Source organism: Kocuria sp. BT304 (assembly GCF_003290245.1).
Classification (GTDB): Bacteria; Actinomycetota; Actinomycetes; order Actinomycetales; family Micrococcaceae; genus Kocuria; species Kocuria rhizophila_A.
This window is the reverse complement of record NZ_CP030039.1, coordinates 914,513-1,144,362: the sequence shown is the minus strand read 5'-3', so window position 1 is coordinate 1,144,362 and position 229,850 is coordinate 914,513. Positions and strand designations below refer to the sequence as shown.

Annotated in this window: 205 protein-coding genes, 2 tRNA genes, 1 other RNA gene and 1 pseudogene (2 of these 209 running past the window's edge); 81 read left to right on the top strand and 128 right to left on the bottom strand. The window is 71.9% G+C overall.

Annotated elements, in window-relative coordinates; translation table 11 throughout:
• On the top strand, positions 1–1,188 hold the 3' portion of the coding sequence (gene hrpA, locus DNL27_RS05215; protein WP_239494463.1) for an ATP-dependent RNA helicase HrpA. Its footprint begins 2,943 nt before the window's first position; only the last 1,188 of its 4,131 coding nucleotides appear in the window; its start codon lies beyond the left edge, outside the window; the stop codon is at positions 1,186–1,188.
• 96 nt (positions 1,189–1,284) lie between these two features.
• Here hrpA and DNL27_RS05210 read toward each other — a convergent pair whose 3' ends face one another.
• Complete coding sequence (locus DNL27_RS05210; RefSeq protein ID WP_112234904.1) at positions 1,285–1,716, bottom strand: HIT family protein; 432 nt, start codon at positions 1,714–1,716, stop codon at positions 1,285–1,287.
• A 46-nt stretch (positions 1,717–1,762) separates the two neighbouring features.
• Entirely contained in the window at positions 1,763–2,425 is a 663-nt protein-coding gene (locus DNL27_RS05205; protein ID WP_112234903.1) for an MBL fold metallo-hydrolase, read from the bottom strand.
• A 208-nt stretch (positions 2,426–2,633) separates the two neighbouring features.
• Between DNL27_RS05205 and DNL27_RS05200 the strand changes: the two genes are divergently transcribed.
• Both DNL27_RS05200 and DNL27_RS05195 read left to right on the top strand, forming a co-directional pair.
• Positions 2,634–3,080: a Fur family transcriptional regulator gene (locus DNL27_RS05200; protein ID WP_112234902.1), complete on the top strand. Its 447-nt coding sequence runs from the start codon at positions 2,634–2,636 to the stop codon at positions 3,078–3,080.
• The gene (locus DNL27_RS05195; RefSeq protein WP_112235763.1) at positions 3,077–4,036 is read left to right on the top strand and encodes a diacylglycerol kinase family protein; all 960 of its coding nucleotides are present in this window, start codon (positions 3,077–3,079) and stop codon (positions 4,034–4,036) included. Before DNL27_RS05200 ends, DNL27_RS05195 begins: the two co-directional genes overlap by 4 nt.
• A gap of 64 nt (positions 4,037–4,100) precedes the next feature.
• Here DNL27_RS05195 and DNL27_RS05190 read toward each other — a convergent pair whose 3' ends face one another.
• From DNL27_RS05190 to DNL27_RS05175, 4 genes are all read right to left on the bottom strand, one after another.
• Complete coding sequence (locus tag DNL27_RS05190; protein ID WP_012398018.1) at positions 4,101–5,018, bottom strand: metal ABC transporter permease; 918 nt, start codon at positions 5,016–5,018, stop codon at positions 4,101–4,103.
• Positions 5,015–5,899, bottom strand: a complete 885-nt coding sequence (locus DNL27_RS05185; RefSeq protein ID WP_012398017.1) for a metal ABC transporter ATP-binding protein — start codon at positions 5,897–5,899, stop codon at positions 5,015–5,017. The genes DNL27_RS05190 and DNL27_RS05185 overlap by 4 nt, the downstream gene beginning before the upstream one ends.
• Before the next feature lie 13 nt (positions 5,900–5,912).
• On the bottom strand, positions 5,913–6,890 hold the full coding sequence (locus DNL27_RS05180; RefSeq protein WP_112234901.1) for a metal ABC transporter solute-binding protein, Zn/Mn family: 978 nt from the start codon (positions 6,888–6,890) through the stop codon (positions 5,913–5,915).
• 126 nt (positions 6,891–7,016) lie between these two features.
• Positions 7,017–8,474: a GuaB1 family IMP dehydrogenase-related protein gene (locus DNL27_RS05175; RefSeq protein ID WP_112234900.1), complete on the bottom strand. Its 1,458-nt coding sequence runs from the start codon at positions 8,472–8,474 to the stop codon at positions 7,017–7,019.
• A 523-nt stretch (positions 8,475–8,997) separates the two neighbouring features.
• Here DNL27_RS05175 and DNL27_RS05170 point away from each other — a divergent pair.
• The 3 genes from DNL27_RS05170 to DNL27_RS12620 all read left to right on the top strand — a co-directional run bounded on the left by DNL27_RS05170 (position 8,998) and on the right by DNL27_RS12620 (position 13,717).
• Positions 8,998–12,822 (top strand): multifunctional oxoglutarate decarboxylase/oxoglutarate dehydrogenase thiamine pyrophosphate-binding subunit/dihydrolipoyllysine-residue succinyltransferase subunit, encoded by a 3,825-nt coding sequence (locus DNL27_RS05170; RefSeq protein ID WP_012398013.1) that lies wholly within the window; start codon positions 8,998–9,000, stop codon positions 12,820–12,822.
• A 129-nt stretch (positions 12,823–12,951) separates the two neighbouring features.
• Positions 12,952–13,551, top strand: a complete 600-nt coding sequence (locus tag DNL27_RS05165) for a GDSL-type esterase/lipase family protein (protein WP_058956268.1) — start codon at positions 12,952–12,954, stop codon at positions 13,549–13,551.
• 91 nt (positions 13,552–13,642) lie between these two features.
• Positions 13,643–13,717, top strand: a complete 75-nt coding sequence (locus tag DNL27_RS12620) for a 50S ribosomal protein bL37 (protein ID WP_098054049.1) — start codon at positions 13,643–13,645, stop codon at positions 13,715–13,717.
• A 153-nt stretch (positions 13,718–13,870) separates the two neighbouring features.
• On the opposite strand, the gene rsrA is transcribed toward DNL27_RS12620, so the two are convergent.
• Both rsrA and DNL27_RS05155 read right to left on the bottom strand, forming a co-directional pair.
• Entirely contained in the window at positions 13,871–14,137 is a 267-nt protein-coding gene (gene rsrA / locus DNL27_RS05160) for a mycothiol system anti-sigma-R factor (protein ID WP_012398011.1), read from the bottom strand.
• Between the two features lie 3 nt (positions 14,138–14,140).
• The gene (locus tag DNL27_RS05155) at positions 14,141–14,821 is read right to left on the bottom strand and encodes a sigma-70 family RNA polymerase sigma factor (RefSeq protein ID WP_012398010.1); all 681 of its coding nucleotides are present in this window, start codon (positions 14,819–14,821) and stop codon (positions 14,141–14,143) included.
• A gap of 209 nt (positions 14,822–15,030) precedes the next feature.
• Here DNL27_RS05155 and DNL27_RS05150 point away from each other — a divergent pair, with 209 nt between their 5' ends.
• The 4 genes from DNL27_RS05150 to hisN are packed head-to-tail and all read left to right on the top strand — an operon-like array spanning position 15,031 to position 18,844.
• On the top strand, positions 15,031–15,567 hold the full coding sequence (locus tag DNL27_RS05150; RefSeq protein ID WP_012398009.1) for a DoxX family membrane protein: 537 nt from the start codon (positions 15,031–15,033) through the stop codon (positions 15,565–15,567).
• A gap of 14 nt (positions 15,568–15,581) precedes the next feature.
• On the top strand, positions 15,582–16,919 hold the full coding sequence (aroA, locus tag DNL27_RS05145) for a 3-phosphoshikimate 1-carboxyvinyltransferase (RefSeq protein WP_112234899.1): 1,338 nt from the start codon (positions 15,582–15,584) through the stop codon (positions 16,917–16,919).
• Between the two features lie 4 nt (positions 16,920–16,923).
• On the top strand, positions 16,924–18,039 hold the full coding sequence (gene rsgA, locus DNL27_RS05140; protein ID WP_058956266.1) for a ribosome small subunit-dependent GTPase A: 1,116 nt from the start codon (positions 16,924–16,926) through the stop codon (positions 18,037–18,039).
• Positions 18,040–18,043: 4 nt separating this feature from the next.
• A complete protein-coding gene (hisN, locus tag DNL27_RS05135; RefSeq protein WP_012398006.1) occupies positions 18,044–18,844 on the top strand; it encodes a histidinol-phosphatase in 801 nt (266 codons plus the stop codon).
• A gap of 124 nt (positions 18,845–18,968) precedes the next feature.
• On the opposite strand, the gene DNL27_RS05130 is transcribed toward hisN, so the two are convergent.
• Both DNL27_RS05130 and ssrA read right to left on the bottom strand, forming a co-directional pair.
• Positions 18,969–19,844, bottom strand: coding sequence for a hypothetical protein (locus tag DNL27_RS05130; protein ID WP_012398005.1), 876 nt, complete (start codon positions 19,842–19,844; stop codon positions 18,969–18,971).
• A gap of 166 nt (positions 19,845–20,010) precedes the next feature.
• Positions 20,011–20,378: a transfer-messenger RNA gene (ssrA, locus tag DNL27_RS05125) on the bottom strand.
• Positions 20,379–20,696: 318 nt separating this feature from the next.
• Between ssrA and DNL27_RS05120 the strand changes: the two genes are divergently transcribed.
• Positions 20,697–22,469, top strand: a complete 1,773-nt coding sequence (locus tag DNL27_RS05120; protein ID WP_204360334.1) for an ABC-F family ATP-binding cassette domain-containing protein — start codon at positions 20,697–20,699, stop codon at positions 22,467–22,469.
• A gap of 12 nt (positions 22,470–22,481) precedes the next feature.
• Here the strand turns inward: DNL27_RS05120 and smpB are convergent, their stop codons facing one another.
• A complete protein-coding gene (gene smpB / locus DNL27_RS05115; RefSeq protein WP_012398003.1) occupies positions 22,482–22,970 on the bottom strand; it encodes an SsrA-binding protein SmpB in 489 nt (162 codons plus the stop codon).
• 74 nt (positions 22,971–23,044) lie between these two features.
• On the bottom strand, positions 23,045–24,163 hold the full coding sequence (gene prfB, locus DNL27_RS05110) for a peptide chain release factor 2 (protein ID WP_012398002.1): 1,119 nt from the start codon (positions 24,161–24,163) through the stop codon (positions 23,045–23,047).
• 82 nt (positions 24,164–24,245) lie between these two features.
• Here prfB and DNL27_RS05105 point away from each other — a divergent pair, with 82 nt between their 5' ends.
• Positions 24,246–25,418 (top strand): glucose-1-phosphate adenylyltransferase family protein, encoded by a 1,173-nt coding sequence (locus DNL27_RS05105; protein ID WP_112234898.1) that lies wholly within the window; start codon positions 24,246–24,248, stop codon positions 25,416–25,418.
• Positions 25,419–25,445: 27 nt separating this feature from the next.
• Complete coding sequence (locus DNL27_RS12250; RefSeq protein WP_204360333.1) at positions 25,446–25,610, top strand: hypothetical protein; 165 nt, start codon at positions 25,446–25,448, stop codon at positions 25,608–25,610.
• A gap of 194 nt (positions 25,611–25,804) precedes the next feature.
• Here the strand turns inward: DNL27_RS12250 and DNL27_RS05100 are convergent, their stop codons facing one another.
• The 10 genes from DNL27_RS05100 to DNL27_RS05055 all read right to left on the bottom strand — a co-directional run bounded on the left by DNL27_RS05100 (position 25,805) and on the right by DNL27_RS05055 (position 32,756).
• A complete protein-coding gene (locus tag DNL27_RS05100) occupies positions 25,805–26,164 on the bottom strand; it encodes a DoxX family protein (RefSeq protein WP_370447108.1) in 360 nt (119 codons plus the stop codon).
• Between the two features lie 239 nt (positions 26,165–26,403).
• The gene (locus DNL27_RS05095) at positions 26,404–26,880 is read right to left on the bottom strand and encodes a pilus assembly protein TadG-related protein (RefSeq protein WP_112234897.1); all 477 of its coding nucleotides are present in this window, start codon (positions 26,878–26,880) and stop codon (positions 26,404–26,406) included.
• An 89-nt stretch (positions 26,881–26,969) separates the two neighbouring features.
• Complete coding sequence (locus DNL27_RS05090; RefSeq protein ID WP_239494462.1) at positions 26,970–27,524, bottom strand: hypothetical protein; 555 nt, start codon at positions 27,522–27,524, stop codon at positions 26,970–26,972.
• On the bottom strand, positions 27,502–27,912 hold the full coding sequence (locus tag DNL27_RS05085) for a TadE/TadG family type IV pilus assembly protein (protein ID WP_239494461.1): 411 nt from the start codon (positions 27,910–27,912) through the stop codon (positions 27,502–27,504). Before DNL27_RS05085 ends, DNL27_RS05090 begins: the two co-directional genes overlap by 23 nt.
• Positions 27,884–28,108, bottom strand: a complete 225-nt coding sequence (locus DNL27_RS05080; protein WP_012397995.1) for a hypothetical protein — start codon at positions 28,106–28,108, stop codon at positions 27,884–27,886. Before DNL27_RS05080 ends, DNL27_RS05085 begins: the two co-directional genes overlap by 29 nt.
• A gap of 41 nt (positions 28,109–28,149) precedes the next feature.
• Positions 28,150–29,094: a type II secretion system F family protein gene (locus DNL27_RS05075; protein ID WP_112234895.1), complete on the bottom strand. Its 945-nt coding sequence runs from the start codon at positions 29,092–29,094 to the stop codon at positions 28,150–28,152.
• Positions 29,091–29,948 (bottom strand): type II secretion system F family protein, encoded by an 858-nt coding sequence (locus tag DNL27_RS05070; RefSeq protein WP_112234894.1) that lies wholly within the window; start codon positions 29,946–29,948, stop codon positions 29,091–29,093. The genes DNL27_RS05075 and DNL27_RS05070 overlap by 4 nt, the downstream gene beginning before the upstream one ends.
• The gene (locus DNL27_RS05065) at positions 29,945–31,387 is read right to left on the bottom strand and encodes a CpaF family protein (RefSeq protein WP_239494460.1); all 1,443 of its coding nucleotides are present in this window, start codon (positions 31,385–31,387) and stop codon (positions 29,945–29,947) included. Before DNL27_RS05065 ends, DNL27_RS05070 begins: the two co-directional genes overlap by 4 nt.
• 208 nt (positions 31,388–31,595) lie before the next feature.
• A complete protein-coding gene (locus tag DNL27_RS05060) occupies positions 31,596–32,075 on the bottom strand; it encodes a DUF2304 domain-containing protein (RefSeq protein ID WP_112234893.1) in 480 nt (159 codons plus the stop codon).
• A 15-nt stretch (positions 32,076–32,090) separates the two neighbouring features.
• The gene (locus tag DNL27_RS05055) at positions 32,091–32,756 is read right to left on the bottom strand and encodes a glycosyltransferase family 2 protein (protein WP_012397970.1); all 666 of its coding nucleotides are present in this window, start codon (positions 32,754–32,756) and stop codon (positions 32,091–32,093) included.
• Between the two features lie 151 nt (positions 32,757–32,907).
• Here DNL27_RS05055 and DNL27_RS05050 point away from each other — a divergent pair, with 151 nt between their 5' ends.
• Complete coding sequence (locus DNL27_RS05050; RefSeq protein WP_162627098.1) at positions 32,908–34,965, top strand: DUF6541 family protein; 2,058 nt, start codon at positions 32,908–32,910, stop codon at positions 34,963–34,965.
• Positions 34,966–35,055: 90 nt separating this feature from the next.
• On the opposite strand, the gene DNL27_RS05045 is transcribed toward DNL27_RS05050, so the two are convergent.
• The 5 genes from DNL27_RS05045 to DNL27_RS05025 all read right to left on the bottom strand — a co-directional run bounded on the left by DNL27_RS05045 (position 35,056) and on the right by DNL27_RS05025 (position 41,578).
• Positions 35,056–35,982, bottom strand: coding sequence for an ABC transporter ATP-binding protein (locus DNL27_RS05045; RefSeq protein ID WP_112234891.1), 927 nt, complete (start codon positions 35,980–35,982; stop codon positions 35,056–35,058).
• Between the two features lie 3 nt (positions 35,983–35,985).
• A complete protein-coding gene (locus tag DNL27_RS05040) occupies positions 35,986–36,858 on the bottom strand; it encodes an ABC transporter permease (protein WP_112234890.1) in 873 nt (290 codons plus the stop codon).
• 101 nt (positions 36,859–36,959) lie between these two features.
• Complete coding sequence (locus tag DNL27_RS05035) at positions 36,960–38,990, bottom strand: glycosyltransferase (RefSeq protein ID WP_112234889.1); 2,031 nt, start codon at positions 38,988–38,990, stop codon at positions 36,960–36,962.
• Positions 38,987–40,174: a UDP-galactopyranose mutase gene (gene glf, locus DNL27_RS05030; protein WP_112234888.1), complete on the bottom strand. Its 1,188-nt coding sequence runs from the start codon at positions 40,172–40,174 to the stop codon at positions 38,987–38,989. The genes DNL27_RS05035 and glf overlap by 4 nt, the downstream gene beginning before the upstream one ends.
• Positions 40,175–40,396: 222 nt before the next feature.
• A complete protein-coding gene (locus DNL27_RS05025) occupies positions 40,397–41,578 on the bottom strand; it encodes a glycosyltransferase family 4 protein (protein WP_112234887.1) in 1,182 nt (393 codons plus the stop codon).
• Positions 41,579–41,756: 178 nt separating this feature from the next.
• Between DNL27_RS05025 and DNL27_RS05020 the strand changes: the two genes are divergently transcribed.
• Complete coding sequence (locus tag DNL27_RS05020) at positions 41,757–46,232, top strand: FtsK/SpoIIIE domain-containing protein (protein ID WP_112234886.1); 4,476 nt, start codon at positions 41,757–41,759, stop codon at positions 46,230–46,232.
• Positions 46,233–46,255: 23 nt separating this feature from the next.
• On the opposite strand, the gene DNL27_RS05015 is transcribed toward DNL27_RS05020, so the two are convergent.
• Positions 46,256–46,687: a hypothetical protein gene (locus DNL27_RS05015; RefSeq protein ID WP_112234885.1), complete on the bottom strand. Its 432-nt coding sequence runs from the start codon at positions 46,685–46,687 to the stop codon at positions 46,256–46,258.
• A gap of 301 nt (positions 46,688–46,988) precedes the next feature.
• Here DNL27_RS05015 and DNL27_RS05010 point away from each other — a divergent pair, with 301 nt between their 5' ends.
• Positions 46,989–47,237, top strand: a complete 249-nt coding sequence (locus DNL27_RS05010) for a WhiB family transcriptional regulator (RefSeq protein ID WP_019309413.1) — start codon at positions 46,989–46,991, stop codon at positions 47,235–47,237.
• 159 nt (positions 47,238–47,396) lie between these two features.
• On the opposite strand, the gene DNL27_RS05005 is transcribed toward DNL27_RS05010, so the two are convergent.
• Genes DNL27_RS05005 through DNL27_RS04995 form a run of 3 tightly spaced genes read right to left on the bottom strand, consistent with a single transcriptional unit; the run spans position 47,397 to position 51,316 of the window.
• Entirely contained in the window at positions 47,397–48,980 is a 1,584-nt protein-coding gene (locus DNL27_RS05005) for a sensor histidine kinase (protein ID WP_112234884.1), read from the bottom strand.
• Positions 48,981–49,001: 21 nt separating this feature from the next.
• The gene (locus tag DNL27_RS05000) at positions 49,002–50,645 is read right to left on the bottom strand and encodes a hypothetical protein (RefSeq protein ID WP_112234883.1); all 1,644 of its coding nucleotides are present in this window, start codon (positions 50,643–50,645) and stop codon (positions 49,002–49,004) included.
• Positions 50,642–51,316: an SAF domain-containing protein gene (locus DNL27_RS04995; RefSeq protein WP_112234882.1), complete on the bottom strand. Its 675-nt coding sequence runs from the start codon at positions 51,314–51,316 to the stop codon at positions 50,642–50,644. The genes DNL27_RS05000 and DNL27_RS04995 overlap by 4 nt, the downstream gene beginning before the upstream one ends.
• A gap of 229 nt (positions 51,317–51,545) precedes the next feature.
• Between DNL27_RS04995 and DNL27_RS04990 the strand changes: the two genes are divergently transcribed.
• Positions 51,546–51,761: a helix-turn-helix domain-containing protein gene (locus DNL27_RS04990; RefSeq protein WP_012397957.1), complete on the top strand. Its 216-nt coding sequence runs from the start codon at positions 51,546–51,548 to the stop codon at positions 51,759–51,761.
• A 1-nt stretch (position 51,762) separates the two neighbouring features.
• Here DNL27_RS04990 and DNL27_RS04985 read toward each other — a convergent pair whose 3' ends face one another.
• Positions 51,763–52,329 (bottom strand): hypothetical protein, encoded by a 567-nt coding sequence (locus DNL27_RS04985; protein ID WP_112234881.1) that lies wholly within the window; start codon positions 52,327–52,329, stop codon positions 51,763–51,765.
• A gap of 332 nt (positions 52,330–52,661) precedes the next feature.
• On the opposite strand from DNL27_RS04985, the gene DNL27_RS04980 reads away from it, so the two are divergent.
• Together DNL27_RS04980 and DNL27_RS04975 are read left to right on the top strand one after the other, a co-directional pair.
• Positions 52,662–53,516 carry a hypothetical protein gene (locus DNL27_RS04980; protein WP_162627097.1) on the top strand — a complete coding sequence of 285 codons (855 nt, stop codon included), beginning with the start codon at positions 52,662–52,664 and terminating at the stop codon, positions 53,514–53,516.
• A gap of 145 nt (positions 53,517–53,661) precedes the next feature.
• The gene (locus DNL27_RS04975; RefSeq protein ID WP_112234879.1) at positions 53,662–54,111 is read left to right on the top strand and encodes an Rv3235 family protein; all 450 of its coding nucleotides are present in this window, start codon (positions 53,662–53,664) and stop codon (positions 54,109–54,111) included.
• Positions 54,112–54,123: 12 nt separating this feature from the next.
• Here DNL27_RS04975 and secA read toward each other — a convergent pair whose 3' ends face one another.
• The 10 genes from secA to DNL27_RS04925 all read right to left on the bottom strand — a co-directional run bounded on the left by secA (position 54,124) and on the right by DNL27_RS04925 (position 67,514).
• Positions 54,124–56,907 (bottom strand): preprotein translocase subunit SecA, encoded by a 2,784-nt coding sequence (gene secA, locus DNL27_RS04970; protein WP_112234878.1) that lies wholly within the window; start codon positions 56,905–56,907, stop codon positions 54,124–54,126.
• 151 nt (positions 56,908–57,058) lie between these two features.
• Positions 57,059–57,754 (bottom strand): ribosome hibernation-promoting factor, HPF/YfiA family, encoded by a 696-nt coding sequence (gene hpf / locus DNL27_RS04965; RefSeq protein ID WP_012397952.1) that lies wholly within the window; start codon positions 57,752–57,754, stop codon positions 57,059–57,061.
• A gap of 127 nt (positions 57,755–57,881) precedes the next feature.
• Positions 57,882–58,493, bottom strand: coding sequence for a ComF family protein (locus tag DNL27_RS04960; protein ID WP_226905908.1), 612 nt, complete (start codon positions 58,491–58,493; stop codon positions 57,882–57,884).
• 628 nt (positions 58,494–59,121) lie between these two features.
• Positions 59,122–60,921: an LpqB family beta-propeller domain-containing protein gene (locus tag DNL27_RS04955; protein ID WP_112234877.1), complete on the bottom strand. Its 1,800-nt coding sequence runs from the start codon at positions 60,919–60,921 to the stop codon at positions 59,122–59,124.
• Positions 60,918–62,780, bottom strand: coding sequence for an MtrAB system histidine kinase MtrB (mtrB, locus tag DNL27_RS04950; RefSeq protein WP_112234876.1), 1,863 nt, complete (start codon positions 62,778–62,780; stop codon positions 60,918–60,920). Before mtrB ends, DNL27_RS04955 begins: the two co-directional genes overlap by 4 nt.
• Positions 62,777–63,463, bottom strand: a complete 687-nt coding sequence (gene mtrA / locus DNL27_RS04945) for an MtrAB system response regulator MtrA (RefSeq protein WP_112234875.1) — start codon at positions 63,461–63,463, stop codon at positions 62,777–62,779. The genes mtrB and mtrA overlap by 4 nt, the downstream gene beginning before the upstream one ends.
• Before the next feature lie 88 nt (positions 63,464–63,551).
• Positions 63,552–64,574: a hypothetical protein gene (locus DNL27_RS04940; protein WP_112234874.1), complete on the bottom strand. Its 1,023-nt coding sequence runs from the start codon at positions 64,572–64,574 to the stop codon at positions 63,552–63,554.
• Entirely contained in the window at positions 64,571–64,951 is a 381-nt protein-coding gene (locus DNL27_RS04935) for a chorismate mutase (protein ID WP_112234873.1), read from the bottom strand. The genes DNL27_RS04940 and DNL27_RS04935 overlap by 4 nt, the downstream gene beginning before the upstream one ends.
• A 95-nt stretch (positions 64,952–65,046) precedes the next feature.
• A complete protein-coding gene (gene mnmA, locus DNL27_RS04930; RefSeq protein WP_112234872.1) occupies positions 65,047–66,198 on the bottom strand; it encodes a tRNA 2-thiouridine(34) synthase MnmA in 1,152 nt (383 codons plus the stop codon).
• An 83-nt stretch (positions 66,199–66,281) separates the two neighbouring features.
• Positions 66,282–67,514, bottom strand: coding sequence for a cysteine desulfurase family protein (locus tag DNL27_RS04925; RefSeq protein ID WP_112234871.1), 1,233 nt, complete (start codon positions 67,512–67,514; stop codon positions 66,282–66,284).
• Between the two features lie 117 nt (positions 67,515–67,631).
• Between DNL27_RS04925 and DNL27_RS04920 the strand changes: the two genes are divergently transcribed.
• Positions 67,632–68,096, top strand: a complete 465-nt coding sequence (locus DNL27_RS04920) for a tRNA (cytidine(34)-2'-O)-methyltransferase (protein WP_112234870.1) — start codon at positions 67,632–67,634, stop codon at positions 68,094–68,096.
• Between the two features lie 112 nt (positions 68,097–68,208).
• Here the strand turns inward: DNL27_RS04920 and DNL27_RS04915 are convergent, their stop codons facing one another.
• Positions 68,209–69,837, bottom strand: coding sequence for a S1C family serine protease (locus DNL27_RS04915; protein ID WP_112234869.1), 1,629 nt, complete (start codon positions 69,835–69,837; stop codon positions 68,209–68,211).
• Between the two features lie 247 nt (positions 69,838–70,084).
• Between DNL27_RS04915 and DNL27_RS04910 the strand changes: the two genes are divergently transcribed.
• The 3 genes from DNL27_RS04910 to DNL27_RS04900 all read left to right on the top strand — a co-directional run bounded on the left by DNL27_RS04910 (position 70,085) and on the right by DNL27_RS04900 (position 74,529).
• Positions 70,085–72,103, top strand: a complete 2,019-nt coding sequence (locus DNL27_RS04910) for a TPM domain-containing protein (RefSeq protein WP_112234868.1) — start codon at positions 70,085–70,087, stop codon at positions 72,101–72,103.
• Positions 72,104–72,172: 69 nt separating this feature from the next.
• Entirely contained in the window at positions 72,173–72,928 is a 756-nt protein-coding gene (locus DNL27_RS04905; protein ID WP_012397940.1) for a PspA/IM30 family protein, read from the top strand.
• Between the two features lie 2 nt (positions 72,929–72,930).
• On the top strand, positions 72,931–74,529 hold the full coding sequence (locus DNL27_RS04900) for a helicase HerA-like domain-containing protein (protein ID WP_012397939.1): 1,599 nt from the start codon (positions 72,931–72,933) through the stop codon (positions 74,527–74,529).
• A 299-nt stretch (positions 74,530–74,828) separates the two neighbouring features.
• On the opposite strand, the gene DNL27_RS04895 is transcribed toward DNL27_RS04900, so the two are convergent.
• The 3 genes from DNL27_RS04895 to DNL27_RS04885 form a co-directional block, all read right to left on the bottom strand.
• Positions 74,829–74,905 (bottom strand) — tRNA-Met (locus tag DNL27_RS04895).
• A 175-nt stretch (positions 74,906–75,080) separates the two neighbouring features.
• A complete protein-coding gene (locus tag DNL27_RS04890) occupies positions 75,081–78,032 on the bottom strand; it encodes a UPF0182 family protein (protein WP_012397938.1) in 2,952 nt (983 codons plus the stop codon).
• Positions 78,033–78,136: 104 nt separating this feature from the next.
• A complete protein-coding gene (locus DNL27_RS04885; protein WP_112235759.1) occupies positions 78,137–79,258 on the bottom strand; it encodes a PDZ domain-containing protein in 1,122 nt (373 codons plus the stop codon).
• Positions 79,259–79,770: 512 nt separating this feature from the next.
• Between DNL27_RS04885 and DNL27_RS04880 the strand changes: the two genes are divergently transcribed.
• On the top strand, positions 79,771–81,264 hold the full coding sequence (locus DNL27_RS04880) for a zinc-dependent metalloprotease (protein ID WP_112234867.1): 1,494 nt from the start codon (positions 79,771–79,773) through the stop codon (positions 81,262–81,264).
• 343 nt (positions 81,265–81,607) lie between these two features.
• Here DNL27_RS04880 and DNL27_RS04875 read toward each other — a convergent pair whose 3' ends face one another.
• Positions 81,608–82,186 carry a M48 family metallopeptidase gene (locus tag DNL27_RS04875; protein ID WP_239494459.1) on the bottom strand — a complete coding sequence of 193 codons (579 nt, stop codon included), beginning with the start codon at positions 82,184–82,186 and terminating at the stop codon, positions 81,608–81,610.
• A gap of 134 nt (positions 82,187–82,320) precedes the next feature.
• Here DNL27_RS04875 and DNL27_RS04870 point away from each other — a divergent pair, with 134 nt between their 5' ends.
• A complete protein-coding gene (locus DNL27_RS04870) occupies positions 82,321–83,199 on the top strand; it encodes a hypothetical protein (protein ID WP_239494458.1) in 879 nt (292 codons plus the stop codon).
• Between the two features lie 105 nt (positions 83,200–83,304).
• On the opposite strand, the gene DNL27_RS04865 is transcribed toward DNL27_RS04870, so the two are convergent.
• Positions 83,305–84,312, bottom strand: a complete 1,008-nt coding sequence (locus tag DNL27_RS04865) for a LacI family DNA-binding transcriptional regulator (protein WP_012397933.1) — start codon at positions 84,310–84,312, stop codon at positions 83,305–83,307.
• 310 nt (positions 84,313–84,622) lie between these two features.
• Between DNL27_RS04865 and DNL27_RS04860 the strand changes: the two genes are divergently transcribed.
• Both DNL27_RS04860 and DNL27_RS04855 read left to right on the top strand, forming a co-directional pair.
• Complete coding sequence (locus tag DNL27_RS04860) at positions 84,623–86,101, top strand: NAD(P)/FAD-dependent oxidoreductase (RefSeq protein WP_112234864.1); 1,479 nt, start codon at positions 84,623–84,625, stop codon at positions 86,099–86,101.
• Positions 86,098–86,919, top strand: coding sequence for an alpha/beta fold hydrolase (locus DNL27_RS04855; RefSeq protein WP_204360332.1), 822 nt, complete (start codon positions 86,098–86,100; stop codon positions 86,917–86,919). Before DNL27_RS04860 ends, DNL27_RS04855 begins: the two co-directional genes overlap by 4 nt.
• Positions 86,920–87,037: 118 nt before the next feature.
• Here DNL27_RS04855 and DNL27_RS04850 read toward each other — a convergent pair whose 3' ends face one another.
• Entirely contained in the window at positions 87,038–88,831 is a 1,794-nt protein-coding gene (locus tag DNL27_RS04850; protein WP_112234863.1) for an ATP-dependent helicase, read from the bottom strand.
• Positions 88,825–89,799, bottom strand: coding sequence for an NAD(+) diphosphatase (nudC, locus tag DNL27_RS04845; protein WP_012397929.1), 975 nt, complete (start codon positions 89,797–89,799; stop codon positions 88,825–88,827). Before nudC ends, DNL27_RS04850 begins: the two co-directional genes overlap by 7 nt.
• An 85-nt stretch (positions 89,800–89,884) precedes the next feature.
• Here nudC and DNL27_RS12580 point away from each other — a divergent pair, with 85 nt between their 5' ends.
• Entirely contained in the window at positions 89,885–91,234 is a 1,350-nt protein-coding gene (locus DNL27_RS12580) for a macrolide 2'-phosphotransferase (RefSeq protein WP_305037661.1), read from the top strand.
• Here DNL27_RS12580 and DNL27_RS04835 read toward each other — a convergent pair.
• Entirely contained in the window at positions 91,183–94,620 is a 3,438-nt protein-coding gene (locus tag DNL27_RS04835) for an ATP-dependent DNA helicase (RefSeq protein ID WP_112234861.1), read from the bottom strand. The genes DNL27_RS12580 and DNL27_RS04835 overlap by 52 nt on opposite strands.
• Positions 94,617–98,342: a UrvD/REP family ATP-dependent DNA helicase gene (locus DNL27_RS04830; protein ID WP_112234860.1), complete on the bottom strand. Its 3,726-nt coding sequence runs from the start codon at positions 98,340–98,342 to the stop codon at positions 94,617–94,619. Before DNL27_RS04830 ends, DNL27_RS04835 begins: the two co-directional genes overlap by 4 nt.
• 447 nt (positions 98,343–98,789) lie before the next feature.
• On the opposite strand from DNL27_RS04830, the gene DNL27_RS04825 reads away from it, so the two are divergent.
• Positions 98,790–99,488, top strand: a complete 699-nt coding sequence (locus tag DNL27_RS04825; protein ID WP_112235757.1) for a 3'-5' exonuclease — start codon at positions 98,790–98,792, stop codon at positions 99,486–99,488.
• Between the two features lie 118 nt (positions 99,489–99,606).
• Here DNL27_RS04825 and hemL read toward each other — a convergent pair whose 3' ends face one another.
• From hemL to hemE, 8 genes are all read right to left on the bottom strand, one after another.
• Complete coding sequence (hemL, locus tag DNL27_RS04820; RefSeq protein ID WP_112234859.1) at positions 99,607–100,926, bottom strand: glutamate-1-semialdehyde 2,1-aminomutase; 1,320 nt, start codon at positions 100,924–100,926, stop codon at positions 99,607–99,609.
• Positions 100,927–100,997: 71 nt separating this feature from the next.
• On the bottom strand, positions 100,998–102,002 hold the full coding sequence (hemB, locus tag DNL27_RS04815) for a porphobilinogen synthase (RefSeq protein WP_012397923.1): 1,005 nt from the start codon (positions 102,000–102,002) through the stop codon (positions 100,998–101,000).
• Between the two features lie 32 nt (positions 102,003–102,034).
• Positions 102,035–103,180, bottom strand: a complete 1,146-nt coding sequence (locus tag DNL27_RS04810; RefSeq protein WP_112234858.1) for a uroporphyrinogen-III synthase — start codon at positions 103,178–103,180, stop codon at positions 102,035–102,037.
• Entirely contained in the window at positions 103,177–104,121 is a 945-nt protein-coding gene (gene hemC / locus DNL27_RS04805) for a hydroxymethylbilane synthase (protein ID WP_112234857.1), read from the bottom strand. The genes DNL27_RS04810 and hemC overlap by 4 nt, the downstream gene beginning before the upstream one ends.
• Positions 104,118–105,323 (bottom strand): ferrochelatase, encoded by a 1,206-nt coding sequence (locus DNL27_RS04800; RefSeq protein WP_112234856.1) that lies wholly within the window; start codon positions 105,321–105,323, stop codon positions 104,118–104,120. The genes hemC and DNL27_RS04800 overlap by 4 nt, the downstream gene beginning before the upstream one ends.
• A 1-nt stretch (position 105,324) precedes the next feature.
• Positions 105,325–106,041: a hydrogen peroxide-dependent heme synthase gene (gene hemQ / locus DNL27_RS04795; protein WP_112234855.1), complete on the bottom strand. Its 717-nt coding sequence runs from the start codon at positions 106,039–106,041 to the stop codon at positions 105,325–105,327.
• Between the two features lie 99 nt (positions 106,042–106,140).
• On the bottom strand, positions 106,141–107,628 hold the full coding sequence (gene hemG, locus DNL27_RS04790) for a protoporphyrinogen oxidase (protein WP_112234854.1): 1,488 nt from the start codon (positions 107,626–107,628) through the stop codon (positions 106,141–106,143).
• Positions 107,625–108,848 (bottom strand): uroporphyrinogen decarboxylase, encoded by a 1,224-nt coding sequence (gene hemE / locus DNL27_RS04785; RefSeq protein ID WP_112234853.1) that lies wholly within the window; start codon positions 108,846–108,848, stop codon positions 107,625–107,627. Before hemE ends, hemG begins: the two co-directional genes overlap by 4 nt.
• A 128-nt stretch (positions 108,849–108,976) precedes the next feature.
• On the opposite strand from hemE, the gene DNL27_RS04780 reads away from it, so the two are divergent.
• The 5 genes from DNL27_RS04780 to DNL27_RS04760 all read left to right on the top strand — a co-directional run bounded on the left by DNL27_RS04780 (position 108,977) and on the right by DNL27_RS04760 (position 114,184).
• Entirely contained in the window at positions 108,977–110,290 is a 1,314-nt protein-coding gene (locus DNL27_RS04780) for a glutamyl-tRNA reductase (RefSeq protein WP_012397916.1), read from the top strand.
• 32 nt (positions 110,291–110,322) lie between these two features.
• Positions 110,323–111,000, top strand: a complete 678-nt coding sequence (locus DNL27_RS04775) for a TetR/AcrR family transcriptional regulator (protein ID WP_112234852.1) — start codon at positions 110,323–110,325, stop codon at positions 110,998–111,000.
• Between the two features lie 89 nt (positions 111,001–111,089).
• On the top strand, positions 111,090–111,323 hold the full coding sequence (locus DNL27_RS04770) for a DUF3107 domain-containing protein (protein ID WP_041297317.1): 234 nt from the start codon (positions 111,090–111,092) through the stop codon (positions 111,321–111,323).
• 318 nt (positions 111,324–111,641) lie between these two features.
• The gene (locus tag DNL27_RS04765) at positions 111,642–113,309 is read left to right on the top strand and encodes a DEAD/DEAH box helicase (protein WP_012397913.1); all 1,668 of its coding nucleotides are present in this window, start codon (positions 111,642–111,644) and stop codon (positions 113,307–113,309) included.
• A 5-nt stretch (positions 113,310–113,314) separates the two neighbouring features.
• A complete protein-coding gene (locus DNL27_RS04760; protein ID WP_012397912.1) occupies positions 113,315–114,184 on the top strand; it encodes a site-specific DNA-methyltransferase in 870 nt (289 codons plus the stop codon).
• A 9-nt stretch (positions 114,185–114,193) separates the two neighbouring features.
• Here DNL27_RS04760 and DNL27_RS04755 read toward each other — a convergent pair whose 3' ends face one another.
• Complete coding sequence (locus DNL27_RS04755; RefSeq protein ID WP_112235756.1) at positions 114,194–115,045, bottom strand: PHP domain-containing protein; 852 nt, start codon at positions 115,043–115,045, stop codon at positions 114,194–114,196.
• Between the two features lie 116 nt (positions 115,046–115,161).
• Between DNL27_RS04755 and DNL27_RS04750 the strand changes: the two genes are divergently transcribed.
• Entirely contained in the window at positions 115,162–116,769 is a 1,608-nt protein-coding gene (locus DNL27_RS04750) for an aminopeptidase P family protein (RefSeq protein ID WP_112234851.1), read from the top strand.
• 97 nt (positions 116,770–116,866) lie between these two features.
• Here DNL27_RS04750 and DNL27_RS04745 read toward each other — a convergent pair whose 3' ends face one another.
• Complete coding sequence (locus DNL27_RS04745) at positions 116,867–117,868, bottom strand: general stress protein (RefSeq protein WP_012397909.1); 1,002 nt, start codon at positions 117,866–117,868, stop codon at positions 116,867–116,869.
• Positions 117,869–118,026: 158 nt separating this feature from the next.
• Here DNL27_RS04745 and DNL27_RS04740 point away from each other — a divergent pair, with 158 nt between their 5' ends.
• The 3 genes from DNL27_RS04740 to DNL27_RS04730 are packed head-to-tail and all read left to right on the top strand — an operon-like array spanning position 118,027 to position 121,341.
• Positions 118,027–119,325 (top strand): magnesium transporter MgtE N-terminal domain-containing protein, encoded by a 1,299-nt coding sequence (locus tag DNL27_RS04740; RefSeq protein WP_112234850.1) that lies wholly within the window; start codon positions 118,027–118,029, stop codon positions 119,323–119,325.
• The gene (locus DNL27_RS04735; RefSeq protein ID WP_112234849.1) at positions 119,318–120,148 is read left to right on the top strand and encodes a DUF1003 domain-containing protein; all 831 of its coding nucleotides are present in this window, start codon (positions 119,318–119,320) and stop codon (positions 120,146–120,148) included. Before DNL27_RS04740 ends, DNL27_RS04735 begins: the two co-directional genes overlap by 8 nt.
• A complete protein-coding gene (locus DNL27_RS04730) occupies positions 120,145–121,341 on the top strand; it encodes an Mrp/NBP35 family ATP-binding protein (protein ID WP_012397906.1) in 1,197 nt (398 codons plus the stop codon). The genes DNL27_RS04735 and DNL27_RS04730 overlap by 4 nt, the downstream gene beginning before the upstream one ends.
• A gap of 19 nt (positions 121,342–121,360) precedes the next feature.
• On the opposite strand, the gene DNL27_RS04725 is transcribed toward DNL27_RS04730, so the two are convergent.
• Positions 121,361–121,714 carry a twin-arginine translocase TatA/TatE family subunit gene (locus DNL27_RS04725; RefSeq protein WP_058956200.1) on the bottom strand — a complete coding sequence of 118 codons (354 nt, stop codon included), beginning with the start codon at positions 121,712–121,714 and terminating at the stop codon, positions 121,361–121,363.
• A 38-nt stretch (positions 121,715–121,752) separates the two neighbouring features.
• Positions 121,753–122,427: a hypothetical protein gene (locus DNL27_RS04720; RefSeq protein WP_239494457.1), complete on the bottom strand. Its 675-nt coding sequence runs from the start codon at positions 122,425–122,427 to the stop codon at positions 121,753–121,755.
• Positions 122,428–122,692: 265 nt separating this feature from the next.
• On the opposite strand from DNL27_RS04720, the gene DNL27_RS04715 reads away from it, so the two are divergent.
• From DNL27_RS04715 to DNL27_RS04705, 3 genes are read left to right on the top strand one after another with little or no spacing between them, the layout of a single operon-like run.
• The gene (locus DNL27_RS04715; RefSeq protein ID WP_058956199.1) at positions 122,693–123,325 is read left to right on the top strand and encodes an O-methyltransferase; all 633 of its coding nucleotides are present in this window, start codon (positions 122,693–122,695) and stop codon (positions 123,323–123,325) included.
• Positions 123,322–123,759: a CrcB family protein gene (locus DNL27_RS04710; protein ID WP_112234848.1), complete on the top strand. Its 438-nt coding sequence runs from the start codon at positions 123,322–123,324 to the stop codon at positions 123,757–123,759. Before DNL27_RS04715 ends, DNL27_RS04710 begins: the two co-directional genes overlap by 4 nt.
• On the top strand, positions 123,756–124,127 hold the full coding sequence (locus tag DNL27_RS04705; RefSeq protein WP_112234847.1) for a CrcB family protein: 372 nt from the start codon (positions 123,756–123,758) through the stop codon (positions 124,125–124,127). Before DNL27_RS04710 ends, DNL27_RS04705 begins: the two co-directional genes overlap by 4 nt.
• A 221-nt stretch (positions 124,128–124,348) precedes the next feature.
• Here DNL27_RS04705 and DNL27_RS04700 read toward each other — a convergent pair whose 3' ends face one another.
• The 4 genes from DNL27_RS04700 to dapE form a co-directional block, all read right to left on the bottom strand.
• Complete coding sequence (locus DNL27_RS04700; protein WP_012397900.1) at positions 124,349–124,516, bottom strand: DUF3117 domain-containing protein; 168 nt, start codon at positions 124,514–124,516, stop codon at positions 124,349–124,351.
• A 165-nt stretch (positions 124,517–124,681) separates the two neighbouring features.
• A complete protein-coding gene (locus DNL27_RS04695) occupies positions 124,682–125,947 on the bottom strand; it encodes a mannosyltransferase family protein (RefSeq protein WP_239494456.1) in 1,266 nt (421 codons plus the stop codon).
• Between the two features lie 203 nt (positions 125,948–126,150).
• Entirely contained in the window at positions 126,151–127,029 is an 879-nt protein-coding gene (locus DNL27_RS04690) for a TIGR00730 family Rossman fold protein (RefSeq protein WP_112234845.1), read from the bottom strand.
• A 21-nt stretch (positions 127,030–127,050) separates the two neighbouring features.
• The gene (gene dapE / locus DNL27_RS04685) at positions 127,051–128,157 is read right to left on the bottom strand and encodes a succinyl-diaminopimelate desuccinylase (RefSeq protein ID WP_112235754.1); all 1,107 of its coding nucleotides are present in this window, start codon (positions 128,155–128,157) and stop codon (positions 127,051–127,053) included.
• Positions 128,158–128,281: 124 nt separating this feature from the next.
• On the opposite strand from dapE, the gene dapD reads away from it, so the two are divergent.
• A complete protein-coding gene (dapD, locus tag DNL27_RS04680; protein WP_112234844.1) occupies positions 128,282–129,253 on the top strand; it encodes a 2,3,4,5-tetrahydropyridine-2,6-dicarboxylate N-succinyltransferase in 972 nt (323 codons plus the stop codon).
• A 262-nt stretch (positions 129,254–129,515) separates the two neighbouring features.
• A complete protein-coding gene (gene galE, locus DNL27_RS04675; protein WP_112235753.1) occupies positions 129,516–130,532 on the top strand; it encodes a UDP-glucose 4-epimerase GalE in 1,017 nt (338 codons plus the stop codon).
• A gap of 178 nt (positions 130,533–130,710) precedes the next feature.
• Here galE and DNL27_RS04670 read toward each other — a convergent pair whose 3' ends face one another.
• The 7 genes from DNL27_RS04670 to DNL27_RS04640 all read right to left on the bottom strand — a co-directional run bounded on the left by DNL27_RS04670 (position 130,711) and on the right by DNL27_RS04640 (position 139,400).
• Positions 130,711–132,012, bottom strand: a complete 1,302-nt coding sequence (locus tag DNL27_RS04670; RefSeq protein WP_081431585.1) for a citrate synthase — start codon at positions 132,010–132,012, stop codon at positions 130,711–130,713.
• Between the two features lie 174 nt (positions 132,013–132,186).
• Positions 132,187–133,332 carry a succinyldiaminopimelate transaminase gene (gene dapC / locus DNL27_RS04665; protein WP_112234843.1) on the bottom strand — a complete coding sequence of 382 codons (1,146 nt, stop codon included), beginning with the start codon at positions 133,330–133,332 and terminating at the stop codon, positions 132,187–132,189.
• 4 nt (positions 133,333–133,336) lie between these two features.
• Positions 133,337–133,660: a ferredoxin gene (fdxA, locus tag DNL27_RS04660; RefSeq protein WP_012397892.1), complete on the bottom strand. Its 324-nt coding sequence runs from the start codon at positions 133,658–133,660 to the stop codon at positions 133,337–133,339.
• Between the two features lie 62 nt (positions 133,661–133,722).
• Positions 133,723–134,346: a hypothetical protein gene (locus tag DNL27_RS04655; protein ID WP_112234842.1), complete on the bottom strand. Its 624-nt coding sequence runs from the start codon at positions 134,344–134,346 to the stop codon at positions 133,723–133,725.
• Entirely contained in the window at positions 134,343–135,248 is a 906-nt protein-coding gene (locus DNL27_RS04650; RefSeq protein ID WP_239494455.1) for a PIG-L family deacetylase, read from the bottom strand. Before DNL27_RS04650 ends, DNL27_RS04655 begins: the two co-directional genes overlap by 4 nt.
• A gap of 2 nt (positions 135,249–135,250) precedes the next feature.
• On the bottom strand, positions 135,251–137,158 hold the full coding sequence (typA, locus tag DNL27_RS04645) for a translational GTPase TypA (RefSeq protein WP_112234841.1): 1,908 nt from the start codon (positions 137,156–137,158) through the stop codon (positions 135,251–135,253).
• 226 nt (positions 137,159–137,384) lie between these two features.
• Positions 137,385–139,400, bottom strand: a complete 2,016-nt coding sequence (locus tag DNL27_RS04640; protein WP_112234840.1) for a S9 family peptidase — start codon at positions 139,398–139,400, stop codon at positions 137,385–137,387.
• 107 nt (positions 139,401–139,507) lie between these two features.
• Here DNL27_RS04640 and DNL27_RS04635 point away from each other — a divergent pair, with 107 nt between their 5' ends.
• From DNL27_RS04635 to DNL27_RS04625, 3 genes are all read left to right on the top strand, one after another.
• Entirely contained in the window at positions 139,508–140,218 is a 711-nt protein-coding gene (locus tag DNL27_RS04635) for an AzlC family ABC transporter permease (RefSeq protein WP_112234839.1), read from the top strand.
• A 1-nt stretch (position 140,219) separates the two neighbouring features.
• The gene (locus tag DNL27_RS04630; RefSeq protein WP_058956187.1) at positions 140,220–140,522 is read left to right on the top strand and encodes an AzlD domain-containing protein; all 303 of its coding nucleotides are present in this window, start codon (positions 140,220–140,222) and stop codon (positions 140,520–140,522) included.
• A gap of 187 nt (positions 140,523–140,709) precedes the next feature.
• Positions 140,710–140,988, top strand: coding sequence for a DUF1540 domain-containing protein (locus DNL27_RS04625; protein ID WP_058956186.1), 279 nt, complete (start codon positions 140,710–140,712; stop codon positions 140,986–140,988).
• A 122-nt stretch (positions 140,989–141,110) separates the two neighbouring features.
• Here DNL27_RS04625 and DNL27_RS04620 read toward each other — a convergent pair whose 3' ends face one another.
• On the bottom strand, positions 141,111–141,920 hold the full coding sequence (locus DNL27_RS04620; RefSeq protein ID WP_239494454.1) for a hypothetical protein: 810 nt from the start codon (positions 141,918–141,920) through the stop codon (positions 141,111–141,113).
• A gap of 180 nt (positions 141,921–142,100) precedes the next feature.
• On the opposite strand from DNL27_RS04620, the gene DNL27_RS04615 reads away from it, so the two are divergent.
• A complete protein-coding gene (locus tag DNL27_RS04615; protein ID WP_112234837.1) occupies positions 142,101–143,405 on the top strand; it encodes a CapA family protein in 1,305 nt (434 codons plus the stop codon).
• 306 nt (positions 143,406–143,711) lie between these two features.
• Here the strand turns inward: DNL27_RS04615 and gatB are convergent, their stop codons facing one another.
• The 3 genes from gatB to gatC are packed head-to-tail and all read right to left on the bottom strand — an operon-like array spanning position 143,712 to position 147,117.
• A complete protein-coding gene (gatB, locus tag DNL27_RS04610) occupies positions 143,712–145,217 on the bottom strand; it encodes an Asp-tRNA(Asn)/Glu-tRNA(Gln) amidotransferase subunit GatB (protein WP_012397882.1) in 1,506 nt (501 codons plus the stop codon).
• Complete coding sequence (gatA, locus tag DNL27_RS04605) at positions 145,217–146,818, bottom strand: Asp-tRNA(Asn)/Glu-tRNA(Gln) amidotransferase subunit GatA (RefSeq protein ID WP_226905914.1); 1,602 nt, start codon at positions 146,816–146,818, stop codon at positions 145,217–145,219. The genes gatB and gatA overlap by 1 nt, the downstream gene beginning before the upstream one ends.
• A gap of 2 nt (positions 146,819–146,820) precedes the next feature.
• Positions 146,821–147,117 (bottom strand): Asp-tRNA(Asn)/Glu-tRNA(Gln) amidotransferase subunit GatC, encoded by a 297-nt coding sequence (gene gatC / locus DNL27_RS04600; RefSeq protein ID WP_012397880.1) that lies wholly within the window; start codon positions 147,115–147,117, stop codon positions 146,821–146,823.
• Between the two features lie 98 nt (positions 147,118–147,215).
• Here gatC and DNL27_RS04595 point away from each other — a divergent pair, with 98 nt between their 5' ends.
• A complete protein-coding gene (locus tag DNL27_RS04595; RefSeq protein ID WP_229578060.1) occupies positions 147,216–147,764 on the top strand; it encodes a hypothetical protein in 549 nt (182 codons plus the stop codon).
• Between the two features lie 18 nt (positions 147,765–147,782).
• Here the strand turns inward: DNL27_RS04595 and DNL27_RS04590 are convergent, their stop codons facing one another.
• Together DNL27_RS04590 and DNL27_RS04585 are read right to left on the bottom strand one after the other, a co-directional pair.
• Entirely contained in the window at positions 147,783–148,481 is a 699-nt protein-coding gene (locus DNL27_RS04590) for a maleylpyruvate isomerase family mycothiol-dependent enzyme (RefSeq protein WP_112234836.1), read from the bottom strand.
• 88 nt (positions 148,482–148,569) lie between these two features.
• Positions 148,570–150,714, bottom strand: a complete 2,145-nt coding sequence (locus DNL27_RS04585) for an ABC transporter ATP-binding protein (RefSeq protein WP_112234835.1) — start codon at positions 150,712–150,714, stop codon at positions 148,570–148,572.
• Between the two features lie 71 nt (positions 150,715–150,785).
• Here DNL27_RS04585 and DNL27_RS04580 point away from each other — a divergent pair, with 71 nt between their 5' ends.
• A complete protein-coding gene (locus tag DNL27_RS04580) occupies positions 150,786–151,418 on the top strand; it encodes a PH domain-containing protein (RefSeq protein WP_239494453.1) in 633 nt (210 codons plus the stop codon).
• 11 nt (positions 151,419–151,429) lie between these two features.
• On the opposite strand, the gene DNL27_RS04575 is transcribed toward DNL27_RS04580, so the two are convergent.
• The 3 genes from DNL27_RS04575 to DNL27_RS04565 form a co-directional block, all read right to left on the bottom strand.
• Complete coding sequence (locus tag DNL27_RS04575; protein ID WP_239494452.1) at positions 151,430–152,536, bottom strand: ABC transporter permease; 1,107 nt, start codon at positions 152,534–152,536, stop codon at positions 151,430–151,432.
• On the bottom strand, positions 152,533–154,068 hold the full coding sequence (locus DNL27_RS04570; RefSeq protein WP_110919615.1) for an ABC transporter permease: 1,536 nt from the start codon (positions 154,066–154,068) through the stop codon (positions 152,533–152,535). The genes DNL27_RS04575 and DNL27_RS04570 overlap by 4 nt, the downstream gene beginning before the upstream one ends.
• A 108-nt stretch (positions 154,069–154,176) precedes the next feature.
• On the bottom strand, positions 154,177–155,964 hold the full coding sequence (locus tag DNL27_RS04565) for an ABC transporter family substrate-binding protein (protein ID WP_112234833.1): 1,788 nt from the start codon (positions 155,962–155,964) through the stop codon (positions 154,177–154,179).
• A gap of 390 nt (positions 155,965–156,354) precedes the next feature.
• Here DNL27_RS04565 and DNL27_RS04560 point away from each other — a divergent pair, with 390 nt between their 5' ends.
• Positions 156,355–156,807 carry a lipopolysaccharide assembly LapA domain-containing protein gene (locus DNL27_RS04560; protein WP_369061093.1) on the top strand — a complete coding sequence of 151 codons (453 nt, stop codon included), beginning with the start codon at positions 156,355–156,357 and terminating at the stop codon, positions 156,805–156,807.
• Between the two features lie 219 nt (positions 156,808–157,026).
• Positions 157,027–159,240, top strand: coding sequence for an NADP-dependent isocitrate dehydrogenase (locus DNL27_RS04555; protein WP_112234832.1), 2,214 nt, complete (start codon positions 157,027–157,029; stop codon positions 159,238–159,240).
• Between the two features lie 230 nt (positions 159,241–159,470).
• Here the strand turns inward: DNL27_RS04555 and tpx are convergent, their stop codons facing one another.
• On the bottom strand, positions 159,471–159,968 hold the full coding sequence (gene tpx, locus DNL27_RS04550) for a thiol peroxidase (RefSeq protein ID WP_112234831.1): 498 nt from the start codon (positions 159,966–159,968) through the stop codon (positions 159,471–159,473).
• A 138-nt stretch (positions 159,969–160,106) separates the two neighbouring features.
• On the opposite strand from tpx, the gene DNL27_RS04545 reads away from it, so the two are divergent.
• Both DNL27_RS04545 and DNL27_RS04540 read left to right on the top strand, forming a co-directional pair.
• A complete protein-coding gene (locus DNL27_RS04545) occupies positions 160,107–161,093 on the top strand; it encodes a malate dehydrogenase (protein WP_112234830.1) in 987 nt (328 codons plus the stop codon).
• A 318-nt stretch (positions 161,094–161,411) separates the two neighbouring features.
• Entirely contained in the window at positions 161,412–161,963 is a 552-nt protein-coding gene (locus DNL27_RS04540) for a GNAT family N-acetyltransferase (RefSeq protein WP_162627096.1), read from the top strand.
• A 364-nt stretch (positions 161,964–162,327) separates the two neighbouring features.
• Here the strand turns inward: DNL27_RS04540 and DNL27_RS04535 are convergent, their stop codons facing one another.
• The 6 genes from DNL27_RS04535 to DNL27_RS04510 all read right to left on the bottom strand — a co-directional run bounded on the left by DNL27_RS04535 (position 162,328) and on the right by DNL27_RS04510 (position 167,465).
• Positions 162,328–162,846 (bottom strand): O-acetyl-ADP-ribose deacetylase, encoded by a 519-nt coding sequence (locus DNL27_RS04535; RefSeq protein WP_112234828.1) that lies wholly within the window; start codon positions 162,844–162,846, stop codon positions 162,328–162,330.
• Positions 162,847–163,005: 159 nt separating this feature from the next.
• Positions 163,006–163,392 (bottom strand): YchJ family protein, encoded by a 387-nt coding sequence (locus tag DNL27_RS04530; RefSeq protein WP_112234827.1) that lies wholly within the window; start codon positions 163,390–163,392, stop codon positions 163,006–163,008.
• Between the two features lie 348 nt (positions 163,393–163,740).
• Entirely contained in the window at positions 163,741–164,589 is an 849-nt protein-coding gene (locus tag DNL27_RS04525; RefSeq protein ID WP_112234826.1) for a uracil-DNA glycosylase, read from the bottom strand.
• A gap of 259 nt (positions 164,590–164,848) precedes the next feature.
• A complete protein-coding gene (locus DNL27_RS04520; RefSeq protein ID WP_112234825.1) occupies positions 164,849–165,523 on the bottom strand; it encodes an MOSC domain-containing protein in 675 nt (224 codons plus the stop codon).
• A gap of 65 nt (positions 165,524–165,588) precedes the next feature.
• Positions 165,589–166,479, bottom strand: a complete 891-nt coding sequence (locus DNL27_RS04515; protein WP_112234824.1) for a rhodanese-related sulfurtransferase — start codon at positions 166,477–166,479, stop codon at positions 165,589–165,591.
• A gap of 299 nt (positions 166,480–166,778) precedes the next feature.
• Positions 166,779–167,465 (bottom strand): trimeric intracellular cation channel family protein, encoded by a 687-nt coding sequence (locus DNL27_RS04510; RefSeq protein ID WP_012397861.1) that lies wholly within the window; start codon positions 167,463–167,465, stop codon positions 166,779–166,781.
• Positions 167,466–167,575: 110 nt separating this feature from the next.
• Between DNL27_RS04510 and DNL27_RS04505 the strand changes: the two genes are divergently transcribed.
• Together DNL27_RS04505 and DNL27_RS04500 are read left to right on the top strand one after the other, a co-directional pair.
• Positions 167,576–168,016: a GNAT family N-acetyltransferase gene (locus tag DNL27_RS04505; RefSeq protein ID WP_112234823.1), complete on the top strand. Its 441-nt coding sequence runs from the start codon at positions 167,576–167,578 to the stop codon at positions 168,014–168,016.
• A complete protein-coding gene (locus DNL27_RS04500; RefSeq protein ID WP_112234822.1) occupies positions 168,009–169,367 on the top strand; it encodes a carboxylesterase family protein in 1,359 nt (452 codons plus the stop codon). Before DNL27_RS04505 ends, DNL27_RS04500 begins: the two co-directional genes overlap by 8 nt.
• A gap of 139 nt (positions 169,368–169,506) precedes the next feature.
• On the opposite strand, the gene DNL27_RS04495 is transcribed toward DNL27_RS04500, so the two are convergent.
• From DNL27_RS04495 to DNL27_RS04455, 9 genes are all read right to left on the bottom strand, one after another.
• Complete coding sequence (locus DNL27_RS04495) at positions 169,507–170,388, bottom strand: hypothetical protein (protein ID WP_112234821.1); 882 nt, start codon at positions 170,386–170,388, stop codon at positions 169,507–169,509.
• Between the two features lie 78 nt (positions 170,389–170,466).
• Positions 170,467–171,039 carry a mismatch-specific DNA-glycosylase gene (locus DNL27_RS04490; protein WP_055085894.1) on the bottom strand — a complete coding sequence of 191 codons (573 nt, stop codon included), beginning with the start codon at positions 171,037–171,039 and terminating at the stop codon, positions 170,467–170,469.
• A gap of 298 nt (positions 171,040–171,337) precedes the next feature.
• Positions 171,338–172,255 (bottom strand): DMT family transporter, encoded by a 918-nt coding sequence (locus tag DNL27_RS04485; RefSeq protein ID WP_112234820.1) that lies wholly within the window; start codon positions 172,253–172,255, stop codon positions 171,338–171,340.
• On the bottom strand, positions 172,252–173,085 hold the full coding sequence (locus DNL27_RS04480; RefSeq protein ID WP_112234819.1) for an alpha/beta fold hydrolase: 834 nt from the start codon (positions 173,083–173,085) through the stop codon (positions 172,252–172,254). Before DNL27_RS04480 ends, DNL27_RS04485 begins: the two co-directional genes overlap by 4 nt.
• A gap of 231 nt (positions 173,086–173,316) precedes the next feature.
• On the bottom strand, positions 173,317–173,586 hold the full coding sequence (locus DNL27_RS12405) for a hypothetical protein (RefSeq protein ID WP_239494450.1): 270 nt from the start codon (positions 173,584–173,586) through the stop codon (positions 173,317–173,319).
• 384 nt (positions 173,587–173,970) lie between these two features.
• Positions 173,971–174,297 (bottom strand): DUF3072 domain-containing protein, encoded by a 327-nt coding sequence (locus tag DNL27_RS12615; RefSeq protein ID WP_012397853.1) that lies wholly within the window; start codon positions 174,295–174,297, stop codon positions 173,971–173,973.
• Between the two features lie 203 nt (positions 174,298–174,500).
• A complete protein-coding gene (selB, locus tag DNL27_RS04465; RefSeq protein WP_112234818.1) occupies positions 174,501–176,288 on the bottom strand; it encodes a selenocysteine-specific translation elongation factor in 1,788 nt (595 codons plus the stop codon).
• Positions 176,288–177,595: an L-seryl-tRNA(Sec) selenium transferase gene (gene selA, locus DNL27_RS04460; protein WP_112234817.1), complete on the bottom strand. Its 1,308-nt coding sequence runs from the start codon at positions 177,593–177,595 to the stop codon at positions 176,288–176,290. Before selA ends, selB begins: the two co-directional genes overlap by 1 nt.
• Before the next feature lie 238 nt (positions 177,596–177,833).
• A tRNA-Sec gene (locus DNL27_RS04455) sits at positions 177,834–177,928 on the bottom strand.
• A 73-nt stretch (positions 177,929–178,001) separates the two neighbouring features.
• Between DNL27_RS04455 and selD the strand changes: the two genes are divergently transcribed.
• A complete protein-coding gene (gene selD, locus DNL27_RS04450) occupies positions 178,002–179,039 on the top strand; it encodes a selenide, water dikinase SelD (RefSeq protein ID WP_112234816.1) in 1,038 nt (345 codons plus the stop codon).
• A gap of 15 nt (positions 179,040–179,054) precedes the next feature.
• On the opposite strand, the gene DNL27_RS12120 is transcribed toward selD, so the two are convergent.
• The 6 genes from DNL27_RS12120 to DNL27_RS04420 all read right to left on the bottom strand — a co-directional run bounded on the left by DNL27_RS12120 (position 179,055) and on the right by DNL27_RS04420 (position 186,989).
• Positions 179,055–179,255: a hypothetical protein gene (locus DNL27_RS12120; protein ID WP_012397849.1), complete on the bottom strand. Its 201-nt coding sequence runs from the start codon at positions 179,253–179,255 to the stop codon at positions 179,055–179,057.
• Positions 179,239–180,375: an NrfD/PsrC family molybdoenzyme membrane anchor subunit gene (gene nrfD / locus DNL27_RS04445; protein ID WP_112234815.1), complete on the bottom strand. Its 1,137-nt coding sequence runs from the start codon at positions 180,373–180,375 to the stop codon at positions 179,239–179,241. The genes DNL27_RS12120 and nrfD overlap by 17 nt, the downstream gene beginning before the upstream one ends.
• Entirely contained in the window at positions 180,372–181,586 is a 1,215-nt protein-coding gene (locus tag DNL27_RS04440) for a 4Fe-4S dicluster domain-containing protein (RefSeq protein WP_112234814.1), read from the bottom strand. Before DNL27_RS04440 ends, nrfD begins: the two co-directional genes overlap by 4 nt.
• Positions 181,583–184,966 carry a formate dehydrogenase gene (gene fdh / locus DNL27_RS04435; protein WP_239494449.1) on the bottom strand — a complete coding sequence of 1,128 codons (3,384 nt, stop codon included), beginning with the start codon at positions 184,964–184,966 and terminating at the stop codon, positions 181,583–181,585. The genes DNL27_RS04440 and fdh overlap by 4 nt, the downstream gene beginning before the upstream one ends.
• 158 nt (positions 184,967–185,124) lie before the next feature.
• Positions 185,125–185,460 (bottom strand): hypothetical protein, encoded by a 336-nt coding sequence (locus DNL27_RS04425; RefSeq protein ID WP_112234811.1) that lies wholly within the window; start codon positions 185,458–185,460, stop codon positions 185,125–185,127.
• A 53-nt stretch (positions 185,461–185,513) separates the two neighbouring features.
• Positions 185,514–186,989 carry a Mur ligase family protein gene (locus DNL27_RS04420; RefSeq protein WP_239494448.1) on the bottom strand — a complete coding sequence of 492 codons (1,476 nt, stop codon included), beginning with the start codon at positions 186,987–186,989 and terminating at the stop codon, positions 185,514–185,516.
• A 703-nt stretch (positions 186,990–187,692) separates the two neighbouring features.
• Between DNL27_RS04420 and DNL27_RS12115 the strand changes: the two genes are divergently transcribed.
• From DNL27_RS12115 to DNL27_RS04400, 4 genes are all read left to right on the top strand, one after another.
• Entirely contained in the window at positions 187,693–188,064 is a 372-nt protein-coding gene (locus tag DNL27_RS12115) for an LppP/LprE family lipoprotein (protein ID WP_162627094.1), read from the top strand.
• A 215-nt stretch (positions 188,065–188,279) separates the two neighbouring features.
• The gene (locus DNL27_RS04410; RefSeq protein ID WP_112234808.1) at positions 188,280–188,834 is read left to right on the top strand and encodes an LppP/LprE family lipoprotein; all 555 of its coding nucleotides are present in this window, start codon (positions 188,280–188,282) and stop codon (positions 188,832–188,834) included.
• A gap of 436 nt (positions 188,835–189,270) precedes the next feature.
• Entirely contained in the window at positions 189,271–189,600 is a 330-nt protein-coding gene (locus DNL27_RS04405; protein ID WP_012397840.1) for a hypothetical protein, read from the top strand.
• Between the two features lie 3 nt (positions 189,601–189,603).
• A complete protein-coding gene (locus DNL27_RS04400; RefSeq protein WP_112234807.1) occupies positions 189,604–190,416 on the top strand; it encodes a nitroreductase family protein in 813 nt (270 codons plus the stop codon).
• Between the two features lie 20 nt (positions 190,417–190,436).
• Here the strand turns inward: DNL27_RS04400 and DNL27_RS04395 are convergent, their stop codons facing one another.
• Together DNL27_RS04395 and DNL27_RS04390 are read right to left on the bottom strand one after the other, a co-directional pair.
• Entirely contained in the window at positions 190,437–191,183 is a 747-nt protein-coding gene (locus DNL27_RS04395) for a class I SAM-dependent methyltransferase (protein ID WP_112234806.1), read from the bottom strand.
• Positions 191,183–192,382 (bottom strand): type III polyketide synthase, encoded by a 1,200-nt coding sequence (locus DNL27_RS04390; protein ID WP_112234805.1) that lies wholly within the window; start codon positions 192,380–192,382, stop codon positions 191,183–191,185. The genes DNL27_RS04395 and DNL27_RS04390 overlap by 1 nt, the downstream gene beginning before the upstream one ends.
• A gap of 176 nt (positions 192,383–192,558) precedes the next feature.
• On the opposite strand from DNL27_RS04390, the gene DNL27_RS04385 reads away from it, so the two are divergent.
• The gene (locus DNL27_RS04385) at positions 192,559–193,242 is read left to right on the top strand and encodes a DUF429 domain-containing protein (protein WP_239494447.1); all 684 of its coding nucleotides are present in this window, start codon (positions 192,559–192,561) and stop codon (positions 193,240–193,242) included.
• Between the two features lie 119 nt (positions 193,243–193,361).
• Here DNL27_RS04385 and DNL27_RS04380 read toward each other — a convergent pair whose 3' ends face one another.
• Both DNL27_RS04380 and DNL27_RS04375 read right to left on the bottom strand, forming a co-directional pair.
• Positions 193,362–193,727 (bottom strand): PH domain-containing protein, encoded by a 366-nt coding sequence (locus tag DNL27_RS04380; protein ID WP_112234803.1) that lies wholly within the window; start codon positions 193,725–193,727, stop codon positions 193,362–193,364.
• A 189-nt stretch (positions 193,728–193,916) separates the two neighbouring features.
• The gene (locus tag DNL27_RS04375; protein ID WP_012397834.1) at positions 193,917–194,402 is read right to left on the bottom strand and encodes a pyridoxamine 5'-phosphate oxidase family protein; all 486 of its coding nucleotides are present in this window, start codon (positions 194,400–194,402) and stop codon (positions 193,917–193,919) included.
• A gap of 395 nt (positions 194,403–194,797) precedes the next feature.
• Here DNL27_RS04375 and DNL27_RS04370 point away from each other — a divergent pair, with 395 nt between their 5' ends.
• Both DNL27_RS04370 and DNL27_RS04365 read left to right on the top strand, forming a co-directional pair.
• Positions 194,798–195,433 (top strand): endonuclease, encoded by a 636-nt coding sequence (locus DNL27_RS04370; protein ID WP_112234802.1) that lies wholly within the window; start codon positions 194,798–194,800, stop codon positions 195,431–195,433.
• Positions 195,434–195,697: 264 nt separating this feature from the next.
• A complete protein-coding gene (locus DNL27_RS04365; RefSeq protein WP_112234801.1) occupies positions 195,698–196,942 on the top strand; it encodes a glycerophosphodiester phosphodiesterase family protein in 1,245 nt (414 codons plus the stop codon).
• 122 nt (positions 196,943–197,064) lie between these two features.
• Here DNL27_RS04365 and DNL27_RS04360 read toward each other — a convergent pair whose 3' ends face one another.
• Positions 197,065–197,664 (bottom strand): TetR/AcrR family transcriptional regulator, encoded by a 600-nt coding sequence (locus tag DNL27_RS04360; RefSeq protein ID WP_112234800.1) that lies wholly within the window; start codon positions 197,662–197,664, stop codon positions 197,065–197,067.
• A gap of 67 nt (positions 197,665–197,731) precedes the next feature.
• Here DNL27_RS04360 and DNL27_RS04355 point away from each other — a divergent pair, with 67 nt between their 5' ends.
• Positions 197,732–198,400, top strand: coding sequence for a GAP family protein (locus DNL27_RS04355; RefSeq protein ID WP_112234799.1), 669 nt, complete (start codon positions 197,732–197,734; stop codon positions 198,398–198,400).
• A 99-nt stretch (positions 198,401–198,499) separates the two neighbouring features.
• Here DNL27_RS04355 and adhP read toward each other — a convergent pair whose 3' ends face one another.
• Positions 198,500–199,519 (bottom strand): alcohol dehydrogenase AdhP, encoded by a 1,020-nt coding sequence (adhP, locus tag DNL27_RS04350; RefSeq protein ID WP_039101693.1) that lies wholly within the window; start codon positions 199,517–199,519, stop codon positions 198,500–198,502.
• A gap of 315 nt (positions 199,520–199,834) precedes the next feature.
• On the opposite strand from adhP, the gene DNL27_RS04345 reads away from it, so the two are divergent.
• From DNL27_RS04345 to DNL27_RS04335, 3 genes are all read left to right on the top strand, one after another.
• Positions 199,835–200,131, top strand: a complete 297-nt coding sequence (locus tag DNL27_RS04345; RefSeq protein ID WP_239494446.1) for a DUF2087 domain-containing protein — start codon at positions 199,835–199,837, stop codon at positions 200,129–200,131.
• A 208-nt stretch (positions 200,132–200,339) separates the two neighbouring features.
• Positions 200,340–201,122: an amidohydrolase gene (locus DNL27_RS04340; protein WP_112234798.1), complete on the top strand. Its 783-nt coding sequence runs from the start codon at positions 200,340–200,342 to the stop codon at positions 201,120–201,122.
• A gap of 93 nt (positions 201,123–201,215) precedes the next feature.
• A complete protein-coding gene (locus DNL27_RS04335) occupies positions 201,216–202,097 on the top strand; it encodes an alpha/beta fold hydrolase (RefSeq protein ID WP_112234797.1) in 882 nt (293 codons plus the stop codon).
• A 116-nt stretch (positions 202,098–202,213) separates the two neighbouring features.
• Here the strand turns inward: DNL27_RS04335 and DNL27_RS04330 are convergent, their stop codons facing one another.
• Both DNL27_RS04330 and DNL27_RS04325 read right to left on the bottom strand, forming a co-directional pair.
• Positions 202,214–202,432, bottom strand: a complete 219-nt coding sequence (locus tag DNL27_RS04330; protein ID WP_112234796.1) for a hypothetical protein — start codon at positions 202,430–202,432, stop codon at positions 202,214–202,216.
• A gap of 114 nt (positions 202,433–202,546) precedes the next feature.
• The gene (locus DNL27_RS04325) at positions 202,547–204,145 is read right to left on the bottom strand and encodes an L-lactate permease (RefSeq protein ID WP_112234795.1); all 1,599 of its coding nucleotides are present in this window, start codon (positions 204,143–204,145) and stop codon (positions 202,547–202,549) included.
• A gap of 354 nt (positions 204,146–204,499) precedes the next feature.
• Between DNL27_RS04325 and DNL27_RS04320 the strand changes: the two genes are divergently transcribed.
• The 4 genes from DNL27_RS04320 (at position 204,500) to DNL27_RS04305 (ending at position 208,753) form a co-directional block, all read left to right on the top strand.
• A complete protein-coding gene (locus DNL27_RS04320; protein ID WP_112234794.1) occupies positions 204,500–205,105 on the top strand; it encodes a hypothetical protein in 606 nt (201 codons plus the stop codon).
• Between the two features lie 234 nt (positions 205,106–205,339).
• A complete protein-coding gene (locus DNL27_RS04315; protein ID WP_229568932.1) occupies positions 205,340–206,002 on the top strand; it encodes a succinate dehydrogenase cytochrome b subunit in 663 nt (220 codons plus the stop codon).
• The gene (locus tag DNL27_RS04310; RefSeq protein WP_112234792.1) at positions 206,002–207,990 is read left to right on the top strand and encodes a fumarate reductase/succinate dehydrogenase flavoprotein subunit; all 1,989 of its coding nucleotides are present in this window, start codon (positions 206,002–206,004) and stop codon (positions 207,988–207,990) included. Before DNL27_RS04315 ends, DNL27_RS04310 begins: the two co-directional genes overlap by 1 nt.
• A gap of 13 nt (positions 207,991–208,003) precedes the next feature.
• The gene (locus DNL27_RS04305) at positions 208,004–208,753 is read left to right on the top strand and encodes a succinate dehydrogenase/fumarate reductase iron-sulfur subunit (protein ID WP_112234791.1); all 750 of its coding nucleotides are present in this window, start codon (positions 208,004–208,006) and stop codon (positions 208,751–208,753) included.
• Between the two features lie 88 nt (positions 208,754–208,841).
• Here DNL27_RS04305 and DNL27_RS04300 read toward each other — a convergent pair whose 3' ends face one another.
• The 4 genes from DNL27_RS04300 to DNL27_RS04280 all read right to left on the bottom strand — a co-directional run bounded on the left by DNL27_RS04300 (position 208,842) and on the right by DNL27_RS04280 (position 211,687).
• The gene (locus tag DNL27_RS04300; RefSeq protein ID WP_112234790.1) at positions 208,842–210,272 is read right to left on the bottom strand and encodes an anion permease; all 1,431 of its coding nucleotides are present in this window, start codon (positions 210,270–210,272) and stop codon (positions 208,842–208,844) included.
• A gap of 408 nt (positions 210,273–210,680) precedes the next feature.
• Entirely contained in the window at positions 210,681–210,935 is a 255-nt protein-coding gene (locus tag DNL27_RS04290; RefSeq protein WP_112234789.1) for a Txe/YoeB family addiction module toxin, read from the bottom strand.
• A complete protein-coding gene (locus DNL27_RS04285; RefSeq protein ID WP_039101685.1) occupies positions 210,936–211,214 on the bottom strand; it encodes a type II toxin-antitoxin system Phd/YefM family antitoxin in 279 nt (92 codons plus the stop codon).
• Between the two features lie 164 nt (positions 211,215–211,378).
• The gene (locus tag DNL27_RS04280) at positions 211,379–211,687 is read right to left on the bottom strand and encodes a HigA family addiction module antitoxin (RefSeq protein WP_039101684.1); all 309 of its coding nucleotides are present in this window, start codon (positions 211,685–211,687) and stop codon (positions 211,379–211,381) included.
• A gap of 37 nt (positions 211,688–211,724) precedes the next feature.
• On the opposite strand from DNL27_RS04280, the pseudogene DNL27_RS04275 reads away from it, so the two are divergent.
• A pseudogene (locus DNL27_RS04275) lies at positions 211,725–212,021 on the top strand (IS3 family transposase); the annotation flags it as partial.
• A gap of 98 nt (positions 212,022–212,119) precedes the next feature.
• The gene (locus DNL27_RS04270; RefSeq protein ID WP_239494445.1) at positions 212,120–212,827 is read left to right on the top strand and encodes a hypothetical protein; all 708 of its coding nucleotides are present in this window, start codon (positions 212,120–212,122) and stop codon (positions 212,825–212,827) included.
• 21 nt (positions 212,828–212,848) lie between these two features.
• On the opposite strand, the gene DNL27_RS04265 is transcribed toward DNL27_RS04270, so the two are convergent.
• From DNL27_RS04265 to ychF, 5 genes are all read right to left on the bottom strand, one after another.
• Positions 212,849–213,400: a hypothetical protein gene (locus DNL27_RS04265; RefSeq protein ID WP_012397802.1), complete on the bottom strand. Its 552-nt coding sequence runs from the start codon at positions 213,398–213,400 to the stop codon at positions 212,849–212,851.
• 224 nt (positions 213,401–213,624) lie between these two features.
• The gene (locus DNL27_RS04260) at positions 213,625–213,933 is read right to left on the bottom strand and encodes a hypothetical protein (protein ID WP_012397801.1); all 309 of its coding nucleotides are present in this window, start codon (positions 213,931–213,933) and stop codon (positions 213,625–213,627) included.
• Entirely contained in the window at positions 213,930–215,843 is a 1,914-nt protein-coding gene (locus DNL27_RS04255; protein ID WP_204360330.1) for a cation-translocating P-type ATPase, read from the bottom strand. Before DNL27_RS04255 ends, DNL27_RS04260 begins: the two co-directional genes overlap by 4 nt.
• Positions 215,840–216,199 carry a helix-turn-helix transcriptional regulator gene (locus DNL27_RS04250; protein WP_112234787.1) on the bottom strand — a complete coding sequence of 120 codons (360 nt, stop codon included), beginning with the start codon at positions 216,197–216,199 and terminating at the stop codon, positions 215,840–215,842. The genes DNL27_RS04255 and DNL27_RS04250 overlap by 4 nt, the downstream gene beginning before the upstream one ends.
• Before the next feature lie 78 nt (positions 216,200–216,277).
• Positions 216,278–217,363 (bottom strand): redox-regulated ATPase YchF, encoded by a 1,086-nt coding sequence (gene ychF, locus DNL27_RS04245; RefSeq protein ID WP_112234786.1) that lies wholly within the window; start codon positions 217,361–217,363, stop codon positions 216,278–216,280.
• A gap of 264 nt (positions 217,364–217,627) precedes the next feature.
• Between ychF and DNL27_RS04240 the strand changes: the two genes are divergently transcribed.
• The 5 genes from DNL27_RS04240 to rmuC all read left to right on the top strand — a co-directional run bounded on the left by DNL27_RS04240 (position 217,628) and on the right by rmuC (position 222,767).
• The gene (locus tag DNL27_RS04240; protein ID WP_112234785.1) at positions 217,628–218,554 is read left to right on the top strand and encodes an ABC transporter ATP-binding protein; all 927 of its coding nucleotides are present in this window, start codon (positions 217,628–217,630) and stop codon (positions 218,552–218,554) included.
• Between the two features lie 233 nt (positions 218,555–218,787).
• Positions 218,788–219,549 carry an ABC transporter permease gene (locus DNL27_RS04235; RefSeq protein ID WP_112234784.1) on the top strand — a complete coding sequence of 254 codons (762 nt, stop codon included), beginning with the start codon at positions 218,788–218,790 and terminating at the stop codon, positions 219,547–219,549.
• Positions 219,546–220,886 carry a sensor histidine kinase gene (locus tag DNL27_RS04230; protein ID WP_112234783.1) on the top strand — a complete coding sequence of 447 codons (1,341 nt, stop codon included), beginning with the start codon at positions 219,546–219,548 and terminating at the stop codon, positions 220,884–220,886. The genes DNL27_RS04235 and DNL27_RS04230 overlap by 4 nt, the downstream gene beginning before the upstream one ends.
• Entirely contained in the window at positions 220,883–221,494 is a 612-nt protein-coding gene (locus DNL27_RS04225) for a response regulator transcription factor (protein WP_112234782.1), read from the top strand. The genes DNL27_RS04230 and DNL27_RS04225 overlap by 4 nt, the downstream gene beginning before the upstream one ends.
• A gap of 70 nt (positions 221,495–221,564) precedes the next feature.
• Positions 221,565–222,767: a DNA recombination protein RmuC gene (gene rmuC, locus DNL27_RS04220; protein ID WP_239494444.1), complete on the top strand. Its 1,203-nt coding sequence runs from the start codon at positions 221,565–221,567 to the stop codon at positions 222,765–222,767.
• Positions 222,768–222,955: 188 nt separating this feature from the next.
• Here the strand turns inward: rmuC and DNL27_RS04215 are convergent, their stop codons facing one another.
• Together DNL27_RS04215 and DNL27_RS04210 are read right to left on the bottom strand one after the other, a co-directional pair.
• Positions 222,956–224,035 carry a 4-hydroxy-3-methylbut-2-enyl diphosphate reductase gene (locus tag DNL27_RS04215; RefSeq protein WP_112234780.1) on the bottom strand — a complete coding sequence of 360 codons (1,080 nt, stop codon included), beginning with the start codon at positions 224,033–224,035 and terminating at the stop codon, positions 222,956–222,958.
• The gene (locus DNL27_RS04210; RefSeq protein ID WP_112234779.1) at positions 224,019–224,945 is read right to left on the bottom strand and encodes a hypothetical protein; all 927 of its coding nucleotides are present in this window, start codon (positions 224,943–224,945) and stop codon (positions 224,019–224,021) included. Before DNL27_RS04210 ends, DNL27_RS04215 begins: the two co-directional genes overlap by 17 nt.
• A gap of 58 nt (positions 224,946–225,003) precedes the next feature.
• Here DNL27_RS04210 and xseA point away from each other — a divergent pair, with 58 nt between their 5' ends.
• Positions 225,004–226,317: an exodeoxyribonuclease VII large subunit gene (gene xseA / locus DNL27_RS04205; protein ID WP_112234778.1), complete on the top strand. Its 1,314-nt coding sequence runs from the start codon at positions 225,004–225,006 to the stop codon at positions 226,315–226,317.
• A 108-nt stretch (positions 226,318–226,425) separates the two neighbouring features.
• Positions 226,426–226,716, top strand: coding sequence for an exodeoxyribonuclease VII small subunit (locus DNL27_RS04200; RefSeq protein ID WP_112234777.1), 291 nt, complete (start codon positions 226,426–226,428; stop codon positions 226,714–226,716).
• 13 nt (positions 226,717–226,729) lie between these two features.
• Here DNL27_RS04200 and DNL27_RS04195 read toward each other — a convergent pair whose 3' ends face one another.
• The 3 genes from DNL27_RS04195 to DNL27_RS04185 form a co-directional block, all read right to left on the bottom strand.
• A complete protein-coding gene (locus DNL27_RS04195) occupies positions 226,730–227,947 on the bottom strand; it encodes a pyridoxal phosphate-dependent aminotransferase (RefSeq protein ID WP_012397780.1) in 1,218 nt (405 codons plus the stop codon).
• 64 nt (positions 227,948–228,011) lie between these two features.
• Positions 228,012–229,061 (bottom strand): glycine betaine ABC transporter substrate-binding protein, encoded by a 1,050-nt coding sequence (locus DNL27_RS04190; RefSeq protein ID WP_112234776.1) that lies wholly within the window; start codon positions 229,059–229,061, stop codon positions 228,012–228,014.
• Entirely contained in the window at positions 229,058–229,576 is a 519-nt protein-coding gene (locus tag DNL27_RS04185; RefSeq protein WP_112234775.1) for an NUDIX hydrolase, read from the bottom strand. Before DNL27_RS04185 ends, DNL27_RS04190 begins: the two co-directional genes overlap by 4 nt.
• Positions 229,577–229,817: 241 nt before the next feature.
• On the opposite strand from DNL27_RS04185, the gene corA reads away from it, so the two are divergent.
• Positions 229,818–229,850 carry the start of a magnesium/cobalt transporter CorA gene (gene corA, locus DNL27_RS04180; protein ID WP_112234774.1) on the top strand. The gene runs 999 nt beyond the window's last position, so 33 of the gene's 1,032 nt are visible here — the first part of the coding sequence; the start codon lies at positions 229,818–229,820; its stop codon lies beyond the right edge, outside the window.

Below are 229,850 nucleotides of genomic sequence, written 5' to 3'. Positions count from 1 at the left end.
CCGCACCTGCGGATGCGCTTCGAGGTCCGGGACGCCCGCAGCGCGGTGCTCGGCCGCGGGGACGACCTCACCGAGCTCAAGCAGCGGTTGCGTCCGCGCGTGCGCGAGGCCCTCGCGCAGTCGCTGGGGCAGGCCGCCGCCCAGCTCTACGACGCCGCGGGCACCTCCGCGAGCGCGGCCTCCGGCGGGGACGACGACGCCGCCGCGCCCGGTTCGCGGCGCGGCCGGCGCTCCGGTCGCGACGACCGCAAGGGCCGGGGAAGTGCGCGCCCGGACGAGCGGGCGGCGTCGAGCGCGTCCCTGGAACGCACCGACCTGGGCGCGTGGCCCGAGCCGGATCCGCCCCGCAGCGTGGAGACCACCGTGGCCGGCCAGACGGTCACCGGCTACCCCACGCTCGTGGCCGCGGCGCCGGAGAAACCGGGGAGCACGGAGCTCCCGCGCGTGGACCTGCGGATCCTGAGCGACCCCGAGGAGCAGCGCGCGGCCCAGCGCGACGGCGTGATCGCGCTGCTGCAGCGCGTGCTGCCCTCCGTGCACCGCTACGTGGTGGACCACCTCAGCCAGCGCGAGCGGCTGATCTTCACCCAGAACCCCCACGGCTCCGTGGAGGCCCTGATCCACGACTGCACCGGTGCGGCGATCGACAGGCTGGTGCCCCACGACCCCCCGTTCACCCGGGCGGAGTTCGACCGGCTGGCCGAGCACGTGCGGGCGGAGCTCATCGACACGGTCTTCGACGTCACGGCGCTCGTGACCACCGCGCTCACGGAGGCGACCACGGTGCGCAAGCGGCTGAAGAAACCCGGATCCCTGGGCGCGGTGCCCGCGTTCACGGACATGGCGGAGCAGGTGGACCGGCTCATCCACCCCGGTTTCGTGGCACGCACCGGGTGGCAGGCTCTTCAGCACCTGCCCCGCTACCTGGCCGGGGTCAACGCCCGGTTGGACAAGCTCTCCGGTCACCTGCAGCGCGACGCGGTGGCCATGCAGACGGTTCACGAACTCGAGGCCGCGTACCGTGCCGCCCTGGACGCCGTGCCGCCCACGGTGCCCACCCCCGCGGCGCTCCGGGAGATCCGCTGGGACCTGGAGGAGCTGCGGGTCTCGTTCTTCGCGCAGGAACTGGGCACCGCGCACACCGTCTCGGAGAAGCGGCTGCGGAAGAAGCTGCGCGAGCTGGGCTGAGACCCGGCGCGGGACCGGGCCCCGCCGCCCCGCGGCTGCGATGCGGAGCCCGCTCGGGACGCGGGGCGGCGTCCCCGCGTCCCGGGTCGGTGGGCGTCAGCCCTGCGACGGCACCGTGTCCTCGTGACCCTGGTCCACGAGTGCCTCGCGGATCCGGCGGGCGGACTCGTCCATGAGCGCGGCGTCCGGGTCCCGGTCCACGTTCGCGAAGTCGAACTCCTCGATCGAGTTGGTGGGCCACACGTGCAGGTGGGTGTGGGGCACCTCGAAGCCCTGGATCATGAGGCCCACGCGCTTCGGGGAGAAGGCGGCGTCCACGGCCCGGCCGATGGCCCGGGACACCGTCATGAGATGGGTGGCCAACTCCTCGGGGAGGTCGATCCACGCGTCCACCTCCCGGCGCGGGACCACGAGCACGTGGCCCTGGGCGAGCGGCTGGATGGACAGGAACGCGACGCACTGTTCGTCGGCCCAGACGAAGCGGCCGGGCAGCTCGCCCTCGATGATCTTGGTGAACACTGAGCTCACGGTGGAGTCCTCTCCTCGGTGGGTGGCCGACGGTCCGCCGGCCGGGTCAGCTGGTGGTGATCTCCACGCTCTCGCGCGGGGACAGGTGGCGGTAGCTGGTTCCGTAGAGTCCAGCGAAGTGGGCGACCTGCGCCTCGACCACGCCGAAGCCGTTCTCCGAGAGCAGGGCGTCGTGGATCTGGAACGCGGTGGTGGCCCGGGTGGCGATCACGAAGTCGATGACCTCGGACATCTTGGACCACGGCGCGTGCAGGGGCACCAGGACGGTGGGAACCGTGACCCCGCGCGGAACCGTGAACGAGTCACCGGGGTGGAACACGGCGTCGTCAACCACGTAGCCCACGTTGGCCACGGTGGGGATCAGGGGGTGGATCAGCGCGTGCTGACCGCCGTGGGTGGTCACCGAGAACGGGCCGGCCTCGAACGCGGTGTCCGCGGTGACGGCGTGCAGGCGCGAGGTGTCCCTGACGTGCCGGGAGAGCTCCTCGACCACGGCGGCCGGGGCGTGGAGCGAGAGACCGGGTGTCGACTCCAGCACGGCGGCGACACGGGGCACGTCGCAGTGGTCCGGGTGCACGTGCGTGACGAGCACGGTGTCCGCTCCGTCGAGTGCCTCCTCGACCTCCGAGAACGTTCCGGGGTCGATCACCAGCACCGCGCCGTCCTTCTCGAGCCGCACGCACGAGTGGGAGAACTTGGTCAGCAGCATGGTGCCACCCTAGCGGCCCGCCGGGGCTCCGTGGAGGTCTCCGCGACCCACGGGCGGCCCCGGCGCACCCGACCCGTGCAGGTGATCCCCCGGGCCGGACCCCGTGGTCGGGCACCGAGGACCACCCGCACGGGGACCGTCTCGCCGCGCATGTCCGTGCCGCGCGTTAAGATGACCCGGACGACCGCTCGCGGAAAGGACGCCAGGGTTGAGCACCAAGACCACCGAACCCGCGGAGGTTCGCAACACGAAGCAGCGCCGTGCGGTGACCGGTGCACTGCAGCGCCTGGAGGACTTCATCTCCACCCAGGACCTGCACCGGCTGCTGAAGGACCAGGGCGAGTCCGTGTCCCTGGCCACCACGTACCGGATCCTGCAGTCCATGGCCGAGCTGGGGCAGGTGGACGTGCTGCGCTCCGCGGACGGGGAGGCCATCTACCGCCGGTGCGAGGCGCAGCACCACCACCACCACCTCGTGTGCCGCTCGTGCGGTGCCGCCGTGGAGATCGAGGCCCCTGACGTGGAGACGTGGGCCGAGGCCACCGCCCGGCGCTACGGCTACGCGGACGTGGACCACACCGTGGAGATCTCGGGGATCTGCGAGCAGTGCCGCGCCGCCGAGCGCACGGCCGGGTCCGCGGACCCCGCCCGGTGAGCGGGCCCCGGGAGATCCTGCTGGTCCACAACGGGTCCTCGCGGGCCGCCCGTGACGCCTGCGAGCGCACGTCCGGCATCCTGCGCGCCGGGGGCTACCGGCCGCGCGCCCTGGCGGCAGCCACCGCCCAGGAGCTCTCCCACGACCTCACGGCCGCCCTGCGCGCCGGGTCCCAGACGGTGGCCGCCGTGGTGGCCGTGGGCGGTGACGGCATGGTCCACCTCGTCCTGCAGAGCCTGCACACCCTCCGGGACCAGGGGATCGCCGTCCCGCTCGGGCTCGTCCCCGCGGGCTCCGGCAACGATCTCGCGCGCTTCCACGGGGTGGCGTCCCGGGACGTCGAGCGCGCCGCCGGCCGGGTGCTGCGCGGGCTGGAGTCACCGCCGCGCGCCATGGACCTCGTGCACGTCACGTGCGCGGACGGCACCCGGCACGTGTGCGCCACCGCGGTGTGCCTCGGGCTCGACGCTCGCGTGAACGCCCGCGCCAACCGCTGGCACCGGATCAGGGCCTCCGCCAAGTACATGGCCGCGCTGGCCGTGGACCTCGTGCGGCTGCGCGCACGGTGCTACGACCTCTCGTGGATGTCCCCGGACGGGCGGCCGCACACCGCGCGGCGGAACCTCACACTGCTCACGTTCGCCAACACGTCCTCGATCGGGGGCGGGCTGAGGATCGTGCCCCGCGCGGACGCCCGGGACGGCGCGGCGGAGCTGTTCATGGTCTCCGACGTGGGCCCCGTGACGTTCGTGACCTCGCTGCCCCGCCTGCGGCTGGGCACCCACGAGCTGCTGCCCGAGGTGGCGGTGGAACCCGCCGTGGCGGCCTCGGTGGCTGTCGCGGGCACGGGTGGCCGGGAGTCCCGCGGGGACACCGCGTACGGCGACGGCGAACGGCTGGGTCCGCTGCCCGTGTCGCTGCGGGTGCTTCCCGCCTCCCTCGACGTCCTGTTCTGAGCCGTCGCGTCTGCGGTGCCGTGTCGGGGTCGCCGCGGTGGTCGCCCTGCTGGGAGCCCCGCGCTCAGGCGACGGTGCGCTGCGCGCCGGAGCCCTGCGGCGTCGTCGTGCGGCGGTAGGAGGACGAGCGCTCCCGCACCGCGCGCACCACCCGGGACAGCAGCCACAGCACGAACGAAATGGTGGTGACGTACGGGCTGATGGGGAGGTTCCCGCCGAGCGCGAGCAGGATGCCGCCCACCATGGCAAGCTCCGCGAAGACCACCGAGAGCACCACGGTGCGCACGGGACTCGCCGTGAGGTTCATGGCCGCCGCGGCCGGCGTGATCAGCAGCGCGAGCACGAGCAGCGAGCCCACGATCTGCACCGACAGCGCCACCGAGATTCCCAGCAGCACCATGAACGCGATGGCCAGCCCCCGCACCGGCAGTCCCTTGGCCTGCGCCACCATCGGGTCCGTGCTCGCGAACGTCAGCGGGCGCCACAGCGCCACGAGTGCCACGACCACCACCGCGGACAGGGCGAGCATCGAGGTCAGCTGCAGGGACGAGACCGAGACGATCTGGCCCGTGAGCAGCGAGAACTTGTTGGAGGAGCGCCCCTCGTAGAGGGACAGGAACAGGATCCCCAGGCCCAGCCCGAACGGCATCAGCACCCCCACGAAGGAGTTGCCCTCGCGCGCCCGCAGCCCCGTGAAGCCCATGATCAGCGCCGCAAGCACCGAGCCCACGAGCGAACCCGTGACCACGTCCCCGCCCACCAGCAGGGCAGCGGCCGCGCCCGCGAAGGAGAGCTCCGCGATCCCGTGCACGGAGAAGGCCAGGTCCCGCATCATCACGAACGTGCCCACGAGCCCGCCCACGAGCCCGAGCACCGCCCCCGCCCAGATCGAGTTGCGCAGCAGGGACAGCAGCTCGCCGTAGTTGTCGAAGACGAACACGGAGCCCAGCAGCGAGCTCCAGTCGATGGCGGCCGTGGTCACGGGAGGATCTCCTCGGGGGCGTCGGTGTGGTGCGTGCTGTCGGGGCTTCCGGTCACCAGGATCCGGCCGTTGCTGCGCAGCACCTCGATCCGTGTGCCGTACAGCTGCGAGAGCACGTCCGAACGGAGCACCTCGTCCGGGGTGCCGATGCGGAAGGAGCCGTTGGCCAGGTACAGGATGCGGTCCACGTGCTCGATGATCGGGTTCACGTCGTGCGTCACGAACACCACGGCGCAGCCGGTGCGCTGGCGCTGCTCGTGCACCAGCTCGCTGACCACGTGCTGGTGGTGCAGGTCCAGGGACAGCAGGGCCTCGTCGCACAGCATCACGGTGGGGTCCGCCGCGAGCGCCTGGGCCACGCGCAGCCGCTGCTGCTCACCGCCGGAGAGCAACCCCACGGGGGCGTTCGCGTACTCGGTGGCGCCCACGCGCTCGAGCAGCTCGTCCACGCGGCGGTGCACCCGGGCCGGGTGCAGCCGGATGCCCCAGCGGTGCCCGTCCACGCCCTGGGCCACGAGGTCCCGGGCCCGCAGGGGCGTGCGCTCGGGGAAGCCGCGCTGCTGGGGCACGTAGCCCACGCGGGAGGACGCGGCGCGGGGGCGGGTGCCGTTGACGCTCACGGTCCCGCCGGTCAGGGGCAGCAGCCCCAGCAGCACCTTGAGGAAACTGGTCTTGCCCGTGCCGTTGGAGCCGAGCACCGCGAGGTACTCCCCCGGTGCCACGCTCAGGTCGAGCCCGGACCACAGGGTGCGGTCCCCGAACGAGAGCCGGGCGTCCTCGAGCGTGATCACCGGCTCGGGGTGCGCGGCGGCGCCCACCGCGCGTCCCTGTCCCGCCGCGGGGTCCGCCGCCGGGGAGCCGGCAGTCGTGCGTGCTGTCACCGGGTCCACGCCCCTACTTCTTCAGGGCCTGGGCCACGTGGTCCACGTTCTCGCCCATCCACTGCTGGTACGTCATGCCGTCCGGGATGGTCTCGGTGAACTCCACCACGGGCTTGCCGGAGTCCTGGGCGGTGGTGCGCAGCCGCTCGGTCTGGCCCGTGGACGTCTGCTTGTTGAACGCCAGCATGGCCACGTGGTCCCCGCGCACCAGCTCGAGCGTCTCGTTGAGCACGGCCGCCGGGGCGTCCGAGCCGGCGTCCACGGCCTCGGTGAACGCGGCCGGGGTGTCGTCGTGCAGACCGGCGTCCTCCAGCAGGTAGCCGGGCACGGGTTCGGTGGCCACGTACCCGCCGCTGCCCCCGATGTCCTTGACGCGCCGCTCCACCCCCGCGAGGTCCGTGCGCAGGGTCGCGGCGTTGTCCGCGTAGTACTGCCGGTTCTGCTGGTCCACCTCCCCCAGCTGCTGCGCGATGCGCTCCACCACGGTGGACATGGACTCCACGTCGTACCACACGTGCTCGTTGAACCCTCCGTGGTGGTGGTGCGCGTCCCCCGCGGCGTGGTCGTGCTCCTCGGTCTGCTTCTTCTGGTCCTCGGACTGCAGCCCGGAGGCCGCCACGGCGTCCACCACGTGCTGGCCCTGCGGCGAGAGGTCGCTCATGAACTCGTCGTAGCCACCGCCGTTGCGGACCACGAGGTCGGCCTTCTCCACGGCCAGCCGGTCCTGGGGGGTGGCCTCGTAGGAGTGCGGGTCCTGGGCCGTGGAGTCGATCACCGGCGTGGCCTCCACCTTGTCCCCGCCCACCTGGGCCGCGAGGTCCGCGTAGACGTTCGTGGAGGTGACCACCCGGATCCTCTGCTCGCCACCCGCAGACTGCCCGGTCTCCGGTGTGCCGCCGGCCGAGCAGCCGGTCAGGGTCAGGGCGCCCAGGGCGGCGAGGGCCGCGGCGGTCCTGGCCACGGGGCGGGTGGTGCGATCGGTCACGGGCATCAGCTCCCAGCTCGGATCCCCGCCGCGCTCCGCTCCCGGGCGCGATGAGAATCAGTGTCATCAAAACTGACGGCGATCATATCACTAACCATTCTCATCTAGACCGGGGATGAGAACGTCGCCAGGTCAGGACCAGGACTCCGAGCGCGGGCGCCCCTCGTCGTAGCCGGACTGGGACTGGATGCCCACCACGGCCCGGGAGGAGAACTGCGGCAGCGAGGCCGCCCCGGCGTACGTCATGGAGCTGCGCACCCCGGAGGTGATGTGGTCCAGAAGGTCCTCCACGCCGGGCCGCTGGGGGTCCAGGTACATGGTGGAGTTGGAGATCCCCTCCTCGAACAGCGCCTTGCGCGCCCGGGAGAACCGGTCCTCGCCGATGGTGCGGTGCCTCACGGCCCGCGCGGACGCCATGCCGAAGGACTCCTTGTAGGCCCGCCCGGCGGCGTCCACGGTGATCTCGCCCGGGCCCTCGTGCGTGCCCGCGAACCACGAGCCCACCATCACCTGGCTCGCCCCGGCGGCGAGGGCCAGGGCGACGTCGCGGGGGTGCTTCACGCCGCCGTCGGCCCACACGTGGGCGCCGAGGTCAGCCGCGGCCTCCGCGCACTCCACCACCGCAGAGAACTGCGGGCGCCCCACCGCGGTCATCATGCGCGTGGTGCACATGGCCCCCGGGCCCACGCCGACCTTGACGATGTCCGCGCCCGCCGAGACGAGGTCCCGGACGCCGTCGCCGGTGACCACGTTGCCCGCGACCACCGGGACCTGCGGGTTCAGCGCCCGGACGGCCGCCACCGCCTCCATGGCCTTGACCTGGTGCCCGTGGGCGGTGTCCACCACGAGGACGTCCACACCAGCCTCGAGCAGCCGGGCGGCCTTTTCCCCCACGTCGCCGTTGATCCCCACGGCCGCGCCCACGCGCAGCCGCCCCCGGGCATCCACGGAGGGGGTGTAGATGGTGGAGCGCACCAGCCCCTGCCGGGTCACGAGACCGGCCACGATGCGGCCCCGCAGCACGGGTGCCGCGCTCACGCGGGCCTGCGCCATGGTCTCGTACACGCTGCGCAGGGCGGCCGTGTCCCCGTCCGCCGGGACGTCCTCCTCCTGGAACTGCGGCCCGTCCCCGCGCGCCAGGTCCCCCAGCTGCGTGAAGCGGTCGACGTCGTGGCAGTCCGCCTCCAGCACGAGCCCCTCGTAGCCACCGTGCTCGTCCACGACGACCACCAGCCCGTGCGGGCGCTTGTGCATGATCCCGAGGGCGTCGTGCACCGTGCTGGTGCGCCCGAGCACCACAGGGGTCTCCCAGCGCGGCGAGCGCTGCTTGACCCACGCGGTGACCTCCGCGATCACGTCCAGGGGGATGTCCTGCGGCAGGATGCCCAGCCCGCCGCGGCGTGCCATGGTCTCGGTCATCCGCCGCCCGGTCACCGCGGTCATGTTCGCGGCCACGACCGGGATGGTGGAGCCGGTGCCGTCAGCGGGCGAGAGGTCCACGTCGAAGCGGGACGTGACCCTGGACATCGAGGGCACCAGGAAGACGTCGTTGTAGGTGAGGTCCGTGGTGGGAGTTGTGAGGAAGCGCACGGAAGCAGAGTCTACGGACCCGTGGGTCGCCCGGGCGGGAGCGCACCGGACGTGACGCGCGTCCGGGACCTCCGGCGGGGCCGCCCTGCCGCCCCCGTCACGCGGGCACCGTGGACGGCGTGCCGCGGCCACCACCGGGTGCGGCCACGGGAGTCACGAGGTCCGGGCGGCGGGTCCTCGGGCACGTCCCGTGGTCGTGGCGGGCCCCGCGCGTGCGGCGCGCGGGCGCCGTCGTGAGCCGTGCTAGGGCCCCGCGCGAAAGGCGACGCCGCCCGCGCACCGGATCGTGCGACGTCGCCCCCGCCGCCCCGCGCCCCACGGCCGCCGAAGCGCGCCGCCGCGCACCGCAACAGGTGGCACGCGTCCGGCCGCCTCACTAGACTTGATACCGGATATGGCTTTGCATGCGCGAAGCCCGTCGGGCTTGCCCACGCGCAGTACACTCCGTGGGAGCCACACAGGGGCCGCGAGGACCAGCTCGCCACCCGGGACACCCAGCACAGATGGAAGAGGCGTATCACTCGTGCCAGACCAGCCGCATCACCTGATCCCCGAAGAGTTTGCCGGCAACGAGTGGCTCGTGGACGAGCTGTTCGAGAAGTACCAGGCGGACAAGAACTCCGTGGACAAGAAGTGGTGGCCCATCTTCGAGCAGATGGCGGCCGAGGACGGCACCCCGGCACCCGAGACGGCCCGCGAGCGCCCGGCCGCGAGCACCACGCCCGCGCCCGCCGCACGCAAATCGTCGGCCCCCGCGGCCGCCAAGACCCCCCAGAAGGCCGATCGCGCGCAGTCCCCTGCTCCCGCAGCGACCGGCGCCAAGGCGAAAGGACGGCCCGAGGGCGTGGACACCGAAGCTGACAGCCCCGAGGGATCCGCCACCAAGCGTCCCATCCGCGCCCAGCCGGAGGACCGCAAGGAGGACACCCCGGCCAAGGCCCCCGAGAAGCCCGCCGAGGACAAGGTGGTCAAGCTGCGCGGACCCGCCAAGGCCGTGGCCGCCAACATGGACGCCTCCCTGAGCGTGCCCACCGCCACCACCGTGCGCGCCGTGCCCGCCAAGCTGCTGATCGACAACCGCATGGTGATCAACTCGCACCTGGCCCGCAACCGCGGCGGCAAGGTCTCCTTCACCCACCTGGTGGGCTACGCCGTGATCCGTGCGCTGTCCAGCTTCCCGTCCATGAACGTGGTCTACGACGAGTCCGACGGCAAGCCCGCCGCGATCCACCCGGCGCACGTGAACTTCGGGATCGCCATCGACATCCCCAACAAGGACGGCTCCCGCAACCTGGTGGTGCCCAACATCAAGGGCGCCGAGACCATGTCCTTCCAGGAGTTCTGGACCTCCTACGAGGACATCGTCAAGCGCGGTCGCAACGGCGCGCTGACCATGGAGGACTACTCCGGCACCACCGTCTCGCTGACCAACCCGGGCGGGATCGGCACCGTGCACTCCGTGCCGCGGCTGTCCAAGGGCCAGGCCTGCATCATCGGCGTGGGCGCGCTGGACTACCCCGCCGAGTACAAGGGCGCCTCCCCCCGCACGATTGCCCGCAACGCCGTCTCCAAGGTCATCACCCTGACCTCCACCTACGACCACCGCGTGATCCAGGGCGCCGGCTCCGGCGAGTTCCTCAAGCTCGTGGAGCACTACCTGCTGGGCGGGGACGACTTCTACGACCACATCTTCGAGGCCCTGCGGATCCCCTACGAGCCCGTGCGCTGGGCCGTGGACAACCAGGTCAACCCCGAGATCCAGATCAACAAAGTCGCCCGGATCCAGCAGCTGATCCACTCCTACCGCGTGCGCGGGCACCTCATGGCGGACACCAACCCGCTCGAGTACGTGATGCGCAAGCACCCGGACCTCGACATCCGCACCTACGGGCTGACCCTGTGGGACCTCGAGCGCGAGTGGCCCACCGGTGGCTTCGGCGGGCAGAACCTGCTCACCCTGCGCGTGATCCTGGGCCGGCTGCGGGACGCCTACTGCCGCACCGTGGGCGTGGAGTACATGCACATCCAGGAGCCCGAGCAGCGCGAGTGGTTCCAGTCCAAGCTCGAGCGCGACTACCAGAAGCCCTCTCGCGAGGAGCAGTTCCACATCCTGGAGCGGCTCAACGCCGCGGAGGCCTTCGAGACCTTCCTGCAGACCAAGTACGTGGGCCAGAAGCGCTTCTCCCTGGAGGGCGGCGAGTCCCTGATCCCGCTGCTCGACGCCATCATGTCCGAGGCAGCGGACGCCTCCCTCGCGGGCGTGGGCATCGCCATGGCCCACCGCGGGCGCCTGAACGTGCTCACCAACATCGCGGGCAAGTCCTACGCCCAGGTGTTCCGCGAGTTCGAGGGCAGCCAGGACCCCCGTGCCGCCGAGGGCTCGGGCGACGTGAAGTACCACCTGGGCACGGAGGGCGTGTTCACGTCCGACAACGGCAACGAGACCCAGGTGTACCTGGCCGCGAACCCCTCACACCTGGAGGCCGCGGACCCCGTGATCGAGGGCATCGCGCGCGCCAAGACGGACGTGCTGGGTGCCGGGCCAGAGGGCGACGGCGAGTTCCCCGTGCTGCCGATCCAGGTCCACGGGGACGCCGCCATGGCCGGGCAGGGCATCGTCTACGAGGTCATGCAGATGTCCGGGCTCGAGGGCTACACCGTGGGCGGCACCATCCACGTGGTGGTCAACAACCAGGTGGGCTTCACCACGGCACCGTCCGCGGGACGCACCTCCACCTACTCCACGGACGTGGCCCGCACCGTGCAGGCCCCCATCTTCCACGTCAACGCGGACGACCCCGAGGCCGTGACCCGTGTGGCGCAGCTGGCCTTCGAGTACCGCCAGCGCTTCCACCACGACGTCGTGATCGACCTCGTGTGCTACCGCCGCCGCGGCCACAACGAGGGCGACGACCCCTCGATGACCCAACCGCTGATGTACTCCCTGATCGACGGCAAGCGCTCGACCCGCAAGGTCTACACCGAGAACCTCGTGGGCCGCGGGGACATCACCCAGGAGGAGGCGGACCGCGCGCTGAAGGACTACCAGGAGCGCCTGGAGCGGGTCTTCGCCGAGACCCATGAGGCCCAGACCTCCACGGTCCCGCTCGTCACCGGGGACGCCGCCGCGATCGCCAACATCGAGCGCCCCTCCGCCCAGCAGGCGGACTCGGGGGTCTCGGTGCCCAAGTCCACGGCCATCTCCCCGGAGACCGCCCAGCGCATCGGCGACGCCTACGTGCAGATGCCCGAGGGCTTCACCATGCACCGCAAGCTCAAGAAGCTCGCGGAGAAGCGCCGGGACATGACCCGCGAGGGCGGCATCGACTGGGGCATGGGCGAGCTGATGGCCTTCGGCTCCGTGCTCATGGACGGCGTGCCCGTGCGGATGTCCGGGCAGGACGTGCGCCGCGGCACCTTCACCCAGCGCCAGGCCGTGTTCTTCGACGCCGAGAACGGTGCGGAGTGGACGCCACTGAACAACCTCTCCGCGGACCAGGCGCACTTCTCGATCTACAACTCCCTGCTCTCCGAGTACGGGGTGCTGGGCTTCGAGTACGGCTACTCCGTGGAGCGGCCCGAGGCGCTGACCGTGTGGGAGGCGCAGTTCGGTGACTTCACCAACGGCGCACAGACCATCGTGGACGAGTTCATCTCCTCCGCGGAGCAGAAGTGGGGCCAGCGCTCCAACCTGGTGCTGCTGCTGCCCCACGGCTTCGAGGGCCAGGGCCCGGACCACTCCTCTGCGCGCATCGAGCGCTTCCTGACGCTGTGCGCCGAGAAGAACATGATCGTGGCCCAGCCCTCCACCCCGGCCAACCACTTCCACCTGCTGCGCCGCCAGGCCTACTCCCGGCCGCGCCGCCCGCTGATCGTGGCCACGCCCAAGCAGCTGCTGCGCCTGAAGGCCGCGGCGTCCCCGGTGGAGGAGTTCACGCAGGGCGGCTTCCAGACGGTCATCCCCGACACCGCCGGGCTCGACGACGCCAAGGTCACCGACGTCATCCTGGTCTCCGGTCGGTTGTACTACGACCTCGTGACCCAGCGGAAGAACTCGGACGACCACTCCACCGCGATCGTGCGCGTGGAGCAGCTCTACCCGCTGCCCGTGGACGAGATCAAGGAACAGCTGGCGCGCTACCCGGAGGCCCGGATCCTGTGGGCTCAGGACGAACCCGCCAACCAGGGTGCGTGGCCGTTCATGGCCGTGAACCTCGTGCCGCAGCTGGACCGCCCGGTCACGCTCGCGTCCCGCCCCGCCTCGGCCTCCCCCGCCAACGGCTCGGCCAAGCGCCACGCGGCGGAGCTGGAGACCCTGGTGCAGCAGGCGTTCGACCGCGGCGAGTGAGTGCCGCCCGGCGCACGGGACCGCGAGCTGCGCGGCGTCGTACGTCCCCGCCCGATCACAGGGCATGACCCGCCCGGGGGCCGTCGCGAGACGGCCCCCGGGTCCCAGCTAGCGAAGGATGTAAGAAGAGTGGACCAACGCAGGATCCGCATTGTGGCCGTGGGCGACGAGCTGCTGGCCGGGGTGGACGACCCTCGTGCCCTGGGCTGGTTCGGTCGTGTCATGGCACGCACCCCCCGTGACGTGGTCCCCGTGGACGCCTACAACCTCGCGGCACCCGGGGAGGGCAGCGAAACCCTCAACGAGCGCTGGTTCGACGAGGCCGTGCGTCGCTTCGACCCCGCGTGCGACAACCGCCTGGTGATCGCCCCGTCCGCCCTGGACATCGACCTCGGAATCACCTCGGCCCGCTCCCGGCTGAACATGGCCAACATTGTGGACCAGGCCACCCAGAACAACGTGAAGGTGCTCGTGGTGGGCCCTCCCCCCACGCTGGACCCGCAGCGCAACCGGAAGATCGCGGACCTCTCCGCCGCGTACGGGGACGTCACCACGCGGCGCAACCACGTGTACGTGGACACGTTCAACCCCCTGCAGCACCACGAGCAGTGGCGCAAGGACCTCGCCGCCAACCACGGCAACCCCGGTCAGGCCGGCTACGGGCTCATCGCGTGGCTCGTGCTGCACCGCGGCTGGTACAACTGGCTGCAGCTGCCCGAGCCCCGCTGAGCGGTGCCCGCCCGGGCCGGGGCGAGATCGGGGGCCCGGATGTGAGATACTGTCGGACGATGTTCCAGCCAATCACCACAGGAGGCACATCATGAGCAAGCGTGGACGTAAGCGCAAGGATCGTCGCAAGAACTCGGCCAACCGCGGCAAGCGGCCCAACTCCTGAAGTTCTGCGCACGAACCGCCGAACGCCCGCAACCACCACGGTTGCGGGCGTTCTTCATGTTCGGGGTCGGTGCCGGGCAGGCGGCCCGGGCTCACGCGGCGGGGCCGGCCTCCGGCGCCGGGGCCCGGAGGCGCGCATCGCGGCTGACCGGGTTCAGGCGGCAGGGTGCTCCCCGCACTGGGCGTCGATGCGGGCCAGGATGGAGCGCTTGAGCTGCTCGGGAGCGCTCTCGCAGCACGAGCGCTTCATGACCGAGCGGATCACGCACTCGAGGTTGTACTCGCGCTCGCACTCGGAGCAGCCCGTGAGGTGCGCGTGGATCTCCTCGAGGTCCTCGGTGGTCAGGGCGCCGTCCAGGTACTCGTAGATGCGCTGGATGCGCTCGTCGGTGCAGCCGTTGGGGCACGGTTTCTCAGTCATGACTCAGTCTCGATCCTTCGCCGGTGCTCTGCCCTTGGCCGACCTGCCGGCCTTGGACGTGTCGAATCCTCGTTCCTGGGCGTAGTCGCCCAGTTTCTCGCGCAGGAGCTTGCGGCCGCGGTGCAGCCGGGACATCACGGTGCCGATGGGCGTGTCCATGATCTCGGAGATCTCCTTGTACGCGAACCCCTCCACGTCCGAGAAGTAGACCGCCAGGCGGAACTCCTCGGGAAGCTCCTGCAGGGCCCGCTTGACGTCGGAGTCCGGCAGGTGGTCCAGGGCCTCGACCTCTGCGGAGCGCAGGCCGGTGGAGGTGTGGGACTCCGCCCGGTGCAGCTGCCAGTCCTCCACGGTGTCCGTGTTGGCCTGGCGCGGTTCGCGCTGCCGCTTGCGGTACAGGTTGATGTAGGTGTTCGTGAGGATCCGGTACAGCCAGGCCTTCAGGTTGGTGCCCGGCTTGTACTGGTGGAACGCGGAGAACGCCTTGGTGTACGCCTCCTGCACCAGGTCCTCGGCGTCGGAGGGGTTGCGCGCCATGCGCAGGGCCGCGGCGTAGAGCTGGTCCACGTACTGCATGGCGTCGCGCTCGAAGCGCTCCCGCCGCTGCTGCGTGGACTCCTCGCCGACCGGCACCTCCTCGGGGTGCTCCACCGCGTGGGAATCGTGAGTTCGCTGATCGTTCATCGTGTCCCAGTCTAGGGCGGGGGCCGTCATCGCGAGCCGTCACCTGCTTCCCATCCCCGTCGAGGCGCCGCCGCGGGGGTGCGGCGCGCGCGTACACCGAGGTAACACGCCGTCCTCGCACGGGTATTCCCGTGGGTGCCGCGACCCCCGGGCCGATAGGATGGCAGGCGTGCCTTCCCGGAGATGCCGGGACCGTAAGGAGGAGAACCATGAGCATTGTTCGTCGTCTCGCCCGCCCGCTGCTCGCCACCGGCTTCATCGCCGGAGGTGTGGACGCGTTCCGCAACTCGTCCGAGACCGCCCGGCAGCTGGATCCCGTGCTGAAGGCCGTCGAGAGCGCCGCCCCGCAGCTGCGCCCGCTGACCTCCAACCGCGCGGTCGTCGCGCAGGGTGTGGCCGCTGCCCAGGTGGCCGCCGCGTCCCTGCTGGCCGTGAGCAAGCTGCCCCGCCTGTCTTCGACCGTCCTGCTGGGCACCACCGCGCTCAACGGCTACGCCCAGTACCGCGCCGCGGACTCCAGCACCTCCGAGGGCAAGGCCACCCGCCGTGCCGGGCTGCTGAAGAACGTCTCCCTGCTGGGTGGCGTGATGATCGCGGCCGTGGACACGTCCGGCAACCCGTCTCTCGCGTGGCGCGCGAGCCACCTCGCGGACGACGTCCGCAAGAACGCCGCGAAGGTCGGCAAGGACACCCGCAAGAAGCTGTCCGAGGCCGAGAAGGCCGTGCAGAACGCCGTGTCCTTCTGAGCAGCGGCCACCTCGTGACGCGCAACGGCCTGTCGCACGCGCAGGACGACCTCTGGCCCGCCCCGTTCCGCCACGGCTCGCCCGTGAGCGGGACGGTGGCGGTGCCGGGGTCCAAGTCCCTGACCAACCGGTACCTGGTGCTCGCGGCGCTGGCATCCGAACCGTCCCTCGTGCGCAGGCCGTTGCACTCGCGTGACAGCGCACTCATGGTCGCAGCGCTGCAGACCCTCGGCGCTGCGGTCACATCGCTTCCGGACCCGGGCCCCTTCGGCCCGGACCTGCGCATCGACCCCGTCCGCCGCTCAGCCCCCGCCGCGGACCCGGTCCGCATCGACTGCGGGCTGGCGGGCACCGTCATGCGTTTCGTGCCCCCGCTCGCCGCCCTGCACACCGGGCAGGTTGACTTCGACGGCGACGACGCCGCCCGCGTGCGTCCCATGGGTCCCGTGCTCGACGGGCTGCGCCAGCTCGGCGTGCACGTGGTGGACCAGGGCCGTGCCGCGCTCCCGTTCCGCGTCCTGGGAACCGGGTCCGTGCCCGGCGGGACCGTGACGATCGACGCGAGCGGCTCCTCCCAGTTCGTCTCCGCACTGCTGCTGGCGGCGGTGCGCTTCGACTCCCCCCTCGTGCTGCGCCACGACGCCCCCGGCGGGGTGCCGTCCCTGCCGCACGTCGAGATGACCCTGCAGGTGCTGCGGGACGCCGGTGTGGACGCCCGGCGCGTGGACGAGCGTTCGTGGCGCGTGGTGCCCGGCGACGTGGCGGGGCTGGACGTCACCGTGGAACCCGATCTCTCCAACGCCGGGCCGTTCCTCGCCGCGGCCGTCGCGACCGGCGGCACCGTGAGCATTCCCGACTGGCCGCAGCCCACCACCCAGGGCGGGGACCACTGGCGGCACATCCTGCCGCGTTTCGACGCGGACGTGACGCTGCGCGAGGGCGTTTTCACCGTGACCGGGCCCCGCGAGCTGCGCGGCGTGGACCTCGACCTCTCCGAGGCGGGTGAGCTGGCCCCCACGGTGGCGGCGCTGTGCGCCCTGGCCAGCGGCCCCTCGCGGCTGCGCGGCATCGCCCACCTGCGCGGGCACGAGACGGACCGGCTCGCCGCGCTGAGCACCGAGCTCAACGGGCTCGGGGGCGCGGTCACGGAGACCCCGGACGGGCTGGCGATCGAGCCCACGGCCCTGCACGGCGGGGTGTTCCACACCTACCAGGACCACCGGATGGCCACCGCCGGTGCCATCCTGGGTCTGCGGGTGCGGGGCGTCCAGGTGGCGGACATCGCCACCACCGCCAAGACCCTGCCGGAGTTCCCACGCATGTGGACCGAGCTCGTGGGCTCGGAGGGCTGAGAGGATGGCCCGCAGGTCCTGGGACGAGTCCGACGTCCGTGTGCGCGCCAACAAGCGCGGTTCCCGCCCCCGCACCAAGCAGCGCCCCGCCCACGAGGACGCCGTGGTGGCGCGCGTAGTGGCTGTGGACCGCGGCCGGTACACGTGCGTGGTGGACGAGGACAGTTCCCACGCGGTGACCGTCTCGTGCGTGCGCGCGAAGGAGCTGCGGCGCAGGCCGATCGTCCCGGGTGACCTGGTGAGCGTGGTCGGGGACGTCTCCGGCGCCCCGGACACCCTGGCCCGCATCGTGCGCATCGAACCCCGCACCACCGTGCTGCGGCGCAGCGCCGACGACACCGATCCCGTGGAGCGCGTGATCGTGGCGAACGCAGACCGGCTCGTGCTGGTCCTGGCCGCCGCCTCCCCCACGCCGCGCACGGGCTTCGTGGACCGCGGGCTCGCGGCCGCGTGGGACGCCGGCATCACCCCGGTGGTGTGCATGACCAAGGCAGACCTCGCGGACCCCGCCGGGTTCCTGGAGTACCTCCACGACCTCGACGTGACCACCGTGACCACCGAACGCGCCACGGACCGGGGCCAGCGCCCCGGGGCCGGGCTGCACGAGGAGTCGCTGGCCGTCTCGGAGGAGTCGCTCACCCGGCTGCGGGAGCTGCTGGACGGGCACGTCAGCGTGTTCCTGGGGCCCTCGGGCGTGGGCAAGTCCACCCTGGTCAACGCCCTGACCGGGGCGCAGCGGGCCACGGGCGGCGTCAACGACGTCACCGGGCGGGGCCGCCACACGTCCTCCTCCGCACGGGCCTTGACCGTCCCCGGCACGAGCCCGGGCACGTGGGTGGTGGACACGCCCGGGATCCGCTCGCTCGGACTGGCCCACGTGTCCGAGGAGAACCTGCTCGACGCGTTCACGGACCTGGTGCCCGCCACCGCGGACTGCCCGCGCGGGTGCCGCCACACCGCGGACTCCCCCGGCTGCGCCCTGGACGCCTGGGTGCACCGCCCCGGTGCGTCCCCGGCCGCCCCGGAACGGCTCGACTCGCTGCGCAGGCTGCTGGCGGCGTCGCGCGGGGAGACCCAGCAGGGTGACCGCGAGAAGCAGCTCGGACAGGCGATACCGTAGAGCCATGCGCGCACCCAGCAACCACACGGACGACCTCCGCCTGGCCCACATCCTCGCGGACTCCGTGGACGGCCTGACCATGAAGCGGTTCAAGTCCCAGGACCTCACGGTGGAGACCAAGCCGGACCTCACCCCCGTCACGGACGCGGACCGCGAGGCCGAGCAGGTGATCCGCTCCCAGCTCGGGCGGGTGCGCAACCGGGACGCCGTGATCGGCGAGGAGTTCGGCACCACGGGATCGGGCGGCCGCCAGTGGGTGGTTGACCCCATCGACGGCACCAAGAACTACGTGCGCGGTGTCCCCGTGTGGGCCACGCTGATCGGCCTGGTGGAGGACGGCGAGGTAGTGCTGGGCGTGGTGTCCGCACCGGCCCTGAACCGCCGCTGGTGGGCCGCCACGGGCTCGGGGGCCTTCACCGGCCGCTCGCTGTCCCAGGCGCAGCGGATCTCGGTGTCCTCGGTGAGCACGCTCGAGGACGCCTCCCTCTCCTACTCGTCCCTGTCCGGGTGGCGCGAGCTGGGCATCCGGGACCGCTTCGTGGACCTCACAGACCGCGTGTGGCGCACACGCGCGTACGGGGACTTCTGGTCCTACTGCCTCGTGGCCGAGGGCGCGGTGGACCTCGCGTGCGAACCCGAGCTCAACCTCTACGACATGGCGGCCCTGGTGCCCATCGTCACCGAGGCAGGGGGGCGGTTCACGTCCCTGGCGGGCCAGGACGGCCCGTTCGGCGGCAACGCCCTGGCCAGCAACGGGGCCCTGCACGACGCCGCCCTGGACGCCCTGGGCACGCGCGAGGCGTAGACCCCCCAACGGCACGAGGCCCGGTTCCCCTGGCGGGAACCGGGCCTCGTGCCGCGGTGACGCCGCCGGTGGTGCGCAACGGCCCGTGCGGGCCGTCCGGGAGCCCGCGGGGCGGGCTCGCGCGTCACGGCGCGGTGGTGGACAGGCCCATCTTCTCGTTGAGGCACTGCTCCATGGCGGTCTGGTCCGACTGGTCCGCGTACTGCGCGCAGTCCCCGGCCGTGGAGAACAGCCACACCGTAGCGACGGCCACGACGGCCCCGCCAATCAGCGCGAGGGCCGAGAGCACGAGCCCCACGACGCCCAGCGTCATGGACCCGCGGCCGGCCTTGCGCACCTTGACCACGGCCACGATGCCGAGGATCAGCCCCACGAGCCCGAGCAACCCGCCGAGGCCCAGGAACCAGAAGGTCAGGATGCCTACGGCACCGAGCACGAGCGAGGCGATGCCCAACCCCTTGCCCGGCTCGGGCCCCATGTTCTGCCCGTACGGGGACGGGGAGTTGTAGGCCTGGTGGCCGGAGCCGTCCTGGTAGTAGGTGGGGTACCCGGCGGCGTCACGCCCGCTGGTCCCGTACTGGCCGGCGCCGTTCTGAGCACCGTGACCCTGGGTGCCGTAGCCCTGCTGGTCGCCGTAGCCCTGTGAGCCGTAGCCCGGGGCGTTGTGGCCCTGCACGCCGTAGCCCTGGGTTCCGCCGTCCTGAGCGCCGTAGCCCTGGTTGCCGTACCCCTGGGTTCCGTGGCCCTGCGTGCCGTAGCCCTGACCGGAGCGGTCGTGGCCGCCCTGGGCACCGGAGTCGTGGCGGGCGGAGGCGTCGCTGTACCGGGCGTCGCCGCCCGCGTGCGGAGCGGACGCGGCCGACTCGCCCTGCGAGTACTGGCCGTACTCGGGCTGCTGCCCACCGGTGGGCTGCTGGTTCTCGGCGTACTGGCCGTACTGCGGCTGCTCGTGGCGGGAGGCCGACGAGGAGCCCGAGTTCTCGTGAGGACGTTCGCTCATGGGGGCGCCTTCCTTTCGGTCGTGGTGCAGGCGTTTCGGACTCAGTCTTCCACACGTGCCCGGGCGGTCCCGGGGAACCGGACCCGGCGGCGTTCGTGAGCCGCAACGAGAAAACGCCCCGGACCGCTGGGGTCCGAGGCGTTTCATGGATGTCGTTGGACATCCAGGGTGGAGATGGGGGGAATTGAACCCCCGTCCGATGCAGCTTTGTCAGGGCTTCTCCGGGTGCAGTGTGCTGTCAGGTTTCTCAGTCCCGGCCATCTCGCACACGAGTGGCCGCCGGACTCAGTCACGTGAAAGTCCCCTGGACGTCCGTGACGTACGTCCAGAGCAGTGACCTTCTAGCTGATGTCAGATCCCAGGTCGAAGGTGAACCTGGGCTGACAGACTGCTCAGGCTACTTACGCAGCGAGAGCGAAGTCAGTGCGCTTGGATTTGGCACTTGTATTTTTACAGAGAGCGTTTACGAGATAACTCTGCATCCTCGACCCGCTTCCCCTGTCTCAACTCACATCGTCGAAACCGATCATCCCCGTATTCATTTTTCAATGAGCACCACGCCACCGGGCGGGAAACCGCACCGTGTCGTGGATATACAAGAATACGTCCGCTCGTGCGCGCGCGTCAACAGCCCGCGGCGGCCACAACGACGCTGCGCCGGCCGGGCCCCGACGCTGGTCCAGGTGCGGTGTGGCCCGGTCCACGGGTCAAAGCGCAGCGAGCACCCGTGGACCGTCCCTTGCCCTCCTACTCCCGGTCCCCTACGGTGGGGCCATGTCCCGATGAGTCCCGCCCGAATCCCCGCACCCGAGGCCGCTGCCCGGCGGGGACCGCGACCATCCCAGGACTCTCGTGACCTCACACCACACCCCCGCGTCCGCCTCCGCGCGCGGAGCCGCATCCCCGGGCACGCCCGGTGCCACGGGCACCCACGTGAGTGTGGACGGCGTCTCCGCCTCCTTCGGCACGCGTCGCGTGCTCACGGACATCACGTTCACCGTGACTGCGGGCCGTCCCACCGGTCTGATCGGCGAGAACGGCTCCGGCAAGAGCACCCTGTTGCGCATCATGGCGGGTCTGCACCCGCCCGACGCGGGCACGGTGCGGTCCCTGGCCGCCCATGGGGCACCCGCCCGCGTGGCCCTGCTGCACCAGCAACCCCCGTTCGCGCCCGGGGACACCGTGGCCGAGGCCGTGGACGCTGCGGTGCGGCACGTGCGCGAGGCGTCCAGCGCCGTCGACGACGCCGCCCGCGCCCTGGCCGCCGCCCCGCACGACGAACGCGTGAGCGAGCGCTACGCCGCGGCACTTGAGACCGCGGAGCGCACCGGTGCGTGGGACGTTGACTCCACGATCGGTGCCACGCTGGACGGACTCGGCCTGGGCGGCGTCGACCGCGACCGGCGCGCCGGGGAGCTGTCCGGCGGGCAGCGCGCCCGGCTGTCCCTCGCGTGGACCCTGCTCCGCGCCCCGGACGTGCTGCTGCTGGACGAGCCCACCAACCACCTGGACGACTCCGCCATCGACTTCCTCTCCGCCACGCTGCGCTCCTGGCCCGGCCCGGTGCTGCTCGCGAGCCACGACCGCGCGTTCCTGGACGCCACGGTCGGCTCGCTCGTGGACCTGGATCCGGCCCCGCGCGCGCACGCGGCCACCGCGGACCTCGTGGGTGATGGGACGGGTACGGGAATCGGCGTGACCCGCTTCAGCGGGACCTACTCGCAGTACGTCCTGGCGCGGCTGGAGGAGCGCGAGCGGTGGGAGCGCACCTACCGGGACGAGCAGGCGCAGCTGAAGAAGCTGCGGGCCGCGGTCAGGGAGCAGCAGAGCGTGGGCCACGCGAACTGGAGCCCGCGCTCCGAGACACGGATGGCCAAGAAGTTCTACGCGGACCGCAATGCCACCGCGGTCTCGCGCCGGGTCAACGACGCCCGCACGCGCCTGGCCACGCTCAAGGAGGAGCAGGTGCGCAGACCCCCGCAGGAGCTGTTCTTCCGGGGTCTCACCGCCGCCGCACGGGGCTCGGGGCGGGAGCTCGCGCGCACCGGGCCGGTGCTGAGCGCGTCGCACGCCGCGGTGGCGGGGCGGCTGGCCCCGGTGGACCTGACGATCGGGGCGGGCGAGAAGTGGCTGCTCACCGGGGCGAACGGCGCGGGCAAGTCCACGCTGCTGGGGCTGCTCGCGGGGGTCTGCGAGCCGACCGACGGCGCCGTGCACCGCGCGCCCGGGGTGCACGTGAGGCTGCTCGGTCAGGAGGACTCCGTGGCCCATGCGGCCCCGGAGCGCACCGCATCCCGTGTCTACCGGGACCTCGTGGGCGCGGAGCTCGCCGAGACCGTCCCGCTGGCCACGTTCGGGCTGCTCGCGGGGCGGGACGAGAACCGGCCGGTGGGCGAGCTCAGCGTGGGGCAGCGGCGTCGGCTGGCCCTGGCGGCCCTGCTCGCGGACCCGCCGCACGTGCTGCTGCTGGACGAGCCCACCAACCACGTGTCCCTCGTGCTGGCCACGCAACTGGAGGCGGCCGTGCCCGAGTACCCGGGGACCGTCGTCGTCGCCTCGCACGACCGCTGGCTGCGCCGGACCTGGAACGGCCGACACCTCCGCCTGGAGGCGCCCGCCGCGTGAGACGCTCGGGGCTCAGCCGCGCATGTTGCGGTAGCGCATGGCGCGCTGGGCCTCGCGGTTGTCCTGCTTCTCGCGCAGGGTCTGGCGCTTGTCGTACTCGCGCTTGCCGCGCGCCACGGCGATCTCCACCTTCACGCGCTTGCCGTCCACGAAGTACAGGGACAGCGGGATGATGGTGTAGCCGGCCTCGCGCGTCTTGCCCGCGATCTTGTCCAGCTCCGCGCGGTGCAGCAGCAGCTTGCGGCGGCGCCGGGCCGAGTGGTTCGTCCACGAGCCCTGCAGGTACTCCGGGATGTGCGCGTGCTCGAGCCACAGCTCACCGCGGTTGTCGAACTGGCAGAACGCATCCACCAGGGACGCCCTGCCCATGCGCAGCGACTTCACCTCGGTGCCCATGAGCGCCAGCCCGGCCTCGTAGGTGTCGAGGATGGCGTAGTCGTGCCGCGCCTTCTTGTTGTTGGCCACGATCTGGCGGCCGTCGTCAGCGTTCTTCTTGGCCATCGGCCCGTTCTTCCCTCACTGCTGCCCCGCTCTCCCGGCGCCCCCGTGGGTGGGCCGGGCGGTGCGGTGCAGACTCAGTTCTCGTTGTCGCGGCGCGCCCCGGCGCGCCAGCGGATGCCCTCGTCGATGAAGGAGTCGATCCCGCCGTCGAACACGGAGCTGGGATTGCCCTCCTCGTAGTTGGTGCGCAGGTCCTTGACCATCTGGTACGGGTTCAGCACGTAGGAGCGCATCTGGTCCCCCCACGAGGCCTTGACGTCCCCCGCCATCTCCTTCTTCTTGGCGTCCGCCTCCTCCTGGCGGAGCAGCAGCAGCCGGGACTGCAGCACGCGCAGCGCGGCCGCGCGGTTCTGGATCTGGGACTTCTCGTTCTGCATGGACACCACGATGCCCGTGGGGATGTGGGTCATGCGCACGGCGGAGTCCGTGGTGTTCACGGACTGCCCACCGGGACCGGACGAGCGGAACACGTCCACCTTCAGCTCGGTCTCGGGGATCTCCACGGTGTCGTCCGACTCGATGAGCGGGATGACCTCCACTGCGGCGAACGAGGTCTGGCGGCGGCCCTGGTTGTCGAACGGGGAGATCCGCACGAGGCGGTGGGTGCCCGCCTCCACGGACAGCGTGCCGAACGCGTACGGGGCCTTGACCTCGAACGTGGCGGACTTCAGCCCGGCCTCCTCCGCGTAGGAGGTGTCCAGCACCTTGGTGGGGTAACCGTGGCGCTCGGCCCAGCGCAGGTACATGCGCATGAGGATCTCCGCGAAGTCCGCCGCGTCCACACCGCCGGCACCGGAGCGGATGGTCACCACGGCCTCGCGCTCGTCGTACTCGCCCGCCAGCAGGGTCTGGATCTCCAGCTCGGACAGCGCCTTCTGGATGGAGGTGAGCTCGGTGGCCGAGGCGTCCCGGGTCTCCTGGTCGTCCTCGTCCTCGGCGAGCTCCACCATGACCTCGAGGTCGTCGATGCGGCTCTCGATCTTGCGCAGCCGGTCCACCTTGGACTGCTTGTGGGACAGCTGCGAGGTGACCTTCTGGGCCTCGTCCGGGTTGTCCCACAGGTCCGGCGCGGCCGCCTGCTGCTCGAGCTCCGTGATCTCCTTCAGCAGCATCTCGGCGTCGCTGACCGCGGCCACCGAGTCGTAGGTGGCACGGAGGGCACGGATTTCTGCAGCGTAGTCAATGGTGGCCATAGCAGACCACTTTACGTCATGGCCCGCGCGCCCCGTGAGTCGGTAGGCTCGGGAGCGATCCCGCCTGGTAAGGAGACTGAGGATGCAACGACCCACCGTGCTCGCACTGGTTCTCGCGGGAGGGAAGGGATCACGCCTGGGCGCCCTGACCGACCACACCGCCAAGCCTGCCCTGCCCGTGGGCGGCACCTACCGGCTGATCGACATCTCGCTGTCCAACCTGGTGCACTCGCACATCACGGACGTGTGGCTGGTGCAGCAGTACCTGCCCCACGACCTCAACTTCTACATGGCCGGAGGCCGCCCCTGGGACCTGGACCGCTCCCACGGCGGACTGCACGTGCTGCCGCCCTACCAGGGCGCGGACGGCGAGGGCTTCGCCTCCGGCAACTCGGACTCGATCTTCCGCCAGGCCGGACTGATCCGGGAGGCGGACCCGGACCTGGTGCTCGTGCTCTCGGCGGACCACCTCTACACGGTGGACTTCCGGGACGTGGTGGACACCCACCTCTCCCAGCACGCGAACCTGACCATGGTGACCACCCGGGTCCACGAAGACGCCTCCCGCTACAGCGTGGTGCAGGTCGACAGTTCCGGGCACGTCACCGACTTCAGCTACAAGCCGGAGGAGCCGTCCGGTGACCTGGTGGCCGGGGAGATGTTCCTCTTCACCACGGACGTGCTGCTCGGCGCCCTGGAAACCCTCCAAGAGCAGCTCGGCCAGCTGGGCGACTACGGCGAGGACCTCATCCCCCACGTCCTGGAGCACCACACGGTGGTCGAGCACCGCCACCCCGGGTACTGGATGGACCTGGGCACGGTGCAGTCCTACTGGACCGCGCAGCTGCAGCTGCTCGACGGGGACGGCGCCACCCTGGACGATCCCGCGTGGCCCATCTGGAGCGGCCAGGTTCCCCTGCCGCCCGCGTTCATCGCGGACGACGCCGCCGTCACCCGCTCGCTCGTGGCCCCGGGCTCGCACGTGGCCGGGACCGTGGAGCACTGCGTGGTCGGCGAGAACGTGACCATCGAGGCCGGCGCGGTGGTGCGCAACTGCGTGCTGCTCGACGGCGTGCACGTGGGCCCCGGGGTGGAGCTGCTCAACGTGGTCGCGGACTCCGGTGCCCACATCACGGGTGGTTCGCGCCGCGGCAGCTCCGGGCACGTGACCGTGGTCGACCGCTCCGGAACCGTGGCGGACCGCGAACCGTTCGACACCTCCGCGACCCTCCCCCGGGACGCGGACACGTACTGACCGCCGCACTGAGAGGACCCATCCCCGATGCTCCGTTCCCGCCAGACCCTGGGACCCGCACTGCGCCGCGAGCTGTGGCGCACCGTCCGACACCAGGGCGCCCGCCGCGCGCTGCGCATCCTGCCGCTCCTGCCGCCCCTGCGGTGGGCCGACCGGACGCTGCGCGCGCTGCGGCTCGTGCGTCGGCACTGATCCCACCCTGCCCCCTCCCCCGGGGTCGTCCCGGCCTAACCTCGGGACGTCGCCGCAACGACAACGGCCGGAGCGACGTCGTCAGGGACGACGTCGCTCCGGCCGTGAGCTGCGGTCAGCAGGGGATCAGGCGAGGTAGCGCCCTGCCCCCTGGGTGGGGACCAGACCCGCCAGCGCGTAGCGGCCGGGGCCGGTCAGCGCCAGGGCCAGCGCCGCGGCGGCAAGCACCAGGACGTACTCGACACCCCGTCCGCCGCGAAGAACCCGGCGGAGGCGTGCACGAGCACCAGCGCACCGACCATGTCCAGCGCCAGCAGCACGCCCGCGATCCGGATGAGAACCCCCAGGACGAGCGCGAGCCCGCCCAGCGGCTCCACCGCCGCGGCGAGCACGGCCGAGACCGCGGGCGCGGGCACACCCATGCCCTCGAAGCCCTCGGCGGTGCCGGCCATGCCCCACTCGGCGACCTTCTGCCAGCCGTGCAGCACGAAGGTGACGCCCAGCACCACCCGCAGGAGCAGCAGACCCCACGAGGCGGCGGGGGTGGGGCGCACGTGCCGGGACGCGCGCCAGCGGCGGGCTGCGCCGGCGCATCGACGCCCGGGGCGGCAGAGCGGTCGAGGACGGGGCGGTCAGTGGTCATGGCAGTTTTACTTGTCGTGGAAACTCAATTACCGATGACACGTCAACTTCTGAATGCGCCGCCCCGGACTGTGGGGCATCTCTCCCCCGCAGCTGCGGGCCGTCAGCGCTCCGGGCGGACTTCCAGGGCCGGCCCGGGTCCCCGGCGCGCTCAGCGCCGCATGACGGCGCGCGCATCCCCCGTGGCCGAGATGGGGACCCCGGCCGGGACGATCACGTTGACCACCGGCGGGTGGACCATGGCGGTGAGGGTGACCCGCGCGGTGGTGCCGTCCGTGGAGCCCGTGGGCGCACCGACCGCCAGGCTGCTGACGTCCTGGAACGCCCCCACGGTGCCGAGGTAGCTGGCCGCGGCCCCGGCCACGGCGTCGTTCGTGAGCACGGGCGTGGGCGGCCCGCCGCCCGAGCGGTCCACGTTGGTGAAGGTGTCCGCCGCCGCACCCGCGGCGCGGTCCGCCAACGACTGCAGCTGGCGTTCGCCCACGTACACGCTCGTGATCGCCAGGACCGTGACCACCAGCAGCAGGCTCACGAGCGCAAAACCGATCAGCACCACGGTGGTCTGCCCCGCGTCCGGGTCCTCGGGGTCCGCACTCCGGGCCCGGGTGCCCGGAGCGACCGCCCGCACACGGACCAGTGGGAGGGCCGGGCAGCGATCTCCCGCACGACGACGCCCTCGCCCCGTCCGCGCGGCCCGCACCGGTCCGGGTCCCGCGCTCACGAGTACCGCCCCGAGACCACGGTGACGTCGGCGGTCAGCGTGGTCACCCGGGCCGTCACGAACCCGGGCATGCCGGGCAGGGTCACGCCCAGACTCGCGTGCACGGTGGCCACCGCCCCCGCGGACTCGCACGACCCGTCGGAGCACGAGACGCTGAGGGTGAGGTCCTGCGGCGCGAAGCCGTGGTCCTGGGCCGCCACGGCGGCGACGTCGTGGACACCGGTGCGGTCGAGCTCCCGGCTTTCGAGCACCGAGACCGCCTGCCCGGCCTGCTCGGCGGCGGCCACCACGGCGAACGACCCCGCCTGGACCCTCGCCACCGTCAGCACCAGGTAGATCACCGGAACCAGCAGCAGCAGGCCCAGGCCGATGAACTCCACCACGGCGCTGCCCCGGTCCCGGTCATCGGGAGCGGCGGCGGCGCTGCCCCGGTCCCGGTCATCGGGAGCGGCGGCGGCGCTGCCCCGGTCCCGGTCATCGGGAGCGGCGGCGCGGCCCGAGCACCCGACCCCGGCAATGCCCGGCTGCTCACGCGTCCATGTCCACTGCATGCCCGCTCACCTCCAGGGAGGCGGGCGGCCCCAGCGTGGCCACCACCGGCAACGGCGCCACCACACGAACCTCCACGGCGGGCAGCCTCCCCACACTCGTGCGGGTCACCGAGACGTCCTGCGCATAGGCGGCGCCCACGGTGTCCGTGATGATCCCCCGCGTGCGCTGTGCGCCGTCCTCGTCGGTGCGGTCCGCGAGGCTCGCGTACCGGGCCCCGGCCGCCGCGGCGTCGATCAGTGTGTTGCGCACGTGCAGGGTGAAGCCGAGCTGGAGGATCATCCCGAACAGCACGAGCGCGAGCGCCAGAACCATGACGTACTCCGCCACCGCGCTGCCGGCATCCGGGCCCCGGGTGTCCTCACAGGCCGGAGACGCGGTTGATCGCATCTTGGAAGAGCCCTTCCAGAGCGGGGCGGGCGATCAGCAGCAGCCCCGCGACGAGCACGGCGGACATCAGGGTAAGCATGACCCAGCCGGGGACGTCCCCGCGGTCGGGGTCCTCCTGCCGGGCGCCCAGCCGCGCGGGCAGGGCGACGGCGAGCAGCCACCACACGGTCGATCGGCAGCGCACCAGGTATTTCATGATCGTCTCCTTCTGGCTCTTGGTCGGTACGGAAGATCCACTCAGAATCCGAGGTCCAGCACGGCCAGCCCCGGGAACACCGCGAACGCCACGCTCAGCGGGAGGATGAAGAACACCACGGGCACGAGCATCGCGATCTCCTTCTTGCCCGCCACCTCCATGAGCACACGCTTGTCGTGGTCCCGGACGTCCTGGGCCTGCGCGCGCAGCACCTCGGCGAGCGGCGTGCCGCGCTCGATGGCCACCACGATGCCGTCCACGAAACGCCCCAGCGCAACCACGTCGGTGCGTGCGGAGAAGTCCTGCAAGGCGGTGGTGAGACCGGAGCCCGCGCGCGTCTGGGCGAGCACGGCGCGGAACTCCCCGGCCAGCTCCCCCTCGGCCACGCGGCACACGCGCTCCAGCGCCCCCACGGTGCTCTCCCCCGCTCCCACCGCGAGGGCCATGAGCTCGGCGACCGCGGGGAACTCCTCGACCATGAGCTTCTCGCGCCGGCGGATGCTGCGGCTGAGCAGGTTGTTGCGCAGCCACACGCCGCAGCCCGCGCCCAGGACGACGCCCACGGCCACGATCGCCACGCTGACCTCGGCCCGCAGCACGAGGGCGATGCCCCCGACGCCGCCGAGCACACCACCCGCGACCGCGCACAGCACCTGCTCCGCCCGGTAGTCCATGACGTCCTTGCGCGAGCCGTCCCGCACGAGCCTGCGGGCAAGCACCTCCGTGTTGGAGAACAGCGGCGCCGCCCGCTGCAGGATCCAGGACATCGCGGCGCTGCCGGCGGCACCGGTCAGGGAGCGTCCGCGGGCGCGCCTCGCGTGCCACCCGCCGCCGTCGTACCCCCCGGCCAGCTCCGCGGCGCGCAGCTGGGGTGCGATCCGGTCCGCAAAGCTGGGTGCGCCCACGGCCTTCACGGCGCCCAGCAGCAGCCTCAGGCCGAGGGCCAGCACGAGTCCGAGCAGCGCCGAGGTCAGCGGGACGTTCATCGCAGCACCCGCCGTTCGGTGGGCAGCGCGCCGAGGCGGAGCATGAGCTGGTAGGCCGCCACGGACACCGCCAGTCCGCCGAGCAGCACCACCGCGCCCGCCGGGGTGTTGTAGGCCTGGACGGCCGCGGGCTGGGTGGCCATGAGGCCGAGGATCAGCCACGGGGCGGCCACGGAGAGCCGCGCGGCGTTGACCGTCCACGACTGGCGGGCCTCGAGCTCGCTGCGGGTCCGCTCGTTCTCGCGCAGGAACTCGGAGAGGGTGCCCAGCAGCTTGCCCAGGTCCGTTCCCCCGACCTCACGGGTGACCCGCAGGGCCTCCACGATGTTGTCCGCCACGGGATCCGCGAGGCGCTGCTTGAGCATGGTGAGCGAGCCGTGGAGCTGACCGCTGGCCCGGTAGTCGGCGGCGAACCGGGCGAAGGCCGGGCGCAGCGGTTCCGGGCCGCGGTACTGCAGCTGCATCAGGGCCTCCGGCAGCCCCATGCCCGCGCGGATGGCCGAGCGCAGGTGGTCCACCACGTCCGGCCACACCTCGCGCAGCACCGCGGTGCGGCGGCGGGCCCGGCGCCGCACGAACCACAGGGGGACCCAGAGGGTCACCAGGAAGACGCACAGGCCGAAGACCGCAGCCGAGGTCAGGGCGAGCACCAGCACCCCGGCCACCCCCGCGAGCAGCAGGCTCAGTCCGATGAAGGCGCCGAGCGAGATCCCCGGCAGGTCCGCCTGCAGCAGCAGGGTGCGGAACCGGCCGGTCCTGGCGTGCCGGGTCCGCTGCACGGGTGGCCGCGTCCAGCACGACCACCAGACGAGGAACACCCCGGCCCCCAGCACCGCGCCCACGAACGCGCTCACGGTGCCACCCGCCCGGTGCCGCGGCCGGCCCGGGAGCCACGGCCGGCCCGGGAGCCACGGCCGTTCTGCCGTCGACCGCCACCTGCGGCGCGGCCGTCACGGGAGCGCGAACGGTCGGATCCGCTGCCGCCCGGACCCCTGTGGTGAGCCGCGGCCGGTCGAGAGGCCGGGGACTCGGGGGCATCTGGGGCGCCGACGGCGTCGTCGTGCAGCAGCTGCGCGGGGACGTGGCCCGCGCGCTCGAACCGCTCCGGTGACGGCACCTCGGAGGCCACCGCCCGCAGCACGCCGTTCTGGCGCCGGAAGATCGGGTACGTCTCGATCACGCCGTTCTCCACCCGGTTGCCGATGCCCAGGATCTCCGCGACGTGACGGTGTCCCGTGGGGTCGCGGTGGCAGTGCACCACCAGGTCGAAGCACGACGCCACGGTGGGGACCACGAACGCGGAACTGATGTTCTCGCCGGCCAGCAGGGGCAGGGTGCAGATCTTGGTCACGGCGTCCCGCGCGGAGTTGGCGTGCAGCGAGCACATCCCCGGCAGCCCCGCGTTCAGGGCGATCAGCATGTCCAGGCTCTCGGCCTCCCGCACCTCCCCGACCACGAGCCGGTCCGGGCGCATCCGCAGCGCCTCCTTGACCAGTCGGCGCAGCGGGATCTCGCCCGTCCCCTCCAGGTTCGCCTGGCGGCACTGCATGCCAACGACGTCGCGCAGCGCCACCTTGAGCTCGAAGACCTCCTCGACCGTGACCACCCGCTCCCGCGGCCCGATGGCGGCGCACAGGCAGTTGAGCATGGTGGTCTTGCCCGCCTGCGTGGCGCCGGAGACCAGGATGTTCAGCCCGGACTCCACGGCGGCCCGCAGGAACTCGGCGGCCTGGACCGTGAGCGAGTCCAGCGCCACGAGGTCGCTCAGCCGCCGCGCACGGGCCACGAACTTGCGGATGTTAACGGCCCAGTGCGCCCGGGTCACGTCCGGGATGACCACGTGCAGCCGGGAACCGTCCGGCAGGGAGGCGTCCACGAACGGGGAGCTCAGGTCCAGCCTGCGCCCCGAGGACTTGAGCATGCGCTCCACCAGGGTGCGCACGTGCGACTCGCTGAGCACCAGGCTGGTCAGCTCGGACTCGCCGCCGCGGGCCACGTAGATCTCGGCGGGCCCGTTGATCCAGATCTCCTCGACCTCGGGGTCGTCCAGATAGGGCTGCAGGGGCCCGTAGCCGGCCACGAGGTCCAGCACGGTCTTCCGTGCGGCCTCGAGATCCTGGAGCCGGGGCAGCCCGGCACGCGCCGAGCGGACGTCGTAATCGGAGACCACCGAGGCCACGATCTGGCGGGTGGGCTCCACCTCGTGCAGCGGATCGAGCCCCGCGCGGCGGATCTGCTCGCGCACGTCCGCCTCGATCAGTCCGATCGCGTCCTCGGCAACACCCGTGGCCATGGCTCCCCCTGGGGTTCCCCCGAACCCGTTACTGACTGGTCATCTCTGGGGGAACGCTAGGGGAAATCGGGGGCCGTGGACACGACCGCGGCGCTGATCTGTGGATAACCGCCCTGACCTGCGCCGATGAACGGGTGCGCCACGTCATGCTCGGACGCAGAATGCATCCTCATGAAAAGTGACACGGGTCACCGTGGTGCCCGCGTGGTCAGATGGCCGTGGAGCCGCCCCGTGCGGCGTCGTCCGTCGAGTCGGCTGGGCCCTCGTTCTGGACGTCGGCGGGACGCGCGGTGGGCGACGCCGCGGCGAAGGTGAGCACCGAGGGCCGCTGGGCGTGGGCGGCGTCGTGCTCCCACGGCTTCTCCGTCTCCGCGATGGCGATGTGACGGGCCAGGCGCGTCACATTGTTCTCCTCCACGCGGCGGCGCTGGGCCGAGGTGTACTGGGTGACCATGAACAGCACCACGAGCGCGTAGAGCACCAGGTCGGTGCCGCGGCCGATGCCCAGTGCGCGGGCCACCTGCGTGACGAGGTCCGGCACCAGGATGGACACGGCCGCGAACAGGAAGAACGCCACGGCGGCCAGCCGGCGGATGGCCTGGTGCTTGGCGTTGGCCCCGCCACGAACGAGCGTGAGGGCGCCGTAGGCCACGGCGAGGATCAGGACGATCTGTACCACGATGGTCATGGGGGTGCGCCTCCGCTACTTCACGAACAGTTCGGCCAGGATGTTCACGCCGTTGAGCAGGGACTGGCCCTTGCCGCGCGAGTAGTCCGTGTAGATGATCTCCACGGGATGCTCCACCCAGCGGGGCTGCAGCTCCGCGAAGCGGTTGACGATCTCCGAGGCGTGGGCCATGCGGTTCTGCTTGAGGTGCAGTTCGGCCACGGTGGCCCGGTCGATCGCGCGCAGCCCGTTGTGGGCGTCCGAGAGGTCCATGCCGCTCGTGAACTTGGACACGAACGCGGCCGTGCGCAGCACGAGGCGCTTGAGCGTGGACACCTGGGTGCGGTCGTCGAGGAAGCGCGAGCCGAGCACCACCTCTGCCTCCCCGCTGCGGATGCGCTGGACCATGTCGTACGCATCGACCACGCGGTGCTGGCCGTCCGAGTCGAACGTGACCACGCAGTCCATCTCCGGATCCTGCAGGGCGTACTCGAAGCCCGTCTGCAGCGCGGCACCCTGCCCCAGGTTGATCGGGTGCTGGACCACCACAGCCCCGGCGTCCCGGCAGATCTGAGCGGAGTCGTCCCGGGAACCGTCGTCCACGCACACCACGTGGGGGAAGGTCTTCCGGAGACTCTCCAGGACCTCGCCCACCACCTCGGCCTCGTTGTACACGGGCATCACAATCCACGCTCGACTCACCCGCCCATTGTTCCACAGCGTGCGGCACCCCCAGGGCACCCGGCACCACGCAAAACGCAGGGAACGGGGGCGTCCCGCCTGGTCACTCGGAGGAACCCCGGCGATATACTTCCTCAGACCCCCTACGCCCCCCCTGTCGAAGGAACCCCGCTTGCTTCCCAACATCGGCCTGCTCTCCCTCGTGTGGGTCACAGCCGCTCTCTTCGTTCCCGGGTACGGGCTGTGGCGGGCTCTCTCGGCGTCCCGAGCACGAGCACTGCTGTTCGCGCCACTTGGATCCGCAGCCGTCCTGGGTGCTCTCGCCATGGTCCTGGGGCTCCTGCACGTGCCCTGGCACTGGGCCTCGGTACTCGTGGGGTGCCTCGTGGTCTGGGTCCTCGCCGCTGTTCTCACGGTCCTGGTGCGCCCCCGCCCCCAGGCGGGCCCGGCCACCGCCCGGTGGCACCGCCTCACGATGGTCTACACCCACCCCGTGGATGAGAAACACCGTGTGCCCTGGCACGGGCTGCTCTCGGCCCTCGTCTCGGCGGGTCTGGGCGGTTACTTGATCAGTTCCCGCCTGCGTGATGCAATGCCCAGCGCGGAGTCGTTCCCCCAGCGCTTCGACGTCCTGTTCCACCTCAATGCCGTGCGGTACATCTCGGAAACGGGCAACGCCTCCGCCCTCAGTCTCGGAACCATGATCTCGCCCGAGAAAGCGTTCGCGTTCTACCCCTCCCTGTGGCACAGCCTGGGGGCCCTCGCCATGACCGGCACGAGCGACGACGTCTTCGTGACCACCAATGCGGTCATCCTGGTGGTGTGCTCGGTGGTGTGGCCCCTCGCCCTGGTCACCCTCGTGGGGACGGTCACGGGTTTCCGCCCCCTCCCCCTCGTGGCCGCCGGCGTCGGCTCTTCCGCGCTGAGCGCGTTCCCGTTCGCGCTCCTGAACTACGGCCCCCTGCTGCCGAACATCCTGTCCCTGGCGCTGCTGCCGCTGGCCGTGGCCGTCACGGCGTCCCTGACCGGGGTCACCCGGGGTCTCCCCACCGGGATCGGCCTCAAGGTGATCGTGCTGCTCGCGACCATCGGGGCCCTGGGCGTGGCTCAGCCCAATACCCTCGCCACGCTGCTCGTGGCGACCTCCCTGATGGTGCTGACCCGCAGCGGCTGGCGGATCCGTCGTTCGCTGGAGGGATTCACCCAGCCGTCGCTCGTGCGCGTGAGCAGCCCCTCGCGCTACTACCGGAAGCTGGCCCTGTGGGGAACCGTGATCGTGGCGACGACCGCGGTCTTCGCCCTCATCTGGTCCTCGCTCCAGACCCACTACGACCGTCCATCGGACACCGCACTCACCACGGCCCTGGGACAGGCGCTCCTGCTGGCCCCCAACGGTCGGGACGAGGTCCCCTGGGCATTCGCCATCGGGTCCATGCTGGGCCTGATCGTGAGCATCTGGCGGCGCAGGTACCTGTGGGTTGCCCTCACCCACGTGAGCACGCTGGTGCTGTACACCTATGCGGCCGGAGCGCCGAGCGTGCCGATGCGCTCCTGGCTCGTCGGGCCCTGGTACGAGGACTCCGCCCGGCTCGCCGCCCTCCTGCCGCTGACGGGGGTGCTGCTGACCGCCGTGTTCGTCTCGTCGGTCGTGGACGTCTTCTTCCCGCCCCACCTGGCCGCCCCCCGCATCGTGCGGTGGCGTGTTCCGTGCGAAGTGGTCGTCTCCGTGATCCTGTGCGTCCTCATGCTCCCGGCCACGCAGGAGGAGCCCTTCCGTCACATGGACCCCTACCTCCGCAATGCCTTCCGGATCGACGCTGCCTCTTTCGGCATCACTCCCGACGAGTACGAGCTGCTGAAGCGGCTCGACGAGGAGGTGCCCGAGGACGCGCTCATCGGGGTCAATCCGTGGACCGGCGCGAGCCTCGCCTACAGCGTGGCCGACCGCCACGTGACCTCCCCCCACATCTTCACCGATCTCTCCCCCGCCGAATCCACCGTGCGGTGGGACCTGGGAGACCCCTCGAAGTCGGTCGAGGCGTGCGAGGCGGTGCGGGAGTCGGGCATCGACTACGTCCTCGACTTCGGCAGCCGGGCCATGATCCCGGACACGCCGGACTGGGACGACTTCCCCGCCTACACGGACGTCCACGACGTTCCCGGAGACCACTACGAGGAAGTCGACCGCCAGGGCGGCAGCGTCCTCTACAAGGTCGTGGGCTGCGACTGAGCCCTCCAGGGCCACGGAGAACGACGGCGCCGCGAGAGCAGGACTCTCGCGGCGCCGTCGTTCTCCGGTCCGGGTGCGGACCGGGCCCGGTCAGCCCGCCAGGGGGCCGTCCAGGTCGGGATCGTACTGGGGCACGAACTCCTCGCCGCGCTCGGCAGCCTCGCGCGCCTGCCACTCCCGCTTGTGGCGCTTGTCCTCCAGTGCCCGGGCGACGCCCTCCTCGTGCTCCCTGCGGACGTCCTCCTCCGGCTGGTTGCGCATGTGGGCGACCGCGCCGTACACGCTGCCGTCGAAGACCTTGGTGCCGTGGTCCATCACGATGCCGCGCTCGCAGATGTCCATCACCAGGTTGAGATCGTGGGAGACCACCACCAGGGTCTTGCCGCGTCGCACCAGGTCCTTGATGCGGCCGATGCACTTCTTCTGGAAGGGCTCGTCACCCACCGAGAGGATCTCGTCCACCAGGAACACCTCGGGATCCGTGTGGATGGCCACGGAGAACGCGAGCCGCAGGTACATGCCCGAGCTGTAGAACTTGACCTCGGTGTCGATGAAATCGGCGATCTCGGAGAAGGCCACGATGTCGTCGAACTTCTCGTCGATCTCCTCCTTGGTCATCCCCAGGATGGCGCCGTTGAGGTAGACGTTGTCCCGGCCCGTGAGGTCCGGGTGGAAGCCTGCACCCACCTCAATCAGGCCGGCCACCTTCTCGCGCGTGAGGATCTCACCCGAATCCGGGTTCATCACACCGGAGATCATCTTCAGCGTGGTGGACTTGCCCGAGCCGTTGAAGCCCAGCAGCGCGACCGTCTCGCCGTCGTGGATGTCGAAGGAGACGTCGTTGAGCGCCGTGAACTTGGCGGTCAGGTCCCCCTTGCGGCCCTTCACGAGCCAGACGAAGGCCTCTTTCATGGAGCGCGTGTGGCGCAGCACGAACTCCTTGGTCATGTGGCTGACCCGGATGGCCAGGTCCGCGTCGGTGCGCCCCGGAGTGGGCTGGGTGGTTGAACTAGACATTTTTCACAGCTCCTGCGCGAAGTTGCCCTCTTGAGAACGGAACAGCTTGTCCGCGAGGAAGTAGAGGATCAGGCTGGTGACGAGGGCCAGGGGGGTCCACCCCGTGAGCAGGTGCGGCGGGAGGTGCCAGATCTGCGGGGTGTCCGTGGTGGGGAACCAGAAGCCGTAGTGGAACAGCTCCACGGCCACGGTCAGCGGGTTGAGCATGTACACGTAGTACACCCAGTCCCACAGCTTCTCGTGCACCATGGTCCACATGTAGAGCACGGGTGAGGCCCACGTGGACACCATGATCAACAGGTCCACGATGTTCTCGGCGTCCCGGAAGAACACGTTGAACGTGGTGAACAGCATCCCGAGTGCGAGCGAGAACAGGGCGATGATCCCGGTGCCCACCACCACGGCCCCGAGTTGTTTGAGCCCCGGGTGCCAGCCCGTGAGGAAGCAGGCCACCAGCAGGATGGCCAGCTGCGGGACGAAGTGGATCATGGCCACCAGCAGGTTTGACACCGGGAACAGCTGGCGCGGCAGGTAGATCTTCTTGAGCAGACCACCGTTGGCCACCACGGACCTGGAGGCGTTGCCGAAGACCTCGGAGAACAGGTTCATCACCACGATGCCCGAGAACAGGTACACCGCGAAGTTCTCGATCCCGCGGTTCAGGTCCAGGAACACACCCATGGCGATGTAGAACACCAGGAACTGCACGCCCGGCTTGAGGTAGGACCACAGCAGGCCCAGGACGGTGCCCCGGTACCTGATCTGGATCTCCTTGTCCACGATCAGCCTGAGCAGGAACCTGTTCGCGAACACGTCCCGCAGACCCCGGTCCTGCCCCGGAGGCCGCAAGTGCGTTGCGGGGGCTTGGCTGTCCATCTGCCGTCCTTTCCTGGCGCGGCGCGGCGGTGGCGCCGCTGGCCGAATGCACGCCGACGCCGCACGCCCGGGTGAGCGTGCGGCGTCGAGCAGGGGTCAAACTACTGCGCGGTGCCGTTCTCCGCAAAAGTCCGCGCCCAGGCCTGCACCGAGGTGATCTCCGGGAGCGCCGCACGGTACTGCTCGCTCAGCTCGTCCCACCGGGACAGCAGCTCGGCGTGCAGCCTGGTGCTCTCCGTCATCAGCTCGCGCACCTGTGCGGGGTCCCGGCGGTACCAGGAGGCACCCGTGCCGTCCGCGTTGGAGACGATCGCGGAGTCGAGGGTGGCCAGGTAGGACCAGTGCCCGTCCATGTGCGCGACCGTGGCCTCCGGGTACTCCTTGGCCATGTCCCGCACCGGGCGCAGCGTCTGCTTGAGAACGGTGCGCAGGGCCCACGGGATGAGCTGGGCCTTGGTGGGCGACTTGGGAGCCTCCATGCGCTTGGGCGGCTTGGCACGCCGCACCGGGGGCAGCTGGGAGAGGTCCTTGACCACGCGCCCGTCCGAGTACTCTTCCTTCATGGCGCGGATCTGCGGCATGCGGGTGGGCAGCATCTCGTGCAGCCGGTCCGGGCCCGCGAGCACGTCCTGGATGGCCAGCAGCACTGACCTGGCGGGGTAGTACTGCATGGACACCACGTGCTTGGTCTCCGTAGTCATGGACTCGCGCAGCATGCGCCCGCCCTTGGAGAAGGGAGAGTGCAGCAGGGCTGCGATGAGACGGTTGCGCTCGTGGAAGTACGCCTGCCAGTCCACGGCGTCGTCCTTGTCCGCCCAGGACACGTGCCACACGGCCGCACCCGGCAGGGAGATGGTCGGGTAGCCCGCGGCCTTGGCGCGCAGCGAGTACTCGGAGTCGTCCCACTTGATGAACACCGGCAACGACAGCCCGATCTCCTCCAGGATCACCCGCGGGATCAGGCACATCCACCAGCCGTTGTAGTCCGCGTCCCAGCGCCGGTGCAGCCTGGGCCGGGAGCGCAGGCCGCGCTCCGCGAAGTCCACGGCACCGAGGCCGTCGATGGGACCCCACAGAAAGCGGTAGGAGTTCACGACCTCCGCGTACGCGTTGAGCAGCGGCTTGTTGTACATGTCGAACATGTGCCCGCCCACGATCGACGGGGTGTGGCACATGTCCGCGAACGCGGTGGCGCGCAGTACGCCCTCGGACTCCAGCAGGATGTCGTCGTCGAGGATCAGCACGTAGTCGGACTTCTCGACCCCGTCCGGGGTCCGGCGCCCCTCCACGACCTCGTACATGTTGCGCGCGAAGCCACCCGAACCGCCCATGTTGCCCTGGCGGATGATGCGCAGCTTCCCACCCATGGCCTGCTCCGCCTCGGCGAAGTCCGGCTCGTCCTGGACCAGCTTGTTGCCCTGGTCCACGATGATGAGCTCGTCCAGGATCTCGTCCAGACCGTCCGCCTGGGCGATGGTCTTGATGGTGTTCACGCAGTAGTCGGGACGGTTGAACGTGGTCACCCCCAGGCTCACGCGGCCCACGGGGCGGTCCTGGGACGCCACGAGCCAGGACGCGGCGTCGAGCACCATGCCCTCCTCGTCCGAGATCAGGTCGAACCAGTACCAGCCGCCGTCCCCGAACGGGGCGAGCGTGAGCTCGAATTCGCACGTAGTGTCCCCGCTGACCCGGCGGTCCTCCACGCGCTGGGACACGCCGCGGGCATTGGAGCGGTAGACGATCAGGGAACCCGCTCCAGAGGTGCGCACGCGCAGCACCACGGACTCGGCCACGGTCCAGCGCCGCCAGTACGAGGCCGGGAACGCGTTGAAGTACGAGCCGAAGGACACGCGGCGCCCGGGGCGGATCCGCACCGAGCGGCGCGAGATGATGTCGTCCGGGTGCTGGTTGGCGGTGTCCGACCCGGCGGAGGAGGGGCCCTCCACGTTGATGGGCCCGTCGATGTACAGCGGCAGGGCGTCGAGGTCCTTGTTCGCGGGGAACACCACGCGCGCCACCTCCCGCAGATCCGCCGCGGTGCTGGGCCGGGTGCTGATCTTCGCGAGGTACTGCTGGTTCTCGGTGGTCTTCGGCTCGGGCTGACCGGCCTGCGTCACGTGCTGCTCGCTCACTCGTCCACTCCTCCGCTGGTCAGGGGCGCACCCGAGGTGAAGTGCGGTGCGATCTTGTTGTCCACCATGGACAGCGCCGAGCCGATGGCCATGTGCATGTCCAGGTACTTGTAGGTGCCCAGGCGGCCGCCGAACAGCACCGAGGACTCGCCGTTGGCGAGGTCCCGGTAGGCCAGCAGCTTCTCGCGGTCCTGGGAAGTGTTCACGGGGTAGTAGGGCTCGTCGCCCTTCTCCGCGAAGCGGGAGAACTCCCGCATGATCACGGTGGCGTCCTTGGTGTAGTCCCGCTCGGGGTGGAAGTGGCGGAACTCGTGGATGCGGGTGTAGGGCACGTCCGCGTCCGGGTAGTTCATCACCGAGGTGCCCTGGAAGTCCTCCATGCCCAGGACCTCCTCCTCGAGATCAATGGTGCGCCAGGAGAGGTCGCCCTCGGCGTAGTCGAAGTACCGGTCCACAGGACCCGTGTAGATCACGGGGACCTGGCCCACCACGTTGGACTTGGAGAACTCCTGGGAGTCGTCGAAGAAGTCCGTGTCCAGGCGCACGTCGATGTTCGGGTGGTCCGCCATGCGCTCGAGCCACGCGGTGTACCCGTCCACGGGCAGGCCCTCGTGGGTGTCGTTGAAGTACCGGTTGTCGTACGTGTAGCGCACGGGCAGCCGGGAGATGATCGAGGCGGGCAGGTCCTTGGGGTCCGTCTGCCACTGCTTGCCGGTGTAGTGCTTGATGAACGCCTCGTACAGGGGACGTCCGATCAGCTGGATGCCCTTGTCGTTGAGGTTCTGCGGGTCGGTGCCCGCGAGCTCCCCCGCCTGCTCGCGGATCAGCTCACGGGCCTCGCCGGGCGAGTACGCCGCACGGAAGAACTGGTTGATCGTGCCCAGGTTGATGGGCATGGGGTACACCTCGCCCTGGTGGCGGGTGTACACGCGGTGGACGTAGTTGGTGAACTGGGTGAAGCGGTTCACGTACTCCCACACGCGCTCGTTGGAGGTGTGGAACAAGTGGGCCCCGTAGCGGTGCACCTCGATCCCGGTGCGCTCCTCGTTCTCGCTGTAGGCGTTGCCGCCCAGGTGGTGCCGACGGTCGATCATCGTGACCTTCACACCCAATTCGCGTGCCGCTCGTTCTGCCACGGTCAAACCGAACAGTCCCGAGCCCACGACCACCAGATCAGTGTTCATGTGTCCCTCCTAGGGGGTCTTCCGTGATCCATGCACGGACATCGTCCTGGCTAAAAATACCGGACGCGGCCGGTCAGACCCCGTGTGACTCGCACACACGGGACGGCGTGGGCGGCGTCACGCCCACGCGCACCGGCACGCCCGACGGGGCCCGCGGCGTCGTCGTGACCGGTTCCACCCGGCCACCGCACCGCCGACGACGACCCGCCGAGCGCGGCGTCATCACTGCGACGCGCGGTGGAAACCACTGAGCACCCAGGCCGCCGCGGCCCGTCCGGAGGCCGCGAGCGAGGCGTGGTCGCGCGCCCATGCGGCACGGCGGGCGCGCTGTTCCTCCCGGGCGCCGTCGCGGGCGTCGGCGAGCGCGAGCTCCATGGCCCGCGCCACTGCGTCCGGGGTGAACTCCACCGGTGTGCCCAGGTGGTTCTCGGACACGAGCGTGACACCCGCGCCCACGCCCGCGTAGATGGAGGGAGCACCGCACGCGGCCGCGGCGTAGAGCTTGGTGGGCTTCGCGAAGTCGTAGCCCGTGTGGGGCACCACCGAGGCGAGGGCCGCCACCGCGCCCCGCAGGAACGAGGCCGTGCGCGCTGGGCTCTGCACACCGTGGAAGACTACGTTGTCGGGGGCCACGCGCGCGGCGACCTCCTGCACCCGGTACAGGTCCGAGCCGCGCCCCAGCACGTGCAGGGTGGCGTCCGGGTGGCGGGGGAGGATCCGCGCGAGACCCTCGACGAACACGTCCATGCCCTGCCACTCGGAGATCGAGCCCGCATACACGAAGTACGGCGCGGGCACGTCCGCCACGGGACCCTCCGGCGTGAACGTGTCCGTGTCGATCCCGTTCTCCGCCACGAACATCCGGTCCCACGGGGTGCCGGTGACACGGTGCAGCTCCTCGCCCATCGACTCGGACACCGTGATGACTCCCCCGGCGCCACGCGCCGCGACGGTCTCCGCGGCGCGCATCAGCTGGGTGACCACGCCGGGTACGTCCATGTTCAGGGTCGCCGAGGTCCACACGTCCGGGTTGTACCAGATGTACGGACGACGCCGCAGGGCGCTGGAGAGCCACACCGCGAGCCCCGTGGTGGGCGGCGGCTCGCTCACGACGATGTCCGCGTCCATGACCAGCAGCCGCGCGAACGCCTGCACGTCGAAGCTCAGGTACTGCGCCACGCCGCGCACGTAGTCCTCGCTGTCACGCAGCACGGGCACGCGCACGATGTCGTAGGGCTCCGAGACGGAGGCGGGGTCCATGCCCTTCGGCGGGCGGGTGGTCAGGACGGTGACCTGAGCGCCCTCGGCGGCGAAGCCCCGGGCGAGCGCCGCGAGGCGGAAGGACGCGGCGGCCGGTTCGGGGAGAAAGATGCGGCTGACGATGACGACCTTGCGGGGTTTCATGGCCCTCACTGTCTCACGGTTGTCCCGGGGTCGTCGCACTTCCGGAGCTGGTGTGCCGGCCTTCGGCCGCGGCAACGGCCCTGCACAGGACGCGCCCGGCCACCGGGTCCGTGGGTGGGTCTGCACACTGCGTGGACGTGCGCGCGCCCGTCGCACCGGGGACGCGTGCACTACCAACATGCACCTGCTCCTGCACCTCGTCCGCCACGGGTCCGACACCTCCCACCCCGTGCGCGTCACCGCGCCGCCCGGGGTGAGCGGAGCCGAGCTCGCCGCTGAGCTCGAGCGGCGGACCGGCGCCGCGGGGCTGGCCACGGTCGACGGGACGCCGCTGTCCCTGACCCGCCTGGGAACCGCTCCCCTGTGCGACGGCGCCACCGTCCAGCTCGACGGCGGCGCCACGGCCCCGCGTGCCACGACCGGACCCAACCGGGTCGTGGGCACGGGTCCCGGTCAGCCCGACCGGAGCGCGACCGGCACCGGGCCCCACTCCACCGGGCCCCGCACCGGTGCCACCCTGACCGTGACGGAGGGGACCGGCGCGGGGACCCGGCTGGTGCTGCCCCGCGGTCACCACGCCGTGGAGCTGACGTCCGAGGGCCCCGCGCTCGTTCCGCACGGGGCGGCCACGGACCGGCGGACGGCCGTGTCCCTGCAGGTGGATGCCACCGCGGTGCGTGTGCTGCCCGCCGGGACCTCCCTGGCACCCGGGGACAGCATCCGCCTGCGGTGGGGCCGGTGCGCCTGCCGGCTCCGGCTGGACCCTCCCCATGACACCGCTGAGAGTCCCGGCTTGACGTCGCCGAACAGCACGCCGGCCGGCTTCACCGCCCGTGACGCGGATCCCGCGCAGCTGCTGAGCGTGGACGTCCCCTCCCGGCGCCGCGCGGCCGCCACCATGGTCACGGGCGCCCTGCCGCTGCTCGCGGGCATCGGCATCGCACTGGTGACGCGCTGGTGGTTCTTCCTGGTGTTCAGCGCCCTGGGGGCGCTCACCTCGGCCGCGGGCTGGTGGGTGGACCGCGGGGTGCGGGCCGAGCAGCGACGTCGTGTCGCGGCCGCTCTGCAGCGCGACCTGCGCCGCTGCGAGCACGCCGCCCCCTCGGCGGCCGAGGTGGTGCGGGCATGCCTCACACCGGGCCCGGGGGCCCACCCCGGCACCGCCGGACCCCGCGTCGGGACACCCCCACACGGCAGGAGGTTCCAGCCCGTCCCGGCGCGTGTTCCCCCGGACAGTTCCCCCAGCGCGGACGACGACGCCGCGCGCTGGGTGCGCCTCGGTCACGGCACCCGGGCGGGCGGGCTGGAACGCGGTCGTTCGGCGACGCTGCAGGACGTCACCCACCGGCACGCACCCGTGCTCGTCGACCTCGCAGCACTGCCCCCGCTGACCCTGGCCCTGGACCGCGAGCGCACCGAGGGTCTGCTCACCTCGCTGGTCCTCCAGCTGTTCACGGGGCCTCGGGCCCTGGCGCGGCTGGTCGTCTCCCGCGACCTCTCGTGGGCCCCTCCCGTGGCCGCCGAGGCACCCGGGGACCGAGCGGGTCGTCCGGACGACACGGCCTCCCGGCTCACCGCGATGGAGGTCCTGACCCCGGAGGACGCGCGCCGCCACCCCGTGCGTGCCGGGGTGGTTCGGGTGGTCGTGTCCACCGCCCAGGACCCGGCCGCCGGCAGCGCGACCATCACCGCGCTCGGGGCCCTGGTACGCCTGTCCACTCCGGAGTGCGCGGCGGTGCCGGGGCTCTCGGCGGACGAGCAGCGCACCACCGTGGACTTCCTCGCCGACACCGTCACGCGGCGCACCGCCCGCGATGCGATCGGGGCGTGGCTCCGGAGAGCGGCATCAGCCGGTGTGCCGGGACAGGGTGAGGTGCCCCGCGTCGTGGCATCCCACGAGCTGCTGGGCCCGCGGGGCGCGTCGCGTCCCGAGCCGACCCCGGGAACGTCGCCCACCCAGCCCGGCCGGAGCAGTAAGGTGTCGCGGATGGCTCCCGCCCCGGCGGCGGCGCGCGGAGAAGGCGCGGACCGCGCGGCGGGCCCCTCCTCGGATTCCCCGCGGCCCCTCGGGACCGCCATCGGCGTCTCCGCCCGGGGCGTGGAACGCGTGGAGCTGGACGACGAGAACCCGCACCTGCTCGTCGCGGGGACCACAGGGTGCGGGAAGTCCGAGGTGCTGCGGACCCTGGTGGCGGGACTCGCGCTGGAGTGCTCGCCGCGGCGGCTCGAGTTCGTGCTCGTCGACTTCAAGGGCGGCGCCGCTCTCGCCCCGCTGACCGGGCTGCCGCACGTGACCACCCTGCTCACGGACCTGGGGCCGGACGAGGTCCGCCGCGCCCTCGTGTTCCTGCGCTCCGAGCTGCAGCGCCGCGAGCGCGTGCTGGCCGCCCACGGCGCCCACAACCTGCGGGGTGCACTGGACGCCGCGGGGAACCCGGTCATCCGTGAGCTCGTGGTCGTCGTGGACGAGGCCAAGATGCTCACGGACGCGTTCCCCGACGCCGCCCACGAACTCGCCGTGGTCGCCGCGGTGGGCCGCTCCCTGGGCGTCCACCTCGTGCTCGCCACCCAGCGGCCCCAGGGTGCCCTGCCCGCGGACGTGCGGACGAACATCTCCCAGGCCCTGTGCCTGCGGGTGCGCACGGAGCAGGAGTCCATGGACGTGATCGGTGAAGGGCGTGCCTGCCGGATTCCGCCGTCCCTGCCGGGGCGCGGTTTCCTGGACCGCGGGGACGGCCCCGTGGAGGTGCAGGCCGCCGTGCTGACCCGGTTGCGGGCCCCGGCGCCGGAACCGCTCACGGTGGAGTTCCTCGGTCCCTCGGACGGGCACCGCGACCGCCGACTGTCCGGGCCCTCCGTCCCCGCCGGGACGTCCCCGGTCCAGACGACGGGCACCGCCGGGGCGGGCATCCAGGCGTGCGTGCGGGACGTCGCGCAGGCCTGGGACACGAAGGCCGTGCGCGGGCCCTGCGTGCCCGTCGAGGCGGACGCCTCGGAGCGGGCGGTCCCCACGTCCCTGCCCCACTCCTTCTCCCCCGGGCCCGCGACGGAGGACGGCGTCGACCTCGGGCCCGCGGAGAATCCCGCCGGGCACTGGTGCGGCCGGGCCGTGTGGCGCCCCTGGACGGACGGGTCCATGGCGCTCGTCGGGCGGCCCTCGGCCGTGCGCGAGAGCTTTCTGGCGCTGCTGCACGCCTGCACGGCGATCTCCTGCGAGCGGCACGCGACCGCCCGGCACGCATCCGGCGCCCGGAACGCCCCCGGGCCCGGCGGCGTCGTGGCGCCCGGGCGCGGCAGCGAACCGGTGGCTCTGTACCTGATCACGGCCTCGGGGCGTGGGGTGCCCGGTCTGCTCACGGGGGACGGCGAGGTGCTGCACCCTGCCGTGCGCGGCTGGGCCCGGGCGGAGCACCCAGCGGACGTTGCCCACGTGCTGCGAGCGCTGCGTGCGGCCACGGAACGGGGCGCGAACGGCACCGGGGACGTCGAGCGGCACGGCGGCCCGGAGCCCCGCGCGGTCCTCGCGGTCGACGACTGGGACCGCTGCTGCCAGCACTTGCGCGCCGGCGCCTGGGCCCACCTCGAGGACGATCTGATGGCCCTCGTGGACGCCGGCACCACGGCCGGGCTCTCCGCGCTCGTGGCCGGGGACCGGATGCTCGTGACCGGACGCGCGTCCCACCTGTGCCCCAACCGTCTCCACCTCCCGGCCGGCCAGCCCGCGGACGGCCTCATGCACTGGCCCAGACTTCCCCCGTTCACCGTGCGCCTGCACCGCGCGGCCCTGGGCGGGCCGGCCGCAGGGCGCTGCTCCCCCTCGGGTGCCGCTCCGGTACCCGAGGGCATGGCCGTGGTCCAGCTCCCCGGCACCCCCGCCGAGACGCCGCCGCGGCAGGGTGCCGGGCGGTTCACCGCAGGGTCGACGACGCACGGCCGGCACCGGTGGCCACCGGCCCTTCCGCTGCCCGCGGCGTGGGAAGCCCCCGCCACCCGGGTGGACGGACTGCTCCTGGGCATGGCGCGGGACGGGATCACTGCCGTGCACCCGTGGGGCCCAGGGGCCACGCTCGTGGTGGCCGGCCCCGCCCGGTCCGGGCGCAGCACGTTCCTGGACTCGGTCCACGGGAGCCTCACCGGTCCGGTCGCTCCCGGGGGATCCGGCACCGGCGCACCCCACGACGGCCCGCCACGCGTGCTGCGGCCGGTGCTGGCCACGGTCGCGGAGGTGCACGCCCTGATGGGTGAGCTGCAGCGGGTCACGCGCCCCACCACGGTGCTGCTCGACGACGCGGACCGGCTGCCGTCCGAGGTGCTGCGGGCGCTGTCCACCGCCTGGGTCCCGGCCAGGTCACACGCGGAGCACGGAGACCGGGCGTGGGCGGAACCGGGGGCCCGGCTGATCGTGGGGATCCAGCTCACCGACGCCCCGGCCGTCACGTTCCCGCCCCTGCTGGCGTGGCGCCACACCGTCGACACCCTGCTGCTGAGACCCCGCAGGGCGTTCGACGCGGACGCCTTTGGCGCCTCCCTCACCGGCCACGGCACCGGGGGGCCTCCGGGACGCGGATTCTGGCTGCGGGGCGGGGCCGTGGAGCCCGTGCAGTGCCCGTCGCCCGGCAAGCACGCGCCGCAGACGAGCTCGCAGGAGGACTGAGCCGTGCCCGGCGGGGAGGATGGTCAGCGAGCGGCGTCGTCCCGTGTGCGGTGCATCCACGCGACGGTGGGCGGGGCGAACAGGCACAGGATGGTGACCACGGCCACGGCCGCCACACCCAGACCCCAGCCCCCCGGAACGGACTGCAGGAACGAGAGCCCCACGATCAGCAGGAACGCCTGGGACACGAGGACCGCCGCCCGCGGCCAGCGCAGTCCGTTCCAGGCCCCGCGCGCCGCCGCGCCCAGCCACACGGCGCCGCCCGTGAGCACCACGGCCGCGAAGAGGATTCCCGTCACGGGGAGCACGTGTCCCGTGACGAGCGAGACCAGTTGGGCGACGGCCACCACGAGCAGGGCCACGGCCTCGATGGCCACGAGCACCGAGACCACGGCCGCGGTCCACGGACGCGGTCCGGTGGCGTGGGACGTGGAGCGGGCAGCCGGGACGTTCATGGGGTGGCCTTTCGAGGAGATCGGGGACGCCACCACTCTAGTGAGCCGCGGTGGGGCCGCCCCGGCACCCGGTCACTTAGCACAGCCCGCGGGCTGCAGCGAATCCGCGATGTGATGTACCGCTCACACCCTTGTTTACGCTGTGTTTACGTGGGAAACTACTGACAGATCCCCAAAGGCCCGATCCCCCGGGCCTTTTCTGTGTCCCACCCAGGTTTTCCTCCACACGGCCGCTCGCCGCGTCGTCAGGGTGCCCGCGGGCGGGCGCACCACGACATGTGAAAGGAGCGGTGTCATCGTCATGGACTGGCGTAGTCGCGCAGCTTGCCTGGAGAAAGATCCCGAACTGTTCTTCCCCGTGGGGAACACCGGCCCCGCCCTGCTGCAGATCGAGGAAGCCAAGGCCGTGTGCCGCACGTGCGAGGTCATGGACACGTGCCTGCAGTGGGCCCTCGAGTCCGGCCAGGACGCCGGCGTCTGGGGCGGCATGAGCGAGGACGAGCGCCGCGCCCTCAAGCGCCGCGCCGCCCGCGCCCGCCGCGCCTCCTGAGACCCCGGGGCCGCGGCTGCGTGCCGCCCACCGCTCCCCCGCGCGGTTCCCACCGGTCCCCGCAGCACCCTGGTCACCAGGCGGCTGCGGGGACCGCGTCGTTCGCGGCACCGGTCCCCGCGCGGACAGGACCCGGTCGACCCGCGGGATGCGCTGCGCTCAGCCCCGTCCCAAGGCCTTCTGCGGGAACCGGGCAGTGATCACCACGCTCGTGCCGCCCTCGGGTGCGGTCTGCCAGCGGATGCTGCCCTGCAGCTCACTGGCCACCAGCGTGCGCACGATCTGCATCCCGAGCCCCTCACCCTCCGAGGGCGGGCGGTAGGCGCTGACACCGGACTCCTCGATCACGGTGGGGCCCATCCCGCAGCCGTCGTCGTTGATCGCGATCTCCAGCACCCGCCGGGTGTCCCCCGCGTCGGTCGCCTCGTCCTCCAGGTGGCGCACCGACAGCACCACGGTGCCGTCCCTGTCCCTGAGCCCGTGCTCCACGGCGTTCGCCACGAGCTCGTTGACCACGAGCGCCACGGAGGTGGCACTCTTGGAGGGCAGCCGCCCGAACGTGCCCTCGAAACGCGTGCGCACGTGCTGGCCGGCCGACGCCGTCTCCACGGCGAGCTTGACCTGGTGGCGGATGAGGTCGTCGAAGTCCACGTCCTCGGAGATCTCCTGTGACAGGGACTCGTGCACCCGTGCGATCGAGCTCACCCGCCGCATGGCCTGCTGCAGCCCGTTCCTGCCCTCATCCGAGTGCATCCGGCGCGACTGCAGCCGCAGCAGCGCCGAGACCGTCTGCAGGTTGTTCTTCACGCGGTGGTGGATCTCGCGGATGGTGGCGTCCTTGGACACCAGCTGCAGGTCCCGCCGGCGCAGCTCGGTGACGTCGCGGCACAGCAGCAGCGCGCCCGTGCGCTCGGAGCCCTGCCGCAGCGGGATGGCCCGCAGGGTCGCGGAGGCCTTCACCGTGGACAGCTCCGCGCGCCACGGCATGGTGCCCGCCAGCACCGGGGCCAGCGTCTCGTCCACGCCCGGTGCCGTGAGCGGGAGACGACGGGCCACCCCCAACAGGTTCTGGCCCGTGAGGTCCCCCTGCAGCCCGAGCCGGCGGAACGTGGAGAGTCCGTTGGGGGAGCAGAACTGCACCACGCCGGACGCGTCCAGGCGCAGCATCCCGTCCCCCACGCGCGGCGCACCGCGGCGGGAGTCGCTGCGCACCGCGAAGTCCGGCCACGTGCCCTGGTTGGCCATGCGCAGCAGGTCCGCGGCCGACTCCCGGTAGACCAGCTCCATGCGCGAGGGCAGCCTGTCCCGCTGCGGGTCGGTGGTCAGGCTGACGACGGCGATCGTGCGCCGGTTGCGCACGAGGGGCACCAGGGTCACGGAGCGCGAGGCGAGACTCGACCACTCCGAGGGCCCAGCACGCTCGATGCTGTGGTCGATCCAGGCGCGGCGCAGCGTGCGCGCGGCGGCGTCCGTGACCACCTCCCCCACCATGTCCTTCTGGTAGGCCGTGGGCCCCGTGGTGGGCCGGGCGTGGGCCAGCACCAGGAACTCGCTGCCCTCGGCGGGGGCCGGCTGGCCCGTGGGGCTCTCGTGGGCGGGAACCACCGAGCGCGGGAAGCACAGCAGGAGGTCCCCGAACCCGAGGTCCGCCAGCAGCTGCCAGTCCCCCACCAGCAGGTGGAGCCACTCGGCGTCACCGGCGTCGAAGTCCGCCGTACTGCGCAGCGGATCTGTGAATGCCATGCCGGGACCGCCTTTCCACGTTCACCCGCGGCGCAGCCACGCGCCCATCCGACGCCCCAGCCTAGTACCCGCCGCGAGCCGCACCGTGGGCTCCGGCTGCGGGACCCGCCCACCGCCGAGCACCGTGCGCGCCAGCTCGGTGAACTGTCGGCGCAGCTCGCTGCGGGGTGCGGTCTCCGCGAGCACGGCCCCGGCCAGCAGCGCGTCGTCGCACGCCGACGGGTCCCACGCGAGCGTGTGCGCGATCCGGTGCCCGGGCGAGAACCTCTCCCACGCCTCGGCCACCGACGCCGCCGCGGAGTGCCCGGCGGCCGCGGCCCGCAGCTTGTTCGCGACCACCACCACGCGGGCGTCCGGGGCGGCCTCCTCCAGATCCGGCAGCGCCTTGACCATACGAGGCACGCCGAGCGCGTCCGCGGCGGCCACCGCCACGACCGTGTCCGCCGCGGCCACGGCACTGAGCGTTCCCGCGTTGCGCCGCGGGGCGAGGAAGTCCGTGGTGATCTCCTCGTCCGCCTCGAGACCGAAGGCCGTGTCCACCACCACGAGCCCGTACCCCTCACGGGCCCGGTCGAAGACGATGTCGAGAGCCGATCCCCGCAGCTCCGGCCACCGGTCGTGGCGCGTGATCCCCGTGAGCACGTCCACGGACGCGCCGGCCACGGAGACGGCCGTGGCACACCGGCGCAGACCGGCCACGTCCAGCCGCCCCTGGTCCGCGAGCCGGCACGCCTGGGCGATCCCGGCTGCCTCGTCGAGCATCCCCAGGCTCGCGGCCACGGAGGCCCCGTACGTGTCCGCGTCGACCAGCAGCACACGCCGGCCCGCGAGCGCCGCCTCGGCCGCGAGGTTCAGCGCGGTGGCCGTCCGGCCGGGGGCGCCCGTCGGACCCCAGACCGCGACCACGCGCACGGTCGCGTCCTCGGGATCCGTGAGGGCGGCGTCGTCGTGGGCGTCCGGTGCCCACGTCCCCTCCGTGCCGGAACCGCTCCCATTCCCCGCGGCGTTCCGTCCCGTGTCCCGGTCCGGCGGCTCGGCCGCGCCCCGGGCGTCACCGTCCGGGACGACGTCGGTCGTGGAGTCCGCGCCACCGTCGCCGAACGCCGCACCCGCCGTCCCTCCGGCGGCGTCCTCGGGCACGGGGATCCCGCCGGCGGAGGACGCGGCACCCTCGAACGGCCCGGTGCGTCCTAAGGCGGCAGGGCCCTGCGGGGCCGCACCAGCGGATGGTGTGGCGCCCCGCGCAGCAGTGCGGTCGTCGGAGTCCCCCGTGCTCGTGCCGGTTCCCGTGCCGCGGCGCGAGCCGGGGGCCGCGCGATGGCCCGGTTCCGGGGACCGCAGCGTCTCGCGGATCAGCTCGGCCACCTCCGCACCGGTGGCCGCGGCCGGCACCCGGGCAACCCCGAGCGCGGGCCGGGCGGCGTCGTGCCCCTCGACCACCAGCACGCGCAGCCCCGCGTCCGCGAGCTGCCCGAGCAGACTCGCCGTGAGGTCCTCAGCACCTTCCGCCACGAGGGCGGCGTGCGCCATGCCGGTGTGCGCGCACGCGATCAGCTCGGAGAGGTCCAGGCACCGCCGGACCACGGTCACGTCCCCGTGCAGCCGTTCGAGACGGTCCACGAGGTCCCACGTGCCGGGCCCGAGCGTGACCACCGAGATGCTCACGAGCGGCTCCCCGCGGTGTCGAGCACCAGGGTGACCTTGGCGTCGTTGCCCAGCGCGTCCACGAGCGGACCCACCTGGGACGGAGTCACGAGCACGTGCACGGTGACCCCGCCGCTGCCGCCCAGCGCGGTGTCCTTGGTGTCCACCCGCGCGATCTCCGCGCCCGGGACGAGCTTCTTGGGCTCCATGAAGCCGCGCCCGGAGGTCTTGGGGCGGGCGACCCACACGTCCACGTGCGCTCCCGGATCCGCCTGGGCTGGCAGGGGCGTCTGCAGGGCGATGCCCACGGGCGTGCGGTCCAGGGCGTCCGCGGTGCCGATCGACGCCGCCGGGACCAGCTGGCCACGGGCCACCCGCTGGGTCACCACGGCGTTCTCCTGCAGGGGCTGACCGCCTGGCACGTAGCCGCCGGCCACCTGGGCGAGGTGCGCGTCCACGGTGGTGAGGTCCTCCGGGGTGATCCGCTGCCCCACGGCGAGGTCCTCGGCCGCGGCGTAGTAGGGCTCGCTGCGGTTGGTCGTGGCCACCAGCAGCACCACTCCGAGCACCGAGAGCAGCACGAGCAGCAGCCCCACGAGCAGACGGGGATCCCGCCAGGTGGGCTTGCGGAAACGGGCCGCCGCGGTGGGTGCCTGCCCGGCACGCTCCCGCGCTGCGGTGCTACTGGCCATGTCGTGCGTCCTTCCCCGAGAACCCCGGTCCCCCGCCGGGCACTCCCGAGTGTGCACGGCCGGGCACGGGCGGCGGAACCGTGACGAACATCATGTGGACAGAGGTGACCACGGTTCCATGCCCGATCCCGCCTGTTGACAGTGACCGGTCCGCGGACTCCCGTGGGACAATGGCGGTCAAGGCCGATGAATGAGCATCGAAACGCACCAAAGGAAGTGATGCACGGGCATGTCGCAGCAACGATTCCTGACCCTCGCCGACGTCGCCGAGATCCTCTCCATCTCCGTCCCCCAGGCGCGGGCCATGGTGCGCTCCGGTGAGCTGCCCGCCATCCAGGTGGGCGGGCGCGGGCAGTGGCGCGTGGAGAAGGCCAAGCTGGAGGAGTACATCCAGCGGGGCTACGAGCGCACCCAGCACGCCGTGCGGGAGGGCACCCTGCAGTAGCTCACCCGGCGTCGAGCGAGGACACCACGGCCACGGACGCGAACGGCACCGTGCGCACCGCAGTGACCGCGCGCCGTCGGCGGAACTCGTCCTGCGGGTGCACCGCCACGTCGAAGAAGTCCTGGCCCACCGCGTCCACGGTGCCCTCCAGCTCCTCGTGGGCGGCTCCGTCGCGGAGCACCACGCGTACGTGCACCCGCGCGGTGCTCAGGGCCCGCAACACGTGACCCATTCCGAGCCGGCGGATGGTCGAGGACTCCGGGAGCAGCTTGAAGCGCCGCGGCAGGCCCTCCCACCACACCACGCCCACCAGTGGCACGAGGTGCTGCAGGTGCCGCTCACGCACCACGGCCCACCCCGAGCCCACATCCGCCAGGACACCCTCGAGGGTGTCCCCGCGGCTCGGGCGCAGGCGCACCGGCATGCCCCGGTGCGCCGCGAGCCGCTCCAGGAGGCTGAGCCGCGCGAACTCGGCGCGCGCGGTCTCCACGGCCTCGGTCTCGACCATCCGCACCCGCGCGTGGTCGAGCTGCGCCTCCATGTCCTCGAACAGTTCATCCCACCGCACGCCTGGTCCTCCCCGCTGCCTCGACCGGATCCTCCTCGACCGGACCCTCCCGCTGTGACGACCGCCGGCGGCCCCCGCGGTCCGGCTCTGTGCCGCGGCCCGCGCATCGAGGGTGAGCGGGGCCCGCGACCGTGGCCGCCGTGGCCGCACCGCACCGGCCTACCGCTGCGCGGACCGACGGACCCACCTCAGCACACGCTACGGATGCCCGAGGTCAGCCCCCAGACGCACTACGGGCGGTGGTACATCCGTTTGCATGAGTGATTGACTTCACAGCATGGCCCCAGGATGATCTAAAAATGTCAAACGACATCAAACGACATCATCCGGAGATGAACATGCATCGCGACACCACGCTCGAGGCCCCGCGCGCACCCCGTTCTGCGGCACTGTGGCTGCTGGTCCCGGCAGCTGCCGCCGTGGTCGGCACCGTGGGCCTGCAGCTCGTCGACACGCTGCGGGATGCGCACCCCGCGGCGGCCCCGGAGCTCGTGGTCGCCACGCTCGCCTCCTCGGCGTGCCTGGCCGTGGCCGGCTGGTGGCTCGGGGGCCTGCTGCTCGCCGCTCTCGCGGGTCTCGCGCACCGTATGCACTGGCGGACGCTCGAGCGCTGGGCGCGGCGTCTCACCCCCGGCCTCGTGGCACGGACCGCGGGTGCACTGGTGGGTGCCCAGCTCATCGCACTGGCCCCCGCGCACGCGGAGCAGACGCCGATCGACCCGTTCTGGGGAACTGCGGCCACCGGGACGGAGCAGCTCGCTCCCCCGGAGGCCGACCCCGCGGCACCGTCCGCGCCGGCACAGGCCCCGGACACGACGCCGCCCGGGTCAGCCGGTGCCGACGCGGCCGCGCCCGTCGCGCCACCGGCGCAGCACGGTCCCGCGGGCACCACGCTGCTCGCGCCCGGGGCCCTCGACGGACAGGCCGTCTCGGCGGGGCCAGGAAAATCCGCCGTGCCCGCCCCGCAGCGGCTGACCGACGGCAGCATCACCGTGGTCTCCGGGGACACCCTGTGGGATCTCACGGAGCAGCTGCTGGGCCCGGGCGCCACCGACGAGGACATCTGCCGCGACCTGGGGTCCTGGGCGGACCACAACGTTCTGTCCCAGCACGGCAACCTCATCCACCCCGGGGACCGGCTGCAGGTCCCCGCCCATCTGCTGGACGCCGCGGGGCGGGCCCGGTGAGGCGCCCAGACCGCCCGCGCTGCACCGGTCACCGCGCCTGCCGCACCCGGCACCGCGGACCGTGCACCGCACGGCACATCCGCGGGGCCCTCAGCTCACCGTCCCGTCCACGAACTGTCAGCACACCCTCAGCAAGGAGCACGTCATGAGCATCGCGATCCCCGCCCCAGCACCCCGCACGCCCGCCGGCGGCTACGCGTGGCGGCAGGACCGTTCCGCTGCCGCGCTCACGGGCCGGAACGAGTCCGAGCGCGTGGGAGCGATTGCGCGCAGCATCGGTCAGGCCGCCGTGGAGATCCTGGCCGGGACGCGCCCGGCCTCCCAGCTGGCCCGCTGGACCGACCCCGAGGTGGTGGAGCGCTTCACCCAGCGTGCCGCCATGCTCAAGCTCGTGCAGGAGCAGTGCCCCGAGCGCCGGAACCTGTTCGAGGTGCACCGGGCCGCGCGGATCCGCAGGGTCAGGGTGTGCAGCCCGGCCCCGGGGTGCTACGAGGCCTCCCTCGTGGTGGAGGAGTCCTCGCGGGCACGTGCGGTGGCACTGCGCATCGAGCGGGTGTCGCGGCAGTGGCGGGTCACCCACCTCGAGGTGGGCTGAGCCGCGCGGCGCTCAGCGGCGCTTGCCCCGCTTGGCCTTGGAACCGCTGCGCGCGGAGGCACCGCGGCGCTTCGCCCGATTGCCTCCGGTCTCGCCCTCGGGCCGGTCGGACGACGCCGCCGGGTCGGTGCCCGCGGACGCGTCCGTCGGTGTGCCGTCCTCGGAGGTCCGCTCCCGGGCCCCGGGATCCACGGCCTCCACCTCGGCGTGCGGTGTGCCGTCCTCGTCGGGGGCCGTGTACCGCAGGAACGCCGGGCGCTGGGGAGCCGAGAGCTCCACCGCACCGCCGGCCGCCCCCGTGCGCTGCTTGCGCACCTCGAGGTTGAAGAGGGTCACCACGGTCTGCTCACGGATGGCCGCCATCATGTCCTGGAACATGGCGTGGCCCTCCCGCTGGTACTCCACCAGGGGGTCGCGCTGGGCCATGGCCCGCAGCCCGATGCCCTCCTTGAGGTAGTCCATCTCGTACAGGTGCTCGGGCCAGCGCTGACCGATCACCGACAGCAGCACCCGCCGCTCCAGGTTGCGCATGGCCTCGGAGCCGAGCTCCTCCTCGCGCTCCAGGTACATCACGGTGGCGTCCGAGAGGATCTGCTCCTGCAGGAAGTCGGACGTGAGCCGGGGGCGGCCACCGGCCTCCTCCACGACCTCGTCCGGGGTGAGGGACACCGGGTAGACGGCCCGCAGGGCCTCCCACAGCCCGTCCAGGTCCCAGTCCTCGGGGTGGCCCTTGCCCGTGCGCTCGGCGATCGTCGAGGAGAGCACCTCCTCGGTGAACTGCCGGATCTGGTCCTCGATGTCGTCACCCATGAGGATCCGCTTGCGGTCCTTGTAGATGACCTCGCGCTGGCGGTTGAGGACGTCGTCGTACTTCAGCACGTTCTTGCGCTGCTCGGCGTTGCGGCCCTCCACCTGGTTCTGCGCGTTGGCGATGCCGGAGGTGATGAGCCGTCCGGTCACCGGGACGTCGTCGGGGGCGATGGCCATGAGCCGCTGTGCGGCGCCCGGGTTGAACAGACGCATGAGGTCGTCGGACAGGGACAGGTAGAACCGCGACTCACCGGGATCACCCTGACGGCCCGACCGGCCCCGGAGCTGGTTGTCGATGCGCCGGGACTCGTGGCGCTCGGTGCCCAGCACGTAGAGCCCGCCGGCCTCCAGGACCTCCTCGTGCTCGGACCTGGTGGCCTCCTCGCAGGCCTTGAGCACCTCGGGCCAGCGGGCCTCGTACTCCTCGGCGTCCCGCTCGGGGTCGAGACCGAGCTCTGCCATCCGGTCCACGGCGTTGAACTCGGCGTTGCCGCCGAGCATGATGTCGGTACCTCGCCCCGCCATGTTGGTGGCCACGGTGACGGCGCCCTTGCGCCCGGCCTGGGCCACGATCGCGGCCTCCCGGGCGTGGTTCTTGGCGTTGAGCACCTCGTGGCGCACTCCCCGCTTGGCGAGCAGGCGGGAGAGGTACTCGGACTTCTCCACGGACGCCGTGCCCACCAGCACGGGCTGGCCCTTCTCGTGGCGCTCCTCGATGTCCCGCACCACGGCCGCGTACTTGGTGGCCTCGTTCTTGTACACCACGTCCCGCTTGTCTTCGCGGGCGATGCCGCGGTGCGGCGGGATGGCCACCACGCCGATCTCGTAGGTGTTCATGAACTCCGCGGCCTCGGTCTGGGCCGTGCCCGTCATGCCGGAGAGCTTGTCGTAGAGGCGGAAGTAGTTCTGCAGGGTGATCGTGGCCATCGTCTGGTTCTCGGGCTTGATCTCCACGCCCTCCTTGGCCTCGATGGCCTGGTGGACGCCCTCGTTGTAGCGCCGCCCGGCGAGCACACGCCCGGTGTGCTCGTCCACGATCTTCACCTCACCGCCGGCCACGATGTAGTCCTTGTTGTTGCGGAACAGCTCCTTGGCCTTGATCGCGTTGTTCAGGAAGCCGATCAGCGGGGTGTTGCGGGACTCGTAGAGGTTGTCGATGCCCAGCCAGTCCTCGACCTTCTCGATGCCGGGCTCGAGCACGCCCACGGTGCGCTTCTTCTCGTCCACCTCGTAGTCGGTCTCGGGCGAGAGCTTCTGCACCACGGTGGCGAACTCACGGTACCAGCGGTTGGCCTCCCCCGAGGCGGGACCGGAGATGATCAGCGGGGTGCGGGCCTCGTCGATGAGGATGGAGTCCACCTCGTCCACGATGGCGAAGTTGTGCCCGCGCTGCACCAGCTCGTCCTCGGTCCATGCCATGTTGTCGCGCAGGTAGTCGAAGCCGAACTCGTTGTTGGTGCCGTAGGTGATGTCCGCGGCGTACTGCTCGCGGCGCACCGCGGGCTCCTGACCACCGAGGATCACCCCGGTCTCGAGCCCCAGGAAGCGGTAGACACGACCCATGAGGTTGGCCTGGTACTCGGCCAGGTAGTCGTTGACGGTGACCACGTGCACCCCCTTGCCGGCGAGCGCGTTGAGGTACGCCGGGGCCGTGGCCACCAGGGTCTTGCCCTCGCCGGTCTTCATCTCGGCGATGTAGCCGAGGTGCAGGGCCGCCCCACCCATGATCTGGACGTCGAAGTGGCGCTGGCCGAGGGTGCGGGAGGCGGCCTCGCGCACCACGGCGAACGCCTCGGGGAGCAGCCGGTCCAGCGACTCGCCGTCCGCGATGCGCTCCCGGAAGGCGTCGGTCTCCGCACGCAGCTCGGCGTCCGAGAGTTCCTTGAAGCTGTCCTCGAGGCTGTTGACGGCGTCAGCGTAAGTCCTCAGCCGCTTCAGGACGCGCTTGTCCCCAGTGCGAAGAACCTTTTCCAGGAATGACGCCACGTGTGTTCGCTCCTCCGAGATCAATGGTGGGCACCCGGACACGGCGGAGGGTGCACCGCCGAACAGTGTACGTGAGGGAGCCTGACCGATTCCCACGCATGAACACGGGCCCTTCGACACCGTCGAGGGGCCCGTGGGGCGCGAGTGCGCGTCAGGAGGCGGCGTCGGCCTGGTAGGCCCGGGCGCTCTCCTCCTCGGCGCGGCCGTCCTGGCTGAGGCTGATCACGCCGTACTGCCAGCCCTTGCGGCGGTACACGGCGGAGGGCTCCTGGGTCTCCTTGTCCACGAAGATGAAGAAGTCGTGGCCCACCAGTTCCATCTGGTCCACGGCCTCGTCCACCGTGATCTGGTGCGCGGGGAAGCGCTTGCGGCGGATCTCCACGGGGGTGGGGGCGTCGCTGAGCGGGTACTCGGTGTCGAAGGCGGCGTCCTCCGCCTCGGACAGGGCCTGCGGGGAGTCGAAGCCCGTGAAGGAGCCGGAGGAGGGAACCACGGGCAGGGAACCGGTGGCCTCGTGCACGGCGATGGGCCTCTGGTGCCCGGCGCGGTGGATCTTGCGACGGTCGCGGGCGCGCCGCAGCTGCTCCACGAGCTTGCCGTAGGCCTCGTCGAAGGCGGCGAACTTGTCGTCGCTGCGGGCCTCGGCGCGGATCACCGGTCCGCGGCCGACCACGGTGATCTCCACCCGCATGCCCTGGTGGCCGGACGCGCCGTTGTCCTTGGTGACCTTGACCTCGATGGATTGGACCTTGTCACCGAGCTGCTGGAAACGCTCGCTCTTCTCCTCGACGTATTCCTTGAATCGGTCCGGCAAAGTGACGTTGCGGCCTTGGATGTTCAGTTCCATGAGACCCTCCACATCTTGAGGATGGCGCGGGATGTTCTGCTCTCCCACACGGGACACCTTCATTGCTTCCCGTGGTCCAACGCTAGATGAAACCGCGGGGAAATTCACGGAAAACGGCGCGCGACATTCAGCCGTTCTCCGGGGGTGAACGGCGCGGCCGCACCCCCGCCAGGGTCACGACCGCGGGCACGTGGGCCCCGGCTGCGGTGAGGCAGCGCACGGCCTCCGCAGCGGTGGCCCCCGTGGTGAGGACGTCGTCCACCACCACGCACGTGCGGCCCGCGACGTCCTCCGCACGCATGACTCCGCGGATGGCGCGGGCCCTCTGGTCCCGGCCCCGGGTCTTCTGCGCGCCGCCCGGGGCCCCGAACCGGGCGGCGCGGTGCCGCAGCGCGTGACGCACGCCGGTGCCGGAGGGCAGTGCCGCGGCGTCGAGCACCGTGGCGACCGGGTCGAACCAGCGACGACGCCGCGCCCGCCCGCTCGTGGGCACCGGAACCCACCACAGGTGCGCACCACCGGGCCTGGCGAGGTCGCGGGCGGCCGCGCTCAACGCGCCGGAGAGCACGGTGGCGAGCACGCCCGTGAGGTCGGTGCGACCGCCGTTCTTGAACGCGAGCAGGCACGCGGCGAGCTCGTGCTCGTACTCCCCCGCCGTGTACACCCGCACCCCGGAGGCCAGCAGCGGAGCCGGGGTGGGCACCCTGCCGGGCCGTGCGGTGCCGCGCCGCAGCACCACGCGGCACTCTCGGCACAGGGAGGCCCCGGGTACTCCGCACACCGCACAGCTGACCGGCACGAGCAGTTCCAGCGCGTCCCCACACCAGCCACTCGCGCGAGCCGCCCGGCGGTCCCACGCGGCCGCGCGCGACGCACCGCCCGCTCGGGGCCCGGCACCCGCCCGAGGGGCGGGCACCCCGTGGCGCCCGGACCCAGCACGCACGGCTCCGACACCGTCGGGCACCGCCCCCGCCCGCGGCACGGGCCCCTTCTCCGGCTGGACCACCGTCCGCGGCACGGCCGCAGGTCCCGGCACCGGTGAGCGGCGCTCCACGCCGGGAGGGAGCCGGGCGGCGTGGTACGGGGCGCGGGTGCCGACCAGCGCGGCACCGTGAGGAGAGGATGGAGCGGGCGGAGAGGGGTCTGGGAAGAACGACATGGCTCCAGTCCACCGCGCAGGACGCGCCCGCAACACGGCCGTCACCGCATGGGGAGTACGCACCGCACGGCACCGTTCCCGCCGCCCGGTCGCGGCTTGGGGGCCGGTCGCGGGTGGGGACGCTGTCGCGGACTGGGGCCCCGCAACCACCTGCAGGCCGCGCGGGCAGCGTGACCCGCCGCCGTCGTGAAACCCCGGGGCGGCCCGCTCAGCCAGCGAAAGAGGTGTCCGTGACGTCCTCGCTCTGCAGGGCCCACGAGCTTCCGGTCAGCATGTAGAGCTTGCCGTCGGAGGCGCCGTAGACCGCAGTGGAGCCGTTGCCGCCGGTGATGGAGGTGACGCCGGTCAGTGACGGCAGCTCGTCGTAGTGCCCGGCCACGGTGTAACGCCGCGGCTGGGCGTTGCTGTCCTGGTCCAGGGCCGTGGTCACGAACTCGTCCGAGCCGATCCACTGGGCGGTGTTGACGTCCACGTCCGCGGCCACGGCGTTGCCCTTCTCGAGCTCGATGGGCCGGCCTGACTCGTCCCGCACAACGCCGGCGATCCAGATGCTGGACTTGGTGCCGGCGTCGTTGGTGGTGACCACGAGCGCACGGCTGCCCTCGCGGGAGATCCGCAGGGAGACCACCTGCCTGCCGCGCAACCAGTCGGCCGTGACGGTGTCCCCCTCCCCTGTGGCGGTGGCCTGTGCCGCGTGGATCCGCCCCGAGCGGTCCGATCCCCAGACCCAGCCCTGGGGGTCGAAGCTCGGCCGGGTGGGCCTGCTCCCGGACCACCGCCGTTGCGCCGCCTTCCCCGGGGACACCGTGTAGACCGCGGAGTCGGCGGTGTTCACGAGGCCGAACGTGGTGGCCTCGAGGTTCATGCCCGGCTTGGCCACCGTGGCACCCTCGGGGAGGGTGAGATCGGGCACGGGCTCGGTCTGTCCCCCCTGGTAGAAGGCGAGGCGTCCGTCGGACACCCCCACCTGGCGGTTCGGCACGGTCACGGAGCGCACGGGGTCGGGACCCGAGCGGGCGGAGGTGTCCACCGGGGCGTCGTTCACGATGAGTTCCGCGTTCTCCACCGAGGGGACGGCGCGCAGCGTGGCCCGCAGCTGCTGCTCCATCCGCTGGGCCTTGGCCACGTCAGCGGGGTCGAAGCTGGGCAGACTCAGGTCCACGGTGGCGGTGCCGCCGGAGACCGGGACGGACGAGCGCGAGAGGGTTGCCGCCTGCGGGATCGCGCTCGTGACGGAGCCCCCCAGGTACGGCGCGGGTCCGTTCATCAGGGCGCGCACCGCAGCGGTGGAGGCGGTGGAGCGCTTGGGGAACCAGCGGGGGTCCGGGACAAGGTTCTTGTCGTTGGACGCGGCGTAGAAGAAGAGGTCCACGGGCTGGAAAACCTGCTTGAAGTCCGAGTCCGGGATGATCACCCCGTCCGGGGCCTTGGAGATCCGCCACTGCCCGTCCACGGACGTCAGTGCGAAGTCCAGCACACGCGTGCTGCCCTGCGGTTGTGCCGTGAGCACGCCCGTGGGGCCGAGCTCGGCGCCGACCTCGGTGGACGTGCGGTACTCCCCCTCGTTCAACCGCGGCACCGTGGTGGGGTTGCCGGAGTGGATGAGCACACGCGCATCCGGTTGCCACGTGGTGGCCAGCTGCGGGGTGAGGTACTGGCGTGCCACCGAGTAGTCGTCCTGGGCGCCCACACCGGCGGCGAGAAACCCCTCGACGACTTCCTGGGCGGACGCGCCCGGGCGCGGAGCCGCGGGATTGAATGGCATGTCGCTCTGCTGGGACTGCCCGGTGGGTTCGATGACCTTGTGCACGGGTCCGGAGCGCGGCATGGCCCCGCACGCGCTGAGGGTGACGCCCAGGAGCACCGCGAGCACAGCACTCGCGCAGCGCGTGCGCCGTGCCGCCCCCAGCGGGGCCCCGCCCACCGTCGTGCCGCGGCGCGGACGCAGCGGTCCGTGCTGCGCCGCGGGTCCGTTGTCCGTGGTCTCCGCTGCTCGCCGGGCGCTCATCGCTCCTCCGTCCCGCCGCCACGCTGCACGGCGCTCGAGCCTGTCTGGTTGCTCCAGGACCCCTGTGCACCGCCCGTCACCGCAGATTCGTCGGGCCAGTCAGGGGCGGGGAAGGCAATGAGCAGCTGGCCGGTGTCCGGTTCCTCGGCAGGGCCGGTGGCCGGCGCGGTGAGCTGCAGGGAGCCCGTGTCCGTGACCCGGGCGGTGGACTCGGTGAGCCGGTCCGCCGGGGGCAGGGGCAGCGGGTTGGGCAGTTCAGGGTCCAGGGGCTGCGTGCGCAGCAGCGGGAGGGTGAGGCGGAAGCACGCGCCGTTGTCCGGCTCCGCCCACACCTCGAGCCGCCCGCCGTGCAGCCGGGTGTCCTCCGTGGCGATCGCGAGTCCCAGCCCGGTGCCGCCCACGGTGCGTGCGCGGGCGGGGTCCCCGCGCCAGAACCGGTTGAACACCTTGGCGGTCTGCTCCTCGGTCATCCCGATCCCGTAGTCCCGCACGGCCACCGCGACGCAGTTCTCGTTGGCCGCCACGTAGATGTCCACGGGCTTGCTCTCCCCGTGCTCGAGCGCGTTGGTCACCAGGTTGCGCAGGATCCTGTCGATGCGCCGCTGGTCCATCTGCACCACGCACCGGGTGAGGGTGGAGCGCACGGTGAGCTCGGAACCGGAGGTGAGCACGATGGGGGCGGCGGCCTCCACGACGTCGTAGATCACGGAGAAGATGTCCGTGGACGCCATGTCCAGGCGCGCGGCACCGGCATCGAAGCGGGAAATCTCCAGCAGGTCCGAGAGCATCGAGTCGAAGCGGTCCACCTGGTGGTGCAGCAGCTCGGCGGAGCGGCGGTTCACGGGGTCGAAGTCCTCGCGCGCGTTGTACAGCACCTCCGCGGCCATCTTGACCGTGGTCAGCGGGGTGCGCAGCTCGTGGGAGACGTCCGAGACGAACGTCTGCTGCATCGAGGACAGCTGCTCCAGCTGGGTGATCTGGGTCTGGATCGAGTCCGCCATGCGGTTGAAGGAGCGGGAGAGCCGCGCCACCTCGTTGGTGCCGCGCACCTGCATGCGCACGTCCAGGTCCCCCTCGGACAGCCGCTGGGACACCCGCGCGGTGTTGGAGACCGGGCGGACCACCTCCCGGGTGACATACCAGACGATGGTCCCCACGAGCAGCAGCAGCGCCACCATGGACAGCAACAGCACGGCGTGGATCGAGTCCAGGGTGGCCTGGGGGTCCGAGAAGTCGTACACGAAGTAGAGCCCGTAGCGGGAGTTCTGGTTCAGCTGCACCACGTCCCCGACCACGATCACCGGCTGCTCCGCGCCGTTCTCGCTCATTCGCGCCGAGGCCGGCTGCCAGTACGTGCCGTCCGCCCCGGCCACGCGCTGCTGCAGCTTCTGCGGCACGGTCGCCGAGGTCATCCAGGCGCTCTCGGTCTGCACGCCCACGAAGGACTGGCCGGTGCCCTGGTCCAGCGGGATCAGGATCCAACGGTGGTCGCCGGACGAGCTGCCCTGGCTCAGGCTGCCCAGGGTGGAGTTGATCAGCGCCTGGACCTCGGTGCGGTCGGACGCGTCAGAGGCGTCGAAGCTCGCCTGGGCGGTGCGGATGTCGTTGCGGGACTCCTCCAGCACCTGGTTGAGCCGGTCCGTGAACAGCCGGTCCGCAATCTGGTGGGACAGGAAGCTGCCCGTGGCCAGGAACGCCACGGACGTCAGGGTCAAGGCGACCGCGATGGCCCGGAACTGCAGGGACTGCCGCCAGCGCCGGAACAGCAGGCGACGCCGCAGCCGGAGTCTGCGGAACCGCCGGGGACGACGCCGCGGCGCCGGGCCCGCGGCCGTGGGCTGCGCTGCGCTCAGCGTCATTTATGGGGGTGCCCGCCCGCTTTGTACCCGATGCCGCGCACGGTGAGCACCACCTCGGGGTTCTCGGGATCGCGCTCCACCTTGGAGCGCAGCCGCTGCACGTGCACGTTGACCAGCCGGTTGTCCGCGGCGTGGGGGTAGCCCCACACGTCGCGCAGCAGCTCGTCACGGCTGAACACCTGGTGCGGGGAGCGCGCCAGGGTGGCCAGCAGGTCGAACTCGAGCGGCGTCAGGAAGATCTCCTCCCCGCCCCGGGTCACGGTGTGGCCGGTGACGTCGATGACGATGTCCCCGAGGGTGATCTCCTGGGTGGCCCCGCGGTCCATGGGACGCAGCCGCGCCTTGACCCGGGCCACGAGCTCGGCGGGCTTGAAGGGCTTGGGGACGTAGTCGTCTGCGCCGGCTTCCAGCCCGCGCACCACGTCCGCGGTGTCGGACTTGGCGGTGAGCATCACCACGGGGACGTCGGACTCCGCGCGGATCTGCTGGCACACCTGGATGCCGTCCATCCCGGGCAGCATGAGGTCCAGCAGGATCAGGTCCGGATCGGACGCGCGGAAGACCTCGCGTGCACTGGAGCCGTCGTAGCAGTACACCGGCTCGAAGTCCTCCGAGGCCAGGATGATGCCGATCATCTCGGACAGCGCGGCGTCGTCGTCAACTACCAGAATTCTCGCCTTCATGGCCCGCCTTCGCCCTCGTTCCTGCTCCGGGAGTCGGCCGCGGCCGACGTCCCGCGTCCTGCTTGCCGATTCTACGGCCTGAGCGGCCTCAACCCTCGTTGGCGGCCTCCGTGAGCGCGCCGCACGCCCCGGTCACCCGTCGCAGCGCCGCCGGCAGCTGCGGTGGAGCCAGGTCACTGACCCCGGACGACGGCGCGAGCACGGTTCCCAGCAGCGCGGCCGGGTCCATGCCCAGCTCCCGCCAGGGCCGCAGCAGCCGGTCCACGACGTCCCGCGCGGGGGTGTGCGCCGAGACCGGGGCGGTGTCGACGCACAGGCGCACACCGCTCTCGTGCAGGGCCGCCAGCGGCTCCCAGGCACGTGTGCCCCCGGTGGGCGGTGCCACGACCGCGACGTCGGCCCCGCAGCGGGGCGCCCACTCGGCGGACGCGGCACCGGCGTCGAGCACGACCGCGGACGCACCGGCCCCACGGCACGCGTCGACCGCGGCGGTGAGCCCCGCCCGCACCTCGGCCCGGGGCAGGCTGCGCAGCGTGCGGTAGCCGCTGGCCGTGGGGATCGTCCCGCCCAGCACGCGCTCGAGCTCGGGCTCCTGGAGCACGAGCACCGCGCCCCGGCCGTCCGTGTTGCGACGGATCGCCGCCATGAGCTCGGGGATTCCCGCGCACCAGGACTGCGTAAGCTCACGGCGCGCCCCGTGATCCGACTGCAGCTTCTCTCCGTTGCGCACGTGCACGGTGGCCGCGAGCGACACGGGGCCCAGCAGGGAGAACACCACGGGGGCGGTGTCGGCCCCGGACTCCGCACCGAGGACGTCCGCCACGGCGTGCAGATCGCTCGCGAGCAGCGCACGGGCGCGCCGGGAGTCCTCCCCGGCCACACCGGTGACCCGCCAGCCGTGCGGCTGACGGTCGGCGTGCAGGGAGTCGAGCACCGCGCACGTGCGTGCCGCGAGCTCCGCGTGCGGGCCGCGCTCCGGCAGGACCGGCACGGCCGCGCGGTGCGGATCTCCCAGCTCGCCCCGCAGCACGGTGAAGGTCTCCACGACGTCCGTCCCCCGCAGGGGCCGGGTGAGCGTGGCGGTGACGGCGTCCGGCGCGAACCCGCTCATGCGTCCGTGGCCCGCTGGTGGCCCTCGGAGATCGCCTCGTGGTGGCGGATCACCTCGCTGATGATGAAGTTCAGGAACTTCTCCGCGAACTCCGGGTCCAGGTGGGCGGCTTCCGCGAGGCTGCGCAGCCGCTCGATCTGGGCCCGCTCCCGCTCGGGGTCCGACGGCGGCAGGTCGTTCGCGGCCTTGAGCCGACCCACGCGCTGGGTGGCCTTGAAGCGCTCCGCGAGCAGGTGGACCAGGGCGGCGTCGATGTTGTCGATCGTGCCGCGGATCTCGTGGAGCCGTTCCAGCGCGCTCTCCGACGTGCTGGACGCGGCGGAGCTCGCGGCGGGGTCGACGGGTGCGTGGTCTGCGGGGTCGGTGGCGGAACTCATGCCCACCACTCTAAACGGCGGCGGACGCGGCACCCGTGCCCGCGGGTCCGTCCCCCGACCGGAGCCGCCACTGCGGTGGCACCGGCGGGAACAGGTCAGACGGCGGCGTGCGGGCGGTCCGCGAAGGCGGCGTCGATCGTGGCCTGCCCGAGCACGCGGGTGCCCTGGTAGAGCACCATGGTCTGGCCCGGGGCCACGCCGCGCTGGGCCGTGTCCAGGCGGACGTGCAGCCGCGGGGTGCCCTCCGAGCGGGTGAGCCACGCGCGGGCCGGCGCGGGGTCCCCGTGGGCGCGGACCTGCACGGTCACCTCGAACTCCTCGGAACGGGCCTCGGGATCGGCCCCGAGTGCCGCGACCTCCCGCGGGGGCAGCCCCGCCCAGGAGGGGCGGATGCCCTCCATGACGTCGATCGCGAGCAGCTGCTCGGGACCCACCACCACCTCGTTGGTCTTGGGGCGGACCTCCAGCACGAAGCGCGGCTTGCCGTCAGGGGCCGGGCGGCCGATGTGCAGGCCGCGGCGCTGGCCCACGGTGTAGGCCTGCGCGCCGCGGTGCTCCCCGAGCTCGTTGCCCTCGGTGTCCACGATCCGCCCGGGGTCCAGGTCCATGTGGTCCGCGAGCCAGCCACGGGTGTCCCCGTCCGGGATGAAGCAGATGTCGTGGGAGTCGGGCTTCGTGGCCACGGACAGCCCCCGCTCCTCGGCCTCCGCGCGCACCTGCGCCTTGGAGGGCGTCTCCGCGAGCGGGAAGATGGCGTGCTCGAGCTGCTCGGCGGTGAGCACGCCCAGCACGTAGGACTGGTCCTTGGCCCAGTCCGCGGCGCGGTGCAGCTCTTTGTGGCCGTCCGGGCCCTCCACGACCTTGGCGTAGTGGCCCGTGCACACGGCGTCGAAGCCGAGCGCCAGGGCCTTCTCCAGCAGAGCGGCGAACTTGATCTTCTCGTTGCAGCGCATGCAGGGGTTGGGGGTGCGCCCAGCGGCGTACTCGGCCACGAAGTCGTCCACCACGTCTGCCTGGAAGCGTTCCGAGAAGTCCCACACGTAGTACGGGATCCCGAGCTTCTCCGCGGCGCGCCACGCGTCCCGGGAGTCCTCGATGGTGCAGCAGCCGCGGGCCCCGGTGCGCAGCGTCCCCGGGGTGCGGGACAGTGCGAGGTGCACGCCGGTGACCTCGTGCCCGGCGTCGACGGCACGGGCCGCGGCCACGGCGGAGTCCACTCCGCCACTCATTGCTGCCAGAACGTGCACGGGATCCCCTTCGGAAGGTGTCGTTGGACGGGACGCCTTAACAACCCGTGCTCAGCAGCGGCTATTCCCCGCCACGAGCCGGATCACGAGGTGAAGGCCCCCGGGACGTGACCCGACAGGCCCGCCACTCGGGCCCGGGCGTGGACGTCCACCACGGCGTCGAGCACGGTGTCGACGTCCTCCCGCGTGCTGGAGTGGCCCAGGGAGAAGCGCTGGGCGCCGCGAGCGGTCTCCTCGTCCACGCCCATGGCGAGCAGCACGTGGGAGGCACGGGGCACGCCCGCGCTGCACGCCGAGCCCGTGGACAGGGCCACCCCGGCGGCGTCGAATAGGAAGAGCATGGAGTCGCCCTCGCACCCGGGGAAGGTGAAGTGCGCGTTGCCGGGCAGACGCGTGGGGTGCTCCCACTCCTCGGTGGGACTGCCGGGCTCGGGTCCGCGCAGCACCGCCTCGGGGACACGGTCCCGGATGCCCGCCACGAGTGCGTCGCGCAGCGCGGCGCGGCGCAGGAACTCGTCCCGGAATGCTCGCTGCGCCGCCTCCACGGCGGCGCCGAAGGCCGCGGCGCCCGCGGCGTTGACGGTGCCCGAGCGGACGCTGCGCTCCTGGCCGCCGCCGAAACTCGTGGCGGCGAGACGCACGGTGCGCGGCGCGTAGAGGGCACCCACACCCATGGGTCCGCCGAGCTTGTGCGCGGAGACCGCCAGCGTGCTGATCCCGGGCAGGTGGGCGTCCACGGGCACGGCGCAGAACGCCTGGACCGCGTCCACGTGGAAGGACACCCCGGCGGCGTCGCACAGGGCGGCCAGCTCGGCCACCGGCTGCACGGTCCCCACCTCGTTGTTGGCCCACATCACGGTGACCAGGGCGACCTCCGCCGCGCGCTCGGCCAGGAGCCGTTCGAGCTGGTGGGGATCCACACGCCCCGCGGCGTCGACGTCCAGCCACACGAGCTCCGCGCCCTCGTGCGCCGCGAGCCACTCGGCGGCCTCGGACACGGCGTGGTGCTCCACGGCGGACAGCGCGATCACCGTGCGGCGCGGGTCCGCCTCGTGGGCGGCACGGAACAGGCCGAGCACCGCCATGTTGTCCGCCTCGGTGCCCCCGGAGGTGAGGATGATCTCCACCGGTTCCGCGTTCAGGGCACCGGCCACGGCGTCCCGCCCCGTCTCCAGCGCCATGCGCGCGGACCGCCCGCCGGAGTGCAGGGACGCGGGGTTGCCGCCCCGCCTGGCCTGCTCCAGGTAGGCGTCGACGGCCTCCGGGAGCATGTCCGTGGTGGCGGCGTGGTCCATGTAGATGCGGGGTGTGGGCATGGGCCCATCCTACGACCGGCCCGGTGCACGGCCCGGCCCGAAGCCCGGTCCGCAGGATGCCCACACGGGGCTCGGACCGCCGCGTGCGGCGCGCCGGCGGGGCCTAGACTCGCAGCTATGCTCCACTTCGTCTTCCACACCCCCGAGATCCCCGGCAACACCGGCAACGCCATCCGGCTCGCCGCGTGCACGGGGGCCCGCCTGCACCTTGTGGAGCCGCTCGGCTTCAACTTCGACCACGCGAACCTGCGCCGCGCGGGCCTGGACTACCACGACCTCGCGGTGATGGACGTCCACCCCACGGTGGACGCGCTGTGGGACGCTCTCGGGGACGCGCGGGTCTTCGCGTTCACGTCCCACTCGAGCACGAGGCACACCGACGTGGCGTACCGGGACGGGGACGTGCTGCTGTTCGGGCGGGAGTCCACGGGGCTGCCGGAGGAGGTGCTCACGGACGAGCACGTCCACGACCGGGTGCGGATCCCCATGCTCCCAGGCAGGCGCTCGCTCAACCTCGCCAACTCGGCGTCCATCGCGCTCTACGAGGCCTGGCGCCAGCTCGGCTTCCCGGACGGCGTCTGAGCGCCCACCTCATGCGGTGCGCCGGGCAGGACCACGACGCCGCCCGGGCCACCGCGGCGGGCCACCCGCCACCCACCGCGGCGGACCACCCTGGCCCGCCGCGGTGCGTCGCCTATTTGCCCTTCTGGTCCGCGGCGTTGGCCACCGTGACCGAAGCGGTGCGCTCGTCGTTGCCGCGGCGGTAGACCACCTCGGCCTTCGAGCCGGCGGAGAGCTCGCGGACGCTCGCGGTGAGGGCGTCGGCGTCCTTGATCTGCTTGCCGTTGAACGAGGTGATCACGTCATTGGCCTTGAGCCCGGCGTCGTCCGCGGGTGACCCGGAGGCCACCGAGCGCACGAGGGCACCCGAGGTGAACTGGTCCGAGGAGCTGCCGGAGGGCGAGTACGGGGACACCGTGGCCCCGAGGTAGCCGTGCGTGGCCTTGCCGTCCTTGATGATCTCGTCCGCCACCCGCTTGGCCGTGTTGGACGGGATCGAGAAGCCCACGCCGATGTTGCCCGACGCGCTCGAGTCACCGGAGGAGGAGCCGCCCGCCGAGGCGATGGCCACGTTGATCCCGATCACCTGCCCCTGGGCGTTCACGAGGGCACCGCCGGAGTTGCCGGGGTTGATCGCGGCGTCCGTCTGCAGCACGTTGAGGTACACGCTGGACTTCGCGGACTGGGAGCCGGACTGGCCGTTGTCCGGGAAGTTGAAGAAGAAGTCCTGCGGACCACCGGGGCTCTTCTGCGATTCGTCCGGTGTGTCCTGGGCCGCGGAGGAGGCCACCGTGATGGTGCGGTTGAGCGTGGAGACGATGCCGTCCGTCACGGTGCCGCTGAGCCCGAGGGGCGCACCGATCGCAATGGCGGCGTCCCCCACGTTGAGCTTGTCCGAGTCCCCGAACTCCGCGGGGGTCAGCCCGCTGGGGTCCACCTTGATCACGGCGAGGTCGGACTCGGGGTCCGTGCCCACCACGGTGGCCTTGCGCACGGAGCCGTCCGCGGCCTGCACCTCGAGCTTGGCGTCGGAGGCGGCGCCGTCCAGGGTGACCACGTGGGTGTTGGTCAGCACGTGGCCCTGGTCGTCCAGCAGCACGCCGGAACCCGTGCCCGCTTGGTTGCCCGCGGTGGCGGAGATGGTCACCACGGACGGCGAGGCTTTCTTGGTGGCGGCTGTGATCTCGTTGACGGAGTCCGTGTTGTTCACGATCACGGGCGCGCTGCTGGTGCCGCCCGCTGCCGAGGAGCCTCCCACGGCTCCCGTTCCCACGGCCACGCCCGCACCGAGCAGGCCCGCGAGGGCCATTCCGGCCACCATGGTGCCCGCCGAGAACCTGCGCCGCGGGGCGGCTGCGGTGCCGCCCCCGGCCGGGTACCCGGTGCCGTCGACGCCGCCCTGGCCCGGCCCCTGGGGCGGGTAGCCTCCTCCGCCCTGACCGGAGTCGTAGCCGTCGCGGCCGACCGCGCCGTACCCCGCGCCCTCGTACCCGGCCCCGGCGGGAGCCTGGTTGGCGTAGTCGTGGGAGTCGCCCCCGGGCTGCCCGACGCCGCGAGCGGCGTCGTAGGGGTCGGCCCCGTGGCCGTCACCGGCGCGCGGCTCGTGGCCGGTGGGCGGGATGGGCCGGGTGTCGTGACCGTTCCAAGGGGAGCCGTCCTGCCCGGCCGGGGGGACGTCCCCGCCGCCGGGGCCGTACTGCCCGTAGCGGGGGACGGGACCTGCGGGGTCTCCCCCGGTGCGAGGATCGCGGGAATCAGCCATGTTCTCTCCTTGGGGACCTGGTGCACCGGTGACCGGTTCGGTGGACTGCTGAGATCACAGTATGCCCACTCCGACTGGACCGGCGCTGGGAGAACTGGCGGTTTTCTGGAGATTTCCCGGATGTTCTGCTCATGCTTCCTGAAGCGGTGACCACGCCGAGCCCTCAGCGTAGTCTGGGACACGCACCGCCGGGTCTCGCCTGCCCCGCCGGATGCTCACAGGGCTGTCATCCGAGGGAACGAGGGTCATGAGTTCACGCACCGCCTGGCGCCGCACGCTGTCCGTCTCCGTGCTCACGGGAGCGTGCCTGCTGGCCACCACTCCCGCCTGGGCCGAGCCGCCCACCGCCGTGGATGCGGGGGTGCGCGTGGTGGACCAGGCCCACGTGCTGGGAGACACCTCCGCGCTGCAGAAGGACATCTCCGCGCTCGCGGACAAGCGCGGCATCACCCTGTACGTGGTCTACGTGGACCGGTTCACGGATCCCACCAACCCGGACGAGTGGGCCCAGCAGTTCGCCCGCACCAACGGGCTGGGCACCAACGACGCCGTCCTGGCGGTGGCCACCTCCTCCCGGCAGGTCCGCTTCCTGGCGAACTCCGCGGGACCCCTCTCCTCCTCCGAGCGTCAGGACATCTACACCAAGGACATCCTCCCTCCGTTGCGCACCGACGACTGGAACGCGGCCGCCCAGGGCGCCGTGGACGGCATCAACCGTGAGCTCGGCGGGGGGCTTGCTGGCGGGGCCGTGACCGGGCTCGTGGTCGCGGGCGGTGTGGGCGCGGCCGCGGTGGGGGCCGCCGCCGTGATGCGCTCGCGGCGTCGTCGTGAACGGGGAGCGCAGACCGGAACGGGGGCGCCCCCCGGGACCGCCGACCAGCAGCCCCTCGCACCGCTGCCCGAGCTGCACCGGCAGGCGGGCTCGGCGCTCGTGGAGGCGGACAACGCGATCCAGCACTCCGAGCAGGAGCTCGCGTTCGCGCAGCTGCAGTACGGCACGGAGCAGACCCGCCCGTTCGAGGAGGCGATTGAGCGCGCCAAGGAGCACATGCGGGCCTCCTTCGAGCTGCAGCAGAAGCTCGAGGACGACATCCCGGACACCGAGGCCGAGCAGCGCGCGTGGCTCGGGGAGATCATCGAGCGCAGCCGCCAGGCCCGCGCGCCGCTCGCCGAGCAGGAGCAGAACTTCTCGCAGCTGCGTCAGCTCGAGGGCCGTGCCCCGGAGGCGCTCGAGCACGTGCGCGGCGCGGTCGCCGCCACGAGGCCCCGGCTGCAGGACGCCGAGACTCTGCTCGTGCAGCTGCACTCCGGCTACGACGACGCCGCCCTGGCCCCCGTGCGCGACAACGGCCAGCAGGCCCGCGAGCGCCTGGACTTCGCCGACGACGCCGTGACCGCCGCGCAGGAGGACCTCGCGGCGGGCCGGGTCTCCGAGGCGGTGCTGCAGATCCGCGCCGCCGAGGAGGCCCAGGGCCAGGCCGAGCGGCTGGTCGGCTCCGTGGAGAACGCCCGCCGTGAGCTCTCCCGCGCCGAGGAGTCCCTCAAGGACGCCGTGAGCATCGCCCAGCGGGACGTCGCGGAGGCCGAGGGGCTCGTGCAGCAGGGCTCGCGACCCGAGCTCGCGGGCGCGGCCGCCGGGGTGCGCTCCGTGCTGGAGACGGTCAGGCAGCAGATGTCCTCAGGGCACTACGACCCCATCGGCGCCACACGGCGTCTCGCCCAGGCCAAGGCCGAGCTGGACAAAGGGCTGCAGGACGTCCGCGACTCCCACGACCGCGCCCGCGCCGCCCGGGAGACCCTCGGCCACGCCCTCGTGAGCGCGCAGGCGAGCCTGACCACCGCGTCGGACTACGTGTGGGCCCGCCGCGGTGGCGTGGGAGCCCAGGCACGCACCCAGCTCGCGGAGGCCGAGCGCCACCTCGGGATCGCCCAGCAGCTGCAGAACTCCGACCCCGAGCGCGCCCTGACCGAGGCCAACGAGTCCATCCGGCTCGCCGACGCCGCCCAGCGCAGCGCCCAGGACGACGTGGACCAGTTCTACGACTCCCCCGTGGGCTACGGCCCCGGCTACGGCGGACGCCGCAGCAACGGCATGGGCGGCGCGATGCTCGGAGGCATCCTGCTGGGCGGGATCCTCAACGGCGGCGGCTTCGGCGGGGGCCACGGCGGGGGCGGCTTCGGCGGAGGCGACTTCGGCGGCGGCTTCGGCGGAGGGGACTTCGGCGGAGGCGGCGGCTTCGACGGCGGCGTGGGCGGCAACTTCTGACCCGCCCCGGGCCCCGGGAGGGGCCCACAGATCTCAGGTCCATCTGCACCACCAGAACAGGAGAACACCATGACCAAGCAGTCCATCTTCGGCCGGATCGCCCAGCTGGCGAAGGCCAACATCAACGCCATGATCGATTCCGCGGAGGACCCGCAGAAGATGCTCGACCAGATGGTGCGGGACTACATGGAGAACATTCGTGAGGCCGAGTCCGCCGTGGCCCAGACCATCGGCAACCTCCGCCTGCTCGAGAAGGACCACGCCGAGGACCTGCAGGAGGCCCAGCAGTGGGGCTCCAAGGCGCTCGCCGCGTCCAACAAGGCGGACGAGTTCCGCGCCGCGGGCAAGGACGGTGAGGCCCAGAAGTTCGACGACCTCGCCAAGGTGGCCATCCAGCGCCAGATCCAGTCCGAGAACGAGGCCCGCGGCGCGGAGCCCCAGATCGCCGCGCAGACCGAGATCGTGGCGAAGCTCAAGGACGGGCTGAACACCATGCGGGGCAAGCTCCAGGAGCTCTCCGCCAAGCGGGACGAGCTCGCCGCCCGGCAGAAGACCGTGCAGGCCCAGTCGCAGGTGCAGGACGCCCTGAAGTCCTTCGACGTGATGGACCCCACGAGCGAGGTCTCGCGCTTCGAGGACAAGATCCGCCGCGAGGAGGCCCGCGTGGCCGGGCAGCAGGAGCTCGCGGACTCCTCCCTGGACCGCCAGTTCGAGGCCCTCGAGTCCATGGGGCAGCAGACCGAGATCGAGGCCCGGCTCGCCGCTCTGAAGAACGGCGGCTCCACCAAGAACGGGGAGAACATCGTCTCCGCGGAGGAGATCTGAGGATGACGCAGGACCACCCCGGCGCACAGCAGCAGCTCGACGCCATCCGCTCCGGCTACGCCACGGAGGCCGCGTGCCTGGACCTCGGCGCCGCCCTCGACGACGTCGGCGCGCACCCGGACGCCCCCGTGCGCGTGCCGCTGTCCTCCCTCAACCGCCACGGCCTGGTGGCCGGGGCCACCGGCACCGGCAAGACCAAGACCCTGCAGGCGCTCGCCGAGCAGCTCAGTGCCCAGGGCGTGCCCGTGTTCCTCACGGACGTCAAGGGCGATCTCAGCGGGATCTCCCAGCCCGGCGAGGACAGCCCCAAGGTGGCGGAGCGGGCGCAGTCCGTGGGCCAGCAGTGGAGCCCCACCGCGAGCCCCACGGAGTTCTACAGTCTGGGCGGCCAGGGACCCGGTGTGCCGGTGCGCGCCACGGTCACGTCCTTCGGGCCCACGCTGCTCGCCAAGGTGCTGGGGCTCAACGCCACCCAGGAGTCCTCGCTGGGGCTCGTGTTCCACTACGCGGACTCCCACGGGCTCGCCCTGCTGGACCTCAAGGACCTGCGCGAGGTGATCGTGCACCTGACCTCCCCGGAGGGCAAGGAGGAGCTCGCGAGCATCGGGGGCCTGTCCAAGCAGACCGCCGGGGTGATCCTGCGCGAGCTCACCACGTTCGCCAACCAGGGCGCCGAGGTGTTCTTCGGGGAGCCCGAGTTCGACACCGCGCAGCTGCTGCGCACGGCGGAGGACGGCCGCGGGATCATCTCGTGTCTCGAGCTGGCCGCGGTGCAGCAGCAGCCCCGGCTGTTCTCCACGTTCCTCATGTGGCTGCTCGCGGACCTCTTCCAGGACCTGCCAGAGGTCGGGGACGCGGAGAAGCCCAAGCTCGTATTCTTCTTCGACGAGGCGCACCTGCTGTTCGAGGGCGCCTCCCGGGAGTTCCTGGAGTCCATCGAACAGACCGTGCGGCTCATCCGCTCCAAGGGGGTGGGCATCTTCTTCGTGACCCAGTCCCCCAAGGACATCCCCACGGACGTGCTCGCGCAGCTGGGCAACCGGGTGCAGCACGCGCTGCGGGCCTTCACGCCCGACGACGCCAAGGCCCTCAAGGCCGCCGCCCGCACCTACCCCCGCAGCGAGTACGACCTCGAGCAGCTGCTCACCCAGCTCGCCACGGGCGAGGCCGTGGTCACGGTGCTCTCCGAGACCGGCGCGCCCACCCCTGTGGCCTGGACCCGGATGCGGGCCCCGCAGTCCCTCATGAAGCCCGCCCCGCAGGCGGAGATCGAGGCCGCGGTGGCCGCGTCCCCGCTGATGGCCACCTACGGGGAGCCCGTGGACCGGGAGTCCGCCTACGAGCTGCTGCGCGGGCGGCTGGAGAAGGCGCAGGAGCCGGCCACCGGGCGGGACGCTCCCGAGGCGCCGCGGGACGAGGAGCCCGCCGAGCGGCGTCGTCCCCGGGAGGACGCCCCCCGCCAGGAGCAGCGCGACGAGGGCGGTTTCCTGGGCTCGGTCATGGACAACCCCGCGGTGCGCTCGATGATGCGCTCGGCGGGCACGGCCCTGGGCCGGGAGATCACCCGCTCGATCTTCGGCACCTCCCGACGGCGCCGCTGACGCACCACCCCGCACGACGCCGCGCTGCCCCGCCGGGGCCCGGCGGCGTCGTGCTGTGAGGGGTGCCGTGCGGTGGGCGGTGCCGCGCGGGGCTGCGTAGTGCTGTCGGAGACGGGGCACGCGGGTTCTCGGCGTCAATCCACGACGACCCGGCGCCTACGGCCCGACGGGGCCCCGAGGGAGACGGGGGCCGACCTGCGACCCCCGCCGTCCGAGGGCGCGGAGCGCGCGTCGGGAGGGGGTGGGTTGCTGCGGACATGAAAGAAGCCCGGTTCCTGATCAGGAACCGGGCTTCTCCGTGGTTGCGGGGGCAAGATTTGAACTTGCGACCTCTGGGTTATGAGCCCAGCGAGCTACCGAACTGCTCCACCCCGCGGCGACATCGACAACTATACGCACGCCCCCCGGAGCGTGCAAATCGGGGATCGAACCCTGCCCGGGGACGGACGAACGCGCCGCGGCACCGGCACGGTCCCCAACCGACCGCGCCACGGCAACGGGCGGCCGCCGGGACGCATCCCGACGGCCGCCCGGTGGCGGAGACCGCGTGACTACTTCGTGGCGCCGTCCTGGGCCATGGCGTCGTCGATCGCGCGCTTGAGCCGGTCCTGGGCCTCCCCGTACTTGGTCCAGTCACCGTCCTTCATGGCCTTGTCCGAGTCCTGCATGGCCTTGTTGGCCGTGTCCAGGGCCTCCTGCAGTGATGAGGAGCGCGGCACGGGGGTGCCCGAGGGACTCGGGGACGGCGTCGAGTCCTTGCCCTTGCCGCCCTGGGCCGCCTCGGCCGCCTTCTCGCTCACCCCGGCGCCCGTGTCCGTCTTGGCGCCGGAGTTGCCGCCGAAGACCTCGTCGAGAGCGCCGTCGAGCGTGGGGGCGAAGCCCACCTTCTCGCCGAAGCCCACGAGCACGCGCCGCAGCGTGGGATACGCGGCGTCACCCGAGGACTGCACGTAGACCGGTTGGACGTAGAGCATGCCGCCGCCGGCCGGCAGGGTCAGCAGGTTGCCGTTGATGACCTCGGAGGCACCCTGGCGCAGCAGGTTGAGCTCCTGGGAGACGTCCGTGTCCGAGTTGAACAGGTTCTGCGCCTGCCCGGGCCCGGGCACCACCGACGAGCGCGGCAGCTCGAGCAGCCGCAGCTTGCCGTAGTTCTCGCTCTTGACGCCGTCCTTGCCGGTACCCGCGTCCGCGTTCGCGGAGAGGTAGCCGTACATCACGTTGCGGGTGTTGCCGGACTCGTTCTGCTGCGGGATGAACGAGGACGTGAGCGAGAAGTTCGCCTCCTTCTCCCCCGGCATCCGCATGGAGAGGTAGTACGGGGGCTGGGAGACGTTCCGGTTCTGCTGGGTGGGGTCGTTGGGAACCGACCACACGTCGTCGTTCGCGTAGAAGCTGTTGGCGTCCGTCACGTGGTAGCGGTTGAGCAGCTCGCGCTGGACCTTGAACATGTCCTCCGGGTAGCGCACGTGCGCCATCAGGTCCGCGGACATCTCCGAGTACGGCTTGACCGTGCTGGGGAAGACGTTCTGCCAGGACTTCAGCACCGGGTCCTGGTCGTCCCACGCGTAAAGCTCCACCGAGCCGTCGTAGGCGTTGACCGTGGCCTTGACCGAGTTGCGGATGTAGTTGACCCGCTCGTTCGGCAGCGCGGCCGTGGTGCCCTGCGCGGTCTGGGTGTCCTTGGTGGCGTCCTGCAGCACGGACGGGGACGAGTACGGGTAGGAGGCCGCCGTGGTGTAGGCGTCCACGATCCACACCACCTTGTTGTCCACGATCGCCGGGTAGGGCTTGCCGTCCACGGTCAGGTACGGGGCCACCTTCTCCACGCGCTCACGCGGGTTGCGGTCGTAGAGGATCTGGGACTCCGGGCGCACGGCGTCCGAGAGCAGCATGTCCGTGGACTGGAACTTGATGGAGTACGCGAGCTTGTTGAACCAGTTCCCCACGTTGGGTCCGCCGTTGCCGGTGAACGTGGTCTTGGCGTCCTCGGCGTCGCCCTCGTTGGTCTGCGGCCGGTCCAGCTCGAGGGGTGCGTCCTCGGCTGCGCCGCCCACGATCGAGTAGTTGGGGGACTTCTCACCGAAGTAGATCCGCGGCTCGTAGTCGTCCGAGATCTCGCCCTTGGACGGGATGCCGGCCTGCATGAACTGCGGCTTGCCGTCCGACTGCACGCGGGAGCCGTACGCGGCCACCACGCCGTAGCCGTGGGTGTAGACCACGGACTGGTTGTACCAGCCCTGGATCTGGTCCGGGTTCAGCTCGCGCGTGGCGATCACCGTGTCCTGGCTCTGCCCGTCGATGTCGTAGCGGTCCACGTTGAGCATCTCCGGGAACTGGTAGTACGGCCGGAACTGCTGCAACTGCGCGAACGCGGAGGACACCACGTTGGGGTCCAGCAGACGGATGTTGGAGGTGGTCTCGGTGTCCTGGCGCAGGGCGCCCTTCTCCGTCTCCGTGGTGGCGTCGTAGGGGGTCACCTGGGTGTCGTCCAGCCCGTACGCCTGGCGGGTCATGGTGATGTTGCGCTGGATGAACTCCTTCTCCAGGGCCTGCTCGGTGGGCGTCACCTGGAAGCGCTGGATGGCCCACGGGTACAGCCCGCCGGCCACCACGGCCACCACCACGAGCATGGCGGCGCCGATCAGCGGCAGCTTCCACCGCCCGATGAACCCCGCCACCACGAACAGCACGGCCACCAGCAGCGCGGCGACCGCCAGGATGCCCTTGGTGGGGATCACGGCGTTGACGTCCGTGTACATGGCGCCCGTCCACTTGCCCGAGCTGGAGATCAGGGTGGAGTAGCGGTCCAGCCAGAAGTTCACGGCCTGCAGGGCCAGGAACGCCGCCACGATCGAGCCCAGGTGCACGCGCGCCGCCCGCGTGGTGGTGATGCCGCGCTCGTGGATGCGGATCCCGCCGTAGACGTAGTGCATGAGCAGCCCCGCCACGCCGGCCAGCAGCAGTGCCGTGACCAGGAATCCGATGAGAAGCCGCAGGAACGGCAGCGTGAACACGTAGAAGCCGAGGTCCATGCTGAACTGCGGGTCGGTCTGGCCGAACGGCTCCTGGTTGAAGAACAGCATCACGGTCTGCCACTGGGTGGCCACCGTGGAGGCCGCGAAGAGGCCGAAGATCAGCGGCACCGCGACCATCACGACCTTGCGCACGGGGTCCAGCGCCTGCTGGTACTTGCGCATGGTGTCCGTGACCTCACCGCCGCGGGGGCGGTGCCGGTGGGCGAGCCACAGGCTCAAGAACATGAGCGCCGCCACGATCAGGGCGGCGGCGACGAAGAGCCCGATCACGGCCAGGTTGCGGGTGATGAACACCCGCAGGTAGCCGAGCTGCTCGAACCACAGGATGTTGGTGTACACCTGCGTGAAGCCGACGAACAGCGCGATGAGGACCACCACCGCGATCACGGTGGGCAGCAGCGCCCCGCGTTTCGGGCGGCCCGATGCGGACCTGGCGGACGGACGGGGTGACGTGGAACCGGCGGTCACTGCTTACCTCTGAACTTCCTGGGCACGGGCGGCCACCTGTGGGTGGCCAGAGTCAACTTTATGGTGTCGCGGAGCCCGCGCCCAGACATTGCGGCCCCGGGGTGTCACCGTGTGCCGCAGCTGGGCAGGTCCGAGACGCTGCCCGCCGCCGCGTGCTCCACGGCCCCCACGGCCTCCGTGAGGGTCCCCACCTCCACCACGGTGAGCCCGTCCGGGACGTGGCCCGTTACCTCGGAGCAGTTCTCGCTCGGTGCCAGGAAGTACGTGGCGCCGGAGTCTGCGGCTCCCTGCAGCTTCTGCCGGATCCCGCCGATCGGGCCCACCGTGCCGTCCGCGGTGATGGTCCCGGTGCCCGCGATGTGCTGGTCCCCCGCCATGGAGCCGGGGGTGAGCTCCTCGATGATCCCGAGCGCGAGCATCATCCCCGCGCTCGGTCCGCCCACCTGCTCCAGCTGGAAGTCCACGGACACGGGGAAGTCGTAGCGCGGCACGAGGTACACGCCGAGCTGCCACGAGGACGAGCCCTCCTGCTGCGTGAGGTCCACGTGCCGGGTGAGGGTCTCCCCGCCGCGACGGACGGTCACGTCCGCACCGTGGGAGCCGGCGGCGTCGAGCCGGGAGCGCAGCTGCTGGAGGGACGTGACCTTCGTGCCCTCCACAGCCACGAGCTCGTCCCCGGCCTCGAGCACGCCGTCGGAGGCGCCGCCCCCGACCACGCCGTGCACCGTGAGCGTGGTGGTGTAGGGCCGGTGGAGGTAGCTCAGGGCCGCGGCCACGGAGTCGTCCTGCGAGGTGGCCATCGCGGCGGCGTTGGAGTCGTTCACCTCCTGCCGCGTGGTCTGCGGGGGGTAGAGGGTGTCCTCGGGGATCACGGCGTCCGCGGGGTCGAGCCACCCGAGCAGGGCGTTGACCGCGTTGAGCCGTCCGGAGGGTCCGCCCGTGACGTACACGGTGGTGAGGTCCAGCTGCCCGTCGCTCGGGTACGTGGGCGCGCCGCCGATCTTCACGAGCTGCTTGTCGTCGTGGGTTCCCACGGTGTTGAAGGTGGGTCCCGCGGATTCCACCACGTACGGCGCGGGGATCACCACCGCGGCCACCAGCAGCACGGACGTGGCCAGCAGCGCCACGGACGGCAGCGGCCGCCGGCGGGTCAGCCTCCGCCAGATACCGGTGCGCTCGGCCGCAGTGGCCCCGGGGCCCTGCTCGGTGCTCTGCTCGCTCTCCACGAGGGCCCAGCGTACCCGCCCCCGCCGGTCCTGCATCCGGGAGCGTCTCCCGCGGTGCCAGGTGGGACGCCGCCACCGCCCACCACGACGCCTCCGCCCGACGACGCCGCGGGGCCGCCGTCCGCGGCGCACGGCCCCGTGCGCTGCTCGCACCCCGGGTCGGGCTGCGAGCGCCGCGGAGCGGGCTGCGTTCTCAGCACGACGGCCCGCCGACCGGGCGCCGAGCGCGGACCCGGCGGGGCGCCGTCGTGCTCGGCGGGTGACCCGCACCCGCACGGGGGCCGTGCGGCGTCGTTCCCGCCGGGTACCCGGTTGCGCACGGGGAGCGTGCGGCGTCGTGCGCGGCAGGGCCACGGGACGGACCCGAGCGTGCCCCGACCAGCGGCGTGGGGCCGGCGGGGCGGCCGGGACCCTGAGCCATCAGCGAACTGCGGGCCGGGACGATGGTGGCTCCCGGGAGCGCCCGATACGCTGGAGCCAGTCCCAGACCTCTCGCGAAGATTGGCGGTCCCATGCCTTCGAACCCTCCGAACGACGAGCACGGCGAGAACCCCAAGGACCCGTTCCAGGAGATGTTCGAACGTCTGCTGGGGTCCGGGGCCATGAAGCCCGGCGACATGCCCGCGGGGATGCCCATGGACCCGCAGTCGATGTCCATGGTGTTCCAGCAGATCCAGTCCATGATGAGCTCCTCGTCCTCCGACGAGCCCGTGAACTGGGACCTCGCCAACCAGCACGCACGGCAGGTGGCCGCCCAGAAGGGCGATCCGTCCGTGACTGAGAAGCAGAAGGGCGCTGTGAGCGACGCCATGAAGCTCGCGGACCTGTGGCTCAAGGACAACACCGCGTTCGACGAGGCCCCCGTGATGCCCGCCGCGTGGGCCCGCGCCGAGTGGATCGAGGCCACGTGGGAGACCTGGAAGGAGATGTCCGCCCCCGTGGCGGCCTCCGTGTCCCAGGCCATGTCCGAGGCCCTGACCCAGCAGCTGCCGCCCGAACTGTCCCAGGCCATGGGCGGCGCGGACCTCTCCGGGATGCTCTCCGGGGCGGGGTCCATGATGTTCGGCATGCAGCTGGGCCAGGCCGTGGGCGGGCTGTCCTGCGAGGTGCTGTCCTCCTCGGACGTCGGTATCCCGCTCGCCGCCGAGCGCACCGCGCTGGTGCCCTCCAACATCGCGGAGTTCAGCGAGGGGCTGGACCTGCCCGCCTCCGACGTGCTGCTCTACCTGGCCATCCGCGAGGCCGCCCACGCGCGGCTGTTCCACGGGGTGCCGTGGCTGCGCCAGCACGTGCTGGACCTCATCACGGCGTTCGCCTCCGAGATCCACATCGACATGGAGCGCATCGAGTCGATCGCCCGGGACCTCGACCCCACGGACCCCTCGGGTGTCCAGGACGCCCTGGCCTCGGGCGTGTTCAGCCCCGAGATGACCCCCCAGCAGGAGGTCACGCTCTCGAGGCTCGAGACCGTCCTGGCCCTCGTGGAGGGCTGGGTCAACCGCGTCACCGTGGCCTCCACCGTGAACATCCCGTCCGCACCGGCACTCACCGAGATGATGGCCCGACGCCGCGCCGAGGGCGGGCCCGCGGAGCGCACCTTCGGCTCCCTCGTGGGTCTGGAGCTGCGCCCCCGCCGCCTGCGCGAGGCCGCCACCTTCTGGGACTACGTAGCCGAGCAGCGCGGAATCACCGAGCGGGACAGCCTGTGGGAGTCCCCCGAGCTGCTGCCCACCAACGAGGACCTCGACGACCCCCAGGGCTTCGAGGAGCGCCGCGGCCTGCTCACGGCCAGCGACGAGGAGATGGACGCCGCTCTGGAGAAGCTGCTGGCCGGCGGGTACGAGGCCGGCGCCCAGGGCCCCGGTCAGGCGGACTCCACGGGCCAGCCCTCCGTGGACGGCACGCAGGGTGAGTCCGGGGACACCTCACCGGGACGCGAGCCGGACGAGGGCGCGGCTGGCGACGACGACCAGGACGACCCCGACACCACGCCCGACAAGGACTGACCGCGGTCTGCTGATCCTCGGTGCTGCGGGCTCGTGGCACCGAGCTCGGCGTCCGCCCCATGGTCGAGCTCCTGTGGCCGGGCAAGCGCTACGGGGCGGGGTGCCCTCGTTCTCGTGGCCGGCCCGCGGCCGCTCCGTCGTGTCGACCGCCTGATCGAGGTCCGTAGTTGGGGCACCGTGGTTGAGAGGTCCCGTGCTTGAGGCACCGCGGTGGTAACTCCGCGGTGCGGCCCCCGCCGCACGTGTTCCGGACGCGGCCCCGCCGTGCCCGTTCCGGACGCCACCCACGGTGCCGGTTCCGGGCGCGCGGCACTCACCGGCCTGGCCCCCTGGGGCGCCTGCCTCATTCCCGGTCCGCGCCCTCCGCGGGGTTCCTCTCGGCCCACGCGACGCCGTCGAGGAACTGGGCGGCGTCGTGGGCCCTGGGGTGGCGCCGCGCCATCTCCCAGAACCGCTCGTTGTGGTGCGCCTCGAGCAGGTGCACGAGCTCGTGGAGCACCACGGTCTCCAGGACCCACGTGGGTGCGTCCGCGAGCCGTTGCGAGATCCGGATGGCACCCGTGGCGGGGGTCGCCGAGCCCCAGCGGGTGTGCTGACGCGAGGACCACGTGATGCTCGTGGGCCGGGCGCGACCCCCGAGGTACGTGCGGGACAGCCGCTGCGCCGTCTCCTCGAGCACCGTGTTGGTGTGCCGCGCGCGCGAGGCCGCCTCCGCCGCGCGCCGCTTCGCGACGACCCTGGGCACGAGGGTCGCGCTCCAGTGCGCGATCTGGGCACGCGTGGCCCGCTGCGGCACCGAGAGCACCACGGCGTCCCCGCTGAAGTGGGCGTTGACGGTCTTGGTGCGGCGGGCGCTGCGCCTGACGACGATCTCCGGCACATCCTCCGGTGGCTCGTCGGCTCTGGCTCGGGGTCGGGGCATGCCCCCAGTTCACCACCCCTCCCGCTCTCGGCACGAACCGGCACCCGGATGGGGAGCACGGTGACCGCGGCACCCGTGCTGTGGATTGCTCCACCACGGCGGCGGGAGTGACCCGGCCCGGGGACCCTGGTCCCATGGCCCACCGCTGCCCCACCCTCCCCGACGAGTCCTGCGCTCCCCCGGCGCCCGACGAGCTGCGCGTGCTCGCCCTCGGGCTCGACCCCCTCGCGGCCGCCGTGTGCCTCGCGCTCGTGGAGGCCGGGGTCTGTCTGCTCAACGTGCAGGATCCCGCACCCGTCGGGACCACGGACGTCCGCCGCGGCCCGTACCCCGCCGAGTTCCAGGGACAGCCTCGTGACCTGGTGCTGCGGACCCTGCTGCGCCGGAGGTCTCCGCGCTGCGTCCCCCTCAGCGCCCCCGAGCTCTTCCCGTCCGCCGCGCTGCCCACGGCCGTGGTGCTCCGCACGTGGTCCGTGCCTGGCGACCTCGTGGCGGACCTCACCACGGTTCCCGCCCCGGAGCTGGACCCGGCGCTGCCCACCCTGAGCGTGGTCCGCGACGGCGGGTCCGTGGTCGTCTGGCCCGTCACCGACTGGGCGCACCGCCCGTGCCGGGCGTGTGTGGCGAGCGCGGTCCGTGAGGCTCGTCGGATCTTCCGCGCGCCACGGCCCCGGCCCGGGGAACCCCTGCTGCCGCCTCACGAGGGCCCCGTGGGGGCGCTGACCCGCACGGTGGCCACCGGGGAGATCGCGGGACGGCTGCTCTCCCACGCGCTGCGGGACCACGCCGCCCCGCGGGCGGCGCCCCACGGCCCGCCGCACGACGCTCTCCCCGGCTTACCGGCCCTCGGCACCGGAGTGGCACCGTCCGGTTCCTCGACGGCCCTGTCCTCGCCCGGGCCGGAGCCACCCGAGGGCTCCGCGGCGCACCTCGTGCTGCGCCGGGGTCTCACGGTCCTGCCCCTGGCCCCGGATCAGGGGTGCCTGTGCTCCCTCGCGTTCACCGGGCCGTGAGAAGTGCCGGCGGTGCTCACCCGCGTGCGTCGGGCCGCGAACGGTGCGCGCGGTGCCCGGCGTGCCGCCCGTGCCGGGGGTGCCGGGTGGGCCGCCCGTGCCCGCTCAGACGGAGTCCCGGTCCACCGTGAAAGCCCCCGCCGTGTCCGGGGGTGAGGGGGCGGGCTCGTCCCGCACCAGGGCGGTGATCACGGCCACGATGTGGCGGGCGGTGACCTCGGGGTCCAGCGCCACCATGGTCAGCGGAGGGTCGGCCAGCGCCGCCGCCGGGGAGTCGTTGACCCCCACGATCGCGAGATCGGCGGGCGCCCGCCAGCCGAGTCGGCGCATCCCGGAGAGCACCGCGAGCGCGGCGGTGGTGTCGTGGGCGCACACCCCGGAGGCCCCCGGGTGCTGCTCGCGCCACCGCAGCAGCACCTCGGCCGCCCCGCGGGGATCCGCGGGAAGGGGAAGGGCGCTCGGGCGGGACAGGCCGCGAGCGGCGCACTCACGCTGCAGCACCTCGAAGCGCCACTGCGAGACCCCGTGCATGTGGTCCCCTCCCGTGACCGCGTACCCCAGGTGCGTATGGCCCGCGGCCACGAGCCGCTGCACCTGCATCCGGGCGATGTCATGCTCGCGGGGACCCGTGATCCACCGCCCCATCTCGTCCGAACCGGTCCAGGAGACGACGCCGCGCACGCCGCTGCGGCGCATGCGCTCGGCGTCGTCGTCCGCGAGGTCCCACGCGAGCACGGCGGCCGGCGTCACGGAGGACCAGACCTGGGCGGCGGGGCGGCGGGTCCACGCGTGGATCACCATGGACAGTCCCGCCTCGGAGAACAGCACCGAGAGCCGCTCCACGATCACCCCGATGTCCTCGGTCAGGGACCCCGCCGGGGGGAGGTACAAAAGCACCGAGGTGGAGCGGCCCCGGCCGAGCGCCCGTGCCTCCGCGGAGGGCGCGTAGGAGAGCTCCTGGGCGGCGTCGAGCACCCGTCGCCGGGTGTCCGCGGAGATGGACTGCGAGGGGGTGTCGTTGAGCACGAAGCTCACGGTGGTCCGGGAGACCCCGGCCAGCCGCGCGACGTCGGCGCTCGTGGCCCGCCGTGCGGGGGTGCGGTGCCGGTGCATGCTCGTGAGTTCTCCCTGGAGGGCGCTGGATGCATGGTAGCGAGTCGTCCACGGCCACCGGGCCCTGGTGCGCCGCAAATGTGAGCTGTTACACTCGACAACCATCAAGCTAACACGTGTTAGTACACACCGGGGCCGAGCACTGACGGCCTGGAACGGGCCCGGCACCCGGACCGTGTGCCGGGCCCGGACACGGCCACCGAGCCGCTCGGCCCTGGAGCCGGTCCGCCCCGCGGGAACGCCGCAGGGCACCGGAGGCGCCGCCCGGATCCGACCGGGGCGCGACACCGCAAGGAAGTTGGAGAACCACATGGACACTCAGGACGTCGACGTGATCATCATCGGTGCCGGGATCTCCGGCATCGGTGCCGCCCGGGAGCTCGCGGGCACGGGCCGCACCGTCCGCATCCTCGAGGCGCGCGAGGACATCGGCGGCACGTGGGACCTCTTCCGGTACCCGGGCATCCGCTCGGACTCGGACATGGCCACGTTCGGCTACCGCAGCCGTCCGTGGACCGGAGAGCGCAGCCTGGCCACCGGCGAGACCATCCTCGACTACGTCCGCTCGGCGGCCGAGGAGGCCGGCGTCACGAAGGACATCCGGTTCGGGCGGCGCGCGCAGCAGGCACGGTGGTCCTCCGAGACCCACACGTGGACCGTCACCCACCGTGACGTCCACACGGGTGAGACCGAGCAGCTCACCGGCCGGTGGCTGTTCATGGCCACGGGCTACTACCGCTACGACGAGGGCTTCACCCCCGACTGGCCCACGCTGAAGGATTTCGAGGGCGCCGTGGTCCACCCGCAGCACTGGCCCGAGGACCTGGACGTGGCGGGCCGCCGCGTGGTCGTGATCGGCAGCGGCGCCACCGCCGTGACCCTCGTGCCCGCGCTCACGGACCGCGGCGCCCACGTGAGCATGCTGCAGCGCTCCCCGTCCTACGTGGCCTCCGTGCCGGGCAGGGACGAGACCGGCATCAAGCTGCGCAGGTGGCTGCCGCCGCGCGTGGCCGGGGAGGCCAACCGCTGGCGCAACATCGTGCGCTCCATGGCCATCTACGAGTTCAGCCGCCGCCGCCCGCAGGCCATGCGTGACCTGCTGCACCGCGGGGCCGTGAAGCACCTGGGCCCCACCTTCCCGGTGGACGAGCACTTCACCCCCGAGTACGACCCCTGGGACCAGCGGCTGTGCGCCGCACCGGACGGGGACTTCTTCACGGCCGTGCGCGGGGAGCACGCGGAGGTGGTCACGGACACCATCGAGCGCTTCACCGCGGACGGGATCCAGCTGCGCTCGGGCCGTCACCTGCCGGCGGACGTGATCGTGACCGCCACCGGGCTCAACGTGCAGTTCCTGGGGAGCATGGACCTCGTGGTGGACGGTGAGACCGTGGATCCGGCCGCGCACGTGAGCTACCGCGGCATGATGCTCGACGGCGTGCCCAACATGGCCTTCGCCATCGGCTACACCAACTCCTCGTGGACGCTGCGCGTGGACCTGGTCACCGAGTACTTCCGGCGGCTGCTGGAGCGCATGGACCGCGAGAGTGCGGTGGCCGTCACGCCCCGGTACTCCGGCCCCCGCACCGGGCTGCGCCCGCTCATCGACCTGGCCTCGGGCTACATCCAGCGCGGCGCGCACCTGCTGCCCCGCCAGGGCCGCGACGGGGCATGGAACGTGCGGCAGAACTACCTGCGGGACCGGGTGCTGTTCCGTCCGGGTGCCGAGAAGGACGAGCAGCTCGAGTTCACGGTGCCCGCCCGCACCACCTCGGGGGTGGCCGCGTGAGCACGCAGATGTGGAACGGGCTGAGCTGGCGCGAGACCGGTGAGGGCACCCCCGTGCTGCTGATCCACGGGATCGGACGCAGCCTGGCCGACTGGGACGAGCAGCACGAACGTCTCGCCGCGCAGCACCGGGTGATCAGCGTGGACCTCCCCGGTTTCGGCGGCTCCGAGGTCCCCGCCGAGGGCATGAGCCTCCCGAACCTCGCCTCCCGCGTGGCCGAGTTCGTGCGGGCCCAGGGCATCGCGTCGGCCCACGTGGCCGGCAACTCGCTGGGCGGGGCCGTGGCCATGCAGCTCACCGCCGACCACCCGGAGCTCGTGCGCAGCCTGCTGCTCGTGGACTCCGCAGGCTTCGGGCGGGGTGTGAGCCCGGCCCTGCGGCTCGCGGCGCTGCCCGGGGTGGGCGAGCGCGCCCTGACTCCGAGCCGCAAGGGCGCACTGCGTTCCGAGCGGGCCATGTACCACGACCCCGCCCTGGCCACGCCCGAGCGCGTGGAACGCGGCTACGAGCTCGCGCAGCGCCCCGGCGGCTCCGCGGCCATGCTGCAGATGCTGCGCTCGATCGGCTCGCTCGCGGGTGTGAAGCGGTCCTGGCGGCGTCGGCTGCTCCCCCGCGTGCGGGCCACCGGTGTTCCCGTGTTCATCGTGTGGGGTGACAAGGACACCGTGCTGCCCTTCCGCCACCTCGCCCGCGGGGCCAAGGCCCTCGACGCGCGCACGCACCGCTTCCCCGACACCGGCCACGGGCCCATGATCGAGCGTCCCGACGAGTTCGCGCGCCTGGCCACCGAGTTCTGGGCGGACGTGGACCGCGCCTGACGACGCTGCCCGGGCCGGTCCCGGCCCACGGTCGCCGGGCGCGCCGCGACCGCAGGACGCGTCGGGAGGCGCAACGGGGCCGGACGAGCCAGCGACACCGGGAGGCGGCCGGGCCCGCTCAGCGGCCGCCGCGGCGTCGTGCCGGGGTGCGCGGTGCGGGAGTCAGCACGGCGTCCAGGAAGCGTGACCGCGCCCGGTTGGGCCGCCCGCCCGGGGTCCGGGACAGCGACCACGAGAACACGAGGTGCTCCCGCGCGCGGGTGATCCCCACGTAGAGCAGGCGGCGCTCCTCGTCCATGGCGTCCGGGGTGTCCGCGAAGCTGATGGGCATGAGCCCCTCGGAGAGCCCCACGAGGAAGACGGCATCCCACTCCAGGCCCTTGGCCGAGTGCAGGGACGCGAGCGTGACCCCGTCCACCACCGGGGCCTCCTGCGTGGCGGCGCGGCGTTCGATCTCCTGCGCGAACCCGGCGAGGGCGAGCGTCTCGCCGTCGGCCGCGGCGCGGCGGGCCATGGTGTCCGCGAGCGAGACGAGCGCACGCAGTGACTCCCACTTGGCGCGCGTGGCGCTGTCGGAGCGCGGGGCCCGCTCCGTGTAGCCGAGCGAGCCGAGCATGTCCCGCACCTGCTGGGGGACGTCCGCGCGGTCCGCGCCCGCCGTGCGTGCGGCGGAGCGGATCTGCACGATGGCCTGCCGGATCTCGGGCCGGTTGAAGAACCGTTCGGAGCCGCGCAGCTGGAAGCCGATGTTCGCGTCCGCGAGCGCGGCCTCGAAGGCCTGCGACTGGCCGTTGGTGCGGAACAGGACGGCGATCTCGTGCGGGGCCACGCCGTCGTCGATCAGGTCCTGGATCCGCACGGCCACGCCCGCGGCCTCGGCCTCGTCGTCCGGGTACTCGTTCCACGCGGGCTCGGGGCCCGCGGGGCGCTGGGAGACCAGGCGCAGCGGGGTGGCCCACGTGTCCGGGGTGGACGTGAGGGACGGGCGGCGCGCGGCCAGCAGCCGGTTGGCGGTGTTGACCACCTGAGGGGTGGAGCGGTAGTCGCGGATCAGCTCCACCACGGACGCCCCGGGATACCGGGACGGGAACTCCAGCAGGTGCCGGGACGTGGCACCCGTGAAGGAATAGATGGTCTGGGAGGCGTCCCCCACCACGCAGAGGTCGTCCCGTGAGCCGAGCCACGCGTCCAGCAGCCGCTGCTGCAGGGGCGAGACGTCCTGGTACTCGTCCACCACGAACTGGCGGTACTGCGCGTGCACCGCCGCGGCGATCCGCTCGTCCTCCTCCAGGATCCCCACCGTGATCAGCAGGACGTCCTCGAAGTCGATCAGGTGCCGGTCCGCCTTGAGGTCCTCGTAGGACTGGTACAGCCGCTGCATGGTGCGGACGTCGTAGCCCGCGGGCATGTCCCGCCGGCCCGCCGCCTGCGGGTAGGTGTCCGGGGTGTGCATGGAGACCTTGGCCCACTCGATCTCGGCCGCGACGTCCCGGACCGTGGCCCGGTCCGTGGTCAGGCGCATGGCCTGGCCGGCCTCGGTGATCAGCCTCGCCTTGTGGTTCACGAGCCCCGGCGGGGGCCCGCCCACGGCCTGCGGCCAGAAGTACTGCAGCTGGCGCAGTGCCGCGGAGTGGAAGGTCCGGGCCTGCACGCCGGGTGCGCCGAGCGCCCGCAGCCGCTGGCGCATCTCGTTGGCGGCGCGCGCGGTGAACGTCAGGGCGAGGGTCTTCTGCGGGGTGTAGACCCCCGAAGCGATGCCCCACGCGATGCGGTGGGTGATGGCGCGTGTCTTGCCGGTGCCCGCTCCCGCGCGCACGCACACCGGACCGTTCAGTGTGGTCGCGACCACGCGCTGCTCCGGGTCCAGGCCGCCGAGGATCCGCTCCTCGGCGCTCTGCTCCAAGCTCACCATTCGGCCCCCGGGAGGTCCTCGCCCAGCCAGCTGACGATCAGTGCGTGCGCGATCGACACCCGCCCCGGCAGCGTGACCTCACCGGTGCGGACGCACGTGAGCAGCTGCTCGCGCGTGAACCACCGGACGTCCAGGATCTCCTCGCCGTCCGCCTCGGCCACCGACGTGTGGGCCGCGGCGCGGAAGCCCAGCATCAGGGAGCGGGGGAACGGCCACGGCTGAGAGCCCTGGTACTGCACGGTGTCCACCGTGATCCCGGCCTCCTCCCCGATCTCGCGCACCACCGCCTGCTCCGCAGACTCCCCCGGCTCGACGAAGCCGGCGAACGTGGAGTATCGGTTGCCGGACCACAGCGCCGAGCGGCCCAGCAGGATCCGCTGCCGGGCCGGGTCCGGCTCGTCATCCACCACGGCCACGATGATCGCCGGGTCCGTGCGCGGGAAGTGCAGGGAGCCGTCCCGGGGGCACGTGCGCGCCCATCCGGAGCGCACGACCTCCGTGAGGGCACCGCAGCGGGGGCACCGGGGGTGGTCGCGGTGCCAGAGGGCGATCGCCTGACCCGTGACCAGCAGAGCGGTCAGCTCGGGCTCCACCGCGGTGGCCAGGGTGAGCAGACCTTCCCAGGCGACGTCCTCGAAGCCGGGCAGCTGGGCGTCCTCCGGGAACGTGCGCAGCACCACTCGGGTGCCGTCCGCGGTGCGCCCCAGGTACACGTCCGGGCGCCCCGGATCCCCCGTGGCGGCGGGCACCTCGGCGAGCAGCGGCAGCAACGGCCCGTGCGGCGTCGTGGGCACCTGGGACCCGCGGAGCACGAGCGCCCGCGCCGTGCCGGAGTCCTCGGCCGCGGCCACGAGGTCCCGGTGCTCGCGCTCCACGGCCTGCCGGTCGAAGGCGCGGCCCGCGAAGGGCAGCTCGGCCGGGCCGAGCAGCGGCGCCGGTGCGATGGATCGGTCTGGGGATGAGTTCACCGGACCACTGTAGACCCGGGCGCGGACACCCACACGGGCCGTGTGGACAGCTCGGACCCAGCAACCGGCCGGTAGGGTGGGTGGGGTGAGAACGACCCCCGAACTGCTAGCCGCCGTCGCGGCCGCGGCCGTGCCCGGAGTGGCCCCCGTGGCCACCGGTCCTTCTCCCGACGACGCCGCGGACTTCCGCTCGTGCGTGGTCCAGGACGCCGCCGGGAAGCGCTGGCGCGTCCGCAGCCCCCTGACCACCGAGGCCAGCATGCGTCTGGAGACCGAGCACCTCGTGCTGCAGGCGTTCACGCCCTCCATCCGCTCCCACCTGCCGTTCCACCTGCCCACCGTGGCCGGCTCTGTGGCGCAGGGCGAGCTGCGCACGTTCGTGTACTCCCACCTGCCCGGCAGCACGCTCAGCCTGCGCGAGCTGCAGCGGCAGAACACGGACCCCGAACCGCCCGTGCACGCACCCTCCCCGAGTGCGGCGCCGCGCGCGCCGCTGGCCGTGCAGATCGGCCGCGCACTCGGCGCGCTGCACAGCCTGCCCCGCGCCCTCGTGATGGACGCGGACCTGCCCGCCTACAGCGCCGAGCAGTGCCGCAAGCGCATGCTCCACGACCTCGACCGCGCCGCGACCACCGGGCTGATCCCCGGCGCCCTGCTGCGCCGCTGGGAGGAGGCCCTCGAGGACACCACCCTGTGGCAGTTCTCCACGCGCGTGGTCCACGGGGACCTGCACGAGGACAACATCACGGTGGACCACGGCGCGCTCGCCTCGTTCACCGGCTGGAGCGACCTGCACGTGGGGGATCCCGCCGAGGACTTCTCGTGGCTCGTGGGCATGGGCGACCCCGCGTTCGCGGACACCGTCCTGGAGGCGTACTCCGTGGCCGCCGTGCAGCCGCCCGACCGCCACCTGCTGCGCCGCGCGCACCTGAAGGCCGAGTTCGCGCTCGCGGAGTGGCTCGTGCGGGGCGTGGACCGGAACATCCCGTCCATGGTGGACAACGCCCAGCGCATGCTCGACACCCTGGCCCGTGACGTGCGGGCCAGTGCCTCCCCGTCCCCGGGCGTGCCCGGACCGGTCGAGGAGGCCCCCTCCGCCGGGGTCCCGCACAGCGGTCCCCCCGAGTCGGCGGCCAACACACACCGCAGCGCGGCCGCCGGGAGTCCCGCCACCGCAGGGCACCGGGCACCGGCGGACGACGCCGCCGCGTCGCACTCCGGAGCGGCGCACCCCACGCGGGGTCCCCGGGTCGAGGGCACCGCGTCGGGTGCGACCGCTGCCTCCCGGGCCCCGGCCGAACCCCCCACGCTCTCCGACGCGGCCGCACCCGCCGAGGGGGCAGCCGACCGGGAGCGGACCGACGGGTTCGACCCCACGCCCGGTCACTTGGGCGAGGACGACCCGTCCGCAGAGGACACCCCGCCCCGCGCGTAGAGGGAGGACACGATCCCCTCGAGCTGCTGCTCGTCGGCGAGGTCGAGGGGTCGCACCACACGGTCGGAGGCCACGTAGTAGAACGCCGCGGACACGCTCTCCAGCGGAATGCCGTGCAGCCGGGCGAACGCGAGCCGGTACAGGGCCAGCTGCCCCGACTTCCTGCGCAAATCCTCCCCGTGGGGCACCCGCCCGGTCTTCCAGTCCACGAGCTCCCAGCCGTCCGCGGTGCGGAACACCGCGTCGATGCGCCCGCGCACCGTGAGGGAACCGACCGGCGTCTCCACGGGCAGCTCCACCGCGTAGGGCTGGCGCTCGGCCCACGGGCTCGCCCGGAACGTCTCGGCGAGCCGGGGCAGGTCGAGGTCCTCGTCCACGTGGTCGTCGGCCCCGGGCAGCTCGTCGGGGTCGAGCAGCGCGGAGTCCCCGTAGAAGTTCTCGACCCACGTGTGGAACGCCGTGCCCGCCCGCGCCGCCGAACCGGGCCTGCGGGGCATGGGGCGGCGCAGGGTGCTCACGAAACCCTCGGGGTCGCTGTCCATGGCCACCAGGGCGGACGCCGAGACGTGCGAGGGCATGTGCACCGTGCGCGGGCGCTCGGGGTCCGAGCGGCGCGCGAGCAGCAGCTCCGCCTCGTGACGCCAGCGCCGCACCCGGGCACCCGCCTCACCCGCGGCGAGCTCCTCGTCCGGGACGTCGGCCAGGTGCGGGAAGCCACCGTTCCGCACGGCCTGCGCCGCGGCCTCCGCGCGGGCGCGCCGTCCCTCGTGGGCCGGGGGCAGCACGGTCTCGCTGAGCGTACCGTCCGCGTCCCGCGAGGTGCGGGTGATCACGGGGCCCTCCAGGGGGTCGTAGGGCCACAGGGCAATGACCCGGGTGTCCAGCTGGGGATTGCCCTCCAGCTCTCCCGGGTCCGCCCACGGCCCCGCCTCGAACCCGGGGGTGGCGGACTCGGCCATGTCGCGCGCCTCCCGCAGGAAGGGCGAGACCTCCTTGGGCTTCTTGCCCGTGCCGCGGTACACCGAGCCGGAGAGCTCCAGCAGGGTCTTGGCGCGGGTGAAGGCCACGTAGGCCAGCCGACGCTCCTCGCCGAGGTCGTGCTCGGCGACGTCCTCGGCGAACTCCCCGAAGGACGCCTCGAGCTCCCGGACGTCGTCCACGCGCGGTGACCACTCGGGCAGCTGGGAGGCGTCACCCCGCAGCGGCCACGGGAGCTTGGCCGCCTCAGCCGTCCAGGCCGAGGAGTTCGTGGACGGGAAGTCGCCCTGGTTGAGGCCCGGGACGTGGACGTGGTCCCACTCCAGGCCTTTGGACGCGTGGACCGTGAGCAGCTGCACGGCGTCGTGGCGAGTGTGGGCGGGCGGCAGCTCCAGACCGTTCTCCTCACGGGACGCCGTCTCCAGCCACGCGAGGAACGCCGCGACGTCGTGGGTGCGGGTGGTCGCGGAGAACTGCACCGCCTGGTCCGTGAAGGCGTCCAGGTTCCGGCGCGCGGTGGCGGGGTCCTCCCCCGGCAGCGCGGCCAGTTCGATGTCCAGGCCCAGCACGGTCTCCACCTCGTGGATCACCGTGGTCAGCTCGTCGCCGAGCACCTCCCGCAGCGCCACGACGTCCTCGCGCAGCGCCCGGAGCCTGCGCATGCCCTCGGGGCTGATGCTCCTGCCCCGCGAGGAGACCCAGCCGTCCCGGGGAAGCGTCTCGAGCGCCTCGACGAGGCTGGAACCGTCCACGGCGTCGGCCCTCACGACGTCGTCGGGGCGGGTGTCCTGCTCACCCCGTGCCGCGCTCTCGTGCCGTCGTTCGAGCTCCGCCGCCCAGTCCCCCAGCGCGGCGAGGTCCCGGGCTCCGAGACGCCAGCGGGCCCCCGCGAGCAGCCGGGCCAGGGCGTCCGAGCGGCCGGGGTCCGTGAGCACGTGCAGCATGGCCACCACGTCGCTGACCTCCGGCGTGTGCAGCAGCCCGCCCAGACCGATGACCTCGTAGGGGATGTCGAGTGCCTCGAGCTCGAGCCGGAGGGGCTCGAACTGCGCCCTCCGCCGGCACAGCACCGCCATGGTGGGCATCTCCGCGAGCGGCTGACCCTCGTGGGCGGCCCGCTGCTCGTGGATGAGCTGGGCGGTGGCCCGGGCCTCCTCCGTGTCCGTGGCGTAGCGGCTCACGCGCACCCGCCCGCGGACCGCGCCGGGAGCGGGGTCCAGCGGCGGCACCTGCACCGTGGCCGCAGAACGGCTCCAGGCGGGCGCGGTGCGCAGCGGGGCGGCCACGGCGTTGGCGACGTCCAGGACGGACAGGCTGTTGCGCCACGCCGTGGTCAGGAAGCTCGTGGCGGCGTACTCGGACCCACCGTCCGCCGTGCGGCGCGGGAAGTTCTCCACGAAGCTGAACAGCTGCCCCGAGGAGGCGCCGCGGAACCCGTAGATGGACTGCTGCGGATCACCCACGGCCATCACGCAGTGCCCGTCCCCGTAGAGGCCGGAGAACAGTGCCAGCTGGGCGTGGGAGGTGTCCTGGAACTCGTCCAGCAGCACCACCTTGAAGCGGTCCCGCTCCACGGTGCGCGCATGCGGGTCCACGCGCACTATGCGCGCCGCGAGGGAGAGCAGGTCGCCGTAGTCCAGTGCGGACTCCTGCCGCTTGACCGCGTGGAAGCGCTCCACCAGCTGGGCGAGCACGTCCGTCTGCTCCATGCGGGACAGGGCGCTCACCACGTCCTTGCCCGGCGTCCGCTTGCGCCCGTCCGGAGGCACGTCCTGGCACGCGAGGCGGAAGCGCTGCACGAACTCGCGGATCCGGTGGGCCTCCACCAGGTGCTCGGACGCCTCGGAGGACAGCTTGATGACGCCGCCCGTGAGCGTGTTCACGGCGGGAACCGCCTCGGGCAGCGGGCCGTCCCAGCCCCGCACGAGCTCGCTCGCCAGCTGCCACGCCTGGGCCTGGCCGAGCAGCACGGTGTCCGACTCGATGCCCAGGCGCAGCCCGTAGCTGCGCACCAGGGAGTTGGCGTAGGAGTGGTAGGTGCTCACGGTGGGTTCCTGGACGGCCGCGGGGGCGTCGTCGTCCCCCTCCGGCTCCTCGATGAGACCCGCGTGGCGCAGCATGCGCAGCTTCGTGGCGATGCGCTGCGAGAGCTCCCCGGCGGCCTTGCGGGTGAACGTGACACCCAGGATCTCCTCGGGGCGTGCCAGTCCGTTGGCCACGAGCCACGTGACGCGGTCGGACATGGTGGTGGTCTTGCCGGATCCGGCGCCGGCCACCACGAGCCGCGGCGTCAGCGGCGAGGCGATGACCTCGGCCTGCTGCTCCGTGGGCGGGAAGTCGCCGAGGGCCTCGGCGATGTCCTGCGGGGAGAACCTGATGTCCTCCGGGGTGAAGTCCTTCATGGTCATTTCTCCGTCACCTGTCTCCCCTGGGCGCACAGCGGGCACACCCACGGCACCGCGCACGACCTGCCGTGGCTCCCGTTCTCCTGCTCCGCCGTGTGGCGGGCCTCGAACCGGGTGCCGGCCATCAGCAGGGCGGCCTGCGTGATGAGCTCCCGGGCCCACTGCTGGTCCTCGTCCAGCGGGTCCTGCTGCTGCACGCCGGGCTTGGCCGTGGCGTCGCCCAGCTGCACGAGCAGTGCCCCGCCCGGCTGGGTGAGCACGGTGCCCTCGGGTAGCTCGATGCGCTCGGGGCGGTCCGTGCCGTGCAGGCCCTCGCCCTGGACGCTGTCCTGCATGGCCTGCCCGGCGCCGGCCTGCAGCGCCACCTGGTACGCGGCGAGCTGGGGGTGCTCGGGGATGTCGGCCCCCGTGGGCTTGTGCCTGCCGGTCTTGAGGTCCACCACCACGTGGCGCCCGTGGGCGTCCACCTCCAGCCGGTCCACCCGGCCCGTGAGCAGGGCGTCCCGCGCGGAGTCCCGCACGAGCACCTGGAAACCGCCCTCCACGGCGACCAGTTCCCGCTCGTGCCGGGTGCGCATCTCCCGGGCGTACTGCGCGAACTTCCGCAGCATGGTCTCGGCGCGTTCGAGCTCCTGCGCACCCGTCCACCCCTCGGGCATGCCGAGGGAGGGCCAGCGCCGCCGCAGCTCCGCGATCAGTTCCACGGCGTCCGCGTCCGGCATGTGCTCGGCGATGTCGTGCACGAGCGTGCCCAGCCCACGTTTGAGGTCCGTGGTCTCCGTGGCGCGGGCCTCCCCCACAAACCAGTCGAGCGGTGAGCGGTGCACAGTCTCGATCTTGGAGGGCGAGACCCGCACCGGCTCCTCGGCGTCGAACAGCGCCTCCTCCGTGGTGAGGGGGTTCACGCCCCACCACTGCTCCGGTGCCGCACCCGCCACGGGGTCCTGCGCCGTGGCGAACTCGTGGAGCAGTCGGGCGGCCGCCTCGCGCTCGGTCTCCGGGGTGTCCACCGCGTTCAGGGCCCGCCGCAGGGTTCCGGTGAGCTGGCGCAGGGTGAGCGGTTCCGGCGCGTCGAGCTCCTCCACGGTGATGCCGGTCTCCTCGCCACGGCCCAGCGCCACGAGGTCCACGAACTCCGACGGCTGCTCGTCCTGGGTGGCCACCGCCGTGACGGTGAGCCCCGAGCGTGCCCGGGACACAGCGGTGGCGAACTGGCGCAGCTCGTCGAAGCGCACCTGCCGGAGGCGGTCCACCGCTCCGAGCCGGACGGCCTGCTCCGGGCCGTGGTCCAGGGCGTCCGTGAGGACGTCGGTGCCGAGCAGCTGACCGCGCAGCGCCGTGTTGGGCCACACCCCCTGCTGCACGCCCGCGACGACCACGTGGGACCACTCCCGACCCGCCGCCCCTGCGGGGGTCGTGACGGAGACGTTGTCCTCGGCGGGCGCCCGGGCGGCCAGCGTGTCCATGGGCAGCTCCTGGTGGTCCATGTACTCCATGAACGCGCTCGCCGTGGCTCCGGGCACCTGGTCCACGAACCGCTCGGCCGCCTCGAACAGCCCCACGACGGCGTCGAGGTCACGGTCTGCGCGCACGGCCTCCGCCCCTCCCGCCAGGGCACGACGCCGCCAGCGCGGCCCCACGCCGGAGGCCTCCCACAGCGCCCACAGCACGGACTCGGCGGTGGCCCCCGGGGTGTCCAGGGCGTCCTGGCCGGCCTGGAGCATGTCGGCGACGCGGGCCGCGGCATCTGAGCGGACCTCCGCGAGCTCCAGCAGCAGCCCGTCCCCGAGAGCCTGGACGAGGAGGTCGTCGCTCGTGCGGCCCCCGCCCGTGCGCAGCTCGTAGCCGCGCAGGCGCTGCCGGATGCGCCGCACCTCCATGGGCGAGGCGCCGCCGATCCGCGAGGTCAGCAGGGAGACCGCCGTGGCGGCGGTGAGAACGGTGCGGGCGCTGCGCGGGTCGCCGGAGGCCGCGGAGTCCTCGCTCACGAGGTCCTCGTTCCTCCCCGCGGTGGAGGGGGCGCCGTCGACCGGGCCCTGGACGACCGGGCGCACCTCGGACAGCATCTGGCCGGCTCGGCTCCGGTCGAGCGCTGCCACCCCTGGCGTGTCGTCCCCCGCTGGCCCGGTCTCCCCCTCTGAAGAAGCGTCCCCGTCGAGCGGCCCTTCACCGTCGTACGGCGCCTCCCCGTCCTGGGCCGCGCCCACCGGCTGCGCGTCGGGGGACGCGTGCTGCCCGGAGGGCGTCTGCCGATCGGCATTCTGCTGCTCCTGCCCGGGTGTCGCCTCCTGGGCCGCGAGCAGCAGCCGGAGGGCGTCCAGCAGCGGGATCACCGCGGGCTCGTCCCGCAGGGGGGTCTCCGCGGCCGACGTGGTGGTGGGCACTCCCAGAGAGGCGAGCTGCCGGGTGAGCGCGGAGAGCTGCGGGCCGCTGCGCACGATCACCGCCATCTCCCGGTAGGGGATCCCCCGCAGCACGTGCAGTCGCAGGAAGTGATCCGCGCACCAGCGCGCCTGGGCGGTGGGCGAGGCGAACGTGGCCACGCGCACGCCGTCCGGCGTGACCAGCCGCCCTGCCGTGCCGGGACCGGTGCCCGGCGCGTTCACCCCGTCCGCAGGGTCCCCGCCGGGTTCCGGGTCGGTGTCGGCCGGCTGCTCCGGCGCCCGCTCCGTGCGCGCCCCGGCGATCACGGGAACGGCCCGTGCCACCCGCTGCCACGCCTCGTTGACGGGCAGGGACATGCGGTGGCTCGTGTGCAGGTGCAGCCGCTGGACCGGGTGCGACGGTGTCCCGACGCGGTCCTCCAGCGTGCGCAGCAGATCGGGGCGGGCCCCGCGGAAGCCCTGCACCGTGGTGTCCGGGTTCGCGGTGAACACGGCGTCCCGGCCACGGCACAGCACGCCGATCAGCCGGTGCACGGACGGTGTGGCCTCCTGGAGGTCGTCCACCATGACCACGTCCAGGCGCTGCTGCTCCCGGGAGAGGAAATCCGGGTGCTCCTCCAGCACCCGGGCGGCCCGGTCCACCAGCTCGGAGGGGTCGAAGACGTTGGGCATGCGCAGCGCACGGACCTGCTGGTACTCGGTGCGGAACGCGGCCGCCGCGCGCCACTCGGGATGCCCGAGGGGCCCGGCCCACGCCGCGAGCTGCTCCGGCTCCACCCGGTACTCGTTCATGCGGTCGAACAGCTCCCGCAGCTGCCCCCGGAACCCCCGCGTGCCGAGCGCGTCCTGCAGGTCAGCGGGCCACACCACCGCACCCCCGAGGCCCGTGGCGTGGCCGCGCATCATCTCCGCGAGGAAGGCATCCTGCTCGGGGCCGGACAGCAGCACGGGCGGCAGGTCGATGCCGGTCAGGAGCTCCTCCGCCTGCGCGCGCCGCAGGACGTCGAAGGCGTAGGCCTGCCACGCCCGCACGAGCGGCGTGCTGATGGTGGCCGCGGCCCGGCGGCTCACGAGGTCCCGCAGCGTGGCCGCGGACTCGCGCGAGGGTGCGAGCACGAGCATCCGCTGGGGGTCGGTGCCGTCCGCGATCCGCCGCACCACACCCTCGACGACCACGGTGCTGCGCCCCGTGCCGGGCGCACCGAGCACGAGCACGGGCCCGTGGCCGGCGGGCAGGTCCACCACGGTCTGCTGCGCCGGGTCCAGGGTGGTCCCCGCCTGCCCGGTGCCGGTGCCGCGTGGCGGGAGGACCCGCCAGGACGCTTCTCGCTGCGTTCGCATGCGCTCATCCCACCACGGGCCTCCGACACTCATAAGGGCATGGGTCACACCCGGTACCGTGGTGCCATGCCTTCCCCACGCCAGCCCGACGACGCCGCCCAGTACGCGCTCTTCGACGCCCCGCAGCCCCCTGCCGGACCGGGTGCCGCCGCTCGGCCCACACCGGAGCCCGAGCAGCCCTCGCTCTTCGATCCGACCCCCGGACCCGCGGAGGCACCCGATGACAGCTCGACCGGGCCAGCGCCACAGCGGCCGGGATCGACCGGACCGGGGTCAACGGGACCGGGTGTGGCGCCCGCATCCTCCGAGACGCCCACGTCCTCCAGGACCATGGCGAGTGCGGCACAGGCTCCGCGCGGGTCCGTCGCCGGCCCCTCCACCACCGGGCCCCGGGCACCGGGCTCCGCGAACGGTGCGCTCACGAACGGCACGGTCGCGAGCGGCGTCGTGGCGGCGGATGCCCCGTGGCACCAGGGCCCCCGCGCGTGCTTCGACCTGGAGACCACCGGGCGCGACCCCCAGCAGGCGCGCATCGTGACCGCCTCGGTGGTGCTCGTCTCCCCTGCGGGGGACGTGCTGCAAGAGTGGGAGTGGCTGGCCGACCCCGGCGTGGAGATCCCCGAGGAGGCCGCCGCGGTGCACGGGGTCTCCACGGACCGCGCCCGCGCCGAGGGACGCCCCGCGGCCGAGGTGGCCGCCGAGCTGAGCGAGGTCCTGGCGGGGTTCTGGCGCGAGGGCGTCCCGGTGCTGGCGTTCAACGCCGCCTACGACCTCACGGTGCTCACGCGCGAGACCGAGCGTCACGGTCTGCCCGCCCCGGAGCCTTTCCCCGTGCTGGACCCGTTCGTGCTCAACAAGCAGGTGCACCGCTACCGCCGGGGCAAGCGCACGCTGGGTGCGCTGTGCGAGGAGTACGGTGTGGTGCTCGACGCCGCCCACACCTCCGCCGAGGACGCCCTGGCCACCGAGCGGCTCGCCGCTGCCCTCGCCGATCGTTTCGCAGAGCTCCGCCAGCCCGCCGCCGCGCTGCACGAGGCGCAGATCGGGTGGGCCGCCGAGCAGGCCGCCTCCCTGCAGGAGTACTTCCGCCGCAAGGACCCCACCGCGGTCGTGGACGGCACGTGGCCCGTCCACCCGCGGCCGTAGACCTCGCTGCCCCAGCACGACGGCGCGGCACCCCTGTCAGGGTGCCGCGCCGTCGTCGTCGTGCCAGTGCGCGCCCCGCCCCCGCGACCGGGGCCAGGACGCGCAGCGCAGGGCCGGGTCAGGCCTGCGGGGGCTGCGCCTCCGCGGCGGCCCGCGCCGCGGCCGGCAGCGCGGAGAGGATCCGGTCCATGGCGGAGTCGTCGTGCGCCGCGGAGAGGAACCACGCCTCGAACACCGAGGGCGGCAGGTAGACCCCGGCGTCCAGCATCGCGTGGAAGAACGGCGTGTACCGGAAGGCCTCCTGGCCCTTGGCATCGGCGTAGTCGTGCACGCCCGTGGACCGGGTGCCGAACGCGAGCGAGAACAGGCTGCCCACCTCCTGGATGGAGTAGTCCACCCCGGCGGCGTCGAGGGCCTCGCGCAGACCGGCGCGCAGCTGCTCGGAACGGCGGTCGATGGTCTGGTAGGCCACCGCGTCCGCGCACTTGAGCGTGGCGAGACCCGCGGCCATCGCCACCGGGTTCCCGGACAGCGTGCCCGCCTGGTACACGGGACCGGTGGGGGCCAGGTACTCCATGACCTCGCGGCGGCCACCGAGGGCCGCGGTGGGCAGCCCGCCGCCGATGACCTTGCCGAACGTGAACAGGTCCGGGGCCCAGCTCTCGCCCGCGGCGTTGCTGAGACCCCAGTACCCGGCCTCGTGCACGCGGAAGCCCGTGAGCACCTCGTCCAGGATCATGAGCGCGCCGTCCGCCTGCGTGATGCGGCGCATCGCGGCGTTGAAGCCGTCCTGCGGGGTGACCACGCCCATGTTGCACGGGGCGGCCTCGGTGATCACCGCAGCGATCCGACCGGGGTGCTCGGCGAACGCGGCCTCGAGCGCGGCGACGTCGTTGTACGGCAGCACGAGGGTCTGCGCGGCGGTCGCCTCGGTGACACCTGCGGAGCCCGGCAGTGCGAGCGTCGCGAGCCCCGAACCGGCCTCGGAGAGCAACGAGTCCACGTGGCCGTGGTAGCAGCCGGCGAACTTCACCACGAGGTCACGGCCCGTGTACCCGCGGGCCAGGCGCAGCGCCGTCATGGTGGCCTCGGTGCCCGTGGAGACCATGCGGATTTCCTCGAGCGGTGCCACGCGGTCCACCACGAGCTCGGCGAGCTCGGTCTCACCGCGCGTGGTCGCGCCGAAGCCCAGACCGCGCTCGACGGCCTCGTGCACGGCCTCGGTCACCACGGGGTGCGCGTGCCCGATCAGGGCGGGGCCCCACGAGCACACGAGGTCCACGTACTCGCGGCCGTCCACGTCCGTGAGGTACGGGCCCTTGGCTGCGGCGATGAACGGCGGGGTGCCGCCCACGGAGTTGAACGCGCGCACGGGCGAGTTCACGCCACCGGGCATCACACGGCGGGCACGGTCGAAAAGTTCTTGCGAAACACTCATGAGATCACTTCATTCCTTTCGCCGGGAACGGGTCCCGGCCACCGTACCGGTGGGGTGCGGCGGTTGGGCTGTCACCGGCCGTTCTCGCGGCGGAGCCACCCGGCGAGCTCTGTGGCGTAGTAGGTCAGGATCGAGTCGGCGCCGGCGCGCTTGATGGAGAGCACGGACTCGCGGATCGCGGCCTCGCGGTCGATCCACCCGTTGGCGGACGCGGCCTCGATCATCGCGTACTCCCCCGAGATCTGGTACGCGGACACCGGCACCGGTGAGGCGTCCGCGATCTCGCGCAGGATGTCCAGGTAGCTCATTGCGGGCTTGACCATGACCATGTCCGCACCCTCGGCGAGGTCCGTCTGCAGCTCCAGCAGGGCCTCACGCCGGTTGGCGGGGTCCATCTGGTAGGTCTTGCGGTCCCCGGTGAGCGTGGAGTCCACGGCCTCGCGGAACGGGCCGTAGAACGCCGAGGAGTACTTGGCGGTGTACGCGAGGATCGAGACGTCCTCGTGGCCCGCCGCGTCCAGGGCCGCGCGGATCACGCCCACCTGCCCGTCCATCATCCCGGACGGGCCCAGCATGTGCGCCCCGGCCTCCGCCTGGGCCACGGCCATCCGGCCGTAGATCTCCAGCGTGCGGTCGTTGTCCACGCGGCCCCGGGCATCCAGCACGCCGCAGTGGCCGTGGTCCGTGAACTCGTCCAGGCACAGGTCCGCCATCACGACGACTCCGTCCCCCACCTCCTCGCGCACCGCACGGATGCCGCGGTTCAGGATCCCGTCCGGGTCCAGTGCGGCGGAGCCCTCGGCGTCCCGGGTCTCGGGCACGCCGAAGATCATGAAGCCGCCCAGGCCGAGTTCCACAGCCTCCGCGGCGGCGCGCCGGAGGGAGTCCATGCTGTGCTGCACCACACCGGGCATCGAGGACAGGGGCTGCGGTTCACTGAGCCCCTCCCTGACGAACACCGGCAGGATCAGGTCGGAGGGGTCCACCCGGGTCTCGGCCACGAACCGGCGCATGGCCGGGGTGCTGCGCAGCCGCCGGGGGCGGGACACGAGGTCGTACGAGACGTCGTCGTTCATCTGCAGGTCTCCTGGTTCATCGAATCGTTGCATTATGAGAATTTGTTGAGCCCGGCCGTGCCGGGGGTTCCGAGCGCGTGCACCACCGCATCGGCGAGCGCCTCGGGAGTCGGTTGTGCCGCGGTCACCGGGGTGAGTCCCTGCTCACGCAGGGCGCGGGCGGTGGGCTCCCCGATCGCGATCCACGCGGTACCCTCTGCCGGACGGTTGCCGTCCAGCAGCTGCCCGGCCCGCGACGGCGCCGTGACCACCACCGCCGCCAGCTCACCGGAGGCGCACGCGGCCCGGGCGGCCGCGCGGTCGAGTTCCGGAGCGTCGTCCGGCTCGGACGCGATCGTGCTCAGCGGCCGCGGGGCGGGGGCGGGCTCCATGTCGTAGGCGCGGACCCGGCAGACACGGTACCCCCTGGCCCGCAGGCCGTCCTCGAGGGTGTCCGAGGCCAGCGCGGACACGGGCAGCAGGGCTCGGGGGACGTCGCCCGGCGACCCGGCACCCGCGGTCCCCGTTGCGGAACCGGCGTGTCCGGTGGCGCCGGTGCCCGCGCGCGTGCCGAGACCGGAGGATGAGGTGTCGGCACCCGCCACACCGCGAACGCCAGAGCGGCGCGCGACGGATGCCTTCCACCGCATGTCGAGACCCTCCGGCCACTCCGCGAGCATGCCCGCGGCGCTGGAGGTCCCGGCGGGCACGAAGTCCACCCCCACGCCGTGATCGGCGAGGGCCCGGGCGGTCGCGGCACCCACGGCGGCGATCCGCAGCGGGGCGGGCCGGGCGGCGTCGTCCGTGGCCACCACCGGGGCGCTGGCCCCGGGCGCGGGGGACGACGCGACGACGCCCGTTGCCACTGCCTCGATCCGGGCGGGACCGGTGGCGGAGTCCCCGGCAGTTCCGGGGGCGGCACCGGGCGAACGGGCGGCGTCGAGCCGGGCGCCCCAGTCGGCGGTGTCCGCGACCGCCGCAAGGGCGTGGACCGCGGTGGCGGAGGTCACGCACAGCCACGTGGGAACGGTGGGGCGGACAGCCTCGCACAGCAGGGCACGCAGGGGCTCGGGGTCGGGGGGCAGGGAGGCCTCCAGCAGCCGGGCCGCGCACGGCTCGTACCCGCGCTCCCGCAGCAGTGCGGCCAGGGGTCGCGCGGCGGCGGGATCGCGGGTGACGAGCACGCGACGAGCGGTCACAGGCTCAGCCGGGCCAACCGGTCGGCACCCTGGGCGAGCAGGTCGTCCGCGATCCGGCGCCCGAAGGCCTCGGCCTCCTCGACGGAGGGCGCGGGCACGGACTCGCTGCGGCGCATCACCTCGGACCCGTCCGGGTTGGCGACGACCACGTCGAGCTCCAGGACGTCCCCGGCCACGCGGGCGAACGTGCCCACGGGCGCGGCGCAGCCGGCCTCGAGCTGGGCGAGCACGGCCCGCTCGGCGGTGACCGCGAGCCGCGTGGGCAGGTGGTCCACGGCCTCGAGGCCACGCATCAGGGCACCGGAGGGATCCAGCCTCGCACTGACCTCGAGCGCGAGCGCCCCCTGCCCCGGGGCGGGCAGCATCACGTGCGGATCGAGGTACTCGGTGATCCGGCCCTCCAGGCCCAGCCGTTTGAGCCCCGATGCGGCGAGCACCACGGCGTCCAGGTCCCCCGGGTCCGCCGGGGCCACCCGGTTCAGGCGGGTGCCCACGTTGCCGCGGATGTCCACGATGCGCAGGTCCGGGCGCAGGGCGCGCAGCTGGGCCACGCGGCGGGGTGAGCCCGTGCCCACGGCGGCACACTCGGGCAGCTCGGCCAGTGTGAGGCCGTCCCGGGCGCACAGGGCGTCCCGCGGGTCCTCGCGCTCGGGCAGGGCCACGATCCGCAGCCCCTCCACCGGGGCGGTGGGCAGGTCCTTGAGCGAGTGCACCGCGAGGTCCACGCGGCCGTCCAGCACCTGCGACCGCAGGGCGGTGGCGAACACCCCGGTCCCGCCCATCTGGGACAGCGGTCCCGTGAGGACGTCCCCCTCGGTGCGCACCGTGACGAGCTCGTGGTCGATGGCCCCGGCACGGGAGACGGCCTCGGCCGCCCACCGGCTCTGGGTCATGGCCAGCTGCGAACCGCGGGTGCCCACCGTGAACACGGCTCCGCTCACCGGTGGATCACCTCGCCGTTCTCGTCGAGACCTACGGGAATGGGCTCCCCGACGGGGCGCTGGGCGATCGTGGGGCGGGGCTCGCTCTGCCCGTGCAGCACCTTGACGCAGCAGTCCGGGGCGCACGTGTCGAACCACGTGCCCTGCGCGCACGCAGAGACCCGCGGGGGTGCGGAGGGTGTGCCCAGGCGCTGCTCCACGAGGTCCGCGAGCGCCGCCACGAACTCCGGGTCCGTACCGGCGGTGGGGATCCGCTCGAACTCCAGCTGCGCCTCGGCGGCGGCGTCACGGGCCTCGGTGTCCAGGTCCCACAGCACCTCCATGTGGTCCGAGACGAAGCCCAGGGGCACCACGGCCACACCGGTGACGCCCTGGGCGGGCAGCCCCTCGATGACGTCGCAGATGTCCGGCTCGAGCCACGGCACCTGCGGGGGCCCGGAGCGGGATTGGTACACGAGCTCCCACTCGACCCCGGCCATGGGCTCGCCCACCTGCTCCACGATCCAGCGCGCGGCCGCGAGGTGCTGCGCCACGTAGGCGGAGTCCCCCTCGAAGTCCATGCGCTCGGGGCCCGCGGCGTTCGCGTCCGTCATGGGCACGGAGTGCGTGGTGAACAGCACGCGCAGCGGACCGTCGGTGCGCTCGCGCAGGGCGAGCAGCGAGTCCCGCAGCTTGGTGGCGTAGGGGCGCAGGAAGCCCTCGGAGTCGTAGTACTGCCGGATCTTCTCCACGTGCAGCTCGTCCTGCAGCCCGGTCTCCTCCAGGCCCACGCCGTAGTCCTCGCGGTACTGGCGGCAGCTGGAGTACCCGGAGTACGCGCTCGTGGCGAGCACCAGCAGGTTCCGGTAGCCGCGCTCGTGGCTCTCGCGCAGCACGTCCGCCACGTACGGGTCCCAGTTGCGGTTGGCCAGCAGCACGGGCAGCTCCACACCACGGCGCCGCAGCTCGGCCTCGAGCGCGTCCCGCAGTGCACGGTTCTGGGCGTTGATGGGGCTCACCCCGCCGTTGGCACGGTAGTGGGTGGCCACCTCCTCGAGCCGCTCGTCCGGGATGCCGCGCCCGCGCGTGACGTTGCGCAGGAACGGGATCACGTCCTCCTGGCCCTCCGGTCCCCCGAAGGAGGAGAGGATCAGGGCGTCGAAGGAGTGCGGCGCGTTCGCGCGCTCGGCACTCAGGGCATTGGTCTCTCGGGTGTCAGTCATCTCAGTCGAGCACCTCGGCGATCTCCTCGGTGGTGATCCGGCGGCCCGTGTAGAACGGGGTCTCCTCGCGCACGTGCAGACGGGCCTCGGTGTTGCGGAAGTGGCGCATGATGTCCACCAGGTCCACGAGCTCGGGGGCCTCCAGGGCCAGCAGCCACTCGAAGTCGTTGAGCCCGAAGCACGCGATCGTGTTGGCGAGCACCTGCGGGTACTCGCGGGCCTTCATGCCGTGGTTCTTGAGCATCTCCCCGCGGCGCTGCGGGTTCATGTAGTACCACTCGTAGGAGCGCACGAACGGGTAGACGCACACCCACTTCTGGGCCTCGGCACCGCGCGCGAACGCGGGCGAGTGGTTGGACGTGAACTCCGCCTCGCGGTGCACGCCCATGGCGTTCCAGGACTGCCGGGTGCCGGCCAGCAGGGGCTGTCGGCGCAGCTCGCGGATCGCGGCCTGCAGCGCGTCGGGCTCCTTGCCGGTGAGCCACAGCATGAAGTCCGCGCCCTCGCGCATCCCGGAGACGTCGTACATCCCGCGCACGGTCACGTCCCGCTGCGCCAGCTCGGCCACCAGGGCGTCGAAGGCGGCCCGGTTCTCCGCCGAACCGGCGTCCTGCGGTCGCTGCCCCGTGCGCTCCAGCACCGTGTAGGCCGCCCAGTAGAGCGTGTCGCCGCCCTCGTGCGCGGCGTCCTGCGCGGTGCCGTTCTCGTGCTCACTCATCGTCGTCGTCCTTTCACCGTGTTCTCTTCTCATTCGCCGTCCGTGGTCGGGGCCCGGTCACGGCGACGCCGCCGCGGCACCGGGTGCCGATCGCGCGGCTCAGGTGCCCGTCACGTCGTAGCCGTGGCGCGCGAGCAGGGACCTGACCTGCTGCCGGGTGTCCGTGACCACCGCCGCAAGGCCGGTGCCGGAGAGCCACGCCCCCACGGCCACCGCGTCCGGGATCTCCGTGAGAGCCCGGCGGAACCCCGTGACCCGCGCCGTGTGCCCGGCGTCGGTGCGGGGCAGCGCCGCGTGCCAGCGGACCACGTCCGCGCCCACGAGCTGCTCCGGGGCGATGGGCACGCCCAGCAGGGCGCTCGCGTCCCCGAGGGCGAGGGAGATCAGGTGCCGGTCCTCCAGGGTCACCTCGGGCGAGGGCCCCGCGCCCTTGGGCGTCATCCGCCCGTAGGACAGCCGCACCACGTGGCGGTGCTCCCCGGCCTCGCGGGCCACCCAGTCCCACTTTGCGCTCGAGTGGGTCAGGGCCTTGGCGCGGACGTCACGGACGTCCTCGCTCACGAGCACCCCCGTGCCGCGCGGGGCGTCGTCGAGCGCCGGGCAGTCCAGCACGAGCGTGGCGAGCGCGATGCGCGGCCCGGAGCGCGGCGTGTAGTTCTGGGCATCGGCCATGTGCGAACCCATCAGGCGCACGGACGTGGGCCCGTCTGCGGCCATCACGAGCAGCTCGCCGCGCGCCACCGCGGTCTTGTCCCCGTTGGTCGGCTGCCGCTGGATCACCATCCACCCCGGGCGGCGCGGATCTCGGTCCAGGGCGATCACGTCGTAGCGGGTGACGAGCTTGACCCCCAGCCGTTCGGCGTCGCGCACGAGCCCCTCGCTGAGCAGGTTCATGCCGCCGTCGATCCCGGCCACGTTGGCACCGGCCGGGCTGGCCTCCCGCAGGGCGCCGGCGGCCGCGCCAAGGCTGCCGAGCTCCCGCATGCGAGCGCGCAGACCGGGCGCCACGGCGTCGACGTCGAGCTGGTCGGGGTGCGTGGAGTAGACCCCGGAGACGAAGGGGGCCACGAGACGGTCCACCACGCGCTGGCCCATGCGGGCGCGCACCAGACCGCCCACGGTGCGCTCCCCCGCGCCCACGCGCCCCGGCAGGGCGCGGTCCAGACGGGCCCGGGAGACCCCGGTGCGCCCCAGCGGGAGGCGCAGCTCGGGTGCCGTGGGATCCGCGGGGATGCCGAGCACGCCCGAGCGCGGCGCGGGAACGGCACCCTCCGGGAGGAAGAGCCAGGAGCCCGCGGGGTGCGGTGTGACCATGCGCTCGGAGAGCCCCAGCTCCGCCATCAGCTCGGGCACGGCGGTGGAGCGCGTGGCGAAGGACTCCGCCCCCGAGTCCAGCACCAGGCCGGCGACCTCGTGGGCGCCCACGGCACCGCCGAAGTGGTCCGAGGCCTCCACGAGCGTGACCCGCAGACCGGCGGAGGCGAGGTCCCGCGCGGCCGTGAGACCGGCCACGCCGCCGCCGACCACCAGCGCGGTGCGGGGGCGGCGGGCGGAGGGCCGCCGCGGATCGCCGGAGGAAGTTGTCACCGAGTCTCCTTGTGGATGAAGGTCACCAGTTCGCTCAGGACGCGGGGGTCCGTGTCCGGGGGCACCCCGTGGCCGAGGTTGACCACGTGGCCGGGGGCCGCGGAGCCGCGCCGCAGGACGTCCCGGACGTGCTCGTGCAGCACCTCGCGGGGGGCCGGGAGCAGGGCGGGGTCGATGTTGCCCTGCACCACGGTACGCCCGCCCAGCCTCTGGGAGGCCTCGTCCAGCGGGATCCGGTAGTCCACGCCCACGGCGTCCGCGCCGGCCTCGCGCATGGCCACGAGCAGCTCCCCGGTGCCCGTGCCGAAGTGGATGCGGGGCACCCCGAGGTCCGCCACGGCACCGAGCGCCTGCGCGGAGTGGCGCTGCACGTGCGCCTCGTAGTCCCCGAGCGAGAGTGAGCCCGCCCAGGAGTCGAACAGCTGCACGGCCGAGGCCCCCGCCTCGACCTGCGCCCGCAGGAAGGCGCCGGAGGTGCGTGCGGCCCACTGCGCGAGGGCGTCCCAGGCCGCGGGGTCCGCGTGCATCATCGTGCGTGGCCGCAGGTGGTCGCGGGAGGGCCCGCCCTCCACGGCGTACGCGGCGATCGTGAACGGTGCCCCCGCGAAGCCGATGAGCGGGGTCTCGCCGAGCTCGGCCACGGTGCGCGCCACGGCCTCCCGGACGGGGTCCAGTGCGGAGTCCGGCAGCTCGGGCAGCGCGGCGACGTCCGCGGCGGTGCGCACGGGGTGCTCGAGGACGGGCCCGCGCCCGGCCACGATGTCCACGCCCACGCCCGCGAGCTTCATGGGCACCACGATGTCGGAGAAGAAGATGGCCGCGTCCACGCCGTGGCGGCGCACCGGCTGCAGGGTGATCTCCGCGGCGAGCGCCGGGGTCAGGCAGGCCTCCAGCATGCCCGTGCCCTCGCGCGCGGCGCGGTACTCGGGCAGGGAGCGTCCGGCCTGGCGCATGAACCACACGGGGCGGTGCGCGGCGGGCAGGCCGCGCAGCGTGCGGATCAGGGGGGACTGCGAGGTGCCACCGGCCCGCAGGGGGTGGTTCTCCGGCAGCGCGGCGATCCGCCGCTCCCACGCCGCGGCCGCATCAGGGGCCGTGGTGCCGGGATGTGCGGCATCCGCGCCCGAGGGGGTCCCGGCGGGGCGTGACCCCGTTCCGGGAGCGCTCCCGGGAGAGCTGGGTCGGGCGGTCTCGTCGCTGCGCTCGTTCTGGGATGCCATGATGCCCCCATTGTGCCAAAGGACCCCGACGCGTTTGGCGACGGAGTGTCCGGGACCCCGCCCCGGGAGGTCGGGGCGGGTGGCTATGCTGAGCGGACCAGAACGACTTCGTCTAGGATGGCGGGATTGTGGTTCTTTTCTGTCTTGTCGCTTCGCACCGCACCGTTGACCTCAACACCGTCGCACGCTTGAGCACCGGGGCCCTCGGTGTGGCCGAGGACGCCGTGTCCCGCGGTGCGCTCGCCGGAGCCATCACCCTGTCCACGTGCAACCGCCTCGAGCTCTACGGCGAGCTGCCCGAGCACGCCTCCGTGGACGTCCCCGGCGCCCAGCAGCAGCTGGCCGAGCGGATCGCCCGGCGCGCGGGGCTCGACGAGCGCTTCGTCCTCGAGACCATGGACGCCTACGAGGGGCCCGAGGTCCCCCGCCACCTGTTCACCGTTGTCTCCGGGCTGGAGTCGGCCGTGGTGGGGGAGCGCGAGATCACCGGGCAGGTGCGCCGGGCGCTGGCCGGCGCCCAGCAGTCCGGCACCGCCTCCCCGCACCTCGTGCAGCTGTTCGAGGCCGCCGCGCGCACGGCCCGCGAGGTGGGTGCGAGCACCGGGCTCGGCGAGCGCGGACGCTCGATCGTCTCGGTGGCCCTGGACCTCGCCGACGACATCACCTCCGGGGACTGGCCCGAGCGCCACGCCCTCGTGTTCGGCACCGGCGCGTACGCGGGTGCCACCATGGCCGCCCTGCGGGACCGCGGGTGTGCGGACATCGAGGTCTACTCCGGCTCTGGGCGCGCCCAGCAGTTCACGGACCAGCGCGGCGGCTCCCCCGTCACGGACGAGTCCCTGCCGGGGGCACTGCGCCGCGCGGACGTGATCATCGGCTGCTCCGGCGGCTCCGCGCCCATGCCGGCCTCCCGCTTCCCGGCCGGGCCCCGCACCGTGGTGGACCTCGCCCTCGCCCGGGACTTCGACCCCGCCGTCGCGGACCTGCCCAACGTGGAGCTGATTACCCTGGAGTCCGTGCGCGTGGCCGCACCCGAGGAGACCCGCGAGTCGGTGGCCGCCGCCCGGGAGATCGTGGAGCGCGCGGCCCGCGACTTCGAGAACGCCCGCACGGCGCGCAGCATGGACCAGGCCATCGTCGCGCTGCGCAAGCACACCATGGCGGTGCTCGACGCCGAGCTCGACAAGGTGCGCACCCACCACGGCTGCACCGGGGCGGAGGAGCAGATCGAGATGGCCATGCGCCGGATGGTCCGCTCCCTGCTGCACACCCCCACCGTGCGTGCGCGCCAGCTCGCGGCGGAGGGCCGGGCGGACGAGTACATCACCGGGCTCGAGGCGCTGTACGGGTTGGAGGTCGCCGTGCCGGACGTCCCGGAGGAGACCGCCCCCTCCACCCGGCAGGACCCCTCGGACACCCCGCGACCCCGCGCGGTGGGCTGATGACGCCCCGCCCGCCCGCTCAGGAGGATCCCATGAACCCTGCCGCCGACGACGCCGCCCCGGCACCTCCCGCTCCCAGGGCGCGCCGGATGAGCCGGGACCAGCGCCGCGAGCAGTTGCTGGACACCGCCCTGCGGGTGTTCTCGGACGGCGGCTACCACGCCACGTCCATGGACGAGATCGCCGCGGCGGCCGGGGTGTCCAAGCCCGTGCTCTACCAGCACTTTCCCGGCAAGCGGGAGCTGTTCCTCGCCCTGGTGGAGTACACGCTCACGGACCTCTCCCAGCGACTGGAGCACTCGCTGGCCTCCGCGGACTCCAACCGCTCCCAGGTTCGCAACGTGATCGACACGCACTTCGACTTCGTCCACTCCCGCCCGCAGGCGTACCGCCTGATCTTCAACGCGGACCTCATGTCCTTCCCCGAGGTCGCGGCCCAGCTGGACGAGTTCTACCAGGAGGTCGCCCACGCGGTGGCCGCGCTGCTGGGCCCGCGCACCGGCGCCCCTCCCGCCCAGGCCATGCTGCTGTCCCGGGGTCTCGTGCACCTGGTGCAGACCTCCGCGGTGTACTGGACCCGCCACCCGGAGACGGGCTCGCGCGAGGAGGTCCAGGACCGGCTCTTCCGTTTAGCCTGGGGCGGAATCAAGTCCCTCAACGATGAGCACGCGGAGGCGGCTCCTAGACTGGGCGGCGACGACCAGGACTGACCCGCGGCGCGCACCCGCGGCGGGTGCGGTCCACCGGACAGCGTCCGGCCCGTGGGCACCGCGGACCGGACACCCCGCAGGAGGCACCCATGGAAATCAAGATCGGGATTCAGAACGTGGCCCGCGAGCTCGTGGTCAACAGCGAGATCACGGCGGACGAGGTCCAGGCCAAGGTCACCGAGGCCCTGAACGCTGGCACCCCCCTGGTGCTGCAGGACTCCAAGGGGACCACCACCGTGGTGCCCGCCGCGAGCATCGGCTACGTGGAGACCGGCCAGGAGACCAAGCGCAAGGTGGGCTTCACGCCGCTGCCCCTCGGGTGAGCGGCGCACTCCGCCGCCACCGTCCGACGCCCCCGGGATCACCGCCCGGGGGCGTCGGCGCGTTTGCGGGTACACTGGGGACGTTCCAGCAGGATGACCGGTCGTCCCAGGACACCGTCACGTTCACTCCTCACCCGCTCCGGCACCGCGCCCGGACGGTCACGCACCGTCCGATGAGCGCCCGGGCAGGGTACGTTCCACGATCGGCTTCCTCACACCCACGCGGTGGCCCCCGGCCCGCGCCGTGCCCGCCCGCTCAGGGCGGTCCCGGCGGGTTCCCGGTGACGGTGCCCCGCGCCCATCCCGTGAAGGACAGTTTTGATCGACATCACCGCAACACCCGAGCAGGACGCCCCGGAGCTCGACGAGTCCGGCGCGCAGGCCGTCGAGGCCACCGAACCCGTGGAAGAGTCCTCGTTCGCGGACTTCGGGGTCCGCCAGGACATCGTGGACGCGCTCGCGGCCCACGGCATCACCTCCCCGTTCCCCATCCAGGCCATGACGCTGCCCATCGCGCTCTCCGGCCAGGACATCATCGGCCAGGCCAAGACCGGCACCGGCAAGACCCTGGGCTTCGGCATCCCCGCGCTGCAGCGCGCGGTGGGCCGTGACGACGCCGGCTGGGAGCAGCTCGCGAAGCCCGGCGCACCGCAGGCACTGATCGTGGTCCCCACGCGCGAGCTCGCGGTGCAGGTGGGCAGCGACCTCTCGATCGCGGCGAAGACCCGCAACGCGCGCGTGGCCACCATCTACGGCGGCCGGCCCTACGAGTCCCAGATCGCCGAGCTCGAGAAGGGCGTGGAGGTGGTGGTGGGCACCCCCGGGCGCCTGATCGACCTCAACCGCCAGCACTTCCTGGACCTGAGCCACGTGCGCATGGTCGTGCTGGACGAGGCGGACGAGATGCTGGACCTGGGCTTCCTGCCGGACGTGGAGAAGCTGCTCGCCACGGTCCCGGCCGTGCGCCAGACCATGCTGTTCTCGGCCACCATGCCCGGCCCCGTGGTCGCGATGGCCCGGCGCTACATGACCCGGCCCATGCACATCCGCGCGGCGGCCCCGGACGAGGGCACCACCAAGAAGGACATCCGCCAGGTCATCTACCGCGCCCACCACCTCGACAAGGACGAGGTCGTGGCGCGCATCCTGCAGGCCGAGGGCCGCGGGCGCAGCATCATCTTCACGCGCACCAAGCGCGCCGCCGCCAAGCTCGCGGACGAGCTGATCCACCGCGGTTTCGCGGCCGCTCCCCTGCACGGCGACCTCGGCCAGGGCGCGCGTGAGCAGGCGCTGCGCGCGTTCCGCAACTCGAAGGTGGACGTGCTCGTGGCCACGGACGTCGCGGCCCGCGGCATCGACGTGGAGGACGTCACCCACGTGATCAACTTCCAGTGCCCCGAGGACGAGAAGACCTACCTGCACCGCACCGGGCGCACCGGCCGCGCGGGCAACAAGGGCACCGCCATCACGTTCGTGGACTGGGACGACGTCCCGCGCTGGCGGCTGATCGACAAGGCCCTGGAGCTCGGCATCCCCGAGCCCGTGGAGACCTACTCCTCCTCCGAGCACCTGTACTCGGACCTCAACATCCCGCGCACCGCCAAGGGCAAGCTGCCGAAGTCCCAGCGCACGCTGGAGGGCCTGGACGCCGAGGAGATGGAGGACCTCGGGGACGCGCGTCCGCGCCGCGACGACAAGCGCTCCTCCGGCGGGCCCCGCAACGGCTCCGGCGGACGACGCCGCTCGGGGGCCTCGGGCTCCGACGGCCGCCGTTCCGGTGGTTCCGGCTCCCGCGAGCGCTCGGGGCAGTCCTCCGAGAGCCGGGAGAACGGCCGCGAGAAGACCGCGCACGCCCCGCGCGAGAAGTCCGTGGAGACCTCGGGTGAGGGCGGCGCCAAGCGGCGTCGTCGGCGTCGTCGTCCCTCGGGGCAGAACCGGGGCGGCAACGGGCAGGGTGCCCAGCAGTCCCCCGCCGCCGGAGAGTAGGGGCGGTGAGCGCGCCGGAGCCCTTCACGTTCGACCCGGAGGGCACCAGCGCCATCGTGCACGGTGAGAACCTCACCGTGCTGGAGTCCCTGCCGGACGAGTCCTTCTCCCTGGTGTACCTGGACCCCCCGTTCAACACGGGCAGGGACCAGGTGCGCCGCACCACCCGCTCGGTGCCCGTGGCCCACGGCGAGGGGGACCGGGTGGGGTTCGCCGGGCGCTCCTACGAGACGATCATGGGCTCGCTGCGCCGCTACGAGGACTCGTTCGCGGACTACCTGGGGTTCCTGGAACCCCGGCTGGCGCACGCCCGGCGGGTGCTGGCCCGCCACGGCACCCTGTACGTGCACCTGGACTACCGCGAGGTGCACTACGTCAAGGTGCTGCTGGACGCGATGTTCGGCCGGGAGTGCTTCCTCAACGAGATCGTGTGGGCCTACGACTTCGGCGGGCGCACCACCCGGCGCTGGCCCGCCAAGCACGACACCATCCTGGTGTACGTGAAGGATCCTGCGGCGTACCACTTCAACTCGCAGGACGTGGACCGCGAGCCCTACATGGCCCCGGGTCTCGTGGGACCGGAGAAGGCCGCGCGCGGCAAGCTGCCCACAGACGTGTGGTGGCACACGATCGTCTCCCCCACCGGGCGGGAGAAGACCGGCTATCCCACCCAGAAGCCCGCGGGTGTGCTGCGGCGGATTGTCACGGCGTCCTCGCGGCCCGGGGACTGGGTGCTGGACTTCTTCGCGGGCTCGGGCACCACGGGCGCGGTCAGCGCCGAGCTGGGGCGCCGGTTCGTGTGCGTGGACAGCAACCCCGAGGCCGTGGAGGTCATGCGGTTGCGCCTGCCGGACGTGCCCGTGCGCACCGCCTGAGCGCTCGGCTCAGGGCCAGCGGACCTCCACGCCGGAGGTCGCCTGCTCGCAGATCCTCGTGAGCGAGCGCACGGACGTGGAGTTCTCCCCCAGCCGGTTGGGCTTGCCGTCCCCGTGATAGTCGCTGGAGCCCGTGACCAGCAGGTCGTGCTCGGCGGCCATGGTCATGAGCACCGCGCGGGACTCGTCCGGGTTGTCCCGGTGGGCGACCTCCAGACCGGCCAGGCCGGCGTCGATCATGGCCCCGAAGTCCACCGCGCTGGCCACCCGGCCCCGCAGCGGTGCCATGGGGTGCGCGCACACCGGCACGCCGCCGGCCGCGCGCACCAGCTTGATGGCCTCCACGGGATCCAGGGCGTCGTGGCGCACGTAGTACTTGGAGCGCCCGGAGAGCAGGTTTGAGAACGCGTCCGAGCGCGTGGGCACCACGCCCAGGGCCACGAGCGCGTCCGCGATGTGCGGGCGGCCCACCGTGGCGCCCGGCCCCACCTGTGCGGTGACGTCCTCCCAGCCGATGTCGTAGTCCTCCCCCAGCAGCTCGACCATGCGCCGCGCCCGGGTGAGCCGGTTGCGGCGGCACTCCTCGATCCGCTCCACGAGCGGCTGGTACGCGGGGTCGTGCAGGTAGCTGAGCATGTGCACGGAGATGCCGTCCGCGGTGGTGCACGTGATCTCCATGCCCGGGACGAACGCCACTCCCAGGGACACGGCGGTGTCCCCGGCCTCCTGCCAGCCCGCGGTCGTGTCGTGGTCGGTGAGCGCGAAGACACTGAGCCCGGCCACGTGGGCCGAGCGGGCGACGTCGGCGGGGGTCTCCGTGCCGTCCGAGGCGATCGAGTGGGTGTGCAGGTCGATTCTCACCGCCCCCACGATACCCGCGCGCATCCGCACGGTTGACCGGCGTGACACCATGGGCAGGACAGATCCCGACCCCACCGGGCGCGAGCGATCGCGCCGCGAAGGAGATGACAGCGCCCATGAGCCAGGGCTCAGAACACACCGCCGTTTCCCACCACGCGAGCGAGGACGCCGCGCAGCCCATGGACGAGCGGGTGGACAACCGCTCTCAGCGCCCGGACAGCGACCAGTTCCGCGCGTTCATGGCGTCGAGCTGGGCCCAGCCCGAGACGACGACGACGCCGCGCGCCGAGGTCGCGGAGTTCGCTGCCGCCCGCCGTGCCCGGCTCTCGCGCCTGTTCCCGGGTGAGCGCCTGGTGATCCCGGCTGGTGCACCCAAGGTGCGCTCGAACGACACCGACTACCGCTTCCGCCCGCACTCCGCGTTCGCCCACGTGACCGGCATGGGTGTGGACCACGAGCCCGAGGCCGTGCTGGTGATGGAGCCCACCGAGCCGGGCCACGGCGACGACGGCAGCGACCACGTGGCCACGCTCTACTTCCACCCCATGGCCGGGCGGGACTCCGACGAGTTCTACGCCGACGCCAAGAACGGCGAGTTCTGGGTGGGCTCCCGCCCCACCCTGCAGCAGCTGCAGGACGAGTTCGGACTGCCCACGCAGGACCTCTCCGCGCTGGAGACCGCCGTGACCAAGGACGCCGGCAACGCCGCCCTGGGCGGGCTGAGCATCCGCCTGGTGCGGGACGTGGACCTGAACATGGACGCCCTCGTGGACACCTCCCGCATCAACACGGGCGTGGACCTGGAGCAGTCGGACAGCAAGGACGCCACGCTCACCGAGGCGCTGAGCGAGCTGCGCCTGGTCAAGGACGAGTACGAGATCGGCCAGCTGCGCGTGGCTGTGGACGCCACCATCCGCGGCTTCGAGGACATCGTCTCGGTGCTGCCGCGGGCGATCGGCGGCGAGCGCGGCGAGCGCGTGGTCGAGGGGGCGTTCTTCTCACGGGCCCGTCTGGAGGGCAACGACCTCGGCTACGACACCATTGCGGCGTCCGGCAACAACGCCACCGTGCTGCACTGGATCCGCAACAACGGCTCGGTGAAGCCGGGCGAGCTGATCCTCGTGGACGCGGGCGTGGAGGCGGACTCCCTCTACACCGCGGACCTCACCCGCACCCTGCCGGTGGACGGGACCTACACGGAGATCCAGCGCACCATCTACCAGGCGGTCCTGGACGCCTCGGAGGCCGCCTTCGAGGTGGCCGTGCCGGGCAACCGCTTCCGGGACGTGCACGCCGCGGCCATGGAGGTCCTGGCCCACCGCCTCGAGCAGTGGGGCCTGCTGCCGGTCTCCGCGGAGGTCTCCCTCTCCGAGTCCGGTCAGCACCACCGCCGCTGGATGCCGCACGGCACGAGCCACCACCTGGGCCTGGACGTCCACGACTGCGCGCAGGCCAAGCGCGAGCTGTACCTGGACGCCGTGATCGAGCCGGGCATGGTGTTCACCATCGAGCCCGGGCTGTACTTCAAGGAGGAGGACCTCGCGATCCCGGAGCAGTACCGCGGGATCGGCGTGCGCATCGAGGACGACGTGCTCGTCACCGAGCAGGGCAACGAGAACCTCTCCGCGGCCCTGCCCCGGCGCCCGGAGGACGTCGAGGCCTGGATCCAGGGCATCTGGAACCGGGACGAGAACGTGGGACCCACGGAGGGTCCGGCCGCCTGAGCCGCGTCCTGACGTGAGAACGCCCCGCACTGCAGTGCGGGGCGTTCTGCGTCTCCACCGGGCGCAGCCCGCGGGCCTGGCACCGGTCACCGGGACCTCAGCGGCGGTCCTCCGGGGTGCGGTTCTCGATGCCGCCGCCCTGCTGGGTGTCCCGGGCGTCGTCCGCGGCTGCGGGGCCACCGGTGCGGGTCCACGGCGCGGAACGGTCCACCTCCGGAGTTGCCTCGGGCGCTGCCTCGGGCTCCACGCGGATGCCGTACTGGGGGCGTCCGTCCGGGAGGTCCGGGAACTTCGCGGAGCGGTGGGGGTCCTGCTGTGCCTCCGGGCCCGGCTGCGTGCCCTCGTGAACGCCGGGGCCCGACGCCGCGGGGCTGCTGCCGTGGGCGGCGCCGGCGGGCGCGCCCTGGCCCGGCACACCCGGCTGCCCAGTGGGGCCACCGGTGTACGGGCCGTTCTGGGGTGCGCCGTTCTGGGGCGCACCCTGCTGGGTTCCGCCGTGGCCCGGGCCGCCGTGGCCCCAGTGCCCGCCGTTCCACCCGTCCTGACGGGCACCACCCGGACCGCGACCGCCGAACGGGGCGTGGCCCTGGGCGCGTACCCCGGCACCCGGTTCACCGGGCATGCCGCTGAGCACCTGGCGCGCCTGTCCGGCCACCTCCGGTGCCGCGAGCACCTCGTAGCTGCCCGCCACGATCCGGCTGGTGGACGTGAAGTCCCGCTTGCCGCGGGACATCGCGTACGTGATGGTGGCCATCAGCATGAAGAACGCACCGCCCAGCAGCATGGTGGGCACGATGGACGCGGCCATCTGCGGGCCGCCGAACATGGTGAGGATCAGCCCGAGGAACGCGCCGAAGAAGATGCCGTTGAGCGCACCCTGCAGGGCCACCCGGGGGTAGGACAGCCGCCCGGTCACCTGCTCCACGGACTTCAGGTCGCTGCCGATGATCGAGACCATGGCCACGGGGAAGTGCTCGTCGGACATGTAGTCCACGGCCTTCTGGGCCTCGGCGTAGGTTCGGTAGCGGCCGACCACTTCGCCGCGTGGCATCTCTGGTGCGATGGACAACTGGGACGGGACGCGATTCGGGGTGCTCATGCGCCCCATTCTCCCCCAGCCACCCGCAAGCTCCCAGGGAGAACCCTCCATCATCGCAGCGGGTGAACACGGCGCCCCGGGGGACCATCACCGGGGGTGGCTGACCACCCGGTCCGCCCCGAATGTGACCACTGCCCCCGGATCACTAGGCTGGGCGGGTGAGCACAAACCTTTCCAAGATCTTCGTGGCCCGCCTGATCGGCCTGGACGTCTTCGACCCCCTCGGCGACCGCCTGGGGCGGCTGCGCGACGTCGTCGTGCTGCTGCGCCCCGGCAGCCGACCGTCGCTGAAGACCCGGCCGCTCGTGGTGGGCCTCGTGGTGGAGGTGCTGGGCAAGAAACGGGTGTTCGTGCCCATGACACGCGTGACGAGCATCGACGCGGACCAGATCATCTCCACCGGCCTCGTGAACCTGCGCCGCTTCGAGCAGCGCGGCGCGGAGACCCTCGCGGTGGGCGAGCTCTTCGACCGCACCGTGGTGCTTCTGGACGGCTCCGGCACGGCGACCATCGAGGACGTCGCCATGGAGAAGTCCAACAACCGCGGCGACTGGGTGATCTCCCAGCTGTTCGTGCGCCGCTCGCAGGCCACGGGCGGGCTGATCCGGCGTCGCAACCAGACGCTGATCGTGGACTGGGAGGACACCGACGACCCCTCCAACGCGGGCCACCAGCCGGCCACCCAGTGGGTCGCGCAGCACGAGGAGGACCAGGCGGCGGACCTCGCGGACGAGCTGCGGGACATGCCCGACAAGCGCAAGCTGGAGATCGCCGCCGAGCTGCAGGACGAGCGCCTCGCGGACGTGCTCGAGGAGCTGCCCGAGGACGACCAGGTGTTCATCCTGACCCACATGGACAACGAGCGCGCCGTGGCACTGCTCGAGGAGATGGACCCGGACGACGCCACCGACCTGCTCAACGAGCTGCCGGAGGCCGAGGCCGAACGCTTCATCACCATGATGGAGCCCGAGGACGCCGAGGACGTCCGACGGCTGCGCGAGTACGAGGAGGGCACCGCAGGTTCGCTCATGACCCCCGTGCCCATCGTGCTCTCCCCGGAGGCCACGGTCGCGGAGGCCCTGGCCCACATCCGGCAGGAGGAGGTCATCCCGGCCGCCGCGTCCGCCGTGCTGGTGTGCCGGCCCCCGCTCGAGACGCCCACGGGCAAGTACCTGGGGTTCGTGCACACCCAGCGGCTGCTGCGCTATCCCCCGCCCGAGGCGATCGGCAACCTGATCGACCGCTCCATCGAGCCGGTCTCGGATCAGGCGTCCGTCGCGGACGTGGCCCGCGAGCTGGCCACCTACGACCTCACCATCCTGCCGGTGGTCAACGACCAGGACAGGCTCGTGGGCGCGGTGACGATCGACGACGTCCTCGACGCGCTGCTGCCCGAGGACTGGCGCGCGTACGACGACGGAACCCCCGTGAGGAAGGTGGGCAAGAGGTATGAGTAGTCCCCGACAGAACCCCTCGGCGCAGTACTCCCCCGGTCCCCTGGACCAGCCGAGGGAGAAGCGCCCCGGGTACCTGCCCCGGTTCCGGCCCAACCCGGACTCGTTCGGCCAGCTCACCGAGGCGATCGCCCGGTGGATGGGCACGCCGCAGTTCCTGCTGTGGATGACCGTGTTCGTGACCATCTGGCTGGGCTGGAACACCATGGCCCCCGAGGAGATCCAGTTCGACCCTCGGTCCCTGAACTTCACGCTGCTCACGCTCATGCTGTCCCTCCAGGCGTCCTACGCCGCGCCCCTGCTGCTGCTCGCGCAGAACCGGCAGGACGACCGTGACCGCGTGGTCGCCGAGGAGGACCGCAAGCGCGGTCAGCAGAACCTCGCGGACACCGAGTACCTCACGCGCGAGATCGCGTCCCTGCGGATCGCGCTGCGCGAGGTCGCCACGCGCGACTACGTCCGCTCCGAGCTGCGCAACCTGCTCGAGGAGATCCTCGAGGCCCAGGACCAGCGCGCGGAGGCCGGCGAGGCCGAGCCCGCGGGTCGGCGCGCCGAGGGCGGCAAGCGTTCCGAGGGCGGGCGGAAGAACCCCGGTTCTCGCAAGGGGGACCGCGTCAAGCGCACCGGTACAACCCCGCTCGCCGAGACTCCCGAGGCCACCTACGGCGTGGCCCCCGCCCCGTCCGGGACCGACGACGACGCCCGGTCGGCCACCGCGCCCCCCGGTTCCCACGCGGCGGGGCACCCCGCCCCCGGACCCGGCGCGGCGGCGTCGTCGCATCCGGCAGGGGCACCCGGCGAGGACGGTCAGGAGGGGCACCTGTGAGCGGGAACGGCACGGAGGCCGTCGACCCTCGGCTGCGCGAGGCGCTCGACGGCGTGATCGACCCCGAGCTGCGCCGTCCCGTGACGGAGCTCGGCATGATCCCCGAGGCGGTGCTGGAGGGCGGGACCGCGCGGGTCACCGTGCTGCTCACGGTCTCCGGGTGCCCGCTGCGCGGGACCATCGAGGCCGACCTGCACGAGGCCCTGGCGGCGGTGCCCGGCGTCGAGCACGTGGCGGTGGACGTGGGGGTGATGACCCCCGCCCAGCGCCAGCAGCTGCAGGAGCGGCTGGGACACCACCGCAGCAACCCGTTCGCGGACCCGCACAGCCTGACCCGGGTGCACGCGATCACCAGCGGCAAGGGCGGGGTGGGCAAGTCCAGCGTCACCGTGAACCTGGCCGCGGCGCTGGCCGCCATGGGGCGCACCGTCGGCATCGTGGACGCGGACGTGCACGGCTTCTCGGTGCCCGGGCTGCTGGGCATCACGCAGTCCCCCACGCGCGTGGGGGACATGATCCTGCCGCCCGTGGTGGAGGTGCCCGAGGGCGTGGACCGCAGGCCCGAGGACGGCGCCACCGGGGCGGGGCACCGCTCGCGCGGCGTCATCAAGGTGATCTCCATCGGGATGTTCGTGGACCCCGCCCAGCCGGTGGCGTGGCGCGGGCCCATGCTGCACCGGGCCATCGAGCAGTTCCTCACGGACGTGCACTTCGGGGACCTGGACCACTTGCTCCTGGACCTGCCCCCGGGCACCGGGGACATCGCCATCTCGGTGGGTCAGCTGCTGCCCCGCTCGGGGGTGGTGGTGGTCTCCACCCCGCAGCACGCCGCCGTGAGCGTCGCGCAGCGCTCGGGCACGCTCGCGGAGCAAACCGAGCAGAGCGTCACGGGCGTGGTCGAGAACATGTCCGCCATGGTCATGCCGGACGGCACCCGCATGGAGGTCTTCGGCTCCGGCGGCGGGCAGCGGATCGCGGACTCCCTGGGGGAACGGCTGGGCTACCCGGTGCCGCTGCTGGGCAGCGTGCCCCTGGACGTCACCGTGCGAGAGGCCTCCGACCGCGGCGTGCCCGCGGTGTGGTCCGAGCCCGACTCCCCGGCGGCCGGTCAGCTGTGGGAGATCGCCCGCGCACTCGACGCCCAGGGCCGCGGGCTGGCGGGGCGCAGCCTCGGCATCACGCCGCGGGGCTGAGACCGGCGCACGACGCCGCTCAGGTGGCCTCGGTGTCGAAGGGCGCCCGCTCGCCGCGGGCCAGGCGGCGCACCGTGGGTGTCACCATCGCGGGCGTGGCGTGCTGGGGCGCGGGGTCGTCGTCCTCGAGCAGTGCCTCGCGCACGATCACGCGGGGGTCGTACTGCCGGGGGTCGAGCTTGCGCCAGTCGAGGTCCGCGAACTCCGGGCCCAGGCTCTCCTTGAGGTCGGCGGTGGCGCCGGTGGCGTAGCCGCGGACGGCCTTGACCATCTCCTTGAACTTCTGCGCGTACTCGGGAACCCGCTCCGGACCGATGACCACCAGGGCCACGATGAGAATGATGATGGCTTCCCCGCCAGAAATCCCGAACACCAGACGAGCCTATCAACGCCCCTCGGCACGCCGGGGCGCTAGCCGAGGATCTTCCGCAGGCCGTCCACCACGGTGGACCCGAAGTCCTCGTCGTCCTGCGAGGGCAGGCTCACGCGCCCGCGGTCCTCGGCGACGATGGCGCTCACGGTCTGCGCCATGGTGGCGGGGGGCGAGTCCGAGGACACTGTGTAGACGGCGTCCGGGCGCACCATCACGGCGCGCCAGGGGTCCCCGCGCTCGACCCACAGCCGGGATCCGGACATGGCCGAGCGGTGCATGCCCTCCGCGCTCACGGGCAGCTGGGTGACGCCGTCCAGGGGGTTGTCGGGGTTGACCGTGCCGCGCTGCTCCACGATCTCCACGGTGTCGTGGTCGTTGTGCAGGGAGATCGACACGGCGGGCTGGTCCCCAACACGGGTCCGGCGCACGTCCGCGACCCGGTACCCCTCCGCGGCCAGGCCGGGCACCGCCCAGCCCTGGGCGCGCAGGGACTGGATGTCCGCGTGCGAGGTGGTGTCCACCATCGCGCGCGGACCGGGAGACCACGACGCCGCCGTGCGCGCCGCGGCCGCCTGCTCGCGCTGCACCTGGCGGCCCACGTTCCACACCGCGGTGGTCAGCAGGGCCACGCACAGGCACGCGGCGAACGCCGCCACGAGCCCGATGCCGCCTCGGCTCGGCCGTCGCACGGCCCGCGCCGCGCGCGTCGTCATCCGTGTGACCACCCGCGTCCTCTCCCTCACCGTCCTGCTCCGGGACGCCCGTCCCGGGCGGCCGTCTCCGGGCCGCCGATCCGCACCCATTGTGGAGCAGCAGCCTGACAGCGATCTGGACACCCCAGGGCGTTGCCCCCCCCGGCGCGCGCGGACCGCGATAGGCTGGGGCCCGCGACGTCCCGGCACGTGCCGGAGCACCGCACACCACGTTCCGGGGTCCGCGGATCCCGGCTCACACGGCAGCGAAGGACACCCCGCGTCCATGACCACGGACAAGACCACGAGCTGGGCCTACTGCGAGGCCTACGCCACGGAGGACGAGACGGCCTTCCGGGCCCGCGAGCGCTCCCTCGCCCTGCGGCTGGACCCCGTGACCCCGGCGGTCGCGGCGCTGCTAGGCGTGCTGGCGTCCTCCGCGCGTCCCGCCACGGTCGTGGAGGTGGGCACCGGTGCGGGGGTCTCCGGGCTCGCGCTGCTGCGTGGCATGCCCGCTGAGTCCGTGCTGACCACCATCGACACCGACATCCGCGCCCTGCGCGCCGCGCGGGACACCTTCCGCGAGGCCGGTTTCGAGACCAAGCGCACCCGCACGATCTCCGGGGCCGCGGGCCTCGTGCTGCCCCGGCTCACGGAGAACGCCTACGACATGGTGTTCATCGACGCGGACGTGGCCAACACCGCCGACTACGTGATCGAGGGCGCCCGGCTGCTGCGCCGCGGCGGGATGCTCGTGGTCAACGACGCCCTGCACGGGGACCAGGTCCCCCAGCCCGCGCAGCGCCAGGAGGACACCGTGATCATGCGGGAGGTCGTGCGCACCCTGCGGGACGAGCCCCGGCTGTCCACGGCCCTGCTGCCCACGGGCACGGGCGTGCTGCTGGCCGTCCGCCGGTGATCCGGCCCCTCGCGCGGGACGCCCTGCTCGTGGCGGCAGGCGGAGCCGTGGGATCCGTGCTCCGCTGGGGCGTCACCCACGTGGTCGCCACCGGTTCCGGGTGGCCCTGGGCCACGCTGGGCTGCAACGTGCTGGGCGCGTTCCTGCTGGGTCTGCTGCTCGAAGCCCTCACCCGGCCCGGGGACGAAACCCCCCGCGCGCACTCCACCCGTCTCGTGCTCGGCACAGGGCTGCTGGGAGGCTTCACCACCTACTCCGCGTTCGCGCAGGACCTGTGGGAGCAGCTTGCCGCCGGTGGCACGGGTCAGGCCGTGCTCACCGCGGCGGTGATGCTCCTGGCCGGGCTGCTCGCCGCCGGGGCGGGCGTGCTGTGCGGTGCGCGGGTCCGTGCCGGTGCTCCCGGCGCTGAGCCGCGCAGCGGGGGCCAGCGGTGATCGCCGCGCTCGCCGTGGCCCTGGGCGGAGGTCTCGGCGCCGCCCTGCGTCTGCTCACGGACCGTCTGGTGACCTCGCGGCAGCGGCGGCCGTTCCCCCTGGCCACGGTGCTGGTCAACGTGCTCGGCTCGTTCGTGCTGGGCCTGGTGAGCGGTCTGAGCCTGCTGCTCGGCCCGCTGTGGACCGCGGCCCTGGGTGCGGGACTGTGCGGCGGCTACACCACGTTCTCCACCGCGATGGTGGACGCCGTGCGCCTGCTGCGGGAGCGTCGTGGCGGCGCTGCCCTGGCCGCGGTGCTCGGCACCCTGCTGTGGAGCCTGCTCGCCGCGGCGGCCGGCACCACGCTCGGGGCGCACTGGGCCGCCTGAGCACGCGGCCCCCGGACCCGGGATTCCCGCTCCCCGCCCGGGGCACCCGTGCGTTCTGAGGGTCTGCACCGCGCCCGTCCGCGGGTGCGGGCCGAGCGGACCCGGCTCGTGCGGCGCACACAGTGACCGCGGCCCGCGGCCCCGGACAGGCGGTCCCGGGTGCGCGAGAGCCCCCCACCGTGGTGGGGGGCTCTCGGGGTAAGGACGGTGGGGGCCGCGTACTACTGGGTCACACCGGCGAGGCACTCGCGCAGCTCGGCGGCCTCGTCCGCCTTGAGCTCGACCACGAGGCGTCCGCCGCCTTCCAGGGGGACCCGCATGATCAGGCTGCGTCCTTCTTTGGTGACCTCCATGGGTCCGTCACCCGTTCTCGGCTTCATGGCCGCCATTGATGAGCTCCTCTTCGTGTGTACTGACCGAACCATCTTACCGAACGCGAGCCCCTGCCGTGACGCCGCCCACGCCCGAGCGAGCCCCGGCCGGGTGGTTCTCGCCGCGCGGCGGGACGCGCGGCGTCGTCGTGCCCCGTGCTGCCGCGGGGCCCGTGGGCGGCGTCAGGGCGGGTAGTCCCCGCCGCCGGGCAGCTGCTTCCAGTGCCACAGCCACCCGACCCACACGAGCTGCAGGAGGGCCCCGCCGAGCACCAGCAGCACGCGGTACGCCCGGGAGTCGCTCACCCGCACGAGGGCCGCGGCCAGCGGGGCCCATGGCAGCAGCAGCCGGAACGTGGAGCTCTGCGGGTTGAGCACCAGCAGCAGGTAGCACCCGTACGCGGCGAGCCACACCCGCACGAAGAACGGCAGGGCGCTGCGCACGGGGCCGCTGCGCAGCACGGGCACCGCGGCGGCCACGAGCAGCACGGGCGCGAGGAGCCCCGCCACGGGCCCGAGGAACCGGGTGGCCTGGGCGAACCACGGCAGCACGGGAACCACGCCGGAGGAGCCGCGCCACGCGGCCTCGGTCTCCGTGTACGCCGTGGGTTCACCCGTGACGGCCCACGCGATCACCGGCCAGGCCAGCGCCGCCGCGCACGCCAGCAGCGCGACCGCGAGCCACCGGTCGGCGCAGCGGTACCAGGCACGACGCCGCGCCCGCACGTCCCGCACGCTGCGCCACAGCCACCACACGCCGAGGGCCGCGGCGAGCGCGACGCCGGTGGGCCGGGTGAGCGCCTGCAGCACCACGAACACCGCCGCCCCCGCGGCCCGTCCGCGCACCACGCACAGAATGGCGCTGAGCAGGAACAGCAGGCTGAGCGCCTCCGCGTAGGGGGTCTGCAGCACCGGTGCCACGGGGTTGAACGCGAACACGGCCACGGCCCACAGCGCCGGGACGGAGGCGCCGCCGCGCGTGCGCGGGGTGCTCATCACGGGGGCGGTGCACGTGAGGCGGTACAGCACGAGCGCCGCCCCGAAACCGGCGAGCAGGGACACGGTGGAAGCCGTGCCCGCCCAGCCGGTCCCGGTGACCTCGGTGATGCCCCGCACCAGGAGGGGGAACACGGGGTAGAACGCCCAGGGGTTCTCGCGCACCGTGCCCAGGGAGTCCCGGGGCAGCTCCGAGGGGTAGCCGTGCTCGAAGATGGTGCGGTACCAGTCCGAGTCCCACGTGGCCACGAAGTCGAGGTAGCCCAGGGGGCCCTGGCCCCACGGCCCCGGCCCCTGCTGCCCGCCGACCACACTGAAGACCGCCCACCCCCACACCCGGGAGAGTCCGTAGAGCGCGAGCACCGCGAGCCACCACGGGCTCCGAGCCCACGCGCCGCCCAGGGCCGCCCGCCACGGACGACGCCGCGCGGTGAGGGCATCCTCGACGGTCACCGCTCCGGCGGCGCGCGGTGCACCTCCCGCCCCGTCGTCCGCGCTGGAGGGGTGCCCGGGGCCCGCCCGGCGCTCCGCCTCCGCGGGGCAAGGCGCGTCGTCCCACCTCGCGGCGGCGGGTCCGGGGGCCACGCCGTCGGCCGTGGCCGCGTCCTTGCGGGCCCGGTCCCCCGAATGCCTCCGCCCCGTGTCCCGGGCCCGGCTCATGCCCCGGAACCGGGAGCGGGCTCCCCTGGCAGGTCGTGGTCCCCGGCGGCGTCGGCCCCGGGGCGGGGCGCGGCGGCGTCGGAAACCTGCATGCCGGGGTCCTCGGCGTGGACCGAGGCGAGGATCTCCACGACCTCCTCGGCGGTGTCCACCACCCGCAGCAGATCCAGATCCGCCTCGGCCACCTTGCCGCCGGCCACGAGCGTGCCCGTGATCCAGTCCAGCAGCGGACCCCAGTACTCGGTGCCCACCAGGATCACGGGGAAGCGGGTGATCTTGCCGGTCTGCACCAGGGTCAGCGCCTCGAACAGCTCGTCCAGGGTGCCGAAGCCGCCGGGCAGCGCCACGAAGCCCTGGCTGTACTTCACGAACATGGTCTTGCGCGCGAAGAAGTACCGGAAGTTGATGCCCAGGTCCACCCAGGGGTTCAGGTGCTGCTCGTGCGGCAGCTCGATGCCGATGCCCACCGAGTGCGCCCCCACGTCCACCGCGCCACGGTTGGCGGCCTCCATGACGCCCGGCCCGCCGCCGGTGACCACGGCGTAGCCCGCGGCGCCGATCTGCCGCCCGAGCTCACGGCCGAGCTCGTACTCGGGGTGCCCGGGAGCGGTGCGCGCGGAGCCGAACACCGTGATCGCGGGGCCGAGGTTCGCGAGCGCGTCGAAGCCCTCCACGAACTCCGCCTGGATGCGCAGCACGCGCCACGGGTCCGTGCGGGTGAAGTCGTCCGGCTCGGCCGGCCGCTGGTCCAGGAAGCGCTGGTCGGAGGTGCGCCGCTGCAGCTGGGCGCGGCGCAGCACCACGGGGCCCTTGTGGCGTTCGGCGGGTCCGGCGGGCTCGGGCAGCGGATCGGGGGTCGTGTCCTGGGAAGTCATGTGCTCAGGCTACGTGGCGGATCAGGACAACCACTGGGACAGCGCCCGGTGGCACGCGCGCACGGCGTCGTCGACCACGTGCTCGTCGTCCGTGTGGGCCAGCAGGGCGTCCCCCGGACCGAAGTTCACGGCGGGCACCCCTGCCTCCGAGAAACGGGCGACGTCCGTCCAGCCGTACTTGGGCATGGGCTCCTGGCCCACCGCGGCCACGAACTGCGCGGCGGCGGGGCGGTCCAGTCCGGGGCGCGCCGCCGGGGAGAGGTCCTGCCACTCGATCTCGTACCCCTTGAACACCTCGCGCACGTGCTGCTGCGCCTGCTGCAGCGTCTTGTCCGGGGCAAATCGGTAGTTGACCTCCACCCACGCGGTGTCCGGGATCACGTTGCCGGCCACTCCCCCGCCGATCCGGATGGCGTTGAGCCCCTCGCGGTAGTCCAGGCCCTCCACGGTGACGGTCCGCGGCTCGTAGCGCGCCAGCCGCTCCAGCAGCTCCGCCTGCTTGTGGATCGCGTTGTCCCCGATCCAGGCGCGCCCCGAGTGGGAGGCCTTGCCGTGGGTGGTGATCCGGAATCGCATGGTGCCGTTGCACCCGCCCTCCACCGTGCCGTTGGTAGGCTCCAGCAGCACCGCGAAGTCCGCCTCGAGCAGCTCGGGCGCGTTGCGCATCACACGCCCCAGACCGCTGGCGTCGCTGGAAACCTCCTCGTGGTCGTAGAACACGTACGTGACGTCCCGGTTCGGCTCCCGCAGCTGCTGCGCCAGCGCGAGCTGCACCGCCACCCCGCCCTTCATGTCCGTGGTGCCGCGGCCGTAGATCACGTCCCGGTCCCCCTCACGACGCCGCACGGACGGCACCGCGCCCAGCGCCCCCTCCACGGTGGGCAGGGGCACGGTGTCCAGGTGCCCGGCCAGGATCACGCGTTCCTCACGCCCCAGCTCGGTGCGGGCCACCACGGTGTCCCCGTCCCGGTGCACCGTGAGGTGCGGCAGCTCGCGCAGGGCCGCCTCCACGGCGTCGGCGAGCGGCCCCTCGTGGGCCGAGACGGACTCCACGTCCACGAGCGCGGCCGTGAGGTCCGCAGGGTCCATGGTGAGGTCGAGTACGGGTGTCTGCTGATCGGATGCCATGGCGGCCAGCATAGTCACCGGGACCCTGCAGCCCGCCGGGAACGACCCGGCTGCCGCCCGACCAGCTGGTGCCGCGGCGTCGGGCGCGGGAGGGGCGGCACGCCTGCCCGCTTAGGATGGAGCCATGACTTCAACGAGCGAGAGCACCGTCAATTCCCGCGTCGCCTCGGGCGTGGGCCTGGCCACCGTGGTGGACGCCGGCGAGCGCGCCGGGACCGTCCTGGACGTCTTCTACCCCGCCCCCGCCCTGAGCGCGAACCCGGACGCCAGCTACGAGGCGGACCTGCGCGTGGCCGCGACCACGGACCCGGACCGCAACGTGCGCTCGGAGATCGTGACCACGGTGATCGACCTCGACGAGGCCCCCCGCGACGCCGCCGACGCCTACCTGCGGCTGCACCTGCTCTCCCACCGGCTCGCGCAGCCCAACACCATCAACCTGGACGGGGTGTTCGGGCTGCTCGCCAACGTGGCGTGGACGAGCCGCGGTCCGGTGCTCGCCGAGGAGCTGACCCGGTCGCTTCTGCGGCTGCGCGCCGGCGGGGCCGTCACGGTGTTCGGCGTGGACAAGTTCCCGCGCATGGTGGACTACGTGGTCCCCTCCGGTGTCCGCATCGGGGACGCGGACCGCGTGCGCCTGGGGGCGCACCTGGGCGAGGGCACCACGGTGATGCACGAGGGCTTCGTGAACTTCAACGCGGGCACCCTGGGCGCTGCCATGGTCGAGGGCCGGATCTCCGCCGGCGTGGTGGTCCACGACCACACGGACATCGGCGGCGGTGCGTCCATCATGGGCACCCTCTCCGGGGGCGGCAAGCAGCGCATCACCCTGGGCGAGCGCTGCCTGCTGGGCGCCAACGCGGGCGTGGGCATCTCCCTGGGCGACGACTGCGTGGTCGAGGCCGGTCTCTACGTCACCGCGGGCACCCGGGTGTCCCTGCTCGACGCCGCCGCGGAGCCCCGCGTGGTCAAGGCCTCCGAGCTCTCGGGCGCCGACAACCTGCTGTTCCGCCGCAACTCGACCACCGGTGCGGTGGAGGCCCTGCCCCGCCGCAACGGCACCGTGGAGCTGAACGCGCAGCTGCACGCGAACTGACGCCGGCGGGCACCTTCACGCTGGGCGACGTGACCGGGCCCCGGTCAGAGGGCGAGCAGCCCCCGGTGAACGTGGCGCTCGCCCAGCCCCGCGGCGGTTGCCGACGCCGCCCGCTCCCGTCGGAGTCGCAGGGCTCCCCGCGGGGGTGCCGTGCGCGCGGACCGGCGCGAACGGCGTCGTGAGCCGCACACGGCCGGGTTCCCGGGAGACCGGGAGCCCGGCCGCGCGTGTGCGCCCCGGCGCACTGGATAGGGTGGTGACCATGAAGATTCTTGTCACCGGGGGAACCGGCTACATCGGCTCGCACACCGTCCTGGCCCTGCTGGAGGCGGGCCACGACGTGGTCGTGCTGGACAACCTCTCCAACTCCTCCCGCGCCTCGCTGGAGCGCGTCGCGGAGCTCGCCGGGCGGGACGTCACCGCGTTCGAGCGGGTGGACCTGCTGGACCGCGCGGGCCTGGACCGGGTGTTCCGGGAGCACCGGCCCGAGGCCGTGATCCACTTCGCCGGGCTCAAGGCCGTGGGCGAGTCCGCCGAAAAGCCCCTGTGGTACTACACGAACAACGTCTCCGGCACCGTGAACCTGCTGTGGGCCATGGAGGAGAACGACTGCCGCAGCATCGTGTTCTCCTCCTCCGCCACCGTGTACGGCGCGCCGGAGACGATGCCCCTGACCGAGAAGCTGTCCATGGACGCCCAGAACCCCTACGGGCGCACCAAGGAGCACATCGAGGACATGCTCGCGGACCTCGCCGCCTCGGACGAGCGCTGGTCCGTGGCGCTGCTGCGCTACTTCAACCCGGTGGGCGCCCACGAGTCCGGGCGGATCGGCGAGGACCCCTCGGGCATCCCCAACAACCTCATGCCGTTCGTGGCGCAGGTGGCCGTGGGACGGCGCGAGAAGCTCATGGTCTTCGGCGACGACTACCCCACCCCGGACGGCACCGGCGTGCGCGACTACATCCACGTGGTGGACCTCGCGGACGGCCACCTCAAGGCCCTGGACCGGATCAGCGAGGACCCGGGGGTGCACGTGTGGAACCTGGGCACCGGACGCGGCTACTCGGTGCTGGAGGTCCGCGAGGCGTTCCAGAAGGCCTCGGGCCGGGAGATCCCCTACGAGATCGCCCCGCGCCGCCCCGGCGACGCCGCCGTGTCCTACGCCGATCCCGCCTCGGCCCTCGCGGAGCTGGGCTGGTCCGCAGACCGCGACATCGACACGATGTGCCGGGACCACTGGAACTGGCAGAAGAACAACCCGAACGGCTACGAGGGCTGAGTCCCTCCCCCGGGCCCGACGCCGCCTACGCGCCGGTCCGGGGCAGGGGCGCCTTCGTGCGCACCGGCTGCCGGGCGCACACCCGGCAGCGTCCGACACGACACCGCACCAAGCCCCACGAGAACGCCGCCCCGGTCACCGAGAAGGTGACCGGGGCGGCGTCGTCAGCGCAGGGCGCTCAGCTGGTGGTGGGGTAGTGGCGCTCGCCCTCGCCCACGTAGAGCTGGCGGGGGCGGCCGATCTTGGTCTCCGGGTCCTCGATCATCTCGCGCCACTGGGCGATCCAGCCGGGCAGGCGGCCGATCGCGAAGAGCACGGTGAACATCTTCTCCGGGAAGCCCATGGCCTTGTAGATCAGACCCGTGTAGAAGTCCACGTTCGGGTAGAGCTTGCGCTCCACGAAGTAGTCGTCCGCGAGCGCCTTCTCCTCCAGGCCGATGGCCAGGTCCAGCAGCTCGTTGTTGCCGCCCATCTTGGCCAGGACGTCGTGCGCGTAGCCCTTGATGATGCGGGCGCGGGGGTCGTAGTTCTTGTAGACACGGTGCCCGAAGCCCATGAGGCGGACGCCGTCCTCCTTGTTCTTGACCTTCTCCATGAACTCGTCCGCGGAGAGCCCACGGTTCTGGATCTGGTCCAGCATGGCCAGCACGGCCTCGTTGGCGCCGCCGTGCAGCGGGCCGTAGAGGGCGTTGATGCCCGCAGAGACGGACGCGAACATGTTGGCGTGGGAGGAACCCACCAGGCGCACCGTGGAGGTGGAGCAGTTCTGCTCGTGGTCCGCGTGCAGCATGAAGAGGATGTCCAGCGTCTTGGCGACCACGGGATCCACCTCGTAGTCCTCGGCGGGCACACCGAAGCACATGCGCAGGAAGTTCTCCGCGTAGTTGAGGTTGTTGTGGGGGTACAGCTGCGGCTCGCCCACGGACTTCTTGTACGCGTACGCCGCCAGGGTGGGAACCTTTGCGAGCAGGCGGATGGTGGAGATCTCCACGTGCTCCTTGTTGAACGGGTCCAGGGAGTCCGAGTAGAACGTGGACAGCGCGGACACGGCCGAGGACAGCACGGGCATGGGGTGCGCGGAGCGGGGGAAGCCGTTGAAGAACATCTTGATGTCCTCGTGCACCATGGTGTGCGTGGTGATCCGGTGCTGGAAGTCCTCGTACTGCTCACGCGTGGGAAGCTCGCCGTAGATCAGCAGGTAGGCGGTCTCCAGGAAGTTGGAGTGCTCCGCGAGCTCCTCGATGGGGTAGCCGCGGTAGCGCAGGATGCCCTGGGCGCCGTCGATGTAGGTCACCGTGGAGCGCGTGTTCGCGGTGTTCACGAACCCGGGGTCGAAGCTGACGTTGCCGGTCTCCTTGAGCAGCGAGCCGATGCCGTAGCCCTTGTTGCCCTCGGTCACCTCCAGCACGGGGAGGTCCAGGGTCTTGTCCTTGTCGTAGCTCAGTTCCACCTTGCCGGTGTTCTTCTTGGCCTCTGCCATGGTGAGTCCTTCACGGTTTTCTCGGGTGTTCCGCTGATCGGTGTGTACTCGCATGCCGCCACACCGTCGTGGCGGCGGGAGGGCACGGACACCGGACGGGACACGGTGTGATCCTGCTCCAACCTACTCGCTAGTGCGATCCTGATTCCACTTGCCCCGGCGCGCGGGGCCCCCTCAGACCGCCCGTTCCAGGCGCTGCACGGCCGCGGCCATGCGCTCGTCCGTGGCGGTCAGGGACAGCCGGACGAAGCCGTGCCCGGCCTCGCCGTAGAACGTCCCGGGGCCCACCACGATGCCCAGGCGGGCGAAGCGCTCCACAGTGGTCCAGGTGTCCTCCCCCGCCGAGCCCCACAGGTACAGCCCCGCCTCGGAGTGCTCGACGCTCAGCCCGAACGCCTCCACCGCGGGCTTCAGGGCGGCACGACGCTGCCGGTACAGGCTCTTCTGCGCGGCCACGTGGGCAGTGTCCCCCAGGGCCACGCGCATGGCCTCCTGCACGGGGTAGGCCACGATCATCCCCGCGTGCTTGCGGGAGTTGATCAGGGACGGCATGAGCGCGGGGTCTCCGGCGAGGAACGCGGCGCGGTAGCCGGCCAGGTTCGACTGCTTGGACAGGGAGTAGGCGCTGAACAGCAGGGACATGTCCCCGCCGCTGACCCGCGGGTCCAGCACGGAGGGCACGGGCTCCCCGCCCTCCGCAGGATCCCACGCTCCCCAGCCCAGCTCGGCGTAGCACTCGTCGGAGACCACTACGGCACCCTGCGCGCGCGCCTGGTCCACGAGCTCACGCAGCGAGGCGGCGTCGCGCACGATGCCCGTGGGGTTGCCCGGAGAGTTGACCCACACCATGCGCACGCGAGCGCGCACGGAGGGTTCCAGCTCGTCGAGGGAGTCGGCGGCCACGGACTCGGCGCCCGCGAGCCGCGCACCGATGTCGTAGGTGGGGTACGCCACCACGGGACGCACCACCACGTCGCCGGGACCGAGACCCAGCAGCAGGGGCAGCCACGCCACGAGCTCCTTGGAGCCCACGGTGGGCATCACGGCGTCCGGGTCCAGCCCGGGAACACTGCGGCGCTCGGCGTACCACGCGGCCACGGCCTCCCGCAGCGCGGGCGTGCCGTGCGTGGTGGGGTAGCCGGGGGCGTCCGCGGCGGCGGCCAGGGCGTCCTGGACCACGAGCGGTGTGGGATCCACGGGGGTGCCGATGGACAGGTCCACCACACCGTCCGGGTGCTGCTGCGCGAGCTCCCGGTACGGGGCCAGCGCGTTCCACGGGTAGTCGGGCAGGTCCAGGCCGAAGCCGCGCCGCTCGCTCACCGGATCAGTCCTGGTTCTGCGGGGGCAGAGCGGCGATCAGCGGGTGGTCCTTGTGGGTGTTGCCGAGCTTCGCGGCCCCGCCCGGGGAGCCGAGGTCGTCGAAGAACTCCACGTTGGCCTTGTAGTACTCGGCCCACTCCTCGGGGGTGTCGTCCTCGTAGTAGATGGCCTCCACGGGGCACACGGGCTCGCACGCACCGCAGTCCACGCACTCGTCGGGGTGGATGTAGAGCGTGCGCTCACCCTCGTAGATGCAGTCCACGGGGCACTCCTCCACGCATGCCTTGTCCTTGACGTCCACGCAGGGCTGAGCAATCACGTAAGTCACGGGTGACGGACCTTTCCTTCTGTTCCCAAGTTGTCGTTCATTCTAGCGACGGGCTCCCGACGCTACCGCGCCCGCTGACGCACGAGCCAACGGCCCGTCACAATCACGGAGCACATGACGGCGGCGAAGACCACCACGAACCACAGGATGCCCACGATGCCGATCGGGGCCTGCCACGTGGTGACCACCAGTGCGGAGCCCTCCCGCAGGTACGCCCCGGCCCACGCGATCACGTAGGTCACGAGCCCGGGCACCGCCGCGGCCCACACCCGCCGGGTGGAGGTGCCGCACCACACGCTCGCGCTGAGCAGCAGCGCACCGGAGAACACGAGTCCCCACGGCAGCCACCACCCACCCAGGTACCAGATGCCCCCGTGCAGCGCCGTGGCCAGCGCCCCGGCCAGCACGCCCGTGAGCACGGCGGTCAGCACCGACGACGCCGTTCCCGGCCGTTCGCGGACTGCTCCGGTCCCCGCGGGGTCACCGGGTGCGACGGTTTCCCCGTCGATGTCCACCCCGCCAGGGCGCGCGGCCGAGGTGCCGTGCGTGGTCGCGGTGGTTGTGCCGTCCATGCGTCCCGTGACGGCACGCTCCGAGGACCCGGCGGGCACCTGGTCGGCTGGCCCGGTGCGTGCCTGGTCGGCCGCCCAGGGCGCGGCGCGGCGCGGGGTGTCCTGCCCGCTCATGCCGGGTCCCCTCGCAGCAGCCGGAAGGTCTCCGTGGCACTGAAGGTCTGGGGCACGCCGTTGGACATCGTGTACGAGGGATCGGCGGGGTCCTGCGCGAGCACGATCTGCGTGGCGTGCGCGGCCATGGCGGCGCGCTTGACCGCGAGGTTCCCGTGGATCGCGGCCTGGGGACGCGCATCCGCGGGGTCCACCTCGGACTCGATCCCCCACGTCAGGGGCACGCCCCACGGGGGGTACTCGGCGTCGTCGGACGCGGCGGCCCCCTCGACCGCGTGCACGGTGATCCGGTGGGTGGCCACGTGGTCGGGGTGGCCGTAGCCGCCGTCGTCCGCGTAGCTGACCACGGCGTGGGGCCGCAGCGCCCGGATGGCGGCGGCCACGTGGGCCGCGGCCTCCTCCGGGTCCGCGGCCGTCAGAGCGGCCGGGGACACGTCCGCGGCCGGCTGGGCGAAGCCGTCGGGGCCCCAGCTCATGCCGGAGTCCACGTACTTCCCCGCACCGTTGGCGAAGCCCACGGAGGCGTCCAGCGCGGGGGGCTCCCCCGCGTAGAACCGGTCGGTGAGACCCATGGCGGCCGCGGCGTCGTCGAGCTCGGAGATCCGGTACAACCCCAGGGCGGTGCCGTCCGTGTCCGGGCAGCCCGGCTGGCCCACCTCGAGGTGGCGCAGCGCGGGCGGGATGACCTCCCCACGCTCACCGCGCGTCATGGTCAGCAGCACCGTGGTGGCCCCCAGGCCGCTGTAGTGGCCCATGGTGGCCGCGGTGTTGATCGCCTCGTCGTCCGGGTGGGCGTGCACGAACAGCAGACGCGCCCGGGCGGGGTCCACGCCCGCGGGCAGCAGCGTGTCCGCCGCGCCCGCGATGGCGTGTCCCCCGCCCGGGTACTTCGGGTCGACCACGATCAGGCGCGGGCCCGCTGACGGGCGACCTTGAGCCGCTCGTTGGCGTCCAGGACCACCTTGCGGATGCGGATGGCCTCCGGGGTGACCTCCACGCACTCGTCCTCGCGAGCGAACTCGAGGCACTCCTCGAGCGTGAGCTTGCGCGGCGGGGTGAGGTTCTCGAACGTCTCCGAGGAGGCCGCACGCATGTTGGTGAGCTTCTTCTCCTTGGTGATGTTCACGTCCATGTCGTCCGCACGGGAGTTCTCGCCCACGATCATGCCCTCGTACACCTCGGAGGTGGGCTCCACGAAGAACGAGCCGCGCTCCTGCAGGTTGATCATGGCGAACGGGGTCACCACGCCGGCGCGGTCCGCGACCATGGAGCCGTTGGTGCGGTACTCGATCTCCCCGGCCCACGGCTCGTAGCCGTCTGCGTAGGAGGAGGCGATGCCCGCGCCGCGGGTGTCCGTGAGGAACCTGGTGCGGAAGCCGATCAGGCCGCGGGAGGGAACCTTGAACTCCATGCGCACCCAGCCGGTGCCGTGGTTGCTCATGCCCTCCATGCGGCCCTTGCGCCCGGCCATCAGCTGCGTGACCGCACCCAGGTACTCCTCGGGGACGTCGATGGTCATGTGCTCGTAGGGCTCGTGGACCTTGCCGTCCACGGTCTTGGTGACCACCTGGGGCTTGCCCGCGGTGAGCTCGAAGCCCTCGCGGCGCATCTGCTCCACCAGGATGGCCAGCGCGAGCTCGCCACGGCCCTGGACCTCCCACGCGTCCGGACGCTGGGTGGGGAGGATCTTCAGCGAGACGTTGCCGATCAGCTCCTTGTCCAGACGGTCCTTGACCTGGCGGGCCGTGACCTTGGCGCCCTTGACGCGCCCGGCCAGCGGGGAGGTGTTGATGCCGATGGTCATGGAGATCGCGGGATCGTCCACGGTGATCAGGGGCAGCGGCTCCGGGTTCTCCAGGTCCGTGAGGGTCTCACCGATGGTGATGTCCTCGATGCCCGCCACGGCCACGATCTCACCGGGGCCGGCGCTCTCCGCGGGCACGCGGTCCAGGCCCCTGGTGGCCAGCAGCTCGGAGATCCGCACGCTCTTGATGGTGCCGTCCTGGCGCGCCCAGGCCACGGTCTGGCCCTTCTTGAGGGTGCCGTTGAAGATGCGCAGCAGCGCGAGACGGCCCAGGAACGGGGAGGCGTCCAGGTTGGTCACGTGGGCCTGCAGCACGCCCTCGGGGTCGTAGGACGGCGCCGGGATGTGCTCGATGATGGTCTTGAACAGCGGCTCGAGGTCCTCGTTGTCCGGCAGCTCGCCGTTGGCGGGCTGGTCCGTGGAGGCACGCCCGGCCTTGCCGGAGGCGTAGACCACGGGGACGTCCAGCACGGCGTCCAGGTCCAGGTCCGGGTTGTCCTCGGCGATGTCCGAGGCCAGGCCCAGCAGCAGGTCCATGGTGTCGGAGACGACCTCTTCGATGCGGGCATCGGGGCGGTCCACCTTGTTGACCACCACGATCACGGGCAGCTTGGCCTCGAGGGCCTTGCGCAGCACGAAGCGGGTCTGGGGCAGCGGGCCCTCGGAGGCGTCCACGAGCAGCACCACGCCGTCCACCATGGACAGGCCGCGCTCCACCTCGCCGCCGAAGTCCGCGTGGCCCGGGGTGTCGATCACGTTGATGGTGATGGTCTCGCCGTTCGCGGCGGGGCCGTCGTAGAACACCGTGGTGTTCTTGGCGAGGATGGTGATGCCCTTCTCGCGCTCCAGGTCGCCGGAGTCCATGACCCGCTCCTCGACCTCTCCGTGGCTGGAGAACGCGTGCGTCTGCTGGAGCATGGCGTCGACGATGGTGGTCTTGCCGTGGTCAACGTGGGCCACGATGGCCACGTTGCGCAGATCGGCGCGCTGGGCGGTGGTTTCAGACATACACAGTTCTCTCTTCGCGAGTTGAGGCAGAGGGGATCGTGGTGATTCTACTCCCCTCCGTCTGCACGCCCGCGCACGCGTGATGCATCTCTCCGACGACGCCGCCGCCCCGCCCGCCGCACGCGCGCGCCGGTCACCACGTCGCCCCGCCCGCCGTCGCGTGGCCCTCCGGCGCGTGGCGCCGCCCGCGGGGAGCCATGGCAGTGCCCGCGGGCGACGACGCCGCTCAGCCCAGCAGCTCGGGCCGCTCGCGCCGGCGTCCCAGCACGTGCTCGTCCACGAACGCGAGCACGGTCTCGTACCACGTGCGCGCGTTGGCGGGCTTGAGGATCCAGTGCCCCTCGTCCGGGTAGTAGAGGAAGCGGTGGCCCTCGACCCGGGTGCGCTGCTGCAGGTCCGCCCACAGCTCGATGCCCTGGGAGATCGGCACGCGGTAGTCCTTGTCCCCGTGGATCACCAGCAGCGGGACCTCGATGCGCTCCGCGAACCGGTGCGGCGAGTACGTGGCGGCCTGGGAGGGTCCCATGGCCTCGCGCCACTGCGTGTTGTCCGTGGTGGCGCCCATGGTGTCCAGGTTCCACAGGGAGGCGTGCGTGACGATGCAGCGGAACCGGTCCCCCGTCTGCGTGGCCACCCAGTTGGCCATGTACCCGCCGTAGGACCCGCCCATCAGGGCCTGCCGCTGCGGGTCGATGTCCGGGCGTTCGGTGGCGGCCTCGGTCAGGGCCATGACGTCCGTGAACGGCGCCCCGCCCAGCTCCTGCTGACCGCGGTCGATCATGGCCTGGCCGTAGCCCGTGGAGATCGCCGGGTCCGGCAGCAGCACCGCGTAGCCCGCGGCCACGAACGGCCACGGGTTCCAGCGCCAGCTCCACTGGTTGTTGGAGCCCCAGGGCCCGCCGTGGACGGACACGAGCAGGGGGTGGGGTGCGGCGTCGTCGTCCGCGTGCGGCAGGGCGAGCCACGCGCGGACCTGTGTGCCGTCCTCACCGGTGGCGGTGACCTCCTCGACCCGGCCCGGCACGGTGTCCTCGGGGACGAGCCCGGCCACCGGTGCGGGCTCCTGCGCGCCCGTCAAGGGCCACCGCACGAGCTCGGAGGGGTGCGTGTAGCTCGCGCGCAGCCCCACGATCTGCTCCCCCGCCGGTGCCACCGCCGAGTACGTCCAGTCCTGGTCCGCGCCCCCGGCGATGGTCTCCACGCGGGTTCGCCCACCCCGCGGGCAGTGCACCCGCAGCACGATGCCGCGGCCGCGGTGGTCGGAGGTGCACACGAAGCTCTCGTCGTCGATCCACCGGGGCTCCTGCGCCCAGTGATCGTCCGCGGGCACCACCTCGGTCTCCTCGCCGCTCGCGACGTCGTGCAGCCACACGGACACCGCCATGCTCACGCCCTCGCGCCACAGCCGCTGGCGCCCGAGCAGCACGCGCGTTCCGTCCGGGCTCACGGCCGCGGGCGCCCACATCTCCGCCTCGTCGGTGTCGTGCAGCAGGACGGCCTCGTCCCCGTGCTCGGGTGCCACCGGCAGCCGCCACAGCTGCGAGCGCTGCGTGCCCGCGGGCAGCAGCGTGGAGATCTCCGCGAGCACCCAGGTGCCGTCCGGGGCCACCGAGAACTCGCCCAGCCGCCCCTCCGGCAGCTCGACCCGGTGCACGGAGGCCGCCGGGTCCGCGCCCTCGGCCACGGCCGCGGTGTCCAGGAACCACAGTGCGTCGTCCGCGGCGGGGAGGTCGTGGTCCCAGTACCGGAACGGGGCACTGTCGTAGAGGATCCCGCTCACACCGGTCTCGTCGCGGCGGTCGTGGATCTCGCGGTTGCGCGCGAACTCGTCCTGCGCGCCGCGCGCCGCGGGGTACAGACCGGAGACGAAGAACAGCCGGTCCCCGCCGAGCTCGAGGCTCGAGATCCCCTCCGGGGCGTCCAGGACCATGCGCGCCTCGCCGTGCTCGGGCAGCAGCCACAGCCGCGTGCGCTTGTCCTCGTCACCGGCCACGGGCCGCTCGCTGGTGAACCACACCGCGCCCGACGCCCCCGGGCGCACCTCCTGCACGCCGTGGTCCCCGTGGGTCAGCTGCACGGGCGCACCGTCCCGGGGCACTGCCCACGGGTGGGTGACGTAGCGCTTGCCGTCGGAGGAGAGCTCCTGCCGCAGGGCGAGCACGGGTCCGTCCCGGTGCGCCACCAGGCCGGTCAGTCGGGGAACGGTCACGAGCTGCTCGGGGAGCGAGTAACGGGAAGTCATGTGTCGTACATTACAGACGGCCGCACCCGCCCGCGGTCCTCGCGGGCCCGCCCACCGCGCTACCGTGACCCAGGATCCCCACCACCGAGCAGCGAGGAGCGCACGGCATGAGCACGCAGAAGGGCACCCTGGGCTGGGCCCTGCGGGTCACCGTGCCCGTGGCCATGGGGTACCTGCCCCTGGGAATGGCCTTCGGCGCGTACTCGGTGTCCCTGGGCTTCGCGCCCTACCTCGCTCCGCTGACCGCCCTGGTGGTCTTCGCCGGGTCCATCGAGTTCCTGCTGGTGGGGCTCGTGGCCGCCGGGGCCGGATTGGCGCAGATCGCCGTGACCACCCTGCTGGTCAACGCGCGCCACGTGTTCTACGGCTTCTCCTACCCCACGCACCTGCTGCGCTCCCCGTTCGCGAAGTTCTACGGGCCCTACGCGCTCACGGACGAGGCCTACGCCCTGATCAACAGCGGGGTGCACCCCACCACCCAGCACCAGCTGCTGCTGGTCCAGGGGGTCTCACACTTCTACTGGGTGCTCGGCGCGGCCGTGGGCGCCCTCGCCGGCGGGCTCGTCCCGGAGTCCTTCGACGGGTTCGACTTCGCCCTCACCGGCCTGTTCGCCCTGCTCTTCGTGGGTGCCATCACCGCCGCGACCCAGCGGGTCAAGATCCTCGCGGCCGCCCTGCTCTCCATCGGCGTGGGCCTGCTGCTGCCGCGCAGCATCTTCCTGCTGGGCGCCATGCTCTGCTACGCCGTGCTGTGCGTCCTGATGGTGCGGCATCCGCGCCGGGGCACGACGCCGCGCGGTGCCGAGAGCGGGGCGTGACGTGATCGCCGCCCTGCTCGTGTGCGCCGCCGTGACGTTCGCCCTGCGCTTCCTCCCCATGCAGGTGGCCCACCGCTACCGGGACCGCGAGGACCTCCGGGAACTCTCCACGCTGCTGCCTGCCGGACTCATGCTGATCCTCGTGGCCTACACGCTGCTGGAGGCGGACTCCGGGGTGCAGCTGAGCCGGCTCGTCCTCGCCGCGGTCGTGGCCGTGCTGGTGAACCTGGGCTCCAGGAACTTCCTGCTGGGCTTCCTCGCGGGCTTTGCGGCTTACTCCCTGAGCGGGCTGGCACTGGGCTGAATAGGAAAAGAACTGTTTTCCTAATAGCGCAAGCGGCCAATTTTTTTACTGAGGCACGCCTTACCGGGATTAGAAAACAATGCCGTGCCGTAAGGTAAAACTTACTAGCCAACGATCAAAACTGCCTTTAGTGTTCTTTTCAACACGACCGACAGTACGAGCACCCCTCGAGTCACAGGAGAAGATCATGGCCACTCTCACCGCTGTTTCCGCCTGCACCGCCACCGGCTGCGCCTTCAACGACAACGGCTGCACCGCGCCCGCCATCACGGTGGGCGGCCAGGGCGCCACCGCGTCCTGCACCACGTTCATCTCCCTCGACGCCCGCGGCGGGCTGCCCACGGCCAACGGCCAGGTGGGTGCGTGCCAGCGCCTCGAGTGCGCACACAACAAGGACCTGCTGTGCACCGCCTCCTCCATCGAGGTCACCGCGGACGCCAACTGCAGCAGCTACGAGGCCGAGTAGGCCGTTCTGCGCCGGAGCACTCCGGCGCCCCCGGTCCCAGGACCTCACCCATGACGAAAGACCGCGGATCTGCCGATCCACGGTCTTTCGTCATTTTCCCTGCTGCCCGGTGGACACCGGACTCAGGCGGCCACACCCGCCCCGAGCAGGGTGGACACACTCGCCGTGAGCCCCTCCGGGGACGTGCGCCCCCGCTCGAACGGCACGAAGTAGACACTGGTCACCCGTGCGCCGTGGCGCAGCACGGTGATCCCGGTGAGGTCCACGTCCACGATGAAGTCCCGCTCCACCGTGTGGGCGCAGCCACCCGTGGACGGCTTCTGCGTGAGCAGGTGCGCGGGGATCCAGCCGTTCTCAGCGGCATCGCACAGACCCGCCAGGTCCACGCGATCCACGTCCATGGCGGCGTCCAGACCCGAGGACTCCACCTCGCGGCACACGTCACCCGGTGCGGCCCCGATCGTGCCGTGGTGCACCACCAGTTCCCGCTGCTCCACCGGCGTGACCCCGGACCCGTCGTGGAGCACCACGCGCTCGGCCTCGAGCACGGCCAGCCGCCCGTTCGGGGCCCCGGCCACGGCCGCCACGAGCTCGGGGATCTCCCCCGTGCCCACGAGCAGCTCCGCGTCCAGCGGGTCCAGCCACTCCAGCCGCGCGAGCAGGTGCGCGCTCGCCGCCACGATGCGCACGTCCGGCTCCGGGGCCACCTTGGTGACGTCCATGCGAACCTCCACCGGCTCGCCGGTGACGAGCACCGCGGGATCCATCTCCTGCGGGTCCACGGTGACCGCGAGGACCAGTTCCCCGCTGCGGGTGAGGCCATGCGCCACCGAGTCCAGCACGGGCTGGCCCGGTACGCGGTACGCCACCACCTGGGCCTCACCGGCACCCGAGAGCATCCGGTGGGCGAGGGAGACAGCACGCTCCCGCACCCCCGTCCGTGCCCCGCTGTTGCTTGGACCCACGACCGCCCCGCTCTCCTCGACTTCGAAACTTAGGAAAGCCTAACCTCCGCCGGGGCCCGAACGGAAGCCGAAACGGGCAATTTGGTCAGATTTTTCTGACCTAAATGGGCGTGGTGCTCGTCACGTGCGTTCCGATAGCATCGCAGGATGCTGACGAGTACCCGCCACCGCTCCGCATCCGCCGCGCGCACGTCACTGGCGCTGGGGGCCGCTGCGCTGCTCGTGCTCGCGGGTTGCTCCTCGCCCTCCGAGAGCCCCGGCACCCCGGCGGCGAGCGGAGAAGCCGGCGGGGCGGCGTCGTCATCCGCGCAGGGCGGGGCCACGCACCCGAGCGGACCGGGGAAGGGACCCGAGTGCCCGGAGGACACGTGCATGAGCCTCGCGGTCTCCGGGGACCTGCTGCTGCACGAGGGGCTGTGGAGCCGTTTCGCGGTGGACCCCGCCACGCACGACGGCGCGAACTTCGACTTCGCTCCCCTGTTCGCGCACCAGAAGCCCTACCTCGCGAACGCGGACGTGGCGGTGTGCCAGGCGGAGACGCCCGTGGCCCGGGCCGGCGGTCCGTACACGGCCTACCCGGAGTTCAACGTGCCCCCGGAGATCCTGCGGGCCGCGAAGGACGCCGGCTACGACGCCTGCACGTCCGCGAGCAACCACGCGGTGGACCAGGGCGTCGAGGGCGTGGAGCGCACCATCTCCACCATGGACGCCGCGGGGCTGCAGCACACGGGCAGCTACGCGAGCGAGCGGGACGCCGAGCAGCCCATGATCGTGGACACGCCCACCGGCCGGCTGGCGGTGGTCACGGGCACCAACAGCCTCAACGAGAAGCCCCAGGACACCCCGTGGCGCATCGACCGTCTGCGGGACGGCGCGGACCCGCGGATCGGCAAGGACACCGCACGGGCGGACGTGGACCACGCGGTGGCGCAGGCGCGCAGGGCCCGCGAGCAGGGCGCGGACGTGGTGGTGGCTGCCATGCACTCGATCATCGAGTACACGGACACCGCGGACGAGTACCAGCAACGCACCGCGCACGCGCTCGCGGACTCCGGGGCCTTCGACGCCGTGTACGGCCACGGTTCCCACAGTGTGCAGCCGGTGGAGAACCACCACGGCACGTGGATCGTCTACGGGGTGGGCAACAACGTGACGGAGACCGCCCCGCCCGTGAACGAGAGCAACAACCAGGGGATCCTGGCCCGGTTCCAGTTCGCCCGCGGCGGGGACGGGACGTGGCGCGTGAGCGACCTCGCGTGGGCCCCGAGCTCCAACACCCGGGGTGGGGACTACGCGTGGTGCCCCGTGGCGTCGGACGCCCCCGCGGGCGTGTGCCGCTCGCAAGCCGAGGACCGCGCGATCCGCGAGCGCATCGCGGGCATCGTCTCCACCGGCTCCGCCCGGGAGCACGGGCTGCACGAGTGGAAGCTCAGCGAGGACCGCGCGGGCTGACCCCCGGGCACCCCTGAACCCGCTCGGGCACCCTGGACCCCTGCGGGCGCCCGGGCGCTTTTCCATCCCCACCCGCGCCCGCTGGTCCGGTGGTGTCGCGTCCATGGGTCCGCCTCCGAGCGGGGGCGCCTTGTCCAGCCGGCCGACAGGAGGGGCGCGTCCCTGGGTCCGCCTCCGAGCACTGCACACCACTGGCGCGGCCCACCGCCCGGCCGGCCGGCTGGGCAGGTGTAACGCTCGTGGAACCGGACCGGCCCGGCTCCCTGTGCGGGGAGCCGGGCCGTTGCCGACAGGAGCGCGAGGGCGTCAGCCCTGCACGCCGAGCTTCTCCAGGATGATCTGGCGCACGCGACCGGCGTCCGCCTGACCGCGCGTGGCCTTCATGACGGGTCCGATCAGGGCGCCCACGGCCTGCACCTTGCCGCCCTTGATCTTCTCCACGACGTCCGGCATCTGGGCCATGGCGTCGTCCACCGCGGTGGACAGGGCGCCGTCGTCGGAGACGACCGCGAGGCCGCGGGCCTCCACGACCTCCGCGGGGGTGCCCTCGCCCTCGACCACGAAGCCGAGGACCTTCTTGGCCAGCTTGTCGTTGATCTTGCCCTCGGAGATCAGACCGTCCAGTTCCACCACGTGGGCGGGGGTCACGGGCAGCTCGGCGATCTCCACCTCGCGCTGCTTGGCCAGGCGGGCGATCTCGCCCATCCACCACTTGCGGGCCACCGCCGCGGTGGCACCCGCCGCGATGGTCTGCTCGATCTGGTCCAGCACGCCCGCGTTCACCACGTCCCGGAACTCCTCGTCCGAGTAGCCCCAGTCCGCCTTGAGCCGCTTGCGGCGCTCGGCGGGCGGCTCGGGCAGCGTGGCCCGGATCTCCTCGATCCACTCCGCGGTGGTCACCACGGGCACGAGGTCAGGCTCGGGGAAGTAGCGGTAGTCGTCCGCGTCCGACTTGGGACGGCCCGCGGTGGTGGAGCGGGTGTCCTCGTGCCAGAAGCGGGTTTCCTGCGTGACCTTCTCCCCGGCGGAGAGCACCGCGGCGTGGCGCTGGATCTCGTAGCGCACGGTGCGCTCGACGGCGCGCAGGGAGTTCACGTTCTTGGTCTCGGAGCGCGTGCCGAATTCCGTGGCGCCCTTGGGCATCAGGGAGACGTTCGCGTCGCAGCGCACGTTGCCGCGCTCCATGCGGGCGTCCGAGATGCCGAGGTTCTTCACGATCTCGCGGATCGCGGCCACGTAGGCGCGGGCCAGTTCCGGCGCCCGCTCCCCCGCACCCTCGATGGGCTTGGTGACGATCTCGATCAGGGGCACGCCGGCGCGGTTGTAGTCCACCAGGGAGTACTGGGCGTTCTGGATGCGCCCGGCGTCACCGCCCATGTGCGTCAGCTTCCCGGCGTCCTCCTCCATGTGGGCGCGCTCGATCTCCACCCGGAACTCCGTGCCGTCCTCCAGCTCCAGGTCCAGGTAGCCCTCGTACGCGATGGGCTCGTCGAACTGGGAGGTCTGGAAGTTCTTGGGCGTGTCCGGGTAGAAGTAGTTCTTGCGGGCGAAGTGGCACTTCTCGGCGATCGAGCAGTTCAGCGCGAGGCCCAGCTTGATCGCGGACTCCACGGCCTTGCCGTTGACCACGGGCAGCACACCGGGCAGCCCCAGGGACACCGGGGTGGTGTTGGTGTTGGGCTCGTCCCCGAACACGTTGGGGGCGGCGTCGAACATCTTGGTCCTCGTGTTCAGCTCCACGTGCACCTCGAACCCCAGCACGGGGTCGAAGCGCTCGAGGGCCTCCTCGAAGGACAGCACGTCCTGGCTCATCACTTGCCTCCCTGCGCGGCGGTGGCCGCAAAGTCACGAACGGTCCCGGCCACGTCCCCGCGGTGCTGCCACAGCGGGCCGCCCCACTGCTCGGCGAGTAGCCGCTCGAGCCCCGCACCGGCGCGGTACACGCGGGCGTCCTCGCGGGCCGGTGCCATGAACTGGATGCCCACGGGCAGCCCGTCCTCCGGTGCCAGCCCACCGGGCAACGAGATCGCGGGGATCCCGGCCAGATTGGTGGGGATCGTGGCGATGTCGTTGAGGTACATCCGCATGGGGTCCGCGGACTCGTCCACGCCGCCGATGTCGAACGCGGTGGTGGGGGCGGTGGGCGAGATCAGCACGTCGGCCGTCTCGAACGCCGCCGCGAAGTCGCGCTGCACCAGGGTGCGCACCTGCTGGGCCGAGCCGTAGTAGGCGTCGTAGTACCCGGCGGACAGCGCGTACGTGCCCAGGATGATGCGGCGCTTGACCTCGTCCCCGAAGCCCGCGGCGCGCGAGGCGCCCATGACCTTCTCGATGGTCGGCGTGCCCTCGGGCGTGACGCGCAGACCGAAGCGGACGCCGTCGTACTTCGCCAGGTTGGAGGAGACCTCGGAGGACATGATCAGGTAGTAGGCGCCCAGCGCGTACTGGAAGTTGGGGGTCTCCACCTCCACGATCTCCGCGCCGGCACCGCGCAGCAGCTCGAGGGACTCCTCGAAGCGCTGCTGCACGCCGGCCTGGAAGCCCTCGCCCGTGAGCTGCTTGACCACGCCCACGCGCAGGCCCTTGAGCCCGCCGTCCGCAGCACCGGCCCGTGCGGCCTGCGCGTAGCCGCCCACGGGATCCGGCAGCGAGGTGGAGTCCGCGGGGTCGTGGCCGCCCACGACCTCGTGCAGCAGGGCGGCGTCGAGCACCGTGCGCGAGCACGGGCCCACCTGGTCCAGCGAGGACGCCATGGCGATCACGCCGTAGCGGGAGACCGAGCCGTAGGTGGGCTTCACGCCCACGGTGCCGGTCACGGCGGCGGGCTGGCGGATGGAGCCGCCGGTGTCCGTGCCCAGGGCCAGCGGAGCCTGGAACGCGGAGACCGCCGCAGCCGAGCCGCCCCCGGAGCCGCCGGGGATCTTGGTCAGGTCCCACGGGTTGCGGGTGGGTCCGAACGCGGAGTGCTCCGTGGAGGAGCCCATGGCGAACTCGTCCAGGTTGGTCTTGCCCAGGATGGGCATCCGGGCCGCGCGCAGCTTGCGTGTCACGGTGCCGTCGTAGGGGCTCATGAAGCCCTCGAGCATCCGGGAGGCCGCCGTGGTGGGCTGGCCCTTGGTGACGATGAGGTCCTTGACCGCGACCGGCACACCGGCCAGCTCGGGCAGCTCCTCGCCCTTCGCGCGGGCCTCGTCCACCTCGCGGGCGACGCGCAGCGCCTCTTCGGTGTTGCGGTGCAGGAAGGCGTTCAGCCCGTCCGTGCCGCGGGAACGGTCCTCGGTGTCCAGTGCCGCGCCGTCCGTGGCGTCGATCTGGTCCAGGTGCGCCTGCACGGCCTCCACCGAGGACACCTCACCGGAGGCCACCTTCGCCGCGAGATCGGCGGCGGAGAGTTCGATGATCTGCTCGCTCATGCTCACTCACCGTCCAGGATCGCGGGAACACGGAACTTGCCGTCCTGGCTGTCCGGGGCGTTGAGGAGGGCCTCCTCCTGGGTGAGCATCTCGCCCACCACGTCCTCGCGGAAGACGTTCTGCAGCGGCAGCGGGTGGCTCGTGGCGGGGACGTCGGGCCCGGCGGCCTGGCTGACGGAGGCCACGGAGGAGACGATGAGCTCGAGCTCGCCGGCCACCCGGGCCAGCTCCTCGTCCGTCATCTCGATCCGCGCCAGCTCCGCCAGATGTGCCACCTGTTCGCGATCGATCGCAGACATGCATGCTCCTGGGATTGCTGTGAGTGGTTCCGATCCAGTCTAGCGAGCGCCTACCCTGGATTGAGCACACCCCTCACTCCCCGAAGGAGACCCCCTCCGTGGCCCAGCCCTCCGCACACTCCTCACGACGCCGCTCCACGCCTTCCCGGGGCACGTCCCGGATGACGAAGGCGGAGGCCGCCCGCGCCCGGGCCGACCACGACAACGCCTGGCGCCAGTGGGTCTCGGACGCGGCCGTGGAGGCGGTGGACACCGCACTGAGCCACGTGCAGGCGGTCGTGGAGGACCAGGTCGTGCAGTACGGCGCGTTCCCCGCGTTCCTGGTCACGGGCCGCAAGGACGGCGAGTTCGAGCTCGACTCCGTGGACCCCGAGGGCCTGTCCCCCGAGGAGATCCTGGACTCCCTGCGCGCCACCGCCCGGGAGAAGGCCCCCAGCATCCTGGTGGCCGCCCTGGCCTACCCGGCCACCCTCCCGGACCGCTCCGGGGCCACCGCCGTGATCGCCGAGGTGGAGCACCGCGAGCGGCTGAGCCTGGAAGTGGTGCAGGAGTACCAGGCCGTGGAGGCCAAGGGGCGCACGTTCGTGAACTTCGACGACCCACACACGGACCGTGCGGAGCCGTGGCTGTTCGGGGTCAGGGACTGAGCCCCTCCCCCGGGAACCTCACCAGGCAGGCAGCTCGGGCAGCGCTCCCCCGCTGCGCACGCCCTCGGTCCTGCCGCGGGCCAGCCAGCCCAGCAGCGCCACGCGGTCCCCGGTGACCAGCTGACCGCCGTCACCGACCACCCACTCGTCGTGCTCGGTGGTGCGCAGCGTCATCCCGGGTGCGCCCTTGGCCCGCATGGTCCGCACCGCGCCCTCCAGGGTGTCGAGCACCGACTGCGGGTCCGCGTCCGCGAGGGTCCACGAGGTGTCGAGGTCGTCGTGGTGCATCACGAGCTCCGCGACGCGCACGGACGGGATGGCGGCCGCGGTGATGGGCTTGCCGTGCAGGTCCAGGTCCGTGACCCGCAGCGGACCGGCCAGGCGCTCGCACTGCCGGGCGAAGTGGGCGGCGTTGTCCGCCGAGCGCCGCAGCAGCTGCTCCCGCGGCAGCGCGGCGAGCTCGTCGATCTCGGCGTCCCGCAGCTCCCGGGACGTGTAGGGCTGCTGCCGCTCGCCGGTCACGGCCCAGTCCACGAGCTTGGCGATGGCCCGCGCGTTGGACGCGAGGTGGGCCACCACGTGGGCCCGGTCCCACGACCCGCACAGAGAGGGCTCCAGCAGCTGCTGCTCGGAGAGGGAGTCGACGGTGGCCAGATAGGAGTCCGGCTCGTGCTGCAGCCGGGCGAGGTCGGACGAGAGACGCGTGGGGTTCACCATGGCGCCAGCGTAGCGAGGCCACCCCGGTGGCGCCACGGACACGGGACGCCATCCGTCGGACGACGTCCCGTTCCGCACTCCGGCCGCGCTAGGACACGTGGTGCGCCATCTGCTGGCGCAGCTCACGCCGCACGCGCTGCGCCTCGGGCGAGGGCACCGGCACGGCCGCGAGCAGCCGCTTGGTGTACTCCTGCTCCGGGTGGCGCAGCACGGCCTCGCGCGCGCCCTGCTCGACGATGTGACCGTGCTGCATGACCACGATCCGGTTGGCCAGCCGGTCGATCACCGCGAGGTCGTGGGTCACGAACAGGCACGCGAAACCCATCTCCGCCTGCAGCTCCTCGAACAGATCCAGCACCGTGGCCTGCACGGACACGTCCAGTGCGGAGGTCGGCTCGTCCGCCACGAGCAGCTTGGGCTTCAGGGACAGGGCGCGGGCGATGCCCACGCGCTGCTTCTGACCGCCCGAGAGCTCGTGGGGGTAGCGGTTGCGGTAGTTGCGCGGCAGGCGCACCTGGTCCAGCAGCTGCTCGATCCGGTTCTGCAGCTCCCCGCCCTTGGCCACGCCGGCCAGGAACATGGGTTCGCCGATGGACTCGCCGATGGGCAGCCGCGGGTTCAGGGACGAGGCCGGGTCCTGGAAGACCATGCCCACGTCCTTGCGGACCTTGTTCAGCGTGGACCGGGACGCCCCGGCCAGTTCCACGCCGTCCACCACGAGGGAGCCCGCCACCGTGGGCAGCAGTCCCACGGCCGCACGGCCGATGGTGGTCTTGCCGGAACCGGACTCGCCCACCAGGCCCACGGTCTCCCCCGCGGCCACGGTGAGACTCACGTCCTCGACCGCGCGGAACGCGGGGTTGCGCCCCTGCTTTGGGTACTCGATGGCCACGTCCTTGAGCTGCAGCACCGGGGCCACCACACGCTGCGCGAGGGTGTCCATGGAGGCTTCCTCCGCGGTGCTGCGGTCCACGGCCATGGGCCTGGCCAGGGACTGCTCCAGGACCGCGATCATGTCAACGGACTCGTCGTCCTCGTTGCCCTCGCCCAGGTGGGGGACGGCCTGCAGCAGCGTCCTGGTGTAGGGATGCTGCGGCGCGGTGAAGATCTGCTCCGCGGTCCCCTGCTCCACGATCACGCCCTTCTGCATGACCGCGATCTTGTCCGCGAGGTCCGCCACCACACCCATGTCGTGGGTGATGAGGATGACCGCGGAGTCCAGCTGGTCCTTCAGGTTGCGGATCAGGTCCAGGATCTCGGCCTGCACTGTCACGTCCAGCGCCGTGGTGGGCTCGTCCGCGATCAGCAGCTTGGGGTCGCAGGACAGGGACTGCGCGATCATCGCGCGCTGCCGCTGACCGCCCGAGAGCTGGTGGGGATAGGAGCGGAACGCCTTCTCCGGGTCCGGCAGCTCCACCATGGTGAGCATCTGCTTGGCGCGCTCCGCGGCCTCGGCCGGTGAGACGTCCCGGTGCAGCCGGATGGTCTCCACGATCTGCTGGCCCACCGTGTACACGGGGTTCAGGGCCGTCATGGGCTCCTGGAAGATCACGGCGATCTCCTCGCCGCGCACCCGGCGCAGGGCGTTGCCCCGAAGGCCCACCAGCTCCTCACCGCCCAGCATGGCGGACCCCCGCACGCGGGCGTTCGAGGGCAGCAGCCCCAGCATGGACATCGAGCTCGCGGACTTGCCGGAGCCGGACTCGCCCACGATCGCGAGCACCTCGCCCGCGGCGACGTCGTAGTTCAGGTCGATCGCGGCGGGAACCCACTCGCGGTCCACGCCGAAGTCCACGGACAGTCCGCGCACACGCAGCACGGACTCTCCGCGTGCCGCGGTCGTGCGGGGCCTGCCCCGGCGGGCACCGGTCTCGGCGCGCTGGGCCCTGCGGCCGCGCCGCTTCTCGGCACCCGCGGCGGTGGTTCCGGCGGCCGCGCTCGCGGCCGTGGCCCCGGCAGCGGTGGCACCCGGTGAGCCCGGGTCGGCGGCGGCCGGGTCCTCGGGGGCTGCCACACGGCCGTCACCGGTCCGGGCGCCGTTCCACGGCGCGTTGTGCTCGGCGGCCGTGGGCTCCGAGGCGGCGGGCTCGCCGCCCGTCGCGTCGGTGCGGGCGGACGACGCCGCCGCGTCCGGGGCCGCGGGAGCGTTGCCGGTGGCGTGCGGATCGCCCGTGGAGTGGTGCGGCTCGGGGGTGCCCTCGGGGATTCCGTGGGGCTGGTGCGAGGTGCTCATCGTGTGTGCTCCGTCGTGTTGAGAACTCGGTGCGCGGCCGTGGCGCGCGCACATTGCCTAGCATGGGGGTCATGCCGAAGACCCATGAACCCGCCCCGGGGCGCGAGACCTACCGAGCGGCGTCGGCGCCGTGGCTGACGGGCTTCCTGGCAACCCTGGGCCTCGTGGTGCTGCTGAGCGGGTGGGGTCACACCGCCTCGCACCACGTGGCCGCGGTGTGCGGCGGACTGGCCCTGGCGGCGCTGGGGTACGCGCTGTACTGGCGTCCGCGCCTGGAGGTCCGCTCGGAGGGTGTGCGCCTGGTGAATCCGGCACGCTCCGTGAGCATCCCGTGGGGCCGGATCGTGGACGTGCGCACCCGGTTCGCGGTGACGATCGCCACCGAGGAGCGTGCCCACTCCAGCTTCGCGCTGCCGGCGTCCGGTGCCGGTTCCACCCTGCGCGCCGGGGCGGACGCCGTGAACCGCAACCACCCCATCGCACGCCCGGACGGGTCGGTGCGCGTGGGTGATCTCACCTCCACGGCGTCCGGCGCGGCCGCTCACCGCGTGCGCACCCTGTGGCAGCGCAAGATCGACACCGGCGAACTGGACGTCTTCGCCACGGACAAGGATCCCGAGCCCGTGCGTTCCCACGTCGTGGCCGGACCGCTCGCGGCGGTCGTCGTGCTGGGCGCGGCGAGCGTCCTGCTGTACACGGTGTGAGACCGGCGGGGTCATCGGCCCGCCTGCTCCGTGGCGCCGCGTGAGGCGGCCTCGGTGCCGGGGGTGGGCGCGTGCATCTCGTCCGTGCCCTCGCCGATCTCGCGGGCGCGCTTGGGATTGAACTTGCGCTGGCGCGGATCGAAGGCGTCCCGCAGGCCGTCGCCGATGAAGTTGATGGTCAGCGCAATCGCCACGATGAACACACCGGGCCACCAGAACAGCCACGGCCGGGTGGCGAACGCCGTCTGGTTCTCGCTGATCAACCGGCCCAGGGACCAGTCCGGGGCCTGGATGCCCAGTCCCAGGTAGGACAGTGCGGTCTCCAGCAAGATCGCGGAGGACATCAGCAGCGTGATGTTCACCGTGATCACGCCCACCGTGTTGGGCAGGATGTGCTTGAAGATGATGCGCCCGCTGGAGGCACCGGCCAGGCGGGCGGCGTCCACGAACTCGCGTTCGCGCATCGTGAGGAACTCGCCGCGCACCAGTCGCGCCAGGCCCGGCCACGAGGCCAGCCCGATGAGCAGACCGAGGGCGATCACCGTGGCGAACGTGGGCAGTCCGTGCGAACGCACCCAGGAGATGGCCAGCCGGCCGAGCAGCGCGGCGAGGATCACCAGCGGGATGATGATGATCACGTCCGTCAGGCGCATCAGCACGGCCTCGGTCCAGCCGCGGAAGAAGCCGGAGAGACCGCCGATCACGGTGCCCACGATGCCGGCCACGACACCCACCACGACCATTACGATCAGGGAGTACTGCGTGCCCTGCATGGCCATGGCGAAGAGGTCGCGACCCAGGTTGTCCTGCCCGAACGGGTGCTCCCCCAGCGAGGGCGGGAGCAGGGACAGGGTGGGACGGCCGCCGTCGAGCACGGTGCCGGTGGCGTCCGGACCCCACTTCCACCAGCCGGGGATGGGCCCGATGCCCAGTGAGGTCACGGAGAGCACCACGATGAACAGCAGCACCGCGAGGGAGACCACGGCGCCGGTGTTGCCGAAGAACCGCTGCCGGACCAGCTGGCCCTGGCTCTTGCCGCGCACGTCGTGGGGCTTCTGCCCCGCTTCGGGGTGCTGTTCCATGGTCTCGGGAACGTCGATGGGTTGTGGCTGGCTCATGCTTTCACCCTCACTCGGGGGTCGAGTACGGAGTACACCAGGTCTGCGACGAGGTTGAAGACCATGGCGACGATGCCGGTGACCAGGAAGACGCCCATCACCGGGTTGGGGTCCACATTGCGCACCGCTTGGACGAACAGCTGCCCCATGCCGGTGAACGCGAACACGGACTCGGTGATGATGGCGCCGCCGATCAGACCGCCGATGTCGAAGGCCACCAGCGTGGCCAGTGGGATCAGCGCGTTGCGGAAGGCGTGGCGCATGACCACGGTCCGCTCGGAGAGGCCCTTGGCCCGCGCGGTGCGGACGTAGTCCTGGCCCATGATCTCCAGCATCGACGCGCGGGAGTAGCGGGAGTAGGAGGCCAGTGCCAGCAGCGTCAGACAGATGGTGGGCAGCAGCAGGTGGGTGAAGCGGTCCAGGCCCGTGGTCCAGAAGTCACCCGTGAAACCGGGGGTCGCGGAGTTGGCCGTGGCGATCGGACGGCCGCGGATGTGGCTCGAGTCCACGTAGTCCGGCCAGGACTGCATGAAGCGGTCCAGGATGATCAGCAGCGCGACGAAGAACCCGGTGACACCGGCCACGCGGGCGCCCTGGCCGCGGTCGTAGCCGCCGGCGAAGTAGCCGATGGCGGCACCCGCCGCGGTCAGCACGACGACCAGTGCCAGGACGGTCAGCAGTCCGGCGCCCTTGAACGCGTACTGCACCGGGAAGTACAGCGCGAGGCCCAGCACCACCGTGCCCAGCGCGGCGTACAGCGCGCGCCTGTTGCGCAGCCCGGCCATCAGCACGGTGGCGATCACCGCCACCAGGATGCCCGTGAGCGCGATCAGCGGGATGCCCAGGAACGGGTGGTTCAGCCAGTCCGTGGCCAACACGAAGTAGATGACGCCGAAGGTCACCACGAAACCGGCGCCGGCCAGGAGCAGCCGGGTGCGCATCCGCCCGAAGGAGACGAGGAACCAGATCAGCGCGACCACCAGGGATATCACCACGATGGACACCATGGAGAGCACCGGTTTCTGCAGGAAGTCGTTGAACTGGATGGCCACGACCTCCTTGAGCAGCACCGCGAGCCAGAAGCTCGGCAGCGAGAAGCACAGGAACGTGAGGAACGTGATGCCGTAGTCCAGTCCGGAGTACTGGCGCAGGGCGGAGACGATGCCCAGGGTGATGCCCACGACGATCGCGAGGATGGTGCCCACCGTGACCAGCATGATGGTCTGGGTCATGGCGAAGGCCAGCAGCTCGGTCACTTCCTGGCCGTCGCGGCTGACGCCCAGGGAACAGGTGTCGGCGAAGGGCACGAGGCACCCTGCGGCGCCGCCGAGCCACGTGAAGTAGCGCAGGATGGGCGGGGTGTCCAGGTTGAGGGCCTCCACGCGCGCCGGGATTAGCTGCTGCGCATTGGGATTGCCGTAGAGGTCCCACAGGGGGTCTCCGGACGCCGCCGTCATGAGGTACACGATGAACGATGCGCCCAGCAGGATGAGCACGGCCGTGATGAGCCGTCTGAGAATGTATGAAGTCATGTTGCTGCCTCGAAGAGAGTGGTGGTCACGACGCTGCGCGGGCGCGAGAATCCCGCGCCCGCGCAGCGGTCATGAGGGGAGGGCCTCAGTCGACGGGGGTCGACAGTCCTACTTGCGGCTCCACTCGGAGACGTTCCAGAACACACCGGTCTGGTTCGGCTGGTACTTGTCCACACCGGCGATCTTGTCGGACGTGGCCACGTAGCCCACGGACTGGAACAGCGGCAGACCGTACGCGTCCTCGAAGGTGTGCTTGTCCACCTCAGCGATCTGGTCGTTGCGCGAGGACTCGTCCAGGTTGGCGCGGGCCTCGTCCACGAGCTTGTCCACGTCCGCGTTCGAGTACTTGTTGTAGTTGCCGCCGCCGCCGGTCTTGAAGATCTGCGAGAGCATCTCGGTGCCCACGCCCGGGGAGACCCAGCCGTACAGGGACGCGTCATAGTCGCCGTCGGAGAGCTTCTCGGACCAGTTCGGGTCGCCCAGGTCCTCGACCTTGAACCCGGCCTTCTCCGCGGACTCCTTGATCAGCTGGAAGGTGTCCACGCGCTGCGGATTGCCGTTGTTGTAGAGGATCCGCACCGTGGGCGTCTTGCCGTCGAGCAGCTTCTTGGCGCCGTCGATGTCCACGTCCCCGTAGAGCTTCTTGGCGTCGTTCTTCTCCACGGCCTTCGTGTAGGCATCGCCCTGGCTGGAAACGAACATCTGCGAGTTGAGCACCTCGGCGTCCTCCTTGACCGGCTTGACCAGCTGGTCGAGGATCTGCTGGCGCGGGATGGTCTTCAGGAACGCCTCGCGGGTCTCCTTGTCCTTGAATGTGTCCGAGCCGAAGTTCAGGTCCACGTGGTCGTACGCGAGCTGGTCGCCCTGCTGCACGTTCACGTTCTCGATCTGCTTGACCTGGTCCATCGTGTCCTTGTTGACGTTGTTCGGCTGCATGATGTCCACTTCGCCGTTGCGCAGCGCCTGGATCTGAGCCGTGGCGTCGCCGATGGTGCGCAGGGTGATCTCGTCCAGCTTGCCCTGGTGCTCGCCCTTGTAGTTCTCGTTCTTCTTCAGCGTGACGGAGTTGTTCTCCACCACGGTGTCGATCGTGTACGGACCGTTGGCCACGAGGACGTCCTTGTCGTCCGGGGTGGACGTGAAGTTGAAGGAGGTGTCCCAGGCCTTGCCGATCTTCTCCAGCTCGGGCTGCTTCTGCGGGCTCTTGGAGTCCCCCTTCTTCTGGTTCTCCAGCACCTTGAGCAGCTCGTCCTCGGACATCCCGGCCTTCTTGGCCACCACGTGCGCGGGCATCAGGTAGTTTTCGTCGAAGGCGATCTCCCAGTCCGCGTTCTGCTTGCCCCACGTGACGGTCATGGTCTTGCCGTCCTCGGAGAACGTGGGCATCTCCGTGGAGCCCAGGATGTCCGTGGAGCCGGCGATCGAGAAGTAGTCCTTGCCGGTCTTGCCGTCCTCGCTGGAGTCGTTCGCGTAGCCGGAGAGTTCGCTCCACCACAGCATGAGGTCGGCCTTGTCGATCTTGTTGCCGTCCGACCACTGCGGGTCCTTGAGCGTGTACTCGACCGTCAGGGGGTCGTCCGAGGTCTTCTTGTACGTGCCGAAGCCCTCGTTGGGGTGGATCTTCTGCTCCGGGTCCACCGTGGTGAACCCTTCGCGGGTCATCTCCGCCACGTGGCCGTTGATGTCCAGGTTCGTCTTGGTGTAGCCGGGGTTCGCGCCCGAGAACTTGTTGGTCTCGGCCACGGTCACCACGCCGCCGTCCTTGGCCGCGCCGCTGTCACCGCCGTCCTTCTTGTCGTCCCCGCCGCCGCCCACGCTGGCGCAACCGGTGAGTGTCAGTGCAGCGATGGCCGTGAGAGACACGGCCGCCTTCCCCTTGAAGGTGTACTTTCCCATGACGTTTCCTCCTGATGTGGTGCCCGTGGAATGTGCGTTGCACCCCCGGTGGTTGTCACCCCGAGCCGTGGCCGGCGTCACCGTTGATTATGGTGCGTCTCACAATGAACGACAGGTTACCCAGCGTTCACCGATTCCGGGCGAGATGTCAGCGTGTCGCGAGCGTGTCGACGTTTTCGGCGTGTCGCGCCCTCTCCCCCGCCCGCCCCCGCGGCCCGGCTCCTGCCCTACCCTGGAGGCATCCGTTCCACGACATCCCGGGAGGCCCCAGTGAGCACCACGCCGCACGAACGTCCCGCAGCATCAGGCCTTCCGGGCGACGACGCCGCCGGGGGCCCCGGCCCGGGCCCGGTTGCACCCCGGCAGGCACGGGAGCTGCACGAGCCCGAGGTGACCGACCGTGAGGGGGCGGCCCCTGCGGCGTCGGCGGACCGGGGCGCCACGGTGGACGAGAACCCCGCCGTGGATCCGGGCGGCCACGGCCCGCAGGACACCCACCCCCGGAAGGCGGGACGCACCCGCACCACCGCGCCCGCCACGGACCCCGCCCTGGACACCCCCGTCAAGCGCGGTGTCTCCGGCACCGTGTGGGCGGCGCTGATCGCGGGAGTGATCGTGCTGATCCTGCTGCTGGTCTTCATCATCCAGAACAACGTGGGCACGCGCTTCGAGTACATGGCGTGGACGTTCAGCCTGCCGCTGGGTGTGGCCATGCTGCTCTCGGCGATCGCCGGCGCGTTGATCATGGCGCTCGTGGGCTCCGTGCGGATGTTCGCCCTGGGACGCCGGGTGCGCAAGCTCGAGCGCGAGCGCGAGCGGATCAAGCACACCCTCGAGGGCTGAGCAGCCCACCACTGCCGCGCGCGGTGACCGGTTCGCGGGACCGGCGCCGCGCGCCGTCGTGCCCGGGGACCTCGAGGGCCCGGGACGCCCCGTGCGACCGGGTGCGGAGAGGGAGGTCACAACCGCGCTGCGACCCCGCTGCGGCAGGGCGGAACGCAGAACGGTGCGGGTACTCTGGAGGGCAGCCCCAGTGACCGTCGATGCAAGGAGTCATTGTCCATGCCCAAGATCATCTACACCGAGACCGACGAAGCGCCCATGCTGGCCACGTACTCGTTCAAGCCCATGGTCGAGGCGTTCGCGTCCACGGCCGGGGTGGAGGTCGAGACCCGGGACATCTCCCTGGCCGCCCGCATCCTGGCGCAGTTCCCGGACCGGCTCACGGACGCGCAGCGCGTCCCGGACACCCTCGGGGAGCTCGGGGAGCTCGCGAAGACGCCGGAGGCCAACATCGTGAAGCTTCCCAACATCTCGGCCTCCATCCCGCAGCTCAAGGCCGCCATCAAGGAGCTGCAGGCCGACGGCTACGACCTGCCGGACTACCCGGAGGACGCCTCCTCGGACGAGGCCAAGGACGTCCGCGCGCGCTACGACCGCGTGAAGGGCTCCGCCGTGAACCCGGTGCTGCGCGAGGGCAACTCGGACCGCCGGGCGCCCAAGGCCGTCAAGGAGTACGCCAAGAAGCACCCGCACACCATGGGCGCGTGGTCCAAGGACTCCAGGACCAACGTGGCCACGCTGGGCCACGACGACTTCCGCACCAACGAGCAGTCCGTGGTGATGCCCGCGGACGACACCCTCACCATCCAGCTGGTCAGCGACGGCAAGACCACCGTGCTCAAGCAGTCGGTGCCCGTGCTCGCCGGTGAGGTGGTGGACGCCACGTTCATGAGCGCCGCCGCCCTGGACGAGTTCCTCACGGCCCAGGTGGTCCGCGCCAAGGAGGAGGGCATCCTGTTCTCCGCCCACCTCAAGGCCACCATGATGAAGGTCTCGGACCCCATCATCTTCGGCCACGTGGTCAGCGCGTTCTTCCAGGACGTCATGGAGCGCTACGGCGCGGACCTGGCCAAGGCCGGACTCTCCCCCAACGACGGACTGGCCGGGATCCTCTCGGGCCTGGACGCCCTGGAGAACGGCGCCGAGATCAAGGCCGCGTTCCAGGAGGCCATCGACAACGGCCCCGAGCTCGCCTACGTGAACTCGGACAAGGGCATCACCAACCTGCACGTGCCCTCGGACGTGATCGTGGACGCCTCCATGCCCGCGATGATCCGCACCTCCGGCCAGATGTGGGGCCGCGAGGGCGAGCAGAAGGACACCCTGGCCGTGCTGCCGGACTCCTCCTACGCCGGTGTGTACCAGACCGTGATCGACGACTGCCGCGAGAACGGCGCGTACGACCCCACCACCATGGGCACCGTGCCGAACGTCGGTCTCATGGCGCAGAAGGCCGAGGAGTACGGCTCCCACGACAAGACCTTCGAGATCACCGAGGCCGGCACCGTGCAGGTGGTCAACTCCGCCGGGAACGTGCTCATGTCCCACGACGTCCAGCCGGGTGACATCTGGCGTGCGTGCCAGGCCAAGGACGCCCCCATCAAGGACTGGGTGCAGCTGGCCGTGCGCCGCTCCCGCGAGTCCGGGATGCCCGCGGTGTTCTGGCTGGACGAGTCCCGCGCCCACGACCGCAACCTGATCGAGAAGGTCAACACCTACCTCGCCCAGGAGGACACCGACGGGCTGGACCTCCGCATCCTCTCCCCCGTGGAGGCCACCCAGTTCACCATCGACCGCATCCGCCGCGGCGAGGACACCATCTCGGTGACCGGCAACGTGCTGCGCGACTACCTCACGGACCTGTTCCCCATCCTGGAACTGGGCACCTCCGCGAAGATGCTCTCGATCGTGCCGCTCATGAACGGCGGCGGCCTCTTCGAGACCGGTGCCGGCGGCTCGGCCCCCAAGCACGTGCAGCAGCTGCAGGCGGAGAACCACCTGCGCTGGGACTCCCTCGGTGAGTTCCTGGCGCTTGCGGCTTCCTTCGAGCACCTCGCCACGCGCTTCGACAACCCCAAGGCGCAGGTCCTCGCGGACACCCTGGACCGGGCCACGGGCACGTTCCTGAACGAGAACAAGTCCCCGTCCCGCAAGGTCAACGAGCTGGACAACCGCGGGTCGCACTTCTACCTGGCCATGTACTGGGCCGAGGAGCTCGCCCGGCAGACCGAGGACGCCGAGCTGGCCCAGGCCTTCCGGGAGGTGGCCTCCGAGCTGCGCGCCAACGAGGAGACCATCAACGCCGAGCTGCTCGGCGTGCAGGGCTCCCCCGCGGACCTCGGCGGCTACTACTGGCCCAAGCCGGAGCTGGTCTCGGGAGTCATGCGCCCGTCCGCCACGCTGAACCGGATCGTGGACTCCCTCACGGCCTGATCCGACCCGCACGCGGCGCACCTGTGGGCGCACCGCGTGGTCCTCGGACCGCTCGCTGCTGTGACGACGCCGCCGCGCCCCCTCGTCGGGGACGCGGCGGCGTCGTCGTGTCTGGTGTGGTGGGCCGGGCTCAGCCCGGCGAGGGCGTCGAGCTCGCGCGGGGGCAGGGCACTACGCGCGGGTCAGGAGGGCGCGAGCTCAGTCCCCCGTCCGGCGCGGGAGCTGCCGGGTCAGGACAGGGCGGCCACGGCGGCGTCGTAGTCCGGTTCCTCGGTGATCTCGGGGACGAGCTGGGTGTGGACCACCCGGCCGTTCTCGTCCACGACCACCACGGCGCGCGCGAGCAGGCCCTCGAGCGGGCCGTCCGTCATGGTCACGCCGTAGTCCTCGCCGAACGAGGAGCGGAACGCGGAGGCGGTGACCACGTTGTCGAGTCCCTCGGCGCCGCAGAAGCGCGCCTGCGCGAACGGGAGGTCCTTGGACACGCACAGCACGGCGGTGTTCTGCAGCTCGGACGCGCGCTTGTTGAACTCGCGCACGGACTGGGCGCACACGCCGGTGTCCAGGGACGGGAAGATGTTGAGCACCATGCGCTGGCCGGTGAACTCGTCCGACGCCACGGGGCCCAGATCGGCGCCGACCAGGTCGAAGGCGGGGACGGAGGTGCCCTCGGCGGGCAGCTCGCCCGCGGTATGCACGGGATTTCCTTGGAATGCGGTGTCAGTCATGACTCCATTGTGGGCCGACGCGGTGCCGCGCGCACAGGTGCTTATGCCGTGCGCTGAACCGGTGCGCTGATACTGTCGGTCACACCGTGCCCGTTGTGACGCACCACACACGCGTCACGCACCCCAGGAGGAATCACCGTGAGCCTCACACCCGTCACCGTGGCCGTCACCGGAGCCGCCGGCCAGATCGGCTACAGCCTGCTCTTCCGGATCGCCCACGGGGACATGCTGGGCCGCCAGCGCCCCGTCCGGCTGCGGCTGCTGGAGATCCCCTCGGCGCTGCCCGCCCTGGAGGGCACCGTCATGGAGCTGCAGGACTGCGCGTTCCCGCTGCTCGCTGACGTGGAGATCGGCTCGGACCCCCGCGAGGTGTTCGACGGCGCCCAGCTGGCCCTGCTCGTCGGTGCCCGCCCGCGCACCAAGGGCATGGAGCGCGGCGATCTGCTGGAGGCCAACGGGGCGATCTTCACCGAGCAGGGCAGGGCGCTGAACGACGTGGCGGACCACGACGTCCGCGTGGTGGTCACGGGCAACCCCGCCAACACCAACGCACTGATCGCCCAGCGCAACGCCCCGGACATCCCCGCCTCCCGCTTCAGCGCGCTGACCCGCCTGGACCACAACCGGGCCGTGGCCATGCTCGCCGCGCAGACCGGAGCGTCCGTGGACAACGTGAAGCACCTCTCCGTGTGGGGCAACCACTCCGCCACCCAGTACCCGGACCTGGACCACGCCCGGGTGGCCGGTCGCCCGGCCCTGGACCTGGTCTCCCGCGAGTGGGTGCAGGACACGTTCATCCCCACGGTGGCCAAGCGGGGTGCCGCGATCCTGGAGGCCCGCGGGGCGTCGTCGGCGGCGTCTGCAGCGAACGCGACCATCGACCACGCCCGGGACCTCATGCTGGGCAACCACCGCGGCGACTGGACCTCCATGTCCGTGGTCTCGGACGGCTCCTACGGTGTGCCGGAGGGCTTGGTCAGCTCCTTCCCGGTGACCACGTCCGGAGGGGACTGGTCCATCGTGCAGGGCCTGGACATCTCCGAGTTCTCCCGCGCGCGCATCGACGCCTCCGTGGCGGAGCTGGAGTCGGAGCGCGCCGCGGTGCAGGAGCTGGGCCTGATCTGATCAGGCCGCGCCGCCGGGGCCGCACCGCTCGTGGACGCCGCCTCCTCCCAGGAAAAAGTGCAGGTTTTGCCGACACTGGGTCGAATTTGGGCAAAAGCTGAACTTAAGCCCATGTGGTGCGGGCGCGGGGGCCTTGCAGCAGTCCCCTACTGCTTCCCTCCGTCGTCCTCCTAGCGCAATTACTCCGCTAATGCTGATTTCGGCTCGCCCATCTGCATTTACTCCACACGAGAGCTGGCCAACCCGTTCGTGACCGCCCACGCCACCCTCTGTCTTGCATGATGTCGTGGACCGAGCAAGCCACCGGAGGGGTGCCAGGTGAGTGACCACAGCATGGAGCGCGCCGAGCAGCCGGAGCTGGAGACCGATGAGATATTCATCCGGCCTGCGTGTCTGGCGGACGACTGGATTCTGGCCCGTATCGACCATGCCGGATGGTCTCCGCGCACCGATCCCGGTGAGCACTGGAGTGCCGCCCGGCCGTTCTTCGGAGCGCCCACGGGAACCACGGTGCAGGACGTGCTGGTCGCCTGGCAGTCCGAGAGCATCGTGGGCTACATCAAGATACGCCCAGAGTTAGGGCCGTTCGGCGACTGGTATATCGCCGGACTGGCGGCGGCTCCGACAGCGCGCAGACAGGGAGTGGCTCGCCAGCTCGTGCGCGCGGCGTTGGATCGAGCCGCTCAGCACGACGGCCACCAGGTCTGGCTGAAGGTGCTGTCCACCAATGTCCCCGCCATCCGGCTGTACTTGTCCCTCGGCTTCGTGGAACTCTCAAGGACCCGAGGGAGCTTCAGGCAACGACCGGGCGCGGATGACCTGCGACTCGCGCGGTTATTGCGGGGTCTTCCCACGGAATTCGCCGGTTGAGAATACCGCTCCCTGCCCGGCAGAGCTGGCATCTCCTGAGCGGATATCCCCGCCCTTGTCACGTGAGCTTCGCGCGCGAGATGTCCTGACGCTCGGTGCATTGCGGAACACGGAGCGACACCTCCTTCGTCTCGGTCACCGGCGGGAATGGGCTCTGAAACGGAGGAGTGCACGGTACCGGCACCGCTCAGCCTTTTTTGCCGCCAGCGGCCCCAGGAAAAAGTGCAGATTTTGCCGAAACGGGGGTCGAGTTTCGGCAAAATCTGCACTTAACCCTGGGTGGTGCGGGCGTGAGGGTGCCGCGGCGGGTCAGTTGCGCCGCGCCGGGTCAGTGGTGGCTGGTGGATCGGTTCCGCGCGGCGGGTCAGGCCTTCGCGGCCTCGAGGGCTGCTCGGAAGGCGGTTTCCGCGTCCGCCGAGAACGGCACGAACACCACGGTCTCCACCGTCGTGTCCGTGGCCAGCACCGTGTCCACGGCGATCTTTGTGGCGCTGTCCATGGGCCATCCGTAGATCCCCGCGGAGATGGCCGGGAACGCCACCGACCTCGCACCGATCTCGTCTGCCACGCGCAGCGACTCCCGGTAGCAGGACGCGAGGATGTCGCTCTTGTCCTTGGTCTTGGCGTAGACCGGGCCCACCGTGTGGATGACCCAGCGCGCGGGGAGCTCGTAGCCGCCCGTGGCCACGGCCTGACCCGCGGGGAGGCCGTCCTGCAGCGTGGTCTCCCGCAGCTTCCGGCACTCGGCCAGCAGCTGCTTGCCCGCGGCCCGGTGGATCGCCCCGTCCACTCCCCCGCCGCCGAGCAGCGTGGAGTTGGCCGCGTTGACGAGCGCGTCCGTCTCGACCCTGGTGATGTCGCCCTTGCGGATCTCGATGTTCATGGGCCAACCCTACTGCGGCATCTCGCGGCGGGGGCGGCCGCGCGGGCGGGCCGGATCCGGGCGTGCCGCCTGCGGGGATGGCGCCGCCCGCAGGCCTCGGTCCCGTCCGGCACCTCGCGGCGCGTTCCGGTGCCGCGCCGCACCTGCCGGGACGGGCGCTCAGCAGGCGGCCGGCCCCACGTACATCCAGCGGCCCGCGCGCCGCGCGAACTCGGAGATCTCGTGCATGCTGCCGGGCCGGCCGGCCGTGACGTGGTGTGCGGTGAACTCCACGATGCCGTGCTCGTCCTCCGGTCCCCCCGCGGCCACGCTGTCCACCTGCAGACCGGCCCAGCGGGTGTCCGGGTCCACCGTCGTGTCCGCCGGGCGGGTGCCGGGGTGCCACGTGCGGAACAGGTGGTCCTCCGCACCCAGGGCGAACGCCGTGTACCGCGAGCGCATCAGCGCCTCGGCCGTTTCGGGCCACGCATCGTTCGCGAGCGCCGGCCCGCAGCACTGCTCGAAGGACGCACCGGCAGGGACACCACCGCAGGGACACACGTTCATGGTCGTCCAGCCTACCGGCGAGGCGCCGAACGCCACAGGGCCGCCCATGCCCGCCATCACGTGGCAGCGCGGCCGAGCCCACCGGGCTACCGCGTCACCGGGCCCCGGGCGCCTCCATGACAGCCGCCTCGGACACCCACGCCTCGCCCCCGCCGCGCCCCAGATGCCCTGACTCCATGGTCCGCGTGTTCTCCTCGCGCGCCCGCGAGACCGTGGCGCGGCACCACTCGCCCCGCTCGACCGGATCGCAGACCGTGCGCACCCGGGCGACCGGCCCCGCTACGTGCCTGGACGGGCGAGCCCGCCGGACTGCTGCAACACCGGGCCGTCGGGCACTCGGCGCCCCGATCAGGTGCCCGCCGAGGCGGCCAGGGCCAGGGCGTCGTCGAGCATCTGCTCGGTGAGCAGACCCGTGAAGGTGTTGCGCTGGCTCACGTGGTAGCAGCCCACGAGTCGCACGTCCCGGCCGTCCGGGGTGCGCAGGGGCACGACGACGCCGTGCCCGAACTTCGGGCGCGGCCGGGGCACTTCCCAGCCCATCCGCACGGCCGCGGCGAGCACCGTCTGCCACGCGATGCCGCCGAGCGCCAGGATGCCCCGCAGCTCGGTGAGCAGGGCGATCTCACGGTCGAACCAGCCACCGCACGCGGCCTTCTCGTCGGGCGTCGGTTTGTTGGCGGGCGGGGCGCAGCGCACCGGGGCGACCATGCGGACCCCGTGCAGTGCCTGGCCATCCCCGGCGGTGCTCACGGTCTCGTGCTCGGCGAACCCCGCGCGGTGCAGGGCCGCGTAGATCCAGTCCCCCGCCCGGTCCCCCGTGAACATGCGCCCCGTGCGGTTTCCACCGTTCGCCGCGGGGGCCAGCCCGATGACCGCCACGCGCGCCCGGGGGTCCCCGTAGGACGGCACGGGTCTGCCCCAGTACGGCTCGCCCGCGAAGGATGCGCGCTTGGTCTGCGCCACGTCCTCACGCCACTGCACGAGCCGTTCGCACGCACGGCACACGCTGGCCATCGCGTTGAGCTGGTCCACGTCCTCGGCGGTCGCGGCGAGATCGCGCACCGCGGCGTCGTCGTGCGCCACGGGGGTGTCCGTGGCGGCGGGGTCCTCGGGCCACCCCGTGCCGGGCGGCACCGGCGACGGGAACGGCTGCCCGGTGAGGGGGTGAGGCAGCGGGCGGGCGGCGTCCTGGGTCATCGCGGGTCCCTTCTCGCTGCTCGGTGTCTCGGACGGGGTGCGTGTCCGGGCGGGATCGAGAACGGGGCGCGATACTGCCCGGGACCGTTGGCGCACCCGGCGGGAACCGCGTCCTGCAGGGGTGATCGGGGCCCGGGGTCGTTTCCGGTCGCACGGCGCAGGGCGAGTCCGGATCGGGCCGGGACGGGACGGGTCGACCCCGCACGCGCGAGCGGCAGGTGCGCCGGGTGCGGGCCCGGACCGCGGCGGCGTCGTGCGCTCACAGCAGACCGTTCTCCCCGAGTCGGCGCAGGATCTTGCGGCGCCACTGCTCCGGGAACTCGGGCGCGGACGCCAGGCCACGGTATGCCTCCCGGTCCACGGTCCCGGCGGCCATGATGCGCACGACGTCGCCCACGGACACCGCACCCGAGGGCCGGCTCATGAATTCAAAGGCGTCCCCGGCGCCCACGTGGCCCTCCCGCAGGACCCGCAGGTAGAAGCCGATACGGGCCGTCCGCTCCATCTCCCGCGGCAGGTCCCAGTCCGACCAGCGGCGCGAGATGGTGTTGCAGGGGGTCCGCGGCTGGGTGACCTGGACCAGTGCGGTGCCCACCTGGAACGTGTCGCCCAGGAACACGCGGTCCTCCGTGGCACCGCGCAGGGTGAGGTTCTCCGAGAACGCCCCGGGGCCGAGGTCCCGCCCCTCTGCGCACCACGCGTCGTAGTTCTCGGCCGCGTAGCAGCACACCGCCTTGTCCGGACCGCCGTGGTGCTGGAGGTCGCCCTGCTCGTCCCCGATGAACCCGGTGCCGCTCAGGAAGAGCCTCCCGGTACGCGGTGACTTCTCGGCGGCGGTCTCCAGCTCCCGACCGTCCCACCGGTGAGCCCGCACCTCCCCGGTGTGCAGGGCGGTCACTGCGGCGTCGGTGACGGTGGGTTGAGGGTTCTCCACGGTGGTCTCCTGGTCTCGGGGTGGGTGGCGGCGGCCGCCACGGGGTCGTGCGAGTGGCTGGTCCGTCAGGCGGCCACCGGGACGCAGTCCGCGCACCGGGTCCGGGCTCCCGTGCCCGTGCAGGTCTCGCAGCACAGGAACAGCCGGCGGCACTGCTGGTTGGCGCAGTTCACGTACCGGGGCGTGGCCTCCCCGCACTGCACGCACCGCCCCAGGGACCGGGCCGAGGGCGAGAACTCCAGGTGCCGGCGCTCGTCGAAGACGTAGAGGGACCCGTCCCACAGGCCGCGGTCCCCGTAGGCCTCCCCGTAGCGCACGATCCCACCGTCCAGCTGGTACACGTCCCGGAACCCGCGGTTGCGCAGCAGCACGCTCAGCACCTCGCAGCGGATCCCGCCGGTGCAGTAGGTCACCAGGGCCTTGTCCTTGAGATGGTCGTAGGCGCCGGAGTCCAGCTCCCGCAGGAAGTCCCGCGTGGTCTCGGTGCGGGGCACGACGGCGCCGCGGAATCTCCCGATCTCCGCCTCCAGCTGGTTGCGGCCGTCGAAGAACACCACGTCCTCACCGCGCCGCTCCACGAGCTCGTGCACCTCGTGGGGCGACAGATGGGTGCCCCCGCCCGCCACGCCGTGCTCGGTGACGCGGATGAGGTCCGGGGCGTCGAAGGTCACGAGCTCCGGGCGGACCTTCACGCTCAGCCGTGGGAAGTCGTCCCCCGCCCCGTCGGACCACTTGATGTCCGCGTGCTGGAACGGGGCGTACTCCTTGAGGCCGCGGACGTAGGCCTTCACGTCATGGATGTCCCCGCCCACGGTGGCGTTGATGCCCTGCTCCGAGACGATGATCCGGCCCTTCACCCCGGAGCGCTGCGCGAGGTTCAGCTGCCACAGCTTCACGGCCTCCGGGTCCGCGAGCGGGGTGAACACGTAGAACAGCACGATCTTGGGGACGGACATGGAACCAGCGTAGCGGGGGCCCTGCGGACGGAGAGGCGCACGCCCCGGCGGGCCAGTTCCGGGCTGGGCCGCCGAGACCCGTGTGCGTCATCTGGAGAGCGCAGAGGTGTTGTCCCCCCATCCAGCCCACAGGCCCGGGTAGTCTGCGACCGTGCGCATCCTCCCCCAGCACCCGAGCGCGCAGCGCCCCCTTCCGCCGCGCGTCCTTTGTGCGGTGGGCCGTGTGAGCGGGGTGTCCGCACTCGAGGGAGGGGCCCGTGGCACCGCGCGCCGGCCACGGCAGGGCCCCGGGCCGAGGCTCAGCCGCGGCGCGTGTGCTTGCCCGGCGTGGGGTGGCGCCGCAGCCGTTTCAGCGCCCCGGGGCTGAGGTTGGCGGGGCCGGGCAGGCGCCAGCCGAAGCGCCGCGCGGACACGCTGAGCACGGCGCTGAGCACGATGGCCCCGGCCATGCCCCACGTGGGGTGCCCGAGCACGGAGAGCAGGGCCATGAGACCGCTCGCGAGCAGCGCACTTGTGGCATAGAGGGTGTTGCCCCCGAAGATCGCGGGCAGCCGGCCCACGGCGATGTCGCGGATCATGCCGCCGCCCACCGCCGTGACCACGCCCAGCAGGATCGCGGGCGGCCACGCGAGCCCCGCGCCGAGCGCCTTGACGGTGCCGGTGGCGGCCCAGCAGCCCACGGAGAGGCAGTCCGCGACGAACAGCGCCCGGAAGGTCCACTTGCTGCCGAAGACCATGAGATAGGCGACCAGTGCGCCCGCGAGCGCCGTGGTGAGGTACGCGGGATTGGTCAGCGCCACGGGGAACCCCTGCTGCAGGAGGGTGTCGCGCAGCATGCCGCCGCCCAGTCCCGAGACGATCGCGAGCACCACGAACCCCACGAGGTCCATGCGCAGCTGCCGGGCCACCACCCCGCCCAGGATGCCGTTGGTGAGCACGCCCAGCAGGTCCACGACGTCGAACACGGCCTCCGCCTCGAGCTCCACCGGGTGCCGCCTCCTCTGACCATGTCCGCCGCTGTCCGGGGACCAGCATAGGGCCCGGCCGCACGGGCACCGCCGCTGCGTATGTCGGACGGGTGGGCCAGGATGGTCCCATGACCGACGTTCGTCCCGGATACACCCTGCTGGAGGGCCCGCCCTCCGTGGCCGACTACCTCGCGCTGCGCCGGGACACCGGCATGCACCCCAAGACCCGCGAGCAGGCCGAGGCCGGCATTGCGGGTGCGTGGGCCGCCGTGCACGTGCGCCACCTCCGGAGCGGGGCCACGGTGGGCATGGGCCGCGTGATCGGGGACGGCGGGTGGTACTTCCACGTGATCGACATGGCCGTGCTGCCCGAGCACCAGCGTCAGGGCCTGGGAAGCGCCGTCCTCGAGCACCTGCTGGACACCATCCGCGCCTCCGCTCCCCCGGGCGCCTACGTGAGCCTCATGGCCGACGGTCCCGGCCAGCCCCTGTACGCGCGTCACGGCTTCGAGGACAGGGCACCGCGCACCGTCGGGATGAGCCTGCGTCTGGAGGGCCCCGGTGACTGAGGCCCCCGCCAGCGCCGGAGCGCCCCGCTGGAGTGCTCCGTGCGGCACCGTGATCGGACGCCACGACGGCCCCGTGGACCGGGCCACCGGCATCCGGTACGCCCGCGCGGGACGGTACGAGCGCCCGCAGCCGGCAGCCGCGGCGTCGTCCCCCGTCCACGCCACGGAGCCCGCGCCCGCGTGCCCGCAGCCACCCATGCCGTTCCTGGACGAGATCGTGGGCAGCAACATCGGGGACCTGCCCCAGGACGAGGACTGCCTGAGGCTGTCCGTGACGGTACCGGCGGGCACCCCCGCGGATGCCTCGCTGCCCGTGATGGTGTGGATCCACGGGGGTTCCTACGCGGCCGGTGGAGGGGACGCCCCGTTCTACGACCCCGCCGCGCTCGTGGCCGAGCAGCACGTGGTGGTGGTCAGCGTGACCTACCGGCTGGGGCTGCTCGGCTTCCTCGGCAACGGGGAGGACATCCCCGCCAACCTGGGGCTGCTGGACATCGTGGCCGCGCTGCGCTGGGTGCGGGAGAACATCGCGGCGTTCGGCGGGGACCCCGGCAGCGTGACGGCCTTCGGGCAGTCCGCGGGCGGGGACGCTGTGGCGCACCTCATGGTCGTGCCGCAGGCCCGGGGCCTGTTCCGGAGGGCGATCATCCAGAGCGCGCCCTTCGGACTGCTCAGGGGCCGGGCGAGGATGAGCGCCCTCATGGCCGCCACCGCCGCACCGCTGGCCCGGGACGCGCCGCTGGAGCAGGTGCGCGCCGTGCAGCAGCGCGTGGCCCAGGCGGCCGTGCGGCACGGGCTCAAGGGTCAGATGCCCTTCGGACTGCAGTACGGCCACGGCCCCCTGCCCGCGGAGGCCGAGCTCGACGCGGCGTGGCGGGAGGCGGCGCCGCACGTGGAGGTCCTCGTGGGCCACACCACGCGGGAAGCGGCCCTGTTCACCGCCCGCATCCCACCCCTGCTCTCCCGGATGCAGCACCCCCGCAGGGCCAAGCGCGTGGAGCGGCTGCTCATCACGCCCTTCACCCGGCGCCTCTACGGCCGGGGCGCGGAGCGCTTCGCGCAGCGCCACGCGCAGGCCGGGGGCACCGGGTACCGGTACGAGTTCTCGTGGGGTGTGGGCCGCAACCCGGTGGCAGGTGCGCACATCTCGGAGCTGCCCCTGCTGTTCCCGGGCCACGACGTGTGGGAGCGCACCCCGCTGGTGGAGGGGCACACGTGGGAGCAGGTCCTCTCCGACGGCGCCCGGCTGCGCCGCGCGTGGGCGGACTTCGCCCGGGGCGGCACACCGCACAGCGACCCCCGGGCAGGCCTGCGGGTGCTGCCCCTCACCGGGGCGGCGTCGAGCCGCTGACATCATCGCGGATCGTTGTCGGCGGCCCCCGGAGGTGACGCGCACGTGGCCCGGGCGTCGTCGGGCAACTGACCTCCGTGCGGACCGTTCACGCGGCGCCGGCAGGTGCAGCACGCGGTCCGGGGCGTCCGCGGGGGTCTCAGTCCCGCAGCCGCTCCAGTCCGGGGTGCGTCATGATGCCGTCCGGCCCGTACACGGCATGCACCGCGGCCGCGCACACGTAGGGAGCCGCGGGCCCGTGGAGCATGAGGGGCTCGGTGTCCGGGAAGTCGAACACCACGTTCCAGTTCTCCGGCTCGGGGTAGAGGGCGGTGGCTCCGCCGTACCAGAAGCTGAGCCACCGCCCGTCCCCGCGCTGGCACAGCGCGCGCCGGTCGGTGACGATCACCCGGGCCTGCTGGATCTCCCGCCACTGGGTCTGGGCCGCCTGCTCGGCAGCCTTGCGACGGGACGAGTTGGCCAGGGCGGTGGCGCCGTAGGCCGCCACCACGAAGGACGTGCTGCCGAAGAAGAACCCGCTCGTGTGCTGGTACACCGCATCCGTGCCGTAGTACCGGGCGTAGTCCGCGGGGGCGTCGATGATCAGCCGCTCGCCCGGCTGGAGCACCACTCCCCACACCTGGCCCGCGTTCGGCACCTGGTCCGCGGCCAGCATGCGGGACAGCTCCTTGGCACCGGCCCAGTAGCTCTGCGCCTCGTCCTGGGTGGCCACGACGGCGCGCTCGCTCCTGGTGTAGCGCCCCGCGCGGTTCTCGTGCACGCGCCACGAGCGCCACAGGCTGCGGACCAGCAGCACGGCGAACCAGATGAATCCCACCACGGAGGCAATCAGCAGCACCCCGGCCAGCAGGACCACCGCCCCGCTCGACGCGAGCTGACCGGTGACCCCGCACACCGTGTAGAGCACCGCGCACGCGGCCATGCCCGCCACGGGTCGCAGCCACCGGTGGGAGGCCCATGCCGACCGGAACCGGTTCACGGCACCCGGCGAGGACGTGGGGGGATCTGCGTGCTCTGACATCGGCCGCCTTTCGGGGTCACCCGCGCGGCGCGTGGTGCCGGGCGGGAGGGGGGGACCTCCGATGCTACCGCCGAGGTGCTACCGGCCCGGGAGGACACCCGCGGCCCGGGCGATCTCGGCGTAGGCGTGCGCGAGGTCGTCCAGGGAGGAGTGGGCGTTGAGTCCGCTGGGGTTGGGCGCCACGAACAGCTCGGTGCCCGGCCAGGGCGCGTCCTGCCTGCCCGTGGCAGCGCCGGGGCGCTCGAACGCCTCCCGGTAGGCCGTGATCCCCAGCACCGCCACCACGGCCGGGTGGCGCTCCCGGACGAGGCGGTCGAGCCGGCGGGCGCCCTCTCGCAGCTCCTCCCGGGTGAGTTCGTCCGCCCGTGCGGTCGCGCGCGGGCACACGTTGCTGATCCCGATCCCACGGCCCGTGAGCTGGGCGAGGTCTGCGGGGTCGTAGCCGGCCGCGGCGTCGATGCGCGTGTCCGTGATGCCCGCACGGTGCAGCGCCGGGTAGAACCGGTTGCCGGGACGGGCGAAGTGCGCTCCCGTGGCCGCGGTCCACAGCCCCGGGTTGATGCCCACGAACAGCAGCCGCAGAGGATCCGGCAGCAGATCCGGGACGGTGCGGTCCCGGTAGGAGTCCAGCTCGGCGCGTGTGAAGCCCATGGGCACCGATCCTAAGCCTGCGCTCCGACGCCGCACGGGCCCGGGCCCGCTCGCCGCGCCCCGGTGGCCTCGTGGCGTCGTCACCGCGGCTCCGTTGTTGCGGCCTCGACGTCGCCGACTCGCCGTCGCGGCCCCGTCGTCTCAGCTCCGTCGTCGAGACCCCGTCGCGGGATGACCCGCCGCGGCGGAAACCCCGAGACAGCGGGCCACGAGACGGAGGGCCCCGGAACAGAGGTCCCCGGAACGGCGGCCCGCACGCAGGGCCCGCAAATCATCCCGGCCGTGGGGTGACCCGGGATCAGGGTGCGGGTGGCAGGAGGTCCTCCGGGGTGCGGCGGCCCGGTCTGGGTCCGGAGCGCACCGCCGCCACGCTGGCGAGGATCACGAGCCCCATGCCCCACAGCTCGAGGGGCCCCAGGGCCTGTCCGAGCAGCAGCCAGCCCACCAGCGCCGCCACCGCGGGGGCCGTGCTGACCAGGATGGAGAAGGTCTCCGCGGCGAGCCGTCGCAGTGCCGCGAGCTCCAGCGCGTACGGCAGCGCGGAGGACATCACCGCCACCGCGAGCCCCACCAGCAGCACCCACGGCTGCAGCAGGGCCGCGCCACCGCTGACGATCCCGAACGGGGCCGCGAGCACCGCTCCGACCACCATGGCCATGGCAAGTCCCTGGACTCCCGCGAACGAGCGGCCCGCCTGCCGGGACATCAGGATGTACAGCACCCACATGCCCGCAGCGGCGAGCGCGAACAGCACACCGCTGAGGTCCGGGGCCCCGGTTCCGGGGCCCACCCCGCTGAGCAGCAGCACCCCTGCGAACGCGAGCGCGGCCCACAGCGCACCGCTCACTCGGCGGGAGAGCACCACGGAGAGCACGAGCGGGCCGAGCAGCTCGATGGTCACCGCCACCCCCAGCGGCAATCTGGCGATGGCCTGGTAGATCAGCATGTTCATGGCGCCCAGGGCGGTCCCGAAGCCCAGCACCACTGGCAGGTCCGCACGGGTCAGGGCGGACCACCGCGGGCGCACGACGACGCTCAGCACCACCGCGGCCAGCGTGAGCCGGAGGAACACGGCGCCCAGCGCTCCGACCTCGTCGAAGAGGGATACGGCGACCGCAGCCCCCGTCTGGGTCACGAGGGCGGCCGCGAGCACCAGGACCACGCCCTGGGTGGTGGTGCCGTCCCCGCCGGCGGAGCTATCGGGCGGGCCGCTCACGCCCGGCGGTCTGCGAGCAGGAACGTGCGCAGCGCCTTGGTGAACTGCTCCGGCCGGTCCGCGTGCACCCAGTGGCTTGCGCCGCGCACGGTGATCCGCACGGTCTTGGGGAACAGCGCCCGCATGGCCGGGGCGTCCGCCTCCTGGATGTACGGCGAGTTCTCCCCCGCCACCCACAGGACGGGGCCCGGGTAGCTGAGCCCGGCGACGTCGTCGGCCGGCCAGGCCCCGATCACCCCGAGCTCGTCGTGCAGCAGGTCCAGGTTGGGCTGCCAGCCGAAGCCGCCGTCCCGGTGCCGCAGGTTCTGGAGGAGGAACCCGCGGACGGTGTCGTCCGGGATGTCGGCGCGCAGGGCGGCGTCGGCCTGGGAACGGTGGGTGATGCCGGTGAGGTCCAGGCGCTTGAGCGAACCGAGCAGGTGCTCGAAGTTGCCGCGCGAGGAGATGGTGTCCGCCTCCTGCGAGTCCACGGGGGCAATGTCCTCGACCACGAGCCGGCGCACGAGATCGGGGTGGCGCAGCGCCAGCACCATCGCCACCTTCCCGCCCATCGAGTGCCCCACCACGTCCACGGGGCCCGCGGCGGCGAAGTCCGCACTCAGCTGCTCGGCCACGGTGTCCGCCATGGCGGCGTAGCCGAAGCTCTCGGTCCACGCGGACTCGCCGTGGTTGGGCAGGTCCACGAGCAGGCAGCTGAACTCGGGCTGCAGTCCCTTGGCGATGTTGGTGAAGTTCTTGCCCCGCCCGAACAGTCCGTGCAGGAACACCACACGGTGCTCCCCCGAACCGATGAGCGTGGTCTTCAGTGTGGGTCTGGGGTCCTGGGGCACGGGGGTCAATCTACTGCGCGGGCGCGGAGCACGGCAAAGCCGACGACGACGCCGCCAGCGCGCCCCGGCGCCGCCGGGCCGGGTTGTTGCCGGGCTCGGCTGGTGCCGTGCCGGGCTGTCGCCGGGCCGGGCACCCGCCGGGTCGGGCTGTGACGGGACGGGGCGTCGCCGCGCCGTCGCCAGACGGGCTGTCCCCGCGGCGTCGTCGGGCCGGTACCCACCGCGCGCGGGTCAGCCGGGGAAGTCACCCCACACCAGCTGCGCCCCGGCGTGGCCCGTGAGCGCCACCATCACCAGGGAGAAGGCCGCCGTGAGCACCGCGAGCACCCGCAGGGCCAGCAGCACGGTCTCCCGGCGGGCGAAGCGGTCCGCGGTGAGCCAGCGCTGCGCCGCGTAGAGCAGAACCGAGATGCCGAGGCACAGCCCCACGGCCACCACCAGCAGGTCCGCGTACTGCGCGTGCGGACCCACCTGACCGGGGGCGTGCTCGCTCAGACCCATGGGGGGGGGGCAGCAGGGCCTCGCCCGTGCTCTTGGCGAGCAGGGAGGCCGCGAGGGCCACGGCGCTGACCCCCACCGTGACGGTGCCGAGACGGGCGCGCCAGCGCGGCACGGTGGCCCAGAGGAGAAGGAGGACCGCACCCACGGGAGCGGCGACGACGGACAGGTGGACGAGGAGCGGATGGGCGGGCAGTCCCGCGATCGATGCGAACACGCGATCATCATCGGCCGGGAATCGGTTGCCCACAAGCAAGTTGAGGCTTTCCTGTCTCGGCGAACACCCAGGATGGTCCGGCACACCGGGTGGAGCTGTGCGCCGCATGGAAAACGCCCCGCAGCGGCCTGGACGTCAGGCGCGCGCGGGGCGTGGTTCCGGCAGCGGGGTCAGTTCGAGGAGCCCTTGAGCCGCTCGATGTGCTCCGAGGCCTGGGCCTTGGTGAGGTCCGCGGGCAGCTCCTCGCCGGCCTGCTTGGCGAGGGTATCCAGGTAGGATTTCTGGGCCGCGGTCATGGGCTCGTCGCCGCTGACCCAGTCCGAGGGGTCCTTCTCCAGCGACGAGTCCTGGGCGTCACCGGTGGCGCCGATGGTCTCGCCCTGCGGCGCACCGTTCTGGGCGGCGCCACCCTGCGGCACGGAGCCGTCCGGGGTGCCGTTCTCGAGCGGGGGCTGCTCGTTCTGCCTCTGGGGGTCCTGGGCGGGGGTGTCGGTCATGGGTGCTCCTCCGTGCTCGTGCGGGCCGGTCGGCTCCGGGCCCGCGGGATCGGGATGCGCGCCGGGCGCCTCGGTGGGGCGGGGTCTCCCGCCCCGGCTCTCGGCACTGCCGGTGTCGTGTGCCAGACCTTAGTGGCCCGCGGGCCAACCGGGGAGGGGTTTCGCTCACGGCGCTCAGTCCAGGGACCCCCTGCCGGGTCCCCTCACCGCACGATGCTGCGGGTGGTGCCGTCCTCCCGACGGGTCCATCCCCTGGCATCGAGGTGCTCGAGCAGCGGGATCGCCACCCGGCGGGTGGTCCCCCACGCCTGCCGGGCCTGGCTCGTGGTGAAGGGCTGCGGGAGGCGGGCGAGCTCGCGCATCGCGAGCGCGGGCGCGGTGGGCAGCAGCACGACGTCGCCCGGCAGCCGCAGCAGCCGACCGAGCCGCTGCGCCGCGGCGAGTTCGCGCGGACCGAGCCGCAGCGCATCGAGGTCGTGGGCCTCGGGGGCCGCGAAGGGCTGGGCACGCAGCCGGGCCTCCAGTGCGGCCACGCCCTGCTCCGCGGCGCCGAGTCCGCCCGGCCGTCCGGGCACTGCGAGGTACCCGTCCCGGTCCGCGAGCCCCGCGCGGTCGACCACGGCGGCCAGGACGTGCGCCCCGGGCTCACCGAGCACCGTGCGTGCGGCCCCGCGGGACAGCCCTGGTGCCAGCGGTTCCCGCTCGTGGGCGGCCTCCACGGCAGCGCGCAGCCGGGTGGCCCACTCCTCCAGGCGCGGGGCGTGGATCCACCACTGCCCGGTGGACACCACGTCGTCCGGCAGGGTTCCATCCGTGGCAAACCCGAGCAGCCGCAGCCGCTGCAGCGAGACCGCCCCGTGCTTGACGGTCTCCGCCACCGGGTCCCCGAGGTCGGGGATCCGGGCGAGCCGGGCGGCCTCGCGGGTGCCGTCACCGCGGCGGGACAGCGCGGGCGGGTCCACGTCCAGCACCCGGGCACCGCCCACGACCACGCGGGCCCCCGGGTAGCGCAGCACGAGCCCGTCGCCCGGCACCAGGGTCAGGGCGTGGTCCAGCTGCAACCGCGCGTGCTCGGCGTCCAGCGGCCGGATCCTCGCGCCCACGCCCGCGGTGCCCGCGTGGACCACGAGCTCCTCGGGGACCTCGGTGAACGGCGCCCCGCCGTTGCGGCGCACCTCCAGGACCTCCGTGGCGGGCCAGGTCTCGGGGGTCAGGAGCACGTCACCACGGTGGATCGTGTCCCGGTCGGCCCCGCGCAGGTTCACGGCCACCCTGGCGGTGGGCCCGATCTGCGTCACGGAGCGGTTCTGGCTCTGCAGCGAGCGCACGGTGACGGTCTGCTGCCCCTCCACCCCGCGCAGCGTCATCCGGTCGCCGGTGCGCAGCGTCCCCGCCGTGAGCGTGCCGGTGACCACGGTCCCCGCCCCCGAGATGGTGAAGGCGCGGTCGATCCACAGCCGCACGCGCGCCGTCGCGTCCGGTTCCGGCACGTCGTGCAGCACGGCGTCCAGCGCGTCGCGCAGCTCGTCCAGACCCGTGCCCTGCCCTGCGGAGACGACGACGGCGGGGGCCTGCGCGAGTCCCGTGCCGGCGAGTTCTGAGCGAGCGCGGGAGATCACGGCGTCGACCCGCTCCGGGGCACGGTCCTCCTTGGTCACCACGATCAGCCCGTGGCTGATCCCGAGGGCGGCCACGGCGTCCCGGTGGTCGCCGGACTGCTCCTGCCAACCCTCGTCCGCGGCGACCACGAAGCACACCACCGGTGCGGGCCCGACCCCCGCGAGCATGTTCCCGAGGAAGCGTTCGTGCCCGGGGACGTCCACGAACGCCACGTGCGTGCCCGAGGGCAGCTCGGTCCACGCGAAGCCGAGGTCGATGGTCAGCCCGCGCTGCTTCTCCTCGTCCCAGCGGTCCGGTTCGATGCCGGTGAGTGCCCGGACCAGGGTGCTCTTGCCGTGGTCCACGTGGCCGGCGGTCGCCACCACGTGCATCAGCGGATCCCCTCCAGCGCCGCCGTCACGGCGTCGGCCAGGTCCCGGTCACGGGATTCCGGCACGCAGCGCAGGTCCACGAGGCACGCGCCGTCGTGCACCCGGGGCAGCACGGCCGGGCGCCCGAGGCGCAGGGAGTGGGCAGCGGCCTCGGGCAGCCGCACGGCCCACCCGTGCAGCGGCACCCCCGGGGCGCCGCCGCCGCCCACACGACCGTCGTGGGGCACGACCTCCGCGCCCACCGCAGCGGCCAGCGCTTCCGCGCGTTCCCGCAGGCGGCCGGGTTCCGCGTGCAGGGCGACGTCGACCGGCGTCGCGCCCCCGCGCAGGGTCGCCTCGAGGGCCGCGAGCGTGAGCTTGTCCGCGCGCACCGCCCGGGCCAGCGGGAAGCGCGCCAGGCGCCGGACCGTCTCCGCACGCCCGAGCAGCAGGCCCGCCTGGGGGCCGCCGAGGAGCTTGTCCCCGCTCGCGATCACGGCGTCCGCCCCGGCCTCCAGGGCCTCCGAGAGGCTCGGCTCGTCCGGGAGCGCGGGGTCCGGGGTCAGCAGGCCGCTGCCCACGTCCACCACGAGCGGCACGCCGTGCTCGTCCGCGAGGGACCGCAGCTCCCGCAGCGGCACGGCCGAGGTGAAGCCCGCCACCCGGAAGTTGCTGGGGTGGACCTTGAGGATGCACCCGGTCTCCGGACCCAGCGCGGCCGCGTAGTCGCCCGGGTGGGTGCGGTTGGTGGTGCCCACCTCGCGCAGACGCGCCCCCGTGGACTCCATGAGGTCCGAGAGCCGGAACCCCGCGCCGATCTCCACGAACTCCCCCCGGCTGACGACCACCTCGCGGGTGCCGGCCAGGGCCGTGGTGGCGAGCACCAGCGCGGCGGCTCCGTTGGTCACGACCAGCGCGTCCTCGGCAGCGGGACACGCCTCCAGCAGAGCCTCCCGGGCACCCTCGCCGCGCGCCGAGCGCTGCCCGGTGGCCAGCTCCAGCTCCACGTCCACGTAGCCGGAGGCGTCGAGCACGGCCTGCCGCGCGGCGTCGGAGAGCGGGGCCCGGCCCAGGTTGGTGTGCACCACCACGCCGGTGGCGTTGAGCACCGGGGTCAGGCTGCTCGCGCCGCGGGTGCTCAGGCTCGTGACCACCGCGTCCACCACGGCCTCCGGGTCGATCTCACCGGCCCGCGCGCGCTGCTGGACGGCGAGGACGGCGGCTCGCACCGCGGCGTCGCCCAGTCCTCCGGCCGCCGCACGGACCCGCGGGTCCGCCAGCACGCGGTCCGTGCGGGGGATGCGACGGCGGGGGTCCTCTGTGCTCACGATGCTCCTCGGGTGGATGATGGGAGGCCGTGTCCCACGGCCGTCCCGGTTGCGCGTCGGCCCTTCAACGCCCGGGTGAGCGCGCGCCCCGGGATGCGGCGGGAGCTGCGCACGGGTGCCCGCGAAGGCCCCGCGCGCGCCCACCGCGAGCACTGGGGCGTGGCAGCCTCCCGGGTGGGCGGCCGACCGGCCGCGGGCGTGGTCGCAGCAGTCCCCGGGGTCCTGATGCTCGAAAGGTTGGCGGAGGCGGACGGGAATCGAACCCGCCAGACCGAGGTGCTCGGTCTCACCGGTTTTGAAGACCGGGGCGCCCACCAGGACACGGACGCCTCCGCGGCCGAATGTACCACCGCCCGCGGACCCGCATGCTCAGCAGCCTGTCGGAGCGCGTTCCTACACTGGCCCCATGAGCGAACGCACCACGGACTCCCCCGCCCAGGACCCCGCAGCGGGTCTCGGCCGCCTCACGAGCTACGCCCACGGCGGCGGCTGCGCGTGCAAGATCCCCCCGGGAGAGCTGGAGGACGCGGTGCGCGGGCTGACCGGTCAGAACGCGCCGGACGTCCTCGTGGGCCTGGACGACGGCGACGACGCCGCGGCCGTTCTCGTGCGCCCGGACCTCGCGGTCGTGTCCACGGCGGACTTCTTCACCCCCGTGGTGGACAGCGCCCACGACTGGGGCCGGATCGCCGCCGCCAACGCCCTCTCGGACGTCTACGCCATGGGCGGCACCCCGGTGGTGGCCATCAACCTGGTGGGCTGGCCGCGCGAGCTGCTGCCCATGGAGCTGATGTCCGAGGTGCTGCAGGGAGGGCTGGACGTTGCCGCGCAGGCCGGCTGCCCGGTGATCGGCGGGCACTCGATCGACGCCCCCGAGCCCACGTACGGCATGGCGGTCACGGGCACTGCGGACCCGCAGCGCCTGCTGCGCAACGACGCCGCACGGCCCGGTCTGCCGATCACCCTGACCAAGCCGATTGGCGTGGGGCTGCTCAACAACCGGCACAAGGCCACGGGCGAGGTCTTCCCCGCGGCGCTCGAGACCATGACCGCTCTCAACCGGGATGCCTCGCGGGCCGCGCTGGCGGCCGGGGTCGAGGCGGCCACGGACGTCACGGGGTTCGGCCTGCTGGGCCACCTGTACAAGATGTGCCGCGCCTCGGGCGTGGGCGCCACGATCGACGCCGCCGCCGTGCCCCTCGTGGAGGGAGCCGCCGACGCGCTGCGGGACGGATTCGTCTCGGGCGGCACGCGGCGCAACCTGGACTGGGTGCGACCCCACCTCGCGGCGGGCTCAGGCGTCACGGAGGACACCCTGCTGCTGCTCGCGGACGCCCAGACCTCGGGCGGACTGCTCGTGGTGGGCGAGGTCCCGGGCTATCCGGTGATCGGCGAGACCACCGCGCTCCCCGAGACCACGGACACCCTGGTCACCGTGCGCTGAGCCGGATTCGAGGCCCTATTCCTTCGGTCCTCGTGCGCGGGGGAACCACCCGGTGGCCAGGATCGAGAGGCCGATGAGGAGGAATGGAACCCCGATGACCGTACTGTCCAGCGTCAGCACGTAGACGACGCCCAGCATGAGAAAGACCAGCGCCACTGCCGTTCGACTCTTGTGATGAATGGGGCCTTTGCCCTCTTTCTCAGGGTCGCCCGCCATGCTCCGTCTGTGTTCTGCTCGGCGGGCCCGTGGTGATCGAGTCGTCCGTGACGCCCGAGGCGCGGCGCTTGTTCAACCGGTTGCGCTGCGGGATCACCGTGTACTTGGGGTCCTTCACGGACTCCTTGCCGCCCCAGAACACGCCGAAGCGCGTGAGGGCCGAGGACGAGACCAGGGCGAGTCCCGAGGCCGCGGCGACCCAGCGGCGTCGTCCGCCGAGCAGCGCTCCCAGGCCACCGGCGATCGAGAGCCGCTCGCTCCACTCGAGCCACTGGCCGGGCCGACCCTGTTCGAGGGGCTCCACGGTCACGGGGTCCATGGCGTCCTTCATCACGCGCATGGCCACGAGCTCCCCGGCAACGCCCGCGACCGCGAAGAACCGGGCGGGTGCAGCCTGCTCCACCGGCGTGGTGAGCATGGCCAGCCCGCCGGACGCCAGGGACGCGGAGCTCGCGAACACGAAAGCCAGGTGCCCGTGCATCTCGTGCCAGGTGGGCACGGCCGTGTCGCCGAGCAGCATGGCGGTGTAGGTGGCCATCGGGGCACCGAGCACACCTGCGGCCACGCTCGCGGGCAGCTCCGCGGCGTGCAGCACGGGACGCAGCGGGCCGAGCGGCAGCCGCTCCCCCGACATCCGGTCCACTTCCACCGCCGCCGCGACTCCCGCGTTCGTGGAGAACGACGCGAGCACCCACGAACCGATGCTCATGGGCGAGGTGGGCTTGAACGTGCGCATCATGTGCAGGAAGCGCTCGGGACGGCCGAGATCGGCCACCAGGAGAACCCCGCCGAGACCCGCAGCCGTCAGCGCGGACAGCCGGGCGTTGCGACGCAGCGCGGACCTCCCGGTCAGGTGCCCGCCGAGAGCGAGGATCGCCGAGCCCCCGGACAGCCCGCCCAGGAACAGGTAGGAGGCGATCTTGGAGTCCCACGGGGGTGCCTTGACGATCGGCCGGCCGTAGTAGGACGTGAACTCCGTCTCGGGCACCATGGGCATCTCGCGAGAGCCGTCCCCGCCGCCGCGGCGGAACGCTCCCCCGCCCGGTCCACGGTTCCTGCGACGCCGTTTGCGCCGCGGTTCCTCGGGCGGTCGGTAGCTGTCGTACGGGGAAGGGCTCATGAACGCTCACCCACCGTGAAGGCCGCCGCGCCGAGGGCCAGCATGCCCATCACGGCCATGCCTGCCCGCTTGTACATGCGGTGCAGGTCCTTGGTGGGAACCTGCGGGTCCGGCGGCAGCCCGTAGACCTCCGGCTCGTCGAGCAGCAGGAAGATCGAGCCCGTGCCACCCACGCCGTCGTTCGGGTTGGCGCCGTAGAGCCGCGCCTCGGTCTTCCCCTGCTCGTGCAGCTGGGCCACCCGCTGCTGCGCCGTGGCGAGCATGCTCTCCCGCTCCCCGTACTTGATGGAGGTGGTGGGACACGCCTGCGCGCACGCGGGGGTGTCGTCGTTCTTCATGCGGTCGTAGCACAGCGTGCACTTCTGGGCGATGCCGTCCTGCGGGACCTTCACGGTGTCCGGCATGGGCGGGGCGCCCCGCTGGGTCTTCGGCTCCACCAGCCCGTCGTTGCGGCGCTCGATGACCCCGAACGGGCAACCGGCCACGCACGTGCCGCAGCCGTTGCAGATGTCCTCCTGCACCACCACGGTGCCGTACTCGGTGCGGAACAGTGCACCCGTGGGGCACACGTCCAGGCACCCGGCGTGGGTGCAGTGCTTGCACACGTCCGAGGACATCAGCCACCGGAAGTCCGGGGTGTCCAGCACCGGGGAGCCGTCCCCGCCCGTGCCTGCGGCGTCGGACACCGCGCCACCGGAGGAGCAGCCGCAGCCGCCCGCCGATCCGCAGCCCACCGGCGCGGTGACGCCGGGGGTGGACTGGGACGAGCACGCGCAACCGGGCCCCGCGGCGTCGTCGGGCGCCGAACCACCGCACGCGCACCCGGCGGAGTCCTCCGCGGCAGCCGCGGAACCGCATGCGCACCCGCCCGCGGCAGGCGACGCCGCCGGGGGCCCCACGCGCGGCATGCCGAGGCTCACGAGCGCGCGCCCGGACTCGCGGGCCTGCTCGATGCGCTCCTGGGACTGCTCAATGAATGCCACGTGGCGCCAGGTGTCAGCCCCGAGACCCCCCGTGTTGTCGTAGGAGGAACCCAGGATCTCGTAGTCCGAGTCCACCGGGTTGCGGTTCCACTCCTTGCACGCCACCTCACAGGCCTTGCAACCAATGCAGATGGACGTGTCCGTGAAGAACCCGCGCCGGTGGTGCGGATGGTCCCAGTAGGTGTCGTCCGCGAAGCTGGGAGTGGGTGTTGCTCGTTCCGTGCTCACTGGTCTTCTTCCTGGTCCGTCGTGGCCGTCCCCGCCGTGTAGGCCGTGGACCGCCCGGCGACGTCCCCGCTGTCGCGTGCTCGCAACGGATCCTCGTTCAGCTCGCGCTCCGGATCCGTGATGCGCTCCATGCCGGTCATGATCGTGAGGTTCGCGCGCTGCTGGTACTCGCGCACCAGCTCGTTGCGCTGCGCCCCGCGCGGTCTGCGACCCGGACGGATGTCGCACGAACCCGTCTTGAAATTCTGGATCTGCACGTTGGGGTCCAGCGTGATGCCCAGCAGGTCGTTGGCGCCGTCACCGGAGACCACGGCATCGCTGCCTGCGCCCCAGTGGTAGGGCAGCCCGATCTGGTGGATGGTCTTGCCCCCCACCGTGAGCGGGGTCATCCGGTCCGTGACGAGCACCTTGACCTCGATGGCCGAACGCGGTGAGACGATCGTGGCCCACCCGTACGGCTCCAGCCCCTTCAGCTCCGCGAGCTCGGGTGAGATCTCACAGAACATCTCGGGCTGCAGCTCGGAGAGGTACGGCAACCACCGGCTCATGCCACCGGCCGTGTGGTGCTCGGTCAGCCGGTAGGTGGTGAACATGAACGGGTACACGTCTGTGCCCGGCGCCTTGCCGCTGGGTGCGGAGAGGTTGTCCTCCCGCGGAAACATGACGCGCGTGGGACTCTGCTGCTGCGTGTACAGCGGGTTGTCCACGGGGGACTCCTGCGGCTCGTAGTGCGTGGGCAGGGGCCCGTCCATCATGCCCTTGGGTGCGAAGAGCCAGGCCTTGCCGTCCGCCTGCATGATGAAGGGGTCGTCACCGGCGAGCGCATCGGGGCCGCCCTGCTGCGGGTCGGGATGGCTTCCGGGCTCCCGGTCCAGCGGGAAGTCCGGATTGTCCTTGCCCGTCCAGGTGTGGTTCTCCTCGTCCCACCACACGAGCTTCTTGCGCTCGCTCCAGGGCTTGCCCTGGGGGTCCGCAGAGGCACGGTTGTAGAGGATGCGACGGTTCGCGGGCCACGCCCACGCCCACTCGGAGGCGATCTCGTCCTGCACCTGCCCGGGCACGCGCATGGCGGCGCGGTTCACGCCGTCCGCGTAGATGCCCGTGTAGATCCAGCATCCGCCGGCCGTGCTGCCGTCGTCCTTCATCTGGTTGTAGGAGCTCAGGGGCTTGCCGGCGTCCGGGCCCGTGAGGAACCGGCCGTTGATCTCGGCCAGGACGGCCTCGGCGTCCGGCTCCCCCTCCTCCGTGAGCGGGTATTCCCACGTGAGCTCCAGCAGCGGCCGGTCCCGTGGGTCCGTGGAGTCAGCGAGGCGTTCGCGGAGCCGCTTGCCCAGCTCGAAGAAGAACTCCAGATCGCTCTGCGCGTCCCCCGGCGGGGTGACCGCCTGGTGGCGCCACTGCACCAGACGCTGGGTCTGGGTGAAGGAGCCGGACTTCTCCACGTGCGTGGCCGCGGGCATGAAGAAGACCTCGGTGTCGATGTCCTCGGTCTTCAGCTCGCCCGAGGCGATCTCCGGACCGTCCTTCCACCACGTGGCGGACTCAATCATGTTGAGGTCCCGCACCACGAGCCACTTGAGGTGGGACATTCCCATGCGCTGCAGCCGCCCGTTGGCCGAACCCACCGCGGGGTTCTGCCCCAGCAGGAAGTACCCCTCCACCTGGTCCTTGAGCATGGACATCAGCGTCTGGTAGGTGCCGTGGGCCCCGTTGATGCGCGGGATGTAGTCGTACGCGTAGTCGTTCTCGGCCGTGGCGGCGTCCCCCCACCACGACTTGAGCAGGTTGACGGCGTAGGACCGGGCGTTGGCCCAGTACCCCTTCTGGTTGGTGGTGCGGATCCCGTCCACGTAGTCGTCCAGGGTCTGCGCCGTCACGGACGGCATGGGCAGGTATCCCGGTAGCAGGTTGAACAGCGTGGGGATGTCCGTGGAGCCCTGGATGGTCGCGTGCCCGCGCAGGGCCATGATTCCGCCACCGGGGCGCCCCATGTTGCCCAGCAGCAGCTGCAGGATGGACGCCGTGCGGATGAACTGGGCGCCCAGCGTGTGCTGGGTCCACCCCACCGCGTAGGCAAAGCACGTGGTGCGGTCCCGGCCGGAGTTCTCCGTGACCGAGCGTGCCAGGTACGCGAAGTCCTCCTCGGAGATGCCACACGTCTCCCGCACCATCTCCGGGGTGTAGCGGGAGAAGTGGCGCTTGAGGATCTGGAACACCGTGCGCGGGTGCTGCAGGGTCTTGTCCCGCTTGGGCGTGCCGGTGCCGACGGGGGCACCGCCGCTGCCGAACTGCTGCCCACCGGCCTTCGCACGCTGCTCATCACCCTTGGCGTGCTCCTCCGCGCCCTCGTGGCCGGAGCCGTCGTCCTCGGTCTGGTAGGCCCACGACCCCAGGTGGTAGGAGCCGCTTTCCGAGTCGTAGCCGGAGAACAGCCCGTTCAGGTCCTCGGCGTCCTCGAAGTCCTCGCTGATCAGGGTGGAGGCGTTCGTGTAGGAGACCACGTACTCGTGGAACCAGAGGTCGTTGCTCAGCACGTAGTTGATCAGTGCACCGAGCAGCACGATGTCCGAACCCGCGCGGATGGGCAGGTGCTTGTCCGACACGGCAGAGGTGCGCGTGAACCGTGGGTCCACGTGAATCACACGGGCGCCGCGTGCCTTGGCCTCAGTGACCCACTGGAAGCCCACGGGGTGGCACTCGGCCATGTTGGAGCCCTGGATGACGATGCAGTCCGCATTCGCCATGTCCTGCAGGGACTGGGTGGCGCCGCCGCGCCCGAAAGAGGTTCCCAGACTGGGAACCGTGGCGGAGTGTCAAATCCTGGCCTGGTTCTCGATCTGTACGGCACCGGCTGCGGTGAACAGCTTCTTGATCAGGTAGTTCTCTTCGTTGTCCAGCGTGGCGCCGCCCAAGGACGCGATGCCCATGGTGCGGCGCAACGGCCGGCCCTGCTCGTCCGCGTCCTGCCAGCCGCGGCGTCGTGCCTCCAGGAAGCGGTCCGCGATCATGTCGATGGCCTTCTCGCGCTCGAGCGGCTGCCACTCGGAGGCGCCGGGCGCGCGGTACAGCACCTGTGTCTGTCGGCCCGGGGAATTGACGAGCTGCTCGCTCGCCGATCCCTTGGGGCACAGGCGACCGCGGGAGATCGGAGAGTCCGGGTCCCCCTCGATCTGGACCACGCGCTCGTCCTTGACGTAGACCTTCTGGCCGCATCCCACCGCGCAGTACGGGCAGATGCTCTGCACCACGCGGTCCGCCGTGGCGGTGCGCGCGGTGATCTCCTGGGTCCTGCGGGACTGCACCGCACTGCTGCGGCCGGTGTGGTCCCCGGTGCGGAGCTGGCGGATGACCGGCCACTCCAGCGGGCTGAATCGAGACATGCGGCAAGCTTAGACCCTTTCTCCGACACCCACGGGAAGCACGTGTGTGGCAGGACCCGACCTTGGGAGCGCCCCCGGACGTGCCGGACGGCCAGGACCCGCAGGTCCCGGCCGTCCCAGCAGTCACCGCACCGTGCGGGCGGCGCCGTGGCCCGTCCTCACTCCATGGGATCGGAGGGTCCCGCCGCCCCGTCCTGCAGCGAGCGGTTGACCTCGAGGTCCGCCTGGGGATCGTCCACGAGCGCCGCGATCTCGGGGTCCTCGGTCTCGGCGGGGGTGTCGGGCCCGGGGACGGTCTGCTCCTCGGCCACCTGTTCCACGTCCGCCTCCTCGGGGCGCTTGAGGGGGTCCGCGTCCTCACCCCACTGGGCGTCGTCCTCCTCCCATGCGGAGTCCTCGGCACCAGTGGTCTCGATCAGGTCGTCCTCGCGGAACGTGTCCCCTGCCGCCTCCGGGGTGTCCAGAGGATTGGGATCCGGGATGGGCTGCGTCATGCGGTGCTCCTTGCCAGGTTCTCGTCCGACGCGCGGTCGCGCGCACCGTCAGACTACGGCGCCACTGGGGCCGCGCTCCACCCGCTGCCTCGCCCCGGGGGTGAGCCTGCCTGGGCCGACGACGCCGCTCGGTGGCGGATCTGCCCTGCAGCCACCCGGACCTCGTCGCTGTCCACGAATGGGACCCGTGCACCGGGCGGACCGATCTCCATCCAGCGCTCGTGGCCCTTCCCGTACAGGGCGACGGTGTCCTGCGGGCCCGTGAGTTCGAGAGCCGCGCGAATCGCGTCCCGGCGGGTGGGCACCTCCACGACTTCCGGTACGGGCCGCCCCGCGGCACGCAGCTGTTGCGTTGCAGCGTTGACGCCTCGCATCACGGCCGCGCGAATCGCTGCGGGATCCTCGGAGCGGGGGTTGTCATCCGTGACCACGACGACGTCCGCGCCGGACTCGACCACGGCTCGCCCGGTGAGTTCGCGCTTGGACGTGTCCCGGTCCCCGCCGCTGCTGGCCGTGACGACGAGGCGGCCCTGGGTCCTGGCGCGCAGCGCCGACACGGACTTGGCGGTCGCGTCAGGCGTGTGCGCGAAGTCCACCAGTACCGTGGGCCATCCAGGCCCCAGGTTTACCCGTTCCATGCGGCCGGGCACGTTCACCGGGCCGTCGAGCGCACGGGCCACCTCCTGCAGCGGGTGCCCGGCACCCATGAGCATCAGGGCAACCAGTGCGGTGTTCACGCGGTTGTGCTCCCCGGGCAGGGGTGCACGCAGCCGCATGCGGCCTCGTGGACCGTGCAGCGCGAACTCGTCCACGCCCTCGAGGCCGGTGAGGTGCCAGGTGGCGGTGGCCCCGGGTCGGGTGCCCAGGGTCACGGTGGGCAGTCCTCTCCGGCGGGCCAGGCCGTCGAGGCGCCGCCCGGCGTCGTCGTCCACCACGATCACCGCGCGTGCCGCGAACTCCGGCGTGAACAGCCGCGCCTTCGCGTGGAAGTAGGACTCCATGTCCCCGTGGTAGTCCAGGTGCTCGTGGGTCAGGTTGGTGAAGGCCACGGTGTCGAAGCGCACGCCGTTGACGCGCTCCTGATCCAGGGCGTGGCTGCTGACCTCCATCACAGCCGACCGGTTGCCCGCCGCACGCATCCTGACCAGCAGGTCCTGGATGTGCGGCGCCGCGGGCGTCGTCATGCGGCTGGGCCCTCGCTGCGTGCCCACCACGGTCTGCGGGGTGCTCACGAGCCCGGGGAGCCGCCCCAGGCGTCGCAGGGCGGCTTCGAGGATGTAGGCCGTGGTGGTCTTGCCGTTGGTTCCCGTGACACCGAAGACGGGCAAGTGGTGGGAGGGGTGGCCGTTCAGGAGTGAGGCGAGGGGTCCCAGCACGGCACGGGGACGCTCGGCGACCAGCAGCGGGACTCCCGGATTGCAGCCGATGGACCGCGCCCCGGCCGCGTCAGTGAGCACCGCGGCTGCTCCCGCGGCCACTGCCTCCTGGAGCTTGCCCGCCCCGTGGTGGTGGCGTCCCTGCAACGCCACGAAGAGGTCCCCCGGGCGCACTTCCGTGTGGGCCTCCGAAACACCGAGGATCCTGACATCCCCTGCCCGGTCCGCGGCGCTCTCGCCCACACGCAGCTCGGCTCCTGCGCAGGCCGCCAGTTCCGCAACGGTCCGGCCGTGTGTCCCGCACGTCCCCATGGCGCGGCTCCCCTCTCGATGGCGGCGGACCCAGCACCCGCCGGATCATCAGACCACTGATAGAAGCACGGGGAAGCCCCGGGATATTCCGTGACCACCCTGGCACAGCACGGTGACCCCGCGGCGCCGACACAATTCATGCAATGACATGTGGCGATTGCACAAGGGAACGAAAGCGGGCACCCTGAAGCCGTCCCGTGAGAACGCGGGGACACCACGCCGCGAGAGGCCCGCCATGAACCGTTCCCACAAGCTCGCCACGGCCGCCGCTGTCCTGGTGCTCTGTACGGTCCCGCTCACCGGGTGCGGGAGCGGCTCCTCCGACGAACCGCGCTCGATGTCCACGACATCCACGATCCACGGCGGGCCCACCTCCGGGATCCGGTCCCAGGCGGCGCCTGCGAAGTCGTCGGCCGAGCAGCCAACCTCGGAGCGCACCGCAGAATCCGCGCCAGAGCAGACGCACGAGTCTGGTCGAGAGAGTGCCCCGGCAAGCGCTCCGGCCGGTCAGGACGAGTGCGGCGCCAGCGGCGCCGAGGCGGCCGTGAGCGCGCATCTGGCGGACGTGCCGGGCGTCGCCGACCCCTCGTCCTGGGCCGTCGAGGACAGCGATGGCTACGATCCGTGCGCAGATCTCTCCTGGATCACCCTGATCGGCGGCGGGACGGGATCATCCCCGCGGCAGCAGATGCTGTTCCACAAGGGCGACTACCTGGGAACCACCACGTCCAAGGCCATTGGCTTCCACCCCGCCACGCAGCGGCTCACCGACTCATCGATCCAGGTGACCTACACGTACGTGGAGGGCGATGAGAGCAACGCGGAGGCCCGCGGCCGGGCAGTCTCCACCTACACCTGGAACCCGGACACCGAGTCCATTGACCACGCCGGCGAGTGGCCCCCGGGCATCGGCTGACACCCGGTGGCGTGACGCCACCCAGGAGTGTGACCCAACCGTGACCTCGAGCAGAACCGAGGCCTGACCTGCGGCTACACACTTCCCGCCCCGTGGCGGACGACCACAGACCCCTCCGGTCTGCGTGTTTGCTATTGCACATGTAGCGCCGAGCCCCCAGTGTGGAACCAGATCGCCGAACGGTGATCGCACGGAAAACACCAAGGAGTCAGGTCATGGGACACCTCACCCGTCTTTCCACCCGCACCACCGCCACCGCCGCTGGCATCCTCCTGCTTGCCGGAGGTGCCACCGGGCCCGCCCTCGCGGCGGCTCCTGCAGAACCGGCCGCCGACCAGCCCGCCTCGGTCGACTGCCCCAATGACTCCCCGCGGGACACGCTGCGTCAGGCGGCACCCCGGCTCCCGGAGCCGTTCGGCCCGAACGTGCCCAACGCCTCGGGCTGGGACATCGAGGGCGCGGACACCTCCACCTTCAACGGTTGCAAGGAGCTCTCCTGGATCTCCGTGACCGTGCCCGGCGCCACGGTGTCCTCGCCGGAGACCATTGCCCTGTTCCACTCGGGCATCTACATCGGCACCGCCTCCGCCACGAACTTCGGTTTCGAGCCGCAAGTGGAGCGCGTGGATGACTCCACGATCAGGGTCACCTACCGCTACCCGCTCGAGGGAGACGCCAACGCGGCCCCCCGGGGCAGGGCCGTCTCCGAGTTCCACTACGACGCCGCCGCCGGCAGTGTGGTGCACACCGGCGAGTTCCCGCCGCAGTGACGCCCGGGCAGCCACGGGACGGTGCCACCACCGGGAGCCGTGCATCCGTTGCACATACTCCCTGGCGCGGGCGTTCTTGCCCTCCAGCAGGCGCCGGAACTGCCCCTCCCGGCTCGCGACGCTGACCTCGCTGCGCACCGTGGGGCCACGGCTGATGGAGGAAGAGCCAGTCGTCCCCGCCCCACACCTCGAGGACCGTGGGGTGGGCGGCTCACAGCTTCACCAGTTCGTGCAGCTCTCGAGAACGATGCAGGGTGGGAATGATCACGGGGAAGATGTGTGCGGGAGCCACGTGCCCAAGACCAGAACCGAGCACCCGCCCCTGGGGAGCCGCGCTCGAGCTGCGCACCACGGTCGTCCACCGCCCCGGGTGCCGGGCGGTGGGGTGACCTGTGACACGATGGCCAGGAGGAGCACACCGTCGTGAAGGAGAGCCATGGACCCGGTGCGAACGCTCGTCACGGCCGCCGCGGCGTCGTACACGGCGAACTGCGCCCTGGGCGGTTCTGTGGCCCTCGGCCTGCTCGACACGTCCAACGTGCGCTGGGTCCACCACGGCCTGTACATCGCCACGTCGGCGCTCACCGCGGCCGCGTGCGCCGCCGGGCTGAAGGCTCGTTCGACGACGACGCTCGCCCTGGTCTCTGCCCTGGCTCCCCTGTTCCTGCTGCAGCGCCACGGCGCCCGTCCGCTGCGGCGACACACCCGAGACGCCCTCGTGGCGGCTCCCTGCTACGTGGCCGGTCTCGTGCTGGCCTGGAGGTGACGCATGGAACTCCTGGATGTCGTGTTCAACCGGCGGACCACCAACGGCCCGTTCCGGCCGGACCCCGTGAGCCCCGAGCACCAGCAGCTGCTGATCCGTGCGGCCGCCGCCGCGCCGTCCCAGTTCAACAGCCAACCGTGGCGGTTCGTGCTGATCGAGGACCGGGACACCATCGAGACCGTGGCCCGCATCAGCGGGGAGAGCATGACCGAGGTGATGGGCGCGGGCACGTTCTTCGACCGGTACAAGAAGTACTTCCGGTTCAGCCAGAAGGAGATGGACACCCTGCGCAGCGGCATGCTCTTCGACAAGCTGCCCGCGCTGCTGCGCCCGTTCACCTCCAGGGCGTTCACGCCGTCCGGGCAGGCGCTCATGAACAGGCTGCGTGTGCCGCGGACCCTGGGTGAGGAGAACCGCAAGCTCGTGGCGGGCTCACCCCTGCTGATCGGGGTGATGCTCGAGCGCGGGGAGTACCGCCCGGAGGAGCTCTCCGGGTTCTACTCCGTGTTCAGCATGGGCGCGGCCATGGAGAACCTGTGGCTGACCACGGTGGAGCTGGGCATGGGCATCCAGTTCGTGTCCTTCCCCATGGAGGCCCCGCACCAGTGGCAGCGGATCGTGGACATGCTGCATGTCCCCGACGACCTGGAGCTCATGGCCGTGTACCGGCTGGGCTACGTGCCCGAGCGCACGCACCGCCCGGCCATCGACTGGTCCAGCCGCGAGCGCAAACGCCCCTCCCAGTACGTGTTCCGGGAGACGTGCGAGACGCCTCAGCAGGGGTGGGACCAGGACACGAGGCCCGGTTCCGCCTGAGCCCTGTCCGGTGACGCAGGCTACGTGCGAACCCGGCCCGTCCGGGGCGGCGTCGTCCCCTGTGCGCGGCGCACCGCGAGCAGCCGGAAGAACCGCTGCCGCACGGCCCGCCAGCCAGGGGGCAGAACCGCGGCCAGCTCGGCGGGAGCGTGGCTGCGCCGGATCGAGAGCAGCCCGTCGAAGCGCACGAAGGTGCGGGCGCGGGCCAGGGGCAGCGTGGCCACCCAGTAGACGAGCCACGCCGCGCGGCTGCGGCGCAGGTCGTTGTGCACCGCCACCCCGCGCGCCAGTGCCTCGGAGTCCGCGAGCACCCCGGCCAGTTCCGCGGGGGTGAGGTGGTGCAGCATGTGGTTCGAGATCACCGCGTCGTAGGTCTCCCCGGCCGCCACCAGCTCGCCGCTGGCCACCGTGCGGTAGGTGGTGCCCGCCCCGCGGTCGTGGGCGGCGGCCCACCGGGTGGCCCGTTCGTCGGGGTCGATGCCCGTGATCCGCACGTCGAGACCGTCCCGGGCGGCCCAGCGCGCGAGGGCCCGGGCGACGTCCCCGCCCCCGCACCCGACGTCCAGCACCGTGGCCGGGCGTCCCTCGCGGGCCGCGGCCCGCAGCACCGGGCGCAGGTGGCGGCGGTAGACCGGACGCCAGGACGCCACGAGCGGGTTGATCACCCCGAACAGCCGGTAGGTGGTGTCCAGGGCCACGGGATCACATGCGGGATCGTCCATGAGCTCGGGCTCCCCCACGGAGCGGTGGCGCAGCAGGGGGTCCATCAGCGCTGCGCGGCAGGGAGGAGGCGGAGCAGGGCGGACTCGATGCTCAGGCCCGGCCCGAACGCCATGGCCGCCACGGGCCCGGGCGCCCCGGTCTGCAGCAGGTGGGCCAGGACGAAGAGGATGGTGGCGCTGCTCATGTTCCCCGCCTCGCGGAGCACTTCCCGAGATGGGAGCATCTGCTCCTCCGCCAGGCCCAGCCGGGACTCCACCTTGTCCAGGATGCTGCGCCCGCCCGGGTGCACGGCCCACTGGGGGATGTCCGCCACCGCGAGATCCGTGCGCCGAAGCAGGGGTGCCAGGGCGTCCGACACGTGGTCATCGATGATGCGGGGCACGTAGGTGCCCAGGATCATCTCGAAGCCCTCGTCCCCCACACTCCACGCGAGCTCCTCCTCGCCCACGGGCGCCAGGGTGGTCTCGAAGTCGACGAGCTCGAGGGTGGGGCCGGGGACGGCGACGTCGCGCGCGGACACCACCGCGGCCGCCGCGCCGTCCGCGAACAGGGCGTTGCCCATCACCGTGTCGGGGTCGTTGCGCACGTGCAGGTGCAGGGTGCACAGCTCCACGCACATGACGAGCACCACGGCGTCCGGATCCGCCCGGCACGCGGTGGCCGCCGCCTGCAGCGCGGGGAACGCGGCATTGCACCCCATGAAGCCGAAGTGGGCGCGCTTCACGTCCACGGGCAGCCCGAGGTCCTTGGCCACCCGCACGTCCGGGCCCGGTGCGAAGAACCCGGTGCAGGACACCGTGATCACGTGGGTCACGTCCGCCGCGGTGACCCCGTCCCCCGCCGCGTCGAGGGCCGCGCGGGCCGCCTCCACGAACAGGCGTTTCGCGTGCTCCGTGTAGATCCGGTTGCGCGCGTGCGTGCCCGGTGACAGCAGGTGGCCGGTTCCGGGGTCGACGAACGGCGACGCCGCGGCGTCGCCCCCTGCTCGCGGCGATCCGCCAGCGACGTCCTCGGAGGGTGCGGCCCCGGCACCCGCAGCCGAGCCGGCGCGGTCGGCCGCGGTGCCCAGCTCCGGGAGGACGGTGTGGCGCGTGGCCACCCCGGCGCCGTCGAACGCGGAGCGCACGAGCCGGGACCCCAACCGCGTCATCCCCGGCTGCTGCGCGAAGAGCCGCGTGACGTCCTCCTGCCGGATGACGGTGTCAGGGACCAGGGTCTCGATCGACAGCATGCGAACGGTCATGCCCCATGGTAGGCACCCGCTCAGGCCCTGCGGCCTAGGGTGGCCCCATGACTGGTGAGCCCGCGCCCCCCTCCCACGAATCTGCTCAGCGCGTGGGGCCCGATGCGCAGACGCGGACGCGCCGCCGATACGCAGGCGTGGACCTCGCGGCGGACCCCGCGCGCACGGGCATCGCCGTGATCCGGGAGGAACCCGGCCGGGTGGTGGTGGAACGGGTGGACCTCGGTGCGACGGATGCCGACGTGCTGGCCGTGGTCCGCGACGTGCACCGAGCAGGAATTGACGTTCCCTTCGGCTGGCCCGCACCGTTCGTGGACTACATCTGCGCCCAGGCCACCGGGCAGGTGATCGCTCCGCCTTCGACCGATCCGGCGTGGCGCCGCAGCATGGCTCAGCGCACCACGGATCTCCACGTGCGCTCTCGCACAGGCCTGATTCCCCTGAGCGTCTCCACGGACCGGATTGCGTATCCGGCGCTGCGCTGGGCCGCTCTAGAGAGCCGCCTACTCGATGCCGGAATCGACGTCCCCCGGGATGGTTCGGGGCGCGCATGCGAGGTGTACCCGGCGGCCGCGCTGGCCCGTTGGGGACTCCCGCACCGTGGCTACAAGGGGAGCAAGAACGCGACCCACCGTCACAACCTGGTGACGCACCTGCAGTGGCTCGAGTGGTTGGGGCACGATTCGATGTGCCGGGCGGACGACAACGTGCTGGACGCCGTCGTCGCCGCCCTGGTGGCACGAGAGGTGGACCTCGGCAGTTGCGAGCCCGCGCCACCTGAGCTGGTGTCCGTCGTCGCCCGCGAAGGGTGGGTGTGGCTGCCGCCGGACACACCGACGCCGCCAGTTGCCCACCGCTAATCGACGGGAGGCATCAGCACGCCTCGGCGCGGGAGCCGGACAACGCCGTGTGCCCCGCGCATCTGCACGGGGCACGCTGTGGACTCGTCACCCGCCGGGACGCGCCGGGCTGCCGGTGGTCAGCCGAGGACCGAGCGGGAGATCAGCTGGTCCAGGGCCAGGACGTCGATGTCACGCCCCACGTTGATCTTGGCCACCCCGGAGCGGGTCCACAGTTCGATCTCCGCGTTGATGTCCAGCGTCCCGGCGTTCTCCGTGGACCACATGTTGATGGCGGAGTAGGGGACCGAGAAGGTCTCGATCTTCTTGCCCCGCAGGCCCTGGGCGTCGCGGACGATCAGCCGACGGTCCGTGAACGTGGCGGTGTCCCGGACCGTCTTGAAAGACGCCACGGGCGTCTCCCCCGGCACGAGGTACGGGGCGATGTCCTGCGGGAAGTCGATGGGGGCCAGGAACGTCCAGCCGCTGTTGAGGGTGGTCTCCACGTGATCCGGTTCCTTCCGGTGGCCCGTCCCGGGGCCGGTCGAGTTCTGGGCGCGAGGGCCTCACGGGCCTCGCCACGCCATGCTGTCACGGGTCCCGGTGAGCGCCCCGGACCACGCCTGAGCGGCGGCGCCAACGGCAACGGGCCGCGCCCGCCGAGTGCGAGCGCGGCCCGAGACGCAGGATGTGGATCAGAGGTCCACGACCTCGTTCTCACCCTCCACGGTGTTGCCCGTGACCTTCGCCTTGATGAGGTTGGCCACCTGGGTGACCTTGCTGCTGCCCGGGCTGTCCCAGTACTCCGCGGTGTCGGCGTCGATCTCGATGAGCACGTTGTTGGGGTTCTCGGGCCCGCCCTCGAGCCAGGAGTCGGTGAAGGAGCTCCACAGCTCCCGCAGCTTGTCGGTGTCATTGACGATGCGCGCGCTGCCGCTCAGGGACACCCACGCACCGCTGCCCGCGTAGGCCACGTTGACGTTCGGGTTCTTCTGGATGGCCGTGCCCTGCCCGGAGGCGCGCTCCGCGATGAAGCGCACGGTGCCGTCGAAGTCCACGTCCTGCGTGGCCATGGGCTTGGACACCAGGCGGCCGTCCTCGTCCACGTGCGTGAGCATGGCGATGCGCGTGCCCTTGATGATGTCGCGGACCTTCTGGATGTTCTCGTTGCTCTCTGCCATGGCACTGCCTTCCGTCGTGACCTGTCATGAAGTGGGACCGCCGCCGACCGCCAGTTCGCACGCGAACCCGGGTGGCGGCGTCGATCATCAGTCTATTGACGAGTGACGTCCCCCACGAGGAGTTGGCCACCAGCGGAATCCCCTGCACCCGGGCCGCGACCAGTGGCCCGCGGCACGACGCCGATCGGCCGCCATCCTGCCTCCGCTCCCCTGCGCGCGCGGCACCGCCCGGCGGTCACCCCCCGGTTAGACCGCCGAGGTTTCCCGGTTCTAGGCTGGAAAGCGTCCCCGCACCGGGGCGAGACGACCCCGTGAGCCGCGCGGCGTCGTCGTTCCCCGCGAACCGCAGGCCCACGCACCGGAACCCGCCGAGCCGCACCGAGAGGAACGCCGCCGTGGCCCGAACCCGAGCGCAGACCGTGGACGCGCTGCTCGAGCGGCACGGCCGGACCTACGCCCAGGAGGCCGGGATCCGGCTGAGGGACGAACCCGCCGCCCTGTACCAGCTGCTCGTGCTGGCCAACCTGCTCTCCGCGCGGATCGGCGCGCCCGTGGCGGTGGCCTCCGCACGGGCCCTGTTCGACGCCGGGCACCGCACGCCCGAGGCGATGCAGGCGTCGTCCTGGCGCCAGCGCGTGCAGGCCCTGGGGCGCGGCGGGTACAAGCGCTACGACGAGCGCACTGCCACCATGCTGGGCGACGGCGCGGCCCTGCTCCTCGACACCTGGGGCGGGGACCTGCGCGCCCTGCGTGACGCCGCGGACGGTCCGCGCGACGTCCTGCGACGGCTCCAGGACTTCCCCGGCATCGGACCCGCGGGCGCGTCCATCTTTGCGCGCGAGGTGCAGGGCGTGTGGCCGGTCATGGCACCGCACGTGGACACGAAGGCACTCGCAGGCGCACGCCGCCTCGGGCTCCCGGAGGACGCCGCCGCGCTGGCGGAGCTCGTGGCCGCGGAGCAGCTGCCCGTGCTGGCCTCGGCCCTGGTGCGCGTGGCCCTGGACCGCACGAAGGGCGACCCCTTGGGGTAGGCCGGCTCACGGACCCGCCCCAGCACCCCTCAGCACCGTTGTCGAAAGGCCGCACCGATCTCATCCCTCGTCGTGCCGCTCAGGCCCCACCATGCCCGGATGCCCTCGCCACCGTGCTCGAGGCGCACCGCCACGTGCGGTTTTCATGTTCCCGTCACGTCCAGGACCGCCCGATGTTACGTGGCGGCAGCACCGTGGCACGCGTCCGCGGACGCCCACGGACACCCCGGACGTCCGCACTGCCCCCGCTGTGAAAGGCCCACCATGACGCCTCGCGCCACCCACTCCCTGCGCCGCGCGGGAACCGCCGCCGCACTGTCCCTCGCCGTGCTCGCGCCCGCAGCCGCACCCGCAGCGGCCGCCGCACCGGCCCCGGAACCCGAGCAGTCCGTGTCCGCCTCAGCGCCGCTGCTGATCGGCCACCGCGGTGCGGCCGGCACGGCCCCGGAGAACACGGTCTCGGCGTTCGAACAGGCGCGTGGCTCCCGCGCAGACTTCTTCGAGCTCGACGTGCAGCTCTCCGCCGACGGCGTGCCCTTCGTCTTCCACGACGACACCCCCGCCCGCACCACGGACGTCGCCCGGGTCTTCCCCGGCCGCGAGAACGACCCGATCACGTCGTTCACGTGGGCCGAGCTGCAGCGCCTGGACACGGGCTCGCACTTCTCGGGCCACTTCGCGGGTGAGAAGATCCCGCACTTCGACGACGCCGCCCGGGCCGCGCGCAACCAGATCGGGGTGTTCATCGAGATCAAGTCCCCGGAGAACTCCCCCGGGATCGAGAAAGTGGTGGCGAACGCACTCCGGGAGGATCCGCAGTGGAGCCGCCTGGTGCGCTGCGGCAGGGTCGAGGTCCTCGGCTACGACGCCGCGTCGAACCGCACGATCGCGCAGCTTGCGCCTGATGTCCCGCTGCAGCAGCTCATGGACACCGTCCCCGACGCCGCGGCGCTGGCGCAGATCGCCACGTACGCGGACAACTTCGGCACCGACTACCGCCCCCTGGACGCCGCCGCCGTGCAGCGCGTGAAGCACGCGGGACTGGGCATGGGGGTCTACACCGTGGACTCGGTGCCCGCCTACGACCGCGTTGCCGCCCTGGGCGTGGACCGGATCACGGGCGACTTCCCCGTGCAGTTCTCCCGCCACGGGAAGGGCCAGACGCCGTTCCCCCAGAACACGGGGGTGCGCGTGGTGGATGCCGTCAACGACGTCCCCGGCGGGGACCTGCAGCCGGAGGCCGGCGAGCACATGGTCCTGCAGAACACCGCGGCCCACCCCGTGGACGTCTCCGGGTATCGGATCCGGGACACCAAGGACAACACCCTCACGGTGGGGCCGGGCTACGTGCTCGCCCCCGGCCAGCAGCTGCGCGTCTACACCGGCCCCGGCACCAACCGGGCGGACGCCTACTACAACCATCTCGGCACGGAGACCCTGGACGACGAGGGCGACTCCGTGGCCCTGTGGTCCTCCCACGGGACGCTGCAGGACACGTTCGCGAACTGATCCGGGCCGAACCCTCCGCACGGGGCAGACCCCGGCCGAGCTGGAGGCGGGCCCCGGTTCGCGGTGGTGGCGCCCAGGACGCGACCCACCCGAGCCGGGGATCCTCTCCAGGGAGGGCCGAGTCAGTCGGCGAGGATCAGAGCGAGTCCTCTCCCCAGCGCGTCCTCCACTCCGCGACGCACGGCGTGGGGCGCGTTGAGGTGATCCAGCGTCAAGCCGTTCACCAGCGCCGTAACCAGGGGCACGGCATCATCCGGACTCAGTCCCTCCCGGAGCACACCGTCCTTCTGCGCCCGCCGCAGCGCCTCACGCACCAGGGCCTGAAACGTGCGCATCTCCTCCCAGTAGAGCTCCGCGAGCCAGTCCCGCGTGGACGCCGCGGCTCCGAAACTGACCCACACGGCGGCGTCCTCATCGCGCACCCCTTCCCCCGGCAGCAGCTCGCGCAGGGTGCGCGTGAGTGACGCCCGATGGCCCGACTGACCGCGTGCAGCCATGACGCGCTGCGTCTGTCGCTCCACGGAACGCTGCAGAGCTGCGACCAGCAGGTCCTTGCGCGTCCTGTAGTGGTACTGCACGGTCCCCGCGGACAGCCCCGACTCCTGAGCCACGCTGCGCACGCTCACCACGTCGAACCCGCGGTGGGCGATCACCCTGATCGCCGCGTCCGCAATGCGCTGGCCGCTCGGCGCACCCTGATCCGGTGTCCGCTGCTCCGACATCTGTCCACCACCTCTCGTGCGAGTGTATGGTCGGTGGAGTTCATACGATCGTAAGAGAGGACAGCGCGTGGGCGATCTCCTGGCTCTGATCGGGCTGGCTCTGCTGGACAGCATGAGTCTGGGGACGCTGGTGATCCCCGTCGTGCTGGTGCTCTCCCGGCGACGCGTCGACGTGGTACCCCTGGTGATCTACTTTGCCACCGTGGTGCTGATCTACTTCGCGCTTGGCGTGGCCATCGCCCTGGGCTTCGACCTGGTCTCCGACGTGGCCGGCAGGGTGTGGGACAGCGAACCTGCCCAGTGGTTCAAGCTCATTGCCGGTGTGGGCCTGCTCGCGTTCGGCATCCTGGCACCCGATCCGACAACACGGGAGACACCCCGCCAGGCCCCGCGCTCCCTGAGTCCCGGAGCCATGATTGCCCTGGGCGGCGGTGCCGCGCTCACGGAGGCCGCCACGATGGTGCCGTATCTCGCCGCGAACGGGATCATCACGGCCATGCCCATCGGCTGGCCCTCACGTCTCCTGCTGCTCGCGGGGTACTGCCTGGTGATGGTGCTGCCCGCCGTGGTCCTGCTTCTCGGCGCCCTCGTCCTGGGCGATCGGATCTGGCCCCGCCTGGAGAAACTCGTCCCCGTTCTCGAGCGGGAAGCGAAGATCACGCTCCTGTGGGTTGCCGGGCTCGTGGGGTTCTGGATGGCGGCCACGGGTTTCGCGGAGCTCGACTTCGGGGGGTAGACCACGACGCCGCCGTCCCGGGGCTTTGGTCCTCGGGACGGCGGCGTCGTGGTGGGGCGCGCCTTTCGTCCGGTGGACGGATGGCGACCACCGGACGGATCAGTACTCGATCACCACACGGCCGTCGATCTTGCCGTGCTCCATCTCGTCGAAGATCGCGTTGATGTCCTCGAGCGGACGCTTGCTGAACGTGGGGTGGATCTTGCCGGCGGCGTAGAACTCCAGGGCCTCGATCATGTCCTGGCGGGTACCCACGATCGACCCGCGGATGGTGAGCCCCTTGAGCACGATGTCGAAAATCGGAGCCGGGAAGTCCCCCGGGGGCAGACCGTTGAACACGATCGTGCCACCACGGCGGGTCATGCCGATGGCCTGCCCGAAGGCCTGCGGGTGCACCGCCGTGACGAGCACCCCGTGGCTGCCGCCGATCTTCTCCTGGATGACCTCCGCGGGGTCCTCGGCGAAGGCGTTGACCGTGATCTCCGCACCGTGCTTGGTGGCAAGCGCCAGCTTGTCGTCCGCGACGTCCACGGCCACCACGCGCATGCCCATGGCCACCGCGTACTGCACCGCCACGTGTCCGAGCCCGCCGATGCCCGAGATCACGACCCACTGCCCCGGTTTGACCTCCGTCTGCTTGAGCCCCTTGTACACGGTCACCCCTGCGCACAGCACGGGTGCGATCTCGTAGGGATCCGCACCCTCAGGGATGACAGCGGCGTAGCGGGCGTCCACCAGCATGTACTCCCCGAAGGAGCCGTCGATGCCGTAGCCGCCGTTGACCTGCTGCTCGCACAGCGTCTCCCAGCCGGTGCGGCAGTGGTCGCAGTTGCCGCACGCGGACCACAACCAGGCGTTTCCGACCATCTGCCCGACCTCGAGCTCGGTGACATCCGGGCCGAGCTTCTCCACGATGCCCACGCCCTCGTGACCGGGGATCAGGGGCAGCTTGGGCTTGACGGGCCAGTCCCCTCCCGCGGCATGCAGGTCCGTGTGGCACACCCCGGAAGCAATGAGCTTCACGAGGGCCTGGTGGGGTCCGGGTTCCGGGATCTCGTGCTCGCCGACGACTAGGTCCTCGCCGAAGGCCTCGACCTCTGCTGCGTTCATGCGTGCCATGACAAACTCCTCCTTGAGTTCTTCCTGCCCTGTCCGCGGTGCAGCTCCGGCACACTTCGGCGATCCCCGAAACAGCCTTCCTCGCGCCGCATCTCCAGCTTATTCGGCGCATTCCGCTCAGGACAGACCTCGGCTTCGGTTCGTTCAGCCATCTCCGCAGCCGAGCACCCGGATGTGATGTGGCATACTCGCGTCCAGACGGCGTGAACCGACGCCCAGCCCGCGCCGTCGGTTCCGGAGACGGCCTCCGAGCAGTGGCAGCGCGCCGAGGCCGAGCACCGCCGGGCCCTCGGCCGGTTCCTTCGCGACGGCCGGGTGGTCTCGCTCCCGGCCCGCCGCAAGGCCCGCGTGCACGTGCTGCTGCACCTTCTCTCGCTGTTCCCCGCGGGGCGCACGTACACGGAGCCCGAGGTGAACGACGTCCTCCGCCCCGTGGTCGAGGACTGGGCGTTCTGGCGCCGCGAACTCGTGGAGTACGGCTACCTGCAGCGCGACGCCGGGCGCTACTGGCTCCCCGAGAACGTGCCCGAGCGCACGGCCAACATGCAGCAGGAGGCCCCCGCGTGGGAGGCCCTGTGGCTTCCCACGCACCTGCGGGACCGCCAAAGCTGAGCGCTGCGACTGTGAGTCGGCCACGGATCGTTCGGTGCGTGCGTGGGCGACCCTCGGCACCCCGTACGGGCGCAGAGCATCAGTCCGTCACCTGGGCTGCAGTGCGGCGCGGGTGGTGGCACCATGCCCATGAGCTGCCGGCGCACAACGTGGCCACGCGGCGTCGTCGCGAGCGGCGGCCCACCACGCACCATGAGGAGGGGAACCCGTGGAGCAGCGCGTGTTCGACTCGCACCTGCACATCATCGACCCTGCCCATCCCCTGGTGGAGAACCGCGGGTACCTGCCCGAGCCGTTCACCGTGGCGGACTACCGGCGGCGCGTCAGCGATCTCGGGATCGCGGGCGGGGCGGTGGTCTCGGGGTCGTTCCAGGGCTTCGACCAGGGGTACCTGATCGAGGCGCTGCGCGCGCTCGGCCCCGGCTTCGTGGGCGTCACCCAGCTCCCCGCGGACGCCGACGACGCCCGGATCCTCGATCTCGACCGCGCGGGGGTGCGGGCGGTGCGGTTCAACGTGGCCCGCGGCGGATCTGCCGACCTGGACGACCTCGAACGGCTGGCCCGGCGCGTCCACGAGCTGGCCGGCTGGCACGCCGAGTTCTACATCGACGCGCGCAGCATCGACGAGACGCTCTCGCGGCGCATCGCCGCGCTGCCCGCCGCGAGCATCGACCACCTGGGGATGCACGAGGACGGGCTGCCCGCACTGCTGCGGCTCGTGGGGCGCGGCGTGAAGGTCAAGGCCACCGGCTTCGGCCGTGTCCACCTCGATCCCGCTGCGGCGGTGCGCGCGATCGTGGACGTGGATCCCACGGCACTCATGGTCGGCACAGACCTGCCCTCCACCCGGGCCGGCCGGCCGTTCCGGGACGACGATCTCCGGGTGATCGAGGAGGCCGTTCCTGCGAAACACATGGCGGACGTGTTCTGGGGAAATGCCGCGCGGTTCTACCTCGGCTCGGACACCAGCGGCAGCGGCCGGGCGGAGTGAGCACCGGCGCCGGTGTCGTGCACGCCGGGAACGGCGCGAGCACCGGCGGGGCGACCCGTGCCGGCATCCGCCTCGTACCCTAAAGTAACTTTCATGCGAGACGACCAGAGCACCCCCGTGCGCACCGAGCGCCTGTCCGTCCCCGTGGGATCCGAGACCGTGGTCGGCACGGTGTGGCTGCCCGCGCAGGAGCCGAGCGGCGTCGTGGTGGTGCACCCGGCCACGGCGACCCCGGAACGGTTCTACCGCGCGTTCGCCGAGCACGTGGTGGGGCGCGGCCTGGCCGCGGTGACCTACGACTACCGCGGCACCGGGCGCTCGGGCGATCCCCGTGAGCACAGGCACCTGCGGATGCGGGACTGGATGGACGGTGACGTGCCCGCGGTCGCCGCCTGGACGCGTGCCCGGTTCCCGGACCTGCCGGTGACGGCCGTGGGCCACAGCATCGGTGGGCACGCCATGGTTCTGGGCAACGGGCTGGAGGGCCTGGACCGGTTTGCCATCGTCTCCTCGCACGTGGCGGACACCCGCACGGTGACCCCCGCGAAGGAGAAACTGCGCGTGGCCGCGATGCTCCACGTGGTGGGGCCCACGATCAGCCGGGCCCTGGGGTACATGCCGGGGAAGAAGCTCGGGATCGGCGAGGACATGCCGGCCGCCGCGATGCTCGAGTGGGGCACGTGGGCCCGCCACCGGGGCTACTTCTTCGACGACCCCTCCATGGACGCCCCGGCCCGGGCCGCATCCGTGACGCAGGACGTCCTGGCGCTCGGCGCGTCGGACGACTCCTGGGCGAGCCCGGCGCAGATGAAGGCGCTGACCACGCGGCTGACGTCCGCGACGGTGGAGCACCGCACGTACACGCCCGAGCAGCTGGGGGTCGCACGGATCGGCCACCACGGCCTGCTCCGCCGCTCCGTGGGCGAGACCGTGTGGCCCGAACTCGTGGACTGGCTCACCGCAGCCCGTTCGTGAGGCGGTGACACCGGGTCATCCGGTGGGCGCGGGGGCGTCCGTCTCCACGAGGGGACGCAGGTGCGGGACCGGCGGTGCGGCGTCGTCGTCCCCCGGGGCTGATGTCCCCGGGACCGTCACTTGGCAGGCGCTGAAAAAGACCACATGACGCCGTAGCGGTCGAAGACCTGGCCGTACCAGTCGCCCCAGGGGGCCTTCTCGAACGGCATGCCCTGCAGGTCCATGTCCCCGTAGCGCAGGATGTGCAGCTCACCGCCGAAGACGTCGTGCCAGTGCTCCATGGCCTCGGCCGCGGTGCCGGGAAGGGCGATGTAGGTGGCCAGGTTCTGGACCATGGTGGGCTCCTTCCGAGCGTGGGGGTGCGGGGGTGTGCGAAGCCAGTATGACGCGCGGCGCCCACCCCGCAACAGGGTGGGCGCCGCGCAGGCCGTGACGAGGGGGCCGACCGGTTAGACCATGGTGAGCACGAACGTCCACACGCACATGACCACCAGCATGCCCAGGCTGTAGAACAGCGAGCCGCGCATGATCTCGGCCTCGCGCCCGTTGAGGCCCACGGCGCCCGCCGCAATGGCGATGGACTGCGGGGAGATCACCTTGGCCGTGGTGCCGCCCGCGGTGTTGGTGCCCACCAGCAGGGAGGGACTCGCGCCGATGCCCTGGGCGGTGGCCACCTGCAGCGGGCCGAAGAGCGTGTTGTTGTTGACCACCGAGCCGGTGAGGAACACGCCGATCCAGCCGATGACGGGTGCGAACAGCGGGAAGACCGGCCCGGCGGCGGCGAGCGCGGTGCCCATGGCGGTGGAGCCGCCGGAGTAGTTGGCGATGTTCGCGAGCATGAGGATCACGGCGATCAGCACGATGGCGGGGCCGAGGGCCTTCAGAGCACCGCGCAGCTCCTCGAACAGCTCCTTCGCGTGGATCTGCGGGGTGGTGAAGAACGTGATCAGCACCGCGATCAGGATGGCCGTGCCGGTCGCGCCGAGCAGCGAGAAGGTCCAGGTGGCGTTGACCACGGAGCCGGCGGCGGTGGTCACGTGGCCGGTGAGGCCGGGGATGGGGACCTTGACGGTCGTGAACCCGAGGGCACCCTGGGTGAAGAGGCCCTGCACGGCGGGAACGGACCACAGCAGGATCACACCGGTGAGGATGTAGAAGGGGCTCCACGCGCGGATCACCTCGCTCGCGGGGTGGCTGGCCTCAGCGGCCTCGGGGGCCTCCGGGGCGCGGGAGATCCGGCGCGGGGACCACACGTGGCACAGTGCGAACAGGGAGACCATGGCCAGCAGCCCGGCGGCGAGGTCCGCGAGCTCGGGGCCCATGAACCACAGCAGCCCGCCCTGCACTAGGCAGAACACCGCGGAGGACACGAGGGCAGGGAGCCAGGTCTCACGCAGGCCGCGGACGCCGTCCACCATCCACACCAGCAGGAACGGGACCAGGAAGGTGAGGGGCTGCAGCAGGATCACGAGCGCCCGGGAGAGGTCCTGGACCTCCATGGAGGTCACCTGCGCACCCACGAGCACCGGCACGCCGATCGCGCCGTACGCGCCGGCGGCCACGTTGGCCACGAGGCACAGCACGGCCGCGCGCACGGGCGGGAACCCGAGCTGCACGAGCAGCGCCGCGCAGATGGCAATGGGCACGCCGAAGCCGGCCACACCCTCCAGGAACGCGCCGAACGCGAACGCGATGAGCAGCACCTGCACCCGCTGGTCGGCGGAGACGCTCGCGATCGAGGAGCGGATCACGTCGAAGCGCCCGGAGCGCACGCTCAGCCGGTACAGCCACACCGCCATCACGATGATGTAGGCGATGGGCCACAGCGCGGTGAGCAGCCCCAGCAGACCGGAGCCCGCGATGGCCGTGACGGGCATGCGGAACACGAGCAGGGCCACCAGCACCTGCACCACGAGTGCGATCATGCCCGACTTCAGGCCGGTGAGCTTGAACAGCATCATGCACGCCAGGAACACGACGATGGGCACGGCGGCCACCAGCGCGGTCAGGGGCAGGCTGCCCAGGGTGTCGAGCGATTGGGTCCACATGGCGTCCTCCACGACGTCCGGCGGGTGGGCGGGCAGCGACCCAGGCCGACGACGACGCCGCGGGGCGCCCTCGGTCGCTCACGGCCGGGCGGGCGCGCGGCGGGTGCATCGGGTGGGGGCGTGAAGCCCTCCGCACCACCCGCCGCGGCGCCGTACCACAACGCCTTGATCGCAGGCTCAACGCTAGTCCTGCGAGGGCCCCGCGGGACCCGGCCACTGCGAGAAAAGCGCCAAGTGTGAGGCAATACACCAGTCCCCGAGATCAGGGACGCACGGGTTCCTCGCCCCGGACCGTGGGCTCCGGCAGGTACACCTGTCCCCCGGCGGCGAGGAACTCCGGATCCGCGGGCTTCAGTGATCAGCGTCGAGGGCGATTCCACGTTCCTCGGCTACCTGACCCGCAACCTGGCTCCGCACGCCGAACGCGCCACCGTGGTGGAGGGGTTCGTGGGACCGGTGGGCACGCGGGTGTCCTTCAGCCGCGCAGGCTCCACGGGCGGGTTCCAGCCGGACGAGGGCACCGGCGAGCACACCGTCGAGGACTGGGTCTCCCCCGCATCGCTGCGGGACATGCCCGCCCCGAAGGACCTGGTGGTGCGGAAGAGCGACATCGACGGCTTCGACATCCACGTGCTCGCGCACCACTGGAACGCCATCGACGCGCGGTGCGACGCCGTGTGGTTCGAGTACGACTCCCCGCGCACCCTCGGTGACACCGCCGGCGACGAACGCCTGATCCAGGCCCTCGCCGAGAGCGGACGCACCCTGCTGGTCCACGACAACCTCGGACGCCTCATGGTCGAGCTGCCTCCCGGTGACAGCGCCGGACTGCGCACCCTGTCCCACTGGCTGCACGAACAGGTCGAGGGTCACGTGGTGGTGCCGTACCTGGACGTCCGGGCGCTGACCGAGCGCGCGAAGAATGTACTGCAGGCGAATTGTTCCCGGGTCGTCGACTGAAAAATTGATTGTGCACGTCGGAAAACTGCAGTGCACTGATCATTTCCCCCAGCAGCTTTCCACACGGTTTCCCGCAATGCGCGGCAATGCCCCTCCCCGCCGCGAGACGGGAGTAGCGTGGAAAACACACCTGGCAATGCCGACAATGCGGCCCAGGCACGGGGAAGGGCAATCATGACGGCCACTGCGCACCGAGAGCACCACCGATCGTCTCCACCGCGCAGAAGGCTGCCGGTGTCGAACTTCGCGGCGAAAACCACCATGGCCCTCACGGGGCTCGTTTTCGTGGGATTCGTGTTCGTCCACATGTACGGCAACCTGCACATCTACCGGGGCCAGGAGGAGTTCGACCACTACGCCCACTGGCTGCGCGAGCTGCTCATGCCGCTCGTGCCGTACGAGGGCGTGCTGTGGATCCTGCGCGTGGTGCTGCTGACCAGCCTGGTGCTGCACGTGGGGTGCGGGCTTCTGCTGTGGACGCGCGCCCGCCGGGCCCGCGGGGCGTTCCCCCGCACCGGGCTGCGCCGCGGCGAGGCGTGGCTGGCCCGGACCATGCTGGGCACCGGTGTGGTGATCCTGCTGTTCGTGATCTTCCACATCCTCGACCTCACCCTGGGGGCGCCACCGGCCGCCACCGGCTCGTTCGAGGCCGGCTCGGCGTACGCCAACCTCGTCGCCAGCTTCCAGCGCCCCGTGGTCGCGGCGTTCTACATGCTCACGATGCTGGTGCTCACCGCCCACGTGGCCCACGGCACGTGGACCGCCGCCAACGACCTCGGTGCCACGGGCAGGCGGCTGCGCCAGGTCGCGGCCTGGGTGGCCGGGCTGGTGGCGATCGCCATCTGTGTGGGCAACGTGACCATCCCCCTCATGGTTCTGCTGGGAGTGATTCAGTGATGACGGCATCCACTCAGGCCCAGGCCCTGCTCGACGAGCTCCGCACGGTGGGTTCGGACCTGCCCGGGCTGCGGGCGGAGGTCCCCGCGTCCCAGATCTGGGCGGACCGGCGGCTGCACTACCGCCTGGTCTCCCCGCTGAACCGCCGCAAGTTCACGGTCATCGTGGTGGGCACCGGTCTCGCGGGGGCGGGCGCCGCTGCGGCCCTCGGGGAGCTGGGGTACAACGTGGAGTCCTTCACGTTCCACGACGCCCCGCGGCGAGCGCACTCGGTGGCGGCCCAGGGCGGCATCAACGCGGCCCGCGCCCGCACGGTGGACAACGACTCCGTGGCCCGGTTCGTGAAGGACACCGTCAAGGGCGGTGACTTCCGGGGCCGCGAGGCGGATGCCTGGCGCCTGGCCGAGGAGAGCGTGCGGGTGATCGATCACATGAACGCGATCGGCGCCCCGTTCGCGCGTGAGTACGGCGGCCAGCTGGCGACCCGCTCGTTCGGTGGCGTGCAGGTCTCCCGCACGTACTACACCCGGGGGCAGACCGGTCAGCAGCTGCAGGTGGCCGCCGCCCAGGCACTGCTGCGGCAGGTCTCCACGGGGCAGGTGAACCTGCACACCCGCACGGAGATGCTGGACCTGATCGTCGCGGACGGCCGCGCCCAGGGCATCGTGGTGCGCGATCTCATCACGGGAAAGATCTCCGCGGTCACCGGCGACGCCGTGGTGCTGGCCACCGGCGGCTACGGCAACGTGTACTACCGCTCCACGCTGGCCAAGAACTCGAACGTGACGGCCGCGTTCCGGGCCCACCGGCGCGGGGCGCTGTTCGCCAACCCGTGCTTCATCCAGTTCCACCCCACGGCACTTCCCGTCTCCAGCGAGTGGCAGTCCAAGACCACGCTGATGAGCGAGTCCCTGCGCAACGACGGCCGCATCTGGGTGCCCGTGCAGCCCGGGGACGAGCGCGCGCCCAACGACATCCCCGAGGACGAGCGCGACTACTACCTGGAGCGCCGGTACCCGGCCTACGGCAACCTCACGCCCCGCGACGTCGCCAGCCGGGCGGCGAGGACCGAGATCGACGCGGGCCGCGGCGTCGGGCCACTGAAGAACTCCGTGTACCTGGACTTCCGGGACGCGATCGAGCGGCTCGGAAAGAAGGTGATTGCCGAGCGCTACGGCAATCTCTTCGAGATGTACTCGGACGCGACCGGCGAGGACCCGTACGAGCAGCCCATGCGCATTGCGCCGGGCGCGCACTTCGCCATGGGCGGGCTGTGGAGCGACTACGACATGATGACGTCGGTCCCCGGCCTGTTCGTGGGCGGCGAGGCCGGCTGGGGCTACCACGGGGCCAACCGCCTGGGTGCCAACTCGCTGCTCTCGGCGTGCGTGGACGGCTGGTTCACGCTCCCCTACTCGGTGCCGAACTACCTGGCCCCGCTGCTGGGCCAGGAGAAGCTGTCGGTGGACGACGACGTCGTGCGGGCCGCGGTGGCCGAGGCCGAGGCGGGCGTGCAGGCGCTGATCGACATCGGCGGCACCCAGGGTCCGGAGCGCTTCCACCGGCGCCTGGGCGACCTGCTCTACGCGAAGTGCGGGGTCACGCGCTCCGCCGAGGGCCTCGCCGAGGGCCTGGAGGGCATCCGCGCGCTGCGCGAGGAGTTCTGGACGGACCTGCGCGTGCAGGGCCGCCCGGACGGCTTCAACCAGGAGCTCGAACGGGCCGGGCGCGTGGCCGACTACCTGGACATGGCCGAGCTCATGTGCCTGGACGCGCTGGACCGGGACGAATCCTGCGGGGCGCACTTCCGGGACGAGCACCAGACCGAGGGCGGCGAGGCCCAGCGCGACGACGCCCACTGGCTCTTCGCCTCGGCGTGGGAACGTACCGCGTCCGACCGCGCCGCCGCGCCCGGTCCGCGCTACGTGCGGCACCAGGAGCATTTGGAGTTCCCGAGCGTCCCGCCCGAGACCCGCGACTACCGATGAGAGGACCATCCTCATGAAACTCACGCTGAAAGTCTGGCGGCAGGAGTCCGGCGCCGAGGGCGGGCACTTCGAGGAGTACCCGCTGGAGGACGTGGGGCCCGAGTTCTCGCTGCTCGAGGCGCTCGACAAGCTCAACGACGACCTCGTGGCCCACGGCGAGGACCCTGTGGCGTTCGACTCGGACTGCCGCGAGGGCATCTGCGGGGCGTGCGGCGTGACCGTGGACGGCAGGCCCCACGGCCCCCAGGAGAAGACGCCGTCCTGCCGGCAGCACCTGCGCTCCTTCGAGGACGGCGCCACCGTGCAGCTCGAACCGTTCCGCAGCGGCGCGTTCCCCGTGGTCAAGGACCTCGCGGTGGACCGCAGCGCGCTGGACCGGGTGATCGAGGCCGGTGGTTTCGTGTCCACCTCCGTGGGCACCGCCCCGGATGCGGACGCCATTCCCGTGACCCACGAGTCCGCGGAGTGGGCCCTGGACCTGGCCGCGTGCATCGGCTGCGGTGCGTGCGTGGCGGCGTGCCCCAACGGCTCCGCCCAGCTGTTCGCCGGGTCCAAGACCATGCACCTGGCCACGCTGCCCTCCAGCCAGAAGGAGCGCAGCCACCGGGCCAAGGGCATCACGCGTGCCGCCGAGGAGGAGTTCGGCCCGTGCTCGGTCTACGGCGAGTGCGCGGAGGTGTGCCCCGCGGGCATCCCGCTCACCGCGATCGCCGGGCTCAACCGGGAAAAGCTGCGGCAGGTGCTGCGCAACAAGGACGACTGACCCGGCCGCTTTCCACAACAGACGACGACGCTCGGTACCCCTGGGAGGGTACCGAGCGTCGTCGTGCTGGGCGGGTTTGCCGTGCGGGCTACATGGCGAGGTCGCCGAGGACCCACATCCAGCCGCTGCCCACCACGGTCCAGATGATGATGATGGCCACGGACATGATGAAGGCGACCTTGAACCACTCGGAGACCTTGACGTACCCGGAGCCGTAGACCACCCCGGACGGGCCCGAGGCGTAGTGGCTGATGGCGCCGAAGAGGTTGCCGATGTAGCCGAGGGCGAGGGCCGCGAACATCGGCGGGGCGCCGGCGGTGATGGCCGCGCCCAGGAACACGCCGTACATGGCGACGATCTGCGCGGTGTTCGAGGCGAACATGTAGTGAGCGTAGAAGTAGACGAGCGCCAGGATGGCGAAGGCAACAGCCCAGGGCATGCCGCCGACGGCGCCGGAAACCACCGAGCCGATCCAGGTGATGACTCCCAGGTTGTTCAGGTTCTCCGCCATGCCCACCAGGACCGCGAAGAAGATCAGGGTGTTCCAGGCGGAGCCGTTCTTGGCCATGTCGTTCCAGGTGAGCACCTTGGTCACCAGCAGCACCGCGATGCCGACGAAGGCCGCCGTGGTGGCGTTGACGCCGATGGCCGTGCCGAAGACCCACAGCAGCAGGAGCAGCACGAACGTGGCCGCCATGATGATCTCGCCGCGGGTCATGGAGCCCATCTTCTGCAGCTCGCTGCGGGCCATGGTGGGTGCTTCCGGCGTGCTCTTCAGCGTGGGCGGGTAGATCTTCATGAGCAGCCACGGGACCACCGCCAGGCTCACGAGGCCGGGGATCAGCGCGGCCAGGGCCCACTGGCCCCAGGAGATGTGGACGCCGAGCTTCTCGGCGGAGGCCACGGCCAGCGGATTGCCGGCCATGGCGGTGATGAACATGGCGCTGGTGATCACGTTGACGTGGGCGGCGGTGAACGTGAGGTAGGAGCCGAGCTTCCTGCGGGACTCGTCGGTGTCCGGGGTGGAGCCCTGGACCTCCGCGACGGAGCGGACGATCGGATAGATCACGCCACCGGCGCGGGCCGTGTTGGACGGCGTGGCCGGTGCGAGCAGAAGGTCCGTGACGGCCATGCCGTAGGCGATGCCCAGGGGCGATTTGCCCAGCACGGAGAGGAACATCAGGGCGATGCGGCGGCCCAGCCCGGTGAGCAGGAACCCGTCCGCGATGAAGAACGCCGCGACGATGAGCAGCACCGCGGAGTTGGAGAACCCACTCAGCGCCTCCCCGCCCTTGACGTCCATGGCGCCGGTGATCATGGCCGTGGCCAGACCGATCAGCGCCACCGACGGGGTGGGCAGGGGCTGCAGGATGAGCCCCAGGATGGTCGCGACGAAGATGCCGAGCATGTGCATGCCGCGGGGGTCCACGCCCTCCGGCGCGGGGATGAAGAAGATCACCGCCCCGACGAGGACCATGAGCCCGAACTTCCAGAGCATGGAGACGGTGTCCCGACTCATGGTTCTGGATTCGCGGGTGGAATCAACCTGATGGCCGGACATTTCTGCCTCCGAGTGTCGCTCCGGTGTGAGACTCTTCTCTCCTCAATTTTAGGCCCGTGGCCAGCGAAAATACGGCTCCCCGGTCATGTGGAGGCGACCAGTGTGGTGATTCCCGTCACCATTCATCGGGTGACCATGGGCAGGGGGTCAAAGGCCGGATGCGGGTCGGTTTTCAACCGCCCGTAGGTGTCGACGTCGAGACGTTCTCCGTCCACCAGGAATTTCTGGCGCTGGGTTCCCTCCTTGAGGAAACCGGCTCTTTTCGCGACGACGGCCCGCGGTTCATGAGGTCACCCCAGGCGCCCTAGACGTCGGCAGCAAAGTCACCTGGCACAGCCGATCCGAACAACGACAGTTCAGCCCGGCTCAGTAGTGGTATCGAGCCTGCAAGATCACGAGATCCTCACCAGTCACGAGGTAGACGAGCCGGTGCTCCTCGTTGATGCGCCGCGACCACGAGCCCCGCGCCCCGTACTTCAACTGCTCCGGCTTGCCGATGCGCTCGAACGGCTCGCGCAGGCAGGCATCGATGAGCAGGTTGATCCGCTTGAGGATTCTCCGGTCGGCGGTCTGCCAGTACGTGTAGTCCTCCCAGGCGGCCTCGTCCCAGACCAGCCGCATTCAGACGTCCCGAGCCTGGCTGACCGACTCGTCGGAACGGTCGAGCTCGTGGACCTGGGTCTTTCCGACACGGGCACGATCGTAGGCGTCGAGAAGCCTGCGGGCGTTCGACGGCGACCGGAACAGGTAGGCGGTCTCCTGCCACGCCGCGTACTCGTCGGCGGGCATGAGCACCGCGTTGCCCTTCCGAGAGACGATCTCGATGGCTTCTTGGTCCTCGTTCACGCGCTCGATGAGCGGGAAGAGAGTCTTGCGGGCCTCGCTTGCGCTGATGGGCATGGGGTTCCTCCCCTACGTTGAGTGGTACTTGTTTATGGTACCAGTCAGCGCCCTGGGATGCTCCGGATGACGACGATCAGACATCATCGTCCTTCACTGAGGACTTTGCCAAGGCGGGAGAGCACTGCATCCGCGGATCTCCAGGGGTGGTTGCACGATGCACTTCAGGGATCTGCAATGACAAGCGGAATAATTGCCGCGATTCGTTCCCCAGCGCGATCCTCCGCGCAGTCCAACTCGTAGTGGCTCTGAAGATTGAGCCAGAACTCGGCTGATGTCCCGAAATACCGTGCCAAACGGAGGGCCGTGTCCGCACTGATCCCCCGCTTGCCGTGCGCGATCCCATTGATCCGCCGGGGAGACATCCCGATGGAGACGGCGAGCTTGCCCTGGGTGATGCCGAGCCCTTCGATGAAGTCCTTCATCAGAACTTCTCCAGGGTGGATCGGCTCGATCTTGTCAATGGTAGTCAACGATCTCGACCTCCTCTGGTCCTGGGTGAAGCGCTCTGGGTCCCAGTTCCGCGTCAGGTCATTCGTGCACGCACTGAACGAGCAGCACCTGCACGGGTCGATGGGCCAGGTCGGTGCCGCCGGTGACAACGCGGCGATGGAGTCCTTCTTCGCGTTGTTGCAGAAGAACGTCCTCGACCGCCGTCGCGGGCAGGCCCGTGACGAGCTGCGGATCACGATTATCACCTGGATCGAACGGGCCTACCACCGGGGCCGCCGACAGGTTCGTCTGGGCCGTTTGACCCCGCGGGAGTGCAAGACCATCATGAACCCAGCCGTGGGCCTCGCGGCTTGACACTACAACTGTCCCCTAACCGTGCAGCAGTCCCGATCGACGGGATTGCTGACACGCTTCGCAATTTTCAGCGCCTGGTGCTTGCGACAGGCCTCGCGGTGAAGGGGCACAAGTCGTTGCGTGGGCAACCGCCCGCCGACGTCGTCTCGAAGACCCGACTGAACCTCAATGGTTCACCACTGCCGGGAAGCCTCATCCTGCAGATCGTGCCGACGACTTTGCCAGCGGACGAGATCTCACCCGATGGCCAAGTCGGGCTGTTCGGAGACGACAATGCAGAGCCCCAGTTGATCGACACCGCCATGAAGCGAGCACTGGGACTGCTCGAGGACGGACGTCGTCTCGGCCCAGATGCCGACACCAGTGACTTCTTGGCGCGCATCCGCGAGTACGGACCGCGCGTCGCCACGACGTTGCGCGACTTCTCGACAGGTCTGGTGAAATCAGGGTTCGAGCCTGATCTCACTTGGTCCCAGCCTCGCCAGGCGCGCCTGCGCACGCGCCTCTCCACGGCTGAACTCGCTCACATTGGAGAGCTTATCGCTTCTCGGGAACTCGAGCTCGAGCCGACCACCATCCGCGGCATCGTGCGGACTGTCAGCGAGATCAGCGCTTGGCAGCTGGAGATCGAGGACGGCGAGATCGTCAAGATCGACGCGAAGAAGATCCCTGCGGCGAACACTGCAACGCTGCGCACCGGCATGTCAGTTTCAGTCGATGTGTCAGTCACGGAAGAAACCGGCCCTGCCGGCGAAGTTAAGCCTAAGTACACGGCGACGTCGTTCACAGTGCTGAGCAACCCGTAAGGCCGAGTCGTTACACCACATCTAGTCCAACGGCTGGATCCGGAGGTTGGTCCGCGGCGGCAAATCCCAGCCGTGACGCGCATGAATTTCCCTAACCAACTCTTCCGCGTTGACCTGGAGCTTGGCAAGTGCAGCCGCGTCGTGGCCGACTGATCGTAAATGGCGCAGGTTGCTGCTCAGCGCGTGCGCCCAACTCATCAGCGGGTCGAGGTTCGCCACCCGCCGCTCAACGGTGTCGCCGGGCTTGGCGGCCTCCATCACCTGGCGGCCGATGGTCGCGCCCAGCGTGCGCTCGGCCTCCAGCCACGAGTCGATACCATCCCAGCCGTCGAGCTGGTCGACGAGCGCGATCGACGTGATGCGCAGGTTGGCGAGCCGCTCCCCCACCGGCTCGGCCGTCGGATCGAACCCGATTAGGCGCTGCACGGCTTCCTGCACCGCGAACCAGCGTGCGTCCTCGGCCGCCTTGCGCGACTCGGCGAGTGCCTCGTTCGCGCGCTTGTTCGCTTGGTAAGTGCCGACTCCGGCGATCAGCAGCGACAGGGCCGAGATCACCAGCGCGAGGACATCCATGGCTCGATCCTGCCACTACAAGAAGCAGTTCCTGAAGCACTTCCGGCTATTGCTTGCCCGAGGCGCGTCAGCCGACTAACCCGCGCTCACTACGATGCTCCGCGCGGCGACCAATCCCTACAGCGCGAATCTCCACTCCACCGATTTCCGGTACATACCACCCTCTTGAGGTGTGCAGTGAAGCGCTCGGCCCCGCGTCCGGGACCGACAGCTTGCGTTCGACGTCAACGATAGGTCTCGTGCAACGCCTCCTCGATCTGAGACGGAGTCGGTGCACCGGCGTACCCGCGCTCAGTCGCGTAGACCCGGCACGCGAGCGAGCGAACCGGTTGCGTCGGAAACAGGTCGACGCCGTCGACGAGGATCGTGGGCGAGCCTCCGAATCGGGTGTTCGCCGCTTCGGTCTCGGTGTGGATCGTTACCAGCTCGATGGGCACTTCCGCGAGCTCGGCGGCATCCAGCGCGGCGCGCGCGTTTGCTTCGGCGATGGCCGTGTTCGGGCAGTCGACGATGTGCAGCAGTTCGACCTTCATACGATCTGCTCCTTCCGGGTCCGGGCCGCGCGCAAGCCATTGAGGATCACGATGACCTCCGCGATCTCGTGCACGAGCACCACGGCAGCGAGTCCCAGGACGCCGAAGAGGGCGAGCGGGAGCAGGGCGATGATGATCAGCAGCGACAGGATGATGTTCTGGTTGATGATGTGCCGTCCGCGCCGGGCATGGTCGAACGCGCGCGGCAGCAGCCGCAGGTCGTGCCCGGTGAACGCGACATCGGCCGACTCGATCGCGGCATCCGACCCGGTCGCGCCCATCGCGATCCCGATGTCCGCGGCGGCGAGGGCGGGGGCGTCGTTGATGCCGTCGCCGATCATCGCCACCGAACCATGCTGGCCGAGCTCAGCGATCGCAGCGGCCTTGTCCTCGGGGCGCAGCTCGGCGCGCACGTCCTCGATCCCGGCCTGCGCCGCGAGAGCGCGGGCGGTGCGGGCGTTGTCGCCGGTGAGCATCGTGACCCCGATGCACTGCGCGGCGAGCGTGCGGACGACCTCCGGGACCTCCAGGCGCAGCTCGTCGCGGACGCCGATCGCAGCGACCGGCTCGCCGTCGCGGTGCACGATGACGACCGTCATGCCCTGCTCCTCCAGCCCTGCGACCCGGTCGCCGAGCGTCCCGGCGTCCAGCCAGCGGGGGCTGCCGACCGTGATCCGCGCGCCGTCGAGCTTGCCCTCGATGCCGTGCCCGGCCTGCTCGGTCACGTCCTCGGCTACTGAGGCCCCCGGCGCGGCGGCGGTGATCGCGGCCGCGAGCGGGTGGGTGCTGTGTTGCTCCAGCGCGGCCGCCCACGCCAGCGCCTGCGCCTCGGTGGTCCCGTCGGCGGTGAGAACGGCGGTGACGAGGGGCTCGTTTCGGGTGAGGGTGCCGGTCTTGTCGACGGCGACGTGGCGGATCACGCCGAAGCGCTCGAACGCGGCACCGGACTTGATGATTACGCCGAACTTGCTCGCCGAGCCGATCGCGGCGACCACGGTCAGCGGCACGGAGATCGCCAGCGCGCACGGCGACGCCGCCACGAGGACGACCAGGGCGCGAGCGACCCACAGCTCGGGGTCGCCGAACAGCGAACCGATCAGCGCCACCAGGACGGCGAGGACGAGCACACCAGGGACGAGGGGTCGGGCGATGCGGTCGGCGAGGCGGGCGCGGTCTCCCTTCTCGGCCTGCGCCTGCTCAACGAGCTCCACGATCGTGGTCAGCGAGTTGTCGGTGCCCGCCCCGGTCGTCTCGACTTCCAGCGCGCCGGCGGAGTTGATTGCACCGGCCGAGACTGCATCTCCCAGCTCGACCTCGACCGGGATCGACTCTCCAGTGATCGCAGACGTATCCAAACTCGAACGACCCGTGACCACGACGCCGTCGGTCGCGATCCGTTCGCCCGGCCGCACCAGCATCAGCTGGCCCACCTGGAGGTCTTTCGCGGCGACCTCGACCGACGCGCCGTCGCGGCGGATGGTCGCTGTCTCAGGGACGAGCTTGAGCAGCGCCCGGAGCCCGCCGCGGGCGCGGTCCATCGCCTTGTCCTCCAGCGCCTCAGCGATCGAGTACAGGAACGCCAGGGCCGCGGCCTCCTCGACGTAGCCGAGGATCACCGCGCCAATGGCGCTGATCGTCATCAGCAGGCTGATGCCGAGCTTGCGCTTGAACAGTTTGCGGATCGCGCCCGGGGTGAACGTCGATGCTCCCAACAGCAGACCGAGCCAGAACAGCACCAGCGCCAGGATCTCGAGCCCGGACCACTCCAGGACGAGACCGGTCAGGAAAGCGACGCCGGAGAGGACCGGGACCATGATCCCGCGGTCCCGCCACCAGGGTCGCTCCTGCACCTCCTCAACTGCTTCGCCGACCGTGGTCTCGGGCTCGTCGCAGCCGCACGCCGCGCTCATGCGCTTGCCCCCGTCCCGCAGCAGCCCGGCACCGGGCACTGGTCATCAACGCATGGCGCGTGCTCGTCGACGGCCAGCGTCACATCCACGAGCGCCGTGAGCGCCGCAGCGAGGTGCGGGTCGGCGATCTCGTAGCGCGTCTGCCGTCCCTCGGGCTCGGCGGCCACGATGCCACAGTCGCGCAGACAGGTCAGGTGGTTCGACACGTTCGACCGGGTCAGCTCCAGCTCGCGCGACAGCACCGCCGGATAGCTCGGGCCGTCGAGCAGGGTCATCAGGATCCGGGATCGCGTCGGGTCCGCCATGGCTCGGCCGAGCCGGTGCATGACGTCGAGGCGTGAAGCAATGGTCAGCATGCACTGAACTATACAGTGACTGCTGACCTATTTTGGTCATCGCATCGGCAGGTCAGACCACTCAATTGACGCCAGAGGTTATACGGCGAAACGAAATTCCACCACATCCCCATCCTGCATCACATACTCCTTGCCCTCCATGCGCACCTTGCCCGCGGCCTTCGCATCGGCCATGGACCCGGCGGCCATGAGGTCGTCGTAGGAGACGATCTCCGCCTTGATGAAGCCCCGCTCGAAGTCCGAGTGGATGACCCCGGCGGCCTTGGGGGCTGTGTCGCCCTGGTTGATGGTCCACGCGCGGGCCTCCTTGGGGCCGGCGGTGAGGTAGGTCTGCAGGCCCAGGGTGGAGAAGCCAACACGGGCCAGCTTGTCCAGGCCGGACTCGTCCTGGCCCTCCATCTCCAGCATCTCGCGGGCCTCCTCCTCGGAGAGCTCCACCAGATCGGCCTCGAGCTTCGCGTCCAGGAACACGCACTGCGCGGGGGCCACCAGCGCCTCCAGCTCGGCCTGGCGTTCGGGCGAGGACAGCACGCCTTCGTCCGCGTTGAACACGTAGATGAACGGCTTGGCGGTGAGCAGGTTCAGCTCGCGCAGGTTGTCGGTGTCCAACTTTTCGGGCCCGGCGGCCTCGAAGATCGTGCGGCCCTCCGCCAGCACCTTCTCCGCGGCCTGGTACGCCGCGAGCTGCTCGGGCGAGCCCTTCTTGATCTTGACCTGCTTCTCCAGCTTGGGGATCGCGTTCTCCAGCGTCTGCAGGTCCGCGAGGATCAGCTCGGTGTTGATGGTCTCCCGGTCAGAGGCCGGGTCGATCTTGCCGTCCACGTGGATCACGTCCGGATCGTCGAACACGCGGATGACCTGGGCGATCGCGTGCGCCTCACGGATGTTGGCCAGGAACTGGTTGCCCAGCCCCTCCCCCTCGGACGCGCCCTTCACGATGCCCGCGATGTCTACGAAGGACACCGTGGCCGGCACGATCTTCTGCGAGCCGTGCAGCTCCGCGAGCTTCTCCAGCCGCTCGTCCGGCAGGTTCACCACGCCCACGTTCGGCTCGATGGTCGCGAACGGGTAGTTCGCGGCGAGCACCGTGTTGCGCGTGAGCGCGTTGAACAGGGTTGATTTTCCGACGTTCGGCAGACCGACGATTCCAATAGTAAGAGCCACGGTCCGCCATCTTACCGGGGCCACCCGACGACGCCGCCACGCGACTCCGCACCCCGCCGCACCACCGTGCCGTCCCCCTCCCACGGTCCCGCCCGGCGCAAGGCCGCAGCGGCCTCAGCGGCCACGACGGTCCGCGCCCATTCAGAGCACCGGGCCGGTGCCGTTCGCGGCGCCTTCCCGCACCTCCCACCCCTGACACATGTCACGCCCCACTCGTGACAATCCGCAGTTCAGCACCACCCCTCCGCACGGGAGCCTGGACCCATGAACACCACACACCCACCCCAGCCCCACTCCCCCGCCGTCCAGGTGCAGGACGCCGTCAAGACCTTCCGCACCCGGTCCGAGACGGTCCGCGCCGTGCAGGGTGTCTCGCTGGAGATCCCGCGCGGCGGCGTCGTCGCCCTGCTGGGGCCGAACGGCGCCGGGAAGACGACCCTGCTGGACATGGTGCTCGGCATGAGCGAGCCCACCTCCGGGGCGGTGAGCGTGTGCGGCGAGCGCCCGCGCGCGGCCGTGGCCCACGGCAAGGTGGGCGCGGTGCAGCAGGTGGGCGGGCTGCTCGCGGACCTGAGCGTGCGCGAGACCGTGACCATGATCGCGTCCCTCTACCCGGACCACCTGCCCGTGGACGAGGCGCTGGAACGGGCGGGTGCGGCGTCGTTCGCGCGTCGGAAGGTGGCCAAGTGCTCGGGCGGGCAGCAGCAGCGCGTCCGCTTCGCCCTGGCCCTGCTCCCGCGTCCCGAGCTGCTCGTGCTGGACGAGCCGACCGCGGGCATGGACGTGCAGTCCCGCACCGAGTTCTGGGACGCGATGCGCGCCGAGACCGAGCGCGGGCTCACGGTCGTGTTCGCCACGCACTACCTCCAGGAGGCGGAGGACGTCGCCGAGCGGATCGTCCTGATGGACGCCGGGCGCGTCACCTACGAAGGCTCCGTGGACGAGCTGCGCTCCACGTCCCGGCACCACGCCGTGTCCTTCGTGTGGCCGGCCGGCGAACCGCTGCCCGAGTTCACGGGCGCCACCGTCTCGCGCCGCTCGGAGTCCCGCGTGCACCTGCGCACCGAGGACGCGGACGCCCTCGCGCGCGAGCTGCTGACCCGCACTCCCGCGAGCGCGCTGGAGATCTCCCGCGGCGGCCTGGACGAGGCGTTCGCCGCGCTGGTCCGGCACGACGACGCCGCCGCGTGAGCCCGCGGGCGGCGCACCGCGGGCAGGGACGCACCAACGCGCCACTGCCCCGCACTCCCCATGCATGCGCGCGACGGAATGCGTGGCTGCGGCAGCGCAACTCTCCCGCGTGGATCCGCCGTCGCGCCGCCACCCGGGCCTGCGCACCGCGAGCGCGCCGAGCTGCCGCCCCGATCCCCGCAGCACCCCCTGAACCTCAACCCGATCCCGACCCTGACCCCGAGGAGACCGTCATGTCCCTGACCTACACCGCCCACGACGTCCTGCGGAACGTCCGCGCGATTCCCAACCTGGTGTTCGTGGCCCTGCTTCCCGCCGTGCTGTTCATCCTGTTCGGCGCGGTGCAGGGCTGGTCCGATGCCCGCCTGCCCGGGGGAAACGTCTCCGCGTACGTGATGGTGTCGATGGCCGTCTACGGGGCCGTCACGGCCACCACCGCGATCTCCGCGGGCGCGGCCGTGGAACGGCTGCAGGGCTGGGGCCGGCAGCTCGCGCTGACCCCCATGGGCACGGGCGGCTACGCGGCCACCAAGGTGGCGGTGGCCCTGCTGATCGCCGTGCTGCCCGTGGTCATCGTGTTCCTGGTGGGGGCGTTCACCAACGCCTCGATGGACGATCTCTGGCGCTGGGCGCTGGCCGCCGTGCTGTGCGTGGTGGTCTCGGCGGTCTTCGCGTTCTACGGGCTGGCCGCGGGCCTGATCTTCCGCTCGGACACCGCCGTGGGGGCCGCCTCCGGCGCGCTGGTGGTGTTCGCGTTCTTCGGCAACGTGTTCATGCCGCTCTCCGGCGGGATGCTGACCGTCGCCCGCTTCACCCCCATGTATGGAATCGTGGGCATTGCCCGCTATCCCGTGACCGAAGGTGAGGTGGCCACCATGGGCGGTGCCCCGCAGACCGACAGCCTGCTGTGGCTCGTGGTCAACGCCGTGGCCTGGGCCGCCGTGTTCGGGATCATCGCGCTGCTGGCCGCCCGGACGTCCACGGCCCGCCGATGAGCGGCCCCAGGCGGACCGCCCCGCGCCCACGCACCGAGGAACCCGAGCACGACTGGTCCGACCTGCTGTTCGCCACCGTCTGGCTCGTGTTCCTCGTGATCCCCGCCGCGGCACTGCTGCAGAGCGACGAGTCGGTCTGGGCCACTGCCCTGGGACTGCTCGGACTGGTGCTCTTCGCCGGGCTCTACACGCTCTCCTGGATCCGGCACATCCTGGTCCCGCGCCTGAGCGTGCTGGGCAATGCCGTGCTGTGGTGCGTGATCCTGCTCGTGCCACTGACCCTGCTGCTGCCGGCCTCCCCGTGGGGCATCACCTACATGGCTCCGTTCTTCGTGGCCGTGTGCGCGTTCCGGCTGCCCCTTCGCCAGGGCATCCTGGCCATGCTCCTGATCGAGGTGGCAGCCATCGTTCCGCTGCTCATGCTGCTCCCCCGGGAGCAGTGGTTCTGGCCGCTGTTCGGCCTGGTCCCGTCCGGGCTGATCATCCTGCTCTCCCGCTTCGCCGTGGAGCGCTCCGAAACCCACGAGCGCCTGGCCCGCGAGCTCGAGGTCTCCCGGCAGCGCGAGGCCGTGGGCCGGGACGTCCACGACATCCTGGGCCACTCCCTCACGGTCATCACCGTCAAGACGCAGCTCGCCCAGCTTCTCGTGGAGACGGACCCGCAGCGCGCCGTCGCCGAGCTCGACGACGTCCTGGCGATGTCCCGCGAAGCCCTCACCGACGTGCGCTCCACGGTCGGCAAGCTGCGGGACCTGGACCTGGGCGTCGAGCTCGTCCAGGCACGCGCGGCCCTGCGCGCCGCCGGGATCACCCCGCACCTGCCGTCCTCGGTCCCGCCCCTGGACGCCGCCACCCGTTCCGCGTTCGCATGGATCCTGCGGGAGGCCGTGACCAACGTGGTCCGCCACTCGGGCGCCGCGCACTGCCGCGTCACGGTCACCAGTTCATCGCTGCGCATCGCGGACGACGGCGCACGGGCCGCAGGAGCCTCCACTCACCACTCAGCCCGGGCCGGGACCGGCGCTCGTCCGGGCGGCGACGGGCCCTCGACGAGCCCTCCGCACACCGACGACGCCGCGGCGGATGCTCTCTATCGGAACGGGGTGGGGCGCGCTGGCCTGGACACGGAGCGGCCGGTGCGTGCCGGGGACCGCGGTGAGGCGGCGTCGTCGTGCTCCGGAACCGAGGCGCACACCGAGGCCGGCGCCGCCGAACCGGAGCTGCGAGAGGGCAACGGCATCCGCGGCATGAAGGAGCGGGCACGGGCGGCGGGATGCGAGGTGACCGTCGCGCGGGATCCCCGGGGCGGCACGATCGTGGAGGTGAGGCGGGCATGACCGAGATCCGAGTGCTGATCGCGGACGACCAGGCCCTCGTGCGCGCCGGACTGGCCGCCCTGCTGGACCTGGAACCGGACATCACCGTGGTGGCCCAGGCAGCGGACGGCGCCGAGGCGGTCGCCCTGGCCGGGGAGCTCCCCGTGGACGTGGCCCTGCTGGACATCGAGATGCCCGGCCTCACGGGCCTGGAGGCCACCGAGCGGATCCTGGCCGCCGGGCGCGGGACGCGGTGCCTGATGGTCACCACCTTCGACCGCCCCGGCTACCTGCGGCGCGCGTTCGACGCCGGGGCGTCCGGTTTCGTGGTCAAGGACACCCCCGCTGCGGAGCTCGCGGAGGCCATCCGGAAGGTGCAGGCCGGGCTGCGCGTGGTCGACCCGGCACTGGCCGAGAAGTCCCTGCTGGCCGGTCCGAACCCCCTGACCCCGCGGGAGCAGGACGTGCTGCGCGAGGCGTCCCACGGAGCGTCGGCGGGGCAGATCGGGCGGGCCCTGCACCTCTCCGCGGGCACGGTGCGCAACCACTTGTCCTCGGCGATCGGCAAGACGGGCACGGCGAACCGGACCGAGGCGGCAGCCGTCGCCGCGCGCAACGGGTGGCTGTAGCCCACCTGATCCGGTGATGGGCTCCGCCGGGGCGCTTATGCGTGTCGGACGGGATTGTCATGGTGAGCGCATGGATGCTTCGGTGATGGCTCAGGTGTGGTGGTTGTGGGCGCTGTTCGCCCTCGTGGTGGGTGTGGTGCTGGGGTACGTGCTGGCCCACCAGAAGTCCACGGCGCTGGAGACCGAGCTGGAGGAGGCCCAGGGGCAGCGGCTCGCCGCCCTGCAGGACGCCGCCTCCGCCCGGGCGGCCGCCGAGCAGCTCGAGCAGCGTGTGGAGTCCCTCGAGGCGCGGGCCGTGCAGGACCAGGACGTCATGCGCGCGCTGGCACCGCTCAACGACCAGCTCTCCTCCGTGGGGCGGCACGTGAACCAGCTGGAGCGGGACCGTGCCCAGCAGTTCGGGGCCGTGGCCCAGGCCCTGGAGGCGGCCCGCACCACGGACCAGCAGCTGCTGCACGCCACCACCTCCCTGGAGAGCTCCCTGCGCTCCACCACGGCGCGCGGTGCCTGGGGTGAGATGCAGCTGCGCCGCGTGGTGGAGGCCGCCGGCATGACCCGCCACGTGGACTTCACGGAGCAGACGGTGCGCGCCACGGAATCCGGCGCCCAGCGCCCGGACATGGTGGTCAACCTGCCCGGCGCGCAGACCGTGGTGGTGGATGCGAAGGCCCCCATGTCCTCCTACCTGGACGCCCAGGCCGTCCCTGCGGACGGCTCCCCCGAGAACGAGCAGCGCCGCGCCCAGCTGCTCGCCGCCCACGCCAAGGCCCTGCGGGCGCACGTGAACACGCTGGGCACCAAGAAGTACTGGTCCGCGGAGGAGAACTCCCCCGAGCTGGTGATGTGCTTCGTGCCGGTCGAGTCCGCCCTCGCGGCCGCGCTGGACGCGGATGCCTCCCTGTTGGATCACGCAGCCCGGGCGAACGTGGCCTTGGTGTCCCCGGTGTCCCTGCTCGCATCGCTCAAGGCCGTGGCGTTCAGCTGGCGCCAGGCCACCCTCACGGACAACGCCCGGGAACTGTACCGGCTCTCCCGGGAGCTCTACGACCGCATGGGCTCGGTGGGCAAGCACCTGTCCGACATGGGCGGTTCACTGCGGCGCTCGGTGGAGGGCTACAACAAGCTCGTGGGATCGCTGGAGTCACGGGTGCTGCCCTCGGCGCGCAAGATCGCCGAACTGGACCCCACGGCCACCGACTCCGAGGCACTGGAGACCAGGCCCGTGGACTCGGTGCCACGTCCGGTCACGGCCACGGAGTTCGTGAACGACTGACGGCCACTCAGGACAAGGGTCTGACGCCGGGGCTCAGCGTGCGGAGCTGGTGCCGGGCCCAGCGGGAGGGCCTGGCACCAGGGCTCAGTGGGAGGAGCGATTGCCGAGGCTCGGCGTGAGGAGCGGGTGCCGGAGCCCCGTAGGAGGACCCGGCACCACAGCTCAACGGGAGGGCCCGGCGTCACAGCTCACCGCGAGGGTTTGGTGCCGCGGCCACCCAAGCCGCGGGTGGTGTCCCCGTCCTTGGCGAGCTTGGCGCGCAGCTCCTTGGGCAGGGAGAACAGGATGTCCTCCTGGGCGGTCACCACTTCGTCGACCTCCCCGTACCCGTACTCCGCGAGCAGGTCCAGGACCTGCTGCACGAGCACCTCGGGCACCGACGCACCGGAGGTCAGCCCCACGATGGCCACGCCCTCGAACCAGGACTCGTCCACCTGGTTGGCGAAGTCCACGCGCTCCGCGCGCCGGGCCCCGTACTCCAGGGCCACTTCCTTGAGGCGCACCGAGTTGGAGGAGTTCGCCGAACCGACGACCAGCACCAGGTCCGCCTGCGGGGCGATCTCCTTGATCGCGGCCTGCCGGTTGGAGGTGGCGTAGCAGATGTCGTCGCTGGGCGGGTCGATCATGTTGGGGAACTTGGCACGCAGCCGGTTCACCGTCTCCATGGTCTCGTCCACGCTGAGGGTGGTCTGAGACAGCCACACGACCTTGTCAGGATCGTGCACCTCCAGGGTGTCCACGTCCTCCGGGGAGTTCACGATCTGGATGTGCTCGGGAGCCTCCCCGAACGTGCCCTCGACCTCCTCGTGGCCCACATGGCCGATCAAGAGGATCTCGTAGTCGTTCTTGGCGAAGCGCACGGCCTCGCGGTGCACCTTGGTGACCAGCGGGCAGGTGGCGTCGATGGTGTGGAGGTTGCGGTCGTGGGCGGACTGCACCACCGCCGGGGACACCCCGTGGGCGGAGAACACGACCAGCGAGCCCTCGGGGACCTCGTCGGTCTCCTCCACGAACACGGCGCCGCGTTCCTCGAGCGTCTGCACCACGTGCTTGTTGTGCACGATCTCCTTGCGCACGTACACCGGCGCACCGTAGTGCTCCAGCGCCTTCTCCACGGCGATCACGGCCCGGTCCACGCCCGCGCAGTAGCCGCGCGGCGCGGCCAGCAGCACCTTGCGCCCGGTGACCGGGGCGGCGTCGGCTATCTCCTGGGGAGTGCGACGCACCCGGGGAACGGTGGGCATGGAGAGGTCAACCACGGTGGACATGTCCTCCATCGTAAGTGACCGTACGGACACGCACCACGGCGCCGGTCACACCCACCACCGCCACCCCGGCGGCCCACATCATCGCCTCCACGCAGCGCGTGACGAACGAGTCCCGCAGCAGGGAGAAGATCTGCTCCGTGACCAGGTGGGCCACGGGATCCACGGCGGAGGCGTTCACCACGGTGCGGGTGGCCACGAGTCCCAGGCACAGCAGGATCCCGGCGCACACCACCCCGGCGGCCCCCACACCGGCGAGCGCCGTCCACCGCCGGGGTGCGCAGAGCACGCAGAGCACCGCGGCGGCACCGGCGAACCACGGCAGCACGTAGCGCCACTGGGCGAGCCGCACGAGGGCGTCGACCACCGGGCCGGTGTGCGCGCCGGGGACCGTGATCCGCAGGGCGTGGGTGTCGATGCCCGGGGAGATGCCCACGGTGTCCTGGACCTGGTGGTCCACCGCCCGGCCCAGTGCGCCGAGGTCCACCACGAGCTCGTCGGGAGCGGCACCGGCCGAGGGGGTGAGGGGGACGTTGGCGTCGTGGGTGTCGTTGAGCACCTGGATCCAGGTGCCCTCCTGCTCCCGCGCCGTGAGCCACGTGCGGGCGGCGTCCACCACGGCCGTGCGGAGCCTCTCGACGGCCCGGTCCACGGGGGCGATGCCGGTGTCCGCGTCCTGCAGCACGCCGAGCGTGGCGCGGTCCAGCACGGTGCCCACGAGCTCGTCCTGGAAGGAGGTCTCCGTGATCACGGCGGCGGCCGTGTCCTGGAACCCGGAGGGCGAGAGCACGTGGTCCTGCAGCCACGTGATCCCCAGCCACAGCGCGAATCCCGCCCCGGCCAGCACGGCCAGCAGCGCCGCGGCGAGGCTGCGGAGGGGTGCGGAAACGCGGGGGCGCGCGGAGGAGCTCACCGCTCCACTGTAGAGAGAACACGCTGTGCGTGTCCCCGGCGGGTGATACTCATGGACCATGGACACCTCGTTCCCCCACGACGCCGCGCCCCACGCCCACGGCGCCCCCGGGCAGCAGGAACCGCCCGCTGAGCTGCCCCGGCTGGCCCGGGACACCTCCCCGGAGAACCCCTGGCCGCTGAGCAAGCTCTCGCACGCTCTGCACGGCTGGGTCCAGAAGGCCCCGGACGCGTGGGTCGAGGGGCAGGTGATCGAGGTCAACGAGCGCGCCCGCGTCTGCTACGTGACGCTGCGCGACCTCCAGGAGGAGGCGTCCGTGAGCGTAACCCTCTTCAAGAAGGAGATGGCCCGCCTGGAGCGCCCGCTCGAACGGGGTTCACGCGTGGTCGTGAACCTGCAGGCGGACTTCTACGTCAAGACCGGTCGGCTCTCCATGCTGGGCCGGGACATCCGCCCCGTGGGCCTGGGGGACCTGCTGGAGCGCCTCGAACGGCTGCGCCGCGCCCTCGCGGACGAGGGACTCTTCGACCCCGCCCGCAAGAAGCCCCTGCCCGTGCTGCCCCACCGCGTGGGCCTGATCACCGGGCGCAACTCGGACGCCGAGAAGGACGTGGTGCGCAACGCCACCAACCGCTGGCCGGGCGTGCAGTTCGAGATCCGCGAGGTCCCCGTCCAGGGCTCAGGCTCGGCACGCGCCGTCATCGGGGCGCTGGAGGAGCTCGACGCCATGGCCGAGGTGGACGTGATCGTGATCGCCCGCGGCGGCGGCGCCTTCGAGGACCTGCTCTCGTTCAGCGAGGAGTCCCTGCTGCGCGCGGTCTTCGCGGCCCGCACCCCGGTGGTCAGCGCGATCGGCCACGAGAACGACCAGCCTCTGCTGGACCACGTGGCGGACGTGCGGGCTTCGACCCCCACGGACGCCGGCAAGCGCGTGGTCCCGGACGTCCACGAGGAGCGGCTGCGCCTCGGGCAGGCCCGCGCCGCCCTGGACCGCGCCGTGGGGTCGCTGATCGAGCGGGAGCAGCAGGGCCTGGCCACCGTGCGCTCGCGCCCGGTGCTCTCCCAGCCGGACGGCATGATCCTCGTGCGCGAGGAGGACCTCGACCGCTGGCGCACCCGGGCGTGGACCGCCACGAACTCCCTCACCCTGCGGGCCCAGGACTCCGTGGCCCAGATGCGCGCCCGGGTCCGCGCGCTGTCCCCGCAGCAGACCCTGGACCGCGGCTATGCCGTGGTGCAGACCACGGACGGCTCCGTGGTCACGGACGCCTCCCGCGCGCAGGTGGGTCAGCAGCTCACCGTGCGGCTGGCCGCCGGGGAGCTCGGCGTGGACGTCACCGGCACGAGCACCCGCCAGCCGGGCGAGCACTGACCCGTTCCCCAGCCCCGACCTCGGCACAACGAATCCCCCCTTAGCTTTCCCGGGGCGCCCAGCACTGCACATCCCGCATCATCAGAGATCACCATCGGAAGGAACACCGTGGCACCGCAGAACCAGAACGCCGACTCCCAGCAGAGCCCCCAGCAGGGGGCGCCGGACCTCTCCGACGTCGACCACCTGAGCTACGAGCAGGCTCGCGAGCAGCTCGTGCAGATCGTCTCCCAGCTCGAGACGGGCGGCACCTCCCTGGAGGAGTCCCTGCAGCTGTGGGAGCGCGGCGAGGCCCTCGCCACCCGCTGCGAGCAGTGGCTCGACGGCGCCCGGGAACGCCTCGACGCCGCCCGCGCCCGTCGTGAGGACCGGGAGCAGGCGGCGTCGTCGTCCGAGTGACGCGCGCGCGGCGCTACTGCTGGTAGGTCGAGAGGAACTCGCCCAGCCGGTCCAGGGCCGTGTCCAGCATGTCCACGGCCGGCAGGGTGACCAGCCGGAAGTGGTCCGGCTCGCTCCAGTTGAACGCGGAGCCGTGGCTCAGCAGGATCTTCTGCTCCTTGAGCAGGTCCAGGGCGAAGCGCTCATCGTCCACGATCCCGAACTTCTCCACGTCCAGCTTGGGGAACAGGTAGAGCGCCCCACGGGCCTGCTGGCACGTGACGCCGTCGATCTCGTTGAGCTTGCGGTGCGCGATGTCCCGCTGGGCCTTGAGGCGCCCGCCGGGGAGGATGAGGTCGTTGATCGACTGGTACCCGCCCAGGGCGGTCTGGATGGCGTGCTGCGCGGGCACGTTGGCGCACATGCGCATGTTGGCGAGCAGCTTGATGCCCTCCAGGTAGGACTCCGCCCGCCAGTTGGGCCCGGTGATCGCGAGCCACCCGGAGCGGTAGCCCGCCACCCGGTAGGCCTTGGAGAGCCCGGAGAACGTCAGGCACAGCACGTCCTCGCCGGTGAGGCTCGCGGTGTTGATCATCTCGGCGTCGTCGTAGGTGATCTTCTCGTAGATCTCGTCCGAGAACAGGATGAGGTCGTGCTCCTTGGCCAGGTCCACGATCTTCTGCAGGGTCTCCCGCGAGTACACCGCACCCGTGGGGTTGTTGGGGTTGATGATCACGATGCCCTTGGTGCGCTCCGTGATCTTCGAGGCCATGTCCTCGAGGTCCGGGTTCCACCCGTTCTCCTCGTCGCACCGGTAGTGCACGGGGGTGCCGCCGGACAGCGCCACCGAGGCGGTCCACAGCGGGTAGTCCGGGGAGGGGATCAGCAGCTCGTCACCGGGGTTGCACAGCGCCTGCAGCGTCATGGTGATCAGCTCGGACACGCCGTTGCCCAGGTAGACGTCGTCGGTGTCCAGGTTCATGATCCCGCGCGTCTGGTAGTACTGCACCACCGCGGTGCGCGCGGAGTAGATGCCGCGGGAGTCCGAGTAGCCCTGCGCGTTCGGCAGGTTCTTGATCATGTCCACCAGGATGGCGTCCGGTGCCTCGAAGCCGAAGGGTGCGGGGTTGCCGATGTTCAGGCGCAGGATGCGCTGACCGGCGGCCTCCATCTTCTCCGCCTGCTCCAGCACGGGGCCGCGGATGTCGTAGAGGACGTTCTTCAGTTTGTCGGACTGCTTCACCTTTGCCATGGGGCCAGACTACTCGGGGCCTACCGGCGGGTTCCGGGCATGACACCCCGGCCCGGGCGGCCGGTCAGCGCGGGCGGTCCCGCACGTAGGCGGCGGTCTTCTCCGGGTTCATCGCGGGGTGCTCGCCACCGGCCAGGCGGGTGATGGTGCTGAGGTCGTCGGAGCTAAGGTCCGCAGAGACCGCGTTGACCGAGGCGGTGGCCTTGTCGCTGAGAGCCTGGGAGCTGAGCACCACCTCGCGCTCGGGGCGGAAGAGCCGGTCGGGGTCGTCGAGCACCACGAGCCCCTCGTCCTGGATCACCGGTTCGGAGGACTTGAGCACCGCGGCCTGCACCTTGTCCTGCAGCAGGGCGTCCACGAGCTCGTCCGTGCTGCCGTACTCGGGTGCCGACCTGGGCGAGCACCGGTAGTAGGCCTTCAGCCCGCGGGTGCCCTGGGCGCTGTCCGCGTAGCCGGAGGGCATGCCCACGGAGAGCTTGCCGCACTGCTTTCCCGCGGAGTTCATGTCCCCCAGCGAGTACTGCGCGTCGGTCGCGGCGGTCACCACCATCCGGTCCGTGCGCTGCGCCGGGGAGGAGTCGAGCACCTGCAGCCCGCTCGGCAGCACCTGCGGCAGGGCCCGGTACACGTCGTCCTCGGACGGGCCGGTCTCCCCCGTGATCCCGAGGAACTGCCCGAGGGAGTCGAGCAGTCCGCGCGGGGCGTCCGTGCCCGCGGAGGCGTCGGCGGAGGGGGTGGGGCTGGCTCCGGGGCGCTGCGCGTCGGGCAGCTCGTGCTGGCGGGCGTAGACGTAGAGGTCACCGGTGAAGTCGGGAACCATGGTGGCCCGCCCGTCCCGCAGCGCGGCGAAGATCTGCTCCCGGCCGCTGCCCACGTCCACCACGGTGGCGGCCACGCCGTCCGCGGCCAGCCGCTGCTGGTAGAGGTGGGCGAGCACGCGGGTCTGGGTGTCCACGCCGGTGGCGATCTTCACGGTCTCCGCCGGGGATGACGCCGCCGCGCCGGGTTCCGCGCCACCCGCCCCGTCCTGCTGCGTGCCGGTTCCGCACGCGCTCAGCGCGAGCGCCGCCGTGAGCACCACGGCCGCCGCCCGCAGCCGCGCGGTGTGCGTCACCGGTCCCCGCCCGGTTCGGTGGACACGTCCTGCTCCGCCACCCGCTCCGGGGGCGTGGCCGCGGCGTCCACCACGTCGGTGAGACCGGCCAGCCGCAGCCCCTGGTCCACGAGGTCGAGGCGCTTGAGGGAGCCCAGACGCGCGAACGGGACCCAGGCGGCGTCGTCCGAGGAGCCGTCCTGCTCCACCGCGAGCTCACCGCCGGTGACGTGCGCGGTGTAGAGCACGCGGCACGCGTGGTTGCCGCGCGTGGTGGGGTCCAGCCGCTGCTCCGGGCTCATCCAGTAGCTGTGCACGCCCACGAGACCGTCCGAGGCCACGCGGTAGCCGGTCTCCTCGTAGACCTCCCGCAGCATGGTCTCCTCGGGCTGCTCCCCCGGTTCCATGCCGCCACCGGGCAGCGTCCACGCGCCCTCGAAATCGGGGTGGCGGGGGTTCCAGTGCGTGAGCAGCAGGTGCTCGTCTCGGGTGATCAGGGCGTAGGCGCCCACGCGGGAATCGAACGGCTGGCTCATGGCGGCCAGTCTAGTGGCGCACCCCGCACGTCACCTGGCAGAGGGGCCGCCACCTCGCGGGCGAGCGGACCCGTACGGTGTGCACACCGGGTCCCGGGCCGCGAGCGCACCGGGCGTGCCGGGCGCGGTGCGCGCAGAGCCGGGTGGGCGCCGCGCGGAGCCGGCCGGGCGGCGTCGTCGTCCGGGGCGGACCGGCAGCGCGGGGAACCGGGGGCGGGCCCGGGACCCCCATAATGGGCGGGTGAGCATCGTGGAGAACGCCATTTACCGCAAC

Coding starts and splice junctions, on each gene's coding strand:
- DNL27_RS04395 (WP_112234806.1), bottom strand. CDS start 191,183: ATGGACCCCCTGCTGCGCCACCGCTCCGTGGGGGAGCCCGAGCTCATG.
- DNL27_RS04775 (WP_112234852.1), top strand. CDS start 110,323: ATGAACCCTGCCGCCGACGACGCCGCCCCGGCACCTCCCGCTCCCAGG.
- DNL27_RS04375 (WP_012397834.1), bottom strand. CDS start 194,402: ATGGCAGAGAGCAACGAGAACATCCAGAAGGTCCGCGACATCATCAAG.
- xseA (WP_112234778.1), top strand. CDS start 225,004: ATGGACACCTCGTTCCCCCACGACGCCGCGCCCCACGCCCACGGCGCC.
- DNL27_RS05045 (WP_112234891.1), bottom strand. CDS start 35,982: ATGTCTAGTTCAACCACCCAGCCCACTCCGGGGCGCACCGACGCGGAC.
- DNL27_RS04495 (WP_112234821.1), bottom strand. CDS start 170,388: ATGTCAGAGCACGCAGATCCCCCCACGTCCTCGCCGGGTGCCGTGAAC.
- DNL27_RS05015 (WP_112234885.1), bottom strand. CDS start 46,687: ATGAACGTCCCGGCTGCCCGCTCCACGTCCCACGCCACCGGACCGCGT.
- DNL27_RS05105 (WP_112234898.1), top strand. CDS start 24,246: ATGCAACGACCCACCGTGCTCGCACTGGTTCTCGCGGGAGGGAAGGGA.
- DNL27_RS04940 (WP_112234874.1), bottom strand. CDS start 64,574: ATGAGCGGGTTCGCGCCGGACGCCGTCACCGCCACGCTCACCCGGCCC.
- DNL27_RS04265 (WP_012397802.1), bottom strand. CDS start 213,400: ATGGATGTCCTCGCGCTGGTGATCTCGGCCCTGTCGCTGCTGATCGCC.
- DNL27_RS04400 (WP_112234807.1), top strand. CDS start 189,604: ATGGAACTCCTGGATGTCGTGTTCAACCGGCGGACCACCAACGGCCCG.
- DNL27_RS04290 (WP_112234789.1), bottom strand. CDS start 210,935: ATGCGGCTGGTCTGGGACGAGGCCGCCTGGGAGGACTACACGTACTGG.
- DNL27_RS12615 (WP_012397853.1), bottom strand. CDS start 174,297: ATGACCGACACCCCCGCCCAGGACCCCCAGAGGCAGAACGAGCAGCCC.
- DNL27_RS05010 (WP_019309413.1), top strand. CDS start 46,989: ATGGACTGGCGTAGTCGCGCAGCTTGCCTGGAGAAAGATCCCGAACTG.
- DNL27_RS04835 (WP_112234861.1), bottom strand. CDS start 94,620: ATGACCATGAAGGACTTCACCCCGGAGGACATCAGGTTCTCCCCGCAG.
- DNL27_RS04570 (WP_110919615.1), bottom strand. CDS start 154,068: ATGACTTCATACATTCTCAGACGGCTCATCACGGCCGTGCTCATCCTG.
- DNL27_RS12405 (WP_239494450.1), bottom strand. CDS start 173,586: ATGGGTCTGAGCGAGCACGCCCCCGGTCAGGTGGGTCCGCACGCGCAG.
- DNL27_RS04305 (WP_112234791.1), top strand. CDS start 208,004: ATGAAACTCACGCTGAAAGTCTGGCGGCAGGAGTCCGGCGCCGAGGGC.
- DNL27_RS05150 (WP_012398009.1), top strand. CDS start 15,031: ATGAGCATTGTTCGTCGTCTCGCCCGCCCGCTGCTCGCCACCGGCTTC.
- DNL27_RS04490 (WP_055085894.1), bottom strand. CDS start 171,039: ATGGGCTTCACACGCGCCGAGCTGGACTCCTACCGGGACCGCACCGTC.
- glf (WP_112234888.1), bottom strand. CDS start 40,174: ATGAACACTGATCTGGTGGTCGTGGGCTCGGGACTGTTCGGTTTGACC.
- DNL27_RS05025 (WP_112234887.1), bottom strand. CDS start 41,578: ATGAAACCCCGCAAGGTCGTCATCGTCAGCCGCATCTTTCTCCCCGAA.
- gatA (WP_226905914.1), bottom strand. CDS start 146,818: ATGAGCGAGCAGATCATCGAACTCTCCGCCGCCGATCTCGCGGCGAAG.
- DNL27_RS04715 (WP_058956199.1), top strand. CDS start 122,693: ATGACCACGGACAAGACCACGAGCTGGGCCTACTGCGAGGCCTACGCC.
- DNL27_RS04530 (WP_112234827.1), bottom strand. CDS start 163,392: ATGAACGTGTGTCCCTGCGGTGGTGTCCCTGCCGGTGCGTCCTTCGAG.
- DNL27_RS04720 (WP_239494457.1), bottom strand. CDS start 122,427: ATGACGACGCGCGCGGCGCGGGCCGTGCGACGGCCGAGCCGAGGCGGC.
- DNL27_RS04325 (WP_112234795.1), bottom strand. CDS start 204,145: ATGTGGACCCAATCGCTCGACACCCTGGGCAGCCTGCCCCTGACCGCG.
- DNL27_RS04335 (WP_112234797.1), top strand. CDS start 201,216: ATGCGAGACGACCAGAGCACCCCCGTGCGCACCGAGCGCCTGTCCGTC.
- DNL27_RS04980 (WP_162627097.1), top strand. CDS start 52,662: ATGAACATGCATCGCGACACCACGCTCGAGGCCCCGCGCGCACCCCGT.
- DNL27_RS05080 (WP_012397995.1), bottom strand. CDS start 28,108: ATGAAATACCTGGTGCGCTGCCGATCGACCGTGTGGTGGCTGCTCGCC.
- DNL27_RS04735 (WP_112234849.1), top strand. CDS start 119,318: ATGAGTAGTCCCCGACAGAACCCCTCGGCGCAGTACTCCCCCGGTCCC.
- DNL27_RS05065 (WP_239494460.1), bottom strand. CDS start 31,387: ATGGCCACGGGTGTTGCCGAGGACGCGATCGGACTGATCGAGGCGGAC.
- DNL27_RS04745 (WP_012397909.1), bottom strand. CDS start 117,868: ATGAGCACCCCGAATCGCGTCCCGTCCCAGTTGTCCATCGCACCAGAG.
- DNL27_RS04700 (WP_012397900.1), bottom strand. CDS start 124,516: ATGGCGGCCATGAAGCCGAGAACGGGTGACGGACCCATGGAGGTCACC.
- tpx (WP_112234831.1), bottom strand. CDS start 159,968: ATGACTGACACCGCATTCCAAGGAAATCCCGTGCATACCGCGGGCGAG.
- DNL27_RS04195 (WP_012397780.1), bottom strand. CDS start 227,947: ATGGCAAAGGTGAAGCAGTCCGACAAACTGAAGAACGTCCTCTACGAC.
- DNL27_RS04920 (WP_112234870.1), top strand. CDS start 67,632: ATGCTCCACTTCGTCTTCCACACCCCCGAGATCCCCGGCAACACCGGC.
- dapD (WP_112234844.1), top strand. CDS start 128,282: ATGACTTCAACGAGCGAGAGCACCGTCAATTCCCGCGTCGCCTCGGGC.
- DNL27_RS04255 (WP_204360330.1), bottom strand. CDS start 215,843: ATGAGCGCGGCGTGCGGCTGCGACGAGCCCGAGACCACGGTCGGCGAA.
- DNL27_RS04830 (WP_112234860.1), bottom strand. CDS start 98,342: ATGCGAACGCAGCGAGAAGCGTCCTGGCGGGTCCTCCCGCCACGCGGC.
- DNL27_RS05060 (WP_112234893.1), bottom strand. CDS start 32,075: ATGACCATCGTGGTACAGATCGTCCTGATCCTCGCCGTGGCCTACGGC.
- DNL27_RS04640 (WP_112234840.1), bottom strand. CDS start 139,400: ATGACTTCCCGTTACTCGCTCCCCGAGCAGCTCGTGACCGTTCCCCGA.
- DNL27_RS04655 (WP_112234842.1), bottom strand. CDS start 134,346: ATGAGCGGGCAGGACACCCCGCGCCGCGCCGCGCCCTGGGCGGCCGAC.
- DNL27_RS04910 (WP_112234868.1), top strand. CDS start 70,085: ATGAGTTCACGCACCGCCTGGCGCCGCACGCTGTCCGTCTCCGTGCTC.
- typA (WP_112234841.1), bottom strand. CDS start 137,158: ATGTCTGAAACCACCGCCCAGCGCGCCGATCTGCGCAACGTGGCCATC.
- DNL27_RS05085 (WP_239494461.1), bottom strand. CDS start 27,912: ATGCGATCAACCGCGTCTCCGGCCTGTGAGGACACCCGGGGCCCGGAT.
- selB (WP_112234818.1), bottom strand. CDS start 176,288: ATGCACGTGGTGGCGACCGCCGGCCACGTGGACCACGGCAAGAGCACC.
- DNL27_RS04565 (WP_112234833.1), bottom strand. CDS start 155,964: ATGGGAAAGTACACCTTCAAGGGGAAGGCGGCCGTGTCTCTCACGGCC.
- DNL27_RS04225 (WP_112234782.1), top strand. CDS start 220,883: ATGACCGAGATCCGAGTGCTGATCGCGGACGACCAGGCCCTCGTGCGC.
- gatB (WP_012397882.1), bottom strand. CDS start 145,217: ATGAGCCAGGACGTGCTGTCCTTCGAGGAGGCCCTCGAGCGCTTCGAC.
- DNL27_RS04990 (WP_012397957.1), top strand. CDS start 51,546: ATGTCGCAGCAACGATTCCTGACCCTCGCCGACGTCGCCGAGATCCTC.
- DNL27_RS04860 (WP_112234864.1), top strand. CDS start 84,623: ATGGACACTCAGGACGTCGACGTGATCATCATCGGTGCCGGGATCTCC.
- DNL27_RS04925 (WP_112234871.1), bottom strand. CDS start 67,514: ATGCCCACACCCCGCATCTACATGGACCACGCCGCCACCACGGACATG.
- DNL27_RS05205 (WP_112234903.1), bottom strand. CDS start 2,425: ATGCTGCTGACCAAGTTCTCCCACTCGTGCGTGCGGCTCGAGAAGGAC.
- DNL27_RS12250 (WP_204360333.1), top strand. CDS start 25,446: ATGCTCCGTTCCCGCCAGACCCTGGGACCCGCACTGCGCCGCGAGCTG.
- hemB (WP_012397923.1), bottom strand. CDS start 102,002: ATGAACGACGACGTCTCGTACGACCTCGTGTCCCGCCCCCGGCGGCTG.
- DNL27_RS04935 (WP_112234873.1), bottom strand. CDS start 64,951: ATGAGTTCCGCCACCGACCCCGCAGACCACGCACCCGTCGACCCCGCC.
- DNL27_RS04850 (WP_112234863.1), bottom strand. CDS start 88,831: ATGGTGAGCTTGGAGCAGAGCGCCGAGGAGCGGATCCTCGGCGGCCTG.
- DNL27_RS04635 (WP_112234839.1), top strand. CDS start 139,508: ATGAGCACGCAGAAGGGCACCCTGGGCTGGGCCCTGCGGGTCACCGTG.
- gatC (WP_012397880.1), bottom strand. CDS start 147,117: ATGTCTGCGATCGATCGCGAACAGGTGGCACATCTGGCGGAGCTGGCG.
- DNL27_RS04670 (WP_081431585.1), bottom strand. CDS start 132,012: ATGGCAGAGGCCAAGAAGAACACCGGCAAGGTGGAACTGAGCTACGAC.
- DNL27_RS04535 (WP_112234828.1), bottom strand. CDS start 162,846: ATGAACATCGAGATCCGCAAGGGCGACATCACCAGGGTCGAGACGGAC.
- DNL27_RS04365 (WP_112234801.1), top strand. CDS start 195,698: ATGACGCCTCGCGCCACCCACTCCCTGCGCCGCGCGGGAACCGCCGCC.
- DNL27_RS04230 (WP_112234783.1), top strand. CDS start 219,546: ATGAGCGGCCCCAGGCGGACCGCCCCGCGCCCACGCACCGAGGAACCC.
- galE (WP_112235753.1), top strand. CDS start 129,516: ATGAAGATTCTTGTCACCGGGGGAACCGGCTACATCGGCTCGCACACC.
- DNL27_RS04955 (WP_112234877.1), bottom strand. CDS start 60,921: ATGAGCGCCCGGCGAGCAGCGGAGACCACGGACAACGGACCCGCGGCG.
- DNL27_RS04215 (WP_112234780.1), bottom strand. CDS start 224,035: ATGTCCACCGTGGTTGACCTCTCCATGCCCACCGTTCCCCGGGTGCGT.
- mtrB (WP_112234876.1), bottom strand. CDS start 62,780: ATGACGCTGAGCGCAGCGCAGCCCACGGCCGCGGGCCCGGCGCCGCGG.
- DNL27_RS04770 (WP_041297317.1), top strand. CDS start 111,090: ATGGAAATCAAGATCGGGATTCAGAACGTGGCCCGCGAGCTCGTGGTC.
- DNL27_RS04555 (WP_112234832.1), top strand. CDS start 157,027: ATGCCCAAGATCATCTACACCGAGACCGACGAAGCGCCCATGCTGGCC.
- DNL27_RS04575 (WP_239494452.1), bottom strand. CDS start 152,536: ATGAGCCAGCCACAACCCATCGACGTTCCCGAGACCATGGAACAGCAC.
- DNL27_RS05155 (WP_012398010.1), bottom strand. CDS start 14,821: ATGAACGATCAGCGAACTCACGATTCCCACGCGGTGGAGCACCCCGAG.
- DNL27_RS04515 (WP_112234824.1), bottom strand. CDS start 166,479: ATGTCCGTCCCCAAGATCGTGCTGTTCTACGTGTTCACCCCGCTCGCG.
- nrfD (WP_112234815.1), bottom strand. CDS start 180,375: ATGAGCCCTTCCCCGTACGACAGCTACCGACCGCCCGAGGAACCGCGG.
- DNL27_RS04615 (WP_112234837.1), top strand. CDS start 142,101: ATGCTGACGAGTACCCGCCACCGCTCCGCATCCGCCGCGCGCACGTCA.
- DNL27_RS04905 (WP_012397940.1), top strand. CDS start 72,173: ATGACCAAGCAGTCCATCTTCGGCCGGATCGCCCAGCTGGCGAAGGCC.
- DNL27_RS04625 (WP_058956186.1), top strand. CDS start 140,710: ATGGCCACTCTCACCGCTGTTTCCGCCTGCACCGCCACCGGCTGCGCC.
- DNL27_RS04750 (WP_112234851.1), top strand. CDS start 115,162: ATGAGCCAGGGCTCAGAACACACCGCCGTTTCCCACCACGCGAGCGAG.
- DNL27_RS04260 (WP_012397801.1), bottom strand. CDS start 213,933: ATGAAGGTCGAACTGCTGCACATCGTCGACTGCCCGAACACGGCCATC.
- DNL27_RS04900 (WP_012397939.1), top strand. CDS start 72,931: ATGACGCAGGACCACCCCGGCGCACAGCAGCAGCTCGACGCCATCCGC.
- hpf (WP_012397952.1), bottom strand. CDS start 57,754: ATGGAACTGAACATCCAAGGCCGCAACGTCACTTTGCCGGACCGATTC.
- DNL27_RS05090 (WP_239494462.1), bottom strand. CDS start 27,524: ATGCAGTGGACATGGACGCGTGAGCAGCCGGGCATTGCCGGGGTCGGG.
- DNL27_RS05180 (WP_112234901.1), bottom strand. CDS start 6,890: ATGCCCGTGACCGATCGCACCACCCGCCCCGTGGCCAGGACCGCCGCG.
- DNL27_RS04690 (WP_112234845.1), bottom strand. CDS start 127,029: ATGACTTCCCAGGACACGACCCCCGATCCGCTGCCCGAGCCCGCCGGA.
- rmuC (WP_239494444.1), top strand. CDS start 221,565: ATGGATGCTTCGGTGATGGCTCAGGTGTGGTGGTTGTGGGCGCTGTTC.
- DNL27_RS04525 (WP_112234826.1), bottom strand. CDS start 164,589: ATGACCCAGGACGCCGCCCGCCCGCTGCCTCACCCCCTCACCGGGCAG.
- DNL27_RS04330 (WP_112234796.1), bottom strand. CDS start 202,432: ATGGTCCAGAACCTGGCCACCTACATCGCCCTTCCCGGCACCGCGGCC.
- DNL27_RS04250 (WP_112234787.1), bottom strand. CDS start 216,199: ATGCTGACCATTGCTTCACGCCTCGACGTCATGCACCGGCTCGGCCGA.
- mtrA (WP_112234875.1), bottom strand. CDS start 63,463: ATGAAGGCGAGAATTCTGGTAGTTGACGACGACGCCGCGCTGTCCGAG.
- DNL27_RS04870 (WP_239494458.1), top strand. CDS start 82,321: ATGGCCCACCGCTGCCCCACCCTCCCCGACGAGTCCTGCGCTCCCCCG.
- DNL27_RS04360 (WP_112234800.1), bottom strand. CDS start 197,664: ATGTCGGAGCAGCGGACACCGGATCAGGGTGCGCCGAGCGGCCAGCGC.
- DNL27_RS04995 (WP_112234882.1), bottom strand. CDS start 51,316: ATGGCCAGTAGCACCGCAGCGCGGGAGCGTGCCGGGCAGGCACCCACC.
- DNL27_RS04425 (WP_112234811.1), bottom strand. CDS start 185,460: ATGACGCAGCCCATCCCGGATCCCAATCCTCTGGACACCCCGGAGGCG.
- DNL27_RS04390 (WP_112234805.1), bottom strand. CDS start 192,382: ATGACCGTTCGCATGCTGTCGATCGAGACCCTGGTCCCTGACACCGTC.
- DNL27_RS04505 (WP_112234823.1), top strand. CDS start 167,576: ATGACCGACGTTCGTCCCGGATACACCCTGCTGGAGGGCCCGCCCTCC.
- DNL27_RS05020 (WP_112234886.1), top strand. CDS start 41,757: ATGCACCTGCTCCTGCACCTCGTCCGCCACGGGTCCGACACCTCCCAC.
- DNL27_RS04240 (WP_112234785.1), top strand. CDS start 217,628: ATGAACACCACACACCCACCCCAGCCCCACTCCCCCGCCGTCCAGGTG.
- DNL27_RS04235 (WP_112234784.1), top strand. CDS start 218,788: ATGTCCCTGACCTACACCGCCCACGACGTCCTGCGGAACGTCCGCGCG.
- DNL27_RS04310 (WP_112234792.1), top strand. CDS start 206,002: ATGACGGCATCCACTCAGGCCCAGGCCCTGCTCGACGAGCTCCGCACG.
- DNL27_RS04185 (WP_112234775.1), bottom strand. CDS start 229,576: ATGAGCCAGCCGTTCGATTCCCGCGTGGGCGCCTACGCCCTGATCACC.
- hisN (WP_012398006.1), top strand. CDS start 18,044: ATGCGCGCACCCAGCAACCACACGGACGACCTCCGCCTGGCCCACATC.
- DNL27_RS04580 (WP_239494453.1), top strand. CDS start 150,786: ATGCCGAAGACCCATGAACCCGCCCCGGGGCGCGAGACCTACCGAGCG.
- DNL27_RS04405 (WP_012397840.1), top strand. CDS start 189,271: ATGGACCCGGTGCGAACGCTCGTCACGGCCGCCGCGGCGTCGTACACG.
- DNL27_RS04800 (WP_112234856.1), bottom strand. CDS start 105,323: ATGACTGACACCCGAGAGACCAATGCCCTGAGTGCCGAGCGCGCGAAC.
- selD (WP_112234816.1), top strand. CDS start 178,002: ATGAGCGAACGCACCACGGACTCCCCCGCCCAGGACCCCGCAGCGGGT.
- DNL27_RS04875 (WP_239494459.1), bottom strand. CDS start 82,186: ATGCCCCGACCCCGAGCCAGAGCCGACGAGCCACCGGAGGATGTGCCG.
- DNL27_RS04300 (WP_112234790.1), bottom strand. CDS start 210,272: ATGAGTCGGGACACCGTCTCCATGCTCTGGAAGTTCGGGCTCATGGTC.
- dapE (WP_112235754.1), bottom strand. CDS start 128,157: ATGGCATCCGATCAGCAGACACCCGTACTCGACCTCACCATGGACCCT.
- DNL27_RS04880 (WP_112234867.1), top strand. CDS start 79,771: ATGCCTTCGAACCCTCCGAACGACGAGCACGGCGAGAACCCCAAGGAC.
- DNL27_RS04915 (WP_112234869.1), bottom strand. CDS start 69,837: ATGGCTGATTCCCGCGATCCTCGCACCGGGGGAGACCCCGCAGGTCCC.
- prfB (WP_012398002.1), bottom strand. CDS start 24,163: ATGGCCACCATTGACTACGCTGCAGAAATCCGTGCCCTCCGTGCCACC.
- DNL27_RS04975 (WP_112234879.1), top strand. CDS start 53,662: ATGAGCATCGCGATCCCCGCCCCAGCACCCCGCACGCCCGCCGGCGGC.
- DNL27_RS12120 (WP_012397849.1), bottom strand. CDS start 179,255: ATGGCGGGCGACCCTGAGAAAGAGGGCAAAGGCCCCATTCATCACAAG.
- DNL27_RS04590 (WP_112234836.1), bottom strand. CDS start 148,481: ATGGTGAACCCCACGCGTCTCTCGTCCGACCTCGCCCGGCTGCAGCAC.
- hemL (WP_112234859.1), bottom strand. CDS start 100,926: ATGAGTGTTTCGCAAGAACTTTTCGACCGTGCCCGCCGTGTGATGCCC.
- DNL27_RS04410 (WP_112234808.1), top strand. CDS start 188,280: ATGGGACACCTCACCCGTCTTTCCACCCGCACCACCGCCACCGCCGCT.
- DNL27_RS04285 (WP_039101685.1), bottom strand. CDS start 211,214: ATGCCCATCAGCGCAAGCGAGGCCCGCAAGACTCTCTTCCCGCTCATC.
- DNL27_RS05005 (WP_112234884.1), bottom strand. CDS start 48,980: ATGGCATTCACAGATCCGCTGCGCAGTACGGCGGACTTCGACGCCGGT.
- smpB (WP_012398003.1), bottom strand. CDS start 22,970: ATGGCCAAGAAGAACGCTGACGACGGCCGCCAGATCGTGGCCAACAAC.
- DNL27_RS05040 (WP_112234890.1), bottom strand. CDS start 36,858: ATGGACAGCCAAGCCCCCGCAACGCACTTGCGGCCTCCGGGGCAGGAC.
- adhP (WP_039101693.1), bottom strand. CDS start 199,519: ATGGCACGCATGAACGCAGCAGAGGTCGAGGCCTTCGGCGAGGACCTA.
- hemE (WP_112234853.1), bottom strand. CDS start 108,848: ATGGCATCCCAGAACGAGCGCAGCGACGAGACCGCCCGACCCAGCTCT.
- rsrA (WP_012398011.1), bottom strand. CDS start 14,137: ATGACTGAGAAACCGTGCCCCAACGGCTGCACCGACGAGCGCATCCAG.
- rsgA (WP_058956266.1), top strand. CDS start 16,924: ATGGCCCGCAGGTCCTGGGACGAGTCCGACGTCCGTGTGCGCGCCAAC.
- DNL27_RS05130 (WP_012398005.1), bottom strand. CDS start 19,844: ATGAGCGAACGTCCTCACGAGAACTCGGGCTCCTCGTCGGCCTCCCGC.
- DNL27_RS04585 (WP_112234835.1), bottom strand. CDS start 150,714: ATGAGCACCTCGCACCAGCCCCACGGAATCCCCGAGGGCACCCCCGAG.
- DNL27_RS04865 (WP_012397933.1), bottom strand. CDS start 84,312: ATGCACCGGCACCGCACCCCCGCACGGCGGGCCACGAGCGCCGACGTC.
- DNL27_RS05075 (WP_112234895.1), bottom strand. CDS start 29,094: ATGAACGTCCCGCTGACCTCGGCGCTGCTCGGACTCGTGCTGGCCCTC.
- hemQ (WP_112234855.1), bottom strand. CDS start 106,041: ATGAGTGAGCACGAGAACGGCACCGCGCAGGACGCCGCGCACGAGGGC.